The sequence below is a fragment of the Vibrio sp. zbq_1 genome (genome assembly GCF_043102935.1).
Lineage (GTDB): Bacteria > Pseudomonadota > Gammaproteobacteria > Enterobacterales > Vibrionaceae > Vibrio > Vibrio parahaemolyticus.
Genome location: NZ_JBICJH010000041.1, coordinates 115343 through 346028 on the forward strand (window position 1 = coordinate 115343; position 230686 = coordinate 346028).

Sequence of the window (230686 nt, forward strand, 5' to 3'; positions counted from 1 at the left end):
AAACGAACAAGAAGCCAAACAATTGCAGTCGCTACTCAATAAAGCGCTTGGAAATTAATTCAAAAATTCATTTATTTAACTATTTAGTTAGCTTTGCTAACTATTGGTGAGAATCATGCAAAACTCCATTTATAAACAGTTTTGGAAATATACCATTCCAACTGTCGCAGCCATGTTGGTCAATGGGCTGTACCAAGTCGTCGACGGTATTTTTATTGGCCGTTACGTTGGCGCTGACGGATTGGCGGGCATCAATGTTGCTTGGCCAGTGATTGGTAGCATTCTGGGAATAGGGATGATGGTTGGTGTGGGAACGGGAGCCCTGACTTCCATCAAGCAAGGAGAGCAAGATCAACAAGGTGCGAAACGGGTCTTAACCACAGGCTTGCTATTTTTGTTGGCCTTGATGCCTATTGTCGCAACGATTCTGTTTTTCTTTGCTGATGACTTTATTCGTTGGCAAGGCGCTCAGGGGCGAGTGTATGAGTTGGGCTTGCAATATCTCCAGATACTAATCGTAGCGTGTATTTTTTCACTTGGCTCTATTGCGGTTCCATTCTTGCTACGTAACGACAACAGCCCTAACTTAGCCACAATTTTGATGGTGATAGGTGCAATCATTAACATTGTGTTGGACTATGTTTTCATTGCTTGGATGAATTGGGAGCTAACAGGAGCGGCTATTGCGACCGCATTGGCACAGATGGTTGTCACCGTGCTAGGTGTGGGCTACTTCTTCTCTTCTAAAGCGAAGTTACGTCTAACATTTAGAGAGTTGAAAGTGCAATTGGATGCTATTCCTAAAATTGTGCTTATCGGGACATCCAGCTTTTTTATGTACGCTTATGGATCTACGATGGTAGCTCTGCACAACGCGTTATTCGCACAATACGGCAGCCCGCTTTTGATCGGCGCTTACGCCATTTTAGGTTATATTGTGACGGTCTATTACCTCGTGGCGGAAGGCATTGCCAATGGTATGCAGCCTTTGGTGAGCTACAACCATGGCGCACGAAATCAAGATAACATTCGTAAGTTGCTACAAATTGCTATGGGGACATCGGTTTTAGGTGGTGTTGTGTTCGTGGTATTGATGAACCTTTTCCCGTACCAGCTCGTATCCGTCTTTAATGACGCGGATCAGCAGCTTATCGAAAGTGCTGTGGTGGGAATTCGTCTCCACATGTTCGCACTGTTTCTGGATGGTTTCTTAGTGGTAGCAGGGGCTTACTATCAATCGGTCAACAAAGGTAGTAAGGCGATGTTTGTGACGGTGGGCAATATGCTTATCCAACTGCCGTTCTTGTTCATCATGCCAAAACTGTTGGGTGTGACAGGCATTTGGATTGCATTCCCGCTATCCAACATTGCGTTAAGTCTGGTTGTGATGAGTATGCTTTGGCGTGATATCAAAAAGTTGATGGTGGAGAGGCCAGTAGAACCGAGCATCCAAGCGTCTTAAGTTGGTAGCAGAAAAGCGAGGCTAGTGCCTCGCTTTTTACTTTGTCGGAAGAGTTAAATGTTCTTCACTTCTAAGCCAGCCAATTGATGCCAGTAACCGTTGCATTGGCGGCTTGATAGTTTGTCTGGGTTTGAGCCTTGCTCGTTAGAACGGAAGCGATCCAATTCTGAGAAGGTACTTACGCCTAATGGACTCAAGCGAACGACATCAACGAGTCCTTGCATGCTTGGCAGATCGTTGATCAGGTTGTAACAGTAGCCCGATTGCGTTTGGATGCCATTCAAATTGAAGACTTCTTGTCCCTCTTGGCTGCTTACTTGGATACCGGTTGGGTATTTGATGCAGCAAGTTTCGCAATCATCCTTCGCTTTATTTTCTGCACGCGCCGTGAAGCAGCGAGCCGAGTAGGCTAATGGCAAATAGCCGTGGCTAAAGACTTCGACTTCGAATTTGTTACGAATCCCTAAGTCTTCACATTGTGTCAGAGTATCGCTTAGCCATTCACGAGATAGCTCAACCGGCATACACCAACGAGTCATCCCTTGTTTTAAAAACAGGTTCAAGGTGTGTGCGTTGTAAGTGTTAATTGCTGGGCCAACGACAAATGGGACTTTGTGTTCAGACGCCAGTTGAACCGCGGACACGTCATTTGCTTCAATCGCAAAGTCACCATTATCGATATACTTCTTCATGATATTGACTTCGCTTGGTGCTTCCAACAATGCCATGGTGGAAAGCACCACTTGCTTACCGGATGCCGATAGGTCTTTGGCAATATCGAACCAATGAGCAGGTTTCATCTCGCGACGTTTTGAACAAACGGTTTCACCCAAGTAGATAATGTCTGCCGAGCTTTCTTTCGCTTGTAAGTAAAATGCTTCGATATCTTGTTTTGGCCAAAAGTACAGCAGTGGGCCAAGTGCGTATTTCATTGAATTTTCCATCTTAACCTCTACTGCCATTTACGGTGGTATGCACCCAGCGTGGTTTGCGTACCTTCAGAAACGTTAGCCAGGGCGGCATCCCAAGCTGCTTCGACTTGGTAAGCTTCTGGGTTTGCTTGGTAACGATCAATTGCTGCGCGCCAAGTGCGAGTAACTTGCTCTACATAGGCAGGGCTGCGTTGACGGCCTTCAATTTTTACCGACGCTACGTTTGCTGCAAACAGTTCAGGAAGCATAGAGAGAGTATTTAAACTGGTTGGTTCTTCCAGCGCGTGGTAACGTTTTTTCTCGCCTTCAATTTCAGCTTCAAAGCGGCCTTTACAAAGCGTTGGATAGCCTGCGTTTTCACCCGCGCAGTAACGGTCGATCAAAATGTTGTTTAATCGAGACTCCAAGCCTTGTTCAGTTTCTTGCCAGCGCACGTATTTCGCTGGAGAGCAGGCTCCGACCGTATTTGGTGATTCACCCGTCATGTAAGACGACAAGTAACAACGACCTTCAGACATGATGCACAGACTGCCAAACGCAAATACTTCCAGCTCGACATCACTGGTGATGTTGCGCGACAGTTGTTTCACCTGATGAATGGACAACACGCGAGGCAATACCACACGTTTAACGTTGAAGTTTTGCTTGTAGAAGTCAATCGCAGCTACGTTGGTAGCAGAAGCTTGCACGGAAAGGTGCAGCTCAAGCTCAGGGTATTTGCGAGCAGCGTACTCAAGAACAGCAATGTCAGCGACAATCAGCGCATCTACGCCCAATGCCGCTGCGTTATCGACGGCGTTTGTCCAGCGTTCAAAACCGTTTGGATGAGCAAAGGTATTGAGTGCAACGTGGATCTTTTTGTTGTGGTCATGCACATATTGCACGGCCTTTTCTAGCTTTTTACCGTTGAAGTTCAAACCAGCAAAGTGACGCGCGTTGGTATCGTCTTTGAAGCCGATGTACACGGCATCTGCACCGCAATCAATCGCGGTTTTTAGCGCAGGCAGGTTACCCGCAGGACACAAGAGTTCCATATGCTCACAATCATAGAGAAGGAAAAGGTGCCCGCATTTTATGAAGAATTATGAATAGCTAATTTGACCTAAGTTAGGTTTAGCTCAATAAACTCAATATTTACCCCTTGAGAGTAGGGGTAAAAGTTTAATTTGACGAAGTCGGGGGATCAATTTTTGTGGCGGCGGTTTTGCACAAACAACTCTTCGATTTCATGTTTTGGTTGAGGTCGGTAGAAATGAAAACCTTGAATCGAGTTACATTGAAGGTTGGAAAGTAAAGTAGCTTGCTGATGCGTTTCTACGCCTTCTGCAACGACCGTTAGTTCCAAAGATTTGCCCAAGTTGATGATGTTCTCGATGACGGTCACCTGTTTTGGCAGGGCGTCAATGTCATTAATGAATGCACGGTCGATTTTTAGTTCATCAATCGGGAAACGAGCTAAATAAGACAGCGACGAGTACCCAGTGCCAAAGTCGTCGATCGACAAAGCAAAGCCCAGCTTTTTAATCGCATTCAGCATTTGCAGCGTATGTTCGCTGTCACTCATCACCGCGCTTTCCGTTAGCTCAAACGTGATGCAACTTGGATCAAGTTCGGTTGTGCGCAGCAGCTTCTCCATAAAGTCGATCAACTGAGGGTTGCCAAACTGTTCTGGAGACAGGTTGATCGCGACGCGACCCGGCAAAATGCCTTGTTGTTTCCAGCGTTTTACGGTGTTGAATACATCACGCATCACCACGCGGCCCAGATGCTCAATCAAACCTGCTCGTTCCGCCACAGGAATAAATGATCCTGGGCTAATGTAGCCCTCAACCGGATGTTTCCAACGTACTAAAGCCTCAGCGCCATTGATACTGAAATCACGGGCGTTCACTTTGGGTTGATACCAAACTTCAAGACCATTTTGCTGCAGGGCTTTTTGCAGTTCGATTTCGAGCCACAAACGCATACGCGCTTCTTTGTTCATTTGGTCATTGAATTTGATCAGACGGTTTCGCCCGCGATCTTTGGCTTCGTACATTGCGGTATCGGCGTTTTGTAGCAAGATACGAGCATCCTGCCCATCTTCCGGATAGCGGACGCTACCGATTGAGCAAGCAAGACGTTTACTGAAGTGGTGCAGATCAAAAGGTTGGTTTATCAAAGAAATAATGCGATCTGATAACACTTCTGCCATGCGTGAGTTTTCTGGCTCAGGAAGAATGATGCCGAACTCATCACCGCCAAGATGGCCGATGATCGCTTGGTTTGGCAGCAGTCGTTTTAAACGCGCAGAAACTTCTTGGATGACTTTGTCACCGATGTGATGACCCAGCGAGTCATTAATGTTCTTAAAGTTATCGATATCGAGGTAAAACACCAATAGCGGTGTTTGGCTTTTGATCAGTTGTTCTAGGCGCTTGGTGAAACCAAATCGGTTATACAGTTTGGTTAAAGAGTCGATATGAGAATCTTCACTGGAGGCCGACGACAAGTGTTTTGGTGTGTCATCCGCATCTTGGATAAGAATAATTTGAGATTCACTGCCTAGAATTGCCGTCGAGTCCGCATGCAATTGGACTTTGCGCTCAAATCCGCAACGCGCGCTAGTCAGGCAAACAAACGGTTTGTCCGAAATAAGCGTGCTGAGTCGGTGACTGAAAACTTTTTTGGTGTTTTCGTCGATGAACAAGCGAGAGAGCTCTTCACCGAGCAGCTCGTGAGGGGAGTTAAGCCCAAGCAGACGAGCCGAAGCAGGGTTTGCTGAGATGATGATGTCATCTTCAATCAGCAGCAGGCCATCGGGCAATAATTGGGTCAGCTTGGCAAATTTGTTTTCGGCTTCTTCCAGAGAGCGGACAAGTATTTGCTTTTCGGAGGTGTCGACGGCGTGAAACACCACGAAACGTACCTCATTACCTTCATACACTGGTGACAAACTAAAGTGAAGGCTGGTCTCTAAATCGGTTTCATCTAAGGTAATTTCAGCTTCGACATGCACGCCTTTGAATGCGCGTTGGTAGTAAGGTGCCAGCTTCTTATAAAACTGCTCACCTAGCACCTGGCAATCGTTTAACCCGATGATTTCTTCATGATTTAAGCCTGCAATATCACAATAGCGGTCACTCACCATTCGATAATTGTGTTTTTTATCAAGAATGGCAAAAAAGAAAGGGCTATTTGAGGTTAGCGTGGCAAACCAATGTTGTAATTGCTGGGAAGGCATTAGGGTATTACCGATCTCCAATGAGCCAGATTAATTCGTCCGTGTAATCAAAAGCGCTACCCTGGCGAACATGCCGCCGTGCTTCTCAAGCCTGCATAGTGAGTCATTTTTAAGTGGTTGACTCGGCTTTATTCTGTGACTTGATATCACGAGGATACGCTCGGATAACTATAACTTTGAAAATACGGTTATTAAAGCGTTTATCAAGCTGTTCGCATCAATAATACACGTAAGGTCAAAAAACGACACGTTAGTGGACAATAAACCACCAACTGAAAACAAACAGTTTATTGATACATAACAGGTATCGCGGTGGTGCGATTGCGTAATATGAGCGACCTAATGACAAAGTAACGGATAATGAACGTGTTAAACAAGATTCGCAGTCAACTAGTAAAGAACGCAGCCAACATTTTGCGTTCTCCAGTCCAGTTATTACCACAAACAGTTCAACAAAAAGCCTTACTTGAAGGGCTGAAAATGGTATTCAAAGAAGCGTTAGAAGATGGCGACTTTGAATTCCTTGAAGACAAGTGGTTAAAAGTTGCGATTAAAGACTTGAACTTAGCATGGTACATCAGCTATCAAGATGAAAAATTAGTCGTCGCTGAAAAACCAGTTCAGGAAGATGTGAGTTTTAGTGGTAATCTAAACGACCTAGTACTGATTGCTGGTCGTAAAGAAGACCCTGATACACTGTTCTTCCAACGTCGCCTTTCAATTGAAGGTGACACTGAGCTTGGCTTAGAAGTGAAAAACTTGATGGACAGTGTCGACTTAGAGCAGTTACCAAAAGCAATGCAAGTAGCGCTGAACCAACTGGCTGACTTTGTCCAAAAAGGGGTTCAAGAGCCTGCACAACAACCCGGAGTAGCGAATGCTTATTCGAACTGAAGCCCCTGCGGACATTCTGACCATTGACCGCCTATTGAAACATGCGTTTCCAACCGATGCAGAAGCCAACTTGGTGATGCGTTTACGTGAAAACGGCAAGCTGACCTTGTCGCTGGTGGCGTGTACGGATGAAGGTGAGGTAATTGGCCATGCTTTATTTAGCCCAGTTACATTAAATGGTGAAGATTTGTCGTGGCAAGGGCTTGCACCATTGGCTGTTCATGAGGACTATCGCCGTCAAGGCATTGGCGCTGAACTCATTAAAGAAGGTTTCGAATCTCTGCGTGATTTCGGTTATCCAGTCTGTGTCGTGTTGGGTGAACCTAACTACTATGCACGACAAGGTTTCAATGCTGGTGAAGAGATGGGCTTTGAATGCGCTTGGGAAGTGCCTGAAGGTGCGTTTCGAGTAGCTGAACTCGTCGAAGGCCAATGTGCAGGACGTTCTGGACGCATTGATTACGCGCCAGAGTTCTCAGAGCTTTAAATACTGAAACAGCCCGCTGAAATAGCGGGCTGTTTGCTTTTCATCATTCATTCGACAAGCATGACGTTTATTGAGCGTTTTTGGTTCTTTTTTTGCCCCAGATTTCGACTTTTGCTTTTTTGCTGACACCCAACACGTCGAGCTTCATGTTTCCCCAACTGCTGTATTTCATTTCAAGGTGCTTAAGTTTCGCGTCCTCCGCTCCTGGTAGTGTCCAAGCTCGCGTTGACATTCCGTTGGTGAGCGTGCCCATTGAAGTGAGTTTTTTCTCGCTGCCGTCGGTCATGGTGACTTTGATGTCTTTTAAATCGACGGTGCCTTGAATGCACTTTATTTTGATTTTACTGAAGTTACGGTTTTTGAGCAGACTATTTGGCGTAACGGTGTCTGTCTCCGTTTGGAAGTTGACGGTCTTGGTTGCGATCAGCTCCCAGTCATCATTATTGCTGCTCGCAAATGTGGAAAAACTGATGGTCGCTACCATCATCACAGTAAAGAGTGATTGGAAAAGCTTCATAACACCTCTGACTTTTTGATAGGATTGCCTCGTTCAAACAGGTGACGAAAAATGTCAATTAACGAGAAACAGTATTTACACGAAATGGGAATCACCTCGTGGGAGTTGATTCATCCAGAAAGGTTGGCAGGCTATCAACCGCCAACTATAGATTTGCCAAGTTCTTGCAAACTTCTGCTGGTCTCACCCATCTGTCCTACGAATGAGACAGCGATACTGTTCGAGAAGATACTTAAAAGTATGAAATTAACGCTTGAACAAGCCATGCATATAGAGCCTGAGCGCCTTGCAATGCTTGGTGAACATCAGTTGGAGTGGGTATGGTTTGCAGGCTGTGAAAGTAACAGCATGGAAAATGCTAAGCAGCTAACCTCGCTGTTATTGCAAGACATAGATGGCAACAATGAACAAAAACGCGCACTTTGGCAGCAAATTTGTTCTTACTCGTAACGTTTGTAAAAGATCGAATACCAAGCTCTATTGTGGCGCGGTATTTCGACCTAATAGGTTAAATCATGACGATTGAAATTCTCCCAATGTGCAGTGAGCATGTGGAGCAAGTTTGGCAAATTGAACAGCAAGCGCATTCTCACCCATGGGCAGAGTCGTTAGTGCGCGATTTGTCGAGTCGCGGTGCGTGCCATCACGTGATGGTTGAAGACGGCTCGGTAGTTGGCTACTTTTATGCACAAAATATTGTGGGTGAAGTGACGTTACTCAATATTGCGGTTGCCCCTGCGCTACAAGGAAAAGGCTACGGTCAAAAGTTATTGGATGCCTTTCTGAATCACTGTGAGCAAGCCAAAGCAGACAGCGCGTGGCTAGAAGTAAGAGAAAGTAACCATCCTGCGATTCATATTTATGAGCAAGCTGGTTTTAACGAAGTGGATCGTCGTTATGATTATTATCCAGCTAAAACAGGCAATGGAAAAGAAGACGCGATCATCATGAGTTATCTCTTCTTTAACTAGACGTACTACTCGGGAAGTTGCCCCTAAAGCAATAATAGGCGAGAATACCGCGCAAAATTGAATCTACAAAAAGCGTGTTTGCTTTTCAGCAGGCATTCAGACATCAAAGAAGACCAGTTTCATGTCAAATACACCTTTTCTAAGCGAAGTTTCTAAACGTAGAACGTTCGCTATTATTTCGCACCCTGATGCCGCCCAGCCTTTCAACGCTTAAAACCACCTTTCATTGCACACCAAAATCACATCTCTACGTACTGAATTTAAAGGCTTTTTGTCTTTTTCTCGTTTCTTTGCTTTTCAATGATGTTCAAGCGTAACCTCGGAAAGTGTGTACAAACTTGAGTACAAATCGCCATATTTGCCGTTTTCAGCCAAATTCCATGACACAAAACTAGCTGTAGGCCTTGTAACTACTGGGTTTTAGCCAAAACTTGCCTATGTTTTTTATGTCGAAAATCGAGAAATGATGGTAAGACATTCGCGATTATTTCTAATTGGTTGCCGGTTGAGTTGGTTACCAGTTGCTTACTTGCTGTCCTAAAAATTCATTTGTATGGACCTGATCTTCTGAACAAATCATGCATCTTTCTGACCATCAACAAGTGATGAATCAGGCGATGATAGCTTTACATTGATTTTCAGGAGAATGCAGATGACAGCAGTAGCGCACCAAGTAACCCCTTTTCTAACGTCTTACGAAGTTATGGCTCGTTACCACATTAGCTATACGACTCTCTGGCGAAGAATAAAAGATGGCAGCTTGCCGCAACCTCGCATCAACCGAAATACACGAAACAAGCTGTGGCACATTGAAGACTTGGAAGAGTATGAGAAGAATTAGGAATAGATAGCGTAGCTTAGTTTTTATGTTGGAACTTGGACTAACGCTTTGAAACGCTGGCTTGTGCCAACAATATAGTTAATATGTCCACCAACTTAGGCTAAGATAGCAGCATGGATTTTTTATTGATTGGATGGATAGGTAAGTGACGACTCCTCAAGAACGGACAACAGGTATTACAAATGCGTCGATAAAAAAACGTTTCGGCTCAATTCCCGCTTGGAAGATGTTGAGTGAATATATCTGGAACGGTTTGGATGCTGGTGCATCAGATATTGATGTCATTATTAACACCTGTGATCTCGGCGGGGTGGAGTCAATAGAGATCCATGATAATGGTGAAGGAATTGACTTTCATAACCTAGACCGAAATTTTGATAATTGGGATGACTCATCCAAAAAACAGGTTACCCAAAAAGGCAGTCAAGGCAGAGGGCGGTATTCATTTCATAAATATGCTGCAACAGCAACCTGGCTTACGAGAAGACAATCTGAGAATGCACGTATTACCATAGACTCGTCTCGTATTAAAACGTACAAAGTTGAGTTGATCGACGATAAAGAACAGCATGGTAGTATTCTTTCAAATGGAAGTGGGACATCAGTATTTCTTACGGGCATTACGAGTGAAAAATCTCAAAAAATCCCTAATATTGAAAATATCATGGAGGAGCTTTCAAATGAATTTGGTTGGAAGTTAATAGTTTTTTCTAACATTAAAATATCAGTTAATAGAGTCCAAGTGACGCCTCCCCAACATAGGTTGTTTCAAGAGCTTATAGATGTTGATGGAAATATATTTAGTTCAAGTATCATTCAGTGGATAAAAAAACCATCTGGTGAAAAGTCATACAATTATTTTAGAGATTCAAAAGAACATCAGAAGTATAGAAATCTGACTGGTTTTAACTACAAAAACAATTTTTTCATAAGTGGATATATACAATCTGAGTGGTTCGATAATTTTCAAGATACCTCATCTCCAAATGCTGATCTCTTCATTAGTGAAAAGAGTGATGGGAATAAAGTTTTAGCTATGCTGTTAAAAGAACTGCGCAACAAAACAGCCGAGATTTATCAGGGGTTCCTTAGAGAAAGAGCTGTTCAGCTTGTCGATTCTTTCGAAGAAAAAGGATATTTTCCTGTTTACAATTGGGAGTCTGACGAAGATCGTTCCTTTAGAATTGCACATACGAAGAAATTAGTAACTAGTATCTGCGTTGCTGATCCAGCAGCTTTTAATGGGCTAAAGGCTAAGCAAACAAAAATTATAATCGGTTTGCTTGATAGGCTATCTACATCAAGTGAAAATGATAGTTTGATAGATATATTGGAAAGCGTTTTAGACTTAAATAAGGAGCAAATGGATGAATTTGCATCTCAAATAAGTAAATCTAAACTTGATTATATAATTAGCACGATTGGACACATTCATAAGCGAGATCTAGTCGTACAGAAAATGAAGTACCTTTTTAAAGAGCACGCTAAAGAAGTTCTAGAAACACCAGACTTACAAGGTATTATTGAGGCTAATACATGGTTGTTTGGCCCTCAGTACACAACTATAGGTGCCGAAGAGGATGACTTTTCTAATACAGCTAGAAATCTTCGTAATTCAGATATTGAAATATTGGATGGGGACGATATCAGTACCAGTGATCTTATTGAAGGTGCTACCATAGAGGGGGCAAAAGGCCAAGTAGATTTGTTTCTTGCACGCAAAATGGTCACAATTGATCATTCTACACAAGAAGAATTTATTAAATGTACGATCATTGAAATAAAAAGACCAAGTGTAGCATTGAATAAGAAACATTTAGCTCAAGCTGAACGTTATGCTGAGGTACTTGATAAGCATCCTGCTTTTAATGATGAGAGAATGAGATTTGATGTTGTTCTTGTTGGAACTAAAATCTCCCAGAATGATACTCAAATTACAAGGCGGTTGAAAGACCTTGCTGGTAAGGGCGGCGCGGGCCTTGTTTCCGGGGCGGATGAAAGAATTCGAGTATACGTTAAAAGTTGGTCTACAATTTTTAATGATTTCGAGGTGACTCATAGTGCTTTATTACAAAAGCTAAAAATAAAGAGAAGCGAGCTAGAGTATAAATCTAAGCAAACCCTTGTGGATGAATTGCAAATACCTCTCTCTGAGGCGTCGTGAGACTTATATTAATTATTCTATAAATTTTTTTGTAACTGGAAAAACAACTAATCTAAACCGAGCCAAATGCACTACTTGACTCGGTCATTTGTACTAGCTCAGTCTCTTCCTTAATTCAGCTACCCCTTATTGTCCGAAACGCCAGTTGAATGGAAAGCCTGTTGGCTCAATGATGGTTTCTAGTTGTTGATACCAAACGTCGTAAGCATGACGCATTTCATCCAGGTACTGATATTGGTTGTAGATAGCATCCAACCCTTTTTTGCTGTGGCCAATCATCAACTCGGCAACTTCTTGCGTCGTAATGGCAGACATTCGCGTTCGCATCGTTCTGCGAAGATCATGCATAGACCAATGTTCCATCTCAACACCAAGCGACCTACGAGCCCAGATTTTCACATTGTTAGGAATAGTGGTATCAAAGCCATTTGTGGCAAGTTCCTCTTGTCCGTTAGCAGGAAACAAGTAAGTTGATTTACTCATCTGCATCGCCAGTTCAATCAGCTCGATAGCTGGTTTGATTAATGGCCGCATGATCGGCGCTCCTATTTTCTCACCTTGTTTGCGGATCTCTATGGGCACTGTCCACATTGCAGATTGCAAGTCAAAGTGATGCTTTTCAGCTTGAATGAGTTCGCCCTTGCGACCGCCCAATAGCAGAAGCAATTTTATGTAGATGCGGTTCTTCTCAGTGATTTTTGACTCGTGCAAATAGCGCCAAAGTATCCTGATCTCGTTATCGTTTAGCACCCGAGTTCGTTTACCTTTCTTACCGCCAACCTTTTTTGCTGTGATCCCAGCGGCAGCGTTAATTTCCAAAATTTGTTCATCAATTAGCCAGTCATAAAACTTGTGCAACACAGACACCAGACGTTCTGTGTTTGAAGGGGACGATTCCGAAACCTCACGAAGACAGTTTCGTAAGGACAATTCATTGATGTCAGTTAATGGGTACTTGCCAAGTCGGGGCAGTAAATATATTTCACTACTGCGTTTTTGGTAGTGCCACGTTTTCTCCTTTAGCCCTTGCTTACCGGCAGAGTCTATCCAGTCTCGAAAAATCGATTCGAAGCTTTGATTGGCAGAATACTTGGCCCGTTCCTGCTGTAGGTAGAGCTTGGGGTTTCGGCCTTGATCAAGTACTGCCCTTAACCTATCCAGCTCATTCCTGGCTTCAGCAAGCTTCATTAGTGGGTAAGTACCTATGTCTACCCGCTGTTGCTTGCCATCGAAACGATAACGAAACTGAAAAACAATTTTGCCCTTGGGCGATACCCGAGCACTTAGTCCATCTCGATCAGCTTTTACTACGGTTTCTTTTGCTTCTTTATTTAACCTGGCATCGAGCCAGCTAACTGATAACGCCATGTTATAAGCCCAGCCCTAGTTTTGATTTTAATGATTGTTTACGTGATTCTGCTTTGGGTTCTGGCGCTGTACTCATAGAAGTCACTTCACCATCTAGTGCAAGGCCATCCACCGGTACAGATGTCGTGGATAGATTGGGTTGGCTCATGTGAATTAACCCAAAGGTGGCCAGCATCCGCAGACGCTCAGCGCGTTCCCGTGGCGGTGTCTTTTCTAATTCTTTGAGCAGTTCAGGGTGGCTCCCTGGGGGAATGTTGACGACAACTCTCATGATCAGGCCCCATAAAACCAGAAGCCTCGGACGTTCGCCAAAACAGACTGTTCCGGCACGATGATCTTGCTTCGTGAAAAAATCTCTTTGGCCGCTTCCTTATAAGCCAAGGCTCCCCCTCCTGCGATCAAAACCAAGTCCGCATTGATGCTTTCGTCACGCATGGATTGGCGCATGGCTGTTAGAGCAACAGGCGCTACCTTTTTCATGGCAGCATTCAGATAAGGTGAAATATCGACTTTTTCTCCAAATAGCAGCACCTGCAAGTCGCCGGTTCTCATGGCTTTTTCAAGTCGATCCATACCCACTTTGGCACCATGATCTTCCGAAATCAGCTTATCAATCGTTTCAAGTAGCACGGACATTGCCTGAAGACTGGTTCCTGATGAGCTGTAGCGAATTTCTCCGGCCTCAAGGGCAACCCAGTCAACAGAAAAGAAGCCGGGATCGATGACGACGACGCGACCTTCTTCAATCAAGCCCAAATCACCACCTGTTTGAACCAGATCCATATAGGCACCGGCAGGCTGCGGCAGCACTTTGACGTCATGAACAGTGATGCTGCGCTTAGGCGTCACTTGATGGACACCTTTTAAACGCTGCACAAGGTCAGACTTACGTTGTGGCTCATGAAACTGGGAAACCGGTAATCCAGTGACAACCAAATCGATGGATTCTGTTTCAGCCATTAACAAGGCGGCATGAAAAAGCGCCTTATAGGTTTTTGTGGTGGGATACTCCGGGTGAAGCTCTCGTTCCCAGCCTTGAAGGCGTCCAGCAGGCACACCAGCCGCCCAACGCTCATTATCGACAGACACATACAAACAAGTTTCATCATCGCCTCCACCGATACGCTCCGGCATGCGATCCGCAGGACCGGCACCCGCAGGCAGAATAATGGTTTTCGGTTCACTGCCTGATTGGCCAATTGCCAGCTTCAGGTTCGAGTAACCGATATCTACGCCTAGTACAAACATACTTATCTCCTGTGCACTCAAAGTGCTCTAACGGTTTTCAATCAACCGCGCTGTTTACGCTTGGGCTTTTCCAAGTGCTCTGGCGGTTCACTCAAAGGTCATTATCAGGATTCGGTGCACTGGCGGTGGGCAGAAAGGTGACAAATCCTTTCATCTATCTGCCTATTGCATTTTCGCAAAAGTATGAGAATAGGCTCTGTTTGGCGGCGGATAACCTAGCCAAAAAAATCGAGACGCCAAACGTCGTTTGCATTCTGGCCTGAACTTGCCAAACGGTTTGTATCTTCATGGCGATACGTCTTTTTAGGTGTTTTTAAGTGAATTCAGCCTGTATCCCTTGTCAGGTATGGGATTGCGCGAGTTGATTTATATCGAGACGCCAAACAGTGATTGTTACGGCAGTTTTACGTTTGGCGTTTCGATCCAAAAGCCAAACGGATAGTGGTTTTGGCTTTTGGGGTTAACTGGATGGGGAAATTGGTTTGGTAGAAATCGTCAATGAACAATGGAAAGCAGAGGTATCAGATTTACTTCAGCAAGAAACGGACAGGCTAAAAGCACTGGCACGAGCTGAAGTTGATGACTTTTGGGTTACCCATTACAAGGTTCGCGAGAATGCGCCCTTTAAAGATTGGGGGCTGCTTGGTGTCCGTATCAGAGACTTTAAGTATGGCTTTGGCATTGAGTGGTACATCAACAGTTTTCACGGTCAACGAGGCAAACGCGTGGTCTTTAGTAAGGGACTGCGTATTTCAAAGACGAAGCTGAGATACTCATTTTTGGACTGCCAAGGTTTGGCCAAAGAATGGGAGCTAGCGCTGGCCATGGAGAAAGAAGAATTCTTCAGTGATGTTCGACGCCAAGTTGATAAGCTCAACATGCTGCGTCGCAGAGTGAATGCCTATTGAGTTAACTGCGCTACTTCACTCGCGGTAACTGGTCCCAGCGTGTTGTGTAGGCGGGAGACAAATGCTCTCGCTTCATCGACCAATCTTTCTTCGTACCTTGTCCAGCAAAGAAAACCGTTCCGGCACCGCTTTGGTTAATGGTGTCCAATACAGACATTAACTGTTGGCTATTAGAGCGGGTCGATATGTCATCGAATAGTCCTGGCTGAAACATGTCAGGATCGTAAAAGTCAGACAGCATGACGCCCGCTTTGGCATAACGAAAACCATCCTTCCATATCCGCTTGAGTAAGTGATTGGCCAGCTCGATAAAATCCCTCGTATCACAACTGGGTATCAACAACTCGCCCGATGCAGAGTTGCTGTATTGCGGTTCGTTGTCCTTAAATGGGCTGGTACGTATGAACACGGTCAGCACTTTGGCTTTCTGCTGTTCTTTGCGAAGCTTCTCAGTGGCGCGGGTTGCATATTCGCATACAGCTTCACGTAACAATTCAAATTGCGTTACTTTTACGCCAAATGAACGGCTACAGACGATTTGTTTCTTAGTTGGCGGGATCTCTTCAAGTTCAATGCACGACTCACCATTGAGCTCTCTGACGGTTCTTTCTAAAACCACCGAAAACTGGTCTCTGATGGCTCTAGGAGAGGCATTGGCTAGCTCTAAGGCTGTGGTGATGCCCAACGCATTTAAACGCTTAGAAAGCCGTCTACCAACACCCCAAACATCATCAACCGGAACTAATGCGAGTAATCGACGTTGCCGATCTGGATTGGTCAGGTCTACAACCCCTTGAGTGGCTGGATACTTTTTGGCGGCATGGTTGGCCAGTTTGGCGAGTGTTTTAGTCGGTGCAATGCCTACACAGACGGTGATCCCAATCCAGTTACCTATCCGCTCTCGCACTTGTTGTCCGAACTCGACAAGGGATATGGCAGACTCAATACCGGTTAAGTCCAAAAACGCTTCGTCAATGGAGTAGACCTCTACTCGTGGTGCCATCTCTTCCAAAGTGCTCATCACTCGACTGCTTAAATCTGCATACAGCTCATAGTTGGACGAAAAAGCCAAAATGCCATGACGCTGCATTTCAGCTTTGATCTGAAAGGCGGGTACGCCCATTTTAATACCGAGTGACTTGGCTTCACGCGAGCGTGCAACCACACAGCCGTCATTATTGGACAGCACCACAACCGGCGTATCTTTTAAATCAGGACGAAACAGCTTCTCACAACTGGCGTAAAAGTTGTTGCAGTCCACCAAGGCAAATACAGGCATGGGATAGTCACGACTTGCGGCGCATGTTTCGCACCACATTGGTGACCACGCCAAATATCTCCAACTCTGTTCCTTCAGGAATATGGATGGGTTCATACGCCCGGTTTCTTGGGATCAGCTTGACGCACGGCCTCAGTTGAAGCTCCTTTACCGTGAGTTCACCATGGATGCCAGCGATGACAATGTCACCGTGTTCGGCTTGGACAGAGCGATCAACCACCAGAATATCATCTGGGTGAATCCCGGCATCAATCATTGAATTACCTTCAACGCGCACAAAGAACGTTGAAGCCGGTCGCTTGATGCAAAGCTCATTAAGGTCGAGCGTTTGCTCAACATAATCCTGCGCTGGTGAGGGAAAACCAGCAGAAACACGTTCCATGAACAATGGAATACGAAGGCGCTTGGCTTTGATGAAGGCAAGTGCGCCGCTACGGCCTATAAGCGAGACACTCATGACGAACCTCGAAAAATCATAATTAATACTGTTTGTTTATACAGTATCTAATGCTATGCTGATTTCTACAAGTAAAATTGTAGGTAAACTGTAGTTGTTCAAGTAAGACGCTGTGTTGTAGGTGATTTCTTTTTTTGTGGTGAAAAGCTTGATGTGGGGATTACTCGCCCTCGTCAAAGCCTGGAAGGCTTGGACAATACTGCTTCTGCCTACTGCTCTTGTTTCTGTTACTGATCCTGTTACTGCTACTGGTTAACGCATGGGTCAAGTAACCGTCAAACAAGGCTTGTTGAACCCTTTGCAAAGGGTTTAAAAACAGTTAGTAAAATTCTGCTTCGTATTGAATTTACTGGCTTAAAGCGAAGTCAGGAGAATCATTAAAATGCTCAATCGAACTCAGCTCAAGCCTTTTGCAACCGTTTGAAAAGGGGTTAGCTAAGCCATACGTAAAGGGTATCGGTAAGGGTTACCTAAAGGGTTTAGCTAAGGCTTTCTGAAAGGCTTAGCCAAAGCCTTCATACATGGGTTCACCCAGTATAAAGATTAAAAAAACGCTGAGGTATCCAAGGTGCATTTTGTACAAACGCGTTTATAAACGAACAGGGCACAGTGAAATAACCCAAAGCGAACAATAGAATTGAAGAGGAACCATCAATGACAAGAGCCCCAGCGCCATTTCCGTTAGAGCGCCTCGCGGATATCCCAGAAAGACCAGAAGATTTTAGATTGCTGGAGCGTATTCCATTAACGCGTGAGCCGCAGTCCTGGCCACTTGAACTTTCTCCTATCGTCGGTGACGAACAGCCAATGGTGCTGCTCGATACAGAGACAACCGGACTGTCTGCCGATGACGAGTCCATTATTGAGCTTGGTATGGTTAAGGTGCTTTACAGCCCCTCGGCTAAGCGGATTGTGTCGATTGTTGATGTGATCAGCCTGTATGAAGATCCCGGCAAGCCAATCCCCGAGCTGATTACCGAGTTAACTGGTATCACCGATGAGATGGTGCAAGGCCAGCGCATTGATGATGCACTGGTAGCGAGTTGGTTATCCGATGATCCGCTGGTGGTCGCACACAATGCTCAGTTTGATCGTCCTTTCTTTGAAAAGCGGTTTGCTGCATTAGGCCATCTATCTTGGGCCTGTTCAGCCAGTGGCATAGATTGGAAGGCACTGGGTTTTGAAAGTCGAAAGCTTGAGTACCTGCTGCTTCGCTTAGGTTGGTTTTATGAAGGACACCGAGCTGCAACCGATTGTTTGGCGATGGCCTGGTTGTTCCATTTGTTGCCCGAGTCCGTTGCAAACTTGTTGTCTGAAGCGGACAGGCGAACTGTGTTAGTTCGTGCGTTTGGTGCGCCGTTTGACGTAAAGGACTATTTAAAAGAGCGCGGTTACCGCTGGCATGACGGTGTTAAAGGTGCCAACAAACATTGGTGGCGTGAAATCAGCGAAGACGAGTTGCCGCAGGAACAAACTTACCTGGATGATTTGTATCATCGTGGCTCAGAACATGCTCACTATGACTACAAAGATGCCCGCAATCGATTTAAAGCTTTATCATAGCCCCTTGCATATTTGAAAACCTCTGGAAAATGGAAAGTGAACTTACGTTATACCCAAACTACTTGGTGTTGTAGCTAGGCGGCAAGTGAGCGAGTCCCCATGAGCATAGATCTTCTATGTGATTGGGGTGAGCGAATGCAGGTAACACCGCTGCGGCTGCAAGTAGGAAGGGTATATAACCAACAAGAGGAATCTTTCCATGTACCAAGACACCTACATTGAATACTGGGGCGAAATCTTCGTCTCTGCCCGCATCATTGAATTTGGCATCACGTTCGAGCGCTTTCTTAAAGATCCATGGAAGCACTTGATGTCCTGTGGCCAAGAGTCTGCACCAGACTCGATTGCTGAAGGGATGCTGCCATTGCTACCAGCTCAGGCAGAAGTTGCTAGGCGCATTCGGGAGAGTGAGCAACGAGCCCTGATGTCTACAGGGTCGGACAAAGGGGTATCTCATCGCGGTAACATCGTGGTGCCACTGGTTCGGGTAGCGCATTGATAGCGGCTATGATCGATGGACCAAACAAGGTCTTCACATTGATACCTGAGCGGCAATTGCAATCCAGATCAAAAAGTTGCCGCTTAGTCTTCCCTACAAAACAATTTGTGATAGGATGATACCTAATAAAATTAATTAGGTTGAAGCCTATTCAGTGTTTTATGTCCATCTGTCCAGCTTCAACCAGTAGAGATTGATTAGTCATTGTGGATGAAGAGCAGCATTGAGTGATGCTTTTCAATGTGATTACGTGATGTCTGACGGTACTTTATAAACAGAGTTTTAAGAAACTGGTTGAATTGGATAAACAAGACGCATGACAAATGATGGTCTGAAACAAACAGTAGTGGCGAAGCCAGATAGGCTTTCGCAGATAGCGCAGTTGCCACAAGCAACCAGGGATCGCATTGCCCACATCGATTTCACCTTATTGTTTAAGGGCGAAGCGGTGCGGGCGGATTTAGTCGATCGCTTCAGCATAGCCGCCGCACAAGCAACGAAAGACTTCACAATGTACCGAGAGCTTGCACCAGGCAACATTGAGTATGACCAAAAGCTCAAGTTGCATAAGCGTGGTCAAGCTTTTGAACCCTTGTTCGACTACGACGTTGTGAGAACGCTGGCGACGATTAGCCAAGGGTACGGCGATGGCTTTACTGGAAAGGTAAAACCACCTCTTGCGTGTGAAGCGCCTTATCACCTTAACAAGCCGAGCTTATCTATAGTAGCGAAAGTCACCGAGGCCATACACAAAGGCAAAGCCTTGCGTATCACCTATGTATCGTTATCGAGCGGTGAAACCACGCGTGAAATTGTGCCGCATACGCTGGTAGACAATGGCCTGCGTTGGCACGTTCGTGGTTATGACCGCAAGCATAATGAGTTCCGTGACTTTGTGCTTACCCGAATTAAAGCAGCGGTTGTACTTGAGGATTCGAGGTTGTCTGAAACCGAGCTCGAAACCCAAGACCGGCAATGGAACCGATTTGTAGAGCTGGAGTTAGTGCCACACCCACGCATAGAGCACAGCGAAGCGATAGAGCTGGACTATGGCATGACGGAGGGCGTGATGAAGGTTGAAATCAGAGCAGCAACTGCGGGGTACATGCTTCGGCTTTGGAATGTCGATTGCTCCAAAGAGGCTCAATTAAAAACACCCGAATTCCATTTATGGCTAAAAAATTATCAAACTTTATACGGTGTCGGTAACCTTGCGATTGCGCCTGGTTTCGATATGGTCACAGAATAGGAAATAACATGAACAAGCAACAATTAGCCGCAAAAATCTGGGAATCAGCAAACCAGATGCGCTCAAAAATCGAAGCTAACGAATACAAAGACTACATCTTAGGTTTCATTTTTTACAAGTACCTGAGCGACCAATTAGTTCAGTTTGTCACCAAAGAGGGCATGACACCTGAAGACATTAAAGCCCTAAACGAAGAAGACGCGGACACGGTCAAGTACATTCAAGACAATCTAGGCTATTTCATCGCTTATGATAACTTATTTTCAACATGGATTGCTCCAGAGTCCGACTTTGACGAGTCTAACGTGCGCGATGCGCTATCCGCCTTTAGCCGTTTGATTTCTCCTACCTACAAAAAATTGTTTGAAGGTATTTTCACCACACTCGAAACGGGTCTTAGCAAACTGGGTGAAAGCGCGGGTAAACGTACTAAAGCCATTAGTGACCTACTGCATTTAATCAAAAGTATCCCAATGAACGGTAAGCAAGGCTATGACGTACTGGGTTACATCTATGAATACCTGATTGAGAAATTTGCCGCCAATGCCGGTAAAAAAGCCGGTGAGTTCTACACGCCGCATGAAGTCTCGGTACTGATGTCGCACATCATCGCCCACGAATTAAAACACAAAGACACCATCGAGATTTACGACCCAACGTCGGGCTCGGGTTCGTTACTGATTAATATTGGTGAAGCGGTCGAAAAATACGCCAAAAGCAAAGACAGCATTACCTATTATGCCCAAGAACTGAAAGCAAATACCTATAACTTGACCCGTATGAACCTGATCATGCGCGGGATTAAAGCCAGCAATATCAAAACCCGTAACGGTGACACCTTAGAAGACGATTGGCCATACTTTGATGAAAACGATCCGCAAGGTACTTATCATGCCCTATATGTGGATGCGGTTGTCTCTAACCCGCCTTACTCACAAGCCTGGGACCCAAGTTTTAAAGACAGCGATCCACGTTATTCGCGTTTTGGTCTTGCGCCCAAAACCAAAGCAGACTTTGCCTTTTTGCTGCATGATCTTTATCATCTAAAACCCGATGGCATTATGACCATTGTCTTGCCCCATGGCGTGTTGTTCCGTGGTGGTGAAGAAGGCGAAATTCGCAAGCAATTAATTGAGCAAAACCACATTGATGCCATTATCGGCTTACCTTCTAATATCTTTTTTGGTACTGGTATTCCTACCGTTATTTTGGTGCTTAAGCAGAAGCGTGAAAACAATGACGTATTGATTGTGGATGCCTCCAAGCACTATGTTAAAGAAGGCAAAAATAACAAACTGCAAGCCAGTGACATCAAGCGCATTGTTGATTCCGTCATCAATCGCGAAAGCATCGAAAAATTTTCGCAAGTAGTCAGCAAACAAACCCTGCGCGACAACGGCTACAACTTAAACATACCGCGTTATGTAGACTCGTCACCAGCGGCTGAAAGCTGGGATTTACACGCCACTATGCTAGGCGGCATCCCAAATAGCGAAATTGCGCAGTTACACCAATATTGGCAATCATTCCCGCAATTGCATGATGCGCTGTTTGTGGCCAAGTCTGCCGCCTACAGTGAATTAGCCATTGCCAAACGAGACGTTAATGCAACCATTACCCAGCATCCACAAGTCATCGAATTTATCAGCACTTATAACCAAGCTTTCGCCGGTTTTGATGACTATTTAAACACTACACTTATCCAAGGCTGGCAAGCCGTTAACCGTAACCAGCAAGAGCCTGAATTAAGCACCGAACTTTTCACACGCTTGGCGCCCATTGCACTCATAGACAAATACCAGGCCTATCAATATTTGAACAACCAATGGCAATTGATTAGTGCTGATTTAGAAATGATGCAAACTGAAGGATTCGTCGCCACGAAACAAGTTGACCCCAATATTGTGGTTAAAAAAGTTAAGGGCAAAGATACCGAAGTGCAAGACGGCTGGAAAGGCCACATCATGCCCTTTGATTTAGTACAACAAACATACCTGAGCGATGACCTAGCGGCTCTGGCAAAACAAGAAAACCGCCTTGTCGAAATCGCCAGCGCGCTTGAGGAAATACTCGAATCTCTAAGCGAAGAAGACAAAGAGCAAGACACGGTAAAAGAAAGCAAAGACGGCTTTGCCAATGCCGAAGTCGCCAAGGCGGCGAAAGCTTTCCTAAAAGAGCAAAAAGACAGCAAAGTTAAATTTGCAGCCGAAAGCTACGAAGCCAAGATAATGGCGGCGAGTAAACTCATCGACGAAGAGAAAAAGCTGAAAAAAGCAGTCAAAGAAGCTCAATTCGCCCTGCACTTAAAAACGAAAACCACCATCGAAGGTTTAAGCGACCAGCAAGTCAATGAATTGCTGCACCTAAAATGGATCGCGCCATTAAGCCAAGAGCTTGCTGCTATGCCAAGCGCCGTGATTACTCAGCTCACCAGCCAAGTACAAGCCCTTGCCGATAAATACTCGGTGACCTATTCGCAAGTCGCGAATGAGATTAAAACCACCGAACAAGAACTGGCAGACATGACGGGTGAACTCACTGGTAATGAATTTGATCTGCAAGGCTTAGCTGAACTTACTAGCTTATTAAAGGGCGCTTAAGATGACCATTCAGACGAAGGCACCAGACATTCGCTTCGAGAACTTTAGTGGTGATTGGCAAGATAAAGAAATTGGAAGTATTTTAGCTGAGACAAGACGCCCAGTTGAGCTGCTCGATAACGAATTATATCAATTGGTGACCGTGAAGCGTCGCAACGAAGGTGTTGTGGCTAGAGCTTCACTAAAAGGAAAAGATATATTAGTAAAAAACTATTTTGGGATTAAATCTGGTGATTACTTAATTTCAAAGCGGCAGGTTGTTCATGGTGCCAATGGGATTGTACCAGAGAGTTTAGACAATGCTGTTGTATCTAATGAGTATCTTGTCGTAACAGATAGTGATGAAATAACTGCCAAATTTTGGACTGTGATTTCAAAGCGCCATCAGATGCATAAGCTTTTTTTTATTAGCTCCTATGGCGTCGATATTGAAAAGTTAGTATTCGATGTTACGGACTGGAAAAGTAGAGTCATTACAATCCCAGATATAACCGAACAAAGCGCTATAACTGATTATTTCCGGCAGCTAGATGGTCTAATCAACCAACACCAACAAAAGCATGACAAGCTTAGCAATATCAAAAATGCCATGCTGGAAAAAATGTTTCCTAAGCAAGGCAAAACGATCCCTGAAATCCGCTTTAAAGGGTTTAGTGGGGAGTGGATGGAAGTCCAATTTAAGAGCATTGCTGGAGTAAGGAGAGGACTTACTTACAAGCCAGATGATATCGCTGAAAATGGAATTATTGTTTTGCGTTCATCAAATATTAATGTTGATAGATTCGAATTAAGAAAAGATGACGTCCAAGTCAATAAAAATGCAGTGAATATTAACCGTGTTAAAAATGGCGACATACTAATAACATCAGCAAATGGCTCAAGCAATTTAGTTGGAAAACATGTTGTAGTGTGCGGCTTAACTGTAGATGCAGTGCATGGAGGCTTTATGTTGCTAGCCGAAACAGATGTACCTCATTTCTTAAATGCTTCAATGAATACATATTGGTACGATCGATTTCGTTCTATGAATGTATCCGGTGGAAACGGAGCTATTGGAAACATTAAAGGAAGTGCTTTAGAGGAAGAATATCTTTATATCCCTAAGAAGGAAGAGCAGATCGCCATCGGCAACTACTTCCAAAAACTTGATGCGTTGATCAACCAACACCAACAACAGATCATCAAACTTAATAACATCAAGCAAGCCTGCTTGAGCAAAATGTTTGTTTAGCAGGGAGCACAACCATGACGACGTTTAAAACCGAAGCACAATTTGAGCAGGCCTTTATCGAGGTGCTTACCCATAAAGGCTGGGAAAGCGAGATACTTAAAAACAAAACCGAAGCGGATTTACTGCAAAACTGGGCGAACATTTTATTTGAAAATAATCGCCAGCAAGATCGCTTAAACGATGTGCCCCTGACGGCAACGGAAATGCAGCAGATTATTGAGCAGATCAAAGAACTGAAAACCCCGCTCAAGCTTAATGGTTTAATCAACGGCAAAACCGTGGCTATTAAGCGCGATAACCCCGCCGATGCCTTGCATCTTGGCAAAGAAGTCAGCCTTAAAATCTATGACCGCCAAGAAATTGCGGCAGGCCAAAGCCGTTACCAAATCGTCCAGCAGCCGAAATTTGAACGCGGTAGCCCACTGCGTAATGACAGACGTGGTGATGTGCTGTTACTGATTAACGGTATGCCGGTTATTCATGTGGAGCTTAAACGTAGTGGCGTGCCGGTAAGCCAAGCGGTTAACCAAATTGAGAAGTATTCTAAAGAAGGTATTTTTAGTGGCTTATTTTCACTCATTCAAGTGTTTGTCGCTATGGAGCCTAATGAGGCCAAATACTTTGCCAATCCTGGGCTAGATGGCAAATTTAATCCAGACTACCAATTCAATTGGGCCGATTTTAACAACGAGCCCATGAACCATTGGAAAGACATTGCCTCGACGTTGTTATCCATCCCCATGGCGCACCAGTTAATTGGCTTTTACACCGTTGCCGATGATACCGATGGTGTGCTTAAAGTGATGCGCAGTTATCAGTATTACGCCGCCAATGCGATATCGGATAAGGTAGCCAAAACCAACTGGCAACAATTGGGTAGCGCTGCTAATAACCCAGACCGCTTGGGCGGCTATGTGTGGCATACCACGGGTTCCGGCAAAACCATGACCAGCTTTAAATCAGCACAGCTGATTGCCCAATCAAAAGATGCCGATAAAGTCATTTTTTTGATGGACAGAATCGAGCTTGGCACCCAGTCGCTGGCGGAATATCGTAATTTTGCGGGCGATGGTGAAGATGTCCAAGCGACCGAAAATACTCATGTGTTGGTAACCAAGCTAAAAAGCACGTCCCCAGCCGATACCCTCATTGTTAGCTCTATTCAAAAAATGAGTAATATTTTTGAAGAAGTGGATGATGAGGGCACTGCAACAAACTCGGCAGATATTGAAAAAATCCGCGCTAAACGCTTGGTATTTATTATTGATGAGGCGCACCGTTCAACGTTTGGCGACATGCTGATCATTATTAAACGCACCTTTCCCCGCGCCTTGTTTTTTGGTTTTACTGGCACTCCGATCCAAGAAGAAAATGAAAAAAACGGCAATACTACCAGTACCGTATTTGGCAATGAATTGCACCGCTACAGCATAGCTGATGGTATTCGAGATGGTAACGTACTCGGCTTTGATCCCTATAAAGTGCCTACTTTTAGGGACGGTGACTTAAGGCAGGCTGTCGCCCTAGAGCAAGCTAAGGCGGAATCGGTAGCGGAAGCCATGGATAATCCCGCCAAAAAGAAAAAATTTAATTATTTTATGAATGAAGTGCCTATGGCTGGCTACAAAGACGCCACAGGTAAATACCACAGAGGTATTGAAGATTATGTACCTAAAAGTCAATACCTAAGCGAGACTCACCAAGCCAAAGTGGTAGAAGATATTTTACACAAATGGGATGTGCTAAGCCAAGGCTATAAGTTTCATGCGATTTTGGCTACTAACAGTATTGCTGAAGCCATTGATTATTACCGTCTGTTAAAGGCTGCTAAGCCTGATTTAAAAGTATCAGCACTGTTTGATCCCAACATTGATAATGACGGCAGTGGTGACCGTGGGCCAACGTTTAAAGGTGATGGCTTGGATGAGATTATGCGTGACTATAATGCGCGTTATGGCCACGATTTTGATTTTGCCCGTCATGCAGCATTTAAGAAAGATCTAGCCGCACGCCTTGCTCACAAAAAACCTTATGAGCGTATTCATACCGATCCTACAAAACAGTTGGATTTATTGATTGTTGTAGACCAAATGCTCACCGGTTTTGACTCCAAGTGGCTGAATGTCTTGTATTTAGATAAGGTAATTAAATACCAAAACATCATCCAAGCCTTCTCTCGTACCAATCGATTGTTTGGCCCCGATAAGCCTCATGGTGTTATCCGTTACTATCGTTATCCGCATACGATGGAGCAACATATTAACGATGCGGTAAAACTATACTCTGGCGACAGACCCATAGGGTTATTTGTTGATAGGCTAGAAAGTAACTTAGAAGCAATGAATGAACTATTCAGTGATATTACCGAGTTGTTCATTAGTGCCGGTGTGGAAAATTTTGAAAAACTGCCAGAAGATGTTGAGGCGTGCGCAAAGTTTGCTGAACTATTTAAAGTATTTAACCAGCATCTAGAAGCCGCGAAGGTACAAGGTTTACATTGGGAGCAGTCGGTCTATACATTCACGACGGATGCTTCAACAGGCGAAAATGGCACTGAACATGAGGTTACTCTCGCCATTAATGAACAAACCTACCTGAGCCTTGCGCTGCGTTATAAAGAGCTCGCATCAAAAGGTGATGGTGGTGGTGCGGGTGGCGGCGATGTGCCTTTTGATATTAGTGGCTATTTGACGGAAATCGACACTGGAAAGATTGATGCCGATTATATGAATAGTCGCTTCGATAAATATTTAAAAGAGCTAAATCAGCATAATGATCAAGCCAGCATTGAGCTTACGCTCAACGAACTGCACAAGTCATTTTCATCACTGACGCAAGCTGAACAAAAATACGCCAAGCTTTTCTTACATGATTTACAGCGTGGCGATGCAAAGTTAATAGAAGGCCATACTTTCAGAGATTACATCAACACCTACAAAGACAATGCTGAAAATGCCCAGATTAATGCCATTGTTAATGCGTTAGGTTTAGATAAAAGCCAGCTTATTAGCTTATTAAACGATAGTGTTAATGAGAAAAACCTTAATAATTTCGGTCGCTTTGACGCGCTTAAAGACACTGTTGATAAGGTAAAAGCCAAAGTTTATTTTGAAAAATTAGATGGCCTAAGCATTCCGCCCTTTAAGCTTAATATTCGCATCGATCAGTTTTTAAAGCAGTTTATTTTTGCTCAGGCTGATGATCTCTTGAATGATGTAGTAGATATGCTTGATGGAGTAATGGAAGAGTCATGAGTAGCCAATCTCATTCGCTTTGCACTGTTAACTTGGTTGAGTCAGCTATCTCAGTGAGAGAGTGGTCGCTGTTTTTACGAAAAAGTTTCCAGGAGGAAAATAATGGTCACATTTGATCAGCTTATGCTCCCGCTAATAAAGGCATTAGTTAACCTTGGCGGCTCAGGCAGCATCGACGAGATTTACGAAGAAGTTGTCGAGCTTGAGAAGTTTGATGAGGGTACTTTGGCTGTTCTGCACAACCCCGAAAAAAGTAGCCAAACTGAAGTTGGGTATCGATTAGCTTGGGCTAGAACCTACCTGAAGAAAGCTGGATACCTTGAAAATTCATCTCGTGGCGTGTGGGCACTTACAGATAAAGCCAGACAGGAACCGGAAGTTGATAGCAGAGAAATTGTCAACTTTGTTAGAGCTCTGGACCGCAAGCCTGAACAGGCTAATGCTACGACATCTACTCCAGAACTGTCGTCCGATGACTCCCCAGAAGAGGCTATGCTTTGGCGTGAAAAACTGCATCATGTGCTAATTGAAGAAATGAGCCCGGATGCGTTTGAGCGACTAACACAGAGGTTATTGAGAGAATCAGGTTTTATCCATGTTGAAGTGACTGGCCGCACGGGTGATGGTGGTATCGATGGCAAAGGAATTGCCCGAATCAACGGTTTGATGAGCTTTCATATCGCTTTTCAGTGTAAAAAGTACAAAGGTTCCGTTGGGGCTCCCGAGATCCGTGATTTCAGGGGCGCAACCGTTGGTAGAGCTGATCGTGGGATGTTTATCACTACAGGTAACTTTACAAAAGCTGCGATTGAAGAAGCCAACCGTGATGGCGTTGCTCCAATTGACTTGGTTGATGGTGATCAGTTGGCCGATAAACTCAAGGAACTTAGTTTAGGCGTTAAAACAGAGTTAGTTGAAAAAGTAACAGTTGATCCTAGCTGGTTTTTAGGCCTTTAACTGTTAATCAGCACCAAGAGAACTCCAAAATGCATTTTCTAGTTCTTGAATATATGCGATTAAATACGGCCACTAACATAACGGGAAGTTAGAATGAATCCTGAAAAATACAATAGAAGTATAAGCTTGCTTTGCCCGACTTGTGGCTGTTCAGACTTTTCATACGAAGACGGTTGCGATGAAACAATACAAGTAATGACTTGTGCATCTTGTGACCGAGAGTTCAATAAAGATGAGCTTATTCAAGAGAATAGCGAAAATATTGATGAGCACCTTTCTGAAATCAAGGAAGAAGTTTTAAAAGACGTTCAAGACGAACTACGAAAATCTTTGAAAAAGGCTTTTTCTGGTAGCAAGAATATAAGGATTAGGTAATGCCGGTAACTATTGATGCAGGTGATGTGATAGCTGGATTAGCTTTCCTTTTATCTGGCTACGCAACATGGCAAACGGTAAGCTTTAATAAGAGGCAGAAGTCACTTGTCGAAAGCCAGGAAAAGCTAAACACCATTCTCTTGGAAAAAGAAAATGAAGATGCTCTGAAAGGAAAGCAAGCTGACCTTGGTGCATCAATTATAAAACTTGGCAGCAGTAAGTATCGGCTTAAGGTTTGGAATAAAGGTGCTGCTACTGCAAGAAACGTCAGAATTGAGTTCCCCGAAGGTAACGATTTAGTTATTGAATCAGAAGTGACTGACAAATTTCCGATGGAAAGCCTCGAAAAGTATCAAGCCGTTGAGCTAATAGCCGCTGTTCATATGCAAACGAAACGAAAGCATGTTGTTCGGCTAGTTTGGGAGGATGATGCCCAGTCTTACAATGAAAAGCTGTCTTATCCCACACTGTAATGTAACTGTCGGTTTTCTCACTAGAACGAAAACAACTACAGATAAATGCATGTTTCTTGCGACTATCTAACATCCTAATTGTTAGTGAACCTCCACACTATCGTGTCGGAGGTTCACTATGTTCAAAAACCTATTCTTTCAAACCAAAGCAATACCAGAGCTGTCATCGCAACTGGATACAGACATTCCACGCTATCCGCCATTTCTGAAGGGGTTACCAGCTGCGTCACCCGAGGATTTGCAGTCCACACAAGACGAGCTAATTGCTAAACTGCGTCAGGTACTTGGCTTTAATCAGCGTGATTTTCAACGGTTGATTCAGCCCTGCATTGACCATCTGGCGGCTTATGTCCACTTGCTGCCAGCTTCTGAGCATCATCATCACAGTGGTGCGGGTGGTTTATTACGTCATTCGTTGGAAGTTGCTTTCTGGGCTGCACAAGCTGCTGAAGGGCTCATCTTTGTTGCCAGTGGTACACCGGTTGAGAAAAAAGAGCTTGAACCAAGGTGGCGTGTTGCGGCGGCTCTTGGCGGTTTGTTCCATGATATTGGTAAGCCCGTTTCAGACCTGTCCATCACAGACGAAGATGGACGCTATCAGTGGAACCCTTTTTTAGAAACCTTATCCCAGTGGACCAGTAACAACAGTATTGAACGCTATTTCATTCGCTGGCGCGATGGACGGTGCAAGCGACACGAGCAATTTTCAATTCTGGTGTTAAACCGGGTGATGACACCTGAGTTGCTAGCCTGGTTAACTCAACCTGGCCCTGAGATTTTGCAAGCCATGCTGGGAGCAATTGGCAATACCGATCCCGAGCATGTCCTTTCTAAATTGGTCATTGAAGCCGACCAAACCAGTGTCCAGCGAGACCTTAAAGCTCAACGAATTTCCGTTGACGACAATGCCCTTGGTGTCCCAGTCGAACGCTATCTACTTGATGCCATGAGGCGATTACTTGCCAGTTCGCAATGGCTGGTCAATCAGCGAGACGCCAGAGTCTGGGTACGAAAATCAGATCAATCAACCCATCTTTACCTGGTTTGGAAAAGCGCGGCTAAGGACATCATTGAGCTGTTGTCCAAAGACAAGATACCTGGCATTCCAAGAGATCCCGATACCCTTGCGGACATTCTCATTGAGCGAGGATTGGCCACGAAATCCGCCTCAAATGAGCGATATGAAAGCCTTGCCCCTGAAGTGCTGATCAAAGACGACAAGCCAATCTGGTTACCCATGCTGCATATATCTGAGGCCGATTTATTGTTTAGCTCGAATGTACCAAGTAGCGTGACGCTGTTCAGCAAATCTGAGTGGGAAGCAACACAGCAAATACAAGCAGAGCCTCAGAGTCGTTCCAGTGAGCATCCAGACTTGCCTGAAGAGTCATCATCAATCGATCACTGCAATTCGTCTGAGTCGCCATCGACAAAATCGTCCGAACAAGATGATGAACTTCGTCATGCCAGTGATGTTAATCATCTTCAGGCAAATGAAAATGTTCCAGGTGATGGATGCGAAAAGCCTCACCATTCAAGCGATGCTGCAATCGCGAATAACGCAAACCAGCACCATGCAGAAGCATTGAATCTCCCTGAATCTTTGGCGTGGCTCCCAGAGGCCAGCAGTGCGTTGGTTATGGTTGGTGAACAGATACTGATCCGCTATCCCGATGCAGTAAGGCCTTGGTGTGCTCCTCGAAAACTGCTTGCTGAACTCAGTCGATTAGACTGGCTTGAACTAGATCCTGCAAACCCAACACGTAAGGCCAGAACTGTGACCTCGAATAATGGAGTTCAGGAGCAAGGGTTACTGCTGAAGGTATCGATTTCAAAAGTACTAACTGCACAGATAGACCTTCCCAAACAAGACGCAGAACCGGCGGCAGCAATTCAGAACGAAGAGGTTTTACAGCGTCCGAGTCGAACTAAGACAACTAATGCCCAAGCAAAAGAGCCCGCCACAACAGCGGAGCGTAAGCAAAAGCCGATTGCGGCCAATACTAACTCAAGTACAGACCCCAAACACGCGCAGCGCCAACAGATGGTTAATTTTGTGAAAGATTTGCCCATCTTACTGACCGATGGCGATTACCCAGACGTGGATCATAGTGCCGATGGTATTCGCGTCACGATTCAAACCTTACGCCAAGTCGCCAAGGAGCATGGCATTCCAGCCGGACAGCTACTTCGGGGGATCTCGGCCAGTGACGAATGCCAGTTTGATGAGGGGGAAACGGTTCTGTTTACCGCTCACGCTAAACGTTAATCCATTTGAAATTAAGCGGATTGCTAACGGTTATTTTGCGGAGCATGAATGAAAGAAAACGCATATGAGATGCCCTGGCGCACGAACTATGAAGCTATGGCAGCAGCAGGTTGGCTAGTTGGGGCAACTGGGGCAATTGCCGCAGAAATGCTGACTGAGTTACCACCTGAGCCATTTTGGTGGATGACAGGGATTTCCTCGGGCATGGCGTTGTACCGCCTGCCTGAGGCTTATCGTCTTTATCAGTTGCAGAAGGGGCTAAAAGGCAAACCATTGGCTTTTATGGCGCTGTCGCATTTGCAAAAAGTGATGGCAAAACATCCTGATGAATTGTGGTTAGGTTATGGCTTTGAGTGGGACCAACGCCATGCCCAACGCGCTTATGAAATCCTAAAGCGGGATAAGCAAACCTTGCTGAACCAGGGGCACGGTAAGCAAATGGGTTCGACCTGGATTCATGGTGTCGAGCCCAAAGAAGAAGATGTGTACCAGCCAGTTGGTCATACTGAGGGGCACACCTTAATTGTCGGTACGACCGGTGCAGGGAAAACCCGATGCTTTGATGCGATGATCACCCAGGCCATTTTGCGCAATGAAGCCGTGATTATTATTGACCCTAAGGGTGACAAGGAACTTAAGGATAATGCGCAGAGAGCCTGTATTGCCGCCGGTAGCCCAGAGCGCTTTGTGTATTTTCATCCGGGTTTTCCAGAGCATTCAGTACGTCTCAATCCCCTGAGGAACTTTAACCGGGGCACTGAAATTGCCAGTCGAATTGCGGCACTAATCCCATCTGAAACCGGTGCTGATCCATTTAAAGCTTTTGGCCAAATGGCACTGAATAACATAGTGCAAGGTCTGTTGCTTACGTCACAGCGTCCTGATCTGAAAACACTGAGACGATTCTTGGAAGGTGGTCCGGAAGGCTTGGTAGTAAAAGCCGTCACAGCCTGGGGGGAGCAGGTATATCCGAACTTTAGTGTGGAGATTAAGCGCTTTACCGAAAAGGCCAATACCTTGGCTAAACAAGCTATGGCGATGCTGCTTTTCTACTACGAACGCATTCAGCCAGTTGCCGCCAATACCGATTTAGAGGGGCTATTGAGTATGTTTGAGCATGACAGAACCCACTATTCAAAGATGGTGGCCTCACTGATGCCGGTGCTCAATATGCTCACATCAAGTGAATTAGGGCCACTGTTATCACCGATTGCAAACGATGTGGATGACAGTCGGTTAATTACGGATTCTGGCCGTATTATCAACAATGCCCAAGTGGCCTATATCGGATTGGATTCATTGACCGACGCCATGGTGGGTAGCGCCATTGGTTCGTTGCTTTTATCCGATCTCACCGCCGTGGCCGGTGACCGCTATAACTATGGTGTTGATAATCGTCCCGTAAATATTTTCATCGATGAGGCGGCTGAAGTCGTCAACGATCCCTTCATTCAACTGCTCAACAAAGGCCGAGGTGCAAAAATGCGTTGTGTGATTGCTACTCAGACCTTTGCTGACTTTGCCGCTCGTACAGGCAGTGAGGCTAAGGCCCGTCAGGTGTTAGGTAACATCAACAACCTGATAGCCCTTCGGGTGATGGATGCCGAAACGCAGCAGTACATTACCGACAATCTGCCTAAGACTCGGTTGCAGTACATCATGCAAACTCAAGGTATGTCGTCCAACTCGGACAGCCCCGCGTTATTTACTGGCAATCATGGCGAGCGCTTGATGGAGGAAGAAGGCGATATGTTTCCACCGCAGTTATTAGGCCAGCTCCCGAACCTGGAGTACATCGCCAAGCTTTCAGGTGGCCGCGTGATCAAAGGCCGCATTCCTATTTTAACCAGCTCTACACAGGCAGCATAAGGAGTCTGTATGCATCATTCTGTCTGTCTGAAAATGACAACACTTACCAGTAAAGAAATGCTCGCTCAGTGGCAGCAACATAACTCCCAGTTCAAGGAAACCTTAAGACTACTTGAAACCGACTGGCCTCATGCTTTGGCCTCAGTGCACTGTTTGGCGGACTATTTAACAGATGCGCTCACTTTAGATGGCCATTCCATCTTTGATTTGTGTCTGTGTAATGGCTTGGGGAGTTATGAAGAAGTCAGTTGTGATGATGACAGTGTACGCCTTTGGCATTTCATTGAGGCATTGACCTGGACTGCCGCCAGTGCTTTAACAGGGATTCGCCTGCGTGATCCTGACCATTTCGAGTGGGCCGCCGTGGATGGTGTGTATTTCTACACCTGGATTCGTAATCGTCCAAATCGGATGGCGTATCTGGCTGAAGGTCGCATCGCAGTGCGTTATGAAAGTGGTCATACGACGACAAAGCGGCTTCAACAAGTGATTAAAGCCCGGATTATGACGCCAACCGTTGCAGCCATGCTGGCCCGAGTAGAAGAGGATGTTTGGCATGAGCAAGCATAAGTCGGTTTGGCTGCTGTGTCTGGCACTGATGTTGGAGATTATTGCCATTGGCGTGTTAGTGCCCGGTGATTGGACTGGCCGGGTCATTAGTAAAGAGAAGCAGATGATCCAAAACCAATTGGGCGCACAAACAAGCTATTGGATTGGTCAAACTAGCCATAGCTGGTATCAGTCATGGGTTGTGGATACGCAGATGGAGCAATCTGTGCGTGATTTTCTGATCCCCACTGAAGAGCAGCGACTGCGCTCTAAAGGGATGGAGAACATGGGAGGCTTTTGGTTTGTCTGGGTAGAAGACCGTATTCAGGCATTTTTTGATGTGTTGTACCAAGTGTTCACTCGATTTGCGTTGCTGATGGTCTGGTTGCCCTTTGCGCTTATTCTCATGTTACCGGCGCTGTGGGATGGCTTGATGACCTGGAAGATTAAGAAGACAACCTTTGATTTTTCGAGTCCTATCATTCACCGCTATAGCATGATAATTCTGGGTTCAGGCGTCATCTTACTGTTTATGGGATTGTTCGCCCCGTTGGCTATTCCACCGGTGGTTCTACCGTCGATGATCATCGGCTTGGCATTGATGGCAGGGTTGGCGTTAAGCCACTTGCAGAAGAAGATATGAGGCCAGTTAGGCCTCATCTTGTAGAGCTAAAACCTTACGCCTACGGTATTGCCATTCTCGTCTTCCGAGGGCAAATGATAAGTATCAATAAGATGACCTTGAAGCCAAATATATTGCGGCATCCAAAACGAGTACTGTCGTATAAGAGCCAATACTTCTTTCAGCGGTTTGTTTGCATGAGACTCGGCTAGGCGAAAGTACATGAATGAACAATCAGATCGAAAGTACTCCTGAAGCTCTGAATCCGATAGCGTTTCTTTTAGCGGCCTGTTTTGTTCGTCGTCCTCATCAGGGGAATTGGCATAAATTTCGAATAGCTGCTTTTCAGTGAGCATCTCCAAGAAATGGTCTTCAATTAAGATCCCATCACTGGTATCGACATCCATACCATCTTTGACATCAAAAGCCATGACACATCCAGAAGATAATGCCACCTCTGATGGTTTCAGTACGTCATTAGCTTGTACAACCTGATGCCAATGATTAAAACCAGCAGATACTGCAATTTCATCGAGTGCTTCAGTGTGTGTAATGGATTGTTCACGTTTAAGCTTTCGTGCTTTTTGCTTTAAACGTTCAACCGTGGCAGAGGAAATGATTTTAGTAATTTGCATTGAGTTTCTCCTATTAGCGAATACGGTGCCCACTGCCGAGGTCGCAGAAAAAACCTAAGCAAAAAATAAATTTGATATGCATGTCGTCCCATCCGGGTTTGCTAAAGTGGGCAGCTGGTCTCGACACGACCAATATCCCCATCATATCAACCGCATCAAAAAGATCAATTGTTAGTATTGTCTGAGTAGAACCCTCAAAACCTTCAAGAATTCGGCATCTAGCTGACCACTGAACCTGCCAATCCCAAGGCATCCTTCACTTCTCAATTCAAACAACGAGGAGTGACTATGGAACCTGTGAGTATTCCGTCCTATATCGATGACCCGCCGCACTTCCTGCTTTGGAGTGCCGATGAGATGGCTCCCATTCTGTTGGGGCTAGTGATCGGCATTTTTACCGGTAATGCCTTGGTTTTATGCCTGTTGGGGTTGGTGACAACCAAGCTCTATCGGCGTTTTCGTGATGGTCGCCCAGATGGTTTTATTCTTCACGCCATCTACTGGGCCGGACTGTTGCCAACCAAAGCCAAGACGATCCCTAACCCATTTATCAGGAGCTATCTGCCGTGAAGTTCGACGTGTTTTTAAAATCATGGCAAGGCACGCAATTAGAGAACCGATGGCAACGGTTCCTGATTGCAGTGCTGATGCTATCTAACTTACTGCTTGCGGTTGCGGCATTTTCTCGCAATACCGTAGTGGCCATTCAACCACCAACCTTGTCTGAAACGGCTGAAGTGTCACGAAACCAGGCTACTCAGCCTTACTTGGAATCCTGGGGGCTCTACCTAGCTGAGCTTATGGGCAACGTGACGCCGGGCAATGTGTCCTTTATCCGGGTTGCTATCGAGCCGCTACTTTCACCTGCGGTGTACCAGCAAGTGGTCGATGCACTGGAGATTCAGGCAAGACAGATCCGTGAAGACCGAGTCACGCTCAAATTCCAACCCAGACAAGTGGAGTATGAGTATGAAACCGGCCATGTCTTTGTGACCGGTTATTCCCTGGTCTCTGGACCATCTGGAGATGAACAGCGCCAAACTCGCACCTATGAGTTTGACATCGATATTGAGCAATACCGTCCAAAGCTCAGTTGGATGGATACGTATGAGGGGCAAGCTAGAACGAAGCGAGTTCGTGAAAAGTTGACCCAAGAGCAAAACCGGAGGGTGAATGATGCGAACCAAAATTAGTCGATGGATGACACCAAGCTTAATCGCAATGAGCTTGAGTGGCGTTCTGTTATCTCAAGCGTCGTATGCAGACGTGGAATTGCCGATTGTGCCAGCCAGTGTGATGAAGCAGTCTGTTACAGCAAATCCACCGGTTCAAAGCAATTCGGTTGCAGCGGATACGCCAACAACGCTACTGATGACACCGGGGGTTAATGAACTGATCCCTGTAGCACTTGGTCATCTGAATCGAATTGTGACGCCGTTTGAATCGCCTCAGGTGAGAACAACCAGTGATGCTCAGACGCAAATCAAGGGGAATGTTGTATATGTAGCCACGGACAAAGAATCACCGGTTTCACTTTACATCACTCCGCCTGGTCAGGAAGCGCCCGCATTATCTGTCACCTTAGTGCCTCGTCGTATTCCACCGCGTGAAATTACCTTAGCTATTGATGGTAAGCAGTGGCCTATTAAGGGCGTCGTGAACCGCAAAGCCGCCACTTGGGAAACAGCTCAGCCATACGTTGATAACCTACGAGACTTACTCAGACGCCTTGCATTAAATGAGTTGCCACAAGGCTATGACATCCGTTTGGCTGTCCAAACTGACATAAGCCCTAAATGTTTTCAGCCAGGCTTAAAGTTTGGTTTTAAGCAGGGGCAAATTGTGACGGGACATTACTTCACCGTCTATGTAGGACTGGTTGAAAGCTTTGCCGATGAGCCGATAGAAGCCAGTGAAATAGCCTGTCATGCACCAGATATAGTGGCAAGCGCCTACTGGCCTCGCAATATCTTGTTGCCGGGTGAAAAGACTGAGTTATACGTGGTTGTTCGCAATCATCGTGAAGAAGCGGTGGAAAGTCAGCGACCTTCGCTTCTTGTGGGAGGTGAATAACGATGAAAGCACAATGGGAACAAATGAGCCCGAACATGAAGCGGGGTCTATCGGTTGCAGGTATTGCTGGTGGTCTCATTCTTATGGTGATGGTGTTTTCACCTAATCCTGATGATGGCTCAAGCAGTCGGAACCGACAGGAAACGATCCGGCACATTCTTACGGATACCAATACTCGTGATGTTGGGGTCGATAGTTTGGCTGCGAACGTAAAACTACTCAGTGAGCGCAATGAACAGTTACGTCGTGAAGTTGAGCGCTTGCGTCGTGACGTCGATTCAGGACGGCTAAGCTCAGGTTCGCCTTCTATACCAAGTGAGGTCAATGCGGAGTTGGCTCGCCTTCGAGCGGAACTTGATGATGTCCGCGCAGGAGGTGATGCAGCAGTTGAAGGCACAAATAGCCGTTTTGAAGTGCCTTTATCTGCCATGGAATTACCCAAAGACGAAAAGCCACTACCATCTAACCCAGACGACTATTTTGCCAATGCGCCGCTGCCAGATCCGCTCTATCAGCAGCCAGCCAGTGGCCAAGGTACACGAGCTCGGGATGTTCCATTGCCGCCAATCACGATTCGTATGATTGAGCCTGAAGTGGTTGTCGAGCCAGAAGTTGTAGTGCAAGAAGCGCTGCCTTTGTATTTACCGGCGGGCAGCATCATCTCAGGTACTTTGATCACAGGTTTGGATGCACCTACCCACGAGTCTGCAAGACGTGAACCTTTTCCTGCATTGCTGAGGATTCAAAAGGAAGCCATTTTACCCAACCGATTTAGAGCGGATATCAAAGAGTGTTTCTTGATCGCCGCAGGTTACGGTGATTTGAGCTCTGAGCGTGCTTATTTGCGAGGCGAGACCATTTCATGTGTGAGAGAAGATGGTGGCGTCATTGAAACACGGCTGGATTCTTATGCCGTGGGAGAAGACGGCAAAGCCGGTATTCGTGGCCGATTAGTGTCGAAACAAGGCCAGCTGGTGGCCAAATCGATGATGGCCGGATTCCTTCAGGGCTTGGCAGGCGCATTTGATGTGAATCCTGTACCAACGATTCAGACGGGTAATGCCGGTGATACTCAGCTGTACCAGCAAGTCATGAGCCAAGAAGCATTACAAGGCGCTGCGATTAAAGGCACAGGTAAAGCATTGGATCGAGTGGCCAAGTTCTATTTGGACATGGCTGAAAATATGTTCCCAGTCATAGAGGTAGACGCTGCAAGGAAAATTGAAGTAATCGTCACTCGTGGGGCCTCGTTGTCATTGGCCACTTCACAAGGGGTAGGTGCAAGAAGATGAAAAAATCCTGCATGTTGCTAACCGATCGAAGTCCGTTTCAGACAATAAGATGTGTATCCAGAGGAGAGTTAACCATGACGACATCAATGCAGAACAACCCAAAGCACCAGTCAAAACAGTGGTCTAAAGCTGGATTACTTTTATTGGCAGTCGGCTCAACCTTATTGTCTGGCTGTAGTTCATTGGGTCTTGGGAGTAGTGAATATGGATGCCCAGGTATGCCTGACGGTGTGCGCTGTTTATCCGCTCGTGAAGTCTATGAGCTTACTAGTAATGGCGCTGCACCCAAGACGATTGATGCTGTGGCGACTCGAATTGGTTCTCCCTCTGGGTATTCACAATCTGATTTAGAGACAGGACTGCTGAGCCATCCAGCATTACCTGAGACGCAGCAGTCTGCACCTATTCGCATTCCTTCAAGGGTGATGCGAATTTGGATTGCGCCTTGGGAGGATGACCGTGGAGATCTGAATTTATCCAGCTACGTGTTTACCGAAATTGAACCGCGCCGGTGGGATATTGGGGTGTCAGCACCTCGAACGGTTTCGCCAGTGCTACGTCCACTTCAGACTCAAAGCGATTCAGCCTCAGCGGGAGCTGATGGTAAGCGCGATAACTTGAGTATCTACGGAGAAACTAACGAATGACAAATGCAGTTCGCACCATTCAAACTCAGCGCCTAATGACCATTGGTGCGCTTGGTTTAATGGCGTTAATGATTTCGGAGCCCTCATTTGCGGGCACCGGTGGTGATGCTTTCACTGATGTGTGGGATACCCTAAAAGATTGGACCCAAGGTACTTTGGGACGGATCGTAGCGGGAGCCATGGTTCTGGTGGGTATTGTGGGCGGTATCGCTCGGCAAAGCTTGATGGCTTTTGCCTTGGGCATTGGTGGCGGTATGGGTCTCTACAATACGCCAACCGTCGTTGAAAGTGTTATGTCTGCAACCTTACCTGTTGTTGCTAGCACTCAAGAAGTCATTGGCACAACAGTTCCAGCAATCAGCGCCGTTTTACTGGGCACCTGATAATATAGACGGCTTCTCTTGTGCAAGGGGAGCCGTCATCTCAGTCTATCGACAATGATTTTTCGATATCGCAGATCCTTGCCATGAGTACTAAAGGATCAAACGTCGATTCTTTGAAGCCAAATTTCTTGTAGAACGTTTGCGCAGTGTCATCAATAGCATGAACTAAAATTCCTGCTCCACCGACAGCGTTCATTGCTTGTACTGAGCGAATGATACAATCTTTTAAAAGACCGGCTGCAATGCCTTGACCTTGATGGGCTTTATCTACTCCAAGCCTGGCTAGAATCACCATGGGAATGGGATCTGGACTATTTCTTCTTAATGAACTGAAGGCTTGCTCTCTGGAAACTGATCCCATGGCAATGGCATAGTACCCAATCACTTGATGTACTTCCGTGTCATTGACCACATACACTCTCGCGGTTCCCCGCTTTTGACTCTTTAACGCCTGCTTTCTTAACCAAGTATCGAGTTCTTCGATGCCACATTGAAAGGCGTTAATCTCGTGATCAGCAGTGAGTAGGGTTGGTGCACTTATTCCCAAGGCGCTTTCCTTTTAAACAGATCTTTCATACCTTCAAGAGTCTGTGGCTCCACACGAAGTTCGTTATCAAACGCTTCAAAAGCCTTTGCTTCTAGAACAAAATCCCGCTGTTCTGCCAGTATACTATGCGCTTCATTGAGCGCTGCTTGTTGAATGAACACGGTTCTATCAACTTTTTTTAAACTTGCTGCGGCATCGATGATGTCTCTTACCGATGGTAGTACTCGCATGTTGATTGGGGCTGTCTTTGTAGCCATGGCACCATCCTCCGTATATCTACTTAATACACAGTTTAAACGGTTTTTTTCGTGTAGTCAATAGATACACGCGGTGTTGTTCTTGGAACTTTGAGAGTTGGTTAGTTGTATTTCGACGGTACGTAACTCTTTTTGGTTTAAACCATTGTGAAATTTAACACCTAGAGTATGAAAAAATAGACTTAAGTAAACCAGAGGTCTAGCAGGGAGGAACCTGTCAACTTTCAGAATGATAGCTATACCGTTACCAATAGTGCGTCACAACAAGTGGCACCCTAGCAAGGCATCCAATTCTTCAATCTATCTAACCGAGTCCACATAGGACAACTGCATAGACTGGAGCCTCGATTTACATTAACGAGGACTCCTCATGCGAAAACTATCTCCAATTATTCTGGCGCTTGCGCTGTCTCCTTTGGTTCAAGCTGAACCTGTGTCTGAAGTGTCGCCCGTTGGCAAAATTGACGGCATGGTTTCTTTACCTGTCACGGGTATGAAAGCGGTCGAAAGCAATGGCCGTATTGTTTTCATGTCAGACAGTGGCCGGTTCGTCATTGATGGCACGCTCTATGACGCCTGGTCGAAAAAGCCGCTTACCAGCCTTGAAGAAATTCGTGAAGCGGGTAACACGCTGGACTTAAGTCGCCTTGGCTTAAAAATGGATGATTTGAACCCACTGACGCTGGGCGAAGGCAAAAAGAAAGTGGTGGTCTTTGTTGACCCACGATGCCCGCACTGCCATGAGCTTTTGAAACAAGCTTTACCGCTAACCAAAGAATACACCTTCCAAATACTCCCTGTGCCAGTGCTTGGTCCTGATTCAGAGCGTCAGGTTCGCCAGCTTGGCTGTGCGCGAGACAAGAAAGCGGCCACCGATGCATTGCTCAATGGCCGGATTGGTAACCTAGAACAGGATGATGCCTGCAACTTGGAGCCAATGCAGCGTACTTTGGTGACGGCTCAAATCCTGGGCATTCAAGGTGTGCCTTTCATCGTCGCCAATGATGGTCGCATCAGCCGAGGCCGTCCTTATGATCTTTCTGCTTGGTTGGAGGGGCGTTAATGAAAGCCTCTCTGTATTCAGGGCAACGCGCTTCAGAGCTGTTGCCAGTCTTGGCCTATTCAGACGATGAGCAACTGTTTTTCATGGAAGACCAAAGTGTTGGCTTTGGTTTTCTATGTGACCCATTGCCCGGTGGTGATGAGTCTGTTGCAGACAGGGTTAATGTTCTTCTCAACAACGACTGGCCAAAAGACACTTTGCTGCAATTTGGCCTGTACGCCTCGCCTGATATTCAAACCGACCTTCAACGCATGATGGGCTTACGGCATCGTCAATCCGATCCATTGCTTAGGGCGTCGATACGCAAACGTGCGGATTTCCTCGATGGGGGCACGGTTCAACCGATAGAAGAATCGACCCAGACTCAGGTACGCAACTTTCAACTGATCGTCACCTGCAAATTGCCTTTGGAAAGTCCTATACCGACCGAGCGTGAGTTAAGTCGAGCATCAGCGCTTCGTGCTTCTTTCTCGCAGGCGCTGGCAACGGTTGGTTTTCGCGTTACTGAGATGACTGACCGGAACTGGCTCGCGGCATTAAGTTCGCAGCTTAACTGGGGAAAAGATGCTTCCTGGCGTAATCCATCACCAATCCGCAGTGAGGCAGATAAGCCACTTCGAGAGCAAGTGTTGGATTATGACCGGGCTATCAAAGTGGATAGTCAAGGTCTGATGCTGGGTGATTACCGAGTTAAAACCTTATCGTTTAAGCGCTTGCCTGAGCGGATCTGGTTTGGTCATGCCGCAAGTTTTGCGGGCGATATGATGACGGGCAGTCGCGGTTTACGCGGCAGCTTTTTGCTAAATGTCACCATTCACTTTCCCTCAGCTGAGGCGATGCGATCTCGTTTAGAGACGAAGCGTCAATGGGCGGTCAATCAGGCCTATGGCCCGATGCTCAAGTTTGTGCCGGTGCTTGCAGCCAAGAAAAAGGGGTTTGATGTTCTTTTTGAAGCTTTGCAAGAAGGTGATCGTCCTATTCGGGCAAATATGACCTTAACGCTGTTTTCACCAACGGAAGAGGCGTCCATCAGCTCTGTTTCAAATGCTCGAACTTACTTTAAAGAACTCGGATTTGAGCTGATGGAAGACAAGTACTTCTGTTTGCCCATTTTCCTGAATGCCTTGCCATTTGGTGCTGACCGACAGGCGATGAACGACTTGTTTCGATTCAAGACTATGGCGACACGGCATGTGATCCCTCTGTTGCCTTTGTTTGCGGATTGGAAAGGCACGGGTACGCCAGTGATTAACTTTGTTTCCCGTAATGGCCAGATCATGAGTGTATCCCTTTATGACTCGGGCAGTAATTACAACTGTTGCATAGCGGCGCAATCGGGATCGGGCAAGTCTTTCCTGGTGAACGAAATCATCTCTTCCTACTTATCAGAAGGCGGGCAATGCTGGGTGATTGATGTTGGCCGCTCTTATGAAAAGCTGTGTGAAGTCTATGACGGTGAGTTCTTACAGTTCGGGCGGGACAGTGGCATTTGCTTAAATCCGTTTGAAATTGTTGAGGACTATGACGAAGAAGCGGATGTACTGGTTGGGTTATTGGCCGCAATGGCCGCACCTACGCAGTCATTAACCGATTTTCAGATGGCCAACCTAAAGCGTCAGACCCGTGAACTGTGGGAGAAAAAAGGTCGTGCCATGTTGGTTGATGATGTGGCAGAGGCCTTGAAAAATCACGAAGACCGACGTGTGCAAGACGTGGGTGAGCAGCTCTATCCGTTTACGACACAGGGCGAATATGGCCGTTTCTTTAATGGTCACAACAATATTCGCTTCAAAAACCGTTTCACCGTTCTGGAGTTGGAAGAGCTCAAGGGGCGTAAGCATCTACAACAAGTAGTGTTGCTTCAGCTTATCTACCAAATCCAACAGGAGATGTACTTAGGTGAGCGGGATCGTCGCAAGATTGTGTTTATTGACGAAGCCTGGGATCTGCTGACTCAAGGTGATGTCGGTAAGTTCATCGAGACGGGTTACCGTCGATTTCGAAAATATGGTGGCAGTGCTGTAACGGTAACGCAATCGGTCAACGATTTGTATGACAGCCCTACAGGTAAAGCCATCGCTGAAAACTCGGCCAATATGTACCTGCTTGGCCAAAAAGCTGAAACCATCAACGCACTCAAAAAAGAAGGTCGCTTGCCACTAGGTGAAGGCGGCTATGAATACCTGAAAACGGTTCATACCGTCACTGGTGTCTATTCCGAAATTTTCTTTATTACCGAGATGGGCACCGGGATTGGCCGCCTCATCGTCGATCCGTTTCACAAGCTGTTGTACTCGTCCCGTGCAGAAGATGTAAACGCGATTAAGCAGTTAACGCGCAAAGGCCTTTCTGTTGCTGATGCCATTTCCGAGCTGTTAAAGGAGCGAGGCTATGAATAAGTTCACGCTTTGGCCATTTATGGCCTCTATTACTTTGTCTGTTGCTGGTAGCGGTTTAATGACCAGCTGGCTCTTAATGAAAACACTCGAACCCATCCACAGCCAGTTGGCGTTAAGTACGCCCATTGCAGTCGTGGATTTTGGGGAGGCGGTGTTGTCACTGGGCCCCAATGCCAGCGAACAAGACATCGAATCCAGGTTGCTTCAGACCAATCAGCAAATTGAAAAGCTAAAAGCAGCCGGTTTTATCGTGCTGGATGCCCAAGCGGTGGTGGGTGCTGATGATTCCATATTTGTGCCAGTTGGCTCAAAGGAGGTGTCTCATGCAGATACTCCGTAAAAGAATACCTTGGCGGCCATATCTCATTCGGTTGACCGTTCTTGCGTTAGTCATGGCCTTGGTAGGCACCTACGCCATGATGCGCTACCGAATAGGTATTGATACCCAGCAAGAGCGCTGCCTGCCTGATACCACGGTGTATCTGATTGACCTATGGAATAAAGAGCCCGTTAAGGATGGTTTGTATGCCTTCCACTCAAAAGGACTCGCTCCGTTATATAACGACGGTACTCGTATGCTGAAACGCCTAACAGGGATGCCTGGGGATGAAGTCAATGTGACTCCTGAGCATGTGCTGGTGAATGGTGCTCAAGTCTCTACCGGCATGGCATTAGCCCAGCGTCTTGGTGTCGCGGAATCACAATTTAGCCGCTCATTGACGCTGCAAGAAAACGAATATTGGTTTTCCGGCGAGGCTGCAACAAGTTTCGACTCCCGCTATTGGAATGCCGTTAAGCGCGAGCAGATTGTCGGTCGCGCTTGGCCGCTTTGGTAGGAGGTGGATGATGAGAAGACTATACCTCTTATTTTTGTTGGTTGCTCCATTGGCTTGGGTTCAAGTGTCCTGGGCACAAGAGCCTTATCCGTTGTCTGACGAGGACAAAAAGATCGTCGAAATGAGCCGCAGCATTTTACAAAGTGCTGTGGATGGCTCATCTGGATTTATTGAGCCTTTTGCACCGGTTGAACAACCTGTGTCGCTCAAACACAGCGATGAATGGTTGATATTTGCGTCGTCTTCATTGGGTGATTCGTCACTGAAGCAGCTATTTAAAGAGGCCAGTGCTACCGGCGCTATTGTGTTGTTTCGGGGAATTCCTGAAGGAAAGACCTTGGGGGCGGCTATCCGTGATTGGCATACCCTGATGGCGGGACTTGATCCTGTTCCTCAGGTTCGAATCGATCCGAAAGCCTTTGTGCACTGGCGGGTGACTAGCGTGCCTGCCATTTTCCGCATAGAAGATGACAAGGTGACTGCAAGTGCACTAGGGGTTTACAGCAAGGACTGGTTGCAGCGCCAAATTGAAACTGGCAATAGCGGTTCATTGGGTCAACGCGGTCCAATTCATTCGATTTTAGAACCGGATTTGATGCAGGTGGCGATGCAGCGTTTACAGTCGCTTGACCTCGGCGCGTTAAAGAAAAAAGCCATTGAGCGTTTCTGGTCTCGCCAAACATTTACTGACTTACCCAAAGCAACGCAGTATCGGATAAGAATGGTTGATCCAACCATCGTCATACAGCGGCCACTATTGGATGCCAATGGCCGAACATTGATCCCAGCAGGAACGCGTATTAACCCGCTAAAAGCCTTGCCATTTACTCAGCAGCTCGTGGTCTTTAATGCGTCGAACGCTGAAGAAGTGGACGCAGTAGCGCATTGGCTTGAGACGCAAGATAGGACACTGCGCCGCATTACTCTTATCACCACGCAGCTCGACCGTGCCCAAGGCTGGAATCGCCTCAATGCGCTCGAAAAGACATTGGACAGTCCGGTTTACCTTCTCAATGCCTCGCTAAAGCAGCGCTTTGATTTGCAAGTCACCCCATCGTTTGTTCAAGCAAAGGGGCTCGCGTTTGAAATAGAAGAAATTCCAGCAAAGGAGCTTGTTCATGCAAAAGCTCAATAATTCGTATCGTCTGGTGCGGACTCTCGTTGTCATGCTTGTCCTGGGCGCATCTATTCCTGCAAAAGCCGAACTGACCTGCCCAGACGCGGGTTTATTGTCGGGCAAGTTGCTGACGGATGTTTGCTGGTCATGCATTTTTCCTATCCGGGTTGCAGGTCTTCCGCTTGGCTCAGGCAGTGTCCCAAGCGGCGCATCAAACAAGTCATTTTGCTTATGTGAAGACAACTTAGGCGTGCCAAGGCCAGGTATTGTTACCAGCATGTGGGAGCCAGCGCGTCTGATTGAATTGGTCAGAACGCCGGGTTGTTCGCCTTCCCTGGGAGGGATTCGTTTACCGTTAGGTGATAGGAGACTGCAAGGTGGTCATGGCGAAGGTGAATACGACACCGGTGATCTCGCTTTCTACCATTACCATTATTACGCCTTTCCGCTTTTGGTTATGCTCGATTTGTTCATGGATGGCAATTGCAATGCCGATGGTTACATGGACTTTGACTTGATGTATTTGTCGGAATTGGACCCAACATGGCTGAACGATGAACTGGCCTTTTTTACTCAGCCTGAAGCGGCTGCCGTTGCCAATCCATTGGCTATATCTGCTTGTACCGCTGACGCTGCTTCATCAACGCTTGGTAAACCCGTCGACCAGTTGTTTTGGTGTGCTGGCAGTTGGGGCCATCTCTATCCCTTATCTGGCCATACCTTAGCCTTTGGCTCATTAGCAGAAAACACCAGCCATTTAGCAGCGCGAGCAATCGCGGCTCAACACAGGCGTGGTCTTGCAAGGCGAACAATGGGGAACAGTGCGTTATGCCGACCTGTTATCGAACCCATGCTGCCGAAATCCCAATACAAGATGAGTATGTTCTTCCCTGTACCGGAAACTGAAAGTGCGCATGTCATCGGTGAAAGCACCATGAAATGGGGAGAGTGGCGAACGATCCCCGGTGCCGGTGAAGATGCGCTCTATATTCTGTGGCGCTGGCAAGACTGCTGTAACTCGGGAGGTTAACTATGAAACCAACATTTTTTACCCGAGTGTTAGCGGGTATTTTATCTATCACTATGGCGTGCTTGCCCTTACATGGTGTGGCCGCTGATGTGCAGCGCCAATCCGGTCTAAGCGGACAACAGGAAGGTAAGCAATTGCTGCAAAACTGGACGATGCCCGCACTCAATGGCAATACATTGTCGGTGCCGAATGGCAGTGGTAATGAGACGATTAACTTGCAAGAGCTTTTCCCTGGTATGGATCAGGGCTCATTGGATGTCTTAACGGGCGTTTATGGCTCTGATGCCAGTATGAATCAATTGGGGACGCAGCGCCAAGAGAGCATGACATCCGAAAGTGGCGCTACGGGTGAAGCGTTTCGCTCGCTACAGCAAATCAAAGACAGGTCGCGGCCAGATATGGTCAATGATCCGCTGTGGGCATTAACTGATGCGGTTCAAACTGACCCCAATCTATTAACCCAAAGCTTCCCAGGCTGTGAGTCTCAAGGTGAAGGCAACCCAAACTACCAGCAATGCGACAGGCTCAATACAGCGGTTAACAGTTGCACTATTACTCACGATTACACGGCAGGCATTATTGAGCATGTTTCTGGACCGATGAACCTTCGCTCTTGTGGTAAGGGGTGTCTTGAAGTTTGGATAGGACGAATTGGCGACAACTACTGGAGTGGTCGTTGTAAAGTGTTCGAACAGGCCATCACACTCAAAGTCGTGAACCCCGATGCGATTACCTCAGCCGTTCTTGAGTACGCCAAATGGGATGACTACATGCAAGTGTGGCTTGGCGATCAGAAAGTCTGGTCTGGGCCGAACAATAACTTTCCACCAGAAACGGCAGGTCGCTGCGAGCTTAGTACCAGTTGGGAACGCAATCCTAATACTGACCTCACCGCCAAGCTAAAAGCGGTAGAGCCCGGTTTAGAAGTGCCAGTCAAAATTCGCGTATCGGTTACGGGTAGTGGTGAGGGGTATGCGCGCATCAAGGTGCGCTTTGATCCAACCAAGGTGGTGATGAATGATAGTTGGTCGCCGCAATCCTGTATCGAACAAGCAGCGGATATCCCGACGAAGTTTTCAGACTACAGCATTCAATGCACGGATCAGCCTTCTTCAACCAACGGATGTACGGTGGTCAATGGTGTTTCAGTTTGTGAATCCTACTTTGCCCCAAGCCCTGTGACTGGCATATCGCCTTTGTGTCGGCGTGTACAAGTGAGTGTGGATGACGAAAGCTATAAGGGGATTGAAAATCAGGCCTGCCAAGTGCTTGAAGCAAATCCTTCCTGTGGCTTCATGTCTTCAGAATGTGCCGAAACCAATGATAAAGGTGAATGCATGCGTTTTACCGATACCTATGACTGTGGATTGCAAACCAGCGATCCAAAGTGTGTGGTATCCAACCTTATGCCAAGTAGTTTTGAGGCCTGTGAGCCTACTCAGACGATTACGCCATTTACGGAAACCAAGCATGTACCGGATTACCAGGTGTGCGAAAAGATCAGCACGCTTACTCAGTGTCAGTTAGAGCGACGTGTATCCGCCGAAACACATCAACAAAGCTTGTACATTGAGCGCGGTTGCTTTAGCTCTGAAACGCTCAGCTTTGTTCCACAGCACAGCAGTACTATGCAAACTGGAAACGCGACACTGAGAGTTTTTGATAATCAAAATACTGAGATAAAAATCACCGAGTCGCCGTCAAAGGCAAATGGTTGGAAAACGACACTCTCACTGACGGGCAATAAAGAAGCGGTCACAGAGACGAAACCGTCCATTAAGTACCCTGAAATGACCTGTCCAAAAGGAACCTTGGTTGGCTCATTGTGCAAGGTCGTTAATGGGTCGATTATTTCGTGGCATGAACCTCAGGAAGTCACTCGTTCCAGATGCGAATCCGGCTGGAACAAAGTCGATTTCGACACTTGCAGCCGAGAAGTTCAGAAGTGTTTGTTTCCTGCGAAACTGAGCGCTTCATTGACCTTCTCTGGCAAGTACTTAGAGCAAGACATTGTTCATCAATCAAGTGATCCGGGCATAGAGCAATGCTTGATGCAAACGGATCAGTTTACTGCGGTGCAGTGGCAGTGTTTGGATACGGGCACAAAACGAATCGACGGGTTAACGGTTGGTAGTGGCGAGTTGGCCAATCTTGGAAGTCTTTATCCGGCGGTTGTTTCGTCTCCTGCTCATTTAACCAGTCGCGGCAGTTCTGATGGACAGGGACTCTCATGCTGGAGGGCAAGAGCGACCTACAATGCTTCGACTGCTCATCCTGAGTTCAACATGGGCAGCTCAGATAGCTGGGTAGATGCCAATGGTAATACTCAAACTATCGTCAATAACGGACAAAACACGACCACCAATACGTGTGCCGCGCTAGAGCAAAACCCGGCTTGCCAATATGTCAGAACCGAATGCACTGAAGGCGGGGCTGGTCATGAAGGCTTCTGCTATATCCAAAGTTTGGTGTATGACTGCGGACAAAGCGTAGAAGTGCAAAATGCACGAATGGAAACTCAATACAACTGTGAGGGGCCAGTTCGCTGTATGGGCACAGATTGTTTAGAGCCAGAGTCAATCAAGCAGGCTAACTTTGCAGAGGCCGCTGCGATGCTCAATGCTGCGCAGTTTATGACCAATGATATGTCATGTACGGGAGCTGATGGCCAAGATAACGTCGAGTGTACGGTCTTTAAAGGTAATGCTGGCCAGTGCAAAAAAGCCGTTGGTGGCATAGTGGATTGCTGTGAAAAGCCAAGTGGCGTGTCGTTATCGGATTACATCACGATGATAGTGGCGGTTAACAAGCTTGATACGGCAGTCATGGCCATGAATCCGTCTTCGGCAATCTATGGTTCGTGGAATACCCTTAGAGAGCCAATCACGAGCACTTGGAGTGCGGTTAAAGAGCCTTTTGTGTCTGCATGGGACTCTCTCATTGGGGCCGGGCCATCAACGGCTGCTGGCGCTGGAGCGGAGCAAGCTGCGACTGGCTTCATGCAGGTGTTGACCAACAAAACGGCTGAATGGGTAGGTACGACCTTTGGTTCGGGGGCGCAATCGGCACTGTTTAGCAACGTTGGTGGCGCGGTTGGAGCCGATGGTGTCGTTTCGGGTGGTAACTTTGCACTGGGAGGAGCTGCGGGCGCGGTTCTGAGTACGGTTATGACGGCCTACATGATTTACTCAGTCACCATGATCCTCATTCAGCTTATCTGGAAATGTGAGCAGAGTGAGTTTGAAATGAACGCCAAGCGGGTATTGAAGAGTTGCCACTACATTGGCTCTTACTGCAAGTCTAAGTTCTTAGGTGCCTGTGTTGAAAAACGGCAGTCATATTGCTGCTTTACTTCGCCACTTTCACGGATCATTCAAGAACAAGTGCGTCCGCAATTAGGCCTTGGTTGGGGCAGTGCCAAGTCACCAAACTGTGAAGGTTTGACTGCGAGTCAGTTAAACCAGGTAGATTGGAGCCAAGTCAATCTCGATGAATGGATAGGTATCTTATCGATCACGGGCAACCTACCTGAAATACCTTCACTGGATCTTGAGAGACTCACTGGCTCAGGAAGTACGCTAAACGTTGATGGAAACCGTCAAAGTGCCGCAGACAGAGCCATTGAACGGCTAAACGGAATGGATACCCAGAAACTTCGCCAGGAGGCGACGGAAGAAATTTCGGGTAATAATTAAAAGAAATTGCTCAACTAGCCCGGCGTTAGCTGGGCTAGTTGTATTAGCGTTTCCACCAGTTTGCCAGAAAAGCTTTATTTTTATCTGCAACCTAGTGGCCAAGCAGCGCTTTATCAAGAGCGTCCAAAGATGAAACTATTGTTTCAACAGTCCCATGTTCAAACTCATCTCTATCGGTTTCATCGTGTGTTCCCTTATTCAAATACAGCCAATGAGGATCTTGCCCGTTGACCCCAAGAAGTAAGTCAAATGCTTCTACAATTTGTAACTTGTTAGGAATGTCTGCTTTAGAACGACTAATCTTAGCCTTTAAATTTTCAGTAAGAGCCCTTAAGTCGTGAGGCAAGTTTGGAGCTCTCTTGGAAACGCTTATCATATCATCGCGTTTATCACAGTACTTACTGTAATGATGCCAAGCTTTTTCACTTAAGTACTCTAAGGCACGTCGTGAGGAGGCTAATGCATTACGATATTCTGCACTTTCAAAATGAGTAGTTGCAGCAAGCACATAATTAGGTGGGCAAGAGAAAGATGCGACCTGAATGTGTGATTCCCCACGTTGTGGTAAAAATTTGTATGTTGCCGACTCTCTGGCTGCCTTTCTTCCAATATCTTGATGAATATTTTTGAGGAATTCTTCACCATGACAGGCCAAAATGATCTGCTTCTCTTTGAAAAATTCATCCTTGTATAGAGTTTCTCGGATTGCTTTACGGTGCTCATCATCAATCGCATTAACAGGATCATCAAAGATGAGAAGCGGGCTGTTAGTTTTCAAGTTTTTAGCCAGCAGGATAGATAGGCCAATACAGCGAATATGGCCTTCACTCAGCACGTGTAAAGCATCAAAGAACTTTGTTGGCTCAGACTGATAAGCAATTTCAATACGTTCGCCTGAAACTAACGGTAACTTTATTCCAGCTAGTTGATCTTTAGGTGCATCATAACGATTAAAGGCATTGTATAACTGCACAACAAGTTCACCTAAATCAGCAACAAGTTTACTGGGTAGCTGATCTTTATAATCAAAGAGCATATCGACGAATTTTTTGTAGCTGACTGCTATTTGTTTATTCGTTTCTACAACTGCTTTCTCTGCTTCAGCTTCAGTAATTAGTTCTTTGTTTTCTTCATCGAAGGTATTGATCGCTTTTTGCGCTTTCTTTATCGCATCTTCATAAGTAGTTCTCTGGGCTTGTAACTTTGTTGCCTGATCTTTAAATTCACGAAGTTTTTTAAGCTTTTCCTGTTTAAGCTTTCTATCCTCATTTGCTTGTTTGACTTCAACATCGCGCTGTTCAAGATTTTTAACTTGTTCAGCTAAGAGTGCCCACGGTGATAGCACTTCTTCACCTTCTTGAGTCAGAGCCTCCCACCAGGACCAATCTAATTTAATACTGTCGTCAACAATGTGAGCAAGAAGAGGATTTTCACCGTCTCCATTATATTTTACACAAGCAGAAACTATGGTATGAACCGACTGAATTGCTCTAGAAAATTCAGCTTTTGCCTGCGCCTGTTCCGTCTCTAATTTCGCTAAGTAGCCGAGTTTCTCTAATTCGGATGTGGCTAACACAAAGGGGTTCTGTGTGACCTGCTCTAGAGGCGTTTTACAAGCTGGGCACTGGTTTTCACTGGTACCTCTTAAGTCAAGCACAGCGCCATATAGTTGCTTAAATGATAGACTTTCGCTTGCTTTGGCAATTTCAGTAGACTTTTCAATCAAGTTTTGATTTGCTGTCTCAAGGTTTCCTTTACATTCATCTAACTTTTTAACAGACAGGTTAGTTATGTCTTGCTGCTTTTTCTGCAACTCTGCATCTAAGACTTGAATTTCACCTGGCTTTTCCTCGCTTCCCAAAGTCACGAGCATTTGCTGAAAATCAATTTTAGGGTCAAGTGTTTTTGCCAGATCTTGCTCATGAACAGTCGTTACTTTTAGATTTTCTTGATTGTCTTTTATCGTCTGATGATGAACTGCAAGTTGCTGTTGTTTTTCTTTTAGCTGAAGTCCTTTTTTTCCAACTAAATCGATATGGCGTTCATCAAGCTCACGGCTAAAATCTTTGACGAAGATGTTAAAGCTTTCCAGACCGAACAAGCTTGAAATCAACTCTGTTTGCTTGGCAGGTGATTGTGCCGCAATGCGAGAAAAGCTATCAATACGGTTCTTCTCAACAAAACAGAAACGATATCGAGACTCATCTGGTGAAACAACAACTGTTTCGTCTTTACTGTTCACTCCCTCAATGGCAGGAGCGATATAGCGATTAACATGAGCATTTTTTAAGTATTGCGCGGGAGTAAATCGTTTGCTTTGAGCTTCTTCTACAGCCCCCAGCAAACCAAATTCTAGCGCCTCACAAAAACTTGATTTGCCAGCACCATTTGGGCCATAAATTAGCACAAGAAGATTATTGAGGTTTAATGTCTCTTCTTTAGCAAATCCGCGAAATGGACCAACGCTAATTGATTTAAGCAGCTTAATGGTATTTTCGCTGCTGCTATCCTCAGTAGCAGCTTCCGCGATCACATCAGATAGTTTATCCCAATTGCCTGAAGTAAAATCTACAATCTTCTTTGCGCGTCGGCTTTGTGCTGTACCTAAAGGCTCCAACGTATCTAAATGGTCAAGAACGAGGTTAGCGATTTTTCGTATTCCTATCGCTACATCATCACCGGTTAACGTTTGCATAAATCGTATGAGTTCATTCTTAATCAATATTAATTCCCTTATTTTTTTGACGGTTCCACTCATTCATGAGCATTGATAGCCGCCGTTCCTCTCAAAGTCGCCATAGATACTTTGCTAATTACAAACCTTTTCTGGGCGAGACTCAATACATCTTAATTGTCTAAAAAATCTGGTGACAATTTACAATTACGTGGTCTGAATAAAAACTTGAGTTAGGTTGTGGATACATGCTAGCAGCTGCCTGATACATAGCAATTAGACTTACCTTGAATGACTTCAATCTTCAAATCACGTACTTTTTCCCATTCATCAACTGGGTCCATTTTTGCCCAAGCTTCAAATAGCTGAGTTTGTTGTCTGCTTAGTCTTAGGTCGTATTGATCTCGCATGTAGAAATAAATTCTAGCAATATCACCCTGTCGGTTAGCTGGTGGTTCTGCTCGGCGGTCTTTGAAATCAACTTCGAAATCACATTGACCATAGGCTCTTGGTTCGTTCGGAATCATGCCAAATCGAAAATTTGATCTATCCCCGTTGAGCTCTCCTACTGATGGTACGAGGTTATGGAGATCCGACACCATTTTAGAAAACTCAGGATCATTCTTTTCACAGTTCCGACGTCCACCGTTTTGCCAGCATTGGCGTTGATGGCCAATTTCCCATGCTGAGACAACATGCTCCCACTCTAAGCGTTCACCTCGTTTCGGTTGCTTCCTTGGTTCATATCCGCAAGATGTAGCATCAATCGCACCATCATTGCTATAGCTACATCCACAGTAAAACGTACTTTGGTTGTCTTGGTAAATTTCTCGGGCAAATCGTTTTGCCTGACTGAACGATGTTGGGTGTTCTGCAAATGCAGGTAGTGCGAACAACGCTATCAAGAAAGTAACGAGAAAATTAGTTCTATTCATGTAAATTGGCCAAAAATGACAGTTAAATTCATTTTAATGATTTTGATAGAAAATACAGCAAGATGAAGAGCCCCTTCGAGAGGGGCTGGTTGATGGGAGCCTAGTTGGCGGGGGTATCTGTTTCCTCTTCAGTGATATCGTCATCGGTTGAAGGCACCGCTTGCTCAACTTCTGCTTCTTTACCCTTAGCTTGGGCAGATTTTCGTGCTCGAATTTCTATATCAATAATGCGTCGAGCCAGTTTGATGATGCGCTGTTGCCATGCGTAGTTACCATCAACACGTTGCTTGTTGCTAAGCACGCTAGATAACCAGAGTGTGTCCATTGAGATCATCAACGCATCGAGTTTGCGCACTAAGCCAACAAACTGGCCAACTTGGGGCGAGCTTATTTTGGCGTTGAAGGTAATTGGGTCGGTGTAGTCAGGTACTTCATCGATGCCGTTGGACTCCATCAGTTTGTCCAAACGAGCTTGTTCGTTGTCTACCGCTTTAGCGCAATCCTCGATCAACTGGCTAATGATCTGTTCCACTTCATCAATTTCGTTCTCATCGCCAATGATGCGCAGGATCACATCGATTCCGTAAAGCGCACTGACCGTCCGTCTAAAAACACGGTCAACGACACGTTGTGCCTGTAAGCTGTTAATTGTGAATGATTGTTCAAAGATGGGTTTTGAGTAATTGGGTTTTGCTTGGGCCATAAGTTTGCTCCTGATATGACAATAATCAGTCCCTAGCCTAATCCTCTGTGAAGTAATGGCCTTTCAGCTAGATGGAAGAATTGAGCATCTTTCTAACTATCCTGTCTGGATAAGACGGTTACACTGACTATCAAATATTGCTGATCTGTTTCAGTGATATCTGCGCCTGAGAGCATGAGCTCAAAGGAAGCCCGCCGCTGAGTTTTCTCAGTGGTACTAAGAGGTAGCTAGCCTCCTTAAACAAATAGCCTGCATGTTTTTACATGCTCAACCATGCGTTCCTTGCGGTTCGCCTTTTCACCACCCAACTGGGGGAGTTCTCCCCAGTTGGGGGGGACTCCTTCACAACCAAATTAAGGAGTCACCAATGGAATATATCTTCGGATTTATTATCCAAATCGCAGGCATTATGTTGCTTGCAAAACTGAGCTGGTCGCTTTTGCGATTGCTTGCTCGTCAAAGCGTGCGCCCGTTTCGATTTGTACTTACTCAAATCAAGCGATTGCTCACACCAACACCAAAACGTCGTCCAATGGCAGTGCCTAAAGCTCCTGGTATGCCCCGTTTGACATCTGCGTTTTACAAAGAGCCACATCAGTACGATATGGCTTTACTCGAAATACCAACCTATCTGCGTCGTCAGTCTTCTTTGCCCAGCCGGGTAGAAGCAACTGTGTGCACAGAGTTCAACTAAGACGAGGAGAACATCATGAAAAACCAAGTAACACTCATAGGCTACGTTGGCTCTGAGCCAGAGGCGCGAGCCTATCCATCAGGTGATTTGGTGACCAGCATTTCGCTGGCCACTTCTGAGAAATGGCGCGACCGTCAATCCAATGAGCTCAAAGAGCATACGGAATGGCATCGGGTCGTTTTTCGAGATCGTGGTGGATTTAAGTTAGGGCTAAGAGCAAAAGATTTAATCCAAAAAGGAGCGAAGCTTTTTGTTCAAGGGCCTCAGCGCACGCGCTCATGGGAGAAAGATGGTATTAAGCATCGATTGACCGAAGTGGACGCGGACGAGTTTCTGCTTCTTGATAGTGTGAACAAAGCATCTGTGCCATCAGCGGCGGATGATGCGGGCTCCCAAGCTAATTGGGCACAAACTTATCCTGAACCAGATTTCTAACCGAGCGAAAACGCTTTAACCCAGTCGGGAGTACTTTCCCGTCAGGGGCAGACTCCCACTTTGATTGTCGGAGTCCATAATGGAAAAACCAAAGCTAATCCAACGCTTTGCTGAGCGCTTTAGTGTCGATCCAAACAAGTTGTTCGATACCCTAAAAGCAACAGCATTTAAGCAACGTGACGGTAGTGCACCGACCAATGAGCAGATGATGGCGCTCTTGGTGGTTGCAGATCAGTACGGCTTGAACCCTTTCACCAAAGAGATTTTTGCGTTCCCTGATAAGCAAGCTGGAATTATTCCAGTGGTAGGTGTCGATGGATGGTCTCGCATCATCAATCAACACGACCAGTTTGATGGCATGGAGTTTAAGACTTCAGAAAACAAAGTCTCACTGGATGGCGCGAAAGAATGCCCGGAATGGATGGAATGCATCATCTACCGGCGCGACCGTTCGCACCCAGTCAAAATCACTGAATACCTGGATGAAGTCTATCGACCGCCTTTTGAAGGTAACGGCAAAAATGGCCCTTACCGTGTAGATGGTCCATGGCAGACGCACACTAAGCGAATGCTAAGACATAAATCCATGATCCAGTGTTCCCGCATTGCGTTTGGCTTTGTGGGAATTTTCGATCAAGACGAAGCGGAGCGAATTATCGAAGGCCAAGCAACACATGTTGTTGAGCCATCTGTGATTCCACCCGAGCAAGTTGATGATCGAACCCGAGGGCTTGTTTACAAGCTTATCGAGCGGGCGGAAGCTTCAAACGCATGGAATAGTGCATTGGAATATGCCAATGAACATTTTCAAGGTGTTGAACTGACGTTTGCGAAACAAGAAATATTTAATGCACAGCAACAAGCAGCCAAAGCGCTCACACAGCCTTTAGCTTCTTAGCGCCACGCATTCATTCTACTAACCCTGGCGGGATTATTCTCCCGTCAGGGGGAAGGTCTCGTCTTTTTTTGGAGATCTTCCATGACTAAATCAGCCTCACTTTTTCGCTTGGTATTGGTTGTTGCCCTTGTCGTAGGTTCGATTCAAGCCGGTAAAGCGGCAATTGATTCGGTTCAAGCAAGTGTTGTTCAGCACCAAACAGCGTTAGCGCAAGCTGCAAAGTAACCACTTAACCCTGAAGGGGAGTTCTCTCCTTCGGGGGAGTCTCCCCTCAAAGGAGGCAATATGAAGGTTATCGACCTATCACAACGTACTCCTGCATGGCACCAGTGGCGCATTGCAGGGGTTACGGCATCTGAAGCCCCAATTATTATGGGGCGTTCACCCTACAAAACACCTTGGCGATTGTGGGCAGAAAAAACCGGATTCGTATTACCGGAAGACCTGTCGAATAATCCTAATGTGCTTCGCGGTATTCGGTTGGAGCCTCAAGCAAGGCGAGCATTTGAGAATGCGCACAATGACTTTCTTCTGCCGTTATGTGCAGAAGCCGATCATAACGCAATCTTTCGGGCCAGCTTTGATGGCATCAACGATGCGGGTGAACCCGTTGAATTGAAATGTCCTTGCCAGTCAGTTTTTGAGGATGTGCAAGCTCACAGAGAACAAAGTGAGGCGTACCAGTTGTATTGGGTGCAAGTTCAGCATCAAATACTGGTCGCCAATAGCACGCGTGGTTGGTTGGTATTCTATTTTGAGGATCAACTGATTGAGTTTGAAATACAACGAGACGCGGCGTTCTTAACTGAATTGCAAGAAACAGCGCTTCAGTTTTGGGAGTTAGTACAGACCAAAAAAGAACCGTCAAAATGCCCTGAACAAGATTGTTTTGTTCCCAAGGGTGAAGCCCAATACCGCTGGACATCGCTGTCTCGGCAGTATTGCTCAGCACATGCCGAAGTTGTCCGACTGGAAAATCACATTAAATCTTTGAAAGAGGAAATGCGAGAAGCTCAGTCAAAATTGGTCGCTATGATGGGTAATTACGCTCATGCGGATTATGCTGGGGTCAAACTCAGCCGCTACATGATGGCGGGCACTGTGGACTATAAGCAATTGGCCACCGATAAATTAGGCGAACTGGACGAACAGGTTTTAGCCGCTTACCGAAAAGCGCCACAAGAGCGGTTGCGTATCAGCACCAATAAGCCAGAGCAGCCCGTTGAAACACCAATCAAAATCAGCCTTGAGCAAGAGAACTTGGTTCTGCCAGGTGACTCGCCGAGCTCATTTTATTTTTAACGTTCACTTGGAGCCGATTTCGGCTCCTTTCTCATGCGCTTACATCGAGTGCATCAGAAAGCAGTTTCACTCGTAGCCAATGCTGGGTACGAATGATAGAGCGAGCTGAACTCTTACATACACAGCCATACCACAATCAACACACCACCCGACGGGGACTTCATTCCCTGCTGGGGCATGAGGCCTCGTCAAAACTGATGAGGTTTACCATGACTGAACAATCCCCATTTTTGGTTCAAGTGAATCAAGCGTTTAATGTCCCGGCTCCTGATGCTTTCGTTCTGGAAGGATTTAGTGCCGACACTACCCATCCAAACATTCCCGTTCGCAAGGACGAGTATGTTTTTAGAAAAGAAGACTTACGTGACGTATTGGCGTTCTTGTCTAACCCAGACGGTGACGGTTTGTATATTACAGGCCCAACTGGATGCGGTAAGACCTCGCTAATCTGCCAAGTTGCTTCTCGATTGAATTGGCCTGTTCAGCAAATTACTGCGCACGGTCGATTGGAGTTGTCCGATCTTATCGGTCACCACACACTGGTTAATGGCAACATGACCTTTGTGTATGGACCGCTGGCACTGGCTGTGAAGCATGGCCATTTGCTGATCATTAATGAAATGGATCTTGCTGAGCCTGCTGAACTGGCTGGGCTCAATGACATTTTGGAAGGTGCCCCGTTGGTCATCGCACAAAATGGCGGAGAGATCATCATGCCACATAACAAGTTTCGTTTTATCGCTACCGGCAACAGTGCGGGCAGCGGTGACCAGACGGGCTTGTACCAAGGTGTGCTTCAACAGAATTTGGCTTTCCTTGATCGCTTTAGAATCATTGAAGCGACCTATGCAGAACCATCTGTAGAGGAAGCCATTCTGGAGAACGTTGCGCCGGGCTTACCAGAGGTCTTTCGCCAAAAAATGGTGAAGGTGGCTGGTGACATTCGTCGTCTTTTTATTGGGGGCGCGGATGGCGGTGCAGAACTCAGTATCACCATGTCCACTCGGACCTTGGTGCGCTGGGCAAAGTTAACACTTGCTTTTAAAGGCGCTCCTAACGCAGTGGAGTATGCACTGGTTCGGTCTTTGACGGCTCGTGCTGAGTTGGAGCAACGTGAAGCCATTCACCGTATTGCCGCTGATGTCTTCGGTGACCACTGGGAGGATTGATGATGGAAAAGTGCTTTGCTCTTTACCGTTACAGTCATTCTGATGGGACAGCCAAAGAATGGGCCATTTACGTTGGATCAGATAACCAGGAGATTGAAGTTCGGTTTGGAAAAGCAGGTCAATTGTCGCAGCAGCGATTGATTGATTCGACTGATCCTAACGCTGAAGCAGACCGACGAATCAATGAGAAAATCAACAAGGGTTATCGATTGGTTGGACACGTCGGCATTGATCATCAAGGGCGGCCATTTGAACTCTCAAATGCGCTAGATAGCGTCGCGTGTGCCAATAACGTCAGTTGGGAGTTTCGTACTCGCAAGGACGTCAATGGCCAAATCTCGCTGGCGCAAAAAGCGTTGTTCGATATGGCAAAGCTGCTTGAAGCCTATGGCTTGGCTGTTATTGATGATAACCAGGTCAGGATTGGAGAATGGTCATTAGGGTTTTGCAAAAGCGGATTACCTAGTACCAATCAAATCAGCATAGTGTCAGGTGAAGGCGCTGGCATTGTTAACACTGATGATGGCCCATGGCCATTGTTGCTGTTACTGGCCTTTAAGCGTCAATTACCACCACTATGTTCGCTCACAGTAGCGAGTCCTGATGGGATAGAAGTATCCGACCAACTGAAGTTGGAAAAAGATGTATTGCGGTTGCTAGGCAGTGATTTAGAGCGGGTTCGCCCGATAGCTGAAGCACTGGACTTAATGCCTGTGAAAATCGATCTCAACCAATCGTCGCCTGATTCGCAAAATTACTATTTCTGATAGTGGTATTGCCATTAGCGCGTCAACTACTACCACCCAAGCGGGGGCCATTGCTCCTGTTGGGAGTGGTGCGTCCCCATCTCGCATGAGGATGCACTATGAGTATTCAAACCCTCGACAAACTTTTGATTTGTCACATCGACTGTTCCATCTGGAGCGGTAGAAAAAAACTAAGGCCTGAAGATTTCAGATTAGCCAATGGCAGCCAACTTCCACCGAAGGATGTTGCCAGCTTAGGGAGTAAAAAAATTTGCGACCCAGAGGCATTGGCGAACTTTGAACGGCTTAAGAAAGAAGCGCAGCGTTTGTGTGAGCAAGTCGGTGTGCGGTTCTTAGGTGGCTATGCCGTCCCTGAAGACCGAATTGATCAGATTGTTCCAGAGCTTGACCGGATCGGTCAGGAGTTTGCGCAGTGCAAGCAGTTGTTCTTGGACAACTATGATCAGGTGACGTTTGACTGGGTTGCAAAACACCCGGAATTTGCAGATGCAATCCGGCGTGCATTATCACCCATCGAAGACGTGGAACAACGGCTTCAGTTCGATTATGCCATCTATCGAATGCAACCGGCTGACCAAGCTGGTGGCTTAGATGACAAGGTCAATGGTATGGGACACACCCTCTTTAGGGAGGTGGCTCGTGATGCCAACGAACTGTTTGAGCGTTCCGTTGCAGGTAAGAATCAAATCAGCCAGCGAGCCCTTAATCCTCTCAAACGGTTAAGAGACAAGTTGGATGGTTTGTCATTCCTGGATCATCGAGTTCAGCCGATGGTGGAAGCGATGGACAATTTATTTGTTCGTCTGCCGAAGACCGGCCCTGTGACAGACAATCTCTATCACGAACTGATGGCGACCATTTTAATTTTGTCTGATCCAGACAAGATGAGAATGCACGGTGAAGGTCAATTGGATATCAGGCAACTGATGCCCAAACCTGAACCTAAACCTAAACCCGCACAGCCAGTATCTGCTCAGGCAGATAACTTGCGTGCAATACCCCAACCAACCGTCAGACCAAATCTTGGTTCGACTGTACCAAACTCATTTTATTTTTAACGTCCTTGAGGGCATGTTGCCCTGAAGGGCGCATGTCCTCTGAACTATGTAAGAGGAAATTATGCAATCAACCATCCATAACCCCAGCCAACTGAACCAGTTTGAACCACATTTTCGTGGTGTGACTGATGCTGTTGAAAGCGAATCGATACCAGAAGTGGCGTGTTGTCGAACGTTAGTACAACGGTCGTACTCAACACATAGTGTCGTGATCCCCAAGAACCCTGTGCTGATCGCAGATGCGGACGCACAAGGCATTTGGGTAACGGCCATGGTATTTGTTCCAAACATGGCATTGCAGCAAACAGCTCATGTTCGGGCCTGGCTGCAATATCAACACGAGGTGTCTACTCAGTTACAAGACCAGTACGGTCTGACATTGGATGACATCCTGAGTTTAGACCAGCTTAAAACGTCATTTGAGCAGCACGAGAGTCCAGCTCAATTGGTGGCTTGGTTAGGTCAAAAATACGACCTGGATAAGCTAAAAGCACAGGTTAAAACACTTACATTCCCAGCGGGGAAACGCTCCCGCTGAGGGAGTATTCCCCCTAATGATTAGGAGACTCCCATGAATCATCCATTAAAAAACGCACTACCAATCGTTGCCGCAGCTTATGGCGAAAAGTTTGGTGTGAAGGTGCTTATTCAAGGTCAAGATGCGTTTACCGATGGTGAGCGGATTGTTATCCCAACAGCCAACCCAGACGACCCACACTATCAACAGATAGCTTGGGGTTATCTGGCTCATGAAGCGGCGCATATTCGGCATACTAATTTTGACATGGTGCAGAAGGCGTCGTCCAAGCCGATCCGTAAGGCACTTCTCAATATCATTGAGGATGTGCGCATTGAAAACGAATTGGCAAAGGATTACCCCGGAACCCGGCGCAGTATTTCGCAAGTGATTGAGTACATGGTGGACACACAGCAAATGTGTGTACCTGAACAGCTTGAGCCTGCATCTAACTTGCAAGCCTGGTTGTTGTTCCGCTTGAGATGCCATTTTCTGGGCCAGAAAGCGCTGACGCCTTTGTATCAAGCAGTTGATGAAAGAGTGAGGCAACTCTTTCCTGCCGCAGCGATGAGCCGGTTAAGCGCCATGCTGACAGCAGTGCCTAGCTTAGGGTCTACAGGTGAAGTGCTGAAACTTGTCGATGCCATCGTTGCCATGTTGGAAGAAGAATCTCGTCCCCCAGAGGATGAGTCTGATGCAGATAGCGGTAATGACATTGGACAAGATGCGAGTAATGACAGCAATAACAGTAGTGGTAGTCAAACCCCAGAAACAGACTCGTCTGCAACGGGGGATTTTGCTGAAACGGGTGATTCAGATAACTCTGATCAAGCTGACAATTTGCGACAAGCCTTAGAGGCCAGTGCCGCTCAGTTTGAACCCGATACCTTTGCACAAGTGGCAGAAGTGTTGTCGGAACAAGCTGAAGGACATCAGGGCGTCACTCCACTCAGTTTGCCACAAGCAGAGCAGGCTATGCTGGGTGATGAGGCCATTTTGACCTTATCGGCGTCTGAGTCCGCTCAAATTCGAGCCAGGCTTAGGGGCATGGTTCAGTCCAGTCAGGACAATCGGAATCATGCCAAACGGCACGGTCTTCGAGTGGCAACCCATCGTCTTGCCGCCTCACAAGCAGGTGAATCGAGATTGTTTATTCAAAGGCAGCCGCGCATTGCGCCTAATGCTGCTGTGCACTTGCTTGTCGATATATCGGGCTCAATGGGTAAGCCCATTGGCGAAGGTAATCGCAAGTACTTTCATGTTGCCAATGAAGCCGCTTTGGCTTTGGCCATGGCACTGGAAGGCATACCGGGTGTTGTACCTGCGGTCAGTTATTTTCCTGGTATTCATCAGGAAGTTTCTATCGCGTTATTGCCCAAGCAATCGGTTCGACATCGGGCCGCCTGTTTTGACCAAAAACCACGAGGTTGTACCCCTATGGCACAAGCGATGTGGTTTGCGGCAAACAGTTTGTTGGCACAAAAACAGAAGCGAAAGCTAATGATAGTGCTAACCGATGGTGACCCAGATGATTGGGCTGCTACGCATGACATTGTTGACCGTTGCAGACGAAGTGGCTTTGAGCTGCTGGGGATAGGGATTCAAACACGCAGTGTTGAGAAATTCTTTCCTCAAAGCATCGTGATTAACGACGTCAAAGATCTGAAGCGTGAGTTATTCGAAGTAACACAACAACTGTTAATTCAGTAACCACATCAACTTTACCACCCTGCGGGGACGATTCCGTCCCCGTCAGGGCATGGGTTCGTCTCCGTTTTTTTTGGAGACTCCTATGAAAAACAGAAAGTTCTTAGCTGGCGAAGAAGCCGGTACTTACATCGTTCCTGAGCAAGTGACTGAAGCGGATATCTTAGATATGGCGCTCAAGCTTGCCCGTGGTCGATTGAGTAAAGGTCGCAAAATTGAACAGCCATCATCGGCGTTCTCATACCTGCAAACACTGATGCACGAGTATGAGCACGAAGTCTTTGGCGTGCTGTTTCTTGATACAAAGCATCGCGTTATTCGATTTGAAGAGCTGTTCAAAGGCACTTTAGATGCAGCGAGCGTGTATCCAAGGGAAGTAACAAAGCGGGCGTTGGAATTTAATGCGGCAGCAGTGATACTGGTTCATAACCATCCATCGGGTGATCCTGAACCCAGTGAAGCTGATAAACGCATCACTCATCGACTTCGTGACGCCTTGTCACTTGTTGATATTCGAACGCTTGACCATGTCGTGGTCGCATCCGAGGGCTGCGTTTCGCTTGCCGAACGCGGTTATCTGTAATGAATGGGCGTATTGCCCATTCTCCTACATCACAAAAGCAGTCCCATCAGCACACATCAGCACAGCTCGAATTTCTATTTGAGTTTGATGATGCCCCTGTCACTTGGTCAGACACGGAAATCTGGCAGTTACGCGAAGGCATTCTATTGGATGCGATCCGTGTATTGCTAGACGGTCGTGTCAGTACTCGATTGCGAAAGGATGTGTTGTCGTGGATTCAAAATGACGAATTAACGCCATTTTGCTTTCGTGTTTGCGCAATGGCTGCGGTTGTCGATCCTGATGTGCTTCGTGATTCCATCATGTGGCTATTAAGACGACATGGTATCCAGCTTGACTAACGTTCCTGTATTAACCGAACGGCTAATGCAGGACCCAAGCTGACTTTTACCTCCTGTGGTAGGAGTCGGCATTTTACTTAAGGAGGTTATATGGCGTTACCTTTACAAATTGAAACAGTGAGGCCATATCTTAATGGCCAATGGCTTCAAGTCTTGGCGGCATTGGTGCCAGAACTTGATGCCGCTATTGCTCGAAAAGGCCGTCATGTGGCTTGCCCTGTTCATGGCGGTCGTGATGGCTTTAGGCTGTTCAAAGATGCTGAATATACCGGTGGTGGCGTTTGTAATACCTGTGGTATCTTTCATGATGGCTTTGAACTGTTGTCTTGGATTAATGGATGGAACTTTGCTCAGTCTATTGAAGCAATCGGTCAAGTTCTAGGTATTCAACCCGGACAAGTACAAGCGCCTACTCGGCCAATACCGAGCAACGCTGTTGATTGGAAGGCTAGAAAGCAGGAAGAGGACAAAGCGATTATCCATCGCTTGAATCAAACCTGGGGAGAAACGTTATCTCTTGCAGATACTCGTGCGCAACCTGTTTGGAACTACTTACATCGTCGTGGGATTGTTACCCAGCTTCGTCCTGAATGGGATTCGGTGCTGAGGTTTCATCCAAACTTGCCTTACCATGATGAAGATGGCCTGTTTATCGATAGCTACCCAGCGCTGCTAGGTAAAATCGTTACTCAGCAAGGGCGTTCGGCCACGTTTCATCGGATCTACCTAAGTGAAGATGGATTCAAAGCGCCGGTTGAAAAGCCTAAAAAGATGATGCCCATACCAAGTGACAGAACAATCACTGGCGGTGCCGTTCCGATTGGTGAGCCTGGTGAGGTACTAGGTGTTTCTGAAGGTATAGAGACGGCTTTAGCGGTTACCAGAGCAACGGGGCAAACATGTTGGTCGGTTGTGAACGCAACGCTACTGGCTAGGTTTGAACCACCAAGTAATGTGAAAATGCTGTACATCTGGGCAGACCACGATCTCTCTGAGACTGGCCTGAATGCAGCGAATGAACTCAAGAAAAATGCCTGGCAGAAAGGCATTCTGACACAAGTGCTGATCCCCCCGATACCAACGTCACTTGGCGTGAAAAGTTGGGATTGGAATGATGTGCTGAATGTTTACGGTGCTATGGGCTTTCCGAAAGTTCATATCTGATCCAAGGGGCTTCGGCCCCTTTTTTTGCGCCTTGCATATTTGAAAAAACATGGAGAATGAAAAAAAGATAACCAATAGGAGAAACAAACATGATGGTATTAACCCTGTTAACAAAGCAGATTGATGGTGAGTTTACGGTTTACTGGAAGACCGGCCTTCGAAGAGGTGGTGAGCTAAAGGTCGATTTAGGTGAGCAATACGACAAGCTACCTGAGCAGCAAAAGCCAATTGCCGCTGAGCTCTATGCGATTCATCACCTACTGTCAGTGAAAGAGGTGATGGGGAGTAACCGAAGCGGTAATGGGCTTCAAATCCGGGTCAGTAAAGGAGCCATCAAAAAGTTACAGAAGCAACGCTCAACTCAGCATTCACTTTACAGCCTTACTAGGTTTTTGCTCACCCGTTACCAGGAAGCACAGATCTCGGTAGAAAAGCGAGACGATTGGCTCTCATATCCCTTCGAGGAATACAACGTCGATAATGCTACCGTGAGAGAAATCGATGAGGTCATCAACGTTCCGAATATTGGACCTGTCGTGGTGACTCGTCACGCGCTTGAAAGATTCGTGGAACGGCTTTCTGATGGCGTGCCCAAGCATCCTTGGAAGGCTTTATGCTCAAAGCTGCTAAGTTCTGCGCTAACTAAAGCCGAGTTACCAGAAAACGTCTCTATCCAAAAAGCAAAAAAATATGCACAAGAGGCAGAGTTTTGGCAGCATGTTGGTAGCAAAATGCACTTTGTTATGATTCCTGAGGACTCAATGAAAACGTTGGTTACGGTATCGATAATTAGGTGAACGCTATGTGGATCAGCTGATCCTCGCATATTCCTGATGATGTTTCAATTTTGGGATCTTTAACTGCTAACCCAAGCGGTGCTGGGGCGTCATCTGGATCTATTTGATGTGTGTAAAACAGTTAACCAACAAATATCCAAGCTTTCTACTTTCATGTATCATATTAAATTTGGATCGTATGCAAAATTCAATTGGTGTAGTACTTCTGTAGGCTGACGTTCTCTTCTATTTTGACCGTATCCAATCATCCTTCCTTTTTCTGAAATAATATGTAAGTTTTTTCTGGCTCTAGAACCAATTACGTAGAGCAACTTTTTAGAACTTTCAATAGAAGGATCATTGAAGTTAGGAACCAAACCTTGCAGAAGACCGAAGGAGATCACAACATCATATTCACCTCCCTTCACTCCATGTATTGTTGACACTTTGATACCAGTTCTGGGTTTAAATGCCTTGCGAAAAGCCTCAATATCTGTTGCAAATAATGCATTCTCGTTCTTTAGCCTATCAATCCTATTCTGTGTGCTATTGAAGAATGATTCGTGATGTTCCTTTAGCATTGGATATAACATGAAATCTATTCCCAATTCGCTAAATAATGCGTCAAAGAATGCACGAAGATAAGCGAGTCCTTCGACTTCATCTATCGAAATAGAGTTGACAGCCTTTAGTAACTGTTTTGGAGGGATCGAATGAACATCGACTAGCGCAAGATCCATGTCATATAAAACATCAGATGCCCACCGAAGACGCTTAACATACATATTAGGCGATGGCTCAGTTAGGATAATTTGAGTCAACTTGAACCAAAAGTTATCTATGTCTCTCGAAAAAGGTACAAGACCAGGCCCATCGAAACTATATTGAGGCAACCTGTTTACCAAGTTACGAGTGAGTGCTGCCAAATGCATCCACCAAGGTGCAATTACGCAGATTTCTTTCTCTAGGATACCCAGATTTTGAACGCTATGCTCAATATGTCGGCTGACTTGATCAACCAAGTTATCCTTATGAGTAATCTGATCATAAGTAATAATGCTAGGGTGATTGCGATGTTCACCTTCCGCAACAGTTGCACTAGGGGTGACATTAAAATTACGATAATAGTCTATGATCTTTCTAGAACTTCTATAGTTCTTATCTAATGCCATTTGAGTAAATGACACTTCGGATAACCGCTCAAGCTCCAACCGTGTGATTGCGTATCCACCAAGCGAACCGTAGATAGCTTGGTTTGGATCACCAACAATGAAAGTCCTCAGCCGACCTTGGCTAGCTTTTATGATGCTCGCAATAATTGAATACTGTACCTCTTTTGTATCTTGATATTCATCAACAAAAACATAGGAGAACAAATTTGCCAGTATTTTAGCTATAGATGTATTACTAGAGAGGATTTCATAAGCAAAAAATAGAATTTGCTCAAAGTCGATTTGATCATTTTCAGCAAGATGACTGTGATAATCATCTAATATCTGCCTTACTAGTGAATCTTTACTACCTGCGCAAGTCAATGTTAATCCACGAGGAGTGTAAAAATGATTACACTCACTATAACTGATACGTTCGGTACGAATGCTAGAGCATATTTTTGATATTATTTCCTCAGAATCATAAGAGTTAACGATTTTAAAGCCGTTTTTAAGCTTGTCATGATATAGACCATATGGCTTCAATATCCACTCCAAACAAAACGCATGAATAGTACCGATCCACAACTGAGATGTGTCTACACCGAGAATTTCAATTCGCTCACGAATCTCATCAGCTGCTCTATGCGTGTAGGTGATTGCCGCAACCCATTTTTTGGGATCCGCTAAACCTGAAAGTTCAAAAGCAATTTTATAAGTAAGAGTTCTTGTTTTTCCACTTCCAGGACATGCGATTAAAAACACATTATTCGGCTCGTTAATCGCAGCAATCTGTTCATCGTTAAGATCACCTTCATCCCACATAAACATGATTAGATCCTTGCTAATATATCGTTTTGCTCAGAAGGTAAATCGGTCATTAGTTCGCTCTTAAGTATAGCTATGTCGCCATCAACTGGATTAAATGCTTCCCACTTAGGAGTGAATATTGCTAAGCCAGTCTCATATGGAGTCAAGTATGCTTCCCATTGCTGTTTTAGAGCTAAATCACCATCTGCATTCAGTCTTTCAATGGTTGTTCTGCCAAGTTTGACATGTTCGATGACCGAGTCGTAACGGTGCTTAAGTATTTTGAAAGTAAGTCCTGCATTGAAGTCTCCGTGCGCAAACTTGATTGCATCGAAAATGTACTCCGGAATAGCTACTTTGAAGTCAACCACTTTACCTAGTGTAAGGGCAAACCAACCTTTGCCTTGATAGTTTGCCATAGTTAATGCTCTGGAACCCGAGATAACAATATCAGATGAAGATAGTTCAGTTGTAGCAGTATTTATGGTGGCTTGCTTAGTGTAAACATCTCCGACAATTCTCTTGAGATAATTGCTGTTTGAGGATTTTATGAAATCAACCTCAAACGTATGATCTGCATAAAAAATCGAAATCCAAGGGTTATTTTGACAGAAGTCATCAAGTCTTTCTTTCCGAGCAAGACCTGTTTCTTGAGAACCGAGGGCTTTTTCTTTCCTCTTTATATCTGCGTCACTGTCTGTAGGATAAATCGTAGTATCAAAGAAAGCTTCATCTAGGTCTGTGATAATGCTGCAACGTTTTTTGATTCTTCGATTGTCAAATAACATGGCAATATTCTCGAAACCAGTGCTTCTGATGTTGACTAGAGTGATACCAATTTCATCTAAGCTCAATCCTAAAGCTTTTTTCAGTAAAATAGGAATTAGGATCTCTTCGGCATCTCCTTCGACTAAAACAACACTTCGTGCAAACAGTAAGTTGCTACGAATGGCATCAAGGTAGCGTTGAACGAATCCTACCTCATCGTCACTAAGCCCTACTGAAGGTTGAAATACTTCACAAGTACCATCAACCAAACCTAAAATGTTCATATTCTTAACATTACTCACTTCTGATATGTGTGATGAGTGAGTTGAATATATTATCTGAGTATTCTCATAGTTGATGTTATCGAAAAGTGACTTTTGAATATGTGTATGGATGTGTGCTTCTGGTTCTTCAATTAGTAAAAAGTTGGCAATAGATTGATTTGCTTTTTGGTATTTGAATTCTAGTAGCTTTAATGTAAGAAAGAGTAGGTTGGCACCACCTAAACTCATTTCATGTATGGTGCCTTCATAGCCATCATTTGACTCTGCGACAAAGAGTTTTAATGACTGAAATAACTGATCAGACTCGTCGCTTAAACTAGAACGAATAGAAATTGAATTAGGTGAATATGTATCGCCTACTGTATCGCTGACAGTGGTTACAATATCATCACGAACATCACAAATGTCTGATAAAGCTTCAATTTCATTGTTTAATGTCTTAATTAAATCTGCGATAGGTTGAAATTCAGTTTGACTAATATTTCCGGATTTGCTTTTTAATAGTGTAAGCAAAGGATTCGTCCTGTTGCTATGAAAATCAGATACCACATCCCTTAGTGCTTTAATAAAGGTAAACGAGACCTCATTAGGCATATTGAGGATGTTAGGCAATCGTATACCAATATTAGGGTTGTTTAACACCCTGGGGAAATCGACTCTCTCGAAGTCTCCAACAATGCTTTTGTATACAGTTGGATCATTGAAATTGGCGACACTTTTTCCAGTTAGAACGGTTTCATAATCATCAATAGTTATACCATCCAAATACTTTTCTAGAGCAGCAACATCCCCTATTGTAAGTTGTGCTAATGCTTGGCGGATGTTTGCCTTGGGTCTGAAAATCAGATTGTATGTTGCTCTAATGACAACTTCGTCCTCCGCATTCCCAGCACCATGAAGAAATAGTGACTGACTAGCTTCATCACCAGCAATGTCATTAAATTCAATACTAATAATGATCCAGTGACCACGCCAGTCACCTAACGCCCTACAAAAGTCTCCTTCGGTAAGCTTAGTTGCTGAGCGAGGCATTGAATTATCAAGCAGCAATCTCATCGCTCGGAATAAGTTAGTCTTACCAGAACCATTCTCGCCAATAATTGTATTTATACCCTTGTTAAACAGAAATTTTACGTTCTTAAAGTTTCTATAATTTACTAGGGAAAGCTTTGTAATGTGCATGCGTCCTCTGGATCCTGACTATAATTTATAAAAAATATTGAAATAATAAATGCCTACTTGCTTACTGGTTTTAAAGCAGTATTCACAATGTTAGAGTACTGCATGCACAAAGAACGATTGAGTCGTTTTTGAACTGGGTTCGTCTCTGTTTACCTACAATCCTATTTGTATCATTGTTCACAAATAAACGCGATTACAATGTGTTACGTAGAGATTTTGATTTTAAGGAAACATGAATCATAATCGCTTGATTTCCTGACTATACGATAGACTTGTAATTAACAAGTACGCAATGAGCAAATCGAGCGTATGCAGTTCGTTCTTAGTGACAAAATCATCAAATCAATTTTATCTATGGCTCATCAGACGTTAGCTGTTTTTACCAGATCACAACAGCTAGTCAGAAACACACACGATTCCTTCATCTATCTGGCCAATCGCTCTTACCGGGATCTTTAGCATGTTAGCTCTGTAAAAATTTCTGGAGCTGACAATGAGAACGCCTTTGTTACCTTGGTTCATCCTATGGGTGACCATCCCAATCATTATTTTCTTTCTATTCATCTTACCCGCCCATGCTAGTGATGGGCAATTCTATCAGCGCGGTCAGGAAGGCTGGTTTTGGTATCAGGTCATTCCTGAGCCAGCGGAGGCTGAAGAGCAAATAAAGCCAGAATCTGGAGTCATGGAGCCCACTAAGGACGAGCTAAAACCCTTCAGTGCTGCCTGGTTCCGAGAGCACATGCAGTCGTTCATGGACAAGGCAATTGATGAGCCGACGAATGAGAACGTCAGAGCCTATCTGTATCTCCAGCGCGTCATGATGGATAAGGGCTCACTATTTGCTGATGTTAGTCAGCAGGTGGTCATGGGCGATCCTGTTTTGGATGAAATCAGTCGCAGACCCTTGGCGACCTATGCTGCCAATCGGATGGATCGAGAAGCTGGCGCTCAACGAGATATTGCTTTAGGTGAAGTAGCAAAACGGGCTGGCTTGTTCTTCTTCTATCGTTCGGATTGCCCTTACTGCCATGCTCAAGCGCCTATCATCGAATCCATGGCTTTGAACTACGGTTTCGAGGTGTTTGCTATTGCTGTCGATGGCTTGCCTTTACCCGGTGGAGAGTTTCCCAATTACAAAGTCGATTCAGGGCAAGCACATTCGTTGTCCGTTACGACTGTTCCAGCGGTCTTCTTAGTAGACCCGCCTAATGTCATCACTCCGATTGGCCAGGGCGCAATGAGCCTTGATGAGCTCAATAATCGAATCATTCTTGCAGCCCATCAAGCCGGTTGGATTGACGATCAAACTTACTATGCCACCAGACCTGTTCAACCCGGCGTGTCACTCGCGATGTCAGCCCAAGAGCTTAACGAGAAGATATTACAGGACCCTGAGTTCCTTGTTCGCTATCTGCGTGCACAAGGAGGGTTGTAACGATGAAAAAAGTATTTCAAGTATCGCTAATCGCCTGTGCGATTGGTTTTTCGTCTATGAGCCAAGCAAGTTTGCAACAGGAGATGAACCAGTTGTTTGGTTCAATGACCAACAGCACTGCGCCTGGTGTATTCGAGAGTCAGCGGCGTGGCGTTATATCTGGTGGAAGTGTTGTTGTTCGTAACAGGATCATGAACGAAAACCTCGTCTCTATGGTGCCACCGTCATTCCAAGCCGGTTGTGGCGGCATTGATATGTTCGCTGGAAGTTTGTCATTTGTTAACGCGGATCAGTTTGTTCAATTACTTCGCTCTGTTGCTGCAAACGCCAAGGGGTACGCATTCCAATTGGCGCTCAGTGCTATGTGTGAGAAATGCTCCCAGCACATGGAGACACTGCAAAAGAAAATCCAGCAGTTGAACGAGTATTTTGGCAATTCCTGTCAAATGGCTCAGGGAGTCGTGAACGATACCCTGGCTGCTTTTGGTAAAAAGGGGCAAACAGAAGCCAGCATGTTGAGCTCACTTAAAGGGGCTGGAGACGTTTTTACCAGTTGGAGTGAGTCCAATGGTAAGAACCCATATGAGAACGCTTCGAGTGTCGCGGCATCTGATGTGAACAAAACGATTAAAGGCAACTTGGTCTGGCGAGCACTGAAACGTCATTCGGCATCAAGCTGGTTTGCATCAGGGGATGACCGTTTTCTTGAAGCGGTTATGTCAGTGACGGGTTCGATCATTGTTGGTGATTTGGCTAATGCGGCTGATGGTCAAGGTAAAGCCCCAAAACTGACCAGACTGAATGGCAATAAAGTGACTATTGAGCATCTAATTCATGGCGGTAACGTCGCTATGTACCGATGTGACACAGTGACACAAGACGGCTGTCTGAATCCGACAATCACTAACGTGACCCTAACCGGGTTATCAACCCAGGTAGAAAATTTACTGCTTGGTACAGGTTCTAGTAACGGCATTATTTTTAAGTTTGCTCGAAATACTGGGGCAGCTAGCACCACCGAAAAGGCTTTTATGACCTCGGCTCCTGCGAGCATTGGCGGCATGATTCGAACACTTTCTGCATTAAATGAAGGGGCCGCTAGGTCGTTTGCTTCAAGAGCGGCACCATTTATTGCTGTTGAGATGGCCCGAGCATTGGTTGAAGACATGCTCAATGCTGCTAGAAGCACCTCTGGTGTGGAAGATCATGCCTATGCGAAGTTGTTAACTGAAGACCTTGAACGTGCTCGTCGCCAAATAAATGAGGAATACGCTGCGTTACAGCGAAGATACGGTTCAGAGCAAGAATTGCTGGCGCATTTTAATCAGGTGATTCAGACCATTCGCAAGCAGCGTTATTACACCGTTAAATCTACAGCGCTGGGGGAATAGGTCATGTGGGAGATCTATTCCATCGGTGATTCGGCATTTTTAGAGCAGGTCTTGAACGCTGTCGCGATGATCACTGGTACAGGCGACTTTACTTCAATGGTTCGCATTGGCTTGCTCATTGGGGTATTGATGGTCTCTGTTCAGGCCTTAATGCAAGGTGGTCGTGGGATTAACTTTCAACACGTTTTAGTCTCATGGCTAGTCTTTGCAACCATGTTTGGACCCAGTACCCGAGTGAGCATTGAGGATGCGTACACGGGGCAAGTTCGAGTGGTTGATAATGTGCCCATCGGTGTTGCTGCCGCAGGTAGCACGATTTCAACTGTTGGCTTTCAAATCACGCGATTGTTTGAAACGGCGTTCTCAACTCCCGCGATGACGGAATACGGCTTTGCATCCAGTTTACAGTCACTGATTAAAGTGAGAAAACAGGTGATGGATCGCTCTGGGTTGGGTGACGCAAATCGTGTCGGCGGTTCGGACATAGAGCAATCGTGGTTTAACTACATCAAAGAGTGCACCTTGATTGGTATCGACATTGGCCAAAAGAACCTCGATCAGGTGCTGAGTGATCCTAACCCGATGACTGCGATTAGGTTTGATTCGCGCATTTATGGCACGCGCATCATGCTCAGTGGTAGCAGTAGCGATCTGGACTGCACCGATGCCTATAGCCAACTGAAACTCATGACTGAATCAACCTTCATTCCTAGGCTTAAACAGGTTCTGTCAGCCTCATTGGGGACTTCGTCAGCCACTGACACTGATGACGTGATCCGAAATGCGCTGAATAACCTTGGTTTGGCTTCGGTTAACACCCAAGAGTATATGACCGCGTCAGTGCTTTTGCCTATTTATGAGCAAAGCGTGACGGGCAAGTATATGGATGATCAAGCTTTCACCGCCGCCGTTATGGTTAACCAAGCGATTGAACAGCGCAATACACAATGGGCGGCGGAGCAGACTCTTTTCCAAAGTATCGTTCGTCCGATGATGACGTTTTTTGAGGGCTTCATTTACGCCATCACCCCTTTGATGGCCTTTGTGATTGCCCTTGGCCAAATCGGGATGCGAATGGCCGGGAAGTACTTGTTAATCCTGCTTTGGATTCAACTTTGGATGCCTGTCATGGCCATCATTAACCTATATATCCATTTAACTGTTGCTGGGAAAATGTCGGCTCTTGATGCCTTTGCAGGTACAGAAGTGCCATCTTTTGCTGGGATGATGCAGATGGATTCAGTGCTGCAAACCTGGATAGCTACTGGCGGCATGTTAGCGTCGAGTGTTCCAGCGATTTCGCTCATGCTCGTGTATGGCTCAGCAATAACCGCTACCCACTTGGCTGGGCGTCTTCAAAACGGTGACTCCATTGATGAAAAGATGGCAAGTCCAGATGTCGCGAAAAATGCCCCGGTAATGCAATCACAGTCAATGTTCCAAAATTCAGCCCTTACGGGTTCTGCTATGACCGGCGCGTCAAACCTACTAAGCAGTTTCTCTGTCGGAAACGCAGTGGGTTCAATGGTCGGATCTGCAAAAGAATCCATGACTCAGGCAACCCAAGCCTTTAGTCGTCAGGTTGGGAATACCATGAGTCGAACTTTTGGTGAAAAGCTAAGTTACGACAACCTGTCTTCGGTTGGACGTCAGATCGGCTCATCTAACTCCGCATCTAGCGCCGTTGTTAATCAGGTTACTGATGACCTGCAAACTCGGTATGGTTTTGGAGACGATAAAAAAGATGCTGTACGTGGCTTGGTATCGGGCGTGCTATCGGGAGGCCTAAGGGTCGGTGGCGATGGAACCATTACTAATCCCGGTGAGAAAGAAGTTGCTGATAAGGGCTTTCTTGGAAGGCTTCTTGGTACTGGCGGCAATGATTCTCCACAGGGCAACTTGCCAGGAGTCGATAAGCCAGACTCATCTCGTGTACCAAAACTATCAAGGGTACGAGCAGGGCTGGATTTAGGTGGTAACTTTAGTGGCCAAGTTGAGTCGTCAGAAGGCAGTTCTCGATCTACGACCGCAAATACGCTCACTGGGGAGATGCAAAGCTTGGCATCGAGTGATTCACGACGTGCTGAGTATCGCGATGCAATGGTTAAGGACCTTTCAGACTCAAGACGTTCTGGCTTTGAGATGTCCTTGTCTAACCAAGACTATCAGTCACTTCAGAGTTCAGCACAAGACGTTGTCACGGCATCAAATCGCTTTAGTGAGCTTGATCAGGCCAGCTACAGTCTATCAGGACAAAGAAATACTGATGGTGCGACGTTAACCCGATTAGCGGCGGACAATCCTGAAGTCATGGATTATTTAGGTCGCTATATGAACCAGCATGTTGAAGCAGGTAACCGTTTACGTGAAAACCTTCCAATGTATCAGCGCTTGTTACCTGATGATAATCAGGCGTATGTGGCCGCAGCTATGGAGTCTTTAACCTATAGCAACTCTTCAACGCCCGCTGAACGCGACAATGATTATCAAGCTGCAATGACGGTTATGGCCATGGCTACCGGAGCCGATTTACGATCAATTCAGCCGCGCTCTAATGAAGGCATGTCATCAACTGCACCTACTTTTGGTGGTATTCAAAGCCAAGTTGAATCGGGTGTATTGGGCGGATACGAGGGTGCAGCAACAGTTCAAACTCAGTTCAACGCAGCTCAATCGGCTTACCAAACCAATCTGTCTGGTATAGATGGACAGTTGAATGCGCATCAGCAGCAAGCTCAGCAGGCCGTAGCTTCTGACACAAGTACTTATCAATCTGGACTAAACAGTGAAGCTGGATCTCAGTGGCGAGCACGCATTATGGCTGATGATAGCGGAGTTTCTGGTGCTGAAATGTTCTTCAACAGCGCCAGTGCTATTGGTGATTTCAGTGGCAAGCATACTGATGCAGCACTGCATACCTTGAATCACTTTGGCGAAGACTATGAGAGTTACAAAGAACAAGCGCTTGAAGATCCTGGCTCACGAGGTTTCTTGCACAATGCAACTGTGGCCAGCAAATCAACCTGGGATGGCTTAAAAGCCGCCGTTGATGCCGGAACCTCTTTGGAAAATCCATTGACGGCGTTTAATGATGCATACAGTGGTTCGAGTTCGCAGTATGCCTCCGAAGTGAACTGGGGCACTAAGTCTGAAGCCATGTTGGCGGGGGCATTTGGTGCGGCAGTTAACAATCGGTATGGTGAGTTCTTAGAACAGTACGCCGATGATTTTAAACAGGAAGCATACAGCGAAGGGCAGAGAATGGGATTGACCCCGATTCAAAGTCAAGTGTTCGCTCAAGCTTTCAATGAAGGTTTGGCGGGGCGTGTTTTCAACTCTGAAGACTCATCGAGTTGGTCGCCTGAAATGCTTGGTCTAAGAGAGCAAATGCTAAATGACTATCGTCAAAAGGATGAGAGTGGCGCTTACATCCCTGATAGTGTGTCCGAAGAAGATAAAGCATTTGTGGATAAGCAGATAGCGGTGATCTCAAATGCATCCCTTGCGGGAGATTATGCTCAGAACAACTTGATCGATATTAGGGCCTATAACCAGGCATCAGGAAGGAACTGAAAATAGAAGGTAGCCAGCTTGTGGTGGGCTGGCTATTTTTTTGGCTTTTGGGGATACCTTGGATAAAAGCCATCAAAAAACGAATGGAGCTTATACCAATACCATTTTTCTTCAATGCTCAAAGTTCTACCCGAATCTTTAACTTGGCTGCTCAAGAATCTAATTCCAGTACAAATAGCTATAAAAAAGAGTCCCAAACCAGCAATTGTCCAACTCACTTGCCAATATGCGATTGCTAAAAACATAGTGGTGATGGCCATAAGGCCGATGGGGTTGCAGGTCGCTTTGAATCCCAAGTAGCTGAAAAAAACGACGGTGCAGAACAGAAATGGCAGAGCCGCTAACTTGGCAGATGCCGTTAATATTTCTGTTGGAAAAAAATGAGCCGCAGCCAAAGTCGCCAGAAAAAGCCCCAGTGATATAACCCAGCAACGTGCTGGTAAAGATTTAAGTAAGTTTTTCATCTTAGTACTCTCAAAGTGCACGGGCGGTGCACAATCAAATCATGAATCAGCATGTTAGTTCTCACAAAGTGCTCTAGTGGTTTGCTCGGCCATAATCTCGCACACAGGACATTTAAGCTGAATGCGCTGTTGAGATACCGTCAAATACAGACTGCCGCATCGACACCGGTGTAAGGATGCCAGCTGTGATCTTAAATCACGAGCTAGAACCCAACCTTCATTGATGGTCAGTTTTTTCCAAGGGATCTCAGCTGGAAGATCTGCCTCTTCTCTTGCAACCAAGTACGCATCGTAAGCCTTCATCAAAGCATCGATATTTAATTGCTTGTAGACATTATCACCACCAATATTGACATAAAGCGCCATCAGGAGGGAGCCTTCAACTAGGGCTCTTCTGCTTTTAACGATGGCATCAGATTCTGGCAATTGACCAGGACAAGGTGACTTGCCAGTCACTTCTTTGTGCAGCCTTCTGATAATGTGGATTGGCAAACCTGTATCGAGCGCGATAATGGTCGTTCGAAATCCATATTTAATAAGCAGCGAGGCTCGGGTAAACAGCTCACTTTTGGACAGGTTATCAATCATGCATCCCCCTTGTTGTTTAGGGTTGATAATAAATAAGCGATTCTTGGGATACCTGTGCCTTTGCTCTTCACCATCTCAATCAGTTGGCTTTGGTTACCCCTTGGTTGAAACAGCATGAATGATGAGGTCGCCACTCGTTGCAGGTCGTCAACACCGGCATTAATCAGTGCATCCACCACGTCGCGTGTAAGTCCAAAGCGCAAGACCGCCTCTTGCGGATCAATTCGCGCTAATTCTCGTGCTGCGTGTAGGTACGCCAAATTTAATTGATAGAAGTCTTGTTGATTGGTTGTCATTGACGGACCTCCAGTTCATGTAAAATATTGCGATAGATAGAAAGCACTCTTTGCCCATACCAGCGTGCACGCTCTTCGTTCCAACTGTGATAGCGGCCTATGCCAAGCTCTAAATCGTTTGGTGAAGACTTGATTGCTTCGGCCAAAATACTGGAGCCGACAGTAAGGTTGGTGATGGGGTCTAGCAGTTCTGCTGCTGAGCTCACTCGATGCCCATGCCAATGCAAATTGATTTGCATAAGGCCAATATCGAGCTGGTATTTTTCACTCTCTTGAAGTGCCTGGTTTAACAGTTGCTCCGCTTGTGTCTTAGATTTGGCGTAGGTTGCGTTTGAACCATTGCGAATTGCGTATGGCCATGGACTGGTCATGTTAAGACCTCGATGTGAGGCTGACTCAGCCAAGGCAACGGCGTAGAGCATGATTGGATCAATACCAACACTTTGTGCTGCTTTTTCCCACTGATAGCCCGGAAACGCATAGACTGAAGTGCTTGCGGACATGGCTATCACTAGGGCAACGGTTTTTGCTTTAATCGTTTTCATTTTTGTCCTCTAATTGATTTCCGAGAAGCGCCTGAATGGCTTTCGGGCTTATTCTTTTTAAAGGCACTGCGCTAAAATTGGCGATGCCTCTCGTGTAAACTTGAGCCGCTTTTGACCAGTCGCCCACGGCAACCGGCGCTTGCATATCAAATCCTTTTTGCTGGTTCTGATGGTCGGCAATACCCTGTAATAGCCTTGGGTATTCACCCACTTCGTCCCGCAGCAAGTAAGCCTGGTAGCGTGTTAAAAACTCTTTTTGCTTAAAGGGGTATTCCCTGTCATCAACCTTGCAGAGTTCAACCCATCCACCCATATCTGAAATCACGCGGTGGATAAGCGCATCGTCAAACATCACTGATGTCCAAGCGCCAACCTGACGAACAGCCTTGTCAACTTTGTTCCAAGCAACCATGGCTCTTGAACCCGAGTTGCCGTCGATATGCTTGATGACGTCAGCGGGCTTTGGAAAAAATTGCCCAGTATCCGGTGATTGAATATGCCGAGTCAGGCCGATTCGCACTTCTTCAATGCTATAAGCACGAAGGGCTTCAAATGCGATGGATAGCAATTGCGGTGATACGCTTTTGCCATACATGGCCCAAGCAGCTCCCCAAACTTCAGCAAACTCGCGTTTATCAACCTCCTGCACTTGAACGAACCTCCCGAATACCTGGTCCGGCCCAGCTTTCAGCGATGCGACGATTGCTTTCTTCAATATTCAATTGGTGATTGCTGCCCTTTAGGCTCGTCGATGATTGCTGTACTTCATCAATGCGAACGTACTCGTCTTCCCATTGCCGGTTTAAAAGCCAGTTATGTGGCATAGGGGTCTTAGTCCGATCTTGATACTGCAATCGGTTGTCACGTTGCTCTTTCCAGCGTGTTAGCACTTCCAAGGCGAGTTCATGGTCTTCATTGAGGCCCATGCGTAGCCATTCTTCTTTGGCTTTCGCTTTCTTTTCTTTGCGTATTTGTACATCCCAGAAGTCTTCAAACTGTATGTGGTCAACAGTTTTAACTGTTGGTTTATTGCTTCTCTCAGAGTCATCCGACCGTTGAGAGTCCCTTACCGGGTTGCCATCAGGCATAAACAATGATGAAAATTCTTCTGGAAGCCGAGCTTGGAAAGCGGCAAGTGACTTCAAAAGCGATGCCATACCAACGAAGTCGGCAGGTACATCTTTAAGTAACCGAAAGGCTGCCTTACCTTGGTTTGGGTTTTCGATTGGATTGTGCTTCAGAAAGCTCCGAATCAAAGTCCAACCGGATTCCTCGCAACGAATCAGGAACTTATCTTGTTCTAACTCACTTAAAGCCTTAGCAACTTGTTGCTCATCCCAGTTCAAGTCAGAAGCAACGTAACCAATCGGCAATCGAAAGCAGCCAAGCAAATTACAGTGTGGGCATGTAAGCAAATACAGTCCTAGCAACTTCGCTGAGTCACTCCAGGACAAAACGTTTTGCTTTAGCCAAAAGCGGGTATAGACCTTGCCATAATCACGCATGGAGGTACTCGCTTCTGTGTTTACGTAAAATGCTGACCATTACTTGCCCTTAATCCTACTGGTTACTGGCTTTCAGCTCGCTGGGGCATTCGGGATAGATGTCCGGTCTTAACTGAGATCGGGTTACCTGTCCTTGCGTAGCTTGTTCGATGGGTAAAACGAATTCAGCGGGAACACGCCCTGATTTATTCAACCAAAACCAGACGTTTTGCTGCTTTGAGTTGATGGCTCGTGCTAATGCTGATTGCCCGCCGACCAAGTCAATGGCACGGCGGAGATGTTTTTGTGTCGTGTTGAACACTTCCATACCGTCTCCTGTTACAATAAAAACTGTTACAAGATTGAATGTTACAGTTTAAACTGTAGGTAAGTCAACAGTTAAAATTGTTGAAAGGCTACAGTTTTATTTGTAGAATACGGGCTTATGAAAACTTTATCCGAACGACTAAACCATGCCTTGCAGCTTACTGGGGTGACTCAGTCTGAGTTGGCTCGTCGCATTGGTATCAAACAGCAGTCGATCAGCCAGATTTGCTCTGGTAAATCGGCTAGGTCTCGTTACACCATGCAGATCGCGGAGGCGCTTCGCGTGAATGCTCATTGGCTCGCCACAGGTGATGGCGAGATTGGCTTGGGGGTCGGTAATGTAGAAGTCGGGCCTGATATTAAGGGAAGAATTCCTCTCATTAACTGGGTTCAGGCCGGTGATTGGACTGAAATAGCGGAGGGATTTGCCCATGAAGATGCTGAGGAGTGGCGTGAAGTCACTGGGAAAGCACATGAGGGTTGTTTCGCACTTCGCGTAAAAGGCGACAGTATGGAAAATCCAAGCGGAAAAAAATCCATACCTGAGGGAGCAGTGATCGTTGTTGATCCTGAGTTACCTTACTCTTCAGGTTCATTGGTTGTTGCGCGTTTGGATGATTCGAAAGAAGCAACCTTTAAGCAGTTGGTTATTGATGGTGAACAGAAGTATCTAAAACCTTTGAACCCGCAATACCCTGCAATACCGATCAACGGCAACTGCACCATCATTGGTGTAGTACGACAAGCTATCATCGATTTTTGGTAGCGAAGGAATTTGTGGTTTAGCCACAGTTGTTCATGAGCTGAAGAAGCAACGATTGCAAACAGCTACAACTGAGCATTGGCGCACGCTGAGAGTAAATGGTAACCGATTAGATAACCATTGATTGTTTATAAAGTCAAGATCAGCGAAAATAGCGGCCAATTACGATTAACACGACGGATTTGACAAGCGAAGAACTGAAAAGAGAGTACTTCCAAAAGTGTGTACAAATCCGTGTACAAACTAAAAGAATTTATACATGGCAAACCAAGATTTTCTCAATGAAATCAATAAGCGAAGGACCTTTGCTATCATCTCTCACCCGGATGCGGGTAAAACAACCATTACCGAAAAAGTACTTTTATTCGGAAACGCGATCCAAAAAGCAGGTACTGTAAAAGGTCGTGGTAATGCACAGCACGCAAAATCTGACTGGATGGAAATGGAAAAGGAACGTGGTATCTCGGTAACCACTTCTGTGATGCAGTTCCCGTACAACGATTGCTTAGTAAACCTGCTTGATACTCCAGGACACGAAGACTTCTCAGAAGATACTTACCGTACTCTAACGGCAGTTGACTCGTGTTTGATGGTTATCGATGCGGCGAAAGGTGTCGAGGATCGTACTCGTAAGCTAATGGAAGTAACACGTCTGCGTGATACGCCAATCGTAACTTTCATGAACAAACTTGACCGTGACGTTCGTGATCCAATGGAAGTATTGGATGAAGTAGAAAACGAGTTGGGTATGATGTGTGCACCGATCACTTGGCCAATTGGCTGTGGTAAAGAATTTAAAGGTGTTTACCACATTCACCGTGACGAAACGATCCTTTATGAATCTGGCCACGGTCATGAAATTCAAGAAGTTCGCATCATCAAAGGTCTGGATAACCCAGAACTTGATGAAAAAGTTGGTGAAAGCCTAGCGGCAAGCGTTCGTGAAGAGCTTGAGCTAGTAATGGGTGCATGTCCTGAGTTTGATAAAGAACTGTTCCTAACGGGTGAATTGACACCAGTTTATTTCGGTACTGCACTGGGTAACTTTGGTGTTGACCATATGCTAGACGGTCTGACTGAATGGGCGCCAGCGCCGAAAACGCGTCAAGCGGTTGAGCGTGATGTTGAAGCGACAGAAGACAAGTTCTCTGGCTTCGTATTCAAGATCCAAGCAAACATGGATCCTAAACACCGTGACCGTATCGCATTTATGCGTATCGTATCGGGTACTTACACTCAAGGTATGAAGATGAACCACGTTCGTCTAGGCAAGCAAGTAAGTATCTCTGATGCGGTAACCTTCATGGCTGGTGACCGTTCACGTGCAGAACACGCTTACGCGGGTGACATCATTGGTCTGCATAACCACGGCACTATTCAAATTGGTGATACTTTCACGCAAGGTGAGTCACTGAAGTTCTCTGGTATTCCAAACTTTGCGCCTGAATTGTTCCGTCGTATTCGTTTGAAAGATCCATTGAAGCAGAAGCAGCTACTAAAAGGCTTGGTTCAGCTTTCTGAAGAAGGTGCGGTACAGGTATTCCGTCCACTGCAAAACAACGATCTGATCGTTGGTGCGGTAGGTGTGCTTCAGTTTGACGTGGTTGTGGCTCGCTTGAAGTCAGAATACAACGTTGAAGCAATCTACGAAGGCGTTAACGTAGCGACAGCTCGTTGGGTTGAGTGTGGCGATGCGAAGAAACTGGATGAGTTCCAGCGTAAGAACCAAGCGAACTTAGCATTGGATGGTGGTGACAACCTAACGTACATTGCCCCAACTATGGTTAACTTGAACCTTGCAAAAGAACGCTTCCCAGACGTTGAATTCCGTGCGACTCGCGAGCACTAATCAACCGCCGCGTTAAAGCAACTAGATTTTAAAACGCCCTTGGCTATAGACTTAGTCAAGGGCGTTTTTATATAAGGAAGAAAAATGAACTGGTTCAAACGTGGGTTAAAGCGTTACGACGATTGGTGTAAACAAATGGGATTAACGCCAGATCAAAAACGCAGCTGCGTCCCTTATCGAAAAGATCCTGCCCATCAAAACGAAGAGAAGGGCGAAGCTCTGTCTTTTTCTGACTCTCCGTCTGCTGGCGTCGATAAAAAGTCTCAAGATGAAGTTCTTTGATACGCACTGCCACTTTGATTTTGATGTGTTTCAAGATGACTTTGCGCATCAACTTGAGCTTGCTCAAACGCAAGGCGTCGCAAGAATTCTGATTCCTTCCGTCGGCCCGCAAAATTGGGCTCGTATTCAAACGTTGGCAGAGCAACACGCCAATTTGTATTACGCGCTCGGTTTTCATCCGTATTTTCTAGAAGATAACGTTGAGCAGCACCTTTCAGAACTAGAACGCTATCTCAACCAAAAATCGCCACAGTGTGTGGCAATCGGAGAGTGCGGACTAGACTTTGCAGTTAACGTAGATCCTGAGCTACAAGAAAGGGCGCTTGAAACTCAATTTGAGCTGGCAAGGCGTTTCAATCTTCCTGTCATTTTGCACAGCCGGAAAGCACACAATCGACTCATTCAAATGGTCAAAGCGGCGAAGTTACCTCGTGGTGGCGTTTTGCACGCGTTTGCTGGTAGTTATCAGCAGGGGATGGAGTGGGTCAGATTAGGTTTTTTCATCGGTGTTGGTGGAACCATTACCTATCCGAGAGCCCATAAAACTCGCGACGCGATTCAAAGATTACCACTCGAAAATCTAGTTATAGAAACAGATGCTCCAGATATGCCTATACTTGGTTATCAAGGGGAGCCGAATCACCCTGCCAAACTCATTCATGTATTCAATGAGCTCGCAGAGTTGCATAGTGTGCGAAAGCAATCGATTGCCACTCAGCTGTGGGAAAATAGCAATTTTGCTTTCTCTATCTGTGAATAAAATCTAAAGATGTAGTCTGAAATAGAAAACGTTTCCCTGCTTATTGTGAGATAACTCACAAAGGTGGGTGAATCAATGATGAATCTTATAAGAAAGTGTGAGGGTGGCATTACTTTAATTGATTCTGCGTGAGTATAATTGCCCCCGCTTTATAGCTCCATTTTGTAACACGCCAATAAATAACTTATAAGGAAGTCATAAACTATGAGCCTGTTTATGAGCCTAGTCGGTATGGTAGTGCTTCTTGCTATTGCATTTGCATTTTCTAATAACCGTAAAGCTATCAATCTAAGAACTGTGGGTGGCGCATTCGCTATCCAATTCGCATTAGGTGCATTCGTACTTTATGTACCTTGGGGCCGTGATCTACTGAACGGTTTCTCTACTGGTGTTTCTAACGTTATCAACTACGGTAACAATGGTTCATCGTTCCTATTCGGTGGTCTTGTTTCTGACAAGATGTTCGAAGTATTCGGCGGCGGCGGTTTCATCTTCGCTTTCCGTGTTCTTCCTACACTGATCTTCTTCTCAGCACTGATTTCAGTTCTTTACTACGTTGGCGTAATGCAGTGGGTTATCAAGATTCTTGGTGGTGCACTTCAAAAAGCGCTTGGTACTTCTCGTGCGGAATCAATGTCAGCAGCAGCTAACATCTTCGTAGGTCAAACTGAAGCACCTCTAGTAGTTCGTCCATTCGTTCCAAAAATGACTCAATCTGAGCTATTCGCGGTAATGTGTGGTGGTCTAGCTTCTGTAGCTGGTGGTGTACTAGCAGGTTACGCATCTATGGGTGTTCCTCTAGAGTACCTAGTAGCAGCATCATTCATGGCGGCACCAGGTGGTCTACTGTTCGCTAAGATTCTTCACCCAGAGACTGATCAGCCTCACGAAGATATCGAAGAAGCAATGGACGGTGGCGACGACAAACCAGCTAACGTAATCGACGCAGCAGCGGGCGGTGCGGCTTCTGGTCTACAACTTGCACTAAACGTAGGTGCAATGCTAATCGCATTCGTTGGTCTGATTGCTCTAGTTAACGGTATGCTAGGTGGCATTGGTGGTTGGTTCGGCATGCCTGAGCTAACTCTAGAACTAATTCTAGGTTACGCATTCTCTCCACTAGCATTCCTAATCGGTGTTCCATGGAACGAAGCAGTTGTTGCTGGTTCATTCATCGGTCAGAAACTAGTTATCAACGAATTCGTTGCTTACTTGAACTTCACACCTTACCTAGGTGACAGCGCTCAAGTAGTAGCAGCAACTGGTGAAGTAATGTCTGAGAAGACAACAGCTATCATCTCATTCGCACTATGTGGCTTCGCGAACCTTTCTTCTATCGCGATCCTACTTGGTGGTCTAGGTAGCCTTGCACCAAACCGTCGTTCAGATATCGCTCGCATGGGCATCAAAGCAGTTCTTGCAGGTACGTTGTCTAACCTTATGGCAGCGACAATTGCAGGCTTCTGCCTAAGCCTTGCAGCATTTTAATTAGAATCGGTTCTTAATATATAGACGCCGTTTTAAACCATGCCCTGTAGCAAGAGATTGCTGCGGGGCATTTTTCGTTTTTCAGGACCAAAATTTTTACGCTGAGTAAACCCAAGACATTGGTTTACGCAGCGAATGGAATAGCGGCTTGGAAATTTTGAGATACAAACCGTTTGCGCTCTATTTGGTGCTACAGTTTTGCGGTGAATATCTATAATGTAGTAATCACGAGATCATGGTTACGATAACCACTTAATCATAGAGTGAATATTACATACTCGATGGGCAAATGAATTGCCCTGCAATATCAGATCTAATAGGCGTTTCGCTGTGTGATGTGATATTAAAGACACCGCAATCATAGATTGTTGTGCCATAGGCCAAACTGGTACTGTGCGGTGACAAGGATAGCAATTGGCATATGAATTTTTCGCTGTATATGCCGAGTCTTCAGGGAACCAAGTCCGTTCATAAATAGACTGTTTAGCCAATTTCTCACACTATCTCGACTTGTTGATTATAGTTAGAGAAGTGATGTGAGGCTGAGTAGTGAATTTTTTGAATATTGATCGGAGATAGAAATGAGCGATTTAAAAGCAGCAGCGCTACGTGCACTAAAACTTATGGACCTAACTACGCTGAATGATGATGACACTGATGCAAAAGTGATCTCACTATGTCATGACGCGAAAACAGCAGTAGGCAACACAGCTGCAATCTGTATTTACCCTCGCTTTATTCCTATTGCTAAGAAGACACTTCGTGAGCAAGGTACGCCAGAAGTTCGCATTGCAACAGTAACGAACTTCCCACACGGTAACGACGATATCGACATCGCTGTTGCTGAAACAAAAGCGGCTGTTGCTTACGGTGCAGACGAAGTTGACGTAGTTTTCCCATACCGCGCGCTAATGGCGGGTGATGAGAAAGTAGGCTTCGAACTAGTTAAGCAATGTAAAGAAGCTTGTGGTGACATTCTTCTTAAAGTGATCATCGAAACTGGTGAACTAAAAGAAGAAGCACTAATCAAGAAAGCATCTCAAATCTGTATTGAAGCAGGTGCTGACTTCATTAAAACTTCAACTGGTAAAGTGCCAGTAAACGCAACACCAGAATACGCTCGCATGATGCTTGAAGTTATTCGCGACATGGGTGTTGCAGAAACTGTTGGTTTCAAACCAGCAGGTGGTGTGCGCACTGCTGAAGACGCAGCGGCATACCTAGCAATGGCTGACGAAATCCTAGGTGACAACTGGGTTGATGCTCGTCACTACCGTTTTGGTGCGTCTAGCCTGCTAACCAACCTACTAAATACATTAGAAGTGTCGGACGACGTCGCTGATCCAACAGCGTACTAATTCCAATAATACGTCTGAACGGTAGCACCTAAACGGGTGCTACCAAACCTCTTCTATCCTACTACAACCATGGCTCAAAAGAGCTTGGGAGGCACTAATGTATTTACCACAAGAAATCATTTGTAAAAAACGTGACGGCGAAGTCCTAACTGCCGACGAAATCAACTTCTTTATTCAAGGCGTAGCGAACAACACGGTATCTGAAGGTCAGATTGCGGCGTTTGCTATGACGATTTTCTTTAATGAAATGACCATGGATGAGCGCATCGCCCTAACGTGTGCAATGCGTGACTCAGGCATGGTAATCGACTGGAGCCACATGAACTTCGGTGGTCCAATTGTCGACAAACACTCAACCGGTGGTGTGGGTGACGTAACTTCTCTGATGCTTGGCCCTATGGTGGCAGCATGTGGCGGTTTCGTACCTATGATCTCTGGTCGTGGCCTTGGCCACACAGGCGGCACGCTAGATAAACTTGAAGCGATTCCTGGCTACAACATCACACCAACGAACGAAGTTTTTGGTCAAGTAACCAAAGATGCGGGTGTGGCGATCATCGGTCAAACGGGTGATCTTGCTCCGGCAGATAAGCGCGTGTACGCGACTCGTGATATCACGGCTACCGTAGACAACATCTCACTGATCACGGCATCGATCCTGTCTAAGAAATTGGCAGCGGGTCTGGAATCTCTAGTGATGGATGTAAAAGTCGGTTCTGGCGCATTTATGCCAACTTACGAAGCGTCTGAAGAGCTAGCAAAATCTATCGTTGCTGTAGCAAATGGTGCAGGTACGAAGACTACCGCAATTCTTACGGACATGAACCAAGTACTGGCTTCTTCTGCGGGTAACGCGGTGGAAGTTCGTGAAGCGGTTCGTTTCCTAACGGGTGAATACCGCAACCCGCGTCTACTTGAAGTGACGATGGCATCATGTGCTGAAATGCTCGTGCTTGGCAAACTTGCTGAGAGCACAGACGACGCACGCGCGAAACTGATGGAAGTGCTAGACAACGGTAAAGCAGCAGCTTGCTTCGGCAAAATGGTTGCGGGTCTTGGCGGTCCAGCTGACTTCGTAGAAAACTACGACAACTACCTAGAAAAAGCAGAAATCATCAAGCCAGTTTACGCGACAGAAACAGGTATTGTCTCTGCAATGGACACACGTGCTATCGGCATGGCTGTGGTTTCTATGGGTGGCGGTCGCCGTGTTGCAACTGATGAAATCGACTATGCGGTAGGTTTCGATAGCTTCATCCGTCTGGGTGAAGTCGCCGATAGCGATAAACCTCTAGCCGTTATCCACGCTCGCAGTGAAGAGCAGTGGGAAGAAGCGGCAAAAGCACTACGCAGTGCAATCAAAGTGGGTGGTGAATACACACCAACGCCAGAGGTTTACCGTCAAATTCGTGCAGAAGATATTTAATAGAACAAGTAATTACATAAGGCCTACTCAACCATAATAATTCGCCGAGTGGGCCTAAGGAAAGAGCAATGAAAAGAGCATTTATTTTAGTACTAGACTCATTCGGTATCGGTGCAACTGCTGATGCAAAAGAATTTGGTGATGTAGGTTCAGACACTCTAGGTCATATTGCTGACCAGTGTGAAAAAGGCTTAGCAGATAACGACAAACGCCAAGGCGCACTTCGCCTTCCAAACCTATCTAAGCTTGGTTTGGCTATGGCACACAAAGAATCAACAGGTCGCTTTGCACCTGGCCTAGACGCTGAGGCAGAAATCATCGGTGCTTACGGTCACGCTGCTGAGCTTTCTTCTGGTAAAGACACTCCGTCTGGTCACTGGGAAATTGCTGGCGTACCAGTTCTGTTTGACTGGGGCTACTTCACAGATAAAGCAAACAGCTTCCCTAAAGAGCTGACTGACCGCATTCTTGAGCGTGCAGGTCTAGATGGCTTCCTAGGTAACTGCCACGCATCTGGTACTCAAGTTCTTGATGACCTTGGTGAAGAACACATGAAGACTGGCCAACCAATCTTCTACACCTCTGCGGATTCAGTATTCCAAATCGCATGTCACGAAGAGACATTCGGTCTAGATCGTCTACTAGAGCTTTGCCAAATTGCTCGTGAAGAACTAGAAGATTACAACATCGGCCGTGTAATCGCGCGTCCATTCATCGGTCCTGGTAAAGGTCAATTTGAGCGTACGGGTAACCGTCGTGACCTATCTGTAGAGCCACCATCAGCAACGGTTCTACAAAAGTTAGTCGAAGAGAAACAAGGCAATGTGGTTTCTATCGGTAAGATTGCAGACATCTACGCAAACTGCGGTATCACCAAGAAAGTGAAAGCGACAGGTATTCCTGCATTGTTCGAAGCAACGCTAGAGCAAATCAAAGAAGCGGGTGATAACACCATCGTATTCACTAACTTTGTTGATTTCGACTCCGCTTACGGCCACCGCCGTGATGTAGCGGGTTACGCTGCGGCGCTTGAGTACTTTGATGGTCGCATCAACGAAGTGCTCGAACTGATGGGTGAAGATGACGTGCTAATCCTAACGGCTGACCACGGTTGTGACCCAACATGGCCAGGTACTGACCATACTCGTGAGCACATTCCAGTATTGGTTTACGGTCAAAAAGTGCCAGCTGGCTCTCTTGGCCGCCGCGAAACGTTCGCAGATATCGGCCAAACATTAGCGAGCTACTTCGGTACTTCTCCAATGGATTACGGTAAGAATTTCCTATAATTAGGATATTAAAAACTAGGAGCTGAATGCTCCTAGTTTTATGTTTGCAGTATGCAAGTACTGCTTGTCGGAAATGAGAATACTCTGGCTTACATCGCCTTAAGCGCGGAGCGCTAGAGAAAGGTTAAGGAAAAGAAAAATGGCAACTCCACATATCAATGCTGAAATGGGTGCATTCGCAGACGTAGTACTGATGCCAGGTGACCCGCTACGTGCAAAATACATCGCAGAAACCTTCCTTGAAGATGTTGTTCAAGTGTGTGATGTGCGTAATATGTTCGGTTACACAGGCACTTACAAAGGCCGTAAAATCTCTGTGATGGGCCACGGTATGGGTATCCCATCATGTTCGATTTACGCGACTGAGCTAATCAAAGACTTCGGTGTGAAGAAAATCATCCGTGTCGGTAGCTGTGGTGCGGTGAATGAAGACATCAAAGTACGTGATGTTGTGATCGGCATGGGCGCGTGTACGGATTCAAAAGTAAACCGCATTCGCTTTAAAGGCCATGACTTTGCGGCTATCGCAGACTACAAAATGGTTCGTGCAGCAGAAGATGCAGCAAAAGCACGTGGTATTGATGTGAAAGTCGGCAACCTATTTTCAGCGGAGCTTTTCTACACGCCAGATCCAGAAATGTTCGACGTAATGGACAAGTACGGCATTGTTGGTGTTGAAATGGAAGCGGCGGGTATTTACGGCGTAGCAGCAGAATACGGCGCAAAAGCTCTGACAATCTGTACAGTTTCTGACCATATCAAAACTGGCGAGCAAACCACATCAGACGAGCGTCAAACAACATTTAACGACATGATGCTAATCGCGTTAGATTCAGTATTGCTAGGCGACGCAGAATAAGCGACAAAGATTCGTCTTCGCTTTCAAGAACTAAAAAAACAGCCCGCTCAAAGCGGGCTGTTTTTTATTTGAAGTTGGCTGTTGGAATTACTTGGTCAGCAGCAAGTTTTCGGCTTTTTTACGGCGGATCGGCTGTCTACGTAAAATCATAATAAACAACATGCCACACACAAAACTCATCAAGACCATCATGTACATGTAACGATCACTCTTACGATAATGGTGATCAGAAATTGCCGTCACTCGGCCTGTCTCAAACGTCACACGTACAAAACCAATCACAGCACCATCAGCTAGGACTGGCTCGACCAATTGCTGGCGACCAATAGATGCGGTGGCCAGTGGGGTATCTAATCCTAGGACCTCACGGACAGACAGCGCCTCGTCACTCGATGCTAATCGCACACCTTGTGAGTCATAAATCGTGGCATCAAATACCAAACGGTCTTGCGCGAGCTGGTTGGTCAGCTTAAGCAATCGCTCTTGGTCTTTGGTTAATATCATTTCGCTGGCAGACAAAGATGCCTGCGAGATCAAAACCTTGGTGAGTGTTTCAAGCTGCTGCGCTTGAATCTTCTCGTTGCCCTTACTGATCACAACACTGTTTTTTATGGTGATGAATAACATCACGCACAGTAGGATTAGTGCCAGAATTCGCAGGGCATTCCTTACTGAGAACAAGGATTCACTCATGCTCTTTACTCATCCATTTAAAACAAAACAAAGACTTGCCTTTTTAGTTTGTTGAGGTAACGTTTTAGCAAAGTCATAAGGGATTATATACATGGACGCGTCAAAAAGCTTGCCTATCAGAAAACATACGACACTTTTAAACCGACTGCCCGAAACTCGATTTGCTACCCAGTTAGATAAAGCGAAAGCGAATTGGATCGTTTTTGCTGAATATCTTTCCCCTCGCCACTTTGAAGATATCGACTTCTTTACTGGTTTCTATAACCCGGTGTTAGAAACATGGAAAGTCGGTCAGTATGAAGTAGCATTGATGGCGGGCGAATTAACATCTCAACACGAAACCATCTTAAAAAGCCTCAACATTGATTATGCTTCTCTGAATGAAGTGCCGGATCTCTCTGCGCCTGGCTTAGTGGTGTTCGATATGGATTCCACAGCGATTCAAATTGAATGTATTGATGAAATTGCCAAACTGGCTGGAGTAGGGGAAGAAGTCGCCGAAGTGACTGAACGTGCGATGCAAGGTGAGTTGGACTTTGAACAAAGCTTGCGTCAAAGGGTTGGTAAACTAAAAGGTGCAGATGAAGCGATTTTAGAGCAAGTGCGTTCTGAGCTTCCATTCATGCCAGACTTTGAAGCGTTGATTGCGACCTTTAAAGCGCTCGGTTGGAAAACCGCCATTGCATCTGGTGGGTTCACGTATTTCTCTGATTACATCAAAGAGAAAGTCGGTCTGGACTTCGCTCGTTCAAATCAGCTTGAGATCATTGACGGAAAGTTAACAGGGCAAGTGATTGGTGACGTGGTATCTGCGCAAACCAAGTCCGATATTTTGGTTGAACTGGCGGATGAATACGAAATTGAACAGCATAATACCGTTGCCGTTGGTGATGGTGCCAACGACTTAGTGATGATGTCCGCCGCAGGCCTTGGTATTGCCTACCACGCGAAACCTAAAGTAGAAGCGCAAGCACAAACCTCGGTGCGTTTTGCTGGGTTAGGTGGGGTGCTCTGTATTTTGTCTGGCGCGCTCGTGAAGCAGCAAAAAATCAGTTGGAAAGCGAAGCCTTAATAGAATCAGAAAGAAAAACACCGCCTATCTTGGCGGTGTTTTTTATTCCGTTAGTTCAAGTCGCACGACGACTTCTTCGGTGATGTCTTCAAACTCGCTGTAGCCAACCAAAGCCGTCAGCTCCTTTTCTAGTTTACTGGCTTGATGAACGCCAAACTGAGTAAGGTCACTCAAGTCCTGTCGTAGCAGCGACGTCATAGGATCAAAAATGGGTGCCGTGGACATTCGAAATACATAGAAATCGCCCATCATGCGCGCTTTTTTGATGAACTGAATTCGCTCTTTCACGCTATTAAATTCTTGGTGCAGTTTGGATTCGATAGCCGTGATCTTATTGCCGATTTTCGCTGCACTAATGTAGATGTCTTGGTGTCTCGCTTGTGCTCCGTCGACACGCTTAATTGGTTCTGCAATCAGCGTGCTAGAGCGGCCTTTAAAAATTGGCTCTAAAGAGAATTTTTGGTCGTGACCTAAGCGCGCAAATAACTCAATGTGTTTTGGCAACGGCAGGTTCACCCCAACCACCGGAGTTTTTAGTGCCGACGCTGTACTTTTGCTGATAAAGATGGGTGTGCTTAACGTCCTTGATAGCAAAACGCTGTGCAGTCTTTCCAGTAATGCGTTGCTTGGTAACATCTCTTTTTGTGGGATCAGCTTATCTTGGTTGTGTTCAATGATGCTGTTGAAGAAAGCGATCACACGGATCGTTTTGCTGTTTTCATCAATAACCAATTGTACGCTGCAGCCGTCAGGGCTGACTCGAATAACGCGATATGGAACGGCCATGAGAGGCAGCTTTTTATCGTAAAGTTGTAACTCACGAAAGTTAACTTGCACTTCTTGTCCCGAGCGTAACATCGTTGGCTCATCTAAACGAATCCCCAAGCCTCGCTTAGAAATATCAACGGTTGAACCTGCTGCTTTTAACTCACCCGAACTGAGTTCAAGCGGCGTTTTGAATCGATAGCGTGGTTCTTTACGGCGCGATTGAGCATCGAAATAGATACCTTTGGGGTTGCCAGTGATTTTTCGAGGATGACGAAAGGCATTTAACGTGTTGGCTGGCAAACGCGGCTTTTCTGTTAATAGGTAATCTTGCCCCGACTTTTCGTCAGCGATTTCTTGCAAAATGCCGATATGAGTCAGTGACTGAGAGGTTTCGGCTAACTCTGGAGAGAATAGTGCAAGATCTTCTTTCTCTTGCTCAGACAACTCAAAAATAGAAATTCGAAACGCACGCCAACTTTCTCGCTTAGCCCCTAAATGCCAAAACAGCTGGCGTTGTTCGCGAGTCGCTTCGGGTCTAAGCATCGAGTAGAAGTACGTTTTGTTTTCATGTTCATGAGTAAACGAGTACAAAACGTTACTGGTGCCTTTCACGCCTTGTTTGATCAAAGAAGCGACGCGTTGCTCGTTAAACAAGGAGCCAAAGACTTGTTGATTTCTCTCATCGTGCCAGTACTGCCACAACTTTTGGTTGTTTGGTGTCAGCATCGCTAGCTTGAGTTCGTTACCATCAAAAAACAGTGGTAAGTTGCTCGTGTGTTTGAGTGCAATGTGCTCATAACCGCGTGTGCGTGCACGAATGATTTTATCTTGGTTGTCATGACGTGCGCGCTTGGCGGCACTGTTTAATGCTTCGTCGATGACGCGCGCAACGACATTGGTTTCCGTTAGACGAATGGTTCGTAGATAGCGCACTGCATCATTTTCATAGCAATCGTCTACGGCCAATACTCGATACGACAGTGGCTTTTCGATGCCTGCAACTTGCGACTTGCCTGCAAACTCGGTAAATGAAACGTGAATGATTTCACCAAGGTTGTATTTAAATGCGCTCGGGACTTTAAATTTCGCTCCAGAGCTCGACAAATCGATGCTTAATCCATGAAGGATTTGCCCTTTGGCGCGGCGAATTTCTACCTGGGACTGAACCTTCAACCGCTTTTCTTGGCGTTTTAAGTCGTAACCGAGGTGAACCGGTTCTGCGAGAAAGGGGCTTTTAGGATCGGTTAATGAATGAGACTTTTCCTGTGTGGCGAGCTTGCTCATCACACGAAAGTTATTGCGCGTGTTGACCAATGCTTCCCACATGCCTTCGGTGTAGGTGCCAAACTTTTTAATGTTCTTGTGATAAGCATTAAAAGCGACATCGTCCAACCAATGCGAAATGCCATCTAAAACATATTCACGACATTCGCCTTTGACGCGACCACGTAAATCAATGCTCTTCTTACATGGTGCCATAAGACGGTTCAGTTCCATCTTCACTAAGATTTTGGCCGACGGCGGCTCTTCCTCGGTCAATTGACCAAGGACAAAATCAAAATCTTCAGAACCATAAACGGGAATGAGTCTTTCAGCGAGCGAGAGAATTTCAGATTGCTGCATTATTTCTGTTAGAGTATGTCGTTACTTTAATTTGTATCGACTAAGTAAAGTAAAACTTAAGTATATCAATAGTTCATTTCAGATTAGATCTGACTTGGCTGTGCTTGGTCACATTTGTAGAAAAAATCGAGGCATCATGGCGAAAGCAAAACGAGCGTATGTTTGTAATGATTGTGGCGCGGATTTTCCACGTTGGCAGGGACAATGTAATGCGTGTGGTGCATGGAATACGATCACAGAGGTGCGCATTGCTGCTTCGCCAACCGTTGCTCGCAATGAACGCTTAAGCGGTTATGCTGGTTCGGCGACAGAATCGAAAGTCCAAACCTTATCTGAAATCGATCTGCAAGAAGTGCCGCGATTCACTAGTGGTTTTAAAGAGCTCGATCGTGTGCTTGGTGGTGGTGTCGTACCTGGCGCGGCGATTCTGATAGGTGGTAACCCTGGCGCGGGTAAGTCGACGTTGCTTCTTCAAACTATGTGTACGTTATCAGGGCTGATGCCGACACTTTACGTTACGGGTGAGGAATCGCTTCAACAGGTTGCGATGCGCGCGTCTCGTCTTGGTCTGCCAAAAGAGCACCTGAAGATGCTATCAGAAACCAACGTCGATAAAATTTGCCAAATTGCAGAGAAAGAGCAGCCCAGAATTATGGTGATTGACTCGATTCAGGTTATGCACGTTTCTGATGTTCAATCGTCACCGGGCAGTGTTGCTCAGGTGCGAGAATCTGCGACGGCACTGACGCGATACGCAAAACAGAACAATGTTGCGGTATTTATTGTTGGTCACGTAACGAAAGATGGTACTCTTGCCGGCCCTAAAGTCCTTGAGCACATTATTGACTGTTCTGTCTTGCTTGATGGCGGAACAGATAGTCGTTTCCGTACACTGCGCAGCCACAAAAACCGTTTTGGTGCGGTAAATGAATTAGGCGTGTTTGCGATGACGGGGCAGGGACTGAAAGAAGTAAGTAACCCATCGGCGATTTTCCTTTCTCGTGGCGAAGAAGAGACGTCAGGATCTTCGGTCATGGTTGTGTGGGAAGGTACACGTCCTCTATTAGTAGAGATTCAAGCGCTGGTAGACTACTCGCAATTGGCAAACCCTCGTCGCGTAGCGGTTGGTTTGGAGCAGAATCGTCTCTCCTTATTATTAGCCGTACTGCATAAGCACGGTGGTCTGCAAATGGCTGATCAAGACGTGTTTGTGAATGTAGTCGGCGGCGTTAAGGTAACAGAAACCAGTGCGGATCTTGCTTTAGTGATGGCGTTACTATCAAGCTTTCGCGATCGTCCGTTGCCAAAAGATGTGGTGGTATTTGGCGAAGTTGGTTTGGCTGGCGAGATTCGTCCGGTACCTAGTGGCCAAGAGCGTTTGAACGAGGCATTTAAGCACGGCTTCAAAAAGGCAATTGTCCCGGCTGCTAATATGCCAAAAGGTGGCATTCCGGGGATGCAAATCCACGGCGTTAAGAAGTTGTCAGAGGCTATTGAGGCTTTTGACGAGCTGTAATGCTGAAAAAGAATGGTATTTGTGGGCTCACAAACTGTTCATTCCGTCCTGAATATAGAACGAATAAAGTACATAAATCGCTATGTTTGACTATCCTTTGAGGACGGAAAATTCACGTTAAAATTTTTTTTCTTCCATCTGCACGCAAGGGTATCAGTATTGACAGAATGTGATATACTCTGCGCGCACTTTATACCTTATTAACAGAGTAAGACAATGACTGATTTATCAAAATACAGAAACATTGGTATTTTTGCTCACGTAGACGCGGGTAAAACTACCTCTACAGAGCGTATCCTAAAGCTAACTGGTAAGATCCATAAGATCGGTGACACTCACGACGGTTCAACTACTACTGACTTCATGGAGCAGGAAGCTGAACGTGGTATCACTATCCAGTCTGCAGCAACAACTTGTTTCTGGAACGATCACCGTCTAAACATCATCGATACTCCTGGACACGTTGACTTCACTATCGAAGTTTACCGTTCTCTGAAAGTACTTGACGGTGGTATCGGTGTATTCTGTGGTTCTGGTGGTGTTGAGCCTCAGTCAGAAACTAACTGGCGTTACGCTGACGAATCACACGTATCTCGTCTGATCTTCGTTAACAAACTAGACCGTATGGGCGCAGACTTCTACAAAGTTGTAGACCAAGTACAAAACGTTCTAGGTGCAACTCCTCTAGTAATGACTCTACCTATCGGTATCGAAGAAGATTTCGTAGGTGTTGTAGACGTACTAAGCCAACAAGCTTACGTATGGGACGAGTCTGGCCAGCCAGAGAACTACGAAGTTCAAGAAATCCCAGCAGACATGGTAGACAAAGCAGCTGAATACCGTGAAATGCTAATCGAAACTGCTCTAGAGCAAGACGAAGATCTAATGATGGCTTACCTAGAAGAAGGCGAAGAGCCATCTGTAGAAGACATCAAACGTTGTATCCGTAAAGGTACACGTGACCTAGCATTCTTCCCAACTTACTGTGGTTCAGCGTACAAGAACAAAGGTATGCAACTTATTCTTGACGCGGTAGTAGATTACCTACCATCGCCAACAGAAGTTGATCCACAGCCTCTAACTGATCCTGACACAGGTGAAGCGACTGGTGAAGTTGCAACTGTATCTGCAGACGAGCCACTAAAAGCGCTTGCGTTCAAAATCATGGACGACCGTTTCGGTGCTCTAACCTTCATCCGTATCTACTCTGGTAAGATGAAGAAAGGCGACACAGTTCTTAACTCTGCAACTGGTAAAACAGAGCGTATCGGCCGTATGGTTGAGATGCACGCAGACGAGCGTAACGAGATCGATTCAGCACAAGCTGGTGACATCATCGCTGTAGTTGGTATGAAGAACGTTCAAACTGGTCACACTCTATGTGATCCTAAACACGAATGTACTCTAGAACCAATGATCTTCCCTGAACCAGTAATCTCTATCGCTGTTAAGCCTAAAGATAAAGGCGGTTCTGAGAAGATGGGTATCGCTATTGGTAAGATGGTTGCAGAAGATCCATCATTCCAAGTTGAGACTGACGAAGAGTCTGGCGAAACTATCCTAAAAGGTATGGGTGAACTTCACCTAGATATCAAAGTTGATATCCTAAAACGTACTTACGGCGTTGAGCTAGAAGTAGGTGCTCCTCAGGTTGCTTACCGTGAAACTATCACTCAAGCAATCGAAGACAGCTACACTCACAAGAAACAGTCTGGTGGTTCTGGTCAGTTCGCGAAAATCGACTACCGTATCAAACCAGGTGAAGTTGGTTCAGGCTTCACGTTCAAATCAACAGTTGTTGGTGGTAACGTACCTAAAGAATTCTGGCCTGCAGTTGAGAAAGGCTTCGCTGGCATGATGGAAACTGGTGTTCTAGCTGGCTTCCCTACTCTAGACGTAGAAGTTGAACTATATGACGGTGGTTTCCACGCAGTTGACTCTTCAGCTATCGCTTACGAAATCGCTGCTAAAGGCGCATTCCGTCAGTCTATGCCTAAAGCTGGCGCGCAACTTCTTGAGCCAATCATGAAAGTTGACGTGTTCACTCCAGAAGATCACGTTGGTGACGTAATCGGTGACCTTAACCGTCGTCGTGGTATGATCAAAGACCAACAAGCTGGTACTACTGGCGTACGTATCAAGGGTGATGTACCTCTATCAGAAATGTTCGGTTACATCGGTACTCTACGTACAATGACATCTGGTCGTGGTCAGTTCTCTATGGAGTTCTCACACTACTCACCATGTCCAAACAACGTTGCTGAGCAAGTAATTGCTGACGTTAAAGAGCGTAACGCTAAGAAGTAATTCTTAAGTTAACTCTATGATTTTAAAGCCCCGCCTCGTGCGGGGCTTTTTATATCTATGGCCGAAAGTTGTTTGAAGAGTCATCAACGTTCATCTTTTAAGTTTGCTTTACTTTGACGCTGAGATGCTGGCTAACATTCATCACCGAACTTGGTCGTTCTCTTGCTATTTAGCAAAACTCCTTTTGAAGTAAGACTGCTTATTTATCGAGATCGATAATTTCAAAATCTTGTGTCACTGACTTTTCAAATGTGTCTATCTCTTCTCTTAACCACTGGGCAAATAGTTGTGCTTTTGGTCGCTTCAAGTAACCCTTGGGTGCACATAGGTAGTACGCAAATCTAGGTTTTATCGCGATGTCGCCAATACGAACCAGTTTACCCGTCCGAAAATATTGATGCGCCAAGCTGTGTTTGACGAGCGCTACGCCTTGTAGTGATAACGCAGCTTCCAACACTAAGTGCGAGCCACTGTATTTTAAAGCGGGTTTTGCCGCTAAGTGCCCAAGTCTTGCTAACCACATGTTCCAGTCGAGATCGGGCCAAACGTCTTCGATGAGCTCTGCTTTGCTTAAATCTTCGATGCTATAGATGCCATGTTCTTTCTGATACATCGGATGACATGCTGGGTAAAAGGCTTCGTCCATCAGCCACTGCGATTCTAAATTTGGGTATTTTCCTAATCCGTAGCGAACGCACAAATCTATCTGACTATCTTGAAAAGAGACGAGATCATTTGTGGGCTCTAGTAATAGGGCAATATCAGGATGACGTTGACGAAAGGCGGTGATTTTAGGCACCAACCAATGGTGGGCAAAGGAGGGCAGTGTTGATATTGAAAGGTGGTTCGGGTTTGGATCCTGGTTGACAAGACGTACGCCTTGCTGCAAATGGGCAAACCCTCTTTCTGCCTGAGTAAATAGCAGTTCCCCTTCTGGCGTCAGCACAATTTTTCTGTGTTGACGAACAAACAAGTCCGTCCCTAAAAACTCCTCAAGCTGACGAATTTGTTGGCTGATGGCTGCGGGGGTAACAAATAGATTCTTGGCTGCGGTTTTAAAACTGCCTTCCTTTGCTGCGATGAAAAAATAGTACAAGCCTTGTAATGGTGGCATCCGATCTTTCACATTAGTTTTCCTTAACTCAATGGCAGATTCTATCGTTTGAGGATATCAGCGTAGTCTCCGATTATTAGCTGGTCAATATTGTAATAGGAAGCCAAAACATGGAAAACGTGACGCAAACTTGTGAACAAGTGATCCCAGTCAGTCGTCAGACTTGGTTACAGTTAATTTATTCTAAACTGGTTGTTTGGCGAAGGAACTATCGGACGCGCCGACACTTGAGGGACTTACCTGAACATTTGTGGGACGACATCGGATTAGAAGCGAATGAGATTCGTGATGAAGTCAGCAAACCATTTTGGAGAGAGTAGTTTGAAGCAAGAATAAAGAGCACTCCCCAATAGCTTTGAGGAGTGCTTTGCTTGGTTACAAGTCTTCTTCCCACAAGACTAATTCATCTTTCGGCCAGTTGTGGCCAAGCTCGTGGTATTTTTGTTCCAATACATGGCGTTTGATTTTTAGTGTTGGTGTCAACACACCATTTTCAATACTCCATGGCTCTTTGATCATCAATACGCCTTTGATCTGCTCATGAGAGGCCAATTCTTGATTCATGCGCGCAATGACTTTTCTTGTCGTACGAGCATAACGCTCCTTGTCGAAATGAGGAAAATCATGCGGCACCACGAGAAGAATAGGGCCAGGTAAACCTAAGCCAATCAGGCACATCATTTCTACACGGCTGTACTCGAAGAGTTTTTTCTCAATCGGTACTGGAGAGACAAATTTACCCTTGGCGGTTTTGAACGTGTCTTTTTTGCGACCTTGAATGGTGAGGTAGCCATCTTTATCAATTGCGCCAATATCGCCTGTGTGCAGCCAACCGTCTGAATCAAAAGATTCTTGAGTTGCGATGTCATTCTTGTAGTAGCCAGAGAACAATCCCTTACCGCGCACCATGATTTCGCTGTCATCGGCAATTTTTAACTCAATGCCGGGACCTGCGTTACCCACGGTACCAATTTTATCTGCTCTAAATGGGTAGTTTATGGTGCTGTAAGCGAAGGATTCCGTCATCCCCCATGCTTCGGTGATGTTTAGGCCAACGCTGTGGTACCAATCTAATAGTGCGGGTGATACCGGAGCAGAACCACAACCCAAAACTCGCGCTTGATCTAACCCCAGCCCTTCGGCGAGCTTTTTCTTAATCAGCGAATTTACGAACGGTATTTTCAGTAAGAAATTCAATTTTTTCTGTGGAAGTTTGTCTTGAATGCGTTGCTGGAACAGAGTCCATAATCTCGGTACAGAAATGAACAAGGTTGGGCGGTGCATTTTCACGTCTTCGATAAAAGTATCGAGCGACTCTGGGAAAGCCGTTGGTACGCCACCCATGATGGATGAACCAAAAATATAAACGCGTTCAGTAATATGTGCCAATGGTAGGTAGGAAAAGAGTCGGTCGTTAGCTTGAATACCGATGTGGTTGATCAGCTGTTGTACCGACCAACTAAACGCTCCGTAAGTCAGCATTGCGCCTTTTGGCAAACCTGATGTGCCGGAGGTATACACCAATGACATCAACTTATCGTCGTAGTGTTGTGGACGCTCTTCACTTGGCACGGCATCCGCAATCAATGCGTTGAACTGGTATTGGCATTGTGGTGCTGAATCATACGGCAGCGCGATGCTGATAAGCTCGGGCATGGCATCAATGACTTGCTGAGTTGCTGCTGGGTCATCAAGCTTCCCCCCGATCAGCGCCTTACTTTCACTGTGAGTTACACAGTATTCAATCGTGTCGGCCCCTGCGGTAGGGAAAATAGGTACGCTTACGTAATCCCCTAGCATCATGGCCAAATCGCAGATAAACCACTCTGCGCAGTTTTTCGATACCAGTGCGACTTTATCGCCAGGCTGAATACCCAGCCCACGTAGTGCGCTGACGAGCTTGAGAGCCTGATCGGCGACTTCTGCGTAAGTAAACTCGACAAACTGTCGGTTAATGATTTGTTTTAGGTAGACCTCATTCGGGCGCTCCGCTGCCCATTTAAGAATCATTTCATTTGGTGGTGGGAGAGCGCAACCAGCAGTGCTATTTATTTTCGGCTGATTCATGTTTGGTGACTCCATGTCTTCTCATTGTATTTATAGTTGTTAATGCATTGTTAACTTTAGCATGTTGAATTACGACACGGGAACGCATTTTGATGAATTCTGTGGAGATCATAGCGATTTGCAATTGACGATTTTTTCTTCATCTCTAGTTGATGTCAAAGATAAGCGATTTATTTTAAAAACATTATTGCGAAATCTGAGAATCTATTCTAATCATTTATAAATGAGTAGTTTAATGTTGAATCACGATTCGGATACTTGTTGGAAGTGTTCTCATTATTGGCTCTACTATGAAAAGTAAGAGGCTTCTCTTTAAGGTGCAGCCCAAGTTTGCTTGGATTAGATCATTAGAAAAAGGAAAATGTGATGTTAAGGAAGAGTTTGTTAGGGAGTTATCTTTGTAGCTTATTTTTAGTTGGTCAAGCGTACTGTGCCGAGGGCGATGATATACCTCAGAGAGCACAAACAGTTGGTGATGTTATTGAGCGTCCAGGGGTCTTAACTCCCAAAGGGAAGTGGTCGTTTGATTCGTCTCTAAGTTATACGCAGAACTCTTCAAATAAAGTTTCTGTTGTTGGGTATACGGTGTTGCCAACGTTGATCGTTGGTCGCATCGAGGTTAGTGATTCGGATAGAACCACGGTAACAGTTGGATTAACCGCGCGTTATGGTTTAACAAATGCTACAGAATTAGAGATTCGAGTACCATACGTTTATCGTAATGATCAAGTTTCTACAAGACCTATTCAAGATGGATCTAATAGCAATGTGGTCAATACTACGGTAGATGGTGGCGGTCTAGGGGATTTAGAGTTTGCTTTGAGACACCAGTTTAACTTTGAATCTGCACCATACTGGGTTGGTGGTTTGAGAATAAAGTCAGACACAGGCCGCTCACCTTATGATGTGTCCATTGAAGATGGTAGCAACTCATTTAGTGATGTACCTACTGGCTCTGGTTTTTGGAGCTTTGAACCAAATTTGTCTCTTATTCATCCTGTTGATCCTGCAGTTTTGTTTGCTAGCATCAGTTACATCTACAACTTAGAGGATACTGTTAAGGTTGGTGACACAAAAGCTGATGTTGAACTAGGAGACACTATTTCTCTTTCGGGAGGGATGGGATTTGCTGTAAACCCTGATCTTTCCTTCTCATTAGGACTGAGTCATAAAACTATCTTGAAAAGCAAGGTGAATGGAAGCTCAGCAGATGATGCAAAATTGCTTCAACTAGATGCACTTACTTTTGGAATAAATTATGCGTTTAGCCAAAGATCGTCTATCAATATCAGTGCGCAGGCTGGGCTAACTGAAGATACTCCTGACTTTCAATTGACGGTTAGAGTACCGTTCAATTTATGATACTTAATTTCTGATAGCGTTTATGTATGTCGATCTAATTGAAGTACCATCGATGCACTTTTTACGTCAGGTTTACTAAGGTCTCATGTTGACCTTAATTTAGAGCATTTAATTTACAAAAACTAAGCATGTTAAATTGAGTTAGTGGTTATTTCTTCTTTAACGTTTAATCTACGATTTGAAAAAGTACTTATATTAGAAAAAATTTAATTAGGAACTGACATGTCATATTTTTTAAAGTTATAAAATATATGACATAATAAGTAGTAGTCTCGGTTTATAGGCTAAATGACATTTTTATTGCAAATGATTCAATAAAGCATCTTCGAGTTGTTGGTTTGCTTTGATTTCCCGTATTACCCCATTTACTTGAGCATCAATGTCTACGAGCGTGCTAAGTCCAATAATACTGTTATCTTTCGTGTTTTGAATAATATTGATAATGCTTGAATTTATAAAGTCTGAACTTATTATATTAGGATTTTGAGACGAAGGCATTTTTGGTGAATCTATAGAATCATCTCCAATAATATTTCCTTCACCAAATTGTATGATGTTAACAATACCCTGGTTGAAAACATCTCCACTTTGATTTTCACTATTTGCGCTAATGTTTTTTAAATTACCATTTTCAATTACTAAGTTGGCTATATTTGTGTTCAAAATATCATCGCCATTTATAGTCGTAGTAATGCTTAATCCAATATTAATAATATACTCGTCCGTAATTTGGAAACCACCTCGATATTCTTCTAAAGATGAATTTGAAAGAGGAGTAAGTTCTTGCAGGCCAACATCTTTAGCATTCACATTAAAATGAGGTATTAGCATACAAAGCACTAACAAAAATTTATTGTAGTTCATAATGCAGGCCTTTCAGGTTGTTAAGCTCTTAAAGTTATTTAAAACAATGTTATATTAATTTTCACCGGAAACTGGGAGAGTAATGCTAAATACCCCTAAGGAATCTCTAGACACTCCTGTTTTTAATGGTGATCTTTGATATACGGTGAAATTATCATTGGTTATAAAGCTAGACCGTCCCATTTCCGCTTCGTTACGGACCAGTAACACAATTCCTTGGTAATATTTTTCAAACTCATCCAGTTTCATTATCATGGTTCCTCTAGAAGGGTCTCCTAGAATAACTGAGTGATTGTTTATACCTCTGATGACAACAAAATGCATATACCCATCGAAATTAACGAGAGTAATCCCAGGGACGCCGACTTCTTTAATTTTCTCCAGTCCTACTTGAAAGCCGTCAGAACGTAACCCTATGGAATCCAAGTAAAACTTCATATCCAACAAAGAAAAACCTTTCTCTTTGATTTTTTCTTTATCACCTTTTTCAAACATGCTTTTGAAGATATCTTGTTCAGATGACTCTGTTGCATAATGAAAAGTGAGAAGAGAAGCCAGGGCGGCAGAGCCACAGCTGAAGTCATACTGTTGGCGAAAAACATCACCGAACACTATTTCTTTGTAGCTTTTAACAGGAACAGAGTAATGTGCTCGGTAAGGTAGCAGTTCTAATGAAATGGCTGATGCTGAATAAACGAGCATCAGCCAAATTAAGTTATTTAATACTTTCATATTGTTTACTTGAGTGTCAGGTTAACGACGGTAGAGTTCTGGATTAAAACGTTGTTTCCGCTGTTCTGAATTACGTTGGATATACCCGAACTGTCTGCGAACGCTCCACTTGATAGTATATTGTTACCACTCACGGTGTTTGACGCGACATTATCTGACGAAATACCATTGATATCTGATTCTGCATAAACCAAGTCGAGTTCAACATTTTGTCCACCTCTTGATTCATTCATGATATCCAAGCTAACTTCTCCGCCAGATAATGCAATGTCATCAGCGAGTGCAGTGCAGGCAACTATCATACTCAAAGTACAGATTGCCAAACGCATCGCTTTCTCCTACTAGTCGGTTACTCACCCCCAGTAAACACACTTGCATTAGTTGTAACAGATTGTTGTACAAGTGAATTTGAACCAGCATTCTGACCAACGGTAGTAATACCAGCTGCACCACCAAGACCACCAAGGGTGTTCATGTTTTCAACTCGAACTCGAGTATCATCCGCGTTAGTTGCATAAATAACTGATGCACCTGTAACACCACCCATTAGGCTTGAGCTCGCAACAACCATATCTGTATCCATATGGACTTGATTGAAGCTATCAACATTTGTTGAGCTCGAGTCACTTTGATAGTTACTATTGTCGTTAAAGCTGTTCGAGTTTGTTGTGCTTGAATCAGCGTAGCTACGGTTATCACTCTGGTTACGGTTGTCGCTTTGATTACGATTATCGCTGTTATCATTAAAGCTACCGTTGACGCTAGAGTCACTGTTGTCGTTGTGGCTTCTATTTGTGTTGATACTTGAATCACTACTATCACTAGTTAAGCTCACATCAAGATCAGCACTGGTACTATTGTCGTTGTGGCTTTGAGCTGTGTTCATGCTTGAGTTTGAATTGTCGCTGTTGTCATTAAAGCTGTCATCAACGCCAAGAGTTGCACTGTTGTCAGTATCGCTGTTGTCGTTAAAGCTATCACCGATACCCAGTGAAGCACTGTTGTCACTGTTGTCGTTAAAGCTATCGCCAACACCCAATGAAGCACTGTTGTCACTGTTGTCGTTAAAGCTGCCTGATAAACCGATAGCAGTATTCGCGCTGTCAGTCCATTGCATATTATCATTGCCATCATCGATCTCATTCGCGATTAGAGAGCCGCTAAATAAAATTGCTGACATTGCTAAAGCAAGCCCTGTTTTGTTTAGAGTCATAACGATTACTCCATTTCCTATATATTCCTGATTAAAAATGACTGCACTTAACTTCTTGCTGCTTCCTTCAAATGTTGTGGGAAGCGATGAAATTATAAGAAAGGATCAGTGAAAGCTGTTCTCATTATTGAGAATGATTCAGGCTGGAAGGGAGTATTTAGGTACGTCTCTTTAAAGTATTAAAGAAAAAAATAACATAATCATAATGTTATTTTTTGTATTTACTTTAAGTACTCATCAAGTATGAAATGAAGCCAATATAAAGAAGTAATTTGTTCTATTGCACTGAGCGGAGCAGTCATCCATTTTTTATAAATGGTATTTTATCCAATTATTATCTTTATTATTTAATATTATAAATCATATCCTTATGCTAACACAGGTTGAAAAGTATGGATTAAAACACAACAGGTTCATACTTTTTAAGTCTTTTTCGGTGCTGAAAAGCAATGCGATATCATTCTGAAGTGCTATATTTTCTACTTAAAATGAAGATAAATTCTCTTTGCTATCCCCAATTAATTTTCTAACGGGGTTTGGTGAAACAGGTAAGTTAATGTGGTGGGACTATGGAAAAGAAGCACTTGATACTGCTAGCTGAGAGTAATTTACAAAGTAACTTAATAAAAAAACAGCTGTCTTCCATTCATGATGTCGATGTAAAGATAATGCAACCAGATGAAGTGGTGTTCAGAAGTCACTCACTCAGTATCGATTTGATGTTTATTGATTACGATTTTATGCGTCAGCTTGAAATGCAAGGAAAGTTACCAGATTTTGATCTATTTGGGTGGTCCTTTATGCTTCACAACGTCCCTTGTGAAAAAGTACAAACGGACTTACTGCATTGGAAGTTGTTAAAAGGAATTTTGCTCCGAAGCGCATCAGTGACACATATATGTGATGGCGCGGAATACGTACTGAAAGGTGGGTTGTGGCTGCCAAGAATGTACCTAGAGAAGTTAGTCCTCAATTACCGGCATGCAAATTTGTCCGAAGAACAGCAGCATGATGAGTTAACATGCAGAGAAAAACAGATTCTAGAGCTACTTGTGTACGGCATTTCAAATCAACAAATTGCTTCAAGACTTTTCTTATCTGAAAGTACAGTGAAAAGCCATATATACAAACTGTATAAAAAACTCGATGTCCATTCTCGTCATGATGCGGTTAAGTTGGTACGAATGAACAATGGCTTAACCGCAAAAAGTTAAGTTGTAAAGCATACAACCCATTGATTAATGATGTTTTTGATTTAAGGGTTGACGTATCAGACAGGCATATCGTAGAGGTGATAAGGTCACATCCGCAACATTGGTGAGAAAAGGTTTAGGATATCTCAGGGTTCTGCTCGATATTGATAACTTAGAATGCATAGCACTCGCATTTTGAGAACATTTTGGTTTGATAATTAATTTCAAGGATATGCGTCAAGATAAAGTGTATATAAACGCATGACTTTTGCAACATAAAGGCGCGTTTCGGGAATTGGTAATTTCTGTGTGAGTTCAAAATATAGCGCTTCTTCACTCATTTTATTCACATTGCGTGAAAACATGAGTAACGAGTTAGTCCTGCTAAGCGTTTGCATTACGCGAGATAAACCACAATTATAGGCAGAAATCACGACAAGCCGCCGCTTTGTGTCGGACGTTATCGCTTGCAAATGAACATTGTTTAGAATGTGCAAATAAGCACTTCCTATATCTATGTTTACCTCGGGCCGATATAATCTCTCGCTCTCTACCTGATGTTCATCGTGGTATTTTTGTGCTACTTCTAACGCTGCACCTTGAGGCATTATTTGCATTAACCCAATGGCGCCTTTATCAGAGCGTGCTTTAGGATTAAACGCACTTTCAGCGTCAATAATGGCAAATATTAGCGCAGGTTCGATTTGCCACTTTTCTGCCGCTTGAGACACTAATGGAACGTATTCCCAAGCAGAAAGGAGTCTTCGTGAAAATTTTGGAGCGCGATTCTCTAGTATTTTTGCCTGGCCTTTTCCTTTAAGCTCAACCATCTGAGTAGCTGATAGAGACGGGGGCAGGGGAGGGAGAGTTTTACTTTCAAGAAAACTGTGTTGTTGCTTCTGGATTTCATCATGATCCAGTGTGGTTATTTTTGCTTGGGTAAATAGCGCGCAGCTAAGTAGCGTTATAGTCATGGATAAACGTCGTCGCCATTGTATGAGCTTGTTTAGCCTTGATAGGGGGAGTTTACTCCCATTTAAAACCATGTCTAATTACCTTACGTTTTTGTCCACCAATAACCAAATGTTGAGATCTTGTTGGCTTATTGCTAAACGTGAGGGATGTTCCCTTTTAGCCTGTCATGCAACCATTGATTGTATTTGCTGTACTCCGTATGAAGTGGCCAAATCAAAGAAGCGTATATTTGCTTGCTAAATAGACCAGTCTCATTGGGATATAGGGTCAGAATCTCAGCATATGGATTCTGTTCAAGAGCGTGCTGTGGTACAAAAGCAATGCCTTTTTGCGCGATACAAAGCTCAATCATTAATCTAATATCATCAAGCACCCAAACTAGATTATTGGCTACATTCGATAAATTTAGGATGTATTCGTGACCATCTAATAATAGTAGGCGAGATTTGTACGGTTTCGATACTTTGAGTTGTTGGGGATGCGTGACCCAATGACAATGTACGCAAAATAGCTCATCAATATTAAAGTTACGAGTAGTTCGGTGGTAAGGGTTGCCAATTGCTATGTCGATTTCATGTCTATCAATACAATCGACGAGCATGTGGCTAGGCATTGTTACAATGGTGAGCGCGAGCTCAGGAAAAGTATCGCACAAGGCAATCAAGGTCGATCTTACCTTAGGGCTAAAGACTAAAGGGTCAACTCCCAAACGTAAGCGCAATGATTGGCAATGCATTAATGACTCGGCGACGTGGTTCAAATCTCGGTATTTATTGACTAGAGGTGATACTAGTTGGTAGAGTTTTTTCCCCTGCTCCGTGAGCCCAATCTGTTGCGATTCGCGGTCAATCAAACGATAGCCAAGCATCCCTTCAAGGCTTTTAACTGCACCGCTTACGGTCGATTGTGATTTGCCCAACTTCCTCGCTCCTGCACTGAATGAGCCACACGTTACCACTGCATGAAAAGAGATTAGATTGTCGAATGCTAGTTTCATCTTGTTTCTCCTGTATCTATTGTAAGCGTAATGGATATTATTCTAATCGAATAATTTCTGGTTTTTTTGTGATCAATACCTTTTTTTATGTCATAGATATGTGACCTTTTTTTCTATTGCTTAACATGATTTGGTTCAAAGTGACCTTATTGTCACCATATGTTTATGATATTTAAGATTTTTAGATATTCGTGGAATAAAAATAGTGAATTTCTATCGGTTTTACCGATAGCTTGTTATTTTCGAGATGTTGAACCTCGGTCTATGCTCAAAGAGCAAGGCATTAAAATGCAAACAAGGAAGAGGATAACACCATGATTACTAAACTTTATGTCACCGCAAGCACCTACCTAAACAGCCTAAAAAACGATGAGCGTGGCGTGACCGCGATTGAATATGGTCTTATCGCCATTGCTATGGCTGCGATGTTAGCCGCTGTATTTTATGGTGGTGGGAATATTATCGAAGAGTTAAGAACTGGCTTTGGTAAAATCGCCTCGGCACTGAATTCAGCTAACACGGCAACTCCGTAAACCAATACTCAACATTTAAGCCTTATGTTGATGATTTATGCTCTCTTAGCTCTGCTCTGTGCGATGGTATCGTTTTCTGACCTTCGTCATCGCACGATAAAGAATCATCACGTAGGCATGATTGCACTGTTGGCAATCGTTATTGGCAGTGCGGACTATACACTCGACAGCACTTGGATACTGGGTATTTGTTGGTCTGCGCTGCTTGTTCTTCACATTTTTAATGTAATGGGAGGGGGAGATGTAAAACTCATTGCAGCCTTTTCTTTGGCACTTCCAACCGCTTTTTTGCTGCCCGCTTTAATGCTTGTAGCTGTGTTTGGGGGCGTACTTACCACATTTTACCTGTGTAAACGTTGGTGGATAACTAAGAAAAGCGCGCAAGAGCATGTACAAATCGGCCTCCCTTACGGCGTTGCAATTTGCTGTGGCTTTTTCACAGCACTTCTATTGAATTCAGCCGTTTAATCGGTGGGAGGAGCGTATGCGATCTCGTATCGGGTTAGTGTTGGCACTGTTAGCACTGGTGATAGGTGGTTACGGGCTGTTTAGCCAAATGTCGAGCCAAGCACCACAACAGGAAACCGTGGCCCAAGATAATAACTCTAATCAACCTCAAGTGCACTACGTTCAGGTATGGCGCGCCAAACACGATCTCACACGTGGCAGTGCCATCGGAATAGAAGACGTAGAAAGAGAGCAAATGCAGCTCGACATGGCATTGGAAGAGGGGATCAATAGCGATATTCAACTCGATTTTTCACCTTCCACGCTACTTATCAATGATGTGCCTCAAGGCAAAATTGTGTTTGCCGAATACCAAGTGGATGAGAATGACCCAAGGCATATTGATGTGCTCATTACTGCAGGTAAGGAGCCGTATTCACTTTTGGTCAGTACACGTAACTTAATCAAAGGTTATATTCGTCCTGGGGTGTATGTGGATGTGCTGTCAGTCGGTTCACCTCAAGAAAATCTTTCCGACGAGCGCAGGACGAGTATCGATTTTAACGGTGTGAGTGCGCGCCACATCTTACGTAACGTCAAAGTGCTCAGTGTGGGTAATTCCAAAGAGCCTGTGGACTCGCCTGTTAAATCCAACGTCAGCAGTGATGATGAAAAGCAGATCGTCATCGTGGTCGAAGTGGAGCCCAGTGATATCGCTAAATTATCCATTGCGCAAAAAACCATGTATCTAGAAGTATACAGAACACATCAATATCAAGAGCCAGTGTTCGCAGAAGTGCGTGACGTGATAGGAAATTACAGCGGTGTTGCCGAGTTAAGAGGCTCATCTCGACAATCAGCACAAGGAGAAGAGCTGTGATGGTAGGAATAATTAGAAACACTTGGCAATTTGGGTTGAGTGCATTGCTCTGCGTGTTGTTTAGCGCATCCCTGTGTGCTGCAGAGCAATACATTACCGTGGGGGATGGTCAGCACATCGCGGTAGAGGAAGCTATCTCTACCATTTTTATCAGCGATCCAGAAGTCGTGGATTACAACGTCGTAAATGAAAATACAGTAGTTGTGTTTGCCAAGTCTGTCGGGCAGGCACGGCTTATCGTTTACGGTAATTCGGAAAAAGTGCTGCTCTCGCAGAGGATCATCGTTGATGTGGATCTCTCGCTCGTGCGTCGTCAAATCAAGCTGATGTATCCAGATCTAAATGTCAAAGTCGAGTCGGTGGGGCAGCAAGTTGCAGTAAGCGGTATCGTCGATTCTGAGCAACAACGTGATGATATCTATCGCATGGTGGCGACACTACTGGGGCGTAAGAAGGTAGAGAAATGGGAAGATACCGACATAATTGAGTTTAAGGGCGATGGGTTTGATGTACAGGAACCTCAAAGCATGATCTTTGCTCGTAACATGACGTGGGAAGGCATTTTGGAGTTGCTAGAAGTTGCCACGGATCAGCAAGTTAACGTTAAGATCTCTGTAGCACAAGTGACTGAAAGTTTCGCGAAAACTGTAGGTGTTGATTGGTCTTCTGTTGGAGCTGATGTGGGGGAGTTCTTATTCCAACAATTTGATGCCGCAGATTTAACAACATTGATTACAGCACTCGGAAATGAAAACGTAGCGCAAATTTTGGCTGAACCCAATCTTACTGTGATTTCTGGTGAGTCGGCAAGCTTTTTAGTTGGAGGTGAAGTACCAATTGTCGTTAGTACTAATAGTAACATCAACATCACCTTTAGAGAGTTTGGTATTAAGCTTGATCTCACTGCCAAGGTGCTGCATGAAGACAAAATCCGTATGCGCTTGATCCCGGAAGTTAGTGAAGTGGAAAGATACATTCGTGCTGCAGGTATAGAAGTACCGCAGTTTGCTACTCGACGAGCCATGACCACCATTGAGCTAGGTGATGGCGACAGCTTTGTCTTGGGGGGCTTAATGAGCAGTGCCGATCTTGAAGAGTTACAGAAAACCCCTCTACTGGGTGATGTGCCTATCTTGGGAGCGGCATTTCGGAAAGCATCCACAGACCGACGCCATACAGAGTTGATCATTGTTGCCACAGTCAATCTTGTTAAGCCAATAAAGAATAAAGAGATTCAACTTCCATACATCAGAAAAACCTCAACTCTGCACCGTTGGTTTAACGTGGATACTAATGACGTTGGCAATAAAGGCAATGACCCCACCATCAAATTGCTTTCTCAGGGAGGATTCATCCAATGAGACGAACATTAATGACATTGTTAGGTATCATTCTACTCACTGGCTGTGCAGAGCGTTACTTTTCGGGCTCTGGCGTAGAGGCCCTAATTTACCCAGAAACGCATGTGTATCAATTAACGATAAAATCGGTATCGGAATCTGCAGAGCAGCTCGGAGACATCATCGACAAAGTCAGTGAGATCGATTCCGGAGGCCATTATTTATTGGAATATCGCAACAGCAAAGGGAAAAAAGTGGTACAGCATACCCTGAAAACGAGAGCTACATTACCTTTGCGTGCGGACTCGTTCGAACTAAAGCCTAATAGCACTATAGATAGCGATCTGCTACTAACAGTTACTTACCATGCCATGATGACACAAGCGTGTAAACCGGCAGAAATTGAACGCGCTAACCCAAGCCGAAATTGCTTTTCTGAAGTGGCTAGGATGAAGCAAGTCTCTCACAAGGAACGCATCGTGGAGGGGTTATAATGTTTGATTTAGGAAAATCTCTTAATCAAAGCAAACCAGCGGTCTTAGAAGGTAGTCATGGCCCTGTAGGTTGTGTTCTGCTCCATCAAAGCGACGAATGTGTTGCCTTGGTAAAAGAAATGTTTGAGTTTGAAGGTTGGGCAGCACCAACCTGCATCAAGCAGAGTGCGGTGCCGAAAAACTTTTATTCAGAGCAAAGCGGAAATATGGTCATTTTGGAGCTTTCTGAATCGCAGGATATTGTTACTGATGCGCAAAGGTTGACTAACCAAATGCCGACTCACAAAGGTATTGTAGTGATAGGTACGGAAGATTCGATCAGTGTATTACGTCAGTTAAAGGATGTCGGGTTTTACTACCTGTTTTGGCCAATCAATAAGCATGAGTTTGCAGATTTCATTATGAACGTACACCGGAATTTACAAACCTATACTGGGGTGAGTAAGCAGCGTCGGGCAAAGCGTGTGGCTGTTGTTGGTAGTAAAGGCGGAATTGGAACCTCTTTCATCGCGACCGAGATCAGCTCTAAATTGGCATCGAACGATATCGATAATATTCTTGTCGACCACCAGTACAACAACAGCAACATTGATGTGTTACTGGCGTTAGACGACTTTAAACCACGTTCGATAGACGAGTATGCCGTTCCAATACATGAACTTGATACAGAAGGTGCCAACAGCTATCTAACGAAAATACGTAAAAACTTGCGCTTACTGTCGTTAGGCAGTGATCGATCTCAAGCAGAGGTTTTTAATTACAGTCAGGCATTGTGTGAGTTACTCAGTCGTAATACCAATTTCATCATTGAGGACTTCTCTGGCAGTATTGATTTTCACGTCGAACCCCATATGTTGATAGAAAACTACGATGTGGTCGTCGTGATTTTTGAGCCTTCCATTTCATCGATTCGGAATGCTCGAACCCTACTCGAACAGCTAGAAAATAAGCAGATCTCGATGAGCAAACGGATTCGTATTATTACATTGGCCAATCATCACCGACCAGAGAACAACTTTGTCATTGAGCAAAAAGAGCTAAAACGATACTTAGGTTCGGAGGTGAATCTTAATATGGCCTACTGTCGTTCATTGTCGCATCTATTGCTCGAAGGCAAACGCGCTCACAAACACGATCGCAGTATTAGCCATACTATTGATGATCTCACACGTCTTATTAACGGGCAGCCAGCTCAGTACACTGGCGGTTTTCTCGCTAGGTTGGGGGTCAAATGAGTTCTAATAAAGAGGTTTATTCAGCGTTTAGAGCACAGATCTTCGAGGCACTTGATGTCGAAGCGATACAATCTCTTGCGCGCCCTGAGATCGAGGGGCAAATTCGCAATGCGGTAGATGTGTTAGCGACTAACTTTGATCGCCCCGTGACTAGTATGATGAAAGCAAGCCTTGTGAAAAGCATGCTAGATGAGTTGTTCGGTCTCGGTCCAATCCAGCCGTTGGTGGATGATAAAGCGATCACTGACATCATGGTCAATGGTCCGAATAATGTTTTTTATGAAAAACATGGAAAACTAGAAAAATCGGACATTACGTTTATCGACGAAGATCAAGTACGTACGATAGCCAAGCAAATTGCCGCGCGCGTTGGACGTCGTGTGGATGAGCTCTCTCCCACAGTGGATGCCCGTCTTAGTGATGGTAGCCGGGTTAATGTAGTGATTCCGCCGATAGCGTTAGATGGCACCGCCATCTCTATTCGTAAATTCCGTGAGCAAAATATAGGCTTAGAGGAGTTGGTCGAGTTTGGTTCTATGTCCATGGACATGGCAAGGCTCTTGTCTATCGCGTCTCGCTGCAGGATGAACATCTTGATCTCTGGGGGGACTGGGTCCGGTAAAACTACACTACTCAATTCGCTCTCTCAATATATTGGTGAAGATGAGCGCATTGTAACCATTGAGGATGCCGCAGAGCTGCGCCTACAGCAACCGAACTTGGTACGCATGGAAACCCGAGCTGAGAGCATTGAACATACAGGGCTAGTGACGCAACGGGATCTTGTGATCAACGCGCTACGTATGCGACCTGACCGTATCATCCTTGGTGAGTGTCGTGGCTCAGAGGCGTTCGAGATGTTGCAAGCGATGAATACAGGCCATGAAGGTTCCATGTCTACTTTGCACGCAAACTCACCACGAGATGCGATATCTCGTGTCGAATCGATGGTGATGATGGCGAATTTAAACCAACCGTTAGACGCTATTCGTCGTGCTATTGTCAGCGCTATTGAATTGGTGGTGCAAGTTAGCCGCTTGCGTGATGGTTCGCGAAAAATCACGAGCATATCAGAAATCATTGGACTAGAAGGTGATAGCGTGGTGATGGAGGAGATCTTTCGCTTCCAATATGAAGAAGTTGGGTATGGTGAAGCAGTCCGAGGCCGCTTTATTACTGAAGGCTTAATGCAACGCTCCGAGTTGGTGAAAAAAGCCCACTTTTATGGTCTCTATGACGAGCTAATGAAAGCGTTTCAAGGAGAAAGAAAATGATCTTATGGATATCTTTCATACTATTTTGTGTCGCGATTTTGTTCTTATTGAGTGGCAAAAAGAGCAAAGTAGAAAACTATTTCCCAGAAGTGGAGGTGGAGGAAGATATCATTACCGCAATTAACCTTAATGTGTTAATCGAACAAAAGCCGTGGCAACGTTTTAAAAACATGGTATCACCGGCAATAAAAGTGCTCGGACCCAGAGCATATGTGATCATTTTTATTTTCTTGTGTCTCTCGGCTTATATCAGTTATTACGTCGTGTATCAGTTACTGAATGTTGATTCGCGCTTGATGTCGTTTCTCATTTTTACTTTTTCAGTATTTTGGGGATATTTCTGGCTGCAAAATCGACGTCGTTTAGATTTTGAGAAAAAATTCCCCGATGCGTTGAATATTTTAATGAGTGCGGTGACCGCCGGTGAAAGTTTAATGCATGCCTTTTCGTTTGTAGGCGAGAATATGGATGGCGAAGTTGGACGTGAATTTAGGGAAATGGGTGAGCGACTTAAATTGGGAGAAAACCCAGAGAAAGTATTATTGCGCTCGTGCAAAGCATTCCCTTACCCTGAGTACGTTTTTTTTACCATTACGGTACGTGCCAACCTGAACCGAGGAGGACAGTTAAAACATGTATTAGCGCGTTTAATTCGAATTTTAGTTGATGCAAGAACACTAGAATCGAAAAAAATGGCAATGACGTCAGAGGCAAGAATTTCAGCCAAAGTGGTTGCAGCGATTCCTTTGGCGTTCGCTATCATTATTAGTCAAATTAATCCCGACCATATTGAATTTGTGCTCAATGACCCACGTGGACAATTAGTATTGTATTATGTTGTCGGTAGTGAGTTGATCGGTCTGTTTATTGTTTGGCTTCTGGTAAAAGGAGTTAGGCGATGATTTTAGCAATAAGTGTGTTTTTAATTGTTTGCGCGCTGACTTTTGTCTTTTATGACTATTACTCGACACGCAAGCGTGAAATCGCACTAAATAAATATTTAAAACACCAATCCAAAAAAATGAAAAAGCAAAAAATGGAAACGTTTATCGTTGCATTTGGGGAGAGTGGTAAAAAAGACTTAGAACAAAAATTGTTAAACGCGGGTTATTACAATAAGCAGCTAGCGAAGTACTACTTTCCTTTTAAAGCTTTTCTCTTTGTGGTGGCATCATTAGTCATTTTCTTTATTGATGTGGCCATTAATAGCAAAATCATTTTGCTCCTCATCGCAGCGGTAACCATTATTGTGTTACCTGACTTTTTACTCGAGTTACGCCGACGTTGGCTTGTGCGTAAAATTTCAAAAAACCTTCCCTACGTGCTCGATATTATGTCGGTGTGTGTGCAAACGGGTATGACCATTGAGGCATCTTTTGCTTATTTGGCCAAAGAGCTAAAAATCTTCGATAAAGATCTGTGCTATCAAATCAATAAGACGTCCGAGTCAGGGAAAGTACACGGGATTGAAAAAGCCTTGCATGATCTGTCGCTGCGCTTGCCTGCACCAGAGATCAATAGTTTTGTGCTTACCATTATCCAAAACTTACATTATGGCGCCTCTGTTGCTGGTGTATTAAGTGACTTGGCAGAAGACATGCGCCGAATTCACTTACTCGAAGTAGAAGAGCGAATGGGGAAACTATCAGCCAAAATGAGTGTGCCTCTTATTTTGCTGATCATGTTTCCAATCGTTATTTTTATCCTCGCTCCGGGTTTCTTGCAAATCGATTTCTCGACACTTTCAGGGAGTGGGTAATGAAAAAAATCGCATTGATGGCTTTAACACTTTTTTCTCTCATGGGGTGCAGCTCGACTGCGTACAACGAAGAAAGTACTGTTGAAAGCATGAAACGTGTACAAAATCATGCAGGCCTTATTGAGCATTACAAAGCGCGCTTAGAACAAAAACCCAACGATGTACAAGTGATGCAGGATCTCGCTTTTGCTTATCTGGCAAAAGAGGATGTGGAGTCTGCAAAATTTTATGTTCAGCACTTATCTGAATTAGGAGTTGAAAATGCGCGACTTGCACAGCTAGGTGGGCAAGTTCATAGCCTCGAAGGCGAAGATGCATTAGCGTTGGAACAGTACCAACGTTCCATCGCTATGGGTAATAGTAGCGGAGAAATTCAGGTACTAACCGGCATTGCGTATAGTAACTTGGGTGAGTTCTCTTTGGCTATACGGGCTTTTAATCAAGCTCGCCTGAAGGGGTTTAGTGATGTAGCCATTAAGAATAATCTCGCTGTGGTCTATTTAGCTCAGCAGCAATATCATGACGTAATCGCGCTGCTTGCCCCTGTTTATCAGGAGAACCAAAGCAATGAAAAAGTACGTTCAAACTTAGCCATTGCCCTTTTCAAGGTAGGAGAAGTATCGCAAGCCAAAGAGTTACTTGAGGGCACTTTTTCTGATACGCAAGTTGCGCAAATATCCAAAACGCTTCATCGATAAAAGCGATAACGATAAGAAACGAAATGTATTAAAAAGTTACATCATTGAAATATGGCATGGGATACAGCGAAAGCCACAAAAGTGACACCGATAATTAGGGTGGACAATATGAAACGATTATTGACTCAATTTCAAAGAAATGTAGCCGCTAAATCTCGATCTAAGAGTAAGTCATCATCAAGGCGTTCACGGAAAAAAATACAAGGGGTTACGGCTGTAGAGTTTGCGCTCGGTGCATTGGTGCTAGCGATTTCACTGCTGATGTTGTTTGAGATGGGACTACGTATTTATACAATGAGTGTGGTTGAGTATGCCTTAAGAGAGACGGTGCGAAATACTAAGATATTTGAGGGTGGGAGTAACTATAGCAGCTATAATAATACATTGAGAGCAGCGTTAAATGAGAGCGGAACACTTTGGTCTGCGCTGACTCCAGCGGACAATTTTAGTATTTCGGGTAAGTACTACTTAACCTATCCGGATCTGATCGCAGATAGCAGCTTTTCAGATGCGGAAATGATGGAAGATGATTTGGGCTATCAGATTGCTGAGATTACGTTAACGTACAATTACCGTCCGGTTTTGAATGTGTTTTCTAGTGCCACTGTGCCTATTGTCAGAAGCACTTTGATCAATTTAGAGCACGAGGGTTGGGAGGAATAACCATGAAATTGCGTTCCCGACAAAAAGGCTCCTTCGCCATTGAGCTTTTCTTTGTGCTTATAGCGATCGTCACCATTTTTTATTTTATGACTGATCTGAGCGATAAATTGATGACAAGAGCAAAACTTGATCGCAGTAGTTTTGCCTTAGTAAACATACTAAAAGAGCGCACTCGGTATTACGATGAAAGAGTGAATTTAAATGCAATTGATACCTCCCACATGCAAATTTTGGCAGCGCGTTTGCTCGGTACTAGCCCCGATAGTATCGCTATTAAGATAGAAGCATTGCACAATAAAACCGTTTGGGAGCAGTTTGTAAGTACGGAATACGAGAACTTAGGCTGTAATGCTGTAGCGTTGAATGAAAAAGTTGATCTTGTCCCAGTTGAAAATAGCGTCGTCTTTCCTCTCTACCAAGTAACGCTGTGCCAAAAGGAAACGTCTTGGTTCGCGACGCTTTGGGGGAATAGCGGCGGGTCCACAATGACAATCTCATCCAGTTCTGTTGTGGTGGGGAGGTAACAATGGGTTTCATGAATAAGCCACAGTCTTGTCGCTCAACGTATTTTAGTAAAGCTACAGGTCGAGTCCTACTGGCAAGACGGTCCATGCGTCACCAAAAAGGGGTTGCCGCCATTTGGTTTGCAATTAGCCTTGTCCCTGTACTTGGTATCACGTTTTTTGCCGTAGAGGGCACTCGTTATATTCACGAGACAAGCCGTTTACGTGATGCTGCACAAAGTGCGGCGTTGGCGATTACGATTGACGATAAAGCAAACCAAGCGGACGCCTTAGCTACTCGATATATTCAAGATTATGTGCGGGATATTTCCCATGTCGATATTACTACGCTCAGAACATACCAAGAGCCGGATGAGGACGCTGGAGTCTTAGAAAAAATTCAATATTCAGTACAAGTGACCACAACCCATAATTCTTGGTTTGCCAGTAATTTGATCCCCTCATTTAAAGCGCAGGAGAAACTGGCAGGACAAGCCGTTGCAGCGAAGTATCCGTACTATTTGGGTGACAAAATCATTGACTTGGTTTTAGTGAGTGACTTTTCGGGCTCAATGAATTGGAAGTGGCAAGGTAAAGTCAAAATCAACTTACTAAAAGGAGCCGTTGAGCAGATATCTGACCGTATTTTAGTCCCGAGAACCGGTGAAACCGAGGTGCTCAATCGGGTGGCGATTGTGCCGTTTAACTTGAGGGTACAAGAGAAAATGCAGGGCTCTCTTTTTTCAAGTAGTCAAGTCAGATACAGAAACGATGTGAGAACAAATGTCTCATCGGTAACCTATGAACAAGTGGACTGGTCAGCTTGGGCTAGTTCCTCTGAGAGAGATGTAGAGCGTTGTGCCGCTTGGTGGAGTTGGTGGTGTAATAGCCAGCAAAAAGAACAAGCACGACGAGTTCTCGACGTATTAGATCAAAATGGCAGCAGCAACTATCTGGAGGTGCCGGTTTACATTGATTACGCTACATCGGTGAATGATATGTTTAACGATAAGGTGTCGGATCCGAACATTAATTTCCATTTTGATTCCAACAACAACAACCTTTATAGAGATAGCTTAACAAGCCCTGGCAAGAATGGCTTTTATACTATTCCGCTTACTGCGGACAAAAGTAAACTTGCAGAAATGCAAGGAATGCGAGCCGGAGGTGGTACGGCTGCTTATCAAGGTTTATTGCGTGGTTTTCAAGCCATGGATAAAGGGCGTCCCGCCAGTGGAAGTACTGAGGATGAGATTGAACAATATAACGAGCGGCTGAAAATGCTGATCGTGATCAGCGATGGTGAGGAAGACCCATTTGGAAATATTTTGCCAAACCTTGTTGAACAAGGCATGTGCGATAAAGCGCGAGCGCACTTTGAATCAGCGAAGGGCTACTTATACATTGGCGTAATTGGGGTGGATTTTCAGGCATCGGCACAAAGCGGCTTCCAAGATTGCGTGCTGAACCCAGATGAAGACATTATTGATGTAACAGAAACGGAAGATTTTATTAAAAAAATCGAAGAATTAATTCAAAAAGGATCTCGTGGTACTGGTGAATCGAGACTATATGGGTGAAAGATATGACCAATAAAAAAGTAATGGCAGTAATGCTGGTGGTCGGTTTTACAACGTTAAATGCCAATGCCAATGCCAATGCCAATGCCAACGACATCAGTTCAACATTAACAGAGTACTGCGCCACTGCGTTTTATGAATATTCGCATTCAATCACAGTCGGAGAAGTGACGGGCGTTGGCACACATCGCAATGGTTTTTTGCAAGTGACCGAAAAAAGCGATGACCAAGCTCTTAAACAGGCACTGATGAAAAAATCATCACTGTTAACCGATCCGAGTGAATGTTTAACCTATATCTCAAACTTAGGTATTGCACAATTTAGTGGTGAAGTGGGTGACAAGGGACAACTGGTTGCACGGGTTCACTTTGCTTTTGATCGTTTCAATCTTTCATCATTGGCTAGAGATGTGTTAAGCAGTGTGGCGCGTCAATTGGCTCTAAGTAATTATCGAGTGACGGTTGAAGGGCATACTGACTGGATCGGTACCGATACTTACAACCAAGAGCTTGGCTTGAACCGCGCGCACAGCACCGCCAATGAATTGGTGAAATATGGGGTGAAACGGGAAAATACAGAGCTGAAGTCATTTGGTGAATCTGAACCGATTGCTAGCAATGAAACCCCCCAAGGACGCTCTAAAAACCGCCGAGCGGATGTCTACATACCAGCTGAAGAGCGAGAGTCACCAAGCCATAAAGCTATCCCATAACCGCTATATTACCCCCCCCCCCCCCCGTGCTTCTACACGGGGGGGGGGAGTTTTTTCCTTACTTCAACACATACTTCTATTAGAACTGGCGCTTTGGGGATCAATCTCAAACCGCCATGGTATTGCGTTTGATGAACCAACCAACTATCTTCCACAATAAAACAGTTAACAGCGTCCCCACATAGCCATCAATGGCGTAATGCCAACCTAAATGTACCGAGCCGATTTGTATCAGGATAGCAAAAGCGTAAGCAAAGTAACCGAGCTTTTTATTCAGTCTGCAAATGGACAACGCCATCAATACAGACATAGATACGTGCATACTCGGCATCGCGGAAATACCAGAGCCAAAACTATTGGCATTCTCTAGGTATTCATGCCACAGGTAGTCTTGTGTCGACAAAGACCATAAAGGGGATGCGCCAATGTTCTCCAGATACAGACTTTGAGCGGTGAGTAATTTCATCAACGGTGCGTACTGAGCGTCACCGGTCAAAAGTTCCATATAGCAAGGGCCTGCAGAAGAAAATAAGGTAGCGAACCATATACTATTTATCATCCATAGCAGTGCGAATGTGAGCAGAAATTGCAATCTCAATAATGGAAGTTTGTAATAGATGCAAAAAAAGAATGCGCTCCCCCACATTAGAAAAAACCATAGGTTGTAAGCAAAATTGATACTAAGTGAAGCCCACGGGCTAGAGAACAAGCTATGAGTCAATTCCCATGGTGCAACGCCAAAATGAAGCAGCCTATCAAGCTCAGCAAAGGTATGATCCCATTTGAATGGATTTATGAGTGGGATAAGCGATTTCAGAAACGTATGGTTAGTTACAATAAAATTGATAGCGAGCAACGATAAAAAAATAGAGATGGTTCGGTATAGAGGGAAAAATAGTTGATGAACTTTTTTCTTAAAATGATTCAAAGGACGCTTTTCTCGTTGGACCAGTAAATAGAAATAATAATACATACCTGCCCCTAAAATAGCGGCGCAAGTCGTAACTGTGAAGAGGTGGTAATAAGTAGAAAATGAGTAATTGATAGGGGAATCAAGGTACCAAGAGCAAAAGTAAATAATGGCAGTAGATCCGAAACTGTATAGATAAAAAATGATATCAGTACTCAGTTCATCCTTTACTGATTTTATCCAAGATGACGTTTTTTGCTGCCAACTGAGGTTGAGCTCGTAATTATTCTCTTGTTCCATCGATGCTCCCATCTTCTTATTTTTTATTAGAGGTATAAGTTTAGCTGAGAAAACGGGCATTTGTATTTAAGTGCCCGTTAAGAGTTTGTCGTTTAAGATTTTTAAATCATGCTCGTGACAAGGCCTGCCGCCACAAAAAACACGATCATCCACAGCACCGAAAGGTTGAGCTTTTTGTGTAGATAGTAACTCGCAACCACTAACGCCATGTCGATGGGAGCAACAACTGCGCTGCTAAATACTGGCTGGTAAAGTGCCGCGAGTAGTAACCCTACTACCGAGGCATTGACACCGTTGATGGCGCCGGAGACCAGCGGTTTACCTGCCAGTGCTTGCCAGTTTTTAAGAACGCCAAGCAGTAAAAGAAACCCTGGGAGGAATACGCCAAGCGTTGCGATCAGCGCGCCTAAAATTGGCGTATCCGAAAGCTCATAACCAATAAAAGTCGCAAAGGTGAACATTGGCCCCGGTACAGCTTGTGCAGCGGCGTAGCCTGTTAAAAATGCATCTTGGCTGAGCTGGTCGCCAACAATGTTTTGCAGAAGCGGCAGCACTACATGACCGCCACCAAACACTAAGCTACCAGCTTGGAAAAAATCACTAAACAGCCCAAGCAAAGGCAACGTATGAGCTACTAACGGTAAGCCGAGTAAAAGCACCGCAAATAGAGCCAATGGCGCGATAGACGGTTTAAACGGCTCGGCTGATGGCGCGGAGTCTTTCTTCAGATATCGCGTACCGACAAAACCTGCTGCGAGCAACACGAACATTTGCGTCATGATGCTTGGTGCCACCAGCAACGCAATCGCAGTCGCGACGCACAAACCCGCGGTCAGTTTGCTTTGGCAGAAGTTTTTGTACATGCCCCAAGTCGCATCCGCCACGACGACGACTGCGAGCAGTTTTAGGCCGTGAACGATGTTTTGGAACACTGCGGTGTCGGTGATTTGGCTGCTCACCATCGCCAGCGCCAACATGATGATCACCGAAGGAAGCGTGAATCCGACAAATGCTGCGCATGCGCCACCTAAACCGCCGCGTTTATAACCCAATGCAAAGCCGACTTGGCTTGATCCCGGTCCCGGCAAAAACTGACTGAGCGCGACAATTTGCGCGTACTCGCTGTCATCAAGCCATTTCAGTTTCTCAACAAAGGTTTGGCGAAAATAACCAATATGAGCCGCAGGGCCGCCGAAGCTGAACCAACCCAGCCAGAAAAAAGTTTTGAAGATGGTGAACATGTTGAGCCTGTTTATCTAAAAAGCATTGTTGCTAATTTATCGGATGCTCTAAAATGACTCAAATTGATAGATTTAATTTCATTTATGAATGAAATGGGATGAAGGTGTTGAGGTGAAAGAGGACATTCAGTGGCGCAACATTGACTTGAACTTATTGGTGACGTTTTCCTACTTGTATCGACATCGAAGCGTTAGCGTCGCTGCAGAGAAAAGTTACGTTAGCCAGTCGGCGATGAGTCATAGTTTGTCTCGTTTAAGGTTGTTGTTTGACGACCCGCTTTTTGAGCGAAAAGGACATAAGATGGAGCCCACCGAGCACGCTCACCACATCGCGCCAACCGTGCATCATTTGCTGGACTCTATCGCCAAAGACTTGCTCACTAAGTCTGCCTTCCAACCTGAAAATTACGCGGGTGTATGTCGCATTGGGTTAACGGATTATGCCGAGTTTATTTTTGCTCCTCGGCTTTATGACGAAATACGCCAGCGCGCACCAGAGGCCCAGATCAGTTTTATTAACGTCAATCGTAGCAACTACGTGGCATTAACTGAGCACGAAAAGCTCGATGTCATTATTGGCAGCATGCCGGTGTTAGATGACAACTTTGAGAGCTTGTACTTGTACACGGAAAAACACGTGTGTATGTGTGATAAACAGGTATTGAAAGGGGAAATACAGCTGTCTCTGGAAGCGTTCGCGAACATAGAGCAAGCTCTGGTAAGTCCCGATGGGAGCTTAAAGACACAAGTAGACCAAAAGCTCGCAGAACATGGCTTGAGCCGTAAAGTCACCGTGGCGTCGCGCAACTTTCTCACTATTCGGCATTTATTGAAAAAGCGCGATCTCATTGCCATCGTGCCAGAAAAAATGGCGTTGGCGGAGGGCTTTTCGGACGATCTCATTACTGTTAAGCCGCCGATCGCCGTTGCGGATTTTGATATTGCCATGCTGTGGCATTCCAGCCGAAACAATGAAGATAAAGGCATTTGGCTACGCGAGTTGGTTTCTTCGACCATCACCTCTCACATATAAAAAAGGGCACCAAAGGGTGCCCAGAATGTTTGTCATTGAGAGTCTGTGTTATACCGCTTGCGAAGCTGGCGCGGCTTCTTTTATACGCTCTTCCTGATTTAATGATTTTTCGTATTGGCTGTACTTCCACCAAGCAAAGCCAAGGAAAATCACGATACCGCCAACGTTGTAGAAAATGATGGTCATGATGTCGGCCCCAGTAGGGAAGGTCGATGCTAAGAAACCAACCGTAAAGATAGCGATCAGTACCGATACGGTAGCAATGCCCATTTTGCGTGAGCCCATTTTGAAATCACGCTCGACGTGATCCAGTTTCAAGCGCAGATTCAGGTACGCCAACATGATGAACAGCGGTGGCAGCATCGAGGCGGCTGCCGTCATGTTGATCACGGTGTTCATCAGATCTTGAGCGGTGTTAGAACCTAATGTTGGGATGATCATCAATGGAATAACGATAAGGAACTGATACCAAGCTGCGCGAGCTGGTACGCCGTTTTCGTTCAGCTCTACGGTTTTCTTACCAAAAATGCCTTCTGGAATCTCAGAGAAGAAGATTTTCACTGGCGTTGCCGTCCACATCAGTAGAGATCCAAACATAGCAGTGAAGGATACCAAGCCTACGAAGCGGTTCATCAATATTTCTGGCAAACCAAAGTACGCAGCCAAACCTTCAAATACTTGAACCGATCCGCCCGTGTATTTTAGGGTTTCGCTAGGAACAAACACGTTAATCAAAACAGACGCGACTGAGTAAAGCACACCGATAAAGATACCTGCGATGATGATGACTTTAACAAACGATTTCGAGCCGCCTTTCACATCGTTTACGTAAACCGCGACCGATTCCGCACCGCCTGCCGCCATAAAGATCCATGTAGTAATGCCTAAAAATGCCCAGCTGAAATCAGGGATCATCGCTTCTACGGTAATTGGATCAGCCGGTTCTACGCCGCCGATCAACGCAGCGCCAGCCAGTAAAATGTACGACATTGTCAGTAGCAGCATGAGGGAGGAGGTCACCGACGTAATTGGCCCCAACATTTTCGCGCCGTTTGTCGATACGTAGGTCGCAAACGCAAACAAAATCATACTGAGCACGGTAGTGGTGAATGGCGTCAGAATGTATTCATAGCCCAAGAACGCGTAAGACGCATAAGCGATAACACGCGGCAGCAAGGACGTGAAGAAGAATAGGTTAACGAACCAGTAAGTGTAGGCAGAGATAAACGCCCAGCGACCGCCAAGTGAGCTTTTTACCCATGCGTAGACCCCCGCTTCAGAATCTTTATTCAGAGATACGAATTCTGCGATGATCAAACAGAAAGGGATGAAATAAAAAATGGTCGCCAGAAAGAACATTGGCGCAGACGCTAGACCGATCTCGATGTTGTTATTGATTACGTTATTAAAGCTAAATACTGCAGCAAAGGTGAGGGACAACAACCCGAATTTGCCTATCGTATTACGTTTGGATTCAGACATGTTCTATCTCCGGTGAATCACGTTGGAATTGTAGGGAGGAAGGGCTTGTAATGCTGTGACCACAGCCCTTCTCTTGTTTTATTTATTTAGGAAGTAGCCATCTTCAATGGTCACTTTGAGCACCACTTTTCTTACGCGGTTGTCTCCATGGAAGCGGTACGCTTCACTGTTTTCAAAAATCGCCACTTGGCCTTCGCAAAGCTCACGTGTTTCACCCTGACCAGAAAAAAATTCGCGGTCGGTTTCATCACGATAAGCTTGTTCTAGTGTCAAAGCGGTTTTATCCGCGAACTCAACGGTTTCTCGGCCTTCGAGGTAGTAATGCACATCGAAGTAACGACGGTTACCGATGAACGTTTCGGTTTGTTTCGCGAGGCCATCTTCAACCATGTAAACCAGTGAATCGCCAATCGAGTGCATCACGCCATCTTTGATGTTGCCGATGTTGCCAATGGCTTCCACACAGCGGTTCCATTTACGACCGTTGCGATATACCTGTTTGAATTGCTCTAAGCTGTCTAACACGATCATGGGTTACGCCTCGTTGACTGGTTGAGTATTGGTTTGAGTGAAAAACGCGTTGTCGAAATCATGGTTTGCCATCACTTGTGCGTTGCAATCGCCTGCTTGCAGTGGCATCAGCGTCAAACCGTAACGGAATTCGTCTATGTACACGCGGTAAGAGTCGAGCACTTCGCTGCCCCATGAGTTCGAGCCTAACCCCATCACTTGATGGTCAAGGTTAAGGGTGATGTAGCCACTCTTTTCTAGCTCGATCGTATGTTGTGCTTCATGCAGATTTTGGTTGGTGTAGAACCACGCGCTGAAGTTGATTTCTTGCTGAGGTTTCACCAATAACCCTGTGCCACGACGGTTGGTGAGTGAGGCCCATCGCACGTGTTGGCGGTTGCCATTGTTTTGCGGGAACGGGTAGTTCTCGAACATGTCCGCCACGTTGGTGTGGTACAGATCGATGATGTTGGCTTGGCGGCTGTCTTGATAGTTCTCTTCAGGGCCGCGACCGTAGTAGCTCACTTGGTCAAAGCTGCCGTTGATGCCCAAATCCAAGCCGATGACCGGAATCACGTGAGGGTAGTCGCCGTAGCGCTCGCCACTCAGTTCCACATTTAAATGGCCTTGCGCGTTGATTTGGTAGCGGTAGGTACAACGCATGCCAAAATCGAACACAGGTGGCGCAACAATGCTGCTGGTGGTGATCAGGATGGCATCTTCGCTCGCTTCCACGCTCAGCGTGCGGAAGTGTTCCTGCATGATTTGCAGATGCGCAGGGTGCCACAACCCTTCGTACTCTTGTTTGTGGTTATCAATCATTGGTTTGAAGAAGTTCAATCTTGGCTCTGATTGAATCAACTCTTCACCATTCACACGCCATGAGGTCAGTTTGCCGTTTACTTTCGAGAAAGTGAGCGTGAAGTTATGACCTGTGATCACGTGCTCTAGGCGGCTTTCTTCAAGCACCAAGGGTTGAATATTGTGGTTGACCAGCGCAGGCAACGTCGCGGAGTTGTTTTTCAGTTGGAACTGATACACCGCAATTTCATGGTTGGCTTCGCTGTAAAGCGTGCGACTGTCTTTGCGTACGGTGAAGTTAACAAAGGCTTCGCGCTCATCCAATTCTGGCAAGTCGATGGTCACTTTACGTTCGCTGTTGGCGACCAAAGCTTCGACTTTGAATTGCACGCTACGCAGGGTTTCACCTTCGGCACGCACGTCAGCAGTAATGGTGTAATCATCGAGGTTGGTGAACCACAATTTGTTCTCAACGATAAAGCGGTCATGGCAACCTTCAACGGCGCGGATTTTCACCGGTGCAATGACTTGTTTGTATTCTTTCAGGCCAGGGCCCGGGGTTTGATCTGGGTAAATCAGACCATCCATGCAGAAGTTGTAGTTGTTTGGGTAGTCGCCATAATCGCCGCCGTATTTGTAGAACTCTTGGCCGTGCTCATCACGCGCTAGAATGCCGTGATCACACCATTCCCAAACGTAGTGACCTTGAATGTGGTCGTGCGCATAGAACACGTTTTGGTATTCGGTTAAACCACCCGGCCCGTTCCCCATCGCGTGTGCGTATTCGCAGATGATGCGTGGCTTCTCGTGTGGGTGTTCGCCAAAGTAATTCATCAGTTGAGCGCGTGAGTACATCGTCGAAATCACATCGACGACTTCAGCATCGCGGTCTTCTTCGTAGTGAACCAAACGGGTGTCATCAATTGCTTTGGTCGCGGTATACATCGCACGGATGTTACAGCCATAACCCGATTCGTTACCGAGTGACCACATGATGATAGAAGGGTGGTTTTTCTGTGCGTGCACATGGCGCACTGCGCGATCAACAAACACCGCTTCCCATGCTGGATCATTGGTGATACGGCTCAGGTCGCCAACGTTGGCAAAGCCGTGGGTTTCCACATCGGTTTCTGCCATCACAAACAGGCCGTAAATATCACACAGCTCGTAGAAGCGTGGGTCGTTCGGGTAGTGTGCGGTGCGAACCGAGTTGATGTTGTGTTGCTTCATCAAAATCAGATCTTTTTCCACGCGGTCCATGCCCACTGCGCGACCTTTTAGGTGGTCGTTGTCATGACGGTTTACACCATGCAGCATCACGTATTGATTGTTGATGTAAAACAGGCCATCGCGCACTTTGATGTCACGGAAACCCACGCGTTGTGGGATCACTTCCACTACGTTGCCTTGGTGATCTTTTAAGGTAATGAACAAGTGGTAAAGGTAAGGATTTTCAGCCGTCCAATGTGTTGGGCTCACCATATCAATCGCAAAGCTTGTTGAGTGGTGGTTTTGGATGGTCAGTGAATCGCATTGACCACTGGCTACGACAGTGCCTTTGTCATGCAGCGCGTATTCCAGCGTGTAGCCAGACGCGATAGCGGTAGAAAGATTTTCCAATTCGATTTGAGCACTGAGCGTCGCACTTTGGTAATCGTCGGCGAAATCGGTGTGAATGGTGAGATCTTGGACGTGAACGTTCTCTTTTCCGATTAGATAAACATCACGGAAGATCCCCGCCGTCCACCACATGTCTTGGTCTTCAATGTAAGTGGAATCGGCCCACTGCATCACGCGTACAGAGAGTAAGTTTTCGCCTTGTTGGACGAACTTGGAAATGTCGAATTCCGCTGTGAGTCGGCTGCCTTTGCTAAAGCCGACGTACTCGCCGTTTACGTACACTTCAAAGTAGGTTTCCACGCCGTCGAACTTGATGATGGTTTGTTGGTTATCCCACTGTGGACCAAGTGTAAATGTGCGTTGATAAGCGCCCGTTGGGTTGTCGGTTGGTACAAACGGGACGTCGATCGGGAATGGGAAGCCCTCATCGGTGTATTGCAGATCGCCGTGGCCTTCCATTTGCCACATGTTTGGGACGGTAATGTGTCCCCAGTCATTCATTGTTTGTGAGTAAAACTCATCAGGTACCAACATTGGGTTGGTGAAATAACGGAATGTCCATTGGCCGCTGAGCAACATAAAGCGGCGACTCAGTTCACGTTGAAAGGTTTGTGCGCTCTGAACAGAGTCGTAGGAGAAAAAGTACGCACGCGGTGCCATACGATTCTCGTGTAAGTGTTGGAAGTTTTCCCAATTGTTCACGTTTTGATCTCCCCTCGGCTTGGTGCGCTTATGTTGGAGTGCGGATTGGTTCCATCGCGGCTCAACATCAGTGCAAAAACAACGGCCGATGTATTGTGAAAAATGCTTATGAATAATCTGAGAAAGATATTAGTAAAAGTTTTACTAAAATAAATTAGTGAAAACGTTTTACTTTAACTTGGTCACGTTTTAAATGACCAATGTTGAGCAAGATGTGATCAGCGTAAAGGAATGCGTTCTAGATTGTTTTGGAAAGTAAAAACAGTAAAAATTCGGTAGAAAATAAAAGAAGAAATAAAAAAGCACTGAAAATTCAGTGCCTTATTTGAGCAGTTTTGAGGGTGTTTTTATCGAGTTGTGCCGCGTAGCTTGAGCTTGCTTGGAACGTACACTTGAAGGGGCAGTGCGCGTCCGTCACGGTATTTTTCTACTAACAAGTTCACGCCTTGAATACCCATCATTTCAGAATGAATACGAACGGTAGATAGAGGAGGGAAGGTAAAACGCGCGGTAGGAATGTCGTTCACGCTGATCAGCGCAATATCATCAGGAATGTTTAAACCAAACTCATGCACTGCTCGTAACACACCAATCGCAATGGAGTCCGAAGCAATGAACATCGCTTTTGGGAAATTGCCTTTGGCCAGCATCTCTTTCGCTAAGTCATAACCGGACAAGCTAGAGAAATCGCCACGATAAATGTCGTCTTCAGAAACCACACCTTTTAGACTGCCGTAGTCCACAAACGCATTTTCACGAATGTCTGCGGTGTTGGGCTCGTCTTGTCCACCAATAAATCCGATGCGCTCGTAGCCTTGTTGCACAAAGAAATCAACCACTTGCTTGCTGATTCTTACAAGGTCGATATCAACGCAATCGTAAGGGCTAGTTGGATCTGAAAAGTCGATGTAACAGATGCTATCGGCTAAGCGTTTAGGTAACTTATTGACTACCTTTTGGTCGACTTTCCCGACTAAAAGGACTCCCGTGATCTTTTGCGTTTCAACATCAATTTCGCTGTTGTAGCAATTGGTTAGCGTAATGCCGAGTTTATCGCATTGAGTTTCAATCCCATGACGAATCGACAAGTAGTACGGGTCATTCACTTCTGCTTCTTGTTTGTAATTGTACAAGGCCAAAAAGTGATGTTTTTGCTTGGCTTCTTTGGTGGCTTTCTTCGAGCTGCTGGTGCGGTACTCCAGCTTTTCTGCGATTTCTAAAATGCGGCGTTTGGTTTCTTCTTTAACGCTCAACGTCGGATCGTCATTCAAAACTCTCGATACGGTTGCAAGTGAGACGCCCGCTTCAGTGGCGATATCTTTTAGTGTTGCCATGTACATTTCCCGTTGGCATTGCTCACAGTCCAAGTGAGAACTCAATAATCTGGCTATTGTAAACAGCTACTTAGGGATGCACAAACTTTTAGTAAAATCGTGCGTTCCACGAAAGAGAGCGGTATCTGCTCGACTCATCTTCACTGCTCATCATCTTCCCGGTTTAATTTAACTAAAGTCTGCATCTAAAATAAGGCTTTCGTGCAATTTTGTGGAAACGTTTACACAATTTGAATTCGATCACGGATCTGGATCGAGATTGGTTGCTAGACTTTTAGCCAGTTAAGAAATGGGCGTACTGATTCGATGCAATGGCGATTGGCTTTTAGCGCATCAGAGTGAGGTATGAACAGAAAGCAGCAAACGTGGAGAAGCAAAAGTGAAAGTTCTTGTCACAGGCGGTATGGGATATATCGGTAGTCACACTTGCGTTCAGATGATTGAAGCGGGAATAGAACCTATCATCGTTGATAACTTGTGTAACGCCAAACTGGAAGTGTTAAACCGTATTGAAGCGCTGACTGGCAAACAGCCTGAGTTCCACCAAGGTGACATCCGTGACGAAGCCTTTTTGGATACGGTATTCGCGCAGCACGACATCCAAGCCGTGATCCACTTTGCTGGCCTCAAAGCGGTTGGCGAATCGGTGGCAAAACCACTTGAGTACTACGACAACAACGTCAATGGCTCATTGGTGTTAGCGCGCAGCATGCGTAAAGCGGGCGTGAAAAGCATCGTATTCAGTTCATCGGCAACGGTTTACGGTGACCCTGAAATAGTGCCGATTACGGAAGATTCACCAACAGGCGCAACCACCAACCCATACGGACGCAGCAAATATATGGTGGAGCAGTGCTTAAGCGATCTGTTCCATGCTGAAAACGACTGGAGCATCACCTTACTGCGTTACTTCAACCCAGTTGGCGCGCACCCATCGGGCTGCATGGGGGAAGACCCACAAGGCATTCCCAATAACCTGATGCCATTTATCGCTCAAGTCGCTGTTGGTCGCCGAGAAAAACTCGCGGTATTCGGTAACGACTATCCAACCCCTGACGGCACTGGCGTGCGTGATTACATCCATGTGATGGATCTGGCCGACGGCCACATCGCCGCATTGAAATCGGTGGGTGAGAAATCGGGTTTGCACATTTACAACTTAGGTACAGGTAAAGGCTCGAGCGTACTTGAGATGGTGGATGCGTTCGCGGCCGCTTGCGGTAAACCAGTGCCTTACGAGTTATGCCCGCGTCGTCTTGGGGATATTGCTGAATGTTGGGCAAGCACGGAAAAAGCTGAGCGTGAACTAGGCTGGAAAGCAACACGCACGGTAGCTGAAATGACTGCCGATACGTGGCACTGGCAGTCAAATAACCCTAGTGGCTATTCCCCAGAGTAATTGTAGTCGCGCGTTGCCATCTGCGCTTCTCACGGTTTTGGGAAGCTGAGTTTGAAGAATTTTAAAGAGTTGAGTAAGTAACATGTCGAATGTCGAATTTAACCCAGTGGATCATCCACACCGCCGTTACAACCCTCTGACTGGGCAATGGATTTTGGTTTCACCTCACCGTGCTAAACGCCCTTGGAGCGGCGCAGATGAAAAGCCCGCATTGGATGAGCTACCAAGCTATGACGGTAAATGTTTCCTTTGTCCAACCAACGAACGTATCTCTGGCGATGTTAATCCAGACTACCAAGGCACCTATGTGTTCAATAACGATTTTGCTGCGCTGATGGTGGATTCACCAGATGCACCGGAGTCAAACAACCCGCTATTCAAAACGCAAGGTGTGCGTGGTTTGAGCCGAGTGATTTGCTTCTCGCCAGATCACAGCAAAACCTTACCGGAGCTGCCAGTGGATAAAATTCGTGGCGTGATAGATACATGGAACGAACAAATTGAAGAGCTCGGCAAAGAGTACGTTTGGGTTCAGGCGTTCGAAAACAAAGGTGAAACCATGGGCTGTTCTCAGCCTCATCCGCACGGTCAAATCTGGGCGAACAGCTTCTTACCAAATGAAATCGAGCGTAAAGAGCACAACCTAAAAGCCTACTACCAAGAACACGGCAGCAACTTGCTGGTGGATTACGTACAAGCGGAACTCAAAGACGGTTCACGTATTGTGTTGGAAACCGAACACTGGCTGGCGGTGGTGCCTTACTGGGCTGCTTGGCCGTTCGAAACCATGTTGTTGCCGAAAACGCACATTCGTCGCATGAGCGAACTCAGCGATGAGCAACGAGACGATTTAGCGCGAGCGATCAAGAAGCTGACCAGCCGTTACGACAATTTATTCCAATGCTCTTTCCCTTACTCGATGGGCTGGCACTACGCGCCGTTTTTTGACGAAGGCACAGACATCGACCATTGGCAGCTTCATGCACTTTTTTATCCGCCACTACTGCGCAGTGCCACGGTTCGTAAGTTCATGGTGGGCTACGAAATGCTGGCAGAAAGCCAACGTGACCTGACCGCAGAGCAAGCGGCGCAGCGTCTGCGTGATGTGAGTGATGTCCACTACAAAGAATGCTAAGTCTTTAAATTGGACTGATTACGAATAACGGGATAGCGCGACTTTACAGATAGAAAGTTAGGCTCAATGCGCTATCCCACACAAATTACTATTTTAAGAGAACGTCCCTATGTCTGAACTTATCCAAAATGTGAAAGCGTCATTTGAGCAAGTGTTGGGCTACGCACCTAGCCATATTATTCAAGCGCCTGGTCGTGTGAACTTGATTGGTGAGCACACCGATTACAACGATGGTTTTGTCCTACCGTGTGCCATTAACTACCAAACGGTCGTGGCGGCGGCAAAGCGTGAAGACAATATCGTGCGTGTGGTTTCGGTCGATTATGGCAACGCAGTGGACGAGTTCGATATCACGCAAGCCATTACCTTCCAGCAAGATAAAATGTGGGCGAACTACATTCGCGGCGTGGTGAAGTGTCTTCTGGCGCGTGGCTACCAGTTTACTGGGGCGGATATTTCAGTCAGCGGCAACGTACCTCAAGGCGCGGGTTTGAGCTCATCGGCGGCATTGGAAGTGGTGATCGGTCAAACGTTTAAAGTGCTGTTTAACCTTGAAATCAGCCAAGCCGAAATCGCCTTAAACGGTCAGCAAGCAGAGAATGAATTCGTCGGTTGCAACTGCGGCATCATGGATCAAATGATTTCAGCGGAAGGGCGTGAAAATCATGCGATGCTATTAGATTGCCGTAGCCTTGAAACTGAAGCAGTCTCAATGCCAGAAGAGATGGCAGTCGTGATCATCAACTCGAATAAAAAACGTGGTTTGGTCGACAGTGAATACAACACTCGTCGTCAGCAATGTGAAGAAGCGGCGCGTATTTTCGGTGTGAAAGCTTTGCGTGATGTGACGATTGAGCAGTTCAACGAGAAAGTCGCTGAGCTGGATGAAATGGTGGCAAAACGTGCCCGTCATGTCATCACAGAAAACGATCGTACTGTGGAAGCAGCGCAAGCGCTACGAGCACACGACATGAAGCGTATGGGCGAGCTGATGGCCGAGTCTCATGCCTCGATGCGCGATGATTTCGAAATCACGGTAAAAGAAATCGATACGCTGGTGGAGATAGTCAAAGAGGTGATCGGCGATCAAGGCGGCGTGCGCATGACCGGCGGTGGCTTTGGTGGTTGCATCGTGGCACTTGTACCGCCAGCACTGGTTGATGACGTGAAAGCGGTAGTTGAAGCGAAGTACCAAGCAGCTACGGGCTTAAAAGAGTCGATTTATGTTTGCCAAGCCAAAAATGGTGCGGGTTTGGTTGAAGTGCTGTAAGGAATGATGATGAAAGCCTATTTTCAACAACTAGAACAAGCGATGGCGCAAACGCCGTCGTTTGATGGCCAAACTGCGACTCTGATTCATTTGACCAACGCGAATGGTATGACGGCGTCGTTTATGGATATCGGTGCGACATGGTTGAGTTGCACATTACCGGTAAATGGTGAAAACCGTGAAGTGTTGTTGCGCTCACCAAATATGGCTGAACACATGAAGCAAGACGCTTACTTCGGTTCCATTGTTGGCCGGTTTGCTAACCGAATTGCGAAGGGGCAGTTTGAGATAGACGGAGAGAAGTATCAACTTGGTATCAATAACGGTGAAAACTCACTGCACGGTGGCCTAGAAGGGTTTGATAAACGCAGCTGGAAGGTTGAAGAGCAAAATGATCAACAGGTCACTTTTTCACTTCGCTCCCCGGACGGTGACCAAGGCTATCCGGGAAACCTCGAAGTGAAGGTGATGTACACGCTCACTGACGAGAATGAACTAGCTATCGCCTATGATGCTAAGACCGACAAAACATCTCCAGTGAATTTAACCAATCACGCCTACTTTAACTTGGCTGGTGAGGCGAGCCGCGCGAAAAGTTTGGATCATACTTTACAGCTTAACGCTGGATATTACTTGCCAACGGATGCGGGGTTAATTCCTACCGGTGAACAAAAGCCAGTTTTGGGTACCAGTTTCGACTTCACCGAGCCAAAATCGATAGGCCAAGAATTTCTTGCCGAGCAAGATCAGAAAACTGCTGGTGGCTACGATCACGCCTTTGTCTTCATGCCTGAAGTGACCGATGGCGTATCTGTCGCTGCGGTTTTAATTGCACCAAAAGAAGATGTGGTGATGAAGGTGAAAACCACCAAGCCTGCCATCCAGTTTTATTCAGGTAATTTCTTAGCCGGTACGCCAGGTGCAAGTAAAACTTACGAACGCTATGACGGCCTAGCATTGGAAACGCAATACTTTCCAGACGGGCCAAACAAACCAGAATGGGGACTCAACAATGGGGTGTTGAGCTCTGGGGATTGCTATCAGCATCAAACTACTTATCAGTTTGAATTTTAGATAGCACTTCTACCCTTTGAACTTGCAGCGGCAGCGATGCTGCAACTCCAACGACTTTGGGTGTTATGGTGGGCTACATGCCCACCTTTTTTGTTTTTGTCGAAGAGGTTCGAACGATGAGCTCACCCTCTACTTTGCGTTTGTTAGAAAGCAACGGTTGCCCTTCAATCAGTGCCATCAACGATTCGATTGCGAGTTTACCCATGTCTGAGTAGGGCAGTTCAACCGACGTTAATGCTGGGAAGCTTTCAGAGGCGATTTGCTGATTATCGTAACCGACAACGGCAACATCCTGAGGAATCTTCAACCCCAACTCCGCTATCGCTTGGTAGCACCCCATTGCCATATAGTCGCTGCCACAGAAAATCGCTTCTGGCGGCTGCTCCATATTCAGTAGTGCCAGTGTTTGCTGGTGCGCTTCTTTTAGCGACCAGTTTGCATCGACTAAATACTCTGAGTTAGGAATGATGTCTGCATCAATGAGAGCCTGACGATAACCATCGGCACGTTGCTTACTGGCTAGCATCCAACTTTCACCAGACAGCATGGCAATGCGACGATAACCTTGCGCTGTGAGGTGGGAAACTGCTTTGTAAGCTCCAATCATATCGGCCGGCAAAATACTTGGCGTTTCGGTGTGTTCTTCGTTGGTGCAGTTCAGCAGCACAGTCGGTAAGGAAGTTGTGACGCGTTGCTGCTCCAACTCTCGCGTCATACTGGATGCGTAAACCAAACCTGCGTAATCACCGCCGTTTATCTCCGACTCAATCTTGCTTGCCAACACTTCATCATGGCTGTAATTGAACGTCACCAATATGTAGTCGTTCGACCACGCTTCTTCTCTCGCTGCATTGATGGCATCGATAAATGGGTCATAACTGGTTAAGCCATTGATCACCAATGCGATCTTTTTAGGGCGTCCCAAAGCATGGGCAACCTTTTTGTTTTTGTAGCCAAGTGATTCTGCGGTTTCGAGCACTTTACGTTTGGTCGCTTCCGCGATTTTTACGGAAGTTGAGCCATTCAATACCAGCGATACGGTCGACTGAGAGACGCCAGCCGCCGCCGCAATGTCACTCATGGTGATTTTTTTAGCCATTCTGTTCTTTTACTTAATTTCGTTAGCTAAAGATATTAGCTAAAGATTAAGTTCGGATCATCCTTTAAAGATGAAGATCACAAAAGTAAGTCAGAGCAACTTAAAAGCTGTGATTTTCACCACGTTTATTCTTTGAGCACCTAGTCATTAAATTATCAATTAATATATTAGCTAATATTATTAGTTAATAATTTAGTTTTAAGGTGAGTAAGATGAAAAGATGGTCGGAAGAGAAAGCGTGGCAATGGCAAAAAGAGCATGGCTGGCTACGTGGCTTTAACTATTTACCGCGCACAGCGGTTAACTGGAATGAGATGTGGCAAGCGGAATCTTTTTCTCCAGAGGTGATGGAACAAGAGTTAGCTTGGGCGCATGATGTGGGTTACAACACTTTACGTACCAACTTACCATTTATAGTTTGGCAAGCGGATCGCGATGGTTTACATGCGCGAATTGAGCGCTTTCTGGATATTTGCGAACGCAATCAAATCAAAGTGATGCTCACGCCGATGGATGACTGCGGTTTTTCGGGCGACCATCCTTATCTTGGTGAACAAAAAGCGCCAGTACCGGATTTGCACAACAGCCAAGCAGCAGCCAGTCCTGGTCGCAATGTGGTGATGGACAAATCTATGTGGGGTGAGGTCGAAGCGTATATTCGCGACATCATCTCTACCTACAAAAATGACCCTCGAATCGTTATTTGGGATCTCTATAACGAGCCAACCAACCGCATGATTTTCACCACTACGGGTGAGATCGCTTACGACGAAGAAATGGAAATCTTTAGTCATGAGCTGATGGAACAAGCGTTTGAGTGGGCACGTGAAGAAAACCCAACTCAGCCTCTCACCGTTGGCGCTTGGCATGCGCCAAGCATTCTTGACCGAAGCCTGCCGATTTATGAACACCCAACCGATCGCAAAGCGATGGAGCTATCGGACATCATTACTTTCCACGCTTACTTACCACTCTATCTGTTCCATAAAGCCGTTGAAGTTGTAGAAAGCTACAACCGACCAATGATGTGTACTGAGTGGCTTGCTCGTCATGCGCAATCGTACATGCACGAACAGCTTCCGGTCTTTAAACAGAAAAACATTGGCTGCTACCAGTGGGGATTAGTGAAAGGAAAAACACAAACGCATCTGCCTTGGCCAGAGATAAAACGTAGCGATGCAAACTATGCGAGTCAATGGTTCCACGATCTGCTTGATGAGCAAGGACAGCCGTATGACGCAAGCGAAGTGCAATTGATAAAAACACTCGCAGAAGTGGATTAATTGCCTGTGAGCCGACTCTGAGAAATGGGTCGGTTTCTTATTTACAATAAAATCAATTGAGACGTGAACAATGACTACTCTACAAAACAAACTCACTAATAAGGAGCTGATGTCTTATTTCGGCTATGGGGTAGGCCAGTGCTTTAGCTTTGGTCTAGTCGGCTCTTTTATTCTTTATTTCTATACCGATATTTTGGGCATTTCTCCAATTGCGGCGAGTACGATTTTTTTGATTGCTCGTGTGTGGGATGCGGTAAACGATCCGCTCATTGCCGGATACATGGACACGTTAGACTCTCGCTTTGGTAAATTCCGCCCTTACATGCTGTTTACGCCGGTTCTGATTGTTCTGGTCACGGTGGCCGCTTTCTATAACATCGATGCTGATACATCGACAAAAGTGATGTATGCCGGTATCACTTACATTCTTTGGGGTACGCTTTACACCATTTCTGATGTGCCGTTTTGGTCTATGTCTTCTGTTATGACGGATGAACCACAAGAGCGAGCAAAAGCGGCAACTTGTGCCATGTTAGGGGTGAATGCGGGTATTGGTGCGACTTTGGTTGTGTTCCCAAAACTGAGCGCTTACTTCGCTGATGGCCGGGCAGATCAGGGTTACTTACCAGCTGTGACTGTGTTGATGATTGCGGGTTTGTTCTTCATGCTGAACGGTTTTTACAACACCAAAGAACGCATCTCGACGAAGAGCTGCGAAAAAGTTACTCTAAAACAAACCTTTCAAGCTGTTCGTAAAAACAAGCCGTTGTTTTTTATTCTGGCAGCTTTTTTCATGAATGTGTTTTTCAATCTAGTGAATGGCCTGTACATTTTCTTCTTCACATACAACATGGGGGACGCAGGGTTAGTCTCTCTGATTGGTACCATCACTTTGGTAAGTGCGATTGCGTGTTTGGCTACGCCTGTGCTGACAAAGCGTTTCAAAAAGCGTGACATCTTTATTGCGCTGTGTGTTTTAGAGATCATCGCTCGCATTGGGTTCTATTTTACTGGCTATGATAATCCAACGGTCGTGATGGCGTGGTTAGCGGTGATTACAGGCATCTTTATGATGACCAACCCTCTTATCTCGGCCATGATTGCAGATACAGTAGAGTACTCGTACTACCACAGCGGCAAACGTACTGCGGCGATCACGTTCTCGGGACAAACCTTTACAGGCAAACTCTCTGTCGCGGTAGCGGGCGGCTTGACGGGGGTAATCTTGACGATGATTGGCTATGTACCAAATGCGGCGCAAACGGAAACCGCGCTCAATGGCATGTTCTTCTGTATTGCGTTGCTACCCGCATTGGGAGCTCTAGGGCGCATCTTCATTATGTCTCGCTACACATTTACCGAAGACCAACATGCGATTTTACGAGAAAAATTACAGCGTGGTGAGTTTGCGCAAGGCGTTGACGTTAAGTCTGTAAAACCGCATGAAGCCTTGAGCTAGAATCCATATCGTCTCGACAAGTGCTCAAAGAAAAGCCCACTCAATAAACTGAGCGGGCTTTTCGTTTTCAATTTACAGATTATCCACTATCAACAACGCTCAACAGAATTTCTTCGTACTAACGTTGGGCTAAAAATAATGGTTTCATCTTCAACTTTTTCGTCACGAGATAGCGCCAAAGCCAAACGGGCGGCGCGTTCTGCCATCATCTCGATTGGGTAGCGAATAGTAGTCAAGCTAGGGTGAACAAAGCGGGCGATCAAGCCATCATCGAACCCGACCATAGAAACCTTACTTGGTACGTCAATGCCATTTTGATCTAACGCTGCGAGTGCGCCAGCGGCCATGTAGTCGTTGTAGGCCACCACTCCAGTAATCTCCAAAGATTTGGTTAACAGGTTGGTCATCGCAACTTCGCCACCATCACTGTTGGGCTCACCGTATTCGATGTAGCTTTTGGAGAGTTCAATACCATGTTCTTTCAATGCGGCTTGGTAACCTTGCAAGCGTTCATCGGTATCTTCGATATCGTGGGATGAGGCAATGCAAGCGATTTTGCGATGCCCGTGACGAATCAAATATTCTGTCGCGAGGAATGCTCCTTTGCGGTTATCAAGGGAAATACAGCGTTCGGCCAGCTCTGGGATATGACGATTGATAAGCACCATACCTTTCACCTCTTGGGCGTAGCCAATTAGCTCCTCATCAGATAAGCCTTTCGAGTGGATGACTATTGCATCGCAACGGCTGTTGATCAGCAATTCTAGGGCTTGACGCTCATCTTCTGGATTATGATAACCGTTGCCAATCAAGATATGTTTGCCATTTTCGCGCGCGACATTATCGACGGATTTGACCAGCGTGCCGAAGAAAGGATCGGACACATCACTCACCAACACACCCATGGTATTTGTGCTTTGACTCACCAGAGCGCGAGCTGCGGCATTGGGTCTGTAACCCAATTTTCTCATTGCTTTGGTGACCGACTCTACCGATGATTGACTGGCTTTTGGGGACTTGTTGATCACGCGAGAAACCGTTGCGACCGAAACGCCGGCTTCTTTCGCGACATCCTTGATCGTTGCCATATAGAACCTTTAGTGGCTAAAAAATTTTGACTGAAAGTATTAAACACCCATTGTGTAATAAGTGCAATTTGATAGAGGATTTGCTTTCGGAAATGAGATCTTTACCACTTGTATTTATTAAGCTTACTGATAGTGTAAACGTTATCTTTTTAGTAAAACTTTACTGAGGTTTTAATTATGGAAACTATCGCTTACTCTGATTTTGCCAAATTAGAAATTCGTACCGGAAAAATCATTGAAGTAGCTCGTCATCAAAATGCAGACAAGCTGTATATTGTGCAGATTGATATTGGTGAAAAAACACTGCAAACCGTAACCAGCTTAGTGCCTTATTACACCGAGGAAGAGTTGATGGGCAAACAAGTGGTCGTGTTGTGTAATCTTGCCAAAGCCAAAATGCGCGGTGAAACCTCTGAATGTATGTTGTTATGCGCAGAAACGGATGATGAATCCGAAAGTGTGTTACTAACGCCAGAAAGAGCGATGCCGACCGGGGTGAGAATTGTTTAGAGTTTAATCAAGCAAACGTTTTATTGTTCGTGTTTATGTTTTGTGTCTCATTTTATAAATAAATCAATAGATATATATTCAACTCTATTTATAATCTCCGCGCTTTTAAAACTGTTTAACAGTATGAAAAATATAGGAAATTATAATGAAAAAAGTATTGCCACTATTGGCTTTAGGTGCAGTGGTTGCTTCAGCGTCAGTTCAAGCAAAAGGTAACTGGTATGTTGGCGCAGATGTTCTTAACTCTGATCTTAAAGTTGAAGGACACTCTTACAGCTCTTCGGCGACTGGCTTGGGTATTGCAGTAGGTAAAGAACTGCAATTTTCAAAAAACTTCAAATTGGCTTTAGAAGGTGAATACGTTTACTACGGTAGCTTCGAAGAAAAAAAATCGGGTGCGGGTAATTGGTTAGAAGCGACAGTTGAAGGTTATTCGTTCAACCTTAATGCTAAACCTAAGTACCAATTCTCTGGTACCGGTTTTTATGTTGGTGCCGTCGTTGGTCTTGGTGTAACGGGCGTTGATTTGGAGACAAAGTCAAACCTTTCTAGCCTTACTGGCAAGACTGATGGCAGCGATGCTGGCTTTAACTATGGTGCTGAAGTGGGGTATGAATTTGCTTCAGGCCTGATTGTTTCTGGTGGCTACCGTGCTTCGACAGTAACCATTGATGTTGAAGGTGGTGGCGATCTCGAATTTGATTTTGACAGCCTTTACGTTGGCGTTGACTACAAATTCTAAGTTCGCGTATGCAAATATAGATACTAAAAAGGAGCCATTAGGCTCCTTTTTTGATCAGATTATCAATCAACTCATAATGGTGCTCTTGCACGCCTGCAAGGTTGCCATATTTGGGTTGGTGGCGGTCATTTTCTTTCGCGTGGTGCCAGCCAATGGTGTGACGTACAAAATGCTCCGCAAACGCATGGGATACCTCCAAGCAACCTGCTAGCACGGTATCAACATAGCTTTGCATGATTGGGCTGTTTGCGCACGGTGGTAGTGGCTCGTCTTTTACGTAAACCCAAATCTCATGTCCTTGGTTAAAGTTCGCGTCCGTTTCGATTTGATCTGGCTGAATTTGAATACGATGATAGCCACGTTCACGGCGATCGAATTCTGCGAGAGCTTCTTCATTCACTTCGAGTAAAACGCCATTGACCTGTCCATTGCCTTGGTTCACAACCAGTGGAGACAGAGTGTAGCTGTCATCAATCTTTCCCCAGTAGCGAACCAGTCCATGAGCAATGACGGGAATGGCTTCTCCCGTTTGTCCGGTTAACTTGCGCGACGCGGAATTGATTAAACTGCCATAGCCAAATATGTACATCTTCGTTGCATCCCTTAACTCATTTTTGTGTCTTGGACTGTTTATACCTAACCAGCCCATGAAGCTCAAACTTTACCCCTTAAGTATAATCTTATTTTTAACATGTATTTTTTATGCATGTTTATGGTAGCATCAACATCGTAGTTGAGTTAACCAGCATCGAGAGACGCTTGAGGGCAAGATAATGCTGAACATCACCGATAAAAAAGTGGAAGAAAAAATCCCCGCATGGCTGCGATTAGGCTTTCGGCCGTTTTTTCTGTTTGGGTCGATTTACGCCATTGTTGCGATTGCGTTGTGGGTGTGGATGTTCCAAACCGGACAGCCAAACGCATTAGCTGTACCGGCATTGTGGTGGCACGTGCATGAAATGTTATTTGGTTTTTCGATGGCGATTGTGGTTGGTTTTGTATTGACTGCTGTACAAAACTGGACGGGCATTAATGGCACCAAGCATTACACGCTTTTGGTCATATTTGGCTTGTGGTTAGCACCTAGAATATTGCTTTGGACGCCAGTACCCTTGTGGTTAACCAGCAGCATTGAAGCGGTATTTTTACTGTTTGTTGCCTATGAGGTAGGCATTCGTGTTTATCGAGCCAAAGGCTGGCGTAATTTGTTTTTTGTACCGCTGTTTCTTTTGGCCATCTTTGCGAACTTTGCAAGTTACGCGACGATAAAAGGCATGCCGCCGTTTACTTCTTCTGCTGTGTGGCAGGCGATGTTGTGGTGGTTTACGTTGTTATTGTCAGTGATGGGCGGACGTGTGATTCCATTCTTTACTGCGCGTCGATTTAATTTCGAAAAAGCTCAACCACTGCCGTGGTTAGATTGGTTCGCGAACTTGCCGTTGGTAATGCTATTTGTGCTGAGCTTTTTCCCCGTGACGTTTGCAGAATTAGGCAATCCGTTGATGCTGTTTGCAGGAGTTGCTCAGTTGGTGCGTTTTGTTCGCTGGAAACCTTGGTTAACCCTGAGCGAGCCTTTAGTGTGGTCGCTGCATGCTGCGTATTTGTGTTTGCCACTAAGCTTAATTTTGCGAGGCGCTTGGGAAGATGCATTTGCTAGCCATAACCTCATTCACCTGTTTGCGATAGGTGCGTTAGGCGGTTTGATTTTGGCGATGATCGCGCGCGTGACGATGGGGCACACTGGTCGCATGATCTACAAAGGGCCAAACATGAGCCTTGCGTTTGCGGCGATTACCGCGGCTGCTTTGGTTCGCAGTTTCGCCGTGATCTTTGACCCAGCGAACATGATGCTGTGGATTGATATCAGTGGCGGATTGTGGATTGTCGCGTTTGGGCTGTTTGTGTGGCGCTTTGGTATGATGCTCGTGACCCCTCGTGTGGATGGTCATCCTGGATAAAGCGTTTAGACTTGAGTGGTAAAAAAGAGGAGCGTGTCGCTCCTCTTTTGGTTTCTGCGCTTTACGGTTTTATCGCTTATTCATCATCCGTTTTGTTCGTGAACCCTAAGCGTTTGAACAGCAACCACTCTAGGCCAAAGATCACAATCAAAGCGATGCAGAACCAAGTGAACGCCATGGAGGATTCTACGCCCGGCATGCCACCAATGTTGATACCAAGTAGTCCTGTTAGGAAGCTGGTTGGTAAGAAAATGGTGGCAACTAAAGTAAACAGGTAACTGTTTTTATTGGTCTTCTCGTCTCGGTTGTGTTTGATTTCGTCTTGGAAAAGCGCCACTTCGCCAAGGTAAAATTCAATCGTTTCGTTGATGCGAGTAATGTTGTTATGCGCGAAGCGATATTGGTGAGGTCTTGATGTTACCAATTCTGACTCTGACTCGATCAAATCACGAATCGCATATTGCTGAGGGCGAATAAAACGTTTGATGGAAATAAGCGCCTTTTGTGCCGCAATGTGGTTGTACGTTGACTCATCATTGACGTCAAACTCGTTTAACGTTTCTTCGATGGTGTCGAGATATAAGTCGATTTTGCCGTTCAACCCTTCGATGATTTGATTCAGTAAGCTCGCCAGGCTTTTCGGCCCTTTGTGCTCTGCTAATGCTTGGCGAATTTCCATGATTGCACGTGATGGGATCTTACGAGTCGAGATCAGTGCGCCCTGAAAATAGAGGATACGGATACTGAGCATGTCTTCTGGCGACGCATTCTCGTTCATGTTGATGCCTCGTAAGATCAGCATGAAGTTATCGTCATCCAAAGGATGGAAAGATGGTCGGCTCTCGTCGGCTAACAGATGATCGACCGTCGCACGTGGTACGTGATTGTCTTCTAGCCAGCCACGAATATCGGGATGAAGCCTTTCACAGTGGTACCAATGATTCGGTTGAATGTGTTCCGCCGCTGTTGTTTCTTGAGTCGCCATTGGGGTTGAGAAATCCCAATGTTCAATCATAAAACCCATTTTCTTTTCCTTGTATGAGCCTATACCCCAATAATTTCCAGATGCTTGACTTAGCGAGAATGACTTAGCGCACGACACGCCGCAATGTTCTCACGTCTTCACATTGAAGTCATGGGGGATAATTATTCAAATGAGTATGATTGCATTTTACGCCAAATGTCTATGAATAATTGTTCTTATTGGTAAGCAAGTGAAGCAATAAGAACCGCACAGTAACAAGGGGAAACAAAAAGCCTGCAACGAGGCAGGCTTTGTCATAGGTGAGGGGGAGGAGCTTTTTAGCTAACCTGAGAAAGGTTGACTACTTTTTGTTGCAACTTTTCTTTCAGGTAGTCGGCAAGTGCCTGTTTTTCTTCGTCGTTCATGTAAAGACCAAGTTTAGTACGACGCCATAAAATGTCTTCGTCGGTTAGCGCCATTTCATGATTCATCAAGTAATCGATCTCGCGTTGGTACACGCCGCCTGCTTGCTCTGAGAACGCTTGGCCAAGATCGGCTTCACTGGATGCGCCTTCCATCAAATCCCACGTTTGCGTACCAAACTGAGTCACATAGCGCAGAATCAGCGCTTGCGGTGCCCATGAGTATTTCGCGTGAATTTGTTTCGCTAACTGTTCACGGGTGCAGCTAAAGTTACCACCTGGTAGCGTTTGATTTGCTGTCCAGTTACCACCCATTTGAGGTAGGTACGGTTCCAGTTTCTTCATCGCCGCTTCACCGAGTTTACGGTAAGTCGTTAGCTTGCCACCGAATACTGACAACAATGGTGCTTGGTCGTACTCTGCATCGAGCTCTAGCGTGTAGTCTCGTGTGATCGCTTGCGGTGAGTCAGACTCATCATCACACAGAGGACGTACACCACTGTAAGTCCAAACCACATCTTCACTAGTAAGCTGGTGGACAAAGTGTTGGTTCACGATGTCGATGAGGTAATCAACTTCGTCATCCGAGATCGCCACTTCACGTGGGTCACCTTTGTATTCCACATCTGTCGTACCGATGATTGAGAACTTATCTAGATAAGGAATCATAAATACGATGCGGTTATCTTTGTTTTGAAGAATGTAGGCTTGCGGTTCGTTGTGGATACGAGGAACAACGATGTGCGAGCCTTTGATCAAACGAATGTTGCGAGGGGAGGTTTGCTCCAATCCTTCATCAAAGAACTGTTTCACCCATGGACCAGCAGCGTTAACCAGAGCTTTCGCTTTGCGCTCGAAGCGTTGGTCTGTTGTTACGTCATGGATTGTTACGTGCCATACGCCGTTTTCACGGTGCGCTTTTTCAACGCGACAGTAGTTACGTACTTCGGCGTGGTTTTCACGAGCCGCCATAACGTTCAGCAAGACTAAACGAGCGTCATCCACCCAGCAGTCTGAGTATTCGAAACCGGTTTTCATTTCTGGTTTTAGCAAGCCAGATTTTGCAAGGTTGACGGTTTTACTGCCAGGTAGAGTTGTGCGTTTGCCCAAGTTATCGTAAAGGAATAGGCCACAGCGGATCATCCAAGCTGGGCGTAGGAATGGGCGATGAGGCAAACGGAAACGCATTGGTAGAGCGACGTGTGGCGCTTTACGTAGAATCACTTCACGTTCTGCGAGCGCTTCCGAAACCAAACGAAACTCGTAGTGTTCAAGGTAGCGTAATCCACCGTGAATAAGTTTAGAACTTGCTGAAGACGTTGCTGATGCAAAATCGTTAGCTTCATATAAACCGACACTCAAACCGCGGCCAGCTGCATCAGCTGCAATGCCAGCCCCGTTAATGCCGCCACCGATAACGATCAAGTCTAAAAGAGTGGATGAGCTAGTTGTGGAAGTATTTTTTTGTATACTCATGAATTTGACCTCTTGGTGAGCGAACGAGCATTTTAGAACATGATTTAATCCTAGCTCAGGTTTCGTTTGTGATCATCTATTATTTTCGTTTGTGAGCGTTTTGTGTGATTTGGGTATAAAAAAACCTCTGTCTAATTAAGACAGAGGTCATTTTGAGGTTCAAATTTGAGCGATTTATCTATTCGGCGTCTGCTGATGTTACATTCGCTTCGACCACTTCGAGGGGAATTGCGGCGTCTTTTAAGATCGCGAGAATTTCTTCTGGTGGCTGTTTGTTAGTAAATATCATGTTCAGCTGCGCGATGTTGCCCAGTTTCACCATGGCATTGCGACCAAACTTTGTGTGGTCGACGGCGAGAAATACGCTGCGGCTGTTGTCGATGATCGCTTGCTTCACGCGTACCTCGTGGTAATCAAAGTCCAATAGGGAACCATCAAAATCGATGCCACTGATGCCGAGAATGCCAAAATCGAGACGGAACTGTTTCACGAAATCGAGCGTTGCTTCGCCTACGATACCGCCATCGCGGCTGCGGACTTCACCACCCGCTAAGATGACCTTAATCTCTGGGTTGGGGAAGAGAATGGTTGCCACGTTGATGTTGTTGGTGACTACGCGTAGCTGCTTGTGGCTCTTAGTGAGCGCACGTGCGACGGCTTCTGGTGTTGTGCCGATATCAATAAATAGCGTCGCGCCGTCAGGAATGTGTTTCACCACCTCTTCTGCAATGACATCTTTTTCATTGAAGTTAAGCGCTTTACGCGTGTTGTAAGATGTGTTTTCAGAACTGAGAGGGATGGTTGCACCACCGTGATAACGACGAATTTTGTTGTCGTCTGCGAGTTCGTTGAGATCGCGTCGGATGGTTTGTGGGCTGACATTGAATCTTTCTACCAACTCATCCGTGCTGACATAGCCTTGTTTTTTCACCAGTTCAACAATCTGCTGGTGTCTAGGTATTTGCTTCACTTACCACTCCCTTGTGCATTGGTAACGGCCAATGCTTCAAATTCGAAGCGCTATTGTGCTCGAATTTGCGCGTTGTGAGAAGTAAAGGCAGGTAGGAATCGGGGATAAGACGCAAAAAAGAGCGCTCAAATGGCGCTCTTTTTTCGTTTGGGAGAAAAATTAATCGTCTTCGTCGTGCAGTTCAGACCAAGTTTGCGCACATTTCACAGCGCGTTTCCAACCTTTGTAACGACGGTTGCGTTTTTCTTCGTCATCATGCGGTTCGAACGTACGATCAAGCACTGCTTTATCTTGCAGCTCATCAATGCTGTTCCAGTAACCAACCGCTAAACCTGCCAGGTATGCAGCACCAAGAGCCGTTACTTCAGTCACTTGTGGACGGTGTACTTCTGTGTTTAATACATCCGATTGGAATTGCATTAGGAAGTTGTTTGCTACCGCACCGCCATCAACACGCAAGTTTGCGAGCTTGATTCCAGAGTCAGCTTGCATCGCATCCAATACGTCACGAGTTTGGTAAGCGATGCCTTCCAGAGTCGCTCGGATAATGTGGTTTGAGTTCACACCGCGAGTAAGGCCAACAATGGTGCCACGTGCGTAAGCATCCCAGTATGGAGCGCCAAGGCCAGTAAAGGCTGGTACTACATAAACGCCGTTCGATGTGTCCACTTTTGTTGCGAAGTATTCAGAATCTTCTGCGCCGTTTAGGATTTTCAGTTCATCACGTAGCCACTGGATAGAGGCACCACCCATGAACACAGCACCTTCAAGTGCGTAAGCTGGCTCGCCTTTCGGACCACAAGCTAGAGTGGTAAGCAGACCATTCTTCGAGGTGACTTTCTCTTGGCCAGTGTTCATCAGCAAGAAACAACCTGTGCCGTATGTGTTTTTCGCTTGGCCAGCTTCCACACACATTTGGCCGTATAGCGCCGCTTGTTGGTCACCTGCAATACCTGCGATAGGAATACGAGTACCGCCTTTACCACCGATGTTCGTTTTGCCGTAAATTTCCGAAGAGCGTTTTACTTCTGGCATCATTGATGCCGGAATGCCCATCTCATCCAACAGCTTTTGGTCCCAACATAGGTCGTTGATGTTAAACAGCATGGTACGTGATGCGTTGGTGTAGTCAGTAACGTGAACGCGGCCTTGAGTCATCTTCCATACTAACCACGTATCGACGGTACCAAACAGTAGTTTACCTGCTTCTGCATCTTCGCGTGCGCCTTCTACGTTATCCAGAATCCACTTCACTTTAGTGCCAGAGAAGTAAGGGTCAAGCACCAAGCCGGTGTTGTCGCGAACGTAATCTTCTAAGCCGCGGCTTTTTAGGTCTTCACAAATGTCTGCGGTGCGACGACATTGCCATACGATTGCGTTGTAGACGGGTTTGCCTGTTTCTTTGTTCCAGACGATGGTGGTTTCACGTTGGTTCGTAATACCAATAGCAGCTAATTGGTCGCTTCGGATGCCTGACTTAGCCAAAGCTTCAACTAATGTAGAGCTTTGTGTTGCCCAGATTTCCATTGGATCGTGCTCAACCCAACCTGCTTGTGGATAAATCTGAGTAAACTCTCGCTGAGCGACGCTTACGATATTGGCGTCGTGATCAAGAATAACAGCGCGAGAGCTTGTCGTACCTTGGTCGAGGGCAACAATGTATTTTTGCTCAGTCATGGTAAGAATCCTTTTGTTTCGTTATTTATATTTTAGTAATTGGCAAGCGGTTAAGCTCGAGCTTCTTCTGTTTCTTCTTCAGTATCACATTGGTTTGGAATGGTACAACCGTGACCTTGGCGAGGGAGGTATGCCGCGATCGCTTTTGGATATAACCAACCACCAAAGCAAGCACCCGCAATAGGAGCAAGAAGGGGAACGATAAAGTAAGGGATGTCTTTAGCGCCGGTCAGTGCGTAATCCCAACCTGCAAAGTACGCGAACAGTTTAGGGCCAAAGTCACGAGCTGGGTTCATCGCAAAGCCAGTCAGTGGACCAAGAGAACCACCAATAACCGCGATCAGAATACCAATCAATAATGGGTTCATCGCGCCACGAGCGGCACCGTTGTTTTCATCACCCAGAGCCAAAATGGCAAACATTAATACAGCTGTAATGACGAATTCCACAGCAAATGCGCCAAAGAAAGAAAGAGAAGCGTGTGGGTAAGTTGAGAAAATACCAGCCGTTGCAAGGGCGTCTTGGCTGCTACGTACAAAGTTGTGTGCGATTTCGTAATCGGTGAAAAGGTTGCTGTACAAGCTGTAAACCAAAGCGGCAGAGAAAAATGCACCTAACATCTGAGCGATGATGTACGGAACCACTTTCGCTTTATCGAAACCATGAAACATCGCTAATGCAATGGTCACGGCTGGGTTGATGTGTGCGCCTGAAACGCCGGCAGTACAGTAGATCGCGATGGAGACACCTAAGCCCCATACAATACTGATTTCCCATTGTCCAAAAGATGCGCCTGTTAACACTAAGGCTGCGACGCAGCCAACGCCGAAGAAGATGAGTAGTCCTGTACCGATGAACTCGGCCAAACATTCTCCGAGCAGAGAGGGGTGTTTGTTGGTTGTCATGTTAAGAGTCCTATAGTTATTTTTGCTTATCCAGCACGATAGTATTGTGCACATATAAACGTTTGCGAAAATAAACGAGCGTTAAAAATGAGCGTTTGAGCATGAATTTGTTAACCAAACTCTTCGTTTTTGTTAAATGGCGCATCTTTTGACCAGAAAGGAAACTGATAGAAAGCTCTTTATAGGGATGAGTGAGTCATTTTCATCGCTCAAATTACCGATGTGAAAACAAATGCACAACTGGTAAGAGGAGTTTTGTGAAGCTGGTTCGTCAATGGTGGATTATCGTTCAATAGTTTGTGTAAAAATTAATCCCTAAGAGGTAGTTAAAGCCAGATATAGCAAAGGCTTGGGGGGAGATCCTGAAAGAAAATAACTAGAACGCACGACGATAAAATCGTACTCGCGTAGAACGAGAGTACGATATGGATTTTGCCTTCCAAAAGTGTGTTCATCGCGCTAAGTGTACGAAATGTGCACCTCAGTAGAACTTGGTTGTTTTTGGGCTCTTTATTTCGTTTGAAACTAAACACCAAACTTTTCCTTCACTTTTGTTATTACTGATTTTTCCTTAGCTTAATGCGTCATGCAGCATCATTTATCTCGAATTTGTGTTCCTATTCGATCCTTTATTTTGTTTAGTTTCGAATGTGAGTGATTAAATGTTCTTTTTTGATCAAGAAAAGATATTAACGAATTCTGAGTAAAGTTGAACGGCTGTCTAATTAATGGTGGCTAATTTACTGTATTTACTAATAATTAATTCCTATGCAACATTTATCACAGAAATTAAATCCTAACCTCATACAATGCAGAAACTTTCGAACGAATGTTAATTTTGTTTCGTTCGCTCCTTTTGGGTTCTTTACCATCGCATATACATAATGAGGTTCCTATGTTTGGAATATTCAAACCTAAGGCGCACATTGATCGTCTATCCCCAGATAGCATTGATAGCACCTATTCTCGCCTCCGTTGGCAACTGTTCATCGGTATTTTTGTTGGCTACGCTGGCTACTATTTGGTTCGTAAAAACTTCAGTTTAGCGATGCCGTACCTCATCGAGGAGGGTTACAGCCGTGGTGACCTTGGTGTTGCTTTGGCCGCTGTTTCAATCGCTTATGGCCTTTCAAAATTCTTGATGGGCAGCGTGTCTGACCGTTCTAACCCGCGCTATTTCCTCAGTGGCGGTTTGTTGATGTCTGCTTTGGTTATGTTCTGCTTTGGCTTTATGCCATGGGCAACAGGCAGCATCACGGCGATGTTTATTCTTCTATTTTTGAACGGTTGGTTCCAAGGTATGGGGTGGCCGGCCTGTGGGCGAACCATGGTGCACTGGTGGTCACGTAAAGAGCGTGGTGAGATCGTTTCGGTTTGGAACGTGGCGCACAACGTGGGTGGCGGTTTGATTGGTCCACTATTCATTTTGGGTCTGTGGGCATTTAACGATGATTGGCGCACCGCATTTTATGTACCTGCATTTTTCGCCACTTTGGTTGCAGTGTTCATTTGGATGACGGTTCGAGATACGCCTCAGTCTTGTGGTCTACCGCCGATTGAAGAGTACAAAGATGACTACCCAGATGACTACGACAAGTCGCATGAACATGAAATGACGGCGAAAGAAATTTTCTTCAAGTACGTATTCAACAATAAACTGTTGTGGTCGATTGCGATTGCAAACGCGTTTGTTTACTTGATCCGTTACGGTGTGTTGGACTGGGCACCCGTTTATCTAAAAGAAGCGAAGGACTTCTCGGTAGATAAATCGTCTTGGGCTTACTTCCTATACGAGTGGGCGGGTATTCCTGGCACGTTATTGTGTGGTTGGATTTCGGACAAACTGTTCAAAGGCCGTCGTGCACCTGCAGGCATCTTGTTCATGGTATTGGTAACGTTGGCGGTATTGGTTTACTGGTTCAACCCTGCGGGCAACCCAACAATCGATATGATGGCTCTTATCGCGATTGGCTTCTTGATTTACGGCCCTGTCATGCTGATTGGTTTGTATGCACTTGAATTGGCACCGAAAAAAGCAGCGGGTACTGCTGCTGGTCTAACTGGCTTGTTTGGTTACTTAGGCGGTGCGGTGGCTGCAAACGCGGTTCTTGGTTACACCGTGGACCATTTCGGTTGGGATGGCGGTTTCATCATTCTAATTGGTTCATGTATTACTTCTATCGTGTGTTTGACGTATGCGCTTCTAGGCGAACGCGCACACCACGAGCAAAAAGAGCGCGAAAAGGAACAAGAAGCGCTAGCGTAATATTTATTTAAAGAGGCAGTGGAATACTGCCTCTTCGCTTTATCAAGGATATAACAATGAAAACCAAGTCAGTATGTCTCACATTTTTAGCGCTTAGCCTATCTGCTGGCGCAATTGCAAAGCCGCTTGTTATCGCTCACCGCGGCGCTTCTGGTTATTTGCCGGAGCACACTTTAGAAGCCAAAGCTTTGGCTTATGCAATGAAACCAGATTACATCGAGCAAGATGTCGTGATGACGAAAGACGACCAGTTAGTGGTGTTGCATGACCATTACTTGGATCGCGTCACGGATGTAGCGGAGCGTTTTCCTGATCGCGCACGCGAAGATGGTCGTTATTACGCGATTGACTTTACTCTGGCTGAAATCAAATCTCTGCGAGTCACTGAAGGGTTCAATATCGACGAAAACGGCAAAAAAGTCGCCGGTTATCCAACCCGATTCCCAATGTGGAAATCTGATTTCACTGTACCGACGTTTGCTGAAGAGATTGAACTGATCCAAGGCCTTAATAAAACGTTGGGTTACGACATCGGTATTTACCCAGAAATTAAAGCGCCTTGGTTCCATCGTCACGAAGGCAAGGACATTTCTAAAGCGGTGCTTAAAGTCTTGAAGCAGTACGGTTACGACTCGCAAGACGACAAAGTCTACCTGCAGTGTTTTGATGCGAATGAACTGCAACGCATTAACAGTGAGTTGATGCCAGCAATGGACATGGATTTAAAGCTCGTTCAGCTCATGGCTTACACCGATTGGAACGAAACTATGGTGTACAAAGGCGATACAGCAATGCCATACAGCTATGATTGGATGTTCGAAGCCGACGGCATGAAGAAAGTGGCGAGTTACGCCGAAGGTATTGGACCTTGGAAGCCGATGCTGGTGGATGATAAGTCAACCAAAGACAATATCATCATCAAGCCGTTGATGAAGGCTGCAAAAGACGCTGGCTTGCAAGTTCATCCATACACGTTCCGTGCCGATCCAGGACGTATTTCTGTGTACACGGACAGCTTTGAAGGCATGATGGATGTATACTACAACCAAGTGAAAGTGGATGGTTTGTTTACTGATTTCCCAGATAAAGCAGTCAGCTTTTTAAATCAGTAATCAGCACTCACACATTTTGCTTTAAGCTAAAAAATCCCCCAACAGTTTCCTGCTGGGGGATTTTCGTATTCTTATTAGTTGTTTTTATGCAGTTCGCTGTTCAGTTCAACCGCGCTCTTGTTTGCAAGACACTCGATTTGACCTGTCACAGAGTTACGACGGAACAGTAGGTCAGAAACACCAGCAAGGTCGCGTGCTTTCACCACTTCGACTTCTTGACCTGCAGAATCTAGCATGCGCACTTTAGAACCAGCAGTCACGTACAAACCTGACTCGATAGTACAACGGTCACCCATTGGGAAACCAAGACCTGCGTTCGCGCCTAGTAGTGAATTTTCACCAATAGAAACCACAACTTTACCGCCGCCAGATAGCGTACCCATGATCGATGCGCCGCCACCGATGTCTGAACCGTTACCAACAACTACGCCAGCAGAGATACGGCCTTCAACCATGCTCACGCCAGTTGTGCCCGCGTTGAAGTTGATGAAGCCTTCGTGCATAACAGTTGTGCCTTCGCCAACGTGTGCGCCAAGACGAACGCGAGAAGTGTCTGCGATACGAACACCAGTTGGAACCACGTAGTCCACCATTTTAGGGAACTTGTCTACGCAATCTACGCTTAGCGTACGGCCAGCTAGGCGAGCTTCGATTTGACGCTCAGCCAGCTCAGGTAGGTCGATTGGGCCTTCGTTTGTCCATGCGATGTTGTGTAGTAGACCGAAGATGCCATCCAGTACCGTGCCGTGTGGCTTAACTAGACGGTTAGAGATAAGTTGAAGTTTTAGGAAGCCTTCAGCAACAGATTGTGGTTGTTCATCCGTAGCTAGAATAACCAGTACAAGTGGTTGTGCTGATTCTGCTGCTTTGGTTGCGAAAGATGCGTTTGCTGCATCGCCGTTTGCTTCGAATGCTGCCGCAAGTTCTGCACTTTGTGCCGCAGAGATCTCGATAGCTTGGTTGCCTTGCTCGTAACCTGCTACTGCAGCCAGTGCGTTAACAAGTGTGTCGCTTGGGTTAAGAACTGGGTTTGGGAAAAACGCTTCGATGATTTTACCGTCGCGGTTTTTAGTTGCCGTACCAAAGGCTAGAGAAAAGAAAGCCATAGTTGATCTCCATGTGTTGAGTCTTGTGTCTCGTCTGTTCACTGACAAGAAATTATTACGTTGTCAGCCATCATAAAGAGAGTATTGGGGAGTTTAAAGGGGGGAAATGGAGAAAGTCCGTAGATGGATACCTTTTGTCTTTTGGGAGATATGTCTGTCTGATGAGAAATGTGGCTACGAGGTGGTCTATTGGGAGAGTTTTGCTGAAATTAAGAAAAGGCAGTTTCTTGTCTCGGGTCTAGAAAGAAAGGGCGTTCTTTCATTATGCTCTATGCTTTCAGGCATAAAAAAACGCCACAAGATGCGGCGTTATTTGAAGGGCAGTCATTGGATTATGCTGCGTCTTCTTGCTGTTCTTCTTCTACAGCTTCAAGCTTTTTTGCTTTCTTTGGTGCAGGTTTACGTTTTGCACCGATTGCGTAAAGCAACTCTTCTTTGTTTTGCGCAAGGAACATCGCAAGATCTTCTTGCTTGCCTTCGTCTTCTAGAAGTTCACTTTTACCTAGCAGCGTGAATAGTTCATCTGCCATATCCAGCATTTTGTCGTATGCGTCAGCTTCCGCTTTAGAGGTAAAAGTCATTTTCTCTTCTCCATTGCGTTCTACCACGTACTTGACGATTACAGCCATGGTTGGTCCCCTAATTTGGTGTATTGATACTGGCTTTTTATACAGTTTTTGACCAATCAAGTCTAGCGACAAGCCTCAGAATGAGAGACACGTACAACTAACTGACTAGCATTTAAACTATCTTGGTTTCACTTTGCGGATTTATTCCCCAAAGGAAGGTTGGTTGGTCGTTCCCAATCTTGGCAAAATTCGATAAACGTTTTGAGCAATGGGCTTTGATATTTCTCTTTATGAACCAGTAACCAGAAGCGGCGTTTCATATCTAAAGGCATGTCGAGCAGTTTTACACGACCGTCACGAATAGCAGGTTCTGCAGACAAGCGTGACAAGCAGCCTAAGCCCAGCCCAGCAGATACTGAGTTGATCAACGCTTCGGTGGTATTGAGCTGAAAAGCTTCATTCCAATGTTCCAAGCGCGGCGCGACAACGCGCATAAAAAATTCGCGTGAACCAGATCCCGCCTCTCGCAATATCCATTCACTGTTTTCTAGCTCGGTTAAGTTTACTGGCCCTTCGTGCGCGGCTGGGTAATTGGGCGCGCAAATCACGCACATTTCATCTTCGCTAAACTGGGTGGACTGCAATTCAGGATGAAGTGTTTTGCCTTCAATGAGGGCTATGTCTAACTCGTAATCGGTCAGCATGCCGCAGATTTGTGCGGAGTTAGAAATGAACAGACTTTGAGAACGGTGGTTCGTTTGCTGACGAAATTCGCTAAGCAAATAGGGCGCGACTTGGTTGCCAATGGTGTCGCTGGCACCAATGCGAAGTTGGCCCGATAGCGCTTGGTCACCATCGAAAATGCTCTCGATGTCTTTGGCTCGGTTGAGTAACTCATCCGCCAGTGGCAGCAGTTTCTGACCTTCTTGGTTCAAAATTAGTCGGTTATTAACACGATCAAACAAGTGATGGCCGATCTGCTTTTCTAATTCTGAGAGTGCCATGCTCACAGCGGCTTTTGATAAAAAGAGACTATCAGAAGCTGCTGTGAGCGTTTTGTGCTGCGTGATCGTCGTAAACACTTTCAGTTGTTTAAGAGAAATGTGACTTGCCATATCCCACCGTTAAGTAATTTTGAACGTTTGTTTTAAATAATTAGATATATCGGAACGAAGTGCAAGCGTATTATACGCTCCATAAAGAGTGAGTCTGGTTGAGGTCATCATGATTCAAAGAACAAAAGCAAAAGTAATGGGAGCACCAACTCCGATGGCGGGTTTGGCTCTTGGCATTGCAAGCTTAGGCTGGAGTTGGGAAAACTTCGCCGAATTACATGGCTACGGACAGTGGATTAGTGCGGGTATCGCGAGCGTATTGTTGGCTATATTGGCAACCAAGTTTTTGCTACATAACCATCTATTGAGACAAGATCTTGCTCATCCGGTTGTGGGCAGCGTGGTTCCGACTTTTGCGATGGGCACTATGGTGGTATCGAACTCTCTCGGCCATTTTTACCCATTGGCTGGTGATGTGCTTTGGCTGATTGCGGTGGTTCTGCACATCGTGTTCTTGGTGAGCTTTGTTTACCATCGCGCCAAAGATTTTGAATTGCACCACATGGTTCCTAGTTGGTTTGTACCGCCTGTGGGTATCATCGTTGCGGATGTGTCTTTCTCTGGCAACCCGATGTTAGCACCAGTGGCACAAGGCGCATTGATGTTTGGTATGGTGGCGTACGCGATCATGTTGCCGATGATGATTTACCGTTTCATGTTTACCCATGAAATTCCGGATGCAGCGAAACCAACAATGGCAATCATGGCAGCGCCAGCAAGTCTATCATTGGCAGGGTACTTAACGGTCACTGCTACACCATCACCAGTGATCATCGCTATGCTATTTGGTATCGCGGTATTGATGACAGCCATCATTTACCTCGCATTCTTTAAATTGCTTAGACTGCCATTTAGCCCAGGCTATGCGGCGTTCACTTTCCCGATGGTGATCGGTGCGACGGCGCTGTTTAAAATGGCGAATTGGATGGAGTTGCAAGGATTGGCTGCGCACTATGTTCAACAAGTGCGAGCCTTAGCTGGTCTTGAGTTGATTGTGGCAACATTTGTTGTCTCTTATGTTGCATTACAATACATCAACAACTTGTTGATTCAGCCACGCTTGATGCACGCTCATCACGCTTAAATAGCAGATAGGAAAAAGCCTCTTGGTCTTACAAACCAAGAGGCTTTTTTATTTCAATCGGCGTCGATGTTGGACGCTAGCCTTTTTTGTAAAATCGCGACATCTCATCCAGAGAATGACGAATGATATCGACAGGAACTTTCTGTTCTTTCTCGACTTTTAATTGGCGATTCAGTTGCTGAGAGTGCCCGCCAGGATTGACCACAAGCATCAGTTCTTTGCCGACCAATGCATAGTTGTAGTAGCTGCCAGCAATATACCAATCGCGAGGGGCAGAGCTATCAAACAAGTTATGACCAACGCTGTATGAACTCGTTGTGCCTTGAACGTCAAACAGCGTATTCATCATGGTTGGCACGACGTCAAAATGGGTCGTGCGGTAATCAATTTGCTCTGGTTGACGATTTGGCATGTACACGTAAAGAGGCACATGTACTTGAACGTCACTGTAGTTACCCGTGTGGCCCCAATAATTCATCTTATGGTCGTTAAACTCTTCACCATGATCAGATGAAATCACCACAATGGTATTGTCTAAGTCGACGTTTTTCAGCACATCACCAATCAAGCTATCGATGTAGTACAACGAGTTCTTGTATCGATTGTGGTAAAGCGAAGCGTCAAAATCGTTGTTGAGCAAAATGTGGTCAACGCGTTCCCAGTATGGTTTGAATTTCGCAAATTCAGGTTCAGGAAACACCGTGCCGTGGGCGGCATCGTAGAACAGAAACCCAAAGTACGGCTTGTCGCTGTCTTGCTTTTGGAACTCGATGAACTTGTCTGTGATCTGCTGATCGCGCTCGACAGCTGTTTCCCCAGTTTGTTTCAAGGTCAAGTCCGACACTTTTTTGAATACCGTGCGAGAAAGTGGCGGGCTGGTGAGCGGTGCCGAGCCAAAAATGCCCATGCGGTAGCCTTCTGCTTGCAGCGTATCCATAAAAACAGGAGAGCGTTGGCTTGCGTAAAAGCTTTCCCAGTAGGTCGCGGGCAAGCTGTAAAACAGGCTGAAAATACCGGCTTGAGTTGAGTTGCCGCCGCTCATATGTTGTGTGAAATTCACCGTTTTTTCGGCGAACTTGCTGACATTTGGCATGACTTCCGGCGTCGCATCACTGTAGCGCCACGCGTCAACCAAGATAAACAAAACATTGGGCTGCTTCTCTTTGCTTTGCACTTGAATGGGTGCAAGCGGGTAGTTGAGTGAGCTACGTTCAATATTGGTTAACTCTACGCGGTTCTTCGATGCAATGTTCTCATCCACTAGGTCGTGTTTGTAAATAAATTTACGAGCCGTCAGCGGGTAGTAAAGTGGCCAGTTATTCGAAAACTGACTGACTTCATCGTCGTAAAGCGCGTTTTTGTACGCATGAATCATCTGTGTGCTGACCAATACAGCAAACCAGACGCTGATCAAAACGAACTTAGCTCGGCTTTGTGCCAGTTTATTACTTACCCAAACGGTACAGGCGAGCCCGATCACCAGAACGGCAACTTCACTGATGAAGATTAGCCAACTCATCCACGAAATATCGAAGACATCACCACCACCTTCGAAAAACATACGGATTAATAGGGCGTTGATGTGAAGTTTGTATTGCTGAAAAACGAGGATATCGACTTTAAACATGATCAATAGACAGATCGCGATAGCGATCACGATGCCTTTGAATGCTCGAGTCGGTAGAAAAGAGAGCAATAAACTCAACAACATAAATGGAAGAGCGATCAAGCCCAGCCAGCCATATTGAGTCGAAACCAAATAGTAACCTTGCAACAAGGTTAGCGGTTCATTCTGATTGTTAGACAACACAAAAGGATAACAAGCGATCGACAGATACACTGCAAAGCAAGCAAAAAAAGCAATCAGCCAAGCGCTGTTGGAAGACAGTTTGCGAAACATACTTTTTATATATTTATAAATTATAGGTAGCAAGAGTATAAAACAGTGTTTTTTATTATGGAATAGTTGCGAGTAGTGTCACATTTTGTATGGCTGTGTAAGATTTTGCTTACGCCTTGAAAAGGTGATGTTTTCTGTCCATTTTGAGCGATATGTAACCTTTTACTTTTTTCAGAACACGAGATCACTGCGGGTTTAAATAGGGCTGTGCTAAGCTAGCTAACAGTTTCAATCGGCGCTCGGTATTCCCAATTTGTTTACTGTTTATCACTCCAACCAAGTTGACGTTCTTAAATCACTCCTTGTCGAACTGATTCGAATCAGTCCGCTGGAAAACCCGTTCGAAAAAGAACAAATTCTGGTTCAAAGTCCGGGCATGTCCCAGTGGCTAAAAATGGAATTGGCCAAAGAGTTTGGTGTTGCCGCGAACATTGATTTTCCGCTCCCTGCTACCTTCATTTGGGAAATGTTTACGCAGGTGTTGCCAGACGTGCCAAAACGCAGTGCGTTTAACAAAGAAGCGATGACGTGGAAGTTGATGCATCTGCTGCCGGGGCTTCTCAACCAAGAGGTGTTTTCGCCGTTAGCGCAGTACCTCAAAGATGACAGTGACCACTCTAAGCTGTATCAACTGGCTGAGAAAATTGCCGATATTTTCGATGGTTACTTGGTGTATCGTCCGGAATGGATCGCAAGTTGGGAAGCTGGGCAGAGTGTGCCAGAGCTGGAAGATGAGCATCCGTGGCAGCCGATCTTATGGCAAGCGTTGTACGATCACACAGTGTCATTAGGGCAGTCTCCTTATCACCGTGCCAACCTTTATGAGCACTTTATCGACACGTTAGCGAGTTTTAACGGCAATTTTGACCATTTACCCAAGCGTTTGTTTGTTTTTGGCATTTCTTCGTTACCGCCTCGCTATATGGATGCGCTAAAAGCAATTGGTGAGCATATCGATGTGCATCTGATGTTCACCAACCCGTGTCGTTATTACTGGGGTGAAGTTCGAGATCGCAAGTATCTGGCTCGTTTGGCGGCGAAACATCGTCAGCACGTTGTGTGGCAGGACGATCACTCGGAAGTGCAAGGTGAAACTGAGCAACTGAAAGGCTCATTGGAAGATAATGTGATCGATGAGCTGCACACCGATGTGGTCGGCAACAGCCTGTTGGCGTCCATGGGTAAACTCGGGCGTGACAATATGTATCTGTTGTCTCAGCTGGAGTCTCATGAAATTGAAGCGTTTGTTGATGTTGAGCGCGACAGTCTGCTCCATCAATTGCAAGCGGATATTCTCAATCTTGAAGAACATCAAGATGACCAACAGATTGAAAACAGTCATCACAAACAAGTGGTTAGCTTGGGTGATAAATCACTGAGCCTACACGCTTGTCACAGCCCGATGCGTGAAGTGGAAGTGTTGCATGATCAACTGTTGGCGATGTTCGATGCTGACTCAACGTTAAAACCGCGCGATATTATCGTGATGGTCGCAGACATCAACGCTTACAGCCCTGCGATTCAGGCGGTCTTTGGTAACGCACCGGGTGAGCGTTTTATTCCATATTCGATTTCTGACCGAACCGCCGATCAAGAGAGCCCAATTCTGGCCGCATTTATGCAGTTGGTGAACTTACCCAATACGCGCTGTTTGGCATCAGAACTACTCGAACTTCTGGAAACGCCGGCGATATTAAAGCGTTTTGAACTCAGCGAAGATGATTTCTTACAAGCCAAACAATGGGTTGAAGAATCGGGAATTCGCTGGGGGTTGGATGCCAATACCGGACGCGAATTTGAACTGCCGGAAACCCGTCAAAACACATGGCAATTTGGTATTCAACGCATGTTGCTTGGCTACGCGATGCCAGAATCCGCAGGTTTGTTTGAAACCGAGCAAGGCAGTTTGTCTCCGTACAACGAAGTGCAAGGCATGGGCGCAGAGCTTGCGGGCAAGTTGGCACACTTTATCCAACAAATTAGCACTTATCGTAGCAAACTTTCTCATGTTCAGACTATTGATGGTTGGCGAGAGACTTTGGTTTTACTGCTGGATGACTTCTTCTCAGTTGAGTTAGAAGGCGAAATGGCGCTCAAATCCATTCGCGATACGCTCAGCCAACTCAAAGAGCAATTAGCTGATGCCGCATTTGATGATGCGTTATCGCCGTCGATCATCAGCCAATACCTTCAAAACAAATTATCTGGCACACGAGTCAGCCAGCGCTTCCTGGCTGGTCAAGTGAACTTTTGTACCCTGATGCCGATGCGCTCTATTCCGTTTAGAACCGTCTGTCTACTGGGGATGAATGACGGCGTGTACCCGCGTTCCATGCCGCCAGAAGGCTTTGACTTGATGACGGGAAGAACCAAACCGGGCGACCGTTCGCGCCGAGATGATGACCGTTACCTATTCCTCGAAGCGATGTTGTCTGCACAGCAAACGCTCTACATCAGTTATGTTGGCCGTTCAATCCAAGACAACACCGAGCGAGTGCCTTCGGTTCTGGTTTCTGAGCTGATGGAATACTGCCACCAAAACTATTGTTTAAGTGGTGATGAAGCGTTGCCCGTTGATGAGTCTGGCGACAACTTATTAAATGCGTTGGTGAATACCCACGCCATGGTGCCGTTTAGCCCAAGTGCGTTCCAAGGCACGCACGCCAGCTACGCGAAAGAGTGGATTCCAGCGGCATTGACTCAAAGCAGTCAATCGCAAGGCTATGTTCGTCGTGATTTTAATCGTGCATTAGACGACTATCTGTTAGGAGCGACGTTCCCACTTGAGCTCGACTTAGTCGAGTTGCAACGTTTCTGGCGCTTACCGGTGCAGTATTTTTTCAATCGTCGTTTAAAAGTAATCTTTGAACCGCCACTGCCGGTGATGGAAGACGACGAACCCTTTGTTTTAGGTGGTTTGGAAAGCTATCAAATGCGTGATGAGCTGCTAGAAACCTTGCTTGAAACGACATTGATACAGCCAGAGAAAAAAGCAGAAGTGCTTAAACACTTTATGAGTCAACAGCGCGCTCAAGGCAAACTTCCGGTGGGAGCGTTTGGTGATATCGAATTTGAAACCAACCGAGTTCAGGCGGAAGAGCTAGTGGACAAACTGGCGTTTTTATCTGGTGCGCCTCAAGACGATTTGGAAATCGACCTGACGTTTGATGCCTTGTTTGAGCGAAATGAAGGCGAAGAGAAAAACGTTCGCCTAACAGGTTGGCTAACTCAATACTACCAATCCGGTTTGATTCGCTACCGAAGCGGTAAGATTCGAGCGCAGGATTACCTTGCAGCGTGGATCGATCACCTTGCCATGTCGGCGTCGGGTCATGCTAAGAAAACCCACATCATTGGTTACGATCGTAAAGAAGGTGCGCTGCATTTAATCTACCCAGAAATTGCCGATGCGCAGTATGCCAAACAGCTACTGACTGAATTAGTTCGCTTATTCTTCGAAGGCATGACTAAGCCTTTGCCTTATTTCCCGAAAACGGCGTTGGCTTGTGTTGAAGCGGGCTTTAGCCGCGGTCAGTGGGTCGATGACGAAGAGAAATCTTTGAAGAAAATGGCTGACGCATTCAATGATGGCTTCATGAGCCCGGGCGAAGGCAATAATGCGTACATCTCTCGAATTTGGCCTGCTTGGAATGATGAGTTGGCCTCAGAAGTTCGTTTGCTGACAGCATTAGTACTGCAAGGTGCGCGCTTAGCGGTTCAAGACGCTGATGATGTAAAAGCGTGATAAAGAAAGTTGGATAAAGAGAAGGAAGAGTAGGGTGGCCGCCAGAAAATCATTATTTTTTGTAGGGCGTTCGCTGTACGGCCACAAGGTCAGAGGGACCATGATACTTTTGTTTAATTCATTTGAGTTGTGCCGCCAAAAAGGTTTGGCTTATCTCGTGGGGCGCATACTAACGGTACGTCTTATGGATAACCGTGAGAAAGATCTCACAAAGCTCTAAATTATCCAACTTGTTAAACATATTAATAGAATTTTTAACTATAGATCACATTTATTAGGTGATACGTCCTAGTAAATAATCCGGAGAGATTCAGCGTTATGGATCAAATGTCAGGTGCAGAGTGCCCTCTACATACGTTAGACCGTCAACCAACGCCACTAGAACCGATGACGTTTCCTCTGCACGGTGCGAGGTTAATCGAGGCATCAGCAGGTACAGGTAAAACCTTCACTATTGCAGGTTTATATCTGCGTCTTTTGCTTGGTCACGGCAGCGCGGAAACTCGACATCGCGTACCGCTTACGGTCGACCAAATTCTGGTCGTAACCTTTACCGAAGCGGCAACTGCGGAATTACGCGATCGTATCAGGGCAAGAATCCATGATGCGCGAATCGCGTTTGCGCGTGGACAGAGTTCCGACCCGGTGATCCAACCTTTGCTTAATGAGTTTGACGATCACAAGCAAGCCGCAGAAATTTTATTGCAGGCAGAGCGTCAGATGGACGAGGCGGCGGTCTACACCATTCACGGTTTTTGCCAACGTATGCTAACGCAAAATGCGTTTGAATCTGGCAGCCGATTTAACAACGAGTTTGTGACCGATGAAAGTCACCTAAAAGCGCAAGTTGTAGCCGATTACTGGCGTCGCAATTTCTACCCGTTACCATTTACCTTGGCTGGGGAAATTCGCCAGCTATGGAGTTCTCCATCTGCGTTGTTGTCTGACATCAGCAATTACTTAACCGGTGCGCCGTTAAGCCTTTCTGTTCCTGCAATGAAAGGCAGTTTGGCTGATCTTCATACTGAAAATCTGAAAAAAATTGATGAATTAAAAGCACAGTGGCGAGAAAGCCAAGATGACTTCTTCACGCTGATTTCAGATTCAGATATTAACAAACGCAGCTACACCAAAAAGTCTCTGCCGACGTGGTTGGAGGCGGTGAATGCTTGGGCGGCAACGGAAACCACAGGTTACGATTATCCAGACAAGCTGGAGAAATTCGCGCAAAACGTCTTGTTGGAAAAAACACCGAAAGGCAGTGCGCCGCAGCATGCGGTATTTGAAGCCATTGAAACATTTCTTGCCAATCCAATCAGCTTAAAAGCGCCACTGCTTGCTCATGCGATTGAGCATTGTCGTGTGATGCTGGCCAATGCGAAAAATCAAAAACAGTGGCTCTCTTTCGATGATTTGCTGACGCAACTTTCTGCTTCTATCGATACGGACGAAAGCGAGCTTTTAGCGGCGCGTATTCGTACTTTGTACCCTGTCGCAATGATTGACGAGTTCCAAGATACCGACCCGCTTCAATACAGTATTTTCAGCCGTATTTATCTGAACAACCCGGAATGTGGTTTGTTTATGATCGGGGACCCCAAGCAGGCGATTTATGGCTTTCGTGGCGCAGACATTTTCACCTATATCAAAGCGCGTAACCAAGTAAGTGCCCACTACACGTTAGGAACCAACTGGCGTTCTAGCGCAGATATGGTGCAGGCGGTGAACCAAGTGTTTGCCTTGCCCGATAGTCCATTTATCTATGATTCGGATATTCCCTTCTTACCCGTTAAGTACAGTCCCAATGCCGAAAAACGCATTTGGACTATGGGTGGCCAAAAGCAACCCGCGCTCACGTATTGGTTGCAAGAAGCGGACGATAAACCGCTACCAAAAGGCGAGTATTTGACTCGAATGGCAGAGGCGACCGCAAGCCAAATCCAAACCATTTTGACGCAGGCTCAACAGGGGCAAGCGTGTCTGGTGAATGGCGAAAAACAGAAAGCGGTTCAAGCGGGCGATATCGCAGTGTTGGTTCGAACAGGTAGTGAAGGTCGAATGATCAAACAAGCGCTGGCTGAACAAGGCATTGCCAGCGTGTACCTGTCTAACCGAGACAGTGTGTTTACCAGTTCAGTGGCGCAGGATTTACAGCGTTTGCTGCAAGCGGTGCTGACTCCAGAAAATGACCGTGCGCTGCGTGCAAGTCTTGCTTCTGAGCTGTTTGCCCTCGACGCAGCAAGTTTGGATGCACTTAATAACGATGAAGTGGTGTGGGAAAACGCCGTAAACGAATTCAAAGAATATCGCAAACTTTGGATTCAACGTGGTGTGCTACCGATGTTGCGCGCGGTGATCAGCAAACGCCATATTGCCGAGCGATTACTAGAAGAAGGTGCGAGTTCACAGGGTGAGAATGGTGAGCGAGTACTTACCGATTTAATGCACATCGGTGAACTGCTTCAACAAGCCAGTAATGAATTGGATAGCGACCACGGTCTGCTGCGTTGGCTCGCTCAGTCTATCAGTGATGCGGAAAACGGTTTGGGTGGCAGTGATGACCAAATCCAACGTTTAGAATCGGAACGTAACTTAGTGCAGATCGTAACTATTCACAAATCAAAAGGCTTGGAGTATGACCTCGTATTTCTGCCGTTTGTGTTCAGCTATCGAGAAGCCAGCGAAGCCAAATATTACGATGCAGCCAGTGACCGCACGATACTGGATATCACTGGCAACGATGCGTCCATGAAGCAAGCGGATAAAGAGCGTTTGGCGGAAGACTTACGCTTGATATACGTGGCACTAACGCGTGCTGTGTATGCGTGTTTTATTGGAGCCTCGCCTTTGCGCAATGGTCGTTCGACCAAAGAGCCAACTGGCGTACACCGCAGTGCGATTGGCTATTTGATTCAGAATGGTCAAGAAGGTGGCATTAACGATTTGCACCAAGGTTTAACAAAGCAACAAGACGAGCTTGATTGTGTCGTTGTGGCCGATCCGCCGCAGCAACTCGAAGACAACTACGTAGCGCCACAAGAAGAAATACACGATCTTAGCGCGAAAGAGCTGCAAAACCCTATCGACAGAAACTGGCGCATCACCAGTTATTCTGGCTTGGTCAAGCAAGGCTCTCATCACGCCGAGCATGATGCCACGATTGAGATTACGGGCTTTGATATCGACTCATCTGAAGAGCAAGACGAAGCGGATTTGGTGGAGCCAGAGCGTTCTATTTTTACCTTCCCTCGCGGTGCGCGTCCGGGTACGTTCCTGCACAGCCTGTTTGAGGAAATTGAATTTACTCAGCCAGCCACGACGGAAGAGAATACACAAATCATCCTTGGCTTGATGGAAAGCGAACAGCTCGATGAAGAGTGGTTGCCCATTTTACAGCAATTGATTGATACCGTACTCGCAACTCCGTTGGATGGTAAGTCTTTGCTGCTGAATCAAAAAGCACCGTCGCAACGTTTGGTGGAGATGGAATTTTTGTTGCCGATTGAAGTGTTGTCTGCACCGGCGTTAAACCGAGTCATTCAACGTCACGATCCGTTGTCGGCGAAAGCGGGGGATTTAGGTTTCCAAACCGTGCAAGGTATGCTCAAAGGTTTTATCGACTTGGTGTTTGAACATCAAGGTAAATACTACGTGCTTGACTGGAAATCGAATCATCTTGGCGACGATGTGACGCACTACCATGGTGAGGCTCTGAAATCGGCGATGGCTGATCACCGCTACGATTTGCAGTACCAGATTTATGCGTTAGCACTGCATCGTTTCCTACGCAGCCGATTGGCGAATTATCAATATGATCATCACTTCGGTGGCGTGTATTACTTGTTCTTGCGCGGTATGGATGGGCAGAGTGACCACGGCATTTTTGCCGCGAAACCAACCTTAGAGTTCTTACAAGAGATGGATCGTTTGATTGATGGTCAAGCACTTGAAACGCGCTCAACTCAAGCCGGGCAGATGGAGCTACTTTAATGACGACAAATCACAATCTTCATTCTGGCCAAGATAGTTTATTGGTAGTGCTGGAACGCTTGGCGCACAAAGGTGCTATTCGTCAGCTCGACTACCAATTCGCCTGTTTTATTGATTCTCAAACGCATGATGAACAGTCGGACAGTCAAGCATTGGCGTTTATCGCGGGTGTTGTCAGTAGTGAGCTCGGCAAAGGACATATCTGTCTGCCTCTGTTCGATGCACAAGGGCAATCTACGGATTTGGCTAGTAAGTTAGGGCTGTTTGGTGAGTCGGCATTGGCGCTTAATACTCAGCTTCAAGGTATAGACTGGATTCAAGTATTACAAAATTCCAGCTTGGTCGGCGCGCAAGGAGAAGCCTTGCCGCTGATGTTCGATGGCGAGCGTCTGTATCTGCACCGCTATTGGCATTATGAAGTGACACTGGCGGAAAAGCTCAATCAGTTGGGCGCCGCAGTTAACTTGCAAGCACAAGAGTTTGCGCGATTATCCGCGTTGCTCAACCATCTGTTCGCACGCCAATACCATTTTCTGTTTAACGCGTTGGGCAAAGCAGTAGAAGCGGGAAGCAGCAACCAAGTGTTGCGTCAACAATTGGTGTGTGATCACCTTGATGTGGTCGCAAGCGAATCGTTGGATTGGCACGCCATTGATTCCGTGCTTAGCAATGCGCGCAAGGTTCAAGATATGCAAACACTGGATGAACTCGTACCACTCTCAGCTTGTGTGAACTGGCAAAAAGTCGCGGCGGCGGTTGCGTTGACCCGTCGATTTGCTGTGATTTCTGGTGGCCCAGGTACGGGTAAAACGACGACAGTAACCAAATTGCTTGCTGCTTTGATTGAACAGGCAACGCACGAGAAAAATCTAACCATCAAGCTGGTGGCCCCGACGGGGAAAGCGGCGGCGCGATTAACCGAGTCCATTGGTAAAGCAGTGCAAGAGCTGCCAGTTTCTCCGGAGCTAAAAGCCAAAATTCCGACTGAATCGAGTACCTTACATAGGTTGCTGGGCGCGATTCCTAATAGCGCAGAATTTCGTCACAACAAGCAAAATCCACTGCATTTGGATATTTTGGTTATCGACGAAGCGTCGATGGTCGATTTACCAATGATGTACAAAGTGGTCGATGCCTTACCGAAGCATGCGCGGCTGATTTTGTTAGGTGATAAAGACCAACTTGCCTCAGTTGAAGCAGGGGCTGTGTTGGGTGATATCTGTTCGTTCCATGCATTGGGTTATGGCAAAGAGCAGGCGTCAGCCATCGCAAAACTGACGGGGTTCGATACTTTAGCGCATACGGGTAACAGTGCATCTAGCATTGCTGATAGTTTATGTATGCTGCAAAAGAGTTACCGATTTGATGCTCGCTCAGGCATTGGTCAGTTGGCAAAAGCGGTTAACTCCGGTTCTGCTGCGAGCGTAGATAACGTCTGGGCGCGTGACTTTTCCGATATCGAACATTTCGCCCTAAGTAGTCAACATTACAACCAAATGATGCAGACGTTGGTGCAGGAATACGGTCGTTACCTCAAACGCATTGGACAACAGGAAATCGATCCTAAAACCGGAGAGCCAGAGTCGCTAACGCACAAAGCCAAAGCAGTGTTAGATACTTTCAACCAATGCCGGCTGCTGTGCGCGATCCGTGAAGGTGACTTTGGTGTGGCTGGGCTAAACCAACGCATCGAGAAAGCGCTCGCGGCGCGCAAGTTCATTCAAGTTCAGGATGAAATTTGGTATCACGGCAGACCCGTCATGGTTACGCGTAATGATCACGGTTTAGGTTTGTATAACGGTGATATCGGTATTTGTATGCGAGATGACAGTGAAGAAGAACCGCGTTTGAAAGTCTTTTTCGAGTTACCTGACGGCAGTGTGAAATCGGTCTTGCCAAGTCGAGTACCTGAACATGAAACGGCTTACGCCATGACCATCCATAAATCGCAAGGCAGTGAATTTGATTACACCCTGATGATTTTGCCACCAGACTTTAGCCCGATATTAACCCGTGAGTTGATTTACACAGGCATTACCCGCGCGAAAAAGCGTTTAGCTCTTTACGCCGAACTCAATGTTCTGAAGCGAGGCATTAAGGTGAAAACCACTCGCGCGAGTGGGCTAGTACAGCGGCTTACTAACTAAAACAAAAAGACCGAGCTTATGGCTCGGTCTTCTTTTATGTACGTTGTGCAAAGGCATCGGTAAACGATACGCTGCGTATTTTGTATTGCTGTTGATAAGTAAGGATAAAGTCTCGAATGGCGTCATTCACCGGAAAAACACAGTGAACATCTAGGCCTTCTAAAAACTGATTGTCAGCCATATCCCAGAAACTTTGAAGCGAATTACAAATGATTGTTCTCATAACAGTGCTCGTCTCGGCTTATTGAAAGTCAGATTAACAACTGTCCTTGGTGTGCAATGCGGGCTAACTAGTTATCGACTGCCCAGCATTTTAGGGTGAAGGCTACGTATCATCACCTAGATCCATTTGCATTGGTTAAAAACCAATCACTAGCGCGCAGAGTATAGCCAACAGTGTGTATATTGAAAAGGTAAAAATGGAACTAAAATCAATGTAATGCTTTGCATATCTAAATTAATGATATTACTGCTTATGATTCATGGTTTTATTATTGAGATAGTCGGAGCATGGCGTTCCAAACCTCGGATTGAGGATTCAGAACGCATCTGTTAATGATGTTGAGTTTGTTTATAAGTCTAACGCTAAGATTTTGGACTTACGCTGAAAGTTGTACAGCCCTTGTTTGGCTCCTGGCAAGTAATCGACTCCAACTTCGTAGAATCCTTGCTCTCTAAACCAATGTAGACTGTGGGTGGTAAGGACAAAAATCTGGTTGATATTTTCTGATTTTGAACGATGCTTCATGTAGTTCAGCAGCAACAAACCTCGGTTGCCATCCCGATAGTCTGGGTGAATAGCAACACAGGCCATTTCAGCTTTTCGTTCTTCAGAATATGGGTATAAAGCCGCGCATCCGATGATTAAGCCATCTTTTTCAATGATGGTGAATTTACCAATCTCTTGCTCTAGCTGTTCTCTCGAACGCCTGACCAAAATGCCTTGTTCTTCCAATGGATGAATCAATTCCAAAATGCCGCCGATGTCATCAATACCAGCTTGACGAACTTGCTCTGCGCTCGCCATGACGACTTGAGTTCCGATACCGTCAAACGAGAACAACTCCTGAATCAAAGCCCCATCTACTTTGTAGCTGATGAGATGGCTACGTGGGACGCCAGCGCGACAAGCGGCGATGGAACCTTTGAGGAAACGCAAAGTGCCCGTGTTGTAATCGGAATCTGAAGCGTGGTTTTCTGAAAGCGTTTTGATGACGTGCTCTGCCTCGATAGGCAACAACTCTGCGACGGCATTGCCATTGTCGTCAATCACGCCTTGTTCTGAGCAGAAACCAATCAGTTTGTCTGCGCCTAATTTGATCGCCAGTTGCGTCGCGACTTCTTCAGAAAGTAAGTTAAAACACTCACCAGTCACGGAGCTCGCAATGGGGCCAAGTAGCACAATAGAACCTTGGTCGAGCGTGCGATTAATCGCGTCGGTGTCAATGCGGCGAATGCGTCCACTGTGGCAGTAATCGACACCGTCATCTACGCCAAGTGGCTGTGCAATGATAAAGTTGCCACTGACTACATTCAGTTGTGTGCCAGCCATTGGGGTGTTGTTTAAGCTCATTGAAAGGCGTGCGGTAATGGCTAGTTGAAGCTGTCCAGCAGCTTGCATAACTACCGATAGTGCCGCTTCGTCGGTAATTCGGATGTTTTTGTGGTATGGCGTAGTAAGGTCTTGTTTTTCAAGTAATTGATTGATTTGCGGACGAGCGCCATAAACGACAACGACTTTGATGCCTAAACTGTGCATCAAAGCAATATCATTGATTATATTGCCAAAGTTGTTATGGGCGACCGCTTCACCTCCCAGCATGATTACCATGGTTTTCCCACGGTGAGCGTTGACGTAAGGGGTTGATTGGCGGAATCCTTTCACGAGAGCGGTACTACGAATTTTCACTACTGCCATTCCTTGTGTTTATTTATGCTTAAATAATGTCTTTTTATTCAATTAATGGCAAGGCAATTTTTTGGAATAAAGCACAAACATCTGGAGTACGGTACTTTGTCCAGTTTGGTTATGGAGGTTACAATACGCGCGTCTATTTCAAATAAGTGAACCTCATGTCTTCAGTGGTAAATAAGAATGCTGCGATCACTGCTCAAAACGAGTCTAATTCATCTACAAAATCGTCACTTCGTAAGTGGGCGGAACGTTCTCTCATGCTAATGGCAGTGCTGGGTACGGTCATTGTTTGTATGCTGTATGGCGATTTGATCACTCGGTACATTAACCCTCCCATCTCTAAATCAATAATTTATGGCCGCTGGGTTGAGCAAGATGTAGCGCCTTACTCGAGGGAAGAGTTTGTGCTTAGTGAAAGGGGGGTGACCGTTAATGGCTCGACCATTGCAACCGATTTTGAATTTGATGGCGATTCGTTCTCATACAAAGTCGGTTCGACCGTACGCCATTTTGATTTTGTCGGAAAGCAACATACAGAAATGAAGTTGGATGCGCGGGCGCACTATCTTCCGGTCTTTCGTCTTGAAGGGCACGCTGGCATCGCCGTTCGTTAAATATTGTGTTTTCTATTTGAGCATTCGCCATTGCGCGAGTGCTCAACATTCCTATCTTTTTGATATCCACATCAGTTCAGACATTGTCTGGACAATTTCGTAAATATTCTCCTGTTATCATGTTGTTCGTCCCGAAATGGATGATTTAACAACAAGTAAACGGATTGGCTTAGTGTTGAAACATTTTGTCGTCGCTTTTCAATTGCGTCGTTTGCATTTGTTTGCCATCCTTTTGCTATTCTTTTTTACGGAAAAATCACGTGTTAAAAAAACTCCTTCCTATTATTTCTTTGAGTCTGCTATTTGGTTGTGCTCAACAAAATGATCGCGCTCAGCAATATCTCGATGGTGAGTTCCCTCAGATACTAAATAAAGTGGATGTAGTTGAATCCAACAAACCACGTGATTTTACTGAGTTTAATAAGCAAGCTGAGCAAGTGGTGATGAAGTCACCATCCATGTCGAAGATTTACCAACCGCTTTACCAAAGACTGAGTGAGTGGGCGCAGCAAAGCGGAGACACCAGCGCGTTGAGTGCGTTTGGCATTCAAGCCGCGCAATTGGGTGGTGGTGATAAAAAAGGTAATGTGTTGTTTACCGGATACTTTTCTCCCGTGATGGAGCTTCGTCATACACCAAACGACATTTTTAAGTACCCAGTTTACGGTAAGCCGAACTGCACATCAGATTGTCCGACTCGCGCGGAGATCTACAATGGGGCATTAGATGGCCAAGGTTTAGTGCTTGGTTATGCGCCAAATCGTATTGACCCGTTTATGATGGAAGTGCAGGGCAGTGGCTATGTGCATTTTGAAGATGATGATACGTTGGAATACTTTGCGTACGCAGGGAAAAACAACAAAGCTTACGTCAGCATTGGCCGCATTTTGATTGAACGTGGTGAAGTGCCGCGTGAAAAAATGTCCCTCAAAGCGATTAAAGAGTGGGTGATGGACAACGACGATGCGACAGTGCGCGAGTTGTTGGAGCAAAATCCTTCTTACGTTTTCTTTGCACCAAAAGCGGAAGCGCCTGTAACAGGCTCGGCTGGTATTCCGTTGTTGCCAATGGCCGCTGTCGCGGGCGATCGCTCTATCTTACCAATGGGCACGCCAATCTTGGCGGAAGTGCCGTTGTTGAATGCCGATGGTACGTGGAGCGGCGCTCACCAACTGCGCATGTTGATCGTGTTAGACACAGGTGGTGCGGTAAAACAAAACCATTTGGATCTGTATCATGGCATTGGTGCTAGAGCAGGGACAGAAGCTGGGCATTACAAGCATTTTGGTCGAGTGTGGAAACTTGGGTTGGAAAACTCACCAACTCAAGCGCCTTGGGCTTTACTGCCAGAAAAGCTACAATAGCCATCCAAGAAAGAGGAACCCCCTCTTATCTAGACATTTCATCAAAGAGTGCGTATAAATCGCACTCTTTGTTTTTCTATCGATCATCTGGACTTCAATATGCGTGAACTCGATACCCCTGCATCTGACGGCTACAACCAACGTTTTGGCGGCACACGTCGTCTTTATGGCAATAGTGAAGTGGACATTCTTCGCGCTGCACACGTTTGTGTGATTGGTATTGGTGGTGTAGGTTCATGGGCGGTGGAAGCGTTGGCTCGTACGGGGATCGGTGAGCTGACTCTGATTGATATGGACGATGTTTGTGTCACGAACATTAACCGCCAAATTCATGCAATGACGGGTACCGTTGGTCAAAGCAAAATTGAAGTGATGGCCGAGCGCGTCAAGTTGATCAACCCGGAGTGTAAAGTTAATCTGATTGATGATTTCATTACGCCAGACAATCAACATGAGTACTTAAGTAAAGAGTTTGATTACGTGTTGGATGCGATTGACAGCGTAAAAGCAAAGGCGTCTTTGTTGGCGTATTGCCGCAGCAACAAGATCAAAGTGATCACCACGGGTGGCGCTGGTGGTCAGGTCGATCCAACGCAGATCATGGTCGCTGATTTAACGAAAACGATTCAAGATCCTTTAGCGAAGAAAATCAAAGACACTTTGCGTCGTCATCATAACTTCCCTAAGAATCCGGCTCGTAAGTTTGGTATTGATTGCGTGTTTTCAACCGAGCAGCTGAAGTATCCTCAAGCAGACGGTTCAGTGTGTGGTGTGAAGTCGACAGCGGACGGTCCAAAACGTATGGATTGTGCTAGCGGATTTGGTGCGGCAACTGTCGTAACCGCGACGTTTGGCTTTGTTGCGGTATCGCGAATCGTTGAGAAGCTGATTCAAAAACACAAGAAGTAGTTCAGCCAAAAAGCATCAAACAGAAGGGCACATTATGATCGATTTTCCTGCATCTCCATTTGGAACAGAAATCACCAGCGAAGATATTGTCGCAACGATGCAGCAATTTAAAGGCTGGGAAGATCGTTACCGTCAGGTCATTCAGTGGGGTAAAAAGCTGCCACAAATGCCAGAAGAGCTGAAATCAGAACAAGTTACAGTATCGGGTTGCGAAAGCTTGGTGTGGTTAGTGAGCCAAGCGCAAAATGGCGTGTGGCATTTTTGTGCAGACTCCGATGCGCGTATTGTACGCGGATTAATTGCGTTGGTGATGGCGGCTTATGACGGTAAAACGGCCGATCAAATTCAAGCGTTTGATATTGATGATTATTTTGAGCAGCTGGGACTCATCGCGCATTTAAGCCCATCACGTGGTAATGGCCTGAAAGCTATTGTTGAGCAGATTAAGCACACTGCCGTGTAATGAGCCATTTCCCCAATTTTTAAAAAACGCCGAATAGCTTAGCTGTTTGGCGTTTTTTGTATCTGAGTTGAGACGTTTTTCGCGTGTGAATAAAAAATATGCAAATAGTCGACTATTTTGACTTTAATTGACCTTTCTATTGATCCAGATTCATTATATTGCCCACTTGGTTTTTATAGACTCAATTGTATTTAAAATTTGTCTATATTAGATAATAGACATATGCCCCATTCGCTTCTATTCCCCAATGTTGAAACACATTTGGAGGCGATTGGGTTACTTAGATACAAACGCTAGGAACCTCCCTGTATGCAATTCACCTTGGAACATGCGCAAGACGTGTTATCCGGAATGCCTGACCCCACTTTTATTTTGAGTGAAGATGGTATCTATATTGATGTTTTTGGAGGAACAGACAAAAAAGCCTATCACGATGGAAGCAATTTGATAGGTAAGACGCTGCACAGCGTACTTGAGAAAGAGCAAGCCGACTGGTTTATCGAACAGATCAATCGGTCACTCAATCAAGACAGTATTGTGACGATCGAGTACAAGATGTGCGCCGACAGCATTCAGGGAATAGATGCGAACAGTGGGCCAAAAGGCGACCTCTATTACGAAGGGAAAATCTGTCCGCTCACTATAAACTATCAAGGTCGTCGCGTTGTTCTCATTCTTACCCGCAACATTTCCAACCGCCACCGAGTCGAAACCCTTCTTCGCCACCAAAGCCAAATTGACGCTCTCACAAACATCTACAATCGACGTGTTTTTTTCGAAAAGCTCACAGAAGAAGTCATTAAATCCCAAACTCCTGACTACCAATCTGCTCTATTATTGTTTGATTTGGATTTTTTTAAAGTTATCAATGATAAACGTGGCCATGATGCGGGAGATTATGTCTTAGAAACATTAGCCGATTTGGTTTCTCACTTGTTGGTTAAAGACGAGATTTTTGCAAGAGTAGGAGGGGAGGAGTTTGCGATTATCCTGCCAGAAACCTCTCTATCGGCGGCGAAAGAAGTGGGAGAGGAAGTACGTTCCCATATTCAAAATTGCCAGTTTGAATTTGAAAAGATTGAAATTCCGGTCACGGTGAGCGTGGGCGTGGTCAAAATAGGCAGAAATGAAACCACCAAACGCTTGTATGCGCATGCAGATAAAGCACTTTATGCTGCGAAAAGAAATGGCAGAAACTGCGTGGCGACTCTGGATAGGCAGATGGAGTAACCTTGTTGGTTACTCCAAGTCGAAAGGTTGGCGTTATAACATGTCGACGGCTTTCTCTACGGCGGCGATGAGCCTATCCACATCTTCAGCCGTGTTATAAATACCAAAAGAAACGCGTACCGTTCCTTTGACGTTTAGCGCATCCATCAATGGGTGAGCGCAATGGTGTCCTGCTCGTACTGCAATGCCTTGTTGATCGAGCAGCGTCGCCATGTCTTGGTGATGAACGCCGTCCATTACGAACGTCAGTACAGAGGCATTCGGTTGATAGCCTAGAATATGGATGTCATCCAACGCGTTTAGTGCTCGGTAGGCCTTATCCTGAAGCACATGGAGATGATCCTCGACTTCGTGATGGTCAAAGCCTTGGTACCACTCAATGGCTTTCGCTAAAGCAATCGCGCCCGCTACGTTTGGTGTTCCCGCTTCAAATTTGCCAGGAAGTGCTGAAAAGGTCGTTTTCTCGAAAGAAACGCGTTCAACCATTTTGCCGCCGCCGTGCCATGGTGGCATAGCTTCTAACAACTCTAGTTTGCCGTATAGAACGCCAATACCTGCTGGCGCATACAGCTTGTGACCTGAGAAAACGTAAAAATCGATATCTGATGCCGATAAATCTAGCTGCTCATGCACGATGCCTTGTGCGCCATCAACTACAACTACCGCACCAACGCTGTGCGCTAGCTCGGTGATCTTTTCGATAGGTTGGCGTGTGCCTGTTACGTTGGTTATTTGTGCGCACGCGACGATTTTGCATCGCTCAGAAATCAGCTGCTCAAACGCCTGCAAGTCAAACTGGCACTCGGGGATCATTGGCACTTTCACTATTTTCGCGCCAGTTTGTTCGGCCACAATTTGCCACGGCACGATGTTGGCGTGGTGTTCCATCTCGCTAATCAAGATCTCATCGCCCGGTTGTAAGGTGCTGCGAGCGTAAGTTTGTGCTATTAAGTTAAGTGCTTCGGTTGCGCCTCGCGTCCAAATGATTTCTTTAGAGCTGTTTGCACCAATAAACGTTGCTACGGCTTCGCGAGCGGCTTCAAACTGGCTAGTGGCGTTTGCTGTCAAACTGTGGCTACCACGATGCACGTTAGCATTTTGTGCACTGTAGTAACGGCTAATCACATCGATCACGCACTGTGGCTTTTGTGTTGTTGCTGCGCTATCAAGGTAAACCAAAGGCGATTGGTTTACGTCTTGATTTAGAGCCGGGAACTGTTCGCGTACAGCGTTTACGTCAAACATTACTCTTCACCAAATTCGTGATAATGCAGTGTTGGGATAGTGACTAGCGGTTCTGCGACCATCCATCCATGCTCTTTACCGGAAAGTTTGATAATGATTTCCATTGCGAACTCAAGTGCGGTTCCTGGTCCCTGACTTGTCAGTAGGTTGTGATTCACATCCATGGTGACACGTTTAGCTCGCCATTTGTCTTCAGGAATATGAGATTGGAAGCTTGGATGACATGTCATCAAGGCTTCAGGGTAAAGGTTGTGGTGTTGCAAAACCAAAGCAGGAGCTGCACAAATTGCCGCCACCAGTTTACCCTCGTACATGTGCTGTTTGAGGATCTCAATCATAATGGTGCTATCACGGAAAGTTTCTGCGCCGCCCACGCCGCCAGATAATACAATGGCATCAAACTCGTCGTCAGCAATATCGACCAATTTGCAGTCAGCGGTTAGTGTTACACCGCGAGAGGCTTTCATTGTCAGTGCACCATCAAATGCAGCACTTGCAACTGTAACGTCATAACCCGCGCGAACCATCAAGTCGATAACGGTGACGGCTTCCATTTCTTCGGTGCCCGGAGCGATTGGCACTAAGATTTTCTTACTCATTCTTCTGTCCAGCTTTGTTCTATTTGTTTGATGCGTTGGTAAAGTTCTAAATTCTCAGGTGTATTGATGCGATGTTTCTCTGCCGCTTTTAGCAAGTACCCAGTGATAAAATCAATTTCGGTCGGGCGCTGATGAAACACGTCTTGCCTCATTGAAGAATAGTTCTCAGACGTTGCCCGCACCACTTGCATAATGGTCTCGAAAAGTACGTCGAACTGCGTCGCAATGTCTTCCTTATTCATCACTTCGACAAGTTCTTTCGTGATGTTTTTCAAGGTGTCTTGAAAATCACCGTGTGCAAGGTCGCCATTTTTACATTGATGCAATGCTGTAAGCGGGTTGATTGCACAGTTTATGGCGAGTTTGGTCCATAACGCGGCATTGATGTTTGGGTTCCAAACAACTTCTGGTAAAGCGTGCTGCATAACATCTTGCAAAAACTGGCAATGAGCGCCAGACGCATTAAAGCCGCCAACTTGAGTGATGCCTTGCCCCGTGTGCATTACGTGCTCTTTATTCGGCTTATAAGCACCATGGGTTGTGGTTGCGATAACGACGGGATTTGCGGATAGCATCTCTTCTACCTGCTCGGCCGTACCCATACCATTGTGCATAAGCATAACAATGGCATCGCGATGAATGTGCTCAATAAGAGGTTTGAGTGCAGTGATCACTTGCCACGCTTTCACCGTGACCAAAATCAAATCCGCTTGTTGTAAAGAGGGAATATGTTGGTTAGGAAACTCCATTGCAGGTGAGTCATCAAGCGTAAGGGAGTGTTGCGGCTCAGACGTTCTGCCCCACACTGATACTTGGTGTCCTGCCAATTGAAATTTTGTTGCCCACAGTGAGCCAATGGCCCCCGGACCTAAAATGAGAATATTCACCAAACGCTCTCAGTAAAAAGGTTTGCTGCAAGGATAATGAGGGGAGAGAGGAAAGCAAATAAAAATGGCGCCAATTGGCGCCATTTTTGAGGAAACTTATCGGTTCAATTAGAACTTGTAAGTTACTGCGATGTAGTGACCGAAGCCAGTTGAATCTACACCATTAACTTCTTTGATACCGTAGATGTTTTTGTAGCCTTTTAGACCGTAACCAACAGCAAAGCGATCAGAGTGCCAGTAGATACCGTTGAACATAGCACCGCCGTAGCTAGATGAAGAGTACTCATCTTTCATACCAAATTGCCAGTCGATGTAACCTTGGTAAGAAATGAATGAACCGTTCTCGAAGAAGTAGAATGGTTTGAACCAGTTAGTCGAGATTTGGTAACCGTTCCAATCTTTCTTGTTGCTATCGTAAGTACCGTATAGGTTTAGACCGATTTTACCTAACCAAGGTACCATCACGTCAGAACCTAGACCGATTTTTTGTGAGTTAACTTCAGAAGCACCGCCCCACTCCATTAGAGTAGAAACGTATAGTTCTTGAACTGGGCCGAAAGACAAGTCTTTACCAGTTACAGCATCTAGAGACATACGTGGAGCAAACTTCATGAAGATTTTTTCTTTGCCAGATTTGTCGCTGCCTGGGTCAGAAGCTAGGTTGAATACGTCAACGTAACCGTAAAGGTCGAAAATACCAGAGCGGCCGCCGAATTCCATTTCTAGGTAGTCGTGGTTCGAACCATCAGGGAAACCAGGAAGTTCGTTGAATGCACCCATTAGGTTAAATTGCATCCACTTGTAATCGTTTTTGTGGATATCGCCGTCAGAGTAATCTGCAGCTAATACTGGAGCTGATGTAGCCGCTAGAAGGCTAAGAGCTAAAAGTGATTTACGCATAAGGGGACTCTCTATGTTTGTAATGATTCAGAACACGCAATCTGTGCTGCGCTTTCCAATTGGCGGGAATAATAGCGATAAAAATCGCAAATGAAAGTGATAAAGGGTGCAAAAATGAACGTTTTTAGTGAGGTGTGTCACGAACTTATCTTTATTTACGGAACTTTTTGTTTGTTGCATTAACTTGCAATAAATATGTGATTTAGATCGTTTGCGTAAGCGATTTTATGACTTTTTAAGCCAGTCGATTAACCAACACAAATCGTTAGTGATCCGAGTAATAAGGCGTTCGTATGAATCGGAGAACCAAAGAGGACGTTTGAATGAAAGAAGTCATGTTATTCCCGCTCACCTCGGTTGTACTACCCGAAGGCAAGATGAATCTGCGTATTTTTGAACCAAGATATAAGCGCATGGTGAAAGAGTGTAGTCTGCAAAATGTGGGGTTTGGTGTTTGCCTAGTAGGAAGCGAGGGTGACCCTAAAGACGTGGGAAATGTTTCATCTATCGGAACTTTGGTCAGGATCGTTGATTTTGAAACACTCAGTGATGGTCTTCTTGGTATTACAGTCGCTGGTGAGAAACGCTTTGTTATCAAACGAGTTCGTGCGGACTCGGACGGTTTACGCCATGCAGAAGTCGAATGGTTAGACAATTGGCAACATCCAGACAACTCACCAGATTTTTTCTATTTAAGCCAGCAGTTATCCCATATTTATGAAGAGTTTCCGCAACTTGGAAACCTTTACCAGCATCGTTTTTACGATGACTCAGCTTGGGTTACCCAGCGCTGGCTTGAATTACTTCCTTTAGACTGCAATCTGTTCGAACAGCTCGTTGGCGCAGAGGACTGTATTCCTGCGTTGCAATTTCTGACAGAAGCCATAGAAGCCCCTTCAAACAAAGAGGCAAGGATATGAAAGGATTGAGCTGAGTCTGAGCAGAGCCGCTGCAATATTGGCAATGGCTTTAGGTTTAGCCGCTTGTGGTTCATCAGACACTGACACAATCGAACATTCCAGCAGGAGACTATCAAGTTAGATTAATCGTGGGCGACTCCGTTGTTTTTGATTCGGGTGCAGTCGCGCTTTCTGCTAACTCCAATTTGACCATTGCTGCTATTAATACTGGTGATTCAAGTAGCTCTTTACCAGTTAAGCACCTCGTTCCTGATGGTTCCTCCTCTTCTATAATTGAAATCACAGGAAACCAAGCTAAGTTCGAGTAGGGCATCTTGTCGATGGCACTACGAGTCATCCGATAATTGATGTTGATGGACTAAGGGTTGATGGCGGGAAATATGACAGCGTATATGCTGTCGGAGTTGTAAGCCCTTTTATTGCGATAGAGTCTTTAATGGTGAAGACATGAGAAGAGCGGTGGCAACCAGTGCGACGTTAAACGTGACTCATGCGGCAGCCAACCCAGTAGCAAAGATGGTTGATATCTACCTCACAACGTCAGTAGGGATAAAGGGCAGTGATCCAACCATCACAGACTTTGCGTATAAAGAAAGTGCGAAAGGATTGTATGTTGCGGCAGGCACTTACTACGTAACTGTCACCGTCGCGGGCAACCCTGACGCGGTCGCGATTGATTCGCTACCAGTAGACTTAATGAATGGTGTTGTCTACCAAGTGGTTGCTATTGATAACGGAAACAATGGTGGCTTCAATCTTCTCGTTGATGACATCACCGATTAGGAAGAAGGGAGGTGAGAGCCTCCCTATAGTAAAGGCTGATTATGATGAGTGATAGCCCACAAAAATTGGGGCGAAATGAATGGAACGCTTACATGGATAAAGTAAAAGCCAAAGATAGAGAGGCTTTTGCGTTCGTATTCCGTTTTTATGCACCCAAGCTAAAACAGTTTGCCTACAAGCACGTTGGTAATGAGCAAGTTGCTATGGAGATGGTTCAAGAAACCATGGCAACGGTCTGGCAAAAAGCTCATCTTTACGATGGAAAGAAGAGTGCGTTATCGACGTGGATATACACGATTATCCGCAACTTGTGTTTTGACTTACTCAGAAAACAAAAGGGTAAAGAGCTTCACATCCATTCTGATGACATTTGGCTATCGGAATATTATCCGCCAGATTTGGTTGATCATTATTCTCCAGAACAAGACATGTTGAAGGAACAGGTGGTGAAGTTTCTTGATATTTTGCCTAAAAATCAGAGAGACGTATTGCAAGCGGTTTATCTCGAAGAGCTGCCACATCAGCAAGTTGCGGAACTTTTTGACATACCGCTAGGTACGGTTAAGTCTCGGTTAAGACTCGCAGTAGAAAAGTTAAGGCACTCAATGCATACGGAGCAACTATGAACAAACATCCAGATAACAACTTGTTAGAAGCATACGCTTCGGGCAGCATTGATGCGGTTTCTGGTCTTGTGGTCGCCACACATTTAGAGACGTGCGCAAAGTGCCGAGCGTATGTAAACCAAGTAGAAGCAAGTCAAGCAAACACAGTTAGTGAAAGTCCATTAGAGTATTCACATGAGTTTGATGACATGTTTAACGACATTATTAACGCAGAACCTGTGAACGACAATGTGGTGATTCAAGATACAGCTTTCGTCAATGTCGCAGGTAAAAGCTTCGAGCTTCCAAAAACGTTAGTGCGCTTTTCTGATTTGGTGGGATCGTGGCGAAGCTACGGTGGGAAGGTTTTTAGTGCACAAATTGATTTGGGTGAAGATGCTCGAGTGAGCCTGATGTACATCGGCGAAAATGTACAAATCCCACAACACACGCACAGAGGGTTGGAATCCACACTGGTTCTGCATGGTGGATTTAGCGATGAAGACGGGCAGTATGAAGAAGGCGACTTGATGATACGAGATGCCTCAGTGAAACACAGCCCCTTTACTCAGGAAGGTGAAGACTGTTTGTGTTTAACGGTACTCACTGAGCCAATGATTTTCACGCAAGGTGTTGCACGAATCTTCAACTTGTTCGGCAAAGGGCTTTACCCGTAAGCTTCGAATCCCGCGTTTTGTATAGAAAAAACCACCGTATTGTGCAGTGGTTTTTTATTCTTACTTTTGCGCAAATTTGCGGTCGTTAGTGCTTATGCCGCGCTTTTTCCAAAAGATCCGTAAAGTAATGACGCAGTGAATACAACATGATCAAGCTCGGGATCACCATTACGGCCGTGAGAATGAAAAACGTGCTCCAGTCATTTAGGTAGTCAACCAATTCACCGCTGAATGACGCTAGCGTGGTTCGTCCAAAGTTTCCTAGCGACGCAAGCAATGCATACTGAGTGGCAGAGAACGCTTGCCCGGTTAATAGAGTCAGAAACGAGACAAAGGCTACGGTGGAAAATGCCGTCGTAAAGTTATCAACGATGATGGTCGCTAAATACAGATGCTCGTTAGGGCCAACAGACGCTATCCAAGCAAACATCAAGTTACTCGCTGACATAGCAATGCCGCCAATCATCAAACCGCGCACGATACCAAACTTCACATTGAACATACTGCCAACGAGAGTAAAGAAGATGGTGGCTCCCCATCCGATCAACTTCGAGTAGTAGCCAATTTGTTCGTTGCTAAAGCCAATGTCTTTGTAGAAAGCAATCGACATGCGGCCCAGGAATGCTTCGCCAATCTTAAATAAGAAGACAAACAGCAACAGGGTTATCGCGACGCGAACACCATTGCGGTTGAAGAAATCGAGGAAAGGCTCAACAACGGTGACCGTAAACCACGCCACAAGTTTTGAACCGACGACTTCTTTGTGTCTTTGTTCCGCTTCGGATTGGAGCTTTTCACGTTGTGTGACTGGTTCGCCCACTAACAAAGTGAACACCATGAGTACCACGACAACAGCTGCCATACCGTAATACACTCCGTTCCAGCCGATAGTATCGGCGTTAACAAACGCCAAGTATCCCGGCAATGAGTAGCCTGTCCACCATCCGATGACTGCCATAGCCGAAGCTTGTGGCAACTTAGATTCTTCCGATTTTGGAAAAGTATCAATTCGGAAAGCGTCGATGGCGATGTCTTGTGTTGCCGATGCCGTTGCAATACACAAGGCGAGCAGAGAGGCGAAAATGAGATTTTCCGCAGGATTGACCCCTGCAATGAATAATGTGGCAACCAGCACAATGCTTTGACAGAAAAAGATCCAACTGCGTCTTTGTCCAAGCAGAGGATACAACAGCGGTAACTTCACTCGGTCGACCAAGGGAGCCCACAGAAAGTTGATCGCATAGACCGCAAAGACACTACCAAAATAGCCGATTGCGGAAAGGGTCAAGCCGGCGTCTTTTAGCCAACCAGACATGTTTGAGCCGATAAGTACCCATGGAAAGCCGCTAGAACAGCCCAACATGAAAACCCACATGAGTCGCTTATCAAGGTAACTTTTTACCGTTTCCAACCAAGTGATGGAAGGTAATGAAGACATAAATCAATCCAATAAAATGAAGCCATGGAACGAGAAAGCCCTTCGAATATTCAAAGGGCTTATGGATTTGGTTATTTGAGTAGCGTTGCTTTAGTAATGACGATTTGCGTCTCTGGTACATCACGCATTCGACCTACTGTAGTGGTCGGCTGCTGTGCCATTTTTTCGATAACGTCGAATCCTTCAGTCACCTCACCAAATACCGCATAACCAGGTGGGCGAGCGCCATAGTTTAGGAAGTCATTGTCGACGAGGTTGACGAAGAATTGGCGAGTTGCAGAGTCTGGTGCATTGGTGCGTGCCATTGCGATGGTTGCACGGTCATTGTTCAGACCATTACTTCCTTCGTTTTTGATTGGCGCGTATGTTTTCACCATCTGCATGTCTTGGTTAAAGCCGCCACCTTGTGCCATGAATCCTGGGATAATACGATGGAAAATCGTACCTTCGTAGCTGCCGTCTTCTACATATTTCAGAAAGTTAGCCACTGTGATTGGCGCTTTTTCTTCATTCAGCTCGACGGTAAATGAACCTAACGTTGTTTCAAACGCCACTTTTGGCCCTGCCCAAACACTGCAGCTAAGTAATGCTAAAGAAAGAATCGCTTTGCGTAACATTAGAAACGCTCCTGCATGTACTGACGAAGCTCTGGGTCGTTAGCAATTTCTTTAAGCGTTAACGTCACTACATCATTCAGTGTTTCTTCAATATCAGAATCTGAAGCGCTTAAAGTGCCAGAGCGTTTTGCAGTACCTGTATAGGTTTTCACCAATTTGCCTTGTGGTGTTTCTGCTGTGATCTCTAGTATCACTTTGGCATCCATTTGGTTTTCCATCACGGAATGTTTGACGTTCACTAGCGCTTCTTGAACATTCAGTTCAATTGCGTTGTTGCTGTTTAAATCAGAGTGGAAACCTTGAGATGAGAACTGTTTCTCTAAAGCTTCTTCTAATGCAATGCGTAAGTTTTGTTTCGCATGAAGTGGTAGAATGTTTGAACGACCGTTATCAACCAAAGCTACGTACTGCGCTGCGCGCACGTCTTTGCTGGTCAAGCTGTATGTTTTGCCTTGTACAATAGGATTGGTGCTCAAGGTGCTTTCAGGCATTAGGTTCAGTTGCGGTTGTTGTGGCGCTGAACATGCAGCAAGCAATGCAACCGAAGCCGCGAGTAACAGTTTTTTCATTTTATTGTTCCTTGTAAACATTTTGCTCGGAGAGCTCTATTGTTTTGCGCTTAATTTAGCAGGATTTTTTGTTGCCTGTAAAATCACGAACTTATTGTTAGAAGCGATGAGTTTCACATTCTTATCGCCAAACAGACGTTTCAACTTGGCATCGTAGCCGAGGTGACGGTTTCCTATGACGAGTAACTTGCCATTTTGGTTCAAAATTTGTTTTGCATCACAGAACATTTGCCATGCGATATGATCGGTAATGGCTTGTTGCTGATGGAACGGTGGGTTACACATGATTAAATCGCAACTGTCAGGTTTGAATCCATCCAAACAGTTATTGGCCACGCACTGAATGTCGCGACCTTCGCCTAAGTTATCCAATAAGTTCTGCTTGGCAGATTCAAGCGCCATGAAGCTTTCATCAACGCAAGTCAGTCTTACATTTGGATTGAGTTGACCTGCTTTTACCGATAAGACGCCGTTACCGCATCCCAAATCGATAATGTGGTTGATTGAGGCGTCTTGAGGAATATGTTGCAGCATAAAACGCGCACCTAAGTCTAAGCTTTCTCCTGAATAGACATTTGGCAGGTTTTTAAGCTGAATGTGTTCTCCTTCGACACCCCAAGCCGTGATTGGATCTACTTCAATTCTTGGTTCCGCATTGGCCTGAGAAAAGACCAGTCGATGCTTTTTCCACGCCAGTGACGTTTTAGTCTCTCCAAGGTATTTTTCGAACAATTTTAATGTAGACGTATGGATTTCTTTGGCTTTGTTTACAGCAATCACAGGGCAAGCGGTTGGAAGCACTTTGCGAAGTTGGCTCAAAATCCAAACAAGATGACGATTACTTTTAGGTAGCTGGACTAACACAAGATCTGTATTCGCAGGAATACTGTCCATTGTGGTCAGAAATGCCACTTTATTACATTGATTGTCTTCAAGATTTTTTTGAGCGCCTTTGTGAGAGACGAAAGAATCGCTCATAAAAGTGACATGATGTTTTTCAGAAAACCAGCAAGCGAGGGCACCAAAGTTATCATTGATAACAACGATGTTTTGATGGTCAGGTAATGCCATTTCTTCGACGTGATTGATCAGGTACTCATCACCCGCATCCCAAGCTTGAAGCGTTTCGTTAGAACGCTTAGGAAAACGATGAAGCGTGAGGCTTCTACCGTGAAGATTCAATTCGGTTTTCATAAGTAAACGTAGGTTGATTCAATAAACTAGTGATTATTGTCGCAAATGATGGCCTACGTAGATACAAAAAGCTGTCAAATTTTATATTTAACTCGCCGAAATAGCGTAAAGTGGCAAGCTTGTGGCTCGTGCTTTAAACGCATCTGTGCTGAATGGGCTGAACCTTTGCCAGTATTACCGCGAAACAAAGTCGCAAAATGGAAAGAGTATCAAGTCTCCACCTCTTTAGGAGTTGGGTATATACTTATGGCATTTGCATCATTGAGGAAAGAATATGATCCAAGAAATCATAGAGAAGAAGTTACATAGTGAGCTGCAACCAAGCTACTTAAAAGTTATCAACGAAAGTTACATGCACAATGTGCCGCCTGGCTCGGAAAGTCACTTTAAAGTCATTGTTGTGAGTGACTTATTTGCCGGTCAGAGATTGATTGGCCGTCACCGTCAAGTTCATCAAATTCTTGCCGATGAGCTAGACAATCATATTCACGCGCTTGCGATCCATACTTACACAGAGGAAGAGTGGAAACGTGAGCAAAATGGTGCACCAGACAGTCCAATGTGTATGGGAGGAGGGCGTTAACCCCTTTCAACCCAGACGTTTTTAGAAAGATGGCTCAGGCCATCTTTTTTTGTTTTACATTTTGTGTGGGACAAAAATGTGGCACAAATGTTGGTTAAAAAATGTGTTAACAGCGTTTCAACAAATGAATATAAATTAAAGCATATTTCAGGCTGTGAATATTTCATTTCCATAAGATATGTGTGGAATATGTCATTTGTGCGTTCGGTCAAAGTTATGACTAATATTTGACCTTTTAGACCTGATTCTATCGAAATTACCCCTCTATTCTGATGATTGGTCATGGCATCAAGTTCCTAAAAAATGCTAGACTACCGCACCTGATAAATCTCTCATATTTCATGTGACGAGATTTTTAATAGGATGTTGCGATTTTGGTGTTTTAAACAACATCAAAACCGGACACTGATGTCGTGTCTAAAAGTTACGCAATCAAAAGAATCTTTTTCCCGATAAAAGTAGTGCAAGTGCGTATGATTACAATAAAGAAGGGCTTGGATCTTCCTATCGCAGGAACTCCATCCCAGGTGATTAATGATGGTAAGACCATCAAAAAAGTCGCCTTGCTTGGCGAAGAGTACGTTGGCATGCGTCCTACCATGCATGTCCGCGTTGGTGATGAAGTGAAAAAAGCGCAAATTCTTTTTGAAGACAAGAAGAACCCTGGCGTGAAATTTACTGCACCAGCAGCCGGTAAAGTGATCGAAGTTAACCGTGGCGCTAAGCGTGTCCTTCAATCTGTAGTGATTGAAGTGGCAGGTGAAGAGCAGGTGACATTCGATAAGTTCGAAGCCGCTCAACTATCTGGTCTAGATCGCGAAGTGATCAAGACTCAACTGGTTGAATCTGGCCTTTGGACCGCTTTACGTACTCGTCCGTTTAGCAAGGTTCCAGCAATCGAGTCTGCTACTAAGGCTATTTTCGTAACTGCAATGGATACTAATCCTCTTGCAGCTAAGCCTGAGTTGATCATTAACGAACAACAAGAAGCATTCATTGCCGGTCTAGACATTCTTTCAGCCCTGACAGAAGGCAAGGTTTACGTATGTAAATCTGGCACTAGCTTGCCACGCTCTTCTCAGTCTAACGTAGAAGAACACGTCTTCGATGGCCCTCACCCAGCAGGTCTTGCTGGCACCCACATGCATTTCCTATACCCAGTAAATGCAGAAAACGTGGCTTGGAGCATCAACTACCAAGACGTTATCGCGTTCGGTAAGCTGTTCCTAACAGGTGAGCTATACACAGACCGTGTTATCTCTCTAGCGGGCCCAGTGGTGAATAACCCACGTCTGGTTCGTACCGTAATGGGTGCTAGCCTTGACGACCTAACAGATAGCGAACTGATGCCTGGCGAAGTTCGTGTGATCTCTGGCTCAGTACTAACTGGTACTCACGCTACAGGTCCACACGCGTACCTTGGCCGTTACCATCAGCAGGTTTCTGTATTACGCGAAGGCCGTGAAAAAGAACTGCTCGGCTGGGCTATGCCTGGTAAGAACAAGTTCTCAGTAACTCGCTCATTCCTTGGTCACCTATTCAAAGGTCAGTTGTTCAACATGACAACATCGACTAATGGTAGTGACCGTTCAATGGTTCCAATCGGCAGCTACGAACGCGTAATGCCATTAGATATGGAACCTACTTTGCTACTTCGCGATCTATGCGCGGGCGATAGTGACAGTGCTCAAGCACTGGGCGCTTTAGAGCTAGACGAAGAAGATTTGGCATTGTGTACCTTTGTTTGTCCTGGTAAGTACGAGTACGGTCAACTACTTCGTGAATGCCTAGATAAGATCGAGAAGGAAGGGTAATTTCCATGGCTCTTAAAAAGTTTCTTGAAGACATCGAGCATCACTTTGAGCCTGGTGGTAAACATGAAAAATGGTTTGCCCTGTACGAAGCTGTCGCTACAGTTTTCTACACGCCAGGTCTAGTAACAAAGAAAAGCTCACACGTTCGTGATAGCGTTGACCTAAAACGTATCATGATCATGGTTTGGTTTGCGGTATTCCCAGCAATGTTCTGGGGTATGTACAACGCAGGTGGCCAAGCTATTGCAGCTCTAAACCACATGTACGCTGGTGATCAACTAGCGACAGTTATCGCAGGTAACTGGCACTACTGGCTGACTGAGATGCTAGGCGGATCGATTTCTGCTGATGCAGGCGTCGGCAGTAAGATGCTACTAGGTGCGACGTACTTCCTACCAATCTACGCAACAGTATTCCTTGTTGGTGGTTTCTGGGAAGTGCTTTTCTGTATGGTGCGTAAGCACGAAGTTAACGAAGGTTTCTTTGTAACTTCTATTCTTTTCGCACTTATCGTTCCACCAACGCTACCTCTATGGCAAGCGGCACTAGGTATTACATTTGGTGTTGTTGTTGCTAAAGAGATCTTCGGTGGTACAGGTCGCAACTTCCTTAACCCTGCACTTGCAGGTCGTGCTTTCCTATTCTTTGCTTACCCAGCGCAAATCTCGGGTGACGTAGTTTGGACTGCAGCTGACGGCTTCTCTGGTGCAACTGCTCTTAGCCAATGGGCTCACGGCGGTAGCGGCGCGTTGATCAACAACATCACTGGCGCTCCTATCACTTGGATGGATGCTTTCATCGGCAACATCCCTGGTTCAATTGGTGAAGTATCGACTCTTGCTCTAATGATCGGTGCAGCGATGATCGTTTACATGCGAATCGCTTCATGGCGCATCATTGCGGGTGTAATGATCGGTATGATTGCAGTATCGACACTGTTTAACGTGGTCGGTTCTGACACCAACCCAATGTTCAACATGCCATGGCACTGGCACCTAGTTCTAGGTGGTTTTGCATTCGGTATGTTCTTCATGGCTACAGACCCAGTATCAGCTTCATTTACTAACAAAGGTAAATGGTGGTACGGCATCCTAATCGGTGCAATGTGTGTGATGATCCGTGTAGTTAACCCAGCGTACCCAGAAGGTATGATGCTGGCGATTCTATTCGCGAACCTATTCGCACCTCTGTTCGACCATGTAGTAATTGAGAAGAACATCAAGCGGAGACTAGCACGCTATGGCAAGTAATAACGACAGCATTAAAAAGACGCTGGGTGTTGTTATCGGGTTGAGCCTTGTTTGTTCAATCATCGTATCAACAGCAGCAGTAGGTCTGCGTGATAAGCAAAAAGCTAACGCTGTCCTAGATAAACAATCAAAGATTGTTGAAGTTGCTGGCATTGAAGCAAATGGTAAGAAAGTACCTGAGCTATATGCTGAATACATCGAGCCTCGCTTGGTTGATTTTGCAACAGGCGAATTCGTTGAAGAAGCGGCTGATGGTTCTAAAGCAGCTAACTACGATCAACGTAAAGCAGCGAAAGACAACGCGACGTCTATTAAGCTTACAGCTGAGCAAGACAAAGCTAAGATCATTCGTCGTGCTAACACGGGTATCGTATACCTAGTGAAAAACGGTGATGACGTTTCTAAAGTTATCATCCCAGTTCACGGTAACGGTCTATGGTCGATGATGTACGCATTCGTTGCAGTTGAAACTGACGGTAACACTGTGTCTGGTATCACTTACTACGAGCAAGGTGAAACTCCTGGACTTGGTGGTGAAGTTGAGAACCCATCATGGCGTGCTCAATGGGTTGGTAAGAAACTGTTCGACGAAAACCACAAACCAGCAATCAAGGTTGTTAAAGGTGGTGCGCCAGCAGGTTCTGAACACGGCGTTGATGGCCTATCTGGTGCGACACTAACTGGTAACGGTGTTCAAGGTACATTCGACTTCTGGTTAGGTGACATGGGCTTTGGTCCTTTCCTAGCAAAAGTTCGTGACGGAGGTCTGAACTAATGTCTAGCGCACAAAACATTAAAAAGAGCATTATGGCGCCGGTGTTGGTTGGATAACAACCCGATCGCGCTACAAGTTCTTGGTGTATGTTCTGCTCTTGCAGTAACAACTAAACTAGAAACGGCGTTTGTAATGACACTAGCGGTAACATTCGTAACTGCTCTGTCTAACTTCTCTGTTTCTCTGATCCGTAACCACATTCCTAACAGTGTGCGTATCATCGTTCAAATGGCGATCATCGCATCTCTAGTAATCGTGGTAGACCAGGTGCTAAAAGCTTACCTATACGATATCTCTAAACAGCTATCAGTATTCGTAGGTCTTATCATCACCAACTGTATCGTAATGGGTCGTGCTGAGGCATTCGCAATGAAGTCTGCGCCAGTACCTTCTCTAATCGACGGTATTGGTAACGGTCTAGGTTACGGTTTCGTTCTTATCACTGTTGGTTTCTTCCGTGAGCTATTCGGCTCAGGCAAACTATTTGGTATGGAAGTACTACCTCTAGTGAGCAACGGTGGTTGGTACCAGCCTAACGGTCTAATGCTACTAGCACCATCTGCATTCTTCCTAATCGGCTTCCTGATCTGGGTAATCCGTGTGTTTAAACCAGAACAAGTAGAAGCGAAGGAGTAAGGGCGTCATGGAACATTACATCAGTCTGTTAGTTAAATCGATTTTCATCGAGAACATGGCACTGTCTTTCTTCCTAGGTATGTGTACTTTCCTTGCCGTATCTAAGAAAGTTAAGACCTCTTTCGGTCTAGGTGTTGCAGTTGTGGTAGTTTTGACTATCGCTGTTCCTGTGAACAACCTAGTTTACAACCTAGTTCTGAAAGAAAATGCGTTAGTTGAGGGCGTGGACCTTAGCTTCCTAAACTTCATCACCTTTATCGGTGTAATTGCAGCACTTGTACAGATCCTAGAGATGGTTCTTGACCGTTTCTTCCCACCTTTGTACAACGCGCTAGGCATCTTCCTACCGTTGATCACAGTAAACTGTGCGATCTTCGGTGGTGTATCTTTCATGGTACAACGTGACTACAACTTTGCTGAATCTGTTGTTTACGGTTTCGGTTCTGGTGTGGGTTGGATGCTAGCAATTGTTGCTCTTGCAGGTATCCGTGAGAAGATGAAGTACTCTGACGTACCTCCAGGTCTACGTGGTCTTGGCATCACATTCATCACTGTAGGTCTTATGGCGTTAGGCTTTATGTCTTTCTCTGGTGTTCAACTGTAAGTCGGGTAAACCGCAACAATTAAGGAATAGTCAATGGACATTATTCTTGGTGTAGTGATGTTTACTCTGATCGTACTTGCGCTAGTACTAGTGATTCTTTTCGCTAAGTCTAAGCTTGTACCAACAGGTGACATTACAATTTCTGTGAACGGTGACGCTGATAAAGCGATCGTTACACAACCAGGCGGTAAGCTACTGAGTGCTCTAGCTGGTGCTGGCGTATTCGTATCTTCTGCTTGTGGTGGCGGTGGCTCTTGTGGTCAGTGTCGCGTAAAAGTTAAATCTGGCGGTGGCGACATCCTACCAACTGAGCTTGATCACATCACGAAAGGTGAAGCTCGTGAAGGTGAGCGTCTAGCGTGTCAGGTGGCAGTGAAAACTGACATGGACATCGAACTACCAGAAGAAATCTTCGGCGTTAAGAAGTGGGAATGTACGGTTATCTCTAACGATAACAAAGCGACATTCATCAAAGAACTTAAGCTACAAATTCCAGATGGCGAATCAGTACCTTTCCGTGCTGGTGGTTACATCCAGATTGAAGCGCCAGCTCACCACGTTAAATACGCGGACTACGATATTCCTCAGGAATACCGTGAGGACTGGGAGAAGTTCAATCTTTTCCGTTACGAGTCTAAAGTTAATGAAGAAACAATTCGTGCATACTCAATGGCTAACTACCCTGAAGAGCACGGTATCATCATGCTTAACGTTCGTATCGCAACTCCGCCGCCGAACAACCCAGACGTACCACCGGGCATCATGTCTTCGTACATCTGGTCTTTGAAAGAAGGCGACAAGTGTACTATCTCTGGCCCATTTGGTGAGTTCTTCGCTAAAGACACTGACGCAGAAATGGTATTCATTGGTGGTGGTGCAGGTATGGCTCCAATGCGTTCTCATATCTTCGACCAGCTAAAACGTCTGCACTCTAAGCGCAAGATGTCATTCTGGTACGGTGCACGTTCTAAACGTGAAATGTTCTACGTTGAAGACTTCGATGGCCTAGCGGCTGAGAACGACAACTTCGTATGGCACTGTGCACTGTCAGATCCACTTCCAGAAGATAACTGGGATGGTTACACAGGCTTCATTCACAACGTTCTTTACGAGAACTACTTACGTGATCACGAAGCTCCAGAAGACTGTGAATACTACATGTGTGGTCCACCTATGATGAACGCGGCTGTTATCGGCATGCTGAAAGACCTAGGTGTAGAGGATGAGAACATCCTACTAGATGACTTCGGTGGTTAATCCCTCCAAGTGATTGTATTTATGGCTAGCTCTCAAGGGCTAGCCATTATTTTTTCTGAAATACAAAACCATATTCAACAGTTGCTATAGGAAATTGGATTGACGGACATGGTCCTATTTCCCATATCAATTCAACAACAATGGGAGTAAACAAGTGAAAAAGTGGCTTGTTGCATTCGCTTCTCTATTGATTTTGGCTGGTTGTGAACAGCCTGCTGATCAAATTCATCTAAGCGGTCCTACAATGGGGACTTCTTACAACATTAAATACATTGAGCAAGACGGCATTCCGACGCCGAAGGCTCTGCAAACGGAAATCGATCGACTGCTTGAAGAAGTCAACGATCAAATGTCGACTTACCGTGAAGACTCAGAGCTGAGTCGCTTTAACCAGCATCAAACAAGTGAGCCTTTCGAAGTGTCGGCGCAAACGGCAACCGTAGTAAAAGAAGCGGTTCGTCTCAATGGTCTAACTTTAGGTGCGCTCGATGTAACGGTTGGTCCTCTGGTTAACCTTTGGGGCTTTGGCCCAGAAGCTCGCCCTGACGTAGTGCCTTCTGATGAAGAGTTAGCGGCTCGTAAGGCAAACACTGGGATTCACCACCTGACCGTTGATGGCAATAAACTGTCAAAGGACATTCCTAATTTGTATGTTGACCTGTCAACGATTGCAAAAGGTTGGGGGGTTGATGTGGTTGCTGATTACCTACAATCGGTAGGGATCAAAAACTACATGGTCGAAGTTGGTGGCGAAATGCGTTTGAAAGGTATCAACCGAGAAGGTGTGCCATGGCGAATCGCGATTGAGAAACCAACGGTTGATGAGCGATCTATTCAAGAGATCATCGAACCAGGTGACATGGCAATTGCAACAAGTGGTGACTACCGTAATTACTTTGAGAGCAACGGTGTGCGATACTCTCACATTATCAATCCGCAAACAGGCAAACCAATCCATCATAAAGTGGTGTCTGTGACAGTATTGGATAAATCGTCGATGACTGCTGACGGTCTAGCAACGGGTCTTATGGTGCTAGGCGAAGAAAAAGGCATGGAAATCGCGAACGAAAATAACATTCCTGTTTTCATGATTGTGAAAACGGAAGATGGTTTTAAAGAGCTGGCTTCGGAAGCATACAAGCCATTCATGAACAAATAACATCAGAAGTGAGCATGTTCTTATGAGTACATTTCTAATTACATTTGCAGTGTTTGTTGCGGTGATCGCAGCGATGGCCGTTGGCTACATCTTCCAGAAGAAAGTAGTGAAAGGCAGCTGTGGTGGTCTTGGCGCAGTCGGCATAGAGAAAGTATGTAACTGCCCAGAGCCATGTGACGCGCGCAAGAAGCGTGAAGCTCGCGAAGCTGCTCGTGCTGAAAAGCTAGCTGCGTGGGAAAAAGACCGTATCGCGTAACGCGCAAGCATAGAGTGCTTATCATTTTTCTATAACCCAGCTTCGGCTGGGTTATTTTTTGCGTGTATCAAAGCGCCGTGCTTTCTACATAGAGAGTGAAATATTAGTACTTTCACGGGCGCATAATTGGGTGAGGTATATACTCAAATAAAGGTTCATTCGAGTCGGAGGACACAATGGAATTACATCAACATGGCATGGCTGATCTTTTCAATCAGCTCGGGTTAGGGAGCTCTTCCAAAGAAATTAAAGATTTCGTCAATACGCATCGACATAAACGTGAATCAGCACCTTTACACGAAGCGAGTTTCTGGACACTTTCTCAGGCCGCATTTTTAAAACAAGCGATTGAAGAAGATGCTGATTGGGCTGAGCTTGTGGATCAGCTCGATGTAATGTTGCGTGATTGAACCGCGATAAAAAAAGATAATTCAACCCTTTAGAAACTTGGCAATATGTTCTTTGAGCGGTGGTTTTAATCTTTCATTTTCTTACTTCGTTAATTGAATTATACTGTATTTTTAACCAGTATTTTGTCGGGTATGTCAGAGCGAATCAGAAAGATTATTCATGTCGATATGGATTGTTTTTATGCTGCCGTCGAGATGCGGGATAACCCAAATTATCGAGATATAGCGCTTGCGGTTGGCGGGCATGAAAAACAGCGCGGCGTCATTAGCACGTGTAACTACGAAGCACGCAAGTTTGGCGTACGTAGTGCCATGCCTACCGCTCGTGCGTTGCAGCTTTGCCCGCATTTGCTCGTTGTCCCCGGTCGAATGCATGTCTACAAACAAGTCTCACTGCAAATTCGAGCTATCTTCGAACGTTATACTTCCTTAATTGAACCTCTTTCTCTTGATGAGGCCTACCTAGATGTTACCGATGCGACAGCTTGCAGGGGCTCAGCAACCCTGATTGCGGAGTCTATCCGTAATGATATTCGAAACGAGTTGGGCCTGACGGCATCAGCTGGAATCGCGCCGATTAAGTTTCTCGCTAAAGTTGCTTCGGATATGAATAAACCCAATGGCCAGTTTGTTATTCCTCCTGAGAAAGTTCAAGAAGTGGTCGATAAGCTACCACTAGAAAAAATCCCTGGAGTTGGTAAGGTCAGTCTAGAAAAGTTACATCAAGCGGGCTTTTATCTGTGTGAAGACATTAAAAATAGCGACTATCGAGAACTGTTACGCCAATTCGGTCGCCAAGGCGCATCATTGTGGAAACGCAGTCACGGTATCGATGATCGAGAAGTTGTAGTCGAGCGTGAGAGAAAGTCGGTTGGTGTTGAGCGAACGTTTAGCCAAAACATCTCTACTTATGATGAGTGCTGGCAAGTGATCGAAGAGAAACTTTATCCTGAACTGGAAAAGCGACTGGAGCGTGCCAGTCCAGATAAATCGATCATTAAGCAAGGCATTAAGGTAAAGTTCGCGGACTTCCAGCTCACTACCATTGAACACATTCATCCTCAGTTAGAACTTGAGGACTTTAAGTTGCTGCTAAAAGACATTCTAAAGCGTCAAAATGGTCGTGAAATTCGCCTCTTAGGCTTGAGCGTTATGCTCAAGCCAGAAGAACAAGCTCGTCAACTTAGCTTCTTTTAATCTATTCCCGCACACTTTCAACCAATTGTAGTACCTGTTCGAAGGACACATTAGCCAATGCACCATACCCAGATAGCTTTGAGGCTTTAAGTTGGCTGATCAACGGTGTGCTGATGCCACATAAGAATCGGGCGATGGCTTCGTTACTGATTGCAGAAGGGGAAAGTTGGACAAACTCTGCAATCCAAGCGGAGGCGACTGCTGGTTCAGGTTGGTCGTAAATCCGAGGTGGGAACACCGCTCTCTGTCCTCGACACACAGAACAATGACCGCAGTGAGCAGGGGCGTTGTGGTCGGCAAAGTAACTGGCTAATTGATGACTTAAACAATCTGACGATTGGAATAACCCCAGCATGGCGTGAATTCGGTCGATGTCTTTGCGCTCTTTAGACTGGAATAGCTCGTACAGATGCTGCGTGATGTCTTCGATATTCTGTGTTTCGGGCAAGACGGAATACACATCGGTTAGCTGCTTGCTTTCCAGTTCAACCCAACCATTCTGATGAAAGTAATCCAGAGCAGCGACAACGCGGCTACGTTCCGAGTGATAATGCATCCAAAGAGCATCGAGATCGACTTGGCACCATACTTTCGCTTTGGTTGAACAAGTGAAAATGGCTTCTACAAACTCGCGTCGTTCTTCTTGGAATTGGTTAACGATAAATTGCTGATCTTGTAGGAATTTGAATCGATATTCGGCAAAGTAGCTAAACTTAGCTTCGATCACTTTCGCAAGCTCTAAATACACCAACAGCGTCTTGAGTGGTAACTGGCGGATATTGCTCTCGCGAGACAAACGTAGTGGCACGACTTCCCACTGAGGTTGGTGCTCTTTGATTTGACCCAATACATAACTAATCGAAGAGCGCTCAGGCGTGTCGCCAAACACAAAGTTTTCTAATACAGTTAACCCAGAAGTATTGCCAAGCAGAATGCATTCAGAGCGTTGTCCGTCGCGTCCTGCTCGACCTATTTCCTGGGCATAGTTTTCAATGGATTTAGGCAGATCAAAGTGGATCACTCGGCGAATATCGGATTTGTCGACACCCATCCCAAAGGCAATCGTGGCCACAATGCAGTCAATTTGGCCCGCCATAAATTGCTGTTGTATTTGCTCACGAACTTCACTTTTCATTCCCGCGTGATACGCATGAGCGTTAACGCCAATGTAGATCAATGACTTAGCTACTTGCTCTGCAGTTTGCTGTTGCGTTACGTAAACGATAGTTGGCAGTTTAGGGGCTGCGGCGATAATCGTGTTGAGTTGCGTTTGCTTTTCGGACTCTTCGCAAGGGATGACTGAAATATCGAGGTTCGAACGGTAAAAGCCAGTTACAGTAATGTGGTCACTCGCAATATCGAATTTATTTTTCATGTCCTCAATAACGGCGGGCGTTGCTGTGGCGGTCAGCAATAAGGTTTGAGGAATATTCAGTTCTCGCTGATATTGCGGCAACTTGAGGTAATCCGGACGGAAGTTATGTCCCCACTCAGAGATACAGTGCGCTTCATCGACTACCATCAAAGAGATTGGCACCTGACGAATGAACTCGCGAAAGCGCTCGTTTTTGAGGCGTTCGACAGAAATCATCAGAATTTTGATTTCACCGTTTTTGACTCCAACCATTACGCGTTGCGCTTCTTCTCTGCTTTGGCTGCTATCAATAGAAGCGGCGGCGATCCCTTTGCTTTGCAAAAAGCTCAGCTGATCTTTCATTAGTGCCAGTAATGGCGAGATCACTAAAGTGAGGTTTGGCAGCATGGTGGCGGGGAGTTGATAACAAAGAGATTTGCCCGAGCCCGTTGGAAATATTGCTGCTGCAGAGTAACCATTCATGACCGATTCAATAACTGGTTGTTGGCCTTGGCGTAATGAGTCAAAACCAAACACGGATTGAAGCGTTTGTAGTAACTGGGTACTTTGCATGTTAGGGAAACCTTTCTTCGGTGATAGACTAGGGTACATTAACATATCCTGCCTACTGAGCGCGCCTTCAAAAAGTATGAACAAAGCTGAGTTAATCCAAATCATCATTCATCAATTGGAAGAAAAACTTCGAATTGCACACGCTTCCACCCAAAGAGCCATCGATGCCGCAACGGACGAAGAAACAGTGCCCGAGCATAAGTACGACACGCTTGCATTAGAGGCTTCCTATCTTGCTCATGGCCAAGCAATGCGAGTACAAGAGAGTGAGGACGAATTGCGTCAGTATCGCTCAATGGTTATTCGCGACTTTACGGATGCGCCAATAGGTGTAGGCGCGTATGTGGTTCTCGTCGATGAGAATAATATCGAAAAACGCTTTTTCATCGGTCCGTGCTCTGGTGGACTAACGGTGGCTTGGCAAGATCAGGAAGTCTTTGTCTTAACAGCGAAATCACCATTGGGACGAGCGTTACTTGGCAAAGAGGAAGGCGAAGAGTTTGAGATGAAAATTGGCGATAAAACAACTTGTTACGAAGTCGTGACGGTGTCCTGACATCAAATGTATAACTGAGTGTTATGTTTAACAGAAGTTACTTTGAAGATAAGAGAATGACATGAAGAAACTTCTTACACTTTCATTGCTGATGGTTAGTGCAACAGGTTATGCAGCGCAATGTCGTGTGGACATCCATAATGAAGTTCGTATGGATGGACAGAGTTTGGAAATTCGCCAGACTTCTGGTGATAAAGCCGTCGTGGACGAAGACAACAACTTGTTCATCAAAGGTGAGTTGATTGAACTCGATGCAGAGCAGAAAGCCGCGATTGAAGCATATCGCGAAAAAATGAATGCCTATATCCCTCAAGCTAAGCAGCTAGCGAGTGATGGCTTGGAACTTGCCAATGACATCATTGATGATGTGGCAGCGAGTTTGGATGCGCCGGGCGCGTTTGATAACGTAAAAGTTGCAGTTAAAGACTTCTTTGCTGATGTGCAATCTCGTTATTACAAAGATGGTGATTTTATTTTGCCTGCAGACAGCTTTGAATCGATGACGCAGGGCTGGACGAAAGATTTTGAAAAGGCGCAGGAGATTTTTAATAAAGAGTTTCTGGCTAGCGCGTTCGATGCTTTATCGAAAAAAATGAAAGAAGAGGGTGGTTTAAACCTGACAGCACTCTCTGAAAGCATGGCAGAATTAAGTGCGAAAGTTGAGCAGCGTTTGGCTGAACATTCGAAAGAGGTGGAGCAACAAGCGGAAGACTTATGTGAATCTCTGGACAATATGGCAGGGCAAGAAGACGATTTGTTGAAGAAAATTCCTGAGTTGAAAGACTATCGAGTCTTTACCATTTGATGAATCGCTTCGCGTAGAAACAACATCTAAAAATACAAAGAAAGAGAGCGCCGTTTGGCGCTCTCTTTTCGTTTTAGTGGTTCCATCTTTTGGTTGAGTGCGAGGGTTTGACCAAACGCACCTAACCAGGTTAAAGGCGCTTATTGCGCGTTCATCTGAGTTAACTTATCACCAACAGGTTTTGAGAAGTTAAAGCCATCATGCTGATCCCAGTTGATAGACCACGTCATTACGCCAGCATAATTCGGGTAGTTGAACGCTGGTTTAACGGTGCCACAGGATGTGCCTTTCGTTAAACAGTCTAGTGCGTTGAGAATATTTTGTGTCGGAGCCTGACCTGAGTTTGCCGAGCTTGGGCCTGAAGGTAAACCGATCGCGACTTGATCATCACGCAATGGCGCAAACTGAGTGCCGTCGGCTAGTTCAAAACCTTCGATAAGCATCTTAGATTGAGCGACCATCATATCAACAGATCCTTCTGGTGCAGAACCTGGTAGGTACGGGTTTGGTAGACCGCCGTTGTTGTATAGCTGAACATGAAGCAAGTCGAGCGTGCTGCGAGTATCGTTGATCACTGGAATGTACGCTCCCCAAATTCCGCTGTAAGCGACGTAACCGCCTTGAACATAAGGGTGTTCAGGAGCCATGGTTAGGTACATATCGCCACCCATGTTTTGCTCAATTTGCAGCAAAGCACGACCAAGACGAGCTTGAATTTGTGAACCGTGTACTAGGTTAGATCCACTCTCTAAATCCACATCGAGACCATCAAAGCCCCATTCAGCGATAAGGCCAGTTAGACTAGAAACAAAGTTCGCTTCGTCTTGGTCAGTGTTTAGAGTGATAGTGCCTTCAGCGCCTCCAAGAGATAGAACGAACTTCTTACCTTTCGCTTGCAAGGCGGCCATATCTTGTTTGAATTGCGTTGGGTCGAGTGCAGGACAATCACTGTAAATATCGCCAGAATACAGGTTGAAGTGCACTGTGCCATCGCTGTTTCGGTCGTTTTCAGCAAAGGCAATATCAATCACATCCCAAGCATCAGCCATGTCTGCCAGTCTGATTGGGCAACCCGCACCGTTCACGAAGTTGTGCCAGTAACCAATCAGTTTATGACGTTTTTCTGTCTGCTCTACAACTGTCACCGCTGCCGCGTCAGATAATGCGGTGCTTCCGGCAAGATCGACGGCTTGAGCGCTTACGGTAAACTGTCCGATTGCGGCTGGTGTCCAGTTCGCAGAGTAAGGTGCAGTCGTATCTGTGGCGACAACGGCGCCGTTGACCATAAAGTCAACTTGCTTAATGCCTGAAGTTAAAGACGTTGCATCGGCGCTTAATGCGAGATTTTTGCCTAAGCCAACCGTTTGACCTGCGCTAGGCGAAGTAAGAGAAATGACTAAATCTTTATCACTGACATTTACGTTCACAACAGATTCTGACGTATTGTTGTCGTTATCGGTTGCAACGGCTTTAAGCTGGTTAGCGCCAATAAGTGTGGCGTTCCAAGTTACGGAATATGGCGCTTGAGTAACGACACCTAAGCGAGCGTTATTCGCGAAAAACTCCACTTGCGTAACCGTGCCATCGGAGTCGCTTGCGTTGGCTGTGATTTCGTTGTTGCTGCCTGCGAGCACGACTTGCCCATCAGTTGGGGCGGTAATGGTAACTTGAGGTGGTGTTGAGCACGCTCCTAGGCCAGTCCAAGCATCTTTCCAGTACAGGCCTTCACCTGGCTCGTAGGCCCATGTTGCATCGGACGAACACCAACCCGCAACGTCACAACGATATTTTTGGTTAAGGTTAGAAACCAGAGCACCTACTTCATAACGCGTGCCAGCAACGTAAGGTAGAGCATCAGCACACCCACCATTGCTTGTTTCTGAGTTCGCGACGACCAGCGCCACTTCTTGACTCGTGGTAGAGAGATTAGAGTCATCTGTTGCTTGAGCTTTAAATGAGTGTGTGCCAACACTTGCTGTCCATTGGTATTCGTAAGGTGCACTGGTATCAATGGCGACGGATTGGTTGTTAACAAAGAATTCAACTTGAGTAACTACGCCATCAAAGTCATCAGCTTGAGCCGTGACGGTTAGGTTATCCCCCACACTCAGTGTTTCCGTACCTGTTGGACTAGTGAGAGTAATGCTAGGTGGCGGCAGCTCTACTTGAGGCTGAACGACGATAGCAACCGTTGTGGAGGTTACGGCGCCTTCATTGTCTGTCGCAATTGCGGTGAGTTGAGAAACGCCTTGGGCTGCAGTCCAAGATGCCTCAAATGGCGCTTGGGTGACGATAGCAACGGTTTGGTCACCCGCTAAAAACTCCACTTGTGTGACCTGTCCGTCCTCGTCGGACGCATTGGCTAACAGAGTAATGGCGCTGCCTTCAGGAATTTGCGCGTTGTTCGTTGGAGAAGAGAAGGACACCGTTGGCGACAGATTACTGTTTCCTCCATCACATTGACCTAATGCCTTCCACGCTTCCCATGAGCCTGAGTTGGTGACGGGGTCGTTACCTTGTGTCCAATAAGCGGCCTCATAGGCGGCGCCTTCAGTTTTCACTTGAGTGCCTGAGGTGTAGATCGCAGTGCTATCCCAATCAGGCAGGCTTTGACAGTTGTAGGCTTGAGCTTGATAGCTAACACTGAGTGCAGCAACCACAGCTCCGTGAAGTAGAGTGACCTTCATTTTTCTCTCCTTGAGTCATGGATATAAATGAGAACAGAGTAATAACTAGCTGATAAATAGACATAAGGGGGAAAAAGCGAAGAACAATATTCTGCTTTTCGACACAATATCACGAGGAACTATTCGCCTCTTACAGTCGAGCTCATTATTTTTCGGCTCACTTCACGATGAATGAATCAGTGGTTTTTGCGTGGTGATACAGTCGATTTGATAGCAAATAACGGTTTGATAACGGCATGATGAATATGAGATGTATGTAAAAATTTACAAACTGAATGTCTGTCATTTGTATCGTTTGTCGAGTATTTGACCTGCTTGCTCTTGTTGATTAGTTAACATTGCTATAGTGTACTAGTTAGCTAGTTTATTGATATTTTGTGTGAGTGGTATGACACAACAAACTTCTTCTCAGCCTCGCGAGCATTTTGGCTCTCGTCTCGGATTCATCTTAGCAGCCGCCGGCGCTGCGGTTGGTCTGGGTAATATTTGGGGCTTCCCAACACAAGCAGCAAGTAATGGTGGTGGAGCCTTCTTGCTGGTTTACTTAGTGATGATTCTTATCGTTGCTTTTCCTATGCTGGTGGTTGAAATGGCGATTGGTCGTCATGGTCAAGCCAACCCAGTAGATAGCATGCGTGCATTAACCAACCACCCGACAGGCAAAAAGCTTGGCGGTATTGTGGGCTGGATTGGTTTGAGTGTACCAAGTGCCGTCTTAGCGTTTTATTCCATTGTTGGCGGTTGGTTGATCTGCTTTTTGCTAGGTGCGGTTACCGACATCATGGGAATGGAAGCGGCGACTCAATGGTTAAAAGGTTTTAGTGTAGAGCGCAACTTGTTCGGTACGATTACATTTTATGTACTTACCATTTTGATCGTGCAAGGTGGCGTTAAACAAGGCATCGAGAAATGGTCAACACGTCTAATGCCTGCGTTGTTCGTGTTATTCGGTTTGCTGTTTGTTTACATCATGACTCAAAACGGCGCGATGGAAGGTCTGAAGCATTACTTGGTGCCTGATTTCGAGAAAGTATGGGACCGTAAACTAATTCTTGCTGCAATGGGGCAGGGCTTCTTCTCACTGACGATTGGTGGTTGTTCAATGCTGATCTACGGCTCTTACTTGAGCAAGAAAGAGAACCTTCCCAAGATGGCAATGAATGTGACCTTGGTCGATACGGCTGTTGCCTTTATTGCAGGGCTAGTGGTGATGCCAGCGATGTTTGTTGCGATGCAAAAAGGTGTCCAAATCTACGCTGAAGACGGTTCTCTATTGAGCTCAGACACCTTGGTATTTACCGTATTGCCACTGATGTTTGATAGTTTAGGTTTACTTGGCCAACTGTTCTCAATCGTATTTTTCTTATTGCTGACGATTGCGGCGCTGACGTCTTCCATCTCAATGTTAGAGTGTCCGGTGGCGTTAGTGAGTGAACGTTTCAATACTAAGCGCAGTGCGACTAGCTGGGTGCTAGGTGGTCTTATTGCTCTGTTCAGCGTAGTGATTGTGTACAACTTTGGCGCGTTGTTTGGCATGGTTGCAACGGTTGCAACTCAGTATTTACAGCCAACGGCGGCACTACTGTTCTGCTTGTTTGGTGGTTGGGTATGGAATCGTAACTCTAAAATCAAAGAGCTTGAGCAGGGTTGTCCTGAATTCACACAAGGCTGGTTTGGTAAATTGTGGCCTGCGTATGTGAAGTTTGTGTGCCCTGTATTAGTTGCGACGGTGATCTGGGCATCATTCGGTTAACAAGCAAAGATACAGCATAAACGAAAAGGGCTTGATGTATACATCAAGCCCTTTTTCATGAATTTCGTTGGGGGTTGCCGTCGTGATTAACGGAACTGACCTGCTTCGGGTAAGAAATCAAACCCTGCCGTAGCCAATTTTGCTTCAAGCGCCGCGCGGTCTATATCAAAAAAAGCAACCAGCTTATCCAGATCACCGCCGAAGTCGTCACGTAGCTTCATGTTGACGATGCTCATCAGCATGACTGGGTCCATCGATTCAAAGTTCGCTAAGTTCATTACTTGTCCTCAAAATCTGAAATCAGCAGGTTTGCAGCCGCAAACGCCGCTTTCTCTCGTACTTCTTTTGGCAAAGATTCATCCGCCGCAACTTCGTTTAGCGCTTTTACTGCACAAGAAATTGCTTGAGGGATGTAGGCTTGATCGCCGCTACCAATTTGAGCATAAAGCTCACGAACTAATTCACAACAGCCGTATACTTGCATGTTTTCTTTCCACTAAATGATAACTTATCTCAATATACACATAGCGGATTTGAAACTCAAAGCTGAGAGTTGTTTTGGCTCAAGTTGAGGTGCATCTTGGACAAGCTTTAATCACTGCATCTGCGATTCTAATTGATACGTCACTTCCGGAGAAAGCTGAAGCTGCTTAGCCAGCTCTTGTAAGTAAGCTTTTTCCATGAAGTTTTGTTCATCGGCAACAATGAGTGACGCTAAATAGATCTCAGAAGCTTGCTGTGGTGTCGACGCTTGGCTTGCGATTTCTACTGGATCAAGTGGCTTATGCAACTCTTGCTGAACCAACTGACGAACGTGTTCATCTGCCCCCATTTCTGTAAGGGCTTGTTCAATCCGAGCCATTTCCACATCATCGACATGACCATCTGCTTTGGCTGCACCAATCATGGCTTTTAAAATTAATACGCTGTGTTTGCTATCTTGTGGATCGAAGGGTTCATGGACGCCTTGATCACTCTGCTTAGCTTGCCAATCGTTATACACTTTGTAGGCAAGTGCACCGAGTGCTGCCGCTCCACCGACTTTAAGCGCGCCAGAACCCATTTTCTTCGCCATCTTTTTGCTTTTCTTTGAGCCCATAAGCATGCCAATCAATCCACCACCTATGGCTCCTGCGCCGAGAGTTTTGAACTGGCTAGAGCTGGATGATGATTTGATGTTTTGAGTTTGCTTACCCAGGGCGTCAGCACCTTGTTTGAGTAAATCAGAGTTGAGCGCTTGGTTTAGAAGACTTTTTAAATCCATAACTGACCTCCTGTAAATGTTGAGATCAGTGTACAAACGACAAGCTGAACCAAAGATTAACGAAATGAATAGTAAAGAAATTAGGGGCAGTGTCATTTCTGAGGACAATAGAAAAGGGTTGACCGAAGCCAACCCTTTTATTTAATCGAAACCTTTTAGGCGTTTATTTAAGTTGAGATTTAACGTGCTCAACAATATCCGCCATCGCTACTGGAGTTTTCTCGCCAGTACGACGGTTTTTGTATTCGAAGTTACCTTCATCCATGCTGCGATCGCCAATCACGATAGTGTGAGGGATACCGATCAACTCGATGTCAGAGAACATCACACCTGGACGTTCTTTACGGTCATCAAATAGAACTTCGATGCCCATAGCAGTTAGTTCCGCGTATAGCTTCTCTGCTGCTTCTTTTACGCGCTCAGATTTGTGCATGTTCATTGGCACGATTGCTACTTGGAAAGGTGCAATTGCGTCTGGCCAAATGATGCCGTATTTGTCGTGGTTCTGTTCAATCGCAGAAGCAACAACACGCGATACACCGATGCCGTAACAACCCATCTCTAAGATTACGTTTTTACCGTCAGGGCCAAGAACGCTACAGTTCATTGCTTCTGAGTAAACGTTACCAAGTTGGAAGATATGACCAACTTCGATACCACGTTTCAGCATTAGCGTACCTTTACCACATGGGCTTGGATCGCCTTCTACTACGTTACGCAGATCTTCTACTTGACCCAGTTCAACGTCACGACCCCAGTTAATACCGAAGTAGTGTTTACCGTCGATGTTTGCGCCAGCGCCAAAATCGCTCATGACTGCTACGCTGCGGTCAACGATGAATGGCAGTTCAAGGCCTACAGGGCCAAGAGAACCAGGGCCAGCACCGATCAGTTCACGAATTTCTTCTTCTGATGCCATCTCTAGTGGAGAAGCCACTTGAGGTAGGTTTTCTGCTTTCACTTCGTTTAGCTCGTGGTCACCACGAACGATCAACGCAATGATTGGTGCATCGATTTCGTCAGACGCCTTAACAAATAGTGTTTTAACCGTCTTCTCGATAGGTAGACCGTGTTGCTCAACCAACTCCGCGATTGTTTTCGCGTTTGGAGTATCAACTAGTGTCATTTCTTGAGTTGGTTCTGCGCGTTCTACCGCAGGCGCTAACGCTTCTGCTTTTTCGATGTTCGCTGCGTAATCAGACTCAGTAGAGAATGCAATTAGGTCTTCGCCGCTGTCTGCAAGTACGTGGAACTCTTGAGAGCCACTACCACCGATAGCGCCTGAGTCCGCAAGTACTGGACGGTACTCAAGGCCCATACGGTCAAATGCTTTACAGTAAGCATCGTGCATTGCTTGGTAAGATTTCTCTAGACCTGCTTTGTCGATGTCGAAGCTGTATGCATCCATCATGCAGAATTCGCGTGCACGCATTACGCCGAAACGTGGACGACGCTCGTCACGGAATTTAGTTTGGATTTGGTACAGGTTTAGCGGAAGCTGTTTGTAAGAGCTCACTTCATTACGCACAAGGCTAGTGATCACTTCTTCAGCTGTTGGGCTAAGTACAAACGGACGAACATGACGGTCAGTAAAGCGAAGTAGCTCAGGACCCATCTTCTCGCTGCGGCCTGTCTCTTCCCATAGTTCAAACGGCTGAACAACGGGCATCAAAGTTTCGACTGCACCTGCATTGTCGATTTCTTGACGAACGATGTTTTCGACTTTACGCAGCACACGTAGACCAGTAGGCAGCCAGGTGTAAAGACCTGAAGCCAGCTTACGGATCATACCTGCACGTAGCATGAGCTGGTGGCTCACTACTTCTGCGTCGTTTGGAGTCTCCTTCAGAGTAGAAAGAAGATAATTACTGGTACGCATTAAATTTATCCGTTTATTAAAGTTAGTTACTCAAGCCAGAATGGACAGGAGTATGAAGGTCCCAAGAAGGGAAAATTGTAAGCCGTCTATAATATCAGCCAAATGGCTTTGTCAAAAGCTTTCAATCGCCGTAACTGTTATTAAGTTGCTATTCACGCTGAACTTAACGTTCAGATCGAACAAATTTACCGCATATTCCTTGGTATCCGGTTTGTTCTTCTTGTATGCAGGACGTGGATCCTGCGCCAGAACTTGTTCGATCACCGATTGTACATATTGAGTATCGGATCGCTTTGCTAGCATCGCCAATGCTTGAGACGAAAAGGTGACGTTCGATTTTTCAGGCTCCTCACCAGCGTAGCCGCCAATCGCTTCAGGAATGGCATCTGAGTAAGGAATATAAGGTTTGATGTCGACAATCGGTGTGCCATCGACCAAATCAACACTGCCAAGATCAATATATATTTGATCACCTTTCTTCGTGATGCCTTTCATTTCGACTGCCGACATTCCAATGCCATTTGGTCGAAAGGTAGAGCGTGAAGCAAACACGCCAATACGCTCATTTCCACCCAAACGAGGAGGCCGTACGGTTGGTTTCCATCCTGCCTCCAAATTTTGGTCAAACAGAAACAATAACCAGACGTGAGAGAACTGTTCTAATCCGCGCACCGCTTCTGGGCTATTTGCCTCGCCTAACAGTTTTACTCGCGCTTTAGCGGCTGGAATTAGGCGCGGTTGGCGAGGGACGGCAAACTTCTCTTTGTAAGGGGTTTCAATGATGCCAATCGGCTCAATCGAATACATAGCAAATTTCTTCAAGATTCATTTAAGTGAAAAAGTATCACAAATTTCTCTTGCATTTCTTATTGGGAATGATTATTAATTAAAATGTTATAACATAACAATTTAATTTGAAGGAAATTGAAATGAAACCAGGAATCCATCCTGACTATCGTCCAGTGGTGTTTCATGACACAAGTGTGGATGAATACTTTGTTGTCGGCTCAACATTGAAAACCGATCGCACCATTGAGTGGAAAGACGGAAAAACATACCCGTACTTCACATTGGATGTGTCGTCGTCTTCTCATCCGTTTTACACAGGCAAGCAACGAGTGGTTCAAGCGGAAGGGCGTATTGCTAACTTCAACCGTCGTTTTGGTCAATTTACTAGTGAGAAGGAATAAGTCATGAAAGTTGTGAAATCACTTAAAAGCGCGAAGAGCCGTCATCCTGACTGTCAGATAGTGAAAAGAAGAGGGCGCTTGTACGTTATTTGTAAGACAAATCCGAGGTTCAAAGCTGTACAAAAATAACAGTAGAAACGAACAACAAAGGGGTGTGTAGCGAAATTGAAGGTATTTTCGTCCATGACAACGGATGATTGCCTCAGCAGCTATGAATCTACACGCCCACCTAATACTCGCCAAGTGCCAACGTTTATTCGCTCGTGCTTGGCATGATTTTTACTGGCACGACTTCGTCGTTATTCAAGTCAAAATTGAACGTTTGCCAGACTGCTCGGCTCTTTGAGCTTACACCACACACTATCTTTGCATTCGACTTTATATAGGGATTAGGCATTCCTGCATATCTAATGGTTATAGCTTTGTTTAATTTATAATGTTGGTTAATTTGTTTTATATGGATGAAATATCTACATTTATGCAAATAACTGGTTATAAATTTGCCATTGATTTACAATTTGTAACGTTTTTGGCTTTTAATTGACTCTTTACTCAAGTACCCTTCGCTCGCTTTGTGACATTTTTTTCACAATTGCACAGGAATAAAAACAAGGAGGGAACAGATGAGTTCATCTGCTTCAATTAAACAAAACTCACCTAAGAAGCCGTTGTTTACGCGCTTTTTGGATACTGTCGAATATTTGGGGAACCTGTTGCCCCACCCGATCACACTATTTGCCATTTTCTGCTTAGCCATTTTGGTGATGTCGGGTATAGCTGGTTACTTCGAAGTATCGGTTGTCGATCCTCGTCCTGAGGGAGCAAAAGGTCGTGCTGCAGACGGCATGATTCAAGTGGTCAGCTTACTTAACGCTGACGGTCTAGAGCTTATTGTTACCAATCTAGTGAAAAACTTTGTTGGTTTCGCACCGTTAGGCACGGTATTGGTTGCGATGCTTGGTGTTGCAATTGCGGAATACTCGGGCCTACTTTCAGCAGCAATGCGTGGCCTAGTAATGGGCGCGTCACAACGTATGGTGACGGTTACGGTTGTTTTTGCTGGTATCATTTCAAATACCGCTTCTGAGCTTGGCTACGTGGTTCTTATCCCACTTGCTGCAATGCTTTTCCATTCCCTTGGTCGTCATCCTCTTGCTGGTCTTGCGGCAGCATTTGCTGGTGTATCGGGCGGTTACTCGGCAAACCTTCTAATTGGTACGGTTGACCCACTGCTTTCAGGTATTACTGAGACAGCAGCTCAAATGATTGACCCGACTTACACTGTTGGACCAGAAGTAAACTGGTACTTCATGTTTGTGTCGACGTTCTTCATCGCGGGTATGGGTGCATTCGTTACAGAGAAAATCGTTGAGCCGAAACTTGGCAAGTACAACGAAGAAGAAGCGGCTGAAGATTTGTCTAACGACAAAATGGGCAACCTAACTGACCTTGAGAAGAAAGGTCTGAAAGTTGCTGGTCTTGCTGTGTTGGTTGTGTCTGCTTTGTTGGCCTGGACGATTGTTCCAGAAGACGGCATCCTACGTTCAGACGCTGGCACTGTTGCAGGATCCCCATTCCTGAAAAGTATCGTCGCTTTCATCTTCGTATTCTTTGCTATCCCTGGCTTTGTATACGGTAAAGTCGTTGGCACGATGAAAACCGACCGTGATGTTATCGATGCGATGTCTAAATCAATGTCTTCGATGGGCATGTACATCGTGTTGGTGTTCTTCGCTGCGCAGTTTGTTGCTTTCTTTAAGTGGACGAACTTTGGCCAAGTATTTGCCGTTGCAGGTGCTGACTTCCTGCAAAGTATCGGTCTGACTGGCCCTATGTTGTTCTTCGCATTCATTCTGATGTGTGGCTTCATTAACCTGATGATCGGTTCTGCATCGGCGCAGTGGGCCGTGACAGCTCCTATCTTCGTGCCAATGCTAATGCTAGTGGGTTATGCTCCAGAAACCATTCAAGCGGCTTACCGTATCGGTGATTCAACCACGAACATCATCACACCGATGATGAGCTACTTTGGTTTGATTTTGGCGGTAGCGACTCGCTACATGAAGAATCTAGGTATCGGTACGCTGATCGCGACCATGCTGCCTTACTCAATCTGCTTTATCGTAGGTTGGAGTCTGCTGTTCTACCTATGGGTATTCGTATTTGGTCTACCAGTCGGCCCGGGCGCTGCAACGTATTACACACCGTAATACTTAGGGCACCTCACACAGCTCCAAAAAAAGCCTGCGATATTCGCAGGCTTTTTTGCATGTTTGAAGTACGAACTCTGTTGAGTCTTATTTCAGAGATGGATCATTTCAATGTTTGAATGAAAGCCCTTTATCGCTTCGCGAGGATTCTATCCAGATGGTTTGCAAACTCTCGGCGTTCGGTTTGCGAAAGTGCCGCAGGCCCGCCAGTTTGAATACCGCTTGAGCGCATGGTTTCCATAAAGTCACGAATATTAAGACGCGCTTTGATGGTGTCTTTGGTGTAAAGCTCGCCACGAGAGCTCAACGCTAGAGCGCCTTTAGTGATGACTTCATCGGCAAGTGGGATATCGGATGTGATGACCAAATCATTTGGCTCCACACGACGAACAATTTCGTTGTCAGCAATATCAAAACCTGCAGGGACTTGAAGTGAGTGAATGTTGGCTCTTTTTGGCACTGGTACTACATGATTGGCGACAAAGGTGCACTCTACGCCGGTTCGTTCTGCGGCACGCACTATGGTCTCACGGATCACTTTAGGACAAGCGTCTGCATCTACCCATAACTTCATTCTTATTTCTCACCCAGTTTTGCTTCTAGCTCTTCAATACGAGCGGTTAATTTTGCGACTGTGTTTTCAAGTGCCGTTAGGCGATCTTCTTCTTTCGATAGTGGCGCAGTGACTTCTACTTTTGGGACATGATTCGCGCTCTTCCAGCTTTTGATAACAGTAATGAGTGCAGGCATTGGGACTGGTGTCTTCATACGTGCTTTCACTAGTGCAACCGTTGGCTCTTTCCCTTCTCGTTGCAGCTGCTCCATCACTGCTTCCAGCTCTTTCGTGACGTCTTGAGTTAACATTTTCAATCCTTAATAACGATATAGCTGTCATCATACTTTGAGAGGTGGGATTTAGCGAATAGCAATTTCGGTAGTGGGTTGTGAGAGATCTCTTACATAGCGTGTAAGAGAAAACGATTTCGTCATCAGTTTTACAGAAAAGTTCCAGTGTAAGGTTTTGATAAATAATGATTTAACATGTTATTAACCGTTGTGAATAAAAAAAATTGTTTTAGGGTAGATTGTGAAAACTAAGGAAAAGCGTAAATTTAACCTTGTCAGCAGGAAGCAGACACGGAACAGGAAAGCACCAAGGATTTGGTTATCGTCAGGAAGACGATTTGGTTAATCAGGATGATTGATCAAGCATGGAGCGCAGGACATTGTAAGGAAACAATCATCAATAGGATGTTGATGACTAAGGATAGACAATGGACCCCTCATAGGATTGAGGTTATGGACAGCATCAGGAAGATGCAAGGGACACCGCTCAAGGAACAAGTGATGTGCGCTAACGGGGAATGTTAGCTATCAGGATGATAAGGACACCGCTAGGACGGCGACGTAAGGACTGAGCTGACGGAATCAGCCACTATTATGGATGATGCATGGAGCACTATTTAGTAGCCGGACTGCTGCGAGTAAGACCATGACCCCGATACATTCGTGTCGGGGTCTTTCTTATTTTCGATGGTAAAACCGTCAATGTCACAAAATTTATAAAATCCTAATAACACTTAATAAAAAACAATCCAGATCAATATCCTTTCCAATCAGTTGGTTTAACTTTCGGCTTCTCTACAAGGCGTTATCTCCCGCAGTCACTTGGCAGGCTCAGCTTCGCTTAGCTTGTGATATGCGGATTAATTAAGTTTGCTGTAATCAAGGAACAGATGTGGCCATAGTAACCAGAAGAATGCTTCTTCTACCCTACAATGAGTCGTTGCAACTAGAATTCGTTATGCTTAATTGCTGCGCGAAAAACCGTGCCGAAATGAATGGTCCTCATACAGTAGCCTCTGCCAAACAATTGTTTGAGAAAATACTGGATGACGAAAATATTTATAGTATGGCGGTACTTGAGAGTACGAGCCGTGACTATATGGGGCATGTATTCATTTCCCATCTCGATTCCGAACCCGAATTAGGTTTTATTTTTGATAAGGCGTATTGGGGTAAAGGGTTAGCGACAGAAGCGCTAAAAGCGTTTTTCCCTAAAGCGTGCCGCGAATTGGAACTACATAAGGTGAAAGCGAATGTAAACAGCAATCACCAAGCATCAATGGCGGTATTGGAAAAACTGGGATTTGTTAAAACAAGAGAAAGTAAGGACTTATTCGGCCCTTACTTTGAAATGGAATTTACAAGCGATGTGGCGGTAGGTGAAAGCTCTGCGGCCTGAATCCAACCATAGTCAATTGGCCTTGATAGCAGTCATCGCCAAGAGATGAAAATTCAAATTGATACACTGTGTGCCAACGCCAGACTCCGTCTGGCGTTTTCAGTTTGTGTGCTCCAAAAGCGATGCTAACGAGCTGAAGATCTAATTGCTCGCATTTTCGTGAGATGGCAACTTTGGCTAACTCAGATTGACGTCGTTGTTGCCAAAATAGAAAACAGAAAAAGCACAGTCCAAGTATTGCCAGTAGATCTCCTATCATCCTTAATCCTTTCTTATCCCTTTGTGGCTTGCTGCAATTTGATGAGTGCAGTGGCTAGCTCTTCCGATGGGCTAGAGTGCAGCAAAGGTAGCAATACCATTCTTAGTTCTGGCAGCATAACTAAATCGGCAAATAATTGATTAAACAGGGTTTGATGGCCTGTTTGTGCGAGTCGCAGCAAAAATTGTTCAGCGATTTTTGCATCAGAAAGAAGATGCCATGCTCGTCCCGCAATGCCGATCAGTACTTCTTGGTGACTTAAACGAGGGCTTTGCAAAATCGCTTCTAGTACTGGCAAAGAGATTTCAGTTGGAGCGCCTGCTAACGCTCGAGTTAATGCCGATAGCAAGAACAAATCTGGTTCTGTGCTGTGAATCTCTTGCTGCGCTTTTTCTGCGATACGCTGCGCTAGTCGTTCTTGTAAGTCGACATGCTCAAGAGCACCAAGCAGTGCGTATAGAGGCTCGTTAGGTAAATGATTGAGAGCTTTACGCAGAGTGATCGCATTTTGCTCTTTACCAAGGCGTGCGGCGATATCGGTGATTCCTTGCAGGCCAACCGTCTGCCAGTTTTCCCAGCCTAGATCGCCTGTGAAGTAGTGCTGTGTATGTTCGTAATATTGGCTGGTGGGTAGATCCAAATTTGCACGAACTTGGCTGTGGAATACCGCCATTTTGTCTTCAGAAGGTTTGAACGTGTATGGATTATTGGAGAGTTTTTGTTGTTGCTCTTCAGACATCTCTTCGCTTAGACGAGTGCCCATGGCTTCAACTACGTATTTAATGAAGTTGCCAATATCAGATTGCTTGAGTAAGCCGCGCTCATCCAGTTCAAACTTTAAAAACCAAATCCAAGGTTGTTTTTGTTCATTCCAATAAGCAATTGCTAAATGTGCTTTACGCTGCATTGGGTATGGGTAAGGGCACTGACCTTTTTCAACATCGGCGAACAATTGTGAATCGATCGTTTTGATGCGTCGACCAAGGTCGAAGATTTGATATTCACAATGACTGTTTTTCAGTAACTGGGTGAGGGTTTGAATGTTTTCCATTAAATACGACGTCCTAACGTTCTTTTGACAAGAAATGGTATCATTCTCGGCTAATTCAAGGTTCGAGATGTAAAAGTTAATGACTACAAGCACAAAACTGGTGGAATTACTGTACCAACTTGAAGCACAACTTCAAAAGCACGAGCTATGGCAACAAACCATGCCGTCGCCAGAAGCGTTGCAAAGCGTGGAGCCTTTCGCGATAGATACGCTTGATCCACATGAATGGTTGCAGTGGATTTTTATTGCTCGAATGCACGCTTTAGTAGAAAGTAGCCAACCTTTGCCAAGAGGTTTCTCTATTGAACCTTATTTTGCAGAAGCGTGGAAGCAAGAGCCGCAGTACGCAGAGCTTTTGAACACGATTCGAACTATCGACGAACTATGTAAGTAACTTCAATGTCAGAACAAGAAACATCACAAACCGTGGCTCCAGTAGAGTTGGAGATTGTTTATCAAGATGAGTATTTTGTTGCGGTGAACAAGCCCGCCGGCATGTTGGTTCATCGCAGTTGGCTAGATAAACACGAAACTCAGTTTGTCATGCAGACTCTGCGAGACCAAATTGGTCAGCATGTCTTTCCGTTGCATCGCTTGGATCGTCCGACTTCTGGTGTTTTGGTGTTTGCGCTCTCCAGTGAAGTGGCTTCTCAAGTGATGCCTATGTTTGCTGAGCACAAAATGGAGAAGACCTATCACGCGATTGTCCGTGGTTGGATTGAGGAAGAGGGCGTTTTAGATTACGCGTTAAAAGTCGAACTAGACAAAATTGCAGATAAGTTCGCCTCCCAAGAGAAAGAAGCTCAAGAGGCAGTAACCGCTTACAAACCACTGGCGAAAGTGGAAGTGCCTTATTCGACGGGCAAGTTCCCAACAACGCGCTACTGTTTGATGGAAATGAAGCCCAAGACTGGTCGCAAGCACCAATTGCGTCGTCACATGGCCCACCTACGTCACCCAATTGTGGGGGACACATCGCACGGTGATGGTAAACACAACAAATTGTTCCGTAACGAATTTGATTCACACCGCTTGCTGTTACATGCTTCGGAGCTGCGTTTTGTGCATCCGTTTACAAATGAAGAGCTGGTGATGAAAGCGAGTATCGACGATACGTGGCAGCAATTGTTTACTCGATTTGAGTGGGACGAAGAGCTCGTTAAGTAAAGAGGCTGTGCTCTAGCGAAGAGAAATAGAAAAGGGTTGGCGTGTTTACCAACCCTTTTTGTTGTTTACCGATTCTTAAAGGCTATTTGAGTTTTTCTAGATCCGCTTCGATCTCGGCGATCTTGCTAGAAACGACTTTTTCTAAATGGCGAAGATCAGAAAGAATCTTTTGTTTTACATCCAGTTCAGACACTTTCGCTGGTTTTGTGATCTTGTTGAGTTCGTCGATAACCAAAGTAAGGTTACGGTTGATTTCCGTTACTTCCTTGTATTTATGACTACCGCTATCAACTAAGACATTTTTTACTTGGCGTGGGTATTTGAATTTGACGCTTTTGGCAAAGAACTCGCCTTTTTGCTTATGGAAGTAGATTTTGAGCACGTCTTTATGTGCTTCTTGACGTAGGGAATAACGTTCAATCTGCTTGGGATCATGAATACCCAAACCAGTGAGGTGGGGATACATAGGCTACCTCTATTACATCTAATTGATATTGATATAACTGTAGCAGCCTATGTATGAGCTAGATAGCTGATATTTAGCCAAATTGCTCAACTTGTGGACAAGATCGCCCTCACTCTGAACCGGATGTTTTGGCAGTTTCGAATTAGGCAGTGACGGCGTCAGATAACTTCTCGATCAGTTTGTCTCTCAATTCATTTTGCTGTTCTTCGCTGAGTCTACCGCCAGCTTCGCTAGTGAGAATAAATAAGTCCTCTGCTCGTTCGCCGATGGTCGTGATCTTTGCGCCGTGGAGGTTGATATTTAAATCGGCAAAAGTACGTCCGACTTTGGCTAGTAGTCCCGGAGTATCGAGTGCTACAAACTCCATCAAGGTGTGTTTCTTCCCTTTTGTTGGTAAGAAATCGACTTTGGTTTTCACATTGAAGTGTTGAAGTTTATTTGGGGTGCGGCGCGTTTTAATCTTCGTCGGACGACCCGCTTCCAGTACGTGAGTGAGGTGTTTAATCACGGCAGCATGGCGAGATTCGTCAATGGCTTCTCCATGTTGGTCGAGCACCATGAAGGTATCAATCACGTGGCCGTCTTTGCTGGTCATGATTTGGGCGTCATGAACGTTAAAGTTACGACGGTCGAGCTCCGCCACCACGGTAGCAAACAACGCTGGTTGATCTTTGGTGTAAACGAACACTTCTGTTCCACCGCGCGTAGCCTTTTTGCTGATAAGTACCAGCGGCTTGTTTGGATCATCCATACGCAGCAAATGCGCACAATGCCAAGCGATTTGAGTGTGAGTATGGCGCAAGAAATAGTCAGCTTTGAATCGTTGCCACAACACTTCAATTTGGCGTGCAGAAAACCCTTCTTTGCGCAGCAATGCGGAAGCCATTTGTTGGTTATGGCGAATACGCTCACGCACATCAACCGGATTTTCTAATCCGCGACGTAGTGCGCGTTGCGTTGAGTAGAAGAGTTCGGCAAGCAGCGTGCGTTTCCAAGCATTCCACAGCTCTGGATTGGTTGCGCAAATATCCGCAACCGTGAGACACACTAAATACTCAAGAGATTCTTCGTCACGAACTTGTTTCGCAAACTCTGTAATGACGTCAGGATCGTAAATATCGCGTCGTTGTGCGGTGACTGACATGAGAAGGTGATGCCTCACCAGCCAGCCCACTAACTTAGCTTCTGGCTTCGACAGCCCGTGTTCAATACAGAAATCGTACGCTTCACCTTCACCAATCACTGAGTGATCACCACCGCGACCTTTACCAATATCATGGAAGATTGCTGCGATGATCAGCAGTTCTTTCTTTTGCATGCGAGGGTATATGTCGCAACAAATCGGATGCTTCGCGTGGTTGTCTGGATTGTTAAAGGTATTGATGTGTTTGAGTAGGCGAATACTGTGCTCGTCAACCGTGTAGGCGTGGAACAGGTCGAACTGCATCTGACCAACAATCTGGCTCCATTGCGGTAAATATGCGGCCATGACCCCAAGTCTGTGCATCAAACTGAACGCTTTATGAAGTGCATTTGGGTGTCGACATAACGCTAAGAATTTTTCACGAGCCGCTGGAATCGTGTGTAAAAACTTGTTTAAGCGGCGACGTGCGGTACGCAGTTGTCGCAGGGTTGGAGGGCTTACCCCTTCAATGGTTGAGTCGTTCGCGATATGCAAAAACATATCGAGAATGGTTTCTGGTCTGGCTTGGAATAGCGCAGGTTTTCTGGCTTCGATTAACGATCCACGGCGTTGAAAATCTGCATCCAAAATTTCTGCGTTTTCAGTTGCACCACCATTGATGATGGCTTGATCAAACAGTTTGAGCAGCATTTTGTTTAATTCTGCGACGCGACGAAGTGTGCGATAAAACTCTTTCATCATCATCTCGACGCCGCGATTGCCTTCACCAACATAACCGAGGTTTTCGGCCACTTGTGCTTGATGTGCGAAGGTCAAACGGTTGTCGTATCGGCGAAGTTCAATGTGCAGCGCAAAGCGGACACGCCACAAGAAGTCCTGACACTCCACCAGTTCGCGGTATTCCGCATCGGTAAGAAAGCCGTAACGGCTCATCTCTAGCAGAGATGTGGCGCCAAAGTGACGGCGCGCTACCCAGCTCAAAGTGTGAATATCGCGAAGACCTCCTGGGGTCGATTTGATGTCGGGCTCTAAGTTATAGGTCGTATCGTGGTAGCGAGCATGACGTTCGCGTTGTTCTTGGATTTTTGCGCGGTAGAAGGTTTCGCTCGGCCAGAAAGAGTCGGATAGCACGACCTTTTTCAGAGCTTGGAATGTGTCTTCGCTGCCACAAAGCAGACGCGCTTCTTGTAGGTTAGTGGCAACCGTTAGATCGTCACGACCAATTTGTGCACATTCATTGACAGTGCGAACCGCATGGCCAACTTCCAGTTTTAAGTCCCATAGTAAGGTAATAAATTCACTGATTTTCGCTTCTAACGCGGTCGGCAGTTTGTTGTTAGAAAGAACAAGAATGTCTATGTCGGACAACGGATGCAGTTCACCGCGACCATATCCGCCCACGGCCACTAATGAGATGTTGTAAATGTCATTAAAACCGAAGTATTGCCATAAACGCGTCAGCAGCAAGTCCATGTACTCTGCGCGAGCCAATACTAAGCTGGTCACAGGGTGATGGTTAAGAAACTCTTGTTTTTGGGTTGAGCTGAATTTTTCTAACTCTTGTTTTAGTTCGCCGATATTGATTTGTTCGTCGGAAAACGTAAGAGGGGACTGAAGTGGCATATTTGCTATCCGTGCAAGCTAAAAGTAAAGATCTACGAACCTTTCTAATTTAACAAATCTCGCGGAGATAAAAAATATCCCCGCATGAGCGGGGATATTGAAGTCATTCTTGGTTACGCATTTTTCATTAGGCGAGGAATCGTATCATCGCTGCGTAGCGTTAATACTTCACAACCATCTTTGGTTACCACGATAGTGTGTTCCCATTGCGCTGAGTTTTTGCCGTCACCTGTGTATACAGTCCAGTCGTCTTGTGCGTCAACAGTACAACCGAATTTACCTGCGTTGATCATTGGTTCAATAGTGAAACACATGCCTTCTTTAAGTACGCGGCGGTCTTTGTTCTTGTAGTGAACCACTTGTGGTTCTTCGTGGAACTCATCACCGATACCGTGACCACAGAAGTCTTTAACAATAGAGAACTTATTGCGAGGGTTGTTCTTATTGTTTTCTTTGATGTATTTCTCGATAGCTGTACCGATATCACCAACAGTTGAACCTGGTTTAACGGTACGCATACCGACATAAAGTGCTTCTTGAGCAACCATGCATAGACGTTTGTTGGCTGGTGAAACATCACCGACTAGGAACATTTTAGATGTGTCACCGTGGTAGCCTTGAGGGCGTACACTTAGGTCTGCATTCTCATCGTTCGGGATGATCACAGTGATATCAACGTTAAGAATGTCGCCATCTTTTAGTACCGCCGGCTTCATTTGGCCGTTGCTACCAATCTCGTCTTTTTCAGCAGGAATACCGTGACAAACAATATGGTTGATAGACGTACAAATCGACTTAGGGAAACCATGGTAATCAAGCGGTGCAGAGTATGCGCCTTTTTCTAGAGCGTATTCATGACAGATTTTGTTCAGTTCGTCTGTCGTAACTCCCACCTGAATATGTGGTTCGATCATTTCTAGAATTTCTGCGGCCAGCTTGCCCGCAATGCGCATGCGTTCGATTTCTTCAGCAGTTTTAATCTTGATTGACATTGGCTTTCTCTACTTATTCGTAAGCACGTAAACGTGCGAATGGCCGCATTCTATCAGACATCTGGCGGTTAACCCAAGCCAGTTAAGAATATGAGTCATTCTTACTTGAAGTGTAGTAATAGAATCTGGCCGAGAGTAGGGTAGCATTCCTGCTAATGTGACAAGTATAAGAAACAATTTTTACTAGCCATCTTGAGCTAAAATATGATATAAAGCGCGCCGGAATAGAGGACTGTTCTCTTCGCTCTGCAAAAGCTAAGCGGCGAAGCAAGCTTCATCCGATTAACCTTTTTATCTTTAAATCACACACATTCCGTCACATGTTCCGGGGTGCTGAGCAGAAGCTTGGTCGGAATTATGGGGGATGTGGAGGCCTAACCCCATAGAGGATTTTAAAATGGCAACTGTATCAATGCGCGATATGCTGAAAGCTGGTGTTCACTTCGGTCACCAAACTCGTTACTGGAACCCAAAAATGAAGCCATTCATCTTTGGTGCTCGTAACCGCGTTCACATCATCAACCTAGAAAAAACTGTACCAATGTTCAACGAAGCTCTAGCTGAACTAGCTAAAGTTGGCGAGAAAAAAGGTAAAGTTCTATTCGTAGGTACTAAGCGCGCTGCATCTGAAGCTGTTAAAGAAGCTGCAATCGCTAGCAACCAGTTCTACGTGAACAACCGTTGGTTGGGCGGTATGCTAACGAACTACAAAACTGTTCGTCAGTCAATCAAGCGTCTAAAAGAACTTGAGATTCAATCTCAAGACGGTACTTTCGACAAACTAACTAAGAAAGAAGCTCTAATGCGCACTCGTGAAATGGAGAAGCTAGAGAAATCTCTTGGTGGTATCAAAGACATGGGCGGCCTACCAGACGCTCTATTCGTAATCGACGCTGATCACGAACACATTGCAATCAAAGAAGCTAACAACCTAGGTATTCCAGTATACGCTGTGGTAGATACTAACTCTAACCCAGACGGCGTTGACTACATCATCCCAGGTAACGACGACGCGATCCGCGCAGTTCAACTATACCTAAACGCTGCTGCATCTGCAGTAACTGAAGGTCGCAACAAAGACGTTGCAGTAGTTGCTGAAAAAGACGGCTTCGTAGAAGCTGAATAATAGCGGCTCTGTGTCACACTTAGTTTATGTGAAACCTTGTTGTAGCATAGACTGAGTTATAGTTAGCATCGGGGGCCGACAATGTAGGCCCCTGTTTTTTACCTTATTTCGAATCAAACGAGGAATAGAGAATGGCAACTGTAACTGCTGCTCTAGTTAAAGAACTTCGCGAGCGCACTGGCGCTGGCATGATGGAATGTAAGAAAGCGCTTGTAGAAGCAAACGCTGACATCGAACTAGCAATTGAAAACATGCGTAAATCTGGCGCAGCGAAAGCAGCTAAGAAAGCTGGTAACGTTGCAGCTGAAGGTGCGATCATCATCAAAGAAGAAAACGGTTCAGCTGTTCTTCTTGAAGTTAACTGCCAAACTGACTTCGTTGCTAAAGACGGTAACTTCACTGCGTTTGCACAAGAAGTTGCAGCTGCAGCTCTAGCTTCAAAAGCTACAGTTGAAGAGCTACAAGCGCAATTCGAAGAAGCTCGCGTTGCTCTAGTTGCTAAAATCGGCGAAAACATCAACATCCGTCGCGTACAATACGTTGAAGGTACTGCAATCGCTTCTTACCGTCACGGCGAGAAAATTGGTGTAGTTGTTGCTGGTGAAGGCGATGCTGAAACTCTTAAGCACGTAGCAATGCACGTTGCTGCTTCTAAGCCAGAGTACGTAAACCCAGAAGACGTACCAGCTGACGTAGTTGCTAAAGAGAAAGAAGTTCAAGTTGAAATCGCTATGAACGAAGGCAAGCCTGCTGAGATCGCTGAGAAGATGGTTGTTGGCCGCATGAAGAAATTCACAGGCGAAATCTCTCTAACTGGTCAAGCATTCATCATGGAACCTAAGAAAACTGTAGGTGAAATGCTGAAAGAAAAAGGTGCTTCAGTTGCTACATTCGTTCGCCTAGAAGTTGGTGAAGGTATCGAGAAAGCAGAAGGCCTAAGCTTCGCTGAAGAAGTAGCACTAGCTCAAAAAGGTTAATCCTTAGAGACTTGTGCAAAGATTAGACCGTGGCCTTGGCTGCGGTCTTTTTATGAGCAGTAGACGATTAGCCGTGATGAATAACCATAAGCAAGCTTGTGATTATTCATGACTGTTAATCAACAACTCTCTTTGGAAGGTAAACTCCATGACTACGAACCCTAAACCAGCGTATCAACGTATTCTATTAAAACTGAGTGGTGAAGCTCTTCAAGGTGAAGACGGTTTTGGTATTGATCCTGCGATCCTTGATCGTATGGCACAAGAAGTTAAAGAACTGGTTGAACTGGGTGTTCAGGTTGGTGTAGTTATCGGTGGCGGTAACCTGTTCCGTGGCGCTGGTCTTGCAGAAGCTGGTATGAACCGTGTAGTGGGTGACCACATGGGTATGCTTGCTACAGTAATGAATGGCCTTGCGATGCGTGACGCTCTTCACCGTGCATACGTAAATGCGCGCGTAATGTCTGCAATTCCTCTTAAAGGCGTATGTGACGACTACAATTGGGCTGATGCAATTCGCGAACTTCGTCAAGGCCGCGTTGTAATCTTCTCAGCAGGTACTGGTAACCCATTCTTCACAACAGACTCTGCTGCGTGTCTACGTGGTATCGAAATCGAAGCTGACGTAGTTCTAAAAGCAACGAAAGTTGATGGCGTATTTACTGCTGACCCAGTAGCAAACCCAGACGCAGAGCTGTATGATAAGCTATCTTACGCAGAAGTTCTGGATAAAGAGCTTAAAGTAATGGATTTGGCTGCGTTCACACTTGCTCGTGACCACAAAATGCCTATCCGCGTATTTAACATGAACAAGCCAGGCGCACTACGTCGCGTGGTGATGGGCGAAGCAGAAGGCACGCTGATCAACTCTGACGCATAATTCTAATACGCCATCCAAACAACGTTGGATGGCGTTTCGCTTTGCTCAACCCTTTTAAGCTTTCTTCAGGAAAGATGACATTTTTAAGGTGAAACCGTGATTAACGAAATCAAAAAAGACGCGCAAGAGCGCATGGACAAAAGCGTTGAAGCGCTAAAGAACAACCTTTCTAAAGTTCGTACTGGTCGTGCACACCCAAGCCTACTATCTGGTATCTCTGTTGAGTACTACGGTGCTGCTACTCCTCTTAACCAAGTAGCGAACGTTGTAGCTGAAGACGCACGTACACTAGCAATCACAGTTTTCGACAAAGAACTAACTCAAAAAGTTGAAAAAGCGATCATGATGTCTGACCTTGGTCTAAACCCAATGTCTGCTGGTACTATCATTCGCGTTCCACTTCCACCGCTAACAGAAGAGCGTCGTAAAGACCTAGTTAAGATCGTTCGTGGTGAAGCTGAAGGTGGTCGTGTTGCAGTACGTAACATCCGTCGTGACGCAAACAACGATCTAAAAGCGCTTCTAAAAGATAAAGAAATCTCTGAAGACGAAGATCGTAAAGCACAAGAAGAGATCCAAAAGCTGACTGACGTAGCAGTTAAGAAGATCGACGAAGTTCTTGCTGCAAAAGAAAAAGAGTTGATGGAAGTTTAATACTCCCACCTACATCACTGTTGGAAAACGCTGTGCTCACAGTGCAGCGTTTTTTTGTGTTAATCTATCCAACTGATGGAACTCAATTAACTCCCTATGCAAAATTCTCAAGCCTTCTCTGACTCCCTCCCTAAGCATATTGCCATCATCATGGACGGTAATGGTCGCTGGGCTAAGTCCAAAGGAAAACCTCGCGTATTTGGCCATAAAAAAGGCGTTAATGCCGTTCGTAAGACCGTTGCTGCGGCTTCCAAACTTGGCATTAAAGCGATGACATTATTTGCTTTTAGTAGTGAAAACTGGCGTCGTCCGGAGGAAGAAGTTGGTCTTTTGATGGAACTGTTCATCACAGTCCTGTCTAGTGAAGTAAAAAAGCTACATAAAAACAACTTACAGTTACGTGTTATTGGTGACACAAGCCGCTTTAGTGAGCGCCTACAAAAGAAAATTGTAGAAGCGGAAAATCTAACGGCAAGCAACACCGGTATGGTGATTAACATTGCGGCCAATTATGGTGGTAAATGGGACATCACAGAAGCGGCTAAAGCACTAGCGCTTAAAGCTCGTAACGGTGAAATTCGTGTAGAGGATATTAATGAGCAGTTAATCACTGAGCATTTGACCATGGCAGACCTACCAGAGGTGGATCTTTTGATCCGTACTAGTGGCGAATGCCGCATCAGCAACTTCATGCTGTGGCAAATGGCTTATGCTGAAATGTACTTTACGCCAGAGTTTTGGCCAGAGTTTGACGAAGACAGCTTAGTTGAAGCTGTGACGTGGTTTATTAACCGTGAGCGTCGTTTTGGCTGTACTGGTGAACAAGTAAAGGCATTGATGACGGCTCAATAAGGACTAATTAGTTTGAAACAGAGAATAATAACAGCACTAATTTTAGCTCCCCTGGTTATTTTAGGTATTTTTAAGTTACCCCTAATGGGCTTTATTATCGCGTTGACGGCGATAACACTGTTAGGTTTTTGGGAGTGGACACAATTTACAGAAAGCAATTCTCGCATTGCTGCACTGATTCCGGCAGCCGTTGTTACCGGACTTAGTTTTCTCTTTATCTCACCTGACGCACATAGCTTAAACCATTTAAGTACACCTCATTATGTTGTGTTAGGACTTGGTTTTGTGTGGTGGATTATTGCGAGCTTGATGGCAATTACTTACCCGAAAACCACAAAATCTTGGCAAGGCAACCTTGCTTTACGACATGTTTTTGGTTTTCTGACATTACTCCCTTTTCTTTGGAGTGTAATCATTCTAAGAGCCACAGACATTTCCGTAGATCCATACCACGGTGCAAAGCTCGTAATGTACGTTTGCTTCTTGGTATGGGCTGCAGACAGCGGTGCTTACTTCGCTGGTAAAAGTTTAGGCAAGCGCAAGATGGCACCACATGTTAGCCCAAACAAAACGATTGAAGGTCTTATTGGCGGTATAATCGCGGCACTGATTGTTGGCTGGTTGTTCGCCGATTGGTTCAATATCCAGTTCACGAGCCCAATTCATATGATCATCATTACGTTGATCACTGTCGTGATTTCTGTATTAGGTGATTTAGTCGAAAGCATGTTTAAGCGTGTTTCTGGCATCAAAGACAGCAGTAACATCATTCCAGGCCACGGTGGCGTATTAGATCGTATCGATAGCCTGACTGCTGCATTTCCAGTCTTTGCTCTTCTATACTACGTATTCTAATTTATCGGGAGCGGCTTCATCGCTCCTGAATTTTTCTAACGGTCTTACATCATGCAAAAGTTAACGATTCTTGGTGCAACAGGCTCAATAGGTGCAAGCACCTTAAAAGTGGTTGAACAAAACCCAGAGCTGTTTTCTGTGGTCGCACTAGCGGCTGGCACTAACGTTGAAAAGATGGTGGCACTTTGTCGCCAATGGCAGCCTAAATTCGCGGTAATGGCGGATAAGGCTGCGGCTGTTGCTCTGCAATCAGAAATCCACACCATTTCACCAAATACAGAAGTGTTAGGTGGTGTTGATGCACTTTGTCATGTGGCTTCATTAGAAGAAGTAGATAGCGTAATGGCAGCCATCGTTGGTGCAGCGGGTTTGTTGCCAACCATGGCGGCCGTTAAAGCGGGCAAGCGCGTATTGCTGGCGAATAAAGAAGCGCTTGTCATGTCTGGGCAGTTGTTTATTGATGCCGTTGAACAATACGGGGCAGAGTTGCTGCCAGTAGACAGTGAACATAATGCTATTTTCCAGTGCCTACCACAGCAAGTTCAAACCAATCTTGGCCGTTGTAACTTAGATGAGCATGGCATTTCTAGTATTCTGTTAACCGGATCTGGCGGTCCATTCCGTTACGCTGACATTGCCGATCTCGACAGCGTAACGCCAGCACAGGCAATCGCGCACCCTAACTGGTCTATGGGGCCAAAGATTTCGGTCGATTCTGCGACTATGATGAATAAAGGTCTTGAGTACATTGAAGCAAAATGGCTATTCAATGCGGCTCGTGACCAGTTAAAAGTGATTATTCACCCGCAATCCGTAATCCATTCAATGGTTCAGTATCGTGATGGTTCGGTACTGGCGCAAATGGGGGAGCCAGATATGGCAACACCAATTGCGCTGACAATGTCTTATCCTTCTCGTGTTGATGCCGGTGTAAAACCGCTAGACTTTACTCAAGTAGGTGAATTGACATTCTTGCAACCAGACTTTGCTCGTTATCCTTGTTTGAAGCTTGCGATTGACGCGTGTTACGAAGGGCAACATGCGACTACTGCTCTAAATGCAGCCAATGAAGTTGCTGTTGATGCGTTTCTAAATAATCGCCTTGGTTTTACAGATATAGCTCGCATCAATGAATTGGTTTTGCATAAAATCACCGCAAGCTGCAAACCTGAGAATGCGAATAGCTTGGAAAGCTTGCTAGAGCTAGATAGAATGTCTCGAACTATCGCCCTAGAAATTATACGCGAGCGTAGCTAATGACTGGTATTTTGTGGAATCTTGTTTCTTTTATCGTTGCACTGGGCATTCTCGTTGCCGTGCACGAGTTTGGGCACTTTTGGGTTGCTCGTCGTTGTGGCGTGAAGGTTGAAAGATTTTCCATCGGTTTTGGTAAGTCTATTTGGCGAAAAGTTGGTCAAGACGGAACCGAATACACTATCTCAATGATTCCTCTTGGTGGATACGTCAAAATGGTAGATAGCCGTGTTGACGATGTGCCAGAAAGTGAAAAACATTTAGCCTTTGATCAAAAGCCGCTTTGGAAACGAACGTCTATTGTTGCAGCTGGCCCTATCTTTAATTTCTTATTTGCTATTTTTGCTTATTGGTTGGTTTTCCTGATTGGTGTACCAGCGGTAAAACCCGTAATTGGTGAAGTTACGCCCAATTCGATTGTTGCTGAGGCAGGAATTGAATCTGGAATGGAACTAAAAGCAGTATCAGGCATCAAAACTCCGGATTGGGAATCAGTTAATATGGGATTAATTTCTCATATTGGTGATGACGCTATGACGCTAACACTGACGTCAGACTCAGAAGTTGGCGCTGAAGTGACGAAAACGCTGGACCTTCGTGACTGGAAATTTGATCCAGAAACCGAATCTGCGATGCATTCACTTGGTTTTGCTCCATATACACCAGAAATCTATCGCGTTATTAAGCAAGTTTCTGAAGACGGTGCAGCCGCGAAAGCAGGTGTGCTTCCAGAAGATGAAATCATCGCGATTGGTGGTGAGCCTATCAATGACTGGAAACAAGTCGTAGATGCTGTACGCTCAAATCCAAATACTCCAATCGAGTTGACGGTATTACGCCGAGGCATTGAGCAATCACTAACATTAACACCAGACAGTCGTGAGCTGGCTAACAAACAAGTGGTTGGCTTTGCAGGTATCGCACCTGAAGTCGCAGAATGGCCAGAAAGTTATCGCTTCGAGCTGCAGTTTGGTGTATTCGAATCAATTGGTAAAGCGGTTGATAAGACAGGCCAAGTGATTGGTTTGACCGTCAGCATGTTGAAAAAACTGATTGTTGGTGATGTCGGTCTTAACAATCTGAGCGGCCCAATTTCGATTGCAAAAGGTGCGGGTGCGACGGCGGACTACGGTCTAGTTTACTTTTTAGGTTTTCTCGCTCTAATTAGTGTTAACCTAGGTATTATTAACCTCGTTCCGTTACCTATGTTGGATGGTGGTCATTTATTGTTCTTCGCAATTGAAGCCGTTATCCGACGCCCAGTCCCAGAAAAAGTACAGGAAATGGGCTTTAGAATTGGTGGTGCAATCATCTTCTCGCTCATGGCGTTAGCGCTATTTAATGATTTTACTCGTCTGTGATAGTTCAGAGACAAAAGCAGTAGCAAGGAATAATTAAAACAAGTATGGCGATTAAGCGAATTCTGTTTGCAAGTTTACTGGCGACCAGTGTATCTGCAAACGGAGCAGAGAACTTCGTAGTTCAAGATATTGAAATCGATGGATTGCAGCGTGTAGCACTTGGTGCGGCGTTGCTAAAAATGCCTGTACGTGTCGGTGATACCATTGACCAAGGCGATGTTGCAGAGATTATCCGCGCACTGTACGCATCTGGTAACTTCGAAGATGTAAAAGTGCTGCGTGATGGTGGCGTGTTGATGGTTCAAGTGAAAGAGCGTCCAACTATCGCAAGCATCTCATTCTCAGGCAACAAAGCGATCAAGGACGAGCAGCTACAAGAAAACCTGAATGCATCTGGCGTTCGTGAAGGTGAAGCGCTTGACCGTACTACGCTAAGTAACATCGAAAAAGGCTTGGAAGATTTTTACTACAGTGTTGGTAAGTACAACGCAACAGTGAAAGCGGTTGTGACTCCATTGCCACGTAACCGTTCTGACTTGAAATTTGTCTTCACGGAAGGCGTGTCGGCAAAAATTCAGCAAATCAACTTTATCGGTAATGAAGTCTTTTCGGATGAAGAACTTCTTTCTCGTTTCAACTTGAACGTTGATGTGCCTTGGTGGAATTTCCTCGCGGACGAAAAATACCAAAAGCAAGTGCTTGCTGGTGATATCGAAGCGCTGAAGTCATTCTATCTTGACCGCGGCTACCTGAAATTTAACGTTGATTCTACACAAGTTGCGATCTCTCCTGACAAGAAAGGGGTATACATTACTCTTGGCTTGGAAGAGGGCGAAGTGTACACCGTTAAAGATGTAAAATTCCGCGGTGACCTGATTGGTGAAGAAGCGACCTTCGAACGACTCGTTCCATTCGAAGACAATGAAACGTACAACGGTTCTCTTGTGACTTCGATGGAAGAAGGCATCAAGCGTGTGCTTGGTGAATCTGGCTACGCTTACCCTCAAGTAAACACCATCCCTGAATTTGACGATGAAAACAAACAAGTCTCCTTGGTTGTGAATGTTGATCCAGGTAATCGAATTTACGTTCGTGACATTCGTTTTACTGGTAATAACTCAACGAAAGATGAAGTGCTGCGTCGTGAAATGCGCCAAATGGAAGGTAGCTGGCTAAACTCCAAGTCGATTGAAACTGGTAAGACACGACTTAACCGTCTTGGCTATTTTGAAAACGTAGAAGTACAAACGGTTCGTGTACCAGGTAGTGATGATCAAGTTGATCTGGTTTACTCGGTTAAAGAAGCGAACTCAGGCAGTGTAAACTTTGGTGTTGGCTACGGTACCGAATCGGGCGTCAGCTTCCAAGTTGGTCTGCAACAAGACAACTTCTTAGGTAGCGGTAACCGCGTTGGTATCAACGCGATGATGAACGACTATCAAAAGAACGTGAGCTTAGACTACCGCGACCCATACTGGAACCTTGATGGTGTAAGCTTGGGCGGTAAGATTTTCTACGATGAATTTGAAGCATCGGAAGCGGGTATCGTTGACTATACCAACCAAAGTTATGGTGCAAGTTTGACATGGGGTTTCCCATTTGACGAACTGAACCGTTTTGAATTCGGCGTTGGTTATACCCACAACAAGATCGGTAACTTGTCACCTTACTTGCAGGTAGAGCAATTCTTGCAAGCTCAAGCAGACAATATCGACTCAAGCGGTGCGTTAAACACCAACGACTTTGACTTCAACATTTCTTGGACTCGTAACAACCTGAACCGCGGTTATTTCCCGACAGCGGGTAACCACCAACGCGCATTCTACAAGATGACCGTACCTGGCTCTGACGTTCAATACTTCAAAATGCAGTACGATGTGCGTCAGTACGTGCCTTTGACTAAGAAGCATGAGTTCACGCTCTTGTTCCGTGGTCGCTTAGGTTATGGTAACGGTTACGGTCAGACGGATGGCAACGATAACTTGTTCCCATTCTACGAAAACTATTACGCAGGTGGCTTTACGACACTACGTGGTTTCGGCTCTAACAGCGTAGGTCCGAAAGCGGTTTATCGTGATTACTCTGGCTCGAACAATGGTGCTGATACTGCTACAGACGATTCTGTTGGTGGTAACGCAGTAGCGCTAGCAAGTATCGAGCTGATTGTTCCTACACCATTTGCGTCGGACGAAGTTCGCAACCAAATTCGAACCAGTATTTTCTTCGATATGGCAAGTATTTGGGATACCGAGTTTGACTATCGCGACTCTGGTGCAGAATATGGTGACCGTTACTACTACGATTACTCAGATCCAACCAACTACCGTTCATCTTATGGTGCGGCGTTGCAGTGGATGTCTCCAATGGGGCCTCTAGTCTTCTCACTAGCGAAACCAATTAAGAAATTTGATGGCGATGATGAAGAGTTCTTCACATTCACTATCGGTAGAACTTTCTAAAGAGGAAAATATTTTGAATAAAATGATCAAAGCGGCTGGGATTGGCCTTCTTGTACTGAGCTCTTCAATGTTTGCAAACGCAGCCGAAGCTGCACAGAAAATCGCTTACGTAAACACTGCTCAAGTTTTCCAAGCTCTTCCTCAACGTGAAGTCGTTCTACAAAAAATGCAGAAAGACTTTAAGAGCAAAGCTGATGAACTGAAATCAATTCAAGCGCAAGCTAAAACCAAGATTGAAAAACTACAACGTGATGGTGAACTTCTAGGTCAGGAAGAAATTGAGAAATTGCGTATCGACATCGCGAAGCTAGACAGCGAATACAAAGTAAAAGCTCAAGCTCTAGAGAAAGCAAGCGCTCGTCGTGAAGCAGAAGAGAAAGCGAAGCTATTCAAAACAATCCAAGATGCTGTGAAGAAAGTAGCAGACAAAAAAGGTTACGACCTAGTTATTGATATTTCTGCACTGCAATACGGCAAACCAGAATACAATATCTCAGAAGACGTAATTAAAGCTCTAAAATAAGAAGTTATGAAAAAATTGACATTAGCCGAGTTGGCGACAATTACCGGGGGTGAGCTATTTGGTGACGAGTCACTCGTCGTTGGCCGTGTAGCTCCAATGGATAAAGCGCAAGAAGGTGACGTGACTTTCTTGTCTAACCCAAAATACGCAAAGCATCTATCTGAATGTAAAGCAACAGTGGTGATGGTGAAGGCAGAGCATAAGGACCAGTGTGCTGGTAATGCACTCGTCGTTGCTGACCCTTATGTTGCATTCGCTCGTGTTGTTCAGGCTATGGATACCACACCAAAACCTGCTGAAGACATTGCACC

General features: G+C 45.6%; 212 protein-coding genes and 4 pseudogenes (2 of these 216 cut by a window edge). 139 read left to right on the forward strand and 77 right to left on the reverse strand.

What is annotated here, in order from left to right; translation table 11 throughout:
* Both ACF8CV_RS18380 and vmrA read left to right on the forward strand, forming a co-directional pair.
* Positions 1 to 58, forward strand: the final stretch of a protein-coding gene (locus ACF8CV_RS18380; RefSeq protein WP_024702430.1) for a MarR family winged helix-turn-helix transcriptional regulator. It extends 356 nt beyond the left edge of the window; 58 of the gene's 414 nt are visible here — the last part of the coding sequence; its start codon lies beyond the left edge, outside the window; it ends in the stop codon at positions 56 to 58.
* 57 nt (positions 59 to 115) lie between these two features.
* Positions 116 to 1462, forward strand: a complete 1347-nt coding sequence (gene vmrA / locus ACF8CV_RS18385; RefSeq protein WP_025505167.1) for a sodium-coupled multidrug efflux MATE transporter VmrA — start codon at positions 116 to 118, stop codon at positions 1460 to 1462.
* Positions 1463 to 1515: 53 nt separating this feature from the next.
* Here vmrA and ACF8CV_RS18390 read toward each other — a convergent pair whose 3' ends face one another.
* The 3 genes from ACF8CV_RS18390 to ACF8CV_RS18400 form a co-directional block, all read right to left on the reverse strand.
* Positions 1516 to 2394 (reverse strand): U32 family peptidase, encoded by an 879-nt coding sequence (locus tag ACF8CV_RS18390; RefSeq protein ID WP_005481567.1) that lies wholly within the window; start codon positions 2392 to 2394, stop codon positions 1516 to 1518.
* Positions 2395 to 2414: 20 nt separating this feature from the next.
* Positions 2415 to 3428, reverse strand: coding sequence for a peptidase U32 family protein (locus tag ACF8CV_RS18395; RefSeq protein WP_005456088.1), 1014 nt, complete (start codon positions 3426 to 3428; stop codon positions 2415 to 2417).
* A gap of 149 nt (positions 3429 to 3577) precedes the next feature.
* Entirely contained in the window at positions 3578 to 5617 is a 2040-nt protein-coding gene (locus ACF8CV_RS18400; RefSeq protein ID WP_015297221.1) for a bifunctional diguanylate cyclase/phosphodiesterase, read from the reverse strand.
* Positions 5618 to 5983: 366 nt separating this feature from the next.
* On the opposite strand from ACF8CV_RS18400, the gene ACF8CV_RS18405 reads away from it, so the two are divergent.
* Positions 5984 to 6511, forward strand: coding sequence for an SCP2 domain-containing protein (locus ACF8CV_RS18405; RefSeq protein ID WP_005490392.1), 528 nt, complete (start codon positions 5984 to 5986; stop codon positions 6509 to 6511).
* The gene (locus ACF8CV_RS18410; protein ID WP_017447717.1) at positions 6495 to 6998 is read left to right on the forward strand and encodes a GNAT family N-acetyltransferase; all 504 of its coding nucleotides are present in this window, start codon (positions 6495 to 6497) and stop codon (positions 6996 to 6998) included. Before ACF8CV_RS18405 ends, ACF8CV_RS18410 begins: the two co-directional genes overlap by 17 nt.
* Before the next feature lie 67 nt (positions 6999 to 7065).
* Here ACF8CV_RS18410 and ACF8CV_RS18415 read toward each other — a convergent pair whose 3' ends face one another.
* Positions 7066 to 7515: a hypothetical protein gene (locus ACF8CV_RS18415; protein ID WP_005456073.1), complete on the reverse strand. Its 450-nt coding sequence runs from the start codon at positions 7513 to 7515 to the stop codon at positions 7066 to 7068.
* Between the two features lie 51 nt (positions 7516 to 7566).
* Here ACF8CV_RS18415 and ACF8CV_RS18420 point away from each other — a divergent pair, with 51 nt between their 5' ends.
* From ACF8CV_RS18420 to ACF8CV_RS18440, 5 genes and pseudogenes are all read left to right on the forward strand, one after another.
* The gene (locus tag ACF8CV_RS18420) at positions 7567 to 7965 is read left to right on the forward strand and encodes a DNA polymerase III subunit psi (protein WP_025441388.1); all 399 of its coding nucleotides are present in this window, start codon (positions 7567 to 7569) and stop codon (positions 7963 to 7965) included.
* 65 nt (positions 7966 to 8030) lie between these two features.
* Positions 8031 to 8486 (forward strand): ribosomal protein S18-alanine N-acetyltransferase, encoded by a 456-nt coding sequence (gene rimI, locus ACF8CV_RS18425; protein ID WP_005494078.1) that lies wholly within the window; start codon positions 8031 to 8033, stop codon positions 8484 to 8486.
* 121 nt (positions 8487 to 8607) lie between these two features.
* Positions 8608 to 8685: pseudogene (locus tag ACF8CV_RS18430) on the forward strand (peptide chain release factor 3); the annotation flags it as partial.
* Between the two features lie 453 nt (positions 8686 to 9138).
* Complete coding sequence (locus tag ACF8CV_RS18435) at positions 9139 to 9327, forward strand: AlpA family transcriptional regulator (RefSeq protein ID WP_000127615.1); 189 nt, start codon at positions 9139 to 9141, stop codon at positions 9325 to 9327.
* Positions 9328 to 9472: 145 nt separating this feature from the next.
* Positions 9473 to 11491 carry an ATP-binding protein gene (locus ACF8CV_RS18440; protein WP_392416401.1) on the forward strand — a complete coding sequence of 673 codons (2019 nt, stop codon included), beginning with the start codon at positions 9473 to 9475 and terminating at the stop codon, positions 11489 to 11491.
* 126 nt (positions 11492 to 11617) lie between these two features.
* Here the strand turns inward: ACF8CV_RS18440 and ACF8CV_RS18445 are convergent, their stop codons facing one another.
* From ACF8CV_RS18445 to ACF8CV_RS18455, 3 genes are read right to left on the reverse strand one after another with little or no spacing between them, the layout of a single operon-like run.
* Positions 11618 to 12859, reverse strand: a complete 1242-nt coding sequence (locus ACF8CV_RS18445; RefSeq protein ID WP_028870222.1) for an integrase family protein — start codon at positions 12857 to 12859, stop codon at positions 11618 to 11620.
* A gap of 1 nt (position 12860) precedes the next feature.
* A complete protein-coding gene (locus ACF8CV_RS18450) occupies positions 12861 to 13130 on the reverse strand; it encodes a hypothetical protein (RefSeq protein ID WP_392416559.1) in 270 nt (89 codons plus the stop codon).
* Between the two features lie 2 nt (positions 13131 to 13132).
* On the reverse strand, positions 13133 to 14107 hold the full coding sequence (locus ACF8CV_RS18455) for a ParM/StbA family protein (protein WP_000497807.1): 975 nt from the start codon (positions 14105 to 14107) through the stop codon (positions 13133 to 13135).
* A gap of 74 nt (positions 14108 to 14181) precedes the next feature.
* Here ACF8CV_RS18455 and ACF8CV_RS18460 point away from each other — a divergent pair, with 74 nt between their 5' ends.
* Both ACF8CV_RS18460 and mobI read left to right on the forward strand, forming a co-directional pair.
* Positions 14182 to 14370, forward strand: coding sequence for a hypothetical protein (locus tag ACF8CV_RS18460; protein WP_392416546.1), 189 nt, complete (start codon positions 14182 to 14184; stop codon positions 14368 to 14370).
* Positions 14371 to 14571: 201 nt separating this feature from the next.
* The gene (gene mobI, locus ACF8CV_RS18465) at positions 14572 to 15015 is read left to right on the forward strand and encodes a conjugative transfer protein MobI(A/C) (RefSeq protein WP_029627953.1); all 444 of its coding nucleotides are present in this window, start codon (positions 14572 to 14574) and stop codon (positions 15013 to 15015) included.
* 10 nt (positions 15016 to 15025) lie between these two features.
* Here the strand turns inward: mobI and umuC are convergent, their stop codons facing one another.
* Positions 15026 to 16333: a translesion error-prone DNA polymerase V subunit UmuC gene (gene umuC / locus ACF8CV_RS18470; protein ID WP_392416548.1), complete on the reverse strand. Its 1308-nt coding sequence runs from the start codon at positions 16331 to 16333 to the stop codon at positions 15026 to 15028.
* Entirely contained in the window at positions 16302 to 16751 is a 450-nt protein-coding gene (gene umuD / locus ACF8CV_RS18475) for a translesion error-prone DNA polymerase V autoproteolytic subunit (protein WP_392416407.1), read from the reverse strand. Before umuD ends, umuC begins: the two co-directional genes overlap by 32 nt.
* Positions 16752 to 17405: 654 nt before the next feature.
* On the opposite strand from umuD, the gene ACF8CV_RS18480 reads away from it, so the two are divergent.
* The 13 genes from ACF8CV_RS18480 to ACF8CV_RS18540 all read left to right on the forward strand — a co-directional run bounded on the left by ACF8CV_RS18480 (position 17406) and on the right by ACF8CV_RS18540 (position 34282).
* Entirely contained in the window at positions 17406 to 18314 is a 909-nt protein-coding gene (locus ACF8CV_RS18480) for a 3'-5' exonuclease (protein WP_392416410.1), read from the forward strand.
* Between the two features lie 199 nt (positions 18315 to 18513).
* Positions 18514 to 18813, forward strand: coding sequence for a hypothetical protein (locus tag ACF8CV_RS18485; protein WP_182029157.1), 300 nt, complete (start codon positions 18514 to 18516; stop codon positions 18811 to 18813).
* 316 nt (positions 18814 to 19129) lie between these two features.
* Positions 19130 to 20062, forward strand: coding sequence for a WYL domain-containing protein (locus ACF8CV_RS18490; protein ID WP_182029155.1), 933 nt, complete (start codon positions 19130 to 19132; stop codon positions 20060 to 20062).
* A gap of 8 nt (positions 20063 to 20070) precedes the next feature.
* A complete protein-coding gene (locus ACF8CV_RS18495; RefSeq protein WP_258492177.1) occupies positions 20071 to 22662 on the forward strand; it encodes a type I restriction-modification system subunit M in 2592 nt (863 codons plus the stop codon).
* A gap of 1 nt (position 22663) precedes the next feature.
* A complete protein-coding gene (locus ACF8CV_RS18500) occupies positions 22664 to 23893 on the forward strand; it encodes a restriction endonuclease subunit S (protein WP_025611181.1) in 1230 nt (409 codons plus the stop codon).
* Positions 23894 to 23907: 14 nt separating this feature from the next.
* Positions 23908 to 27147, forward strand: a complete 3240-nt coding sequence (locus ACF8CV_RS18505; RefSeq protein WP_392416413.1) for a type I restriction endonuclease subunit R — start codon at positions 23908 to 23910, stop codon at positions 27145 to 27147.
* Between the two features lie 102 nt (positions 27148 to 27249).
* Positions 27250 to 28104, forward strand: a complete 855-nt coding sequence (locus ACF8CV_RS18510; protein WP_182029149.1) for a restriction endonuclease — start codon at positions 27250 to 27252, stop codon at positions 28102 to 28104.
* A 93-nt stretch (positions 28105 to 28197) separates the two neighbouring features.
* Positions 28198 to 28479 carry a hypothetical protein gene (locus ACF8CV_RS18515; protein WP_025611290.1) on the forward strand — a complete coding sequence of 94 codons (282 nt, stop codon included), beginning with the start codon at positions 28198 to 28200 and terminating at the stop codon, positions 28477 to 28479.
* Positions 28479 to 28952, forward strand: coding sequence for a hypothetical protein (locus ACF8CV_RS18520; RefSeq protein ID WP_001145412.1), 474 nt, complete (start codon positions 28479 to 28481; stop codon positions 28950 to 28952). Before ACF8CV_RS18515 ends, ACF8CV_RS18520 begins: the two co-directional genes overlap by 1 nt.
* Before the next feature lie 118 nt (positions 28953 to 29070).
* Positions 29071 to 31221 carry a MobH family relaxase gene (gene mobH / locus ACF8CV_RS18525; protein WP_182029147.1) on the forward strand — a complete coding sequence of 717 codons (2151 nt, stop codon included), beginning with the start codon at positions 29071 to 29073 and terminating at the stop codon, positions 31219 to 31221.
* A gap of 48 nt (positions 31222 to 31269) precedes the next feature.
* Complete coding sequence (gene traD / locus ACF8CV_RS18530; RefSeq protein ID WP_033931150.1) at positions 31270 to 33090, forward strand: conjugative transfer system coupling protein TraD; 1821 nt, start codon at positions 31270 to 31272, stop codon at positions 33088 to 33090.
* 9 nt (positions 33091 to 33099) lie between these two features.
* A complete protein-coding gene (locus tag ACF8CV_RS18535; protein ID WP_182029143.1) occupies positions 33100 to 33660 on the forward strand; it encodes a conjugative transfer protein in 561 nt (186 codons plus the stop codon).
* Positions 33647 to 34282, forward strand: a complete 636-nt coding sequence (locus tag ACF8CV_RS18540) for a DUF4400 domain-containing protein (RefSeq protein WP_033931148.1) — start codon at positions 33647 to 33649, stop codon at positions 34280 to 34282. The genes ACF8CV_RS18535 and ACF8CV_RS18540 overlap by 14 nt, the downstream gene beginning before the upstream one ends.
* 26 nt (positions 34283 to 34308) lie before the next feature.
* Here the strand turns inward: ACF8CV_RS18540 and ACF8CV_RS18545 are convergent, their stop codons facing one another.
* Positions 34309 to 34896: a plasmid-related protein gene (locus tag ACF8CV_RS18545; RefSeq protein ID WP_033931147.1), complete on the reverse strand. Its 588-nt coding sequence runs from the start codon at positions 34894 to 34896 to the stop codon at positions 34309 to 34311.
* 288 nt (positions 34897 to 35184) lie between these two features.
* On the opposite strand from ACF8CV_RS18545, the gene traL reads away from it, so the two are divergent.
* The 6 genes from traL to traA all read left to right on the forward strand — a co-directional run bounded on the left by traL (position 35185) and on the right by traA (position 39291).
* Positions 35185 to 35466 carry a type IV conjugative transfer system protein TraL gene (gene traL / locus ACF8CV_RS18550; protein WP_000433891.1) on the forward strand — a complete coding sequence of 94 codons (282 nt, stop codon included), beginning with the start codon at positions 35185 to 35187 and terminating at the stop codon, positions 35464 to 35466.
* The gene (locus ACF8CV_RS18555) at positions 35463 to 36089 is read left to right on the forward strand and encodes a TraE/TraK family type IV conjugative transfer system protein (RefSeq protein ID WP_033931145.1); all 627 of its coding nucleotides are present in this window, start codon (positions 35463 to 35465) and stop codon (positions 36087 to 36089) included. Before traL ends, ACF8CV_RS18555 begins: the two co-directional genes overlap by 4 nt.
* Positions 36073 to 36969 carry a type-F conjugative transfer system secretin TraK gene (locus ACF8CV_RS18560; RefSeq protein ID WP_392416550.1) on the forward strand — a complete coding sequence of 299 codons (897 nt, stop codon included), beginning with the start codon at positions 36073 to 36075 and terminating at the stop codon, positions 36967 to 36969. The genes ACF8CV_RS18555 and ACF8CV_RS18560 overlap by 17 nt, the downstream gene beginning before the upstream one ends.
* A 2-nt stretch (positions 36970 to 36971) precedes the next feature.
* Positions 36972 to 38261, forward strand: coding sequence for a TraB/VirB10 family protein (locus ACF8CV_RS18565; RefSeq protein ID WP_392416421.1), 1290 nt, complete (start codon positions 36972 to 36974; stop codon positions 38259 to 38261).
* 74 nt (positions 38262 to 38335) lie between these two features.
* A complete protein-coding gene (traV, locus tag ACF8CV_RS18570) occupies positions 38336 to 38908 on the forward strand; it encodes a type IV conjugative transfer system lipoprotein TraV (RefSeq protein WP_001944091.1) in 573 nt (190 codons plus the stop codon).
* The gene (gene traA, locus ACF8CV_RS18575) at positions 38905 to 39291 is read left to right on the forward strand and encodes a TraA family conjugative transfer protein (protein WP_000180225.1); all 387 of its coding nucleotides are present in this window, start codon (positions 38905 to 38907) and stop codon (positions 39289 to 39291) included. Before traV ends, traA begins: the two co-directional genes overlap by 4 nt.
* A 40-nt stretch (positions 39292 to 39331) precedes the next feature.
* Here traA and ACF8CV_RS18580 read toward each other — a convergent pair whose 3' ends face one another.
* Positions 39332 to 39838, reverse strand: a complete 507-nt coding sequence (locus ACF8CV_RS18580) for a GNAT family N-acetyltransferase (protein ID WP_188731963.1) — start codon at positions 39836 to 39838, stop codon at positions 39332 to 39334.
* Positions 39829 to 40095 (reverse strand): DUF1778 domain-containing protein, encoded by a 267-nt coding sequence (locus ACF8CV_RS18585; protein WP_392416426.1) that lies wholly within the window; start codon positions 40093 to 40095, stop codon positions 39829 to 39831. Before ACF8CV_RS18585 ends, ACF8CV_RS18580 begins: the two co-directional genes overlap by 10 nt.
* Before the next feature lie 370 nt (positions 40096 to 40465).
* On the opposite strand from ACF8CV_RS18585, the gene ACF8CV_RS18590 reads away from it, so the two are divergent.
* Genes ACF8CV_RS18590 through traN form a run of 7 tightly spaced genes read left to right on the forward strand, consistent with a single transcriptional unit; the run spans position 40466 to position 50235 of the window.
* A complete protein-coding gene (locus ACF8CV_RS18590; protein ID WP_001228924.1) occupies positions 40466 to 41158 on the forward strand; it encodes a DsbC family protein in 693 nt (230 codons plus the stop codon).
* A complete protein-coding gene (gene traC / locus ACF8CV_RS18595; RefSeq protein ID WP_392416429.1) occupies positions 41158 to 43557 on the forward strand; it encodes a type IV secretion system protein TraC in 2400 nt (799 codons plus the stop codon). Before ACF8CV_RS18590 ends, traC begins: the two co-directional genes overlap by 1 nt.
* Positions 43550 to 43897 carry a hypothetical protein gene (locus ACF8CV_RS18600; RefSeq protein WP_055464771.1) on the forward strand — a complete coding sequence of 116 codons (348 nt, stop codon included), beginning with the start codon at positions 43550 to 43552 and terminating at the stop codon, positions 43895 to 43897. The genes traC and ACF8CV_RS18600 overlap by 8 nt, the downstream gene beginning before the upstream one ends.
* Positions 43881 to 44393 carry a S26 family signal peptidase gene (locus tag ACF8CV_RS18605; RefSeq protein ID WP_392416433.1) on the forward strand — a complete coding sequence of 171 codons (513 nt, stop codon included), beginning with the start codon at positions 43881 to 43883 and terminating at the stop codon, positions 44391 to 44393. The genes ACF8CV_RS18600 and ACF8CV_RS18605 overlap by 17 nt, the downstream gene beginning before the upstream one ends.
* 10 nt (positions 44394 to 44403) lie before the next feature.
* The gene (locus tag ACF8CV_RS18610; RefSeq protein ID WP_392416552.1) at positions 44404 to 45528 is read left to right on the forward strand and encodes a TrbC family F-type conjugative pilus assembly protein; all 1125 of its coding nucleotides are present in this window, start codon (positions 44404 to 44406) and stop codon (positions 45526 to 45528) included.
* A complete protein-coding gene (locus ACF8CV_RS18615; RefSeq protein ID WP_392416434.1) occupies positions 45512 to 46540 on the forward strand; it encodes a TraU family protein in 1029 nt (342 codons plus the stop codon). The genes ACF8CV_RS18610 and ACF8CV_RS18615 overlap by 17 nt, the downstream gene beginning before the upstream one ends.
* A 2-nt stretch (positions 46541 to 46542) precedes the next feature.
* The gene (gene traN, locus ACF8CV_RS18620; RefSeq protein ID WP_392416436.1) at positions 46543 to 50235 is read left to right on the forward strand and encodes a conjugal transfer protein TraN; all 3693 of its coding nucleotides are present in this window, start codon (positions 46543 to 46545) and stop codon (positions 50233 to 50235) included.
* Between the two features lie 91 nt (positions 50236 to 50326).
* On the opposite strand, the gene ACF8CV_RS18625 is transcribed toward traN, so the two are convergent.
* The 4 genes and pseudogenes from ACF8CV_RS18625 to ACF8CV_RS18640 all read right to left on the reverse strand — a co-directional run bounded on the left by ACF8CV_RS18625 (position 50327) and on the right by ACF8CV_RS18640 (position 54547).
* A complete protein-coding gene (locus tag ACF8CV_RS18625) occupies positions 50327 to 51892 on the reverse strand; it encodes an ATPase (protein ID WP_392416555.1) in 1566 nt (521 codons plus the stop codon).
* A 144-nt stretch (positions 51893 to 52036) separates the two neighbouring features.
* Positions 52037 to 52993, reverse strand: a pseudogene (locus tag ACF8CV_RS18630) (AAA family ATPase); the annotation flags it as partial.
* 167 nt (positions 52994 to 53160) lie between these two features.
* On the reverse strand, positions 53161 to 53844 hold the full coding sequence (locus ACF8CV_RS18635; RefSeq protein WP_392416438.1) for an endonuclease: 684 nt from the start codon (positions 53842 to 53844) through the stop codon (positions 53161 to 53163).
* Between the two features lie 100 nt (positions 53845 to 53944).
* Positions 53945 to 54547: a hypothetical protein gene (locus ACF8CV_RS18640; RefSeq protein ID WP_025574392.1), complete on the reverse strand. Its 603-nt coding sequence runs from the start codon at positions 54545 to 54547 to the stop codon at positions 53945 to 53947.
* Between the two features lie 367 nt (positions 54548 to 54914).
* Here ACF8CV_RS18640 and ACF8CV_RS18645 point away from each other — a divergent pair, with 367 nt between their 5' ends.
* From ACF8CV_RS18645 to ACF8CV_RS18710, 14 genes are all read left to right on the forward strand, one after another.
* Positions 54915 to 55241 (forward strand): hypothetical protein, encoded by a 327-nt coding sequence (locus ACF8CV_RS18645; protein WP_000455722.1) that lies wholly within the window; start codon positions 54915 to 54917, stop codon positions 55239 to 55241.
* A 15-nt stretch (positions 55242 to 55256) separates the two neighbouring features.
* Complete coding sequence (locus ACF8CV_RS18650) at positions 55257 to 55676, forward strand: single-stranded DNA-binding protein (protein ID WP_392416442.1); 420 nt, start codon at positions 55257 to 55259, stop codon at positions 55674 to 55676.
* A 79-nt stretch (positions 55677 to 55755) separates the two neighbouring features.
* The gene (gene bet, locus ACF8CV_RS18655; RefSeq protein WP_000414662.1) at positions 55756 to 56574 is read left to right on the forward strand and encodes a phage recombination protein Bet; all 819 of its coding nucleotides are present in this window, start codon (positions 55756 to 55758) and stop codon (positions 56572 to 56574) included.
* An 81-nt stretch (positions 56575 to 56655) separates the two neighbouring features.
* Positions 56656 to 56799: a hypothetical protein gene (locus ACF8CV_RS18660; RefSeq protein ID WP_000167275.1), complete on the forward strand. Its 144-nt coding sequence runs from the start codon at positions 56656 to 56658 to the stop codon at positions 56797 to 56799.
* A gap of 60 nt (positions 56800 to 56859) precedes the next feature.
* The gene (locus tag ACF8CV_RS18665) at positions 56860 to 57876 is read left to right on the forward strand and encodes a YqaJ viral recombinase family protein (RefSeq protein WP_004249381.1); all 1017 of its coding nucleotides are present in this window, start codon (positions 56860 to 56862) and stop codon (positions 57874 to 57876) included.
* Positions 57877 to 58085: 209 nt separating this feature from the next.
* A complete protein-coding gene (locus tag ACF8CV_RS18670) occupies positions 58086 to 59045 on the forward strand; it encodes an AAA family ATPase (RefSeq protein ID WP_007104990.1) in 960 nt (319 codons plus the stop codon).
* Positions 59045 to 59812, forward strand: coding sequence for a hypothetical protein (locus ACF8CV_RS18675; RefSeq protein ID WP_392416446.1), 768 nt, complete (start codon positions 59045 to 59047; stop codon positions 59810 to 59812). Before ACF8CV_RS18670 ends, ACF8CV_RS18675 begins: the two co-directional genes overlap by 1 nt.
* Positions 59813 to 59910: 98 nt before the next feature.
* A complete protein-coding gene (locus tag ACF8CV_RS18680; RefSeq protein ID WP_273830324.1) occupies positions 59911 to 60870 on the forward strand; it encodes a DUF3150 domain-containing protein in 960 nt (319 codons plus the stop codon).
* 61 nt (positions 60871 to 60931) lie between these two features.
* A complete protein-coding gene (locus ACF8CV_RS18685; protein WP_392416450.1) occupies positions 60932 to 61408 on the forward strand; it encodes a hypothetical protein in 477 nt (158 codons plus the stop codon).
* Between the two features lie 33 nt (positions 61409 to 61441).
* Complete coding sequence (locus tag ACF8CV_RS18690) at positions 61442 to 63097, forward strand: VWA domain-containing protein (RefSeq protein WP_392416453.1); 1656 nt, start codon at positions 61442 to 61444, stop codon at positions 63095 to 63097.
* Positions 63098 to 63179: 82 nt separating this feature from the next.
* A complete protein-coding gene (gene radC / locus ACF8CV_RS18695; RefSeq protein WP_045611059.1) occupies positions 63180 to 63677 on the forward strand; it encodes a DNA repair protein RadC in 498 nt (165 codons plus the stop codon).
* On the forward strand, positions 63677 to 64018 hold the full coding sequence (locus ACF8CV_RS18700; RefSeq protein WP_023266667.1) for a hypothetical protein: 342 nt from the start codon (positions 63677 to 63679) through the stop codon (positions 64016 to 64018). Before radC ends, ACF8CV_RS18700 begins: the two co-directional genes overlap by 1 nt.
* A 90-nt stretch (positions 64019 to 64108) precedes the next feature.
* Complete coding sequence (locus tag ACF8CV_RS18705; RefSeq protein ID WP_392416456.1) at positions 64109 to 65182, forward strand: primase-helicase zinc-binding domain-containing protein; 1074 nt, start codon at positions 64109 to 64111, stop codon at positions 65180 to 65182.
* Between the two features lie 89 nt (positions 65183 to 65271).
* Positions 65272 to 65979, forward strand: a complete 708-nt coding sequence (locus ACF8CV_RS18710) for a hypothetical protein (RefSeq protein ID WP_392416459.1) — start codon at positions 65272 to 65274, stop codon at positions 65977 to 65979.
* Positions 65980 to 66137: 158 nt separating this feature from the next.
* Here ACF8CV_RS18710 and ACF8CV_RS18715 read toward each other — a convergent pair whose 3' ends face one another.
* Together ACF8CV_RS18715 and ACF8CV_RS18720 are read right to left on the reverse strand one after the other, a co-directional pair.
* A complete protein-coding gene (locus tag ACF8CV_RS18715; protein WP_392416461.1) occupies positions 66138 to 67940 on the reverse strand; it encodes a UvrD-helicase domain-containing protein in 1803 nt (600 codons plus the stop codon).
* Positions 67941 to 67942: 2 nt separating this feature from the next.
* Positions 67943 to 70153, reverse strand: a complete 2211-nt coding sequence (locus ACF8CV_RS18720; protein ID WP_392416463.1) for an ATP-dependent endonuclease — start codon at positions 70151 to 70153, stop codon at positions 67943 to 67945.
* A 493-nt stretch (positions 70154 to 70646) separates the two neighbouring features.
* On the opposite strand from ACF8CV_RS18720, the gene ACF8CV_RS18725 reads away from it, so the two are divergent.
* From ACF8CV_RS18725 to ACF8CV_RS18735, 3 genes are read left to right on the forward strand one after another with little or no spacing between them, the layout of a single operon-like run.
* Positions 70647 to 71591: a thioredoxin family protein gene (locus tag ACF8CV_RS18725; protein ID WP_392416466.1), complete on the forward strand. Its 945-nt coding sequence runs from the start codon at positions 70647 to 70649 to the stop codon at positions 71589 to 71591.
* Between the two features lie 2 nt (positions 71592 to 71593).
* A complete protein-coding gene (locus tag ACF8CV_RS18730; RefSeq protein WP_043116926.1) occupies positions 71594 to 72982 on the forward strand; it encodes a conjugal transfer protein TraH in 1389 nt (462 codons plus the stop codon).
* A 3-nt stretch (positions 72983 to 72985) separates the two neighbouring features.
* Complete coding sequence (locus ACF8CV_RS18735; RefSeq protein WP_392416469.1) at positions 72986 to 76555, forward strand: conjugal transfer protein TraG N-terminal domain-containing protein; 3570 nt, start codon at positions 72986 to 72988, stop codon at positions 76553 to 76555.
* A gap of 32 nt (positions 76556 to 76587) precedes the next feature.
* Here the strand turns inward: ACF8CV_RS18735 and eexS are convergent, their stop codons facing one another.
* The 7 genes from eexS to ACF8CV_RS18770 are packed head-to-tail and all read right to left on the reverse strand — an operon-like array spanning position 76588 to position 80260.
* Positions 76588 to 77019: an entry exclusion protein EexS gene (gene eexS / locus ACF8CV_RS18740; RefSeq protein ID WP_392416472.1), complete on the reverse strand. Its 432-nt coding sequence runs from the start codon at positions 77017 to 77019 to the stop codon at positions 76588 to 76590.
* 54 nt (positions 77020 to 77073) lie between these two features.
* Entirely contained in the window at positions 77074 to 77607 is a 534-nt protein-coding gene (locus ACF8CV_RS18745) for a FlhC family transcriptional regulator (protein ID WP_025441473.1), read from the reverse strand.
* Positions 77604 to 77903, reverse strand: a complete 300-nt coding sequence (locus tag ACF8CV_RS18750; RefSeq protein ID WP_000210563.1) for a flagellar transcriptional regulator FlhD — start codon at positions 77901 to 77903, stop codon at positions 77604 to 77606. Before ACF8CV_RS18750 ends, ACF8CV_RS18745 begins: the two co-directional genes overlap by 4 nt.
* Positions 77900 to 78448, reverse strand: a complete 549-nt coding sequence (locus tag ACF8CV_RS18755) for a lytic transglycosylase domain-containing protein (RefSeq protein WP_392416476.1) — start codon at positions 78446 to 78448, stop codon at positions 77900 to 77902. Before ACF8CV_RS18755 ends, ACF8CV_RS18750 begins: the two co-directional genes overlap by 4 nt.
* Positions 78435 to 79097: a DUF6475 domain-containing protein gene (locus ACF8CV_RS18760; RefSeq protein ID WP_001158521.1), complete on the reverse strand. Its 663-nt coding sequence runs from the start codon at positions 79095 to 79097 to the stop codon at positions 78435 to 78437. The genes ACF8CV_RS18755 and ACF8CV_RS18760 overlap by 14 nt, the downstream gene beginning before the upstream one ends.
* The gene (locus tag ACF8CV_RS18765; protein ID WP_072155927.1) at positions 79084 to 79953 is read right to left on the reverse strand and encodes a hypothetical protein; all 870 of its coding nucleotides are present in this window, start codon (positions 79951 to 79953) and stop codon (positions 79084 to 79086) included. The genes ACF8CV_RS18760 and ACF8CV_RS18765 overlap by 14 nt, the downstream gene beginning before the upstream one ends.
* 55 nt (positions 79954 to 80008) lie before the next feature.
* The gene (locus tag ACF8CV_RS18770) at positions 80009 to 80260 is read right to left on the reverse strand and encodes a helix-turn-helix domain-containing protein (protein WP_000451746.1); all 252 of its coding nucleotides are present in this window, start codon (positions 80258 to 80260) and stop codon (positions 80009 to 80011) included.
* A 117-nt stretch (positions 80261 to 80377) separates the two neighbouring features.
* Between ACF8CV_RS18770 and ACF8CV_RS18775 the strand changes: the two genes are divergently transcribed.
* The 9 genes from ACF8CV_RS18775 to deoD all read left to right on the forward strand — a co-directional run bounded on the left by ACF8CV_RS18775 (position 80378) and on the right by deoD (position 90333).
* Complete coding sequence (locus ACF8CV_RS18775; protein WP_000854920.1) at positions 80378 to 81025, forward strand: LexA family transcriptional regulator; 648 nt, start codon at positions 80378 to 80380, stop codon at positions 81023 to 81025.
* Positions 81026 to 81281: 256 nt separating this feature from the next.
* Positions 81282 to 82871 (forward strand): peptide chain release factor 3, encoded by a 1590-nt coding sequence (gene prfC / locus ACF8CV_RS18780; RefSeq protein WP_023584075.1) that lies wholly within the window; start codon positions 81282 to 81284, stop codon positions 82869 to 82871.
* Positions 82872 to 82955: 84 nt separating this feature from the next.
* Positions 82956 to 83153: a DUF5363 family protein gene (locus tag ACF8CV_RS18785; protein WP_005456108.1), complete on the forward strand. Its 198-nt coding sequence runs from the start codon at positions 82956 to 82958 to the stop codon at positions 83151 to 83153.
* On the forward strand, positions 83140 to 83913 hold the full coding sequence (locus ACF8CV_RS18790) for a TatD family hydrolase (protein WP_023584076.1): 774 nt from the start codon (positions 83140 to 83142) through the stop codon (positions 83911 to 83913). Before ACF8CV_RS18785 ends, ACF8CV_RS18790 begins: the two co-directional genes overlap by 14 nt.
* Positions 83914 to 84117: 204 nt before the next feature.
* A complete protein-coding gene (locus ACF8CV_RS18795; protein ID WP_005456066.1) occupies positions 84118 to 85401 on the forward strand; it encodes a NupC/NupG family nucleoside CNT transporter in 1284 nt (427 codons plus the stop codon).
* Between the two features lie 581 nt (positions 85402 to 85982).
* The gene (gene deoC, locus ACF8CV_RS18800) at positions 85983 to 86759 is read left to right on the forward strand and encodes a deoxyribose-phosphate aldolase (RefSeq protein WP_005456105.1); all 777 of its coding nucleotides are present in this window, start codon (positions 85983 to 85985) and stop codon (positions 86757 to 86759) included.
* Between the two features lie 97 nt (positions 86760 to 86856).
* Positions 86857 to 88185: a thymidine phosphorylase gene (deoA, locus tag ACF8CV_RS18805; RefSeq protein WP_138938294.1), complete on the forward strand. Its 1329-nt coding sequence runs from the start codon at positions 86857 to 86859 to the stop codon at positions 88183 to 88185.
* A gap of 68 nt (positions 88186 to 88253) precedes the next feature.
* Complete coding sequence (locus ACF8CV_RS18810) at positions 88254 to 89474, forward strand: phosphopentomutase (RefSeq protein ID WP_025501113.1); 1221 nt, start codon at positions 88254 to 88256, stop codon at positions 89472 to 89474.
* A gap of 139 nt (positions 89475 to 89613) precedes the next feature.
* Positions 89614 to 90333 carry a purine-nucleoside phosphorylase gene (deoD, locus tag ACF8CV_RS18815; protein WP_005456104.1) on the forward strand — a complete coding sequence of 240 codons (720 nt, stop codon included), beginning with the start codon at positions 89614 to 89616 and terminating at the stop codon, positions 90331 to 90333.
* Between the two features lie 87 nt (positions 90334 to 90420).
* Here the strand turns inward: deoD and ACF8CV_RS18820 are convergent, their stop codons facing one another.
* Complete coding sequence (locus ACF8CV_RS18820; RefSeq protein WP_005481596.1) at positions 90421 to 91026, reverse strand: YtjB family periplasmic protein; 606 nt, start codon at positions 91024 to 91026, stop codon at positions 90421 to 90423.
* A 91-nt stretch (positions 91027 to 91117) separates the two neighbouring features.
* On the opposite strand from ACF8CV_RS18820, the gene serB reads away from it, so the two are divergent.
* Entirely contained in the window at positions 91118 to 92098 is a 981-nt protein-coding gene (serB, locus tag ACF8CV_RS18825; RefSeq protein ID WP_020841223.1) for a phosphoserine phosphatase, read from the forward strand.
* A 42-nt stretch (positions 92099 to 92140) separates the two neighbouring features.
* Here serB and ACF8CV_RS18830 read toward each other — a convergent pair whose 3' ends face one another.
* Complete coding sequence (locus ACF8CV_RS18830; RefSeq protein ID WP_020835426.1) at positions 92141 to 94489, reverse strand: PilZ domain-containing protein; 2349 nt, start codon at positions 94487 to 94489, stop codon at positions 92141 to 92143.
* Positions 94490 to 94625: 136 nt separating this feature from the next.
* Here ACF8CV_RS18830 and radA point away from each other — a divergent pair, with 136 nt between their 5' ends.
* Together radA and fusA are read left to right on the forward strand one after the other, a co-directional pair.
* On the forward strand, positions 94626 to 96005 hold the full coding sequence (gene radA, locus ACF8CV_RS18835) for a DNA repair protein RadA (RefSeq protein WP_005456064.1): 1380 nt from the start codon (positions 94626 to 94628) through the stop codon (positions 96003 to 96005).
* Positions 96006 to 96221: 216 nt separating this feature from the next.
* Positions 96222 to 98312: an elongation factor G gene (gene fusA / locus ACF8CV_RS18840; RefSeq protein ID WP_005456593.1), complete on the forward strand. Its 2091-nt coding sequence runs from the start codon at positions 96222 to 96224 to the stop codon at positions 98310 to 98312.
* A gap of 199 nt (positions 98313 to 98511) precedes the next feature.
* Here fusA and ACF8CV_RS18845 read toward each other — a convergent pair whose 3' ends face one another.
* The gene (locus ACF8CV_RS18845) at positions 98512 to 99438 is read right to left on the reverse strand and encodes a LysR substrate-binding domain-containing protein (protein ID WP_069499662.1); all 927 of its coding nucleotides are present in this window, start codon (positions 99436 to 99438) and stop codon (positions 98512 to 98514) included.
* Between the two features lie 98 nt (positions 99439 to 99536).
* Here ACF8CV_RS18845 and ACF8CV_RS18850 point away from each other — a divergent pair, with 98 nt between their 5' ends.
* Entirely contained in the window at positions 99537 to 99746 is a 210-nt protein-coding gene (locus ACF8CV_RS18850; RefSeq protein ID WP_005494095.1) for a DUF1127 domain-containing protein, read from the forward strand.
* Positions 99747 to 99801: 55 nt separating this feature from the next.
* On the opposite strand, the gene ACF8CV_RS18855 is transcribed toward ACF8CV_RS18850, so the two are convergent.
* Positions 99802 to 101493, reverse strand: a complete 1692-nt coding sequence (locus ACF8CV_RS18855) for an AMP-binding protein (protein ID WP_005456535.1) — start codon at positions 101491 to 101493, stop codon at positions 99802 to 99804.
* Positions 101494 to 101859: 366 nt separating this feature from the next.
* On the opposite strand from ACF8CV_RS18855, the gene ACF8CV_RS18860 reads away from it, so the two are divergent.
* Positions 101860 to 102855 carry a transporter gene (locus ACF8CV_RS18860; protein ID WP_023624279.1) on the forward strand — a complete coding sequence of 332 codons (996 nt, stop codon included), beginning with the start codon at positions 101860 to 101862 and terminating at the stop codon, positions 102853 to 102855.
* A 297-nt stretch (positions 102856 to 103152) separates the two neighbouring features.
* Here the strand turns inward: ACF8CV_RS18860 and ACF8CV_RS18865 are convergent, their stop codons facing one another.
* The 4 genes from ACF8CV_RS18865 to ACF8CV_RS18880 are packed head-to-tail and all read right to left on the reverse strand — an operon-like array spanning position 103153 to position 105664.
* The gene (locus ACF8CV_RS18865) at positions 103153 to 103719 is read right to left on the reverse strand and encodes a hypothetical protein (RefSeq protein ID WP_064376472.1); all 567 of its coding nucleotides are present in this window, start codon (positions 103717 to 103719) and stop codon (positions 103153 to 103155) included.
* Between the two features lie 54 nt (positions 103720 to 103773).
* Positions 103774 to 104451: a C39 family peptidase gene (locus ACF8CV_RS18870; RefSeq protein WP_005380165.1), complete on the reverse strand. Its 678-nt coding sequence runs from the start codon at positions 104449 to 104451 to the stop codon at positions 103774 to 103776.
* A 5-nt stretch (positions 104452 to 104456) separates the two neighbouring features.
* Positions 104457 to 104780, reverse strand: a complete 324-nt coding sequence (locus ACF8CV_RS18875; RefSeq protein WP_005380167.1) for a hypothetical protein — start codon at positions 104778 to 104780, stop codon at positions 104457 to 104459.
* A gap of 20 nt (positions 104781 to 104800) precedes the next feature.
* Positions 104801 to 105664 carry a dentin sialophosphoprotein gene (locus ACF8CV_RS18880; protein WP_169602434.1) on the reverse strand — a complete coding sequence of 288 codons (864 nt, stop codon included), beginning with the start codon at positions 105662 to 105664 and terminating at the stop codon, positions 104801 to 104803.
* A gap of 569 nt (positions 105665 to 106233) precedes the next feature.
* Between ACF8CV_RS18880 and ACF8CV_RS18885 the strand changes: the two genes are divergently transcribed.
* Positions 106234 to 106878, forward strand: coding sequence for a helix-turn-helix transcriptional regulator (locus ACF8CV_RS18885; protein ID WP_045545316.1), 645 nt, complete (start codon positions 106234 to 106236; stop codon positions 106876 to 106878).
* Positions 106879 to 107081: 203 nt separating this feature from the next.
* On the opposite strand, the gene ACF8CV_RS18890 is transcribed toward ACF8CV_RS18885, so the two are convergent.
* A complete protein-coding gene (locus tag ACF8CV_RS18890) occupies positions 107082 to 107831 on the reverse strand; it encodes a transglycosylase SLT domain-containing protein (protein WP_161442947.1) in 750 nt (249 codons plus the stop codon).
* A 134-nt stretch (positions 107832 to 107965) separates the two neighbouring features.
* Entirely contained in the window at positions 107966 to 108829 is an 864-nt protein-coding gene (locus ACF8CV_RS18895) for a LysR family transcriptional regulator (protein WP_045545315.1), read from the reverse strand.
* A 314-nt stretch (positions 108830 to 109143) separates the two neighbouring features.
* Here ACF8CV_RS18895 and ACF8CV_RS18900 point away from each other — a divergent pair, with 314 nt between their 5' ends.
* From ACF8CV_RS18900 to ACF8CV_RS18965, 14 genes are all read left to right on the forward strand, one after another.
* On the forward strand, positions 109144 to 109362 hold the full coding sequence (locus tag ACF8CV_RS18900) for a Flp family type IVb pilin (RefSeq protein ID WP_169602430.1): 219 nt from the start codon (positions 109144 to 109146) through the stop codon (positions 109360 to 109362).
* Between the two features lie 30 nt (positions 109363 to 109392).
* Entirely contained in the window at positions 109393 to 109830 is a 438-nt protein-coding gene (locus tag ACF8CV_RS18905) for a prepilin peptidase (protein ID WP_249114772.1), read from the forward strand.
* 16 nt (positions 109831 to 109846) lie between these two features.
* Positions 109847 to 110689, forward strand: a complete 843-nt coding sequence (gene cpaB, locus ACF8CV_RS18910) for a Flp pilus assembly protein CpaB (RefSeq protein ID WP_169602427.1) — start codon at positions 109847 to 109849, stop codon at positions 110687 to 110689.
* The gene (locus ACF8CV_RS18915) at positions 110689 to 112050 is read left to right on the forward strand and encodes a type II and III secretion system protein family protein (RefSeq protein WP_169602506.1); all 1362 of its coding nucleotides are present in this window, start codon (positions 110689 to 110691) and stop codon (positions 112048 to 112050) included. The genes cpaB and ACF8CV_RS18915 overlap by 1 nt, the downstream gene beginning before the upstream one ends.
* On the forward strand, positions 112047 to 112523 hold the full coding sequence (locus ACF8CV_RS18920; protein WP_045545310.1) for a hypothetical protein: 477 nt from the start codon (positions 112047 to 112049) through the stop codon (positions 112521 to 112523). Before ACF8CV_RS18915 ends, ACF8CV_RS18920 begins: the two co-directional genes overlap by 4 nt.
* Complete coding sequence (locus ACF8CV_RS18925; protein WP_169602425.1) at positions 112523 to 113758, forward strand: chromosome partitioning protein ParA; 1236 nt, start codon at positions 112523 to 112525, stop codon at positions 113756 to 113758. Before ACF8CV_RS18920 ends, ACF8CV_RS18925 begins: the two co-directional genes overlap by 1 nt.
* The gene (locus ACF8CV_RS18930) at positions 113755 to 115032 is read left to right on the forward strand and encodes a CpaF family protein (protein ID WP_045545308.1); all 1278 of its coding nucleotides are present in this window, start codon (positions 113755 to 113757) and stop codon (positions 115030 to 115032) included. The genes ACF8CV_RS18925 and ACF8CV_RS18930 overlap by 4 nt, the downstream gene beginning before the upstream one ends.
* Positions 115032 to 115934, forward strand: coding sequence for a type II secretion system F family protein (locus ACF8CV_RS18935; protein WP_169602504.1), 903 nt, complete (start codon positions 115032 to 115034; stop codon positions 115932 to 115934). The genes ACF8CV_RS18930 and ACF8CV_RS18935 overlap by 1 nt, the downstream gene beginning before the upstream one ends.
* The gene (locus ACF8CV_RS18940; protein WP_045545306.1) at positions 115931 to 116791 is read left to right on the forward strand and encodes a type II secretion system F family protein; all 861 of its coding nucleotides are present in this window, start codon (positions 115931 to 115933) and stop codon (positions 116789 to 116791) included. Before ACF8CV_RS18935 ends, ACF8CV_RS18940 begins: the two co-directional genes overlap by 4 nt.
* Positions 116791 to 117489 (forward strand): tetratricopeptide repeat protein, encoded by a 699-nt coding sequence (locus ACF8CV_RS18945; protein ID WP_161442953.1) that lies wholly within the window; start codon positions 116791 to 116793, stop codon positions 117487 to 117489. The genes ACF8CV_RS18940 and ACF8CV_RS18945 overlap by 1 nt, the downstream gene beginning before the upstream one ends.
* 108 nt (positions 117490 to 117597) lie before the next feature.
* On the forward strand, positions 117598 to 118152 hold the full coding sequence (locus tag ACF8CV_RS18950) for a TadE family protein (RefSeq protein WP_082063947.1): 555 nt from the start codon (positions 117598 to 117600) through the stop codon (positions 118150 to 118152).
* A gap of 2 nt (positions 118153 to 118154) precedes the next feature.
* On the forward strand, positions 118155 to 118676 hold the full coding sequence (tadF, locus tag ACF8CV_RS18955; protein WP_138938285.1) for a tight adherence pilus pseudopilin TadF: 522 nt from the start codon (positions 118155 to 118157) through the stop codon (positions 118674 to 118676).
* An 86-nt stretch (positions 118677 to 118762) separates the two neighbouring features.
* Positions 118763 to 120235 carry a pilus assembly protein gene (locus tag ACF8CV_RS18960; RefSeq protein ID WP_138938284.1) on the forward strand — a complete coding sequence of 491 codons (1473 nt, stop codon included), beginning with the start codon at positions 118763 to 118765 and terminating at the stop codon, positions 120233 to 120235.
* Between the two features lie 5 nt (positions 120236 to 120240).
* The gene (locus ACF8CV_RS18965; protein WP_169602423.1) at positions 120241 to 120948 is read left to right on the forward strand and encodes an OmpA family protein; all 708 of its coding nucleotides are present in this window, start codon (positions 120241 to 120243) and stop codon (positions 120946 to 120948) included.
* 106 nt (positions 120949 to 121054) lie between these two features.
* Here ACF8CV_RS18965 and ACF8CV_RS18970 read toward each other — a convergent pair whose 3' ends face one another.
* Positions 121055 to 122158: a phosphatase PAP2 family protein gene (locus ACF8CV_RS18970; protein WP_169602421.1), complete on the reverse strand. Its 1104-nt coding sequence runs from the start codon at positions 122156 to 122158 to the stop codon at positions 121055 to 121057.
* A 101-nt stretch (positions 122159 to 122259) separates the two neighbouring features.
* Entirely contained in the window at positions 122260 to 123399 is a 1140-nt protein-coding gene (gene chrA / locus ACF8CV_RS18975) for a chromate efflux transporter (protein ID WP_392416495.1), read from the reverse strand.
* A gap of 112 nt (positions 123400 to 123511) precedes the next feature.
* Between chrA and ACF8CV_RS18980 the strand changes: the two genes are divergently transcribed.
* Positions 123512 to 124432, forward strand: coding sequence for a LysR family transcriptional regulator (locus tag ACF8CV_RS18980; RefSeq protein WP_079882698.1), 921 nt, complete (start codon positions 123512 to 123514; stop codon positions 124430 to 124432).
* 48 nt (positions 124433 to 124480) lie between these two features.
* Here the strand turns inward: ACF8CV_RS18980 and ACF8CV_RS18985 are convergent, their stop codons facing one another.
* The 4 genes from ACF8CV_RS18985 to ebgR all read right to left on the reverse strand — a co-directional run bounded on the left by ACF8CV_RS18985 (position 124481) and on the right by ebgR (position 130881).
* The gene (locus ACF8CV_RS18985) at positions 124481 to 125914 is read right to left on the reverse strand and encodes an amino acid permease (protein WP_005456559.1); all 1434 of its coding nucleotides are present in this window, start codon (positions 125912 to 125914) and stop codon (positions 124481 to 124483) included.
* Positions 125915 to 125992: 78 nt separating this feature from the next.
* The gene (locus ACF8CV_RS18990) at positions 125993 to 126445 is read right to left on the reverse strand and encodes a beta-galactosidase subunit beta (protein WP_025605201.1); all 453 of its coding nucleotides are present in this window, start codon (positions 126443 to 126445) and stop codon (positions 125993 to 125995) included.
* A gap of 3 nt (positions 126446 to 126448) precedes the next feature.
* A complete protein-coding gene (ebgA, locus tag ACF8CV_RS18995) occupies positions 126449 to 129547 on the reverse strand; it encodes a beta-galactosidase subunit alpha (protein ID WP_140278355.1) in 3099 nt (1032 codons plus the stop codon).
* A 347-nt stretch (positions 129548 to 129894) separates the two neighbouring features.
* Positions 129895 to 130881, reverse strand: a complete 987-nt coding sequence (gene ebgR / locus ACF8CV_RS19000; protein WP_140070140.1) for a transcriptional regulator EbgR — start codon at positions 130879 to 130881, stop codon at positions 129895 to 129897.
* A 379-nt stretch (positions 130882 to 131260) separates the two neighbouring features.
* Here ebgR and galE point away from each other — a divergent pair, with 379 nt between their 5' ends.
* From galE to galM, 4 genes are all read left to right on the forward strand, one after another.
* Positions 131261 to 132280, forward strand: coding sequence for a UDP-glucose 4-epimerase GalE (galE, locus tag ACF8CV_RS19005; RefSeq protein ID WP_053315139.1), 1020 nt, complete (start codon positions 131261 to 131263; stop codon positions 132278 to 132280).
* Positions 132281 to 132362: 82 nt separating this feature from the next.
* Complete coding sequence (locus tag ACF8CV_RS19010) at positions 132363 to 133415, forward strand: UDP-glucose--hexose-1-phosphate uridylyltransferase (protein ID WP_069548492.1); 1053 nt, start codon at positions 132363 to 132365, stop codon at positions 133413 to 133415.
* A gap of 109 nt (positions 133416 to 133524) precedes the next feature.
* Positions 133525 to 134685 carry a galactokinase gene (gene galK / locus ACF8CV_RS19015; protein ID WP_080534879.1) on the forward strand — a complete coding sequence of 387 codons (1161 nt, stop codon included), beginning with the start codon at positions 133525 to 133527 and terminating at the stop codon, positions 134683 to 134685.
* Between the two features lie 9 nt (positions 134686 to 134694).
* Positions 134695 to 135759, forward strand: coding sequence for a galactose-1-epimerase (galM, locus tag ACF8CV_RS19020; protein ID WP_180793659.1), 1065 nt, complete (start codon positions 134695 to 134697; stop codon positions 135757 to 135759).
* Positions 135760 to 135832: 73 nt separating this feature from the next.
* On the opposite strand, the gene ACF8CV_RS19025 is transcribed toward galM, so the two are convergent.
* Positions 135833 to 136858, reverse strand: a complete 1026-nt coding sequence (locus ACF8CV_RS19025; protein ID WP_006742407.1) for a LacI family DNA-binding transcriptional regulator — start codon at positions 136856 to 136858, stop codon at positions 135833 to 135835.
* 212 nt (positions 136859 to 137070) lie between these two features.
* Between ACF8CV_RS19025 and ACF8CV_RS19030 the strand changes: the two genes are divergently transcribed.
* The gene (locus ACF8CV_RS19030; protein WP_138938278.1) at positions 137071 to 138141 is read left to right on the forward strand and encodes a cellulase family glycosylhydrolase; all 1071 of its coding nucleotides are present in this window, start codon (positions 137071 to 137073) and stop codon (positions 138139 to 138141) included.
* A gap of 70 nt (positions 138142 to 138211) precedes the next feature.
* Positions 138212 to 139600, forward strand: coding sequence for an MFS transporter (locus ACF8CV_RS19035; RefSeq protein ID WP_138938277.1), 1389 nt, complete (start codon positions 138212 to 138214; stop codon positions 139598 to 139600).
* 89 nt (positions 139601 to 139689) lie between these two features.
* Here ACF8CV_RS19035 and ACF8CV_RS19040 read toward each other — a convergent pair whose 3' ends face one another.
* Positions 139690 to 140688 carry a substrate-binding domain-containing protein gene (locus tag ACF8CV_RS19040; RefSeq protein WP_005456547.1) on the reverse strand — a complete coding sequence of 333 codons (999 nt, stop codon included), beginning with the start codon at positions 140686 to 140688 and terminating at the stop codon, positions 139690 to 139692.
* A gap of 177 nt (positions 140689 to 140865) precedes the next feature.
* Between ACF8CV_RS19040 and ACF8CV_RS19045 the strand changes: the two genes are divergently transcribed.
* Together ACF8CV_RS19045 and ACF8CV_RS19050 are read left to right on the forward strand one after the other, a co-directional pair.
* On the forward strand, positions 140866 to 141198 hold the full coding sequence (locus ACF8CV_RS19045; RefSeq protein ID WP_005494151.1) for a tRNA-binding protein: 333 nt from the start codon (positions 140866 to 140868) through the stop codon (positions 141196 to 141198).
* 145 nt (positions 141199 to 141343) lie between these two features.
* On the forward strand, positions 141344 to 141940 hold the full coding sequence (locus ACF8CV_RS19050) for an outer membrane beta-barrel protein (RefSeq protein WP_015297197.1): 597 nt from the start codon (positions 141344 to 141346) through the stop codon (positions 141938 to 141940).
* A gap of 37 nt (positions 141941 to 141977) precedes the next feature.
* On the opposite strand, the gene ACF8CV_RS19055 is transcribed toward ACF8CV_RS19050, so the two are convergent.
* Positions 141978 to 142529, reverse strand: coding sequence for a gamma-glutamylcyclotransferase family protein (locus ACF8CV_RS19055; RefSeq protein ID WP_025534310.1), 552 nt, complete (start codon positions 142527 to 142529; stop codon positions 141978 to 141980).
* A gap of 184 nt (positions 142530 to 142713) precedes the next feature.
* Between ACF8CV_RS19055 and ACF8CV_RS19060 the strand changes: the two genes are divergently transcribed.
* Positions 142714 to 143898, forward strand: coding sequence for an NnrS family protein (locus tag ACF8CV_RS19060; RefSeq protein ID WP_138938276.1), 1185 nt, complete (start codon positions 142714 to 142716; stop codon positions 143896 to 143898).
* 76 nt (positions 143899 to 143974) lie between these two features.
* Here the strand turns inward: ACF8CV_RS19060 and ACF8CV_RS19065 are convergent, their stop codons facing one another.
* The 5 genes from ACF8CV_RS19065 to ACF8CV_RS19085 all read right to left on the reverse strand — a co-directional run bounded on the left by ACF8CV_RS19065 (position 143975) and on the right by ACF8CV_RS19085 (position 150312).
* Positions 143975 to 144922 (reverse strand): CorA family divalent cation transporter, encoded by a 948-nt coding sequence (locus tag ACF8CV_RS19065; RefSeq protein WP_005494158.1) that lies wholly within the window; start codon positions 144920 to 144922, stop codon positions 143975 to 143977.
* Between the two features lie 278 nt (positions 144923 to 145200).
* Positions 145201 to 146760, reverse strand: a complete 1560-nt coding sequence (glpD, locus tag ACF8CV_RS19070) for a glycerol-3-phosphate dehydrogenase (protein ID WP_138938275.1) — start codon at positions 146758 to 146760, stop codon at positions 145201 to 145203.
* Positions 146761 to 146938: 178 nt separating this feature from the next.
* The gene (locus tag ACF8CV_RS19075) at positions 146939 to 147730 is read right to left on the reverse strand and encodes a DeoR/GlpR family transcriptional regulator (protein ID WP_005456614.1); all 792 of its coding nucleotides are present in this window, start codon (positions 147728 to 147730) and stop codon (positions 146939 to 146941) included.
* A 159-nt stretch (positions 147731 to 147889) separates the two neighbouring features.
* Positions 147890 to 149407 (reverse strand): glycerol kinase GlpK, encoded by a 1518-nt coding sequence (gene glpK, locus ACF8CV_RS19080; protein WP_005456578.1) that lies wholly within the window; start codon positions 149405 to 149407, stop codon positions 147890 to 147892.
* A 50-nt stretch (positions 149408 to 149457) separates the two neighbouring features.
* On the reverse strand, positions 149458 to 150312 hold the full coding sequence (locus ACF8CV_RS19085) for an MIP/aquaporin family protein (protein ID WP_005456607.1): 855 nt from the start codon (positions 150310 to 150312) through the stop codon (positions 149458 to 149460).
* Positions 150313 to 151207: 895 nt separating this feature from the next.
* Here ACF8CV_RS19085 and glpT point away from each other — a divergent pair.
* Together glpT and glpQ are read left to right on the forward strand one after the other, a co-directional pair.
* Positions 151208 to 152578, forward strand: a complete 1371-nt coding sequence (glpT, locus tag ACF8CV_RS19090; RefSeq protein ID WP_029830594.1) for a glycerol-3-phosphate transporter — start codon at positions 151208 to 151210, stop codon at positions 152576 to 152578.
* Between the two features lie 56 nt (positions 152579 to 152634).
* The gene (gene glpQ, locus ACF8CV_RS19095) at positions 152635 to 153690 is read left to right on the forward strand and encodes a glycerophosphodiester phosphodiesterase (protein ID WP_138938274.1); all 1056 of its coding nucleotides are present in this window, start codon (positions 152635 to 152637) and stop codon (positions 153688 to 153690) included.
* Positions 153691 to 153764: 74 nt separating this feature from the next.
* Here the strand turns inward: glpQ and dapD are convergent, their stop codons facing one another.
* The 3 genes from dapD to ACF8CV_RS19110 form a co-directional block, all read right to left on the reverse strand.
* The gene (gene dapD / locus ACF8CV_RS19100) at positions 153765 to 154796 is read right to left on the reverse strand and encodes a 2,3,4,5-tetrahydropyridine-2,6-dicarboxylate N-succinyltransferase (protein ID WP_005456577.1); all 1032 of its coding nucleotides are present in this window, start codon (positions 154794 to 154796) and stop codon (positions 153765 to 153767) included.
* A 332-nt stretch (positions 154797 to 155128) separates the two neighbouring features.
* A complete protein-coding gene (locus ACF8CV_RS19105; RefSeq protein ID WP_005482297.1) occupies positions 155129 to 155425 on the reverse strand; it encodes a YebG family protein in 297 nt (98 codons plus the stop codon).
* 128 nt (positions 155426 to 155553) lie between these two features.
* A complete protein-coding gene (locus tag ACF8CV_RS19110; protein ID WP_138938273.1) occupies positions 155554 to 156480 on the reverse strand; it encodes a LysR substrate-binding domain-containing protein in 927 nt (308 codons plus the stop codon).
* A 109-nt stretch (positions 156481 to 156589) separates the two neighbouring features.
* On the opposite strand from ACF8CV_RS19110, the gene ACF8CV_RS19115 reads away from it, so the two are divergent.
* On the forward strand, positions 156590 to 157564 hold the full coding sequence (locus ACF8CV_RS19115; RefSeq protein WP_021823460.1) for a TDT family transporter: 975 nt from the start codon (positions 156590 to 156592) through the stop codon (positions 157562 to 157564).
* A gap of 76 nt (positions 157565 to 157640) precedes the next feature.
* Here the strand turns inward: ACF8CV_RS19115 and ACF8CV_RS19120 are convergent, their stop codons facing one another.
* Positions 157641 to 159464, reverse strand: a complete 1824-nt coding sequence (locus ACF8CV_RS19120) for a DUF3413 domain-containing protein (protein WP_029796374.1) — start codon at positions 159462 to 159464, stop codon at positions 157641 to 157643.
* 253 nt (positions 159465 to 159717) lie between these two features.
* Here ACF8CV_RS19120 and recC point away from each other — a divergent pair, with 253 nt between their 5' ends.
* From recC to recD, 3 genes are all read left to right on the forward strand, one after another.
* On the forward strand, positions 159718 to 163209 hold the full coding sequence (gene recC / locus ACF8CV_RS19125) for an exodeoxyribonuclease V subunit gamma (RefSeq protein WP_138938272.1): 3492 nt from the start codon (positions 159718 to 159720) through the stop codon (positions 163207 to 163209).
* A 318-nt stretch (positions 163210 to 163527) separates the two neighbouring features.
* The gene (gene recB / locus ACF8CV_RS19130; protein WP_138938271.1) at positions 163528 to 167199 is read left to right on the forward strand and encodes an exodeoxyribonuclease V subunit beta; all 3672 of its coding nucleotides are present in this window, start codon (positions 163528 to 163530) and stop codon (positions 167197 to 167199) included.
* Positions 167199 to 169346 carry an exodeoxyribonuclease V subunit alpha gene (recD, locus tag ACF8CV_RS19135; RefSeq protein WP_138938270.1) on the forward strand — a complete coding sequence of 716 codons (2148 nt, stop codon included), beginning with the start codon at positions 167199 to 167201 and terminating at the stop codon, positions 169344 to 169346. Before recB ends, recD begins: the two co-directional genes overlap by 1 nt.
* A gap of 34 nt (positions 169347 to 169380) precedes the next feature.
* On the opposite strand, the gene ACF8CV_RS19140 is transcribed toward recD, so the two are convergent.
* Both ACF8CV_RS19140 and argA read right to left on the reverse strand, forming a co-directional pair.
* On the reverse strand, positions 169381 to 169569 hold the full coding sequence (locus ACF8CV_RS19140) for a hypothetical protein (RefSeq protein ID WP_011106047.1): 189 nt from the start codon (positions 169567 to 169569) through the stop codon (positions 169381 to 169383).
* A 348-nt stretch (positions 169570 to 169917) separates the two neighbouring features.
* Positions 169918 to 171255 (reverse strand): amino-acid N-acetyltransferase, encoded by a 1338-nt coding sequence (gene argA, locus ACF8CV_RS19145; RefSeq protein ID WP_025501928.1) that lies wholly within the window; start codon positions 171253 to 171255, stop codon positions 169918 to 169920.
* Positions 171256 to 171419: 164 nt separating this feature from the next.
* Between argA and ACF8CV_RS19150 the strand changes: the two genes are divergently transcribed.
* The 5 genes from ACF8CV_RS19150 (at position 171420) to ACF8CV_RS19170 (ending at position 175841) form a co-directional block, all read left to right on the forward strand.
* On the forward strand, positions 171420 to 171875 hold the full coding sequence (locus ACF8CV_RS19150; protein ID WP_005456510.1) for a DUF2850 domain-containing protein: 456 nt from the start codon (positions 171420 to 171422) through the stop codon (positions 171873 to 171875).
* Positions 171876 to 172135: 260 nt separating this feature from the next.
* Entirely contained in the window at positions 172136 to 173239 is a 1104-nt protein-coding gene (mltA, locus tag ACF8CV_RS19155) for a murein transglycosylase A (RefSeq protein WP_138938269.1), read from the forward strand.
* A gap of 99 nt (positions 173240 to 173338) precedes the next feature.
* Positions 173339 to 174148, forward strand: coding sequence for a tRNA cyclic N6-threonylcarbamoyladenosine(37) synthase TcdA (gene tcdA, locus ACF8CV_RS19160; RefSeq protein ID WP_021823215.1), 810 nt, complete (start codon positions 173339 to 173341; stop codon positions 174146 to 174148).
* Positions 174149 to 174182: 34 nt separating this feature from the next.
* Entirely contained in the window at positions 174183 to 174611 is a 429-nt protein-coding gene (gene csdE / locus ACF8CV_RS19165) for a cysteine desulfurase sulfur acceptor subunit CsdE (RefSeq protein WP_005482295.1), read from the forward strand.
* Between the two features lie 309 nt (positions 174612 to 174920).
* Complete coding sequence (locus ACF8CV_RS19170; RefSeq protein WP_005456666.1) at positions 174921 to 175841, forward strand: sensor domain-containing diguanylate cyclase; 921 nt, start codon at positions 174921 to 174923, stop codon at positions 175839 to 175841.
* Positions 175842 to 175874: 33 nt separating this feature from the next.
* On the opposite strand, the gene csdA is transcribed toward ACF8CV_RS19170, so the two are convergent.
* From csdA to ACF8CV_RS19190, 4 genes are all read right to left on the reverse strand, one after another.
* On the reverse strand, positions 175875 to 177086 hold the full coding sequence (gene csdA / locus ACF8CV_RS19175) for a cysteine desulfurase CsdA (RefSeq protein WP_138938268.1): 1212 nt from the start codon (positions 177084 to 177086) through the stop codon (positions 175875 to 175877).
* A complete protein-coding gene (locus ACF8CV_RS19180) occupies positions 177086 to 177685 on the reverse strand; it encodes a DJ-1 family glyoxalase III (protein WP_020835452.1) in 600 nt (199 codons plus the stop codon). The genes csdA and ACF8CV_RS19180 overlap by 1 nt, the downstream gene beginning before the upstream one ends.
* Positions 177682 to 178572 (reverse strand): 2-dehydropantoate 2-reductase, encoded by an 891-nt coding sequence (gene panE, locus ACF8CV_RS19185; protein WP_025506981.1) that lies wholly within the window; start codon positions 178570 to 178572, stop codon positions 177682 to 177684. The genes ACF8CV_RS19180 and panE overlap by 4 nt, the downstream gene beginning before the upstream one ends.
* 108 nt (positions 178573 to 178680) lie before the next feature.
* Positions 178681 to 179472, reverse strand: coding sequence for an outer membrane protein OmpK (locus ACF8CV_RS19190; protein WP_021449946.1), 792 nt, complete (start codon positions 179470 to 179472; stop codon positions 178681 to 178683).
* A gap of 323 nt (positions 179473 to 179795) precedes the next feature.
* On the opposite strand from ACF8CV_RS19190, the gene ACF8CV_RS19195 reads away from it, so the two are divergent.
* The 4 genes and pseudogenes from ACF8CV_RS19195 (at position 179796) to ACF8CV_RS19210 (ending at position 182457) form a co-directional block, all read left to right on the forward strand.
* Positions 179796 to 180392 (forward strand): LON peptidase substrate-binding domain-containing protein, encoded by a 597-nt coding sequence (locus ACF8CV_RS19195; RefSeq protein ID WP_017447750.1) that lies wholly within the window; start codon positions 179796 to 179798, stop codon positions 180390 to 180392.
* Between the two features lie 92 nt (positions 180393 to 180484).
* A pseudogene (locus tag ACF8CV_RS19200) lies at positions 180485 to 181175 on the forward strand (2-dehydropantoate 2-reductase); the annotation flags it as partial.
* Positions 181176 to 181216: 41 nt separating this feature from the next.
* Positions 181217 to 181801 (forward strand): RNA polymerase sigma factor, encoded by a 585-nt coding sequence (locus ACF8CV_RS19205; RefSeq protein ID WP_029846927.1) that lies wholly within the window; start codon positions 181217 to 181219, stop codon positions 181799 to 181801.
* A complete protein-coding gene (locus tag ACF8CV_RS19210) occupies positions 181798 to 182457 on the forward strand; it encodes a ChrR family anti-sigma-E factor (protein ID WP_021822483.1) in 660 nt (219 codons plus the stop codon). Before ACF8CV_RS19205 ends, ACF8CV_RS19210 begins: the two co-directional genes overlap by 4 nt.
* Before the next feature lie 85 nt (positions 182458 to 182542).
* On the opposite strand, the gene ACF8CV_RS19215 is transcribed toward ACF8CV_RS19210, so the two are convergent.
* The 4 genes from ACF8CV_RS19215 to ACF8CV_RS19230 all read right to left on the reverse strand — a co-directional run bounded on the left by ACF8CV_RS19215 (position 182543) and on the right by ACF8CV_RS19230 (position 186275).
* Entirely contained in the window at positions 182543 to 183895 is a 1353-nt protein-coding gene (locus ACF8CV_RS19215; protein WP_005456555.1) for an AmpG family muropeptide MFS transporter, read from the reverse strand.
* Positions 183896 to 183966: 71 nt separating this feature from the next.
* Positions 183967 to 184512: a peptidylprolyl isomerase gene (locus ACF8CV_RS19220; RefSeq protein WP_017447752.1), complete on the reverse strand. Its 546-nt coding sequence runs from the start codon at positions 184510 to 184512 to the stop codon at positions 183967 to 183969.
* Entirely contained in the window at positions 184512 to 185081 is a 570-nt protein-coding gene (locus tag ACF8CV_RS19225) for a YajG family lipoprotein (protein WP_005456550.1), read from the reverse strand. The genes ACF8CV_RS19220 and ACF8CV_RS19225 overlap by 1 nt, the downstream gene beginning before the upstream one ends.
* A 36-nt stretch (positions 185082 to 185117) precedes the next feature.
* Complete coding sequence (locus ACF8CV_RS19230) at positions 185118 to 186275, reverse strand: methyltransferase (RefSeq protein ID WP_023584118.1); 1158 nt, start codon at positions 186273 to 186275, stop codon at positions 185118 to 185120.
* Between the two features lie 274 nt (positions 186276 to 186549).
* Between ACF8CV_RS19230 and bolA the strand changes: the two genes are divergently transcribed.
* The 11 genes and pseudogenes from bolA to dinB all read left to right on the forward strand — a co-directional run bounded on the left by bolA (position 186550) and on the right by dinB (position 196216).
* Complete coding sequence (gene bolA / locus ACF8CV_RS19235) at positions 186550 to 186858, forward strand: transcriptional regulator BolA (protein WP_005456570.1); 309 nt, start codon at positions 186550 to 186552, stop codon at positions 186856 to 186858.
* A 473-nt stretch (positions 186859 to 187331) separates the two neighbouring features.
* Positions 187332 to 188672 carry a Na(+)-translocating NADH-quinone reductase subunit A gene (locus ACF8CV_RS19240; RefSeq protein ID WP_005494215.1) on the forward strand — a complete coding sequence of 447 codons (1341 nt, stop codon included), beginning with the start codon at positions 187332 to 187334 and terminating at the stop codon, positions 188670 to 188672.
* 5 nt (positions 188673 to 188677) lie between these two features.
* On the forward strand, positions 188678 to 189922 hold the full coding sequence (locus tag ACF8CV_RS19245; protein ID WP_005456580.1) for an NADH:ubiquinone reductase (Na(+)-transporting) subunit B: 1245 nt from the start codon (positions 188678 to 188680) through the stop codon (positions 189920 to 189922).
* Positions 189912 to 190697 (forward strand): Na(+)-translocating NADH-quinone reductase subunit C, encoded by a 786-nt coding sequence (locus ACF8CV_RS19250; protein ID WP_005456526.1) that lies wholly within the window; start codon positions 189912 to 189914, stop codon positions 190695 to 190697. Before ACF8CV_RS19245 ends, ACF8CV_RS19250 begins: the two co-directional genes overlap by 11 nt.
* Positions 190697 to 191333 (forward strand): annotated as a pseudogene (locus ACF8CV_RS19255) (NADH:ubiquinone reductase (Na(+)-transporting) subunit D). The gene ACF8CV_RS19250 and the pseudogene ACF8CV_RS19255 overlap by 1 nt, the downstream one beginning before the upstream one ends.
* 7 nt (positions 191334 to 191340) lie before the next feature.
* Positions 191341 to 191937, forward strand: a complete 597-nt coding sequence (nqrE, locus tag ACF8CV_RS19260) for an NADH:ubiquinone reductase (Na(+)-transporting) subunit E (protein ID WP_005436652.1) — start codon at positions 191341 to 191343, stop codon at positions 191935 to 191937.
* 33 nt (positions 191938 to 191970) lie between these two features.
* On the forward strand, positions 191971 to 193194 hold the full coding sequence (gene nqrF, locus ACF8CV_RS19265; RefSeq protein WP_005456545.1) for an NADH:ubiquinone reductase (Na(+)-transporting) subunit F: 1224 nt from the start codon (positions 191971 to 191973) through the stop codon (positions 193192 to 193194).
* Between the two features lie 154 nt (positions 193195 to 193348).
* Positions 193349 to 194353: an FAD:protein FMN transferase gene (locus ACF8CV_RS19270; RefSeq protein WP_005494217.1), complete on the forward strand. Its 1005-nt coding sequence runs from the start codon at positions 193349 to 193351 to the stop codon at positions 194351 to 194353.
* A gap of 22 nt (positions 194354 to 194375) precedes the next feature.
* Complete coding sequence (gene nqrM / locus ACF8CV_RS19275; protein WP_005436655.1) at positions 194376 to 194609, forward strand: (Na+)-NQR maturation NqrM; 234 nt, start codon at positions 194376 to 194378, stop codon at positions 194607 to 194609.
* Positions 194610 to 194785: 176 nt separating this feature from the next.
* On the forward strand, positions 194786 to 195019 hold the full coding sequence (locus ACF8CV_RS19280) for a DUF2789 domain-containing protein (protein ID WP_025509231.1): 234 nt from the start codon (positions 194786 to 194788) through the stop codon (positions 195017 to 195019).
* Between the two features lie 132 nt (positions 195020 to 195151).
* Positions 195152 to 196216: a DNA polymerase IV gene (dinB, locus tag ACF8CV_RS19285; protein ID WP_020841182.1), complete on the forward strand. Its 1065-nt coding sequence runs from the start codon at positions 195152 to 195154 to the stop codon at positions 196214 to 196216.
* A 1-nt stretch (position 196217) separates the two neighbouring features.
* Here dinB and ACF8CV_RS19290 read toward each other — a convergent pair whose 3' ends face one another.
* Positions 196218 to 198143 carry an ATP-dependent DNA helicase RecQ gene (locus ACF8CV_RS19290; protein WP_045601781.1) on the reverse strand — a complete coding sequence of 642 codons (1926 nt, stop codon included), beginning with the start codon at positions 198141 to 198143 and terminating at the stop codon, positions 196218 to 196220.
* A gap of 76 nt (positions 198144 to 198219) precedes the next feature.
* On the opposite strand from ACF8CV_RS19290, the gene ACF8CV_RS19295 reads away from it, so the two are divergent.
* Both ACF8CV_RS19295 and ACF8CV_RS19300 read left to right on the forward strand, forming a co-directional pair.
* Positions 198220 to 198699 (forward strand): GreA/GreB family elongation factor, encoded by a 480-nt coding sequence (locus tag ACF8CV_RS19295; protein ID WP_015297155.1) that lies wholly within the window; start codon positions 198220 to 198222, stop codon positions 198697 to 198699.
* Positions 198700 to 198760: 61 nt separating this feature from the next.
* Positions 198761 to 199504, forward strand: a complete 744-nt coding sequence (locus ACF8CV_RS19300) for a YggN family protein (protein WP_005494233.1) — start codon at positions 198761 to 198763, stop codon at positions 199502 to 199504.
* A gap of 140 nt (positions 199505 to 199644) precedes the next feature.
* Here ACF8CV_RS19300 and ACF8CV_RS19305 read toward each other — a convergent pair whose 3' ends face one another.
* Positions 199645 to 202191, reverse strand: a complete 2547-nt coding sequence (locus ACF8CV_RS19305) for an Ig-like domain-containing protein (protein WP_208870988.1) — start codon at positions 202189 to 202191, stop codon at positions 199645 to 199647.
* A gap of 388 nt (positions 202192 to 202579) precedes the next feature.
* On the opposite strand from ACF8CV_RS19305, the gene ACF8CV_RS19310 reads away from it, so the two are divergent.
* Positions 202580 to 203944 (forward strand): sodium-dependent transporter, encoded by a 1365-nt coding sequence (locus ACF8CV_RS19310; protein WP_005456537.1) that lies wholly within the window; start codon positions 202580 to 202582, stop codon positions 203942 to 203944.
* A gap of 86 nt (positions 203945 to 204030) precedes the next feature.
* Here the strand turns inward: ACF8CV_RS19310 and ACF8CV_RS19315 are convergent, their stop codons facing one another.
* The 5 genes from ACF8CV_RS19315 to tsaA form a co-directional block, all read right to left on the reverse strand.
* Complete coding sequence (locus tag ACF8CV_RS19315; RefSeq protein ID WP_005456636.1) at positions 204031 to 204222, reverse strand: DUF4250 domain-containing protein; 192 nt, start codon at positions 204220 to 204222, stop codon at positions 204031 to 204033.
* Entirely contained in the window at positions 204222 to 204428 is a 207-nt protein-coding gene (locus ACF8CV_RS19320) for a YaeP family protein (RefSeq protein ID WP_020835463.1), read from the reverse strand. The genes ACF8CV_RS19315 and ACF8CV_RS19320 overlap by 1 nt, the downstream gene beginning before the upstream one ends.
* Before the next feature lie 111 nt (positions 204429 to 204539).
* Positions 204540 to 205208 carry a tellurite resistance TerB family protein gene (locus ACF8CV_RS19325; protein ID WP_005494240.1) on the reverse strand — a complete coding sequence of 223 codons (669 nt, stop codon included), beginning with the start codon at positions 205206 to 205208 and terminating at the stop codon, positions 204540 to 204542.
* 163 nt (positions 205209 to 205371) lie between these two features.
* Positions 205372 to 207087 (reverse strand): proline--tRNA ligase, encoded by a 1716-nt coding sequence (locus ACF8CV_RS19330; protein ID WP_005479053.1) that lies wholly within the window; start codon positions 207085 to 207087, stop codon positions 205372 to 205374.
* 111 nt (positions 207088 to 207198) lie between these two features.
* A complete protein-coding gene (tsaA, locus tag ACF8CV_RS19335) occupies positions 207199 to 207894 on the reverse strand; it encodes a tRNA (N6-threonylcarbamoyladenosine(37)-N6)-methyltransferase TrmO (protein WP_005456640.1) in 696 nt (231 codons plus the stop codon).
* A gap of 122 nt (positions 207895 to 208016) precedes the next feature.
* On the opposite strand from tsaA, the gene ACF8CV_RS19340 reads away from it, so the two are divergent.
* The 3 genes from ACF8CV_RS19340 (at position 208017) to ACF8CV_RS19350 (ending at position 210487) form a co-directional block, all read left to right on the forward strand.
* Complete coding sequence (locus ACF8CV_RS19340) at positions 208017 to 208277, forward strand: type B 50S ribosomal protein L31 (RefSeq protein WP_005479047.1); 261 nt, start codon at positions 208017 to 208019, stop codon at positions 208275 to 208277.
* A gap of 3 nt (positions 208278 to 208280) precedes the next feature.
* Positions 208281 to 208406 carry a type B 50S ribosomal protein L36 gene (gene ykgO / locus ACF8CV_RS19345; protein ID WP_005380299.1) on the forward strand — a complete coding sequence of 42 codons (126 nt, stop codon included), beginning with the start codon at positions 208281 to 208283 and terminating at the stop codon, positions 208404 to 208406.
* A 494-nt stretch (positions 208407 to 208900) separates the two neighbouring features.
* A complete protein-coding gene (locus ACF8CV_RS19350) occupies positions 208901 to 210487 on the forward strand; it encodes an AbgT family transporter (RefSeq protein WP_005484923.1) in 1587 nt (528 codons plus the stop codon).
* 130 nt (positions 210488 to 210617) lie between these two features.
* On the opposite strand, the gene ACF8CV_RS19355 is transcribed toward ACF8CV_RS19350, so the two are convergent.
* Complete coding sequence (locus tag ACF8CV_RS19355; RefSeq protein ID WP_005456606.1) at positions 210618 to 211061, reverse strand: YaiI/YqxD family protein; 444 nt, start codon at positions 211059 to 211061, stop codon at positions 210618 to 210620.
* 2 nt (positions 211062 to 211063) lie between these two features.
* Positions 211064 to 211351: a hypothetical protein gene (locus tag ACF8CV_RS19360; protein WP_015297146.1), complete on the reverse strand. Its 288-nt coding sequence runs from the start codon at positions 211349 to 211351 to the stop codon at positions 211064 to 211066.
* Between the two features lie 895 nt (positions 211352 to 212246).
* On the opposite strand from ACF8CV_RS19360, the gene ACF8CV_RS19365 reads away from it, so the two are divergent.
* Positions 212247 to 212732: a GNAT family N-acetyltransferase gene (locus tag ACF8CV_RS19365; RefSeq protein ID WP_021452994.1), complete on the forward strand. Its 486-nt coding sequence runs from the start codon at positions 212247 to 212249 to the stop codon at positions 212730 to 212732.
* On the opposite strand, the gene ACF8CV_RS19370 is transcribed toward ACF8CV_RS19365, so the two are convergent.
* Together ACF8CV_RS19370 and ACF8CV_RS19375 are read right to left on the reverse strand one after the other, a co-directional pair.
* Positions 212692 to 212991, reverse strand: a complete 300-nt coding sequence (locus tag ACF8CV_RS19370) for a DUF3301 domain-containing protein (protein ID WP_005494258.1) — start codon at positions 212989 to 212991, stop codon at positions 212692 to 212694. The genes ACF8CV_RS19365 and ACF8CV_RS19370 overlap by 41 nt on opposite strands.
* A gap of 13 nt (positions 212992 to 213004) precedes the next feature.
* Positions 213005 to 214042 carry a DUF3549 family protein gene (locus tag ACF8CV_RS19375; RefSeq protein ID WP_078558452.1) on the reverse strand — a complete coding sequence of 346 codons (1038 nt, stop codon included), beginning with the start codon at positions 214040 to 214042 and terminating at the stop codon, positions 213005 to 213007.
* A gap of 79 nt (positions 214043 to 214121) precedes the next feature.
* Between ACF8CV_RS19375 and ACF8CV_RS19380 the strand changes: the two genes are divergently transcribed.
* A complete protein-coding gene (locus ACF8CV_RS19380) occupies positions 214122 to 214436 on the forward strand; it encodes a YqcC family protein (RefSeq protein ID WP_023584124.1) in 315 nt (104 codons plus the stop codon).
* Positions 214437 to 214441: 5 nt separating this feature from the next.
* Positions 214442 to 215209 carry a tRNA pseudouridine(65) synthase TruC gene (gene truC, locus ACF8CV_RS19385; RefSeq protein WP_005456757.1) on the forward strand — a complete coding sequence of 256 codons (768 nt, stop codon included), beginning with the start codon at positions 214442 to 214444 and terminating at the stop codon, positions 215207 to 215209.
* Positions 215210 to 215291: 82 nt separating this feature from the next.
* Here truC and ACF8CV_RS19390 read toward each other — a convergent pair whose 3' ends face one another.
* The 3 genes from ACF8CV_RS19390 to map form a co-directional block, all read right to left on the reverse strand.
* Positions 215292 to 215675, reverse strand: coding sequence for a DUF3461 family protein (locus ACF8CV_RS19390; RefSeq protein ID WP_005456756.1), 384 nt, complete (start codon positions 215673 to 215675; stop codon positions 215292 to 215294).
* A 142-nt stretch (positions 215676 to 215817) separates the two neighbouring features.
* Positions 215818 to 218442 (reverse strand): bifunctional uridylyltransferase/uridylyl-removing protein GlnD, encoded by a 2625-nt coding sequence (gene glnD, locus ACF8CV_RS19395; RefSeq protein WP_005479040.1) that lies wholly within the window; start codon positions 218440 to 218442, stop codon positions 215818 to 215820.
* A 113-nt stretch (positions 218443 to 218555) separates the two neighbouring features.
* A complete protein-coding gene (gene map, locus ACF8CV_RS19400) occupies positions 218556 to 219434 on the reverse strand; it encodes a type I methionyl aminopeptidase (RefSeq protein ID WP_005456732.1) in 879 nt (292 codons plus the stop codon).
* Positions 219435 to 219831: 397 nt separating this feature from the next.
* On the opposite strand from map, the gene rpsB reads away from it, so the two are divergent.
* The 11 genes from rpsB to lpxD all read left to right on the forward strand — a co-directional run.
* Positions 219832 to 220560: a 30S ribosomal protein S2 gene (gene rpsB, locus ACF8CV_RS19405; protein ID WP_005456727.1), complete on the forward strand. Its 729-nt coding sequence runs from the start codon at positions 219832 to 219834 to the stop codon at positions 220558 to 220560.
* A 131-nt stretch (positions 220561 to 220691) separates the two neighbouring features.
* Positions 220692 to 221537, forward strand: a complete 846-nt coding sequence (gene tsf / locus ACF8CV_RS19410) for a translation elongation factor Ts (RefSeq protein ID WP_005456729.1) — start codon at positions 220692 to 220694, stop codon at positions 221535 to 221537.
* Positions 221538 to 221685: 148 nt separating this feature from the next.
* A complete protein-coding gene (gene pyrH / locus ACF8CV_RS19415) occupies positions 221686 to 222417 on the forward strand; it encodes a UMP kinase (protein ID WP_005484104.1) in 732 nt (243 codons plus the stop codon).
* Positions 222418 to 222513: 96 nt separating this feature from the next.
* Positions 222514 to 223071 carry a ribosome recycling factor gene (gene frr / locus ACF8CV_RS19420; RefSeq protein ID WP_005456723.1) on the forward strand — a complete coding sequence of 186 codons (558 nt, stop codon included), beginning with the start codon at positions 222514 to 222516 and terminating at the stop codon, positions 223069 to 223071.
* A gap of 96 nt (positions 223072 to 223167) precedes the next feature.
* Positions 223168 to 223923, forward strand: a complete 756-nt coding sequence (locus tag ACF8CV_RS19425; RefSeq protein WP_005480970.1) for an isoprenyl transferase — start codon at positions 223168 to 223170, stop codon at positions 223921 to 223923.
* A gap of 12 nt (positions 223924 to 223935) precedes the next feature.
* Positions 223936 to 224778, forward strand: coding sequence for a phosphatidate cytidylyltransferase (locus ACF8CV_RS19430; protein ID WP_020838634.1), 843 nt, complete (start codon positions 223936 to 223938; stop codon positions 224776 to 224778).
* Between the two features lie 51 nt (positions 224779 to 224829).
* Positions 224830 to 226035: a 1-deoxy-D-xylulose-5-phosphate reductoisomerase gene (gene ispC / locus ACF8CV_RS19435; RefSeq protein WP_005456710.1), complete on the forward strand. Its 1206-nt coding sequence runs from the start codon at positions 224830 to 224832 to the stop codon at positions 226033 to 226035.
* On the forward strand, positions 226035 to 227393 hold the full coding sequence (gene rseP / locus ACF8CV_RS19440; RefSeq protein WP_005456697.1) for a sigma E protease regulator RseP: 1359 nt from the start codon (positions 226035 to 226037) through the stop codon (positions 227391 to 227393). The genes ispC and rseP overlap by 1 nt, the downstream gene beginning before the upstream one ends.
* A gap of 44 nt (positions 227394 to 227437) precedes the next feature.
* On the forward strand, positions 227438 to 229852 hold the full coding sequence (bamA, locus tag ACF8CV_RS19445; RefSeq protein ID WP_005456717.1) for an outer membrane protein assembly factor BamA: 2415 nt from the start codon (positions 227438 to 227440) through the stop codon (positions 229850 to 229852).
* 13 nt (positions 229853 to 229865) lie between these two features.
* Entirely contained in the window at positions 229866 to 230375 is a 510-nt protein-coding gene (locus tag ACF8CV_RS19450) for an OmpH family outer membrane protein (protein WP_005456715.1), read from the forward strand.
* A gap of 6 nt (positions 230376 to 230381) precedes the next feature.
* Positions 230382 to 230686: the beginning of a UDP-3-O-(3-hydroxymyristoyl)glucosamine N-acyltransferase gene (gene lpxD, locus ACF8CV_RS19455; protein ID WP_005456719.1), read on the forward strand. Its footprint extends 727 nt past the window's final position; the window shows 305 of its 1032 coding nt (coding positions 1–305); the start codon lies at positions 230382 to 230384; its stop codon lies beyond the right edge, outside the window.

Excerpts from the sequence above, each read along its gene's own strand:
- traL (WP_000433891.1), top strand. The coding sequence starts at position 35,185 with ATGGAACCTGTGAGTATTCCGTCCTATATCGATGACCCGCCGCACTTC.
- ACF8CV_RS19305 (WP_208870988.1), bottom strand. The coding sequence starts at position 202,191 with ATGAAGGTCACTCTACTTCACGGAGCTGTGGTTGCTGCACTCAGTGTT.
- fusA (WP_005456593.1), top strand. The coding sequence starts at position 96,222 with ATGACTGATTTATCAAAATACAGAAACATTGGTATTTTTGCTCACGTA.
- ACF8CV_RS18390 (WP_005481567.1), bottom strand. The coding sequence starts at position 2,394 with ATGAAATACGCACTTGGCCCACTGCTGTACTTTTGGCCAAAACAAGAT.
- ACF8CV_RS19350 (WP_005484923.1), top strand. The coding sequence starts at position 208,901 with ATGAGTTCATCTGCTTCAATTAAACAAAACTCACCTAAGAAGCCGTTG.
- ACF8CV_RS18830 (WP_020835426.1), bottom strand. The coding sequence starts at position 94,489 with ATGCAGCAATCTGAAATTCTCTCGCTCGCTGAAAGACTCATTCCCGTT.
- ykgO (WP_005380299.1), top strand. The coding sequence starts at position 208,281 with ATGAAAGTTGTGAAATCACTTAAAAGCGCGAAGAGCCGTCATCCTGAC.
- ACF8CV_RS19390 (WP_005456756.1), bottom strand. The coding sequence starts at position 215,675 with ATGTATCCCCACCTCACTGGTTTGGGTATTCATGATCCCAAGCAGATT.
- ACF8CV_RS18690 (WP_392416453.1), top strand. The coding sequence starts at position 61,442 with ATGAATCATCCATTAAAAAACGCACTACCAATCGTTGCCGCAGCTTAT.
- umuC (WP_392416548.1), bottom strand. The coding sequence starts at position 16,333 with ATGTGGTGCGAAACATGCGCCGCAAGTCGTGACTATCCCATGCCTGTA.
- ACF8CV_RS18715 (WP_392416461.1), bottom strand. The coding sequence starts at position 67,940 with ATGTTTATGTGGGATGAAGGTGATCTTAACGATGAACAGATTGCTGCG.
- traN (WP_392416436.1), top strand. The coding sequence starts at position 46,543 with ATGAAACCAACATTTTTTACCCGAGTGTTAGCGGGTATTTTATCTATC.
- ACF8CV_RS18590 (WP_001228924.1), top strand. The coding sequence starts at position 40,466 with ATGCGAAAACTATCTCCAATTATTCTGGCGCTTGCGCTGTCTCCTTTG.
- ACF8CV_RS19210 (WP_021822483.1), top strand. The coding sequence starts at position 181,798 with ATGAACAAACATCCAGATAACAACTTGTTAGAAGCATACGCTTCGGGC.
- ACF8CV_RS19115 (WP_021823460.1), top strand. The coding sequence starts at position 156,590 with ATGATTCAAAGAACAAAAGCAAAAGTAATGGGAGCACCAACTCCGATG.
- ACF8CV_RS18660 (WP_000167275.1), top strand. The coding sequence starts at position 56,656 with ATGACTAAATCAGCCTCACTTTTTCGCTTGGTATTGGTTGTTGCCCTT.
- ACF8CV_RS18450 (WP_392416559.1), bottom strand. The coding sequence starts at position 13,130 with ATGAGAGTTGTCGTCAACATTCCCCCAGGGAGCCACCCTGAACTGCTC.
- ACF8CV_RS18750 (WP_000210563.1), bottom strand. The coding sequence starts at position 77,903 with ATGACAACCAATCAACAAGACTTCTATCAATTAAATTTGGCGTACCTA.
- ACF8CV_RS19040 (WP_005456547.1), bottom strand. The coding sequence starts at position 140,688 with ATGGCAACGATCAAGGATGTCGCGAAAGAAGCCGGCGTTTCGGTCGCA.
- ebgR (WP_140070140.1), bottom strand. The coding sequence starts at position 130,881 with ATGGCAACACTAAAAGATATCGCCACTGAAGCGGGCGTCTCACTTGCA.
- traD (WP_033931150.1), top strand. The coding sequence starts at position 31,270 with ATGAAAGAAAACGCATATGAGATGCCCTGGCGCACGAACTATGAAGCT.
- ACF8CV_RS18645 (WP_000455722.1), top strand. The coding sequence starts at position 54,915 with ATGGAATATATCTTCGGATTTATTATCCAAATCGCAGGCATTATGTTG.
- galK (WP_080534879.1), top strand. The coding sequence starts at position 133,525 with ATGTCTGAACTTATCCAAAATGTGAAAGCGTCATTTGAGCAAGTGTTG.
- ACF8CV_RS19295 (WP_015297155.1), top strand. The coding sequence starts at position 198,220 with ATGAACAAAGCTGAGTTAATCCAAATCATCATTCATCAATTGGAAGAA.
- ACF8CV_RS18875 (WP_005380167.1), bottom strand. The coding sequence starts at position 104,780 with ATGCGTTTGGCAATCTGTACTTTGAGTATGATAGTTGCCTGCACTGCA.
- ACF8CV_RS19375 (WP_078558452.1), bottom strand. The coding sequence starts at position 214,042 with ATGGAAAACATTCAAACCCTCACCCAGTTACTGAAAAACAGTCATTGT.
- ACF8CV_RS18665 (WP_004249381.1), top strand. The coding sequence starts at position 56,860 with ATGAAGGTTATCGACCTATCACAACGTACTCCTGCATGGCACCAGTGG.
- ACF8CV_RS19220 (WP_017447752.1), bottom strand. The coding sequence starts at position 184,512 with ATGTTACGCAAAGCGATTCTTTCTTTAGCATTACTTAGCTGCAGTGTT.
- ACF8CV_RS18685 (WP_392416450.1), top strand. The coding sequence starts at position 60,932 with ATGCAATCAACCATCCATAACCCCAGCCAACTGAACCAGTTTGAACCA.
- ACF8CV_RS18765 (WP_072155927.1), bottom strand. The coding sequence starts at position 79,953 with ATGCGTGATTATGGCAAGGTCTATACCCGCTTTTGGCTAAAGCAAAAC.
- rpsB (WP_005456727.1), top strand. The coding sequence starts at position 219,832 with ATGGCAACTGTATCAATGCGCGATATGCTGAAAGCTGGTGTTCACTTC.
- chrA (WP_392416495.1), bottom strand. The coding sequence starts at position 123,399 with ATGTTCACCATCTTCAAAACTTTTTTCTGGCTGGGTTGGTTCAGCTTC.
- ACF8CV_RS18560 (WP_392416550.1), top strand. The coding sequence starts at position 36,073 with ATGCGAACCAAAATTAGTCGATGGATGACACCAAGCTTAATCGCAATG.
- ACF8CV_RS19045 (WP_005494151.1), top strand. The coding sequence starts at position 140,866 with ATGGAAACTATCGCTTACTCTGATTTTGCCAAATTAGAAATTCGTACC.
- ACF8CV_RS18890 (WP_161442947.1), bottom strand. The coding sequence starts at position 107,831 with ATGACTATAACGCTACTTAGCTGCGCGCTATTTACCCAAGCAAAAATA.
- ACF8CV_RS18485 (WP_182029157.1), top strand. The coding sequence starts at position 18,514 with ATGTACCAAGACACCTACATTGAATACTGGGGCGAAATCTTCGTCTCT.
- ACF8CV_RS18610 (WP_392416552.1), top strand. The coding sequence starts at position 44,404 with ATGAGAAGACTATACCTCTTATTTTTGTTGGTTGCTCCATTGGCTTGG.
- ACF8CV_RS18945 (WP_161442953.1), top strand. The coding sequence starts at position 116,791 with ATGAAAAAAATCGCATTGATGGCTTTAACACTTTTTTCTCTCATGGGG.
- ACF8CV_RS19245 (WP_005456580.1), top strand. The coding sequence starts at position 188,678 with ATGGCTCTTAAAAAGTTTCTTGAAGACATCGAGCATCACTTTGAGCCT.
- ACF8CV_RS19230 (WP_023584118.1), bottom strand. The coding sequence starts at position 186,275 with ATGAAAACCGAATTGAATCTTCACGGTAGAAGCCTCACGCTTCATCGT.
- rseP (WP_005456697.1), top strand. The coding sequence starts at position 226,035 with ATGACTGGTATTTTGTGGAATCTTGTTTCTTTTATCGTTGCACTGGGC.
- ACF8CV_RS19055 (WP_025534310.1), bottom strand. The coding sequence starts at position 142,529 with ATGTACATATTTGGCTATGGCAGTTTAATCAATTCCGCGTCGCGCAAG.
- cpaB (WP_169602427.1), top strand. The coding sequence starts at position 109,847 with ATGCGATCTCGTATCGGGTTAGTGTTGGCACTGTTAGCACTGGTGATA.
- ACF8CV_RS19310 (WP_005456537.1), top strand. The coding sequence starts at position 202,580 with ATGACACAACAAACTTCTTCTCAGCCTCGCGAGCATTTTGGCTCTCGT.
- ACF8CV_RS18505 (WP_392416413.1), top strand. The coding sequence starts at position 23,908 with ATGACGACGTTTAAAACCGAAGCACAATTTGAGCAGGCCTTTATCGAG.
- ACF8CV_RS18865 (WP_064376472.1), bottom strand. The coding sequence starts at position 103,719 with ATGAACTACAATAAATTTTTGTTAGTGCTTTGTATGCTAATACCTCAT.
- ACF8CV_RS18960 (WP_138938284.1), top strand. The coding sequence starts at position 118,763 with ATGCGTCACCAAAAAGGGGTTGCCGCCATTTGGTTTGCAATTAGCCTT.
- ACF8CV_RS18990 (WP_025605201.1), bottom strand. The coding sequence starts at position 126,445 with ATGATCGTGTTAGACAGCTTAGAGCAATTCAAACAGGTATATCGCAAC.
- ACF8CV_RS18510 (WP_182029149.1), top strand. The coding sequence starts at position 27,250 with ATGGTCACATTTGATCAGCTTATGCTCCCGCTAATAAAGGCATTAGTT.
- ACF8CV_RS18855 (WP_005456535.1), bottom strand. The coding sequence starts at position 101,493 with ATGAATCAGCCGAAAATAAATAGCACTGCTGGTTGCGCTCTCCCACCA.
- ACF8CV_RS18420 (WP_025441388.1), top strand. The coding sequence starts at position 7,567 with ATGTCAATTAACGAGAAACAGTATTTACACGAAATGGGAATCACCTCG.
- deoC (WP_005456105.1), top strand. The coding sequence starts at position 85,983 with ATGAGCGATTTAAAAGCAGCAGCGCTACGTGCACTAAAACTTATGGAC.
- ACF8CV_RS18400 (WP_015297221.1), bottom strand. The coding sequence starts at position 5,617 with ATGCCTTCCCAGCAATTACAACATTGGTTTGCCACGCTAACCTCAAAT.
- ACF8CV_RS19180 (WP_020835452.1), bottom strand. The coding sequence starts at position 177,685 with ATGAGTAAGAAAATCTTAGTGCCAATCGCTCCGGGCACCGAAGAAATG.
- ACF8CV_RS18540 (WP_033931148.1), top strand. The coding sequence starts at position 33,647 with ATGAGCAAGCATAAGTCGGTTTGGCTGCTGTGTCTGGCACTGATGTTG.
- glpD (WP_138938275.1), bottom strand. The coding sequence starts at position 146,760 with ATGAGTATACAAAAAAATACTTCCACAACTAGCTCATCCACTCTTTTA.
- ACF8CV_RS18870 (WP_005380165.1), bottom strand. The coding sequence starts at position 104,451 with ATGAAAGTATTAAATAACTTAATTTGGCTGATGCTCGTTTATTCAGCA.
- ACF8CV_RS19205 (WP_029846927.1), top strand. The coding sequence starts at position 181,217 with ATGATGAGTGATAGCCCACAAAAATTGGGGCGAAATGAATGGAACGCT.
- ACF8CV_RS18535 (WP_182029143.1), top strand. The coding sequence starts at position 33,100 with ATGCATCATTCTGTCTGTCTGAAAATGACAACACTTACCAGTAAAGAA.
- ACF8CV_RS19085 (WP_005456607.1), bottom strand. The coding sequence starts at position 150,312 with ATGACAACCAACAAACACCCCTCTCTGCTCGGAGAATGTTTGGCCGAG.
- ACF8CV_RS18895 (WP_045545315.1), bottom strand. The coding sequence starts at position 108,829 with ATGAAACTAGCATTCGACAATCTAATCTCTTTTCATGCAGTGGTAACG.
- serB (WP_020841223.1), top strand. The coding sequence starts at position 91,118 with ATGGACGCGTCAAAAAGCTTGCCTATCAGAAAACATACGACACTTTTA.
- ACF8CV_RS18445 (WP_028870222.1), bottom strand. The coding sequence starts at position 12,859 with ATGGCGTTATCAGTTAGCTGGCTCGATGCCAGGTTAAATAAAGAAGCA.
- ACF8CV_RS19010 (WP_069548492.1), top strand. The coding sequence starts at position 132,363 with ATGTCGAATGTCGAATTTAACCCAGTGGATCATCCACACCGCCGTTAC.
- traV (WP_001944091.1), top strand. The coding sequence starts at position 38,336 with ATGACGACATCAATGCAGAACAACCCAAAGCACCAGTCAAAACAGTGG.
- ACF8CV_RS18770 (WP_000451746.1), bottom strand. The coding sequence starts at position 80,260 with ATGGAAGTGTTCAACACGACACAAAAACATCTCCGCCGTGCCATTGAC.
- ACF8CV_RS18480 (WP_392416410.1), top strand. The coding sequence starts at position 17,406 with ATGACAAGAGCCCCAGCGCCATTTCCGTTAGAGCGCCTCGCGGATATC.
- deoD (WP_005456104.1), top strand. The coding sequence starts at position 89,614 with ATGGCAACTCCACATATCAATGCTGAAATGGGTGCATTCGCAGACGTA.
- ACF8CV_RS18500 (WP_025611181.1), top strand. The coding sequence starts at position 22,664 with ATGACCATTCAGACGAAGGCACCAGACATTCGCTTCGAGAACTTTAGT.
- ACF8CV_RS19330 (WP_005479053.1), bottom strand. The coding sequence starts at position 207,087 with ATGCGTACCAGTAATTATCTTCTTTCTACTCTGAAGGAGACTCCAAAC.
- ACF8CV_RS18680 (WP_273830324.1), top strand. The coding sequence starts at position 59,911 with ATGAGTATTCAAACCCTCGACAAACTTTTGATTTGTCACATCGACTGT.
- ACF8CV_RS19195 (WP_017447750.1), top strand. The coding sequence starts at position 179,796 with ATGAAAGAAGTCATGTTATTCCCGCTCACCTCGGTTGTACTACCCGAA.
- ACF8CV_RS18515 (WP_025611290.1), top strand. The coding sequence starts at position 28,198 with ATGAATCCTGAAAAATACAATAGAAGTATAAGCTTGCTTTGCCCGACT.
- ACF8CV_RS19325 (WP_005494240.1), bottom strand. The coding sequence starts at position 205,208 with ATGGATTTAAAAAGTCTTCTAAACCAAGCGCTCAACTCTGATTTACTC.
- ACF8CV_RS18880 (WP_169602434.1), bottom strand. The coding sequence starts at position 105,664 with ATGACTCTAAACAAAACAGGGCTTGCTTTAGCAATGTCAGCAATTTTA.
- ACF8CV_RS18775 (WP_000854920.1), top strand. The coding sequence starts at position 80,378 with ATGAAAACTTTATCCGAACGACTAAACCATGCCTTGCAGCTTACTGGG.
- ACF8CV_RS19035 (WP_138938277.1), top strand. The coding sequence starts at position 138,212 with ATGACTACTCTACAAAACAAACTCACTAATAAGGAGCTGATGTCTTAT.
- ACF8CV_RS18410 (WP_017447717.1), top strand. The coding sequence starts at position 6,495 with ATGCTTATTCGAACTGAAGCCCCTGCGGACATTCTGACCATTGACCGC.
- ACF8CV_RS19290 (WP_045601781.1), bottom strand. The coding sequence starts at position 198,143 with ATGCAAAGTACCCAGTTACTACAAACGCTTCAATCCGTGTTTGGTTTT.
- ACF8CV_RS18435 (WP_000127615.1), top strand. The coding sequence starts at position 9,139 with ATGACAGCAGTAGCGCACCAAGTAACCCCTTTTCTAACGTCTTACGAA.
- recD (WP_138938270.1), top strand. The coding sequence starts at position 167,199 with ATGACGACAAATCACAATCTTCATTCTGGCCAAGATAGTTTATTGGTA.
- ACF8CV_RS18940 (WP_045545306.1), top strand. The coding sequence starts at position 115,931 with ATGATTTTAGCAATAAGTGTGTTTTTAATTGTTTGCGCGCTGACTTTT.
- ACF8CV_RS18965 (WP_169602423.1), top strand. The coding sequence starts at position 120,241 with ATGACCAATAAAAAAGTAATGGCAGTAATGCTGGTGGTCGGTTTTACA.
- truC (WP_005456757.1), top strand. The coding sequence starts at position 214,442 with ATGTCAGAACAAGAAACATCACAAACCGTGGCTCCAGTAGAGTTGGAG.
- ACF8CV_RS18395 (WP_005456088.1), bottom strand. The coding sequence starts at position 3,428 with ATGGAACTCTTGTGTCCTGCGGGTAACCTGCCTGCGCTAAAAACCGCG.
- umuD (WP_392416407.1), bottom strand. The coding sequence starts at position 16,751 with ATGAGTGTCTCGCTTATAGGCCGTAGCGGCGCACTTGCCTTCATCAAA.
- ACF8CV_RS18675 (WP_392416446.1), top strand. The coding sequence starts at position 59,045 with ATGATGGAAAAGTGCTTTGCTCTTTACCGTTACAGTCATTCTGATGGG.
- ACF8CV_RS18455 (WP_000497807.1), bottom strand. The coding sequence starts at position 14,107 with ATGTTTGTACTAGGCGTAGATATCGGTTACTCGAACCTGAAGCTGGCA.
- ACF8CV_RS18885 (WP_045545316.1), top strand. The coding sequence starts at position 106,234 with ATGGAAAAGAAGCACTTGATACTGCTAGCTGAGAGTAATTTACAAAGT.
- vmrA (WP_025505167.1), top strand. The coding sequence starts at position 116 with ATGCAAAACTCCATTTATAAACAGTTTTGGAAATATACCATTCCAACT.
- pyrH (WP_005484104.1), top strand. The coding sequence starts at position 221,686 with ATGACTACGAACCCTAAACCAGCGTATCAACGTATTCTATTAAAACTG.
- ACF8CV_RS19065 (WP_005494158.1), bottom strand. The coding sequence starts at position 144,922 with ATGGGTTTTATGATTGAACATTGGGATTTCTCAACCCCAATGGCGACT.
- ACF8CV_RS19340 (WP_005479047.1), top strand. The coding sequence starts at position 208,017 with ATGAAACCAGGAATCCATCCTGACTATCGTCCAGTGGTGTTTCATGAC.
- ACF8CV_RS18735 (WP_392416469.1), top strand. The coding sequence starts at position 72,986 with ATGTGGGAGATCTATTCCATCGGTGATTCGGCATTTTTAGAGCAGGTC.
- ACF8CV_RS18985 (WP_005456559.1), bottom strand. The coding sequence starts at position 125,914 with ATGTCTGAATCCAAACGTAATACGATAGGCAAATTCGGGTTGTTGTCC.
- ACF8CV_RS19370 (WP_005494258.1), bottom strand. The coding sequence starts at position 212,991 with ATGATAGGAGATCTACTGGCAATACTTGGACTGTGCTTTTTCTGTTTT.
- csdE (WP_005482295.1), top strand. The coding sequence starts at position 174,183 with ATGATCGATTTTCCTGCATCTCCATTTGGAACAGAAATCACCAGCGAA.
- ACF8CV_RS19355 (WP_005456606.1), bottom strand. The coding sequence starts at position 211,061 with ATGAAGTTATGGGTAGATGCAGACGCTTGTCCTAAAGTGATCCGTGAG.
- ACF8CV_RS18585 (WP_392416426.1), bottom strand. The coding sequence starts at position 40,095 with ATGGCTACAAAGACAGCCCCAATCAACATGCGAGTACTACCATCGGTA.
- bet (WP_000414662.1), top strand. The coding sequence starts at position 55,756 with ATGGAAAAACCAAAGCTAATCCAACGCTTTGCTGAGCGCTTTAGTGTC.
- deoA (WP_138938294.1), top strand. The coding sequence starts at position 86,857 with ATGTATTTACCACAAGAAATCATTTGTAAAAAACGTGACGGCGAAGTC.
- ACF8CV_RS19225 (WP_005456550.1), bottom strand. The coding sequence starts at position 185,081 with ATGAAAAAACTGTTACTCGCGGCTTCGGTTGCATTGCTTGCTGCATGT.
- ACF8CV_RS19060 (WP_138938276.1), top strand. The coding sequence starts at position 142,714 with ATGCTGAACATCACCGATAAAAAAGTGGAAGAAAAAATCCCCGCATGG.
- radA (WP_005456064.1), top strand. The coding sequence starts at position 94,626 with ATGGCGAAAGCAAAACGAGCGTATGTTTGTAATGATTGTGGCGCGGAT.
- ACF8CV_RS19190 (WP_021449946.1), bottom strand. The coding sequence starts at position 179,472 with ATGCGTAAATCACTTTTAGCTCTTAGCCTTCTAGCGGCTACATCAGCT.
- nqrF (WP_005456545.1), top strand. The coding sequence starts at position 191,971 with ATGGACATTATTCTTGGTGTAGTGATGTTTACTCTGATCGTACTTGCG.
- ACF8CV_RS19425 (WP_005480970.1), top strand. The coding sequence starts at position 223,168 with ATGCAAAATTCTCAAGCCTTCTCTGACTCCCTCCCTAAGCATATTGCC.
- ACF8CV_RS19365 (WP_021452994.1), top strand. The coding sequence starts at position 212,247 with ATGCTTCTTCTACCCTACAATGAGTCGTTGCAACTAGAATTCGTTATG.
- glpT (WP_029830594.1), top strand. The coding sequence starts at position 151,208 with ATGTTTGGAATATTCAAACCTAAGGCGCACATTGATCGTCTATCCCCA.
- ACF8CV_RS19120 (WP_029796374.1), bottom strand. The coding sequence starts at position 159,464 with ATGTTTCGCAAACTGTCTTCCAACAGCGCTTGGCTGATTGCTTTTTTT.
- ACF8CV_RS18705 (WP_392416456.1), top strand. The coding sequence starts at position 64,109 with ATGGCGTTACCTTTACAAATTGAAACAGTGAGGCCATATCTTAATGGC.
- ACF8CV_RS18850 (WP_005494095.1), top strand. The coding sequence starts at position 99,537 with ATGGAAAACGTGACGCAAACTTGTGAACAAGTGATCCCAGTCAGTCGT.
- ACF8CV_RS18495 (WP_258492177.1), top strand. The coding sequence starts at position 20,071 with ATGAACAAGCAACAATTAGCCGCAAAAATCTGGGAATCAGCAAACCAG.
- rimI (WP_005494078.1), top strand. The coding sequence starts at position 8,031 with ATGACGATTGAAATTCTCCCAATGTGCAGTGAGCATGTGGAGCAAGTT.
- tcdA (WP_021823215.1), top strand. The coding sequence starts at position 173,339 with ATGCGTGAACTCGATACCCCTGCATCTGACGGCTACAACCAACGTTTT.
- glpK (WP_005456578.1), bottom strand. The coding sequence starts at position 149,407 with ATGACTGAGCAAAAATACATTGTTGCCCTCGACCAAGGTACGACAAGC.
- bolA (WP_005456570.1), top strand. The coding sequence starts at position 186,550 with ATGATCCAAGAAATCATAGAGAAGAAGTTACATAGTGAGCTGCAACCA.
- ACF8CV_RS18820 (WP_005481596.1), bottom strand. The coding sequence starts at position 91,026 with ATGAGTGAATCCTTGTTCTCAGTAAGGAATGCCCTGCGAATTCTGGCA.
- ACF8CV_RS19300 (WP_005494233.1), top strand. The coding sequence starts at position 198,761 with ATGAAGAAACTTCTTACACTTTCATTGCTGATGGTTAGTGCAACAGGT.
- map (WP_005456732.1), bottom strand. The coding sequence starts at position 219,434 with ATGTCAATCAAGATTAAAACTGCTGAAGAAATCGAACGCATGCGCATT.
- ACF8CV_RS18785 (WP_005456108.1), top strand. The coding sequence starts at position 82,956 with ATGAACTGGTTCAAACGTGGGTTAAAGCGTTACGACGATTGGTGTAAA.
- traC (WP_392416429.1), top strand. The coding sequence starts at position 41,158 with ATGAAAGCCTCTCTGTATTCAGGGCAACGCGCTTCAGAGCTGTTGCCA.
- ispC (WP_005456710.1), top strand. The coding sequence starts at position 224,830 with ATGCAAAAGTTAACGATTCTTGGTGCAACAGGCTCAATAGGTGCAAGC.
- ACF8CV_RS19110 (WP_138938273.1), bottom strand. The coding sequence starts at position 156,480 with ATGGCAAGTCACATTTCTCTTAAACAACTGAAAGTGTTTACGACGATC.
- ACF8CV_RS19105 (WP_005482297.1), bottom strand. The coding sequence starts at position 155,425 with ATGGCTGTAATCGTCAAGTACGTGGTAGAACGCAATGGAGAAGAGAAA.
- ACF8CV_RS18790 (WP_023584076.1), top strand. The coding sequence starts at position 83,140 with ATGAAGTTCTTTGATACGCACTGCCACTTTGATTTTGATGTGTTTCAA.
- ACF8CV_RS18860 (WP_023624279.1), top strand. The coding sequence starts at position 101,860 with ATGTTAAGGAAGAGTTTGTTAGGGAGTTATCTTTGTAGCTTATTTTTA.
- ACF8CV_RS18905 (WP_249114772.1), top strand. The coding sequence starts at position 109,393 with ATGATTTATGCTCTCTTAGCTCTGCTCTGTGCGATGGTATCGTTTTCT.
- ACF8CV_RS18520 (WP_001145412.1), top strand. The coding sequence starts at position 28,479 with ATGCCGGTAACTATTGATGCAGGTGATGTGATAGCTGGATTAGCTTTC.
- ACF8CV_RS18615 (WP_392416434.1), top strand. The coding sequence starts at position 45,512 with ATGCAAAAGCTCAATAATTCGTATCGTCTGGTGCGGACTCTCGTTGTC.
- ACF8CV_RS18635 (WP_392416438.1), bottom strand. The coding sequence starts at position 53,844 with ATGAATAGAACTAATTTTCTCGTTACTTTCTTGATAGCGTTGTTCGCA.
- tsf (WP_005456729.1), top strand. The coding sequence starts at position 220,692 with ATGGCAACTGTAACTGCTGCTCTAGTTAAAGAACTTCGCGAGCGCACT.
- ACF8CV_RS18970 (WP_169602421.1), bottom strand. The coding sequence starts at position 122,158 with ATGGAACAAGAGAATAATTACGAGCTCAACCTCAGTTGGCAGCAAAAA.
- ACF8CV_RS18640 (WP_025574392.1), bottom strand. The coding sequence starts at position 54,547 with ATGGCCCAAGCAAAACCCAATTACTCAAAACCCATCTTTGAACAATCA.
- ACF8CV_RS19215 (WP_005456555.1), bottom strand. The coding sequence starts at position 183,895 with ATGTCTTCATTACCTTCCATCACTTGGTTGGAAACGGTAAAAAGTTAC.
- ACF8CV_RS18795 (WP_005456066.1), top strand. The coding sequence starts at position 84,118 with ATGAGCCTGTTTATGAGCCTAGTCGGTATGGTAGTGCTTCTTGCTATT.
- ACF8CV_RS19240 (WP_005494215.1), top strand. The coding sequence starts at position 187,332 with ATGATTACAATAAAGAAGGGCTTGGATCTTCCTATCGCAGGAACTCCA.
- ACF8CV_RS19030 (WP_138938278.1), top strand. The coding sequence starts at position 137,071 with ATGAAAAGATGGTCGGAAGAGAAAGCGTGGCAATGGCAAAAAGAGCAT.
- ACF8CV_RS19140 (WP_011106047.1), bottom strand. The coding sequence starts at position 169,569 with ATGAGAACAATCATTTGTAATTCGCTTCAAAGTTTCTGGGATATGGCT.
- ACF8CV_RS19050 (WP_015297197.1), top strand. The coding sequence starts at position 141,344 with ATGAAAAAAGTATTGCCACTATTGGCTTTAGGTGCAGTGGTTGCTTCA.
- radC (WP_045611059.1), top strand. The coding sequence starts at position 63,180 with ATGAAAAACAGAAAGTTCTTAGCTGGCGAAGAAGCCGGTACTTACATC.
- tsaA (WP_005456640.1), bottom strand. The coding sequence starts at position 207,894 with ATGTATTCGATTGAGCCGATTGGCATCATTGAAACCCCTTACAAAGAG.
- ACF8CV_RS18755 (WP_392416476.1), bottom strand. The coding sequence starts at position 78,448 with ATGAAAACGATTAAAGCAAAAACCGTTGCCCTAGTGATAGCCATGTCC.
- glpQ (WP_138938274.1), top strand. The coding sequence starts at position 152,635 with ATGAAAACCAAGTCAGTATGTCTCACATTTTTAGCGCTTAGCCTATCT.
- ACF8CV_RS18710 (WP_392416459.1), top strand. The coding sequence starts at position 65,272 with ATGATGGTATTAACCCTGTTAACAAAGCAGATTGATGGTGAGTTTACG.
- mobH (WP_182029147.1), top strand. The coding sequence starts at position 29,071 with ATGTTCAAAAACCTATTCTTTCAAACCAAAGCAATACCAGAGCTGTCA.
- ACF8CV_RS18930 (WP_045545308.1), top strand. The coding sequence starts at position 113,755 with ATGAGTTCTAATAAAGAGGTTTATTCAGCGTTTAGAGCACAGATCTTC.
- ACF8CV_RS18915 (WP_169602506.1), top strand. The coding sequence starts at position 110,689 with ATGGTAGGAATAATTAGAAACACTTGGCAATTTGGGTTGAGTGCATTG.
- ACF8CV_RS18920 (WP_045545310.1), top strand. The coding sequence starts at position 112,047 with ATGAGACGAACATTAATGACATTGTTAGGTATCATTCTACTCACTGGC.
- tadF (WP_138938285.1), top strand. The coding sequence starts at position 118,155 with ATGAAATTGCGTTCCCGACAAAAAGGCTCCTTCGCCATTGAGCTTTTC.
- ACF8CV_RS18810 (WP_025501113.1), top strand. The coding sequence starts at position 88,254 with ATGAAAAGAGCATTTATTTTAGTACTAGACTCATTCGGTATCGGTGCA.
- ACF8CV_RS18565 (WP_392416421.1), top strand. The coding sequence starts at position 36,972 with ATGAAAGCACAATGGGAACAAATGAGCCCGAACATGAAGCGGGGTCTA.
- ACF8CV_RS18950 (WP_082063947.1), top strand. The coding sequence starts at position 117,598 with ATGAAACGATTATTGACTCAATTTCAAAGAAATGTAGCCGCTAAATCT.
- nqrE (WP_005436652.1), top strand. The coding sequence starts at position 191,341 with ATGGAACATTACATCAGTCTGTTAGTTAAATCGATTTTCATCGAGAAC.
- ACF8CV_RS19315 (WP_005456636.1), bottom strand. The coding sequence starts at position 204,222 with ATGAACTTAGCGAACTTTGAATCGATGGACCCAGTCATGCTGATGAGC.
- ACF8CV_RS19320 (WP_020835463.1), bottom strand. The coding sequence starts at position 204,428 with ATGCAAGTATACGGCTGTTGTGAATTAGTTCGTGAGCTTTATGCTCAA.
- ACF8CV_RS19250 (WP_005456526.1), top strand. The coding sequence starts at position 189,912 with ATGGCAAGTAATAACGACAGCATTAAAAAGACGCTGGGTGTTGTTATC.
- ACF8CV_RS19380 (WP_023584124.1), top strand. The coding sequence starts at position 214,122 with ATGACTACAAGCACAAAACTGGTGGAATTACTGTACCAACTTGAAGCA.
- dinB (WP_020841182.1), top strand. The coding sequence starts at position 195,152 with ATGTCAGAGCGAATCAGAAAGATTATTCATGTCGATATGGATTGTTTT.
- prfC (WP_023584075.1), top strand. The coding sequence starts at position 81,282 with ATGGCAAACCAAGATTTTCTCAATGAAATCAATAAGCGAAGGACCTTT.
- csdA (WP_138938268.1), bottom strand. The coding sequence starts at position 177,086 with ATGTTTGACGTAAACGCTGTACGCGAACAGTTCCCGGCTCTAAATCAA.
- bamA (WP_005456717.1), top strand. The coding sequence starts at position 227,438 with ATGGCGATTAAGCGAATTCTGTTTGCAAGTTTACTGGCGACCAGTGTA.
- ACF8CV_RS18900 (WP_169602430.1), top strand. The coding sequence starts at position 109,144 with ATGATTACTAAACTTTATGTCACCGCAAGCACCTACCTAAACAGCCTA.
- ACF8CV_RS18745 (WP_025441473.1), bottom strand. The coding sequence starts at position 77,607 with ATGATTGATAACCTGTCCAAAAGTGAGCTGTTTACCCGAGCCTCGCTG.
- eexS (WP_392416472.1), bottom strand. The coding sequence starts at position 77,019 with ATGAAAAACTTACTTAAATCTTTACCAGCACGTTGCTGGGTTATATCA.
- ACF8CV_RS19025 (WP_006742407.1), bottom strand. The coding sequence starts at position 136,858 with ATGGCTAAAAAAATCACCATGAGTGACATTGCGGCGGCGGCTGGCGTC.
- ACF8CV_RS19150 (WP_005456510.1), top strand. The coding sequence starts at position 171,420 with ATGTCTTCAGTGGTAAATAAGAATGCTGCGATCACTGCTCAAAACGAG.
- dapD (WP_005456577.1), bottom strand. The coding sequence starts at position 154,796 with ATGGCTTTCTTTTCTCTAGCCTTTGGTACGGCAACTAAAAACCGCGAC.
- ACF8CV_RS18605 (WP_392416433.1), top strand. The coding sequence starts at position 43,881 with ATGCAGATACTCCGTAAAAGAATACCTTGGCGGCCATATCTCATTCGG.
- ACF8CV_RS19280 (WP_025509231.1), top strand. The coding sequence starts at position 194,786 with ATGGAATTACATCAACATGGCATGGCTGATCTTTTCAATCAGCTCGGG.
- glnD (WP_005479040.1), bottom strand. The coding sequence starts at position 218,442 with ATGCCACTTCAGTCCCCTCTTACGTTTTCCGACGAACAAATCAATATC.
- nqrM (WP_005436655.1), top strand. The coding sequence starts at position 194,376 with ATGAGTACATTTCTAATTACATTTGCAGTGTTTGTTGCGGTGATCGCA.
- ACF8CV_RS18700 (WP_023266667.1), top strand. The coding sequence starts at position 63,677 with ATGAATGGGCGTATTGCCCATTCTCCTACATCACAAAAGCAGTCCCAT.
- ACF8CV_RS18720 (WP_392416463.1), bottom strand. The coding sequence starts at position 70,153 with ATGCACATTACAAAGCTTTCCCTAGTAAATTATAGAAACTTTAAGAAC.
- ACF8CV_RS18415 (WP_005456073.1), bottom strand. The coding sequence starts at position 7,515 with ATGAAGCTTTTCCAATCACTCTTTACTGTGATGATGGTAGCGACCATC.
- ACF8CV_RS18925 (WP_169602425.1), top strand. The coding sequence starts at position 112,523 with ATGTTTGATTTAGGAAAATCTCTTAATCAAAGCAAACCAGCGGTCTTA.
- galM (WP_180793659.1), top strand. The coding sequence starts at position 134,695 with ATGAAAGCCTATTTTCAACAACTAGAACAAGCGATGGCGCAAACGCCG.
- ACF8CV_RS18545 (WP_033931147.1), bottom strand. The coding sequence starts at position 34,896 with ATGCAAATTACTAAAATCATTTCCTCTGCCACGGTTGAACGTTTAAAG.
- ACF8CV_RS19360 (WP_015297146.1), bottom strand. The coding sequence starts at position 211,351 with ATGTTAACTCAAGACGTCACGAAAGAGCTGGAAGCAGTGATGGAGCAG.
- ACF8CV_RS18490 (WP_182029155.1), top strand. The coding sequence starts at position 19,130 with ATGACAAATGATGGTCTGAAACAAACAGTAGTGGCGAAGCCAGATAGG.
- traA (WP_000180225.1), top strand. The coding sequence starts at position 38,905 with ATGACAAATGCAGTTCGCACCATTCAAACTCAGCGCCTAATGACCATT.
- ACF8CV_RS18600 (WP_055464771.1), top strand. The coding sequence starts at position 43,550 with ATGAATAAGTTCACGCTTTGGCCATTTATGGCCTCTATTACTTTGTCT.
- ACF8CV_RS19170 (WP_005456666.1), top strand. The coding sequence starts at position 174,921 with ATGCAATTCACCTTGGAACATGCGCAAGACGTGTTATCCGGAATGCCT.
- ACF8CV_RS18670 (WP_007104990.1), top strand. The coding sequence starts at position 58,086 with ATGACTGAACAATCCCCATTTTTGGTTCAAGTGAATCAAGCGTTTAAT.
- ACF8CV_RS18725 (WP_392416466.1), top strand. The coding sequence starts at position 70,647 with ATGAGAACGCCTTTGTTACCTTGGTTCATCCTATGGGTGACCATCCCA.
- ACF8CV_RS18730 (WP_043116926.1), top strand. The coding sequence starts at position 71,594 with ATGAAAAAAGTATTTCAAGTATCGCTAATCGCCTGTGCGATTGGTTTT.
- recB (WP_138938271.1), top strand. The coding sequence starts at position 163,528 with ATGGATCAAATGTCAGGTGCAGAGTGCCCTCTACATACGTTAGACCGT.
- ACF8CV_RS18650 (WP_392416442.1), top strand. The coding sequence starts at position 55,257 with ATGAAAAACCAAGTAACACTCATAGGCTACGTTGGCTCTGAGCCAGAG.